Genomic DNA, 221,824 nt, shown 5'->3' with positions numbered 1-221,824 from the left:
CACCAGGCTCGGCGCCTTCAAGCGCAGGGTCTCGGATCATCGCCAGATCGAGCAGCCGTTCGGACGCGACCATCGCGGACGACCCATCGACTCTCAACGCCTGCGTGTCATTCGGCGGCAGCTCTACAGACACCTCACGACACCGCGCGCTGACAGTCAGAAACAAGAGAAAAATGCAACTGAAATCCTGCAAACCGTAGCAGAAGAACACTCCATCAAGCTCAGCGAAATTTTCGACACGAGGACTCGCAAACCAGAGATAAAAATGGCAAGGAGGACCGCTGCCATTAGGCTTAAGCGTGAGCTGGAACTCGATGAAAAAGAGATTGCTAAGATCCTCGGATTCAAAAGTCCAGCTTATGTTGCGGTCTGGCTTAGACAAGATGACAAACAATCAAGAGCCAGCCGAAGGGGAATACATTGCCCGCGCCTAACAGAAACTTCTCAGCCAAGTTTCTAACCGGCGATGAGTTTAGCGCCTGGTTAAAGTCTCGCGGGCTGTCTCTTACGGATGCCGCTGAATTCTTTGGTGTAAGCCCGAATACAGTTCGTCACTACTGTACGAACGGTGTGAGCAAGAGCCAAGCTCTCGCAATCTCCGCGATTGAGAGAGGTCTTCAGCCCTGGCGCCCGACCGAGCGAGACCTTCTTGCATCCGAAGGGAGCACTGATCCTGATGACGACGACACGGGAGATCATTGAGCAGAGAAGCCCGCAGGCCGACCGCGCGATCCGCTTGGCCGCCGACGAGGCTGCGGCCAGCCTGTCGATCCTCGACGGAGCGATCCGCGACCTCGACGATCGCACCGCCCTCGTGAGGCAGCACCTCGCCTTCGAGATCGAGAAGGTCGAGCTGGCGATCGAGCGTGCCGAATGGGAGGCCCGCGCAGACACGTCAGGCCCCCGCGAGAGGCTGAGGGCGATGCATGACGCGCTGGCGGCGATCTCGCCAGAGGCGCTTCGCGCGTCGCGCCAGCCGCTCGCCGAGATCTGGAAGCGACTTCACGACCTCGTGTCCGGCGCTTAACCGTTAACCCTGACTTGCATGCATGCAAATTGGAGAGCGCGACATGCACTTGATCGAGCACGCCCGTGCATTTGCAACTTCTGCGCACAAGGGCCAGGTCCGGAAATACAACGGACGGCCCTACATCGAGCATCCCGAGCGTGTTGCCGGAACGCTTCTGGCGCTGCAGTTCCCCGCCGAGGTTGTTGCTGCCGCGTGGCTGCACGATGTCGTCGAGGACACGCCCATCTCGAATCAAGACATCCGCGAGCGCTTCGGCGATCGTGTCGCGGATCTCGTCCGGCAGGTGACCGACGTCAGCATCGGCCAGCCTGGAAACAGAGCAGCAAGAAAGGCGATGGACCGCGATCACCTCGCTCGGGCCGATGCCGATGGTCAGTCGATCAAGCTCGCAGATCTGATCGACAACACCGCAACCATCCTCGACCATGATCCGTCCTTCGCCAAAGTCTACATGGAGGAGAAGGCGGTGCTGTACGACCTGCTGACACTGGGGCATCCAGCCCTTCGATCGCGCGCTCTCGACATTCTGGTTGAATACCAGAGCGCACGACTGCCACGGTTTTAATCCAGGAGCCCTCGCAATGCCGGGCGCGCAGGATCTCGTGAGAGCCAAAATCGCTCTTGCCGTCGACCAATCTGGGTCGATTGTCCCGATCAAGAACACCAGAGGCGCGCTGACTCGCCAAGCGACGGTCGAGAGCTTCGTTCAGGCCCTCGATCACGAGCATCGTCAAATGCTGGTCGATGCGCTGACGGCGCATGTGCAGGTTCAGCACAGTGCCTCGCTCAATACTCAAGCTCGGCGCAATCTTGAGTAGCCGGCCCACAAAGGGCTTGCCTAGACGTGTCTCGCGCCCTATCCACACCAGGGTTAAGGGCTCGGATATACCGGATAAAGAAATGGCGAGCGGAGAGCGCTACCGGGGCTACAACATCTACGCGCAGGGCGACGAGTTCATCGCAACCTGTGCGTCAGGAGAAGAGATCGAGGAGTTCGTCGGGTCGTCGGTCGAGAGCCTGATGACGGCGATCGACGCTCTCTGGAAGACGTTGTCGGGCGTCGAGTCGCTGAGGACCGGGCCAGACCTGCCGTCCTGGTACAGTGACGCGATCGAGGCCGGTCGCTGGCAGATCCGCGTGCCGCATGCCGCGACGCCAGGGCGCGACCTTGTTCCGGCGTCCGAGATCCAGGCCTTGGCCTACGCCATGACGGCGCTCGCTGATGAGAACGGCGCCGTCGAGACAGAGCTGTTTCGCAAGACCCTTGAGGGGTTCTGGTCCAAGCACGTCACCGACGACGTGCGGTTCCGATACGAGTGGAACGGCCAGTGCTTCACCATCGACGCCGTTCCGATGACCGAGCAGAGCCTTCACTTCGTGGTGAAGGACGTCGTCCTGCCCGATGGCAGGCGCCTGCAGCCGCGCCCGGTGGAGTGAGGGCCGGCGCGAGAACGCCGACCCCCCCCTTACCGCCTCCAGATCCCCTCGACGACGCCGAAATCCTTCACATCGTCGAAGGAGACGGTCTCCGCCTTGCGCTCGGGGCTGAGACGCTCGACGTGAATACCGGCCGAATCGACGTCGGTCACGAGCCGAACCAGGGCCCGGCCGCTCTCGTCGATCACCAGCAGGATGTCGCCCGAGGTCGGGTCGCGACGCTTGGTGGCGAACATCATCGACCCGCCCCGGATGACCGGGGCCAGCGAATCGTCCGGCATCCGGAAAGCGAACGCCGTCTCGTCGCCGAGCATGTACGGCGGGCAGGCCTCCTGCACCTCCTCGCGGACCGTGGGCGCCAGGCTCGACGGCAGGGACGAGACATGGCGCAGCGGGATCGTGCGGACCTCACCAACTGATGCCTGCTTCACCGTTCCTCCCCGCGTCAGTGTCGGGCGCGGCTTCGCGGCCGGCTCGCCCGGCTCGACATTCTTCACATCATGAGCCTCTATGAGCGCCTTGGGAATGGGGTAGCCGGATCCCTCCGACACCTTCCGGATCGTCATGAAGCTGATGTTGAAGGGATGGGTCTTGGAATTCAGGATCCGCAGCAGCGTCGACGGAGCGAGGTTCGAGGCATGCGCCAGGTCCGTCGCCGTCATGTTCTTCTGCGTGATGATGTGGTCGACCCAGTCGATGAACTCGCGCCGGGTGCGCTCCAGCTCCGCGTCGGTTCGCACGAGCTTGCTCGACGAACGGGGCTTGTGATTGTCGGTCATCGCGATGGCGTCCATGGCTCATGGTCCTCGAAAATTGACACCCTGCCCCGGGCGAGGTATCCGTTTTGCATTCGCATTTGCACAGAGGCAATGCGAACGGGGCGGTAGGTGTTCCCATCGAATTTGCGTCAATTCTCATTTCGAGTGGTGCAACCCGTACCGCATCGCATCAGGGATGGCAACACGGAGAGTCAATGCGAAAGCCAGTTCAGAATCGATCCTGGTATGTTCGCGGATGAACCTGTCGCTGATCAAGCGCAATCAATGGGCTTTATAACCGCTCCAAACAGCCCGCAAAGAAAGACTCATAAGATGCCGTTAACGGCGCGAAGCGAAGATGAGAAACAGTCAGCCGAGCTTGTGACGATTGGATTCGTCATCGACGCTGTGATCGATGCCGGTGATGACCCCGAACGGGTGATGGTGATCGGCAATTCTATGATCGCAGCGGCACGGATCTTGTTTGATAATCACAACATCGATCGAAATCAGCAGGCTGCCCTGTACCGAGAATTTTGGAGCCCTCTCGTGAAAAGCGGGGGGATGTCTTGACGAGGCGGGCCCGCAAACCTCCGAACGTGGCGCATGATGGTGAGCTTGACAGCTCTACTGCATGCACGGGGCATAACCATCCGCCGGTGGAGATCGAGATCGATCTACCCCTTCCGACCTCCACGAACCGCATCTGGCGGCGCGGATCCTCGCGAAGAACCGGCCGGACATGGACCTACCTGTCGGCGAGCTACCAGACCTGGAAGGCCAAGGCGGACGAGGCGCTCAAGGAGCTGCGAGCGTCCGGCCCGGTCGCCCGGATCGAGGGTCCGTTCGAGGTCCGGCTGGTCATCGACCGCAAGAAGCGCCACAAGCTCGATCTCGACAACCGGCTCAAGGCGCCCCTCGACTGGGCGCAAGCCGCCGGCCTGATCGTCGACGACAAGCTCCAGGACAGGGTCACGGTCGAGTGGGGCCGCGCGCCGAAGGGCGCCCGCCTGACCCTCACCGAAGTCCGAGAAATGCCTTGACGCTGGCAAGAATGCTAATTAGCATTCGTCATCCCTGCAAATTGCGAGAGAAAGGGCTGCCGCCTTGGCGGGCTCGTACAAGCACGACGTCGCGGCCTGGGCCGCGGCCACCGAACGGCTGAGCAACGGGGCGTACCGGCTCTACCATCTCATCGCCCAGCTCGTGGTGCTGGGCGATGGGCCGATCTCGTACCGAGAGAGAGGTCTGGCCGGACGGTGCAACCAGACGGTTCCGGCCTTCCGGAAGAACCTTCGCGAGCTGATCGACGCCGATCTCGTGATCGTGGAGTCCGGCCAGGTCTCGATCACACCGACCCGGGCCGTCACAGCCTGGGGTCGTGAGCACATTCCGGCCGCGCTCCGCGAAGCCGTGCTCACCCGTGACAAGCACACCTGCGTCTACTGCGGCGACACCGACTGCCCGCTGGAGATGGATCACGTCATCCCGGTCTCCCGGGGTGGCCTCAACACCGAACGCAACCTCGTGGCGTCCTGCGGCCGGTGCAACCGGGAGAAGGGAGCCAGGCTCGTGGAGGAGTGGATCTGAATGTCCGGCCACCTCTACATGCCGCTCTGGACCGACGCCTACCTGGGCGACACCCGGCATCTCACGACCCTGCAGCACGGCATCTACCGGAGAGCAGCGTGACCGACATCACCTTGATCGCGGCCATCGGCCAGCAGGGCCAGCTCGGGCTCCGGGGCGAGCTGCCCTGGAAGAGCAACTGGGGCCACGCTTACCGGGCCGACCTCTGGCGCTTCCGCGAGACCACCACCGGCGGCGTGCTGATCGCCGGCTACCGGACGATTCAGGGTCTCTGGGGCCTCGACGGCACCCACGACCGGGACCTGGTCGAGGATGACCTGCGCTGGAGCCCGGACGAGATCGCGGCCCGGATCGCCAAGCGCTGGCCGGAGCGCCCGGTCTTCGTCATCGGCGGCGCCAAGACCTACCGGCGCTGGCTCGACACCGTCACCGCCTTCGACGTGACCCGCCTGCCCTACGACGGCGAGGCGGACGTCCACGCCGAATTCCTTCTCCCCCACGTCACCCTGGAGGTTGCCGCATGAAGGTCTATCACGAGCTGCTGGAGCGCATCCTCGAACACGGCATCGTCAAGAGCGACCGCACCGGCACCGGCACGGCCTCGGTGTTCGGCCACCAGATGCGCTTCGACCTCACGCAGGGCTTCCCGCTGGTGACAACGAAGCGGATCTTCTGGCGCGGCGTCGTCGAGGAGCTGCTGTGGATCCTGCGCGGCGAGACCAACGTCCGCTCGCTCCAGGACAAGGGTGTCACGATCTGGGACGAGTGGGCCGACGAGAACGGCGAACTCGGGCCGGTCTACGGCAAGCAGTGGCGGAGCTGGCCGAGCTTCGAGATCCTGAAGCCTCTGGAAGGCCCCATGGGGTCGAGCCTGCTCACCAACCTGGAGCGCATCGGAACGCCGGTCTGCGCCTTCAAGCCGATCGACCAGATCGCCAACGTGATCGAGCAGATCCGCAAGAGCCCCGACAGCCGCCGGCTGCTGGTCTCGGCTTGGAACCCGGCCGACGTCGACGACATGGCGCTGCCGCCATGCCACACGATGTTCCAGTTCTACACCCGGCCGATGAACCTCGGGCAGCGCATGGAGCGCTACGAGGATTCGGTCGAGGGCTTCCCTTCGTGGGACGACGTCGTTCCGGGCCTGTCGCACATGGAGGTGCCCGACAGGTTCGACGCGATCATGAAGGCCTGCGACGAGCGTGGGATCCCGAGCCGCTTCCTCGACTGCCAGCTCTACCAGCGCTCGGCGGACGTGTTCCTCGGCGTGCCGTTCAACATCGCGAGCTACGCGCTGCTGACCCACATGATCGCCCACGTCGTCGGCATGGCGGCCGGCGAGTTCGTGTGGACCGGCGGCGACACCCACCTCTACTCGAACCACCTCAATCAGGCGAAGCTCCAGCTCACCCGCGACTTCCGGCCCCTGCCGCGCCTGTCCATCCGCACCGAGACGACGAACATCGACGAGATCGGCGCTCAGGACATCTGGCTCGAAGGCTACGACCCGCACCCGGCGATCAAGGCCGAGGTGGCGGTATGATCCGCGACACCTTCCAGCTCACCGGCCGGCCGGCGAGCGAGGACGTCGTCGAGGTGCTGCTGGAGCCTCACGACGGCAACGGCTGGATCGTCCAGCTCGCCCGCTGGTGCGCCCACCGGGGCGAGTGGATCCACGAATGGACCCGCCGCCCGATCATCGACAGCATCGTCGGCTGGCGGGAGCGGACCCGCTGTGCCCTCGAACTTGCAGGAATGCAAACGGAGGTCAGTTAGCATGCAAACCGTGTTCATCACCCGCTACGCCTTGAGCATGGGGATCAAGGAGGTCGAGGTCGTCAAGCGCGACGAGGAGGATGGCTGGGTCACGGTGAAGTGGGAGAGCGGCTTGAACGGCACCGCCGGCTTCTCGAAGCGCGACTACAGCCTGACCAGGGATGATGCCGTCGTCGTCGCCGAGAAGATGAAGCAGAGAAAGATCGACAGCCACAAGCGGTCGATCAAGAAGCTCGAAGGCAAAAAGTTCTGATGAAGTTGTTGATGTCCTTGTCGCTCGCAGCCGTTCTGGCTGCGGGCCCCGCGTATGCTTCCGATGTCCACAGGATGGTGTCGGCTTCAGCGAAGCGACACGGCGTTCCCCACGCGCTCGCCCACGGGATCGTCCGGGTCGAGAGCGGCTACAACTGCCAGGCGCGCAACAAGCGTTCCAGCGCCAAAGGCCTGATGCAGGTGATCGACGGCACGGCGCGCAGCGTCGGCGTCCGCGGCAACCGTCTCCACTGCGCGGTCGGCCTTGAGGCCGGGATGCGCGTGCTGCGTCAGGCCCTTGCCGCTGCCCACGGCGACTGGTGCCGGGCGGCCACGATCTTCAACCACGGGAGCCCGGCCGGCTGCTCGGCCTACGGGCGGCGCGTCCTCTCCCACTCGCGAGGTCTCTCATGAACCAGCACCGGCTCGACGTCTTGCGCGCCTTCCGCGAGAGCGGATGGCAGATGATTCCCATGGAGCTTCAACGAAAGGACGGCCAGCGGGCGATCTCCTGGCTCGTCGAGAAGGGCTTCCTGGAGCGCCACCCCGAGCACTTCATCACCGAGGTGCGGATCACCAACGCCGGCTACGACGTGCTCGCCCAGGCCGGTGGCGACGTCACTGGGTGGGGCTGACCATGCAACTTGCAGAGCGCAAAATGATCCTGCCGGTCTCGCTTCCTCCGCGAGGCCTGTCACGGATCGAGGCAGCCGCATTCGTAGGTGTGTCTCCCAACTTGTTCGACGAGATGGTAAGGGACGGTCGCATGCCCCAACCCAAGCTCGTGAACGCGCGGGTGATCTGGGATCGCATCAAGGTCGAGGCCCACTTCGAGGCCCTTCCTGAGCGCGACTCACCCGGGTCAGGGGCTCCGGTGGATTCGTTTGCCAACTGGACGCCATGAGCCGCATCAAGCTGAAGTACGTCGACAGCTTCACCGACCGCTACGGGGTCCGGCGCTTCTATTTTCGCCGGACCAAGAAGGACAAGCGCATCATGCTGCCGGGCCTGCCGGGCTCGGACGACTTCATGAGCGCCTACCAGCTCGCGCTCGACGGCCAGCCGCCGATCGCCAGAACCAAGGAGGGCTCCCCTGCGGCCAGGGAGGTCGTGCCGTGCTCGTTCGACGCCCTGGTGCTGCGCTACTTCGCGAGCCCGGAGTTCCTGGCCCTGAAGACGCCGACCCGGAAGGCCTACCGCCTGGCGATCGAGCGCATCGTCAGGGACGACAAGATCGGACCGCTGAAGGTCGCCGACTTCCGTCGCGAGCATCTCAAGGCGATGATGGCGAAGCGGGCTGAGACGCCGTCCTCGGCCAACGACACGCTCAAGAAGCTGCGCATCCTGCTCAAGTTCGCGATCGACATCTCCTGGCGCCGGGACGACCCGACGATCGGGATGAAGAAGTTCGCGGAGGGCGAGCACCACACCTGGACCGAGGAGGAGATCGCGCTCTTCGAGGAACGCTGGCCGTTGGGCACGCTCCAGCGCACGGCGCTCGCTCTCCTGCTCTACACCGGGCAGCGGGTGTCGGACGTCGCCGGCATGTCGTGGAAGGACGTGAACCAGGAAGGGACCGCGATCCACGTCACGCAGGACAAGACCGGCACCAAGCTGTGGATCCCGATCCACGCCGACCTGATGAGCCAGCTCAACGAGTGGCCGCGTCATTCGGCCACGGATGCGATGCTCTACACGGAGTACGGCAAGCCGTTCACCGCGAAGGGCTTCGGCAACAAGATGGCGGACGCGATCGAGGCGGCGAAGCTGCCAGAGGAATGCGTCTCGCACGGGATCCGCAAGGCTGCCTCACGGCGCCTGGCCGAGGCCGGCTGCACCGCCCACGAGATCGCGTCGATCACCGGGCACAAGTCGCTGGCGGAGGTCGAGCGCTACACCAAGGCGGCCTCGCAGCAGATGCTGTCGCAGGCCGGAATCGCCAAACTTCGGGCGAAGGTTGTCCCAAACTCGGTTTCCTGAGTTTGGGGATTTCCTTGGAAAACCCAACGATGTCAAAGAGTTAGGAAGGGGGATGGAGGCCTCGCCCGGAATCGAACCGGGGTGCAAGGATTTGCAGTCCTCTGCGTAACCACTCCGCCACGAGGCCATCCGGGCCGGCGCTCAGCCGGCGATCGGGCGGGCCGGGCTTGGAAGCGCCGGCTGCGCCGTCTCCCCGGCGTCGGGCGGACGACCCGGGGACGAGGGGTCCTTAGCAGAGCCCGGCCCGGCTCCGCAACAGGCATCCGGCGGCAAAACCGCGATGGAGGCCTCGAAATGAGCCGGCTCTCGAAAATCGCCCGGGGGACCGGAAGCCGGGCCAGAAATCCCTTGCGCGCCTTCCCTGCCTTGGGTAGAGGTCCCGCCGCGATCCCCGATAGCTCAGTTGGTAGAGCAGGCGACTGTTAATCGCCTTGTCGCAGGTTCGAGTCCTGCTCGGGGAGCCATCCTCTCCCGCCCATCGCGAGACCATTGCCGTGCAGGCCGATCCTGCGCGAGGGCCGTGTGCCTGCGCGATGGCCTGACACGGCCGGCCCCTCGGCTTTCATCCGAAAAAATCGACGGAACCTGTCGCCCGGTCCGGTGGTTTCTCGTTCAACTTGCTGCAACGCTTCACTGCACGGCGCCGCGAAGCAATCCAGCAGCCATCGATACGGGAGTTACCAATGATCGGCTGGGCTATCACCTTCCTCGTCGTCGCCCTCGTCGCGGCTCTGCTGGGTTTCGGCGGCATCGCCGGCACCGCCATGGAAGCGGCCAAGATCGTGTTCTTCGTGGCGATCGTGCTGTTCGCCGTCTCGGCGATCTTCGGCCTGATGCGCGGCCGCTCGCCCCGGATCTGACGTCAGCCGGCGGGCGGGCCTCGAAGGCCCGCCTCCCCGGATCAGGGCGGCCCCGCGGGGCCGCCTTTTTCGTTGGCTGGTCGCTGACCGGCCGCTCAGCCCTCGGCGGCGCGCCGCATCCCGCCGGCCGGCGCCAGCGACGGCCTCGTCCGCGCCCGGCGCGGCACCAGCCGGTGCACCGTCGCGGAGGGCAGCGGGCGCGACGCCCCGCGCTGAGCGGCGTGCAGATCGGCGCAGAGGATCGCCGCGGCGATGTAGCCGCGCGCGGAGACCTCGATCCTGTCGGGACGGATCGGCCATTCGAAGCGGGCCGTGGCCTTCATTCCCATCCTCCCTGGCGGCTGCATTCTTGGCGGCTGCATTCTTGAAGTCACGCTTGTGACGTCATGCCTTGCTCGTGTCACGCTTGGCTCATGTCACGCTTGGGCTCGCGCGTGTTCCGGCTCGGTCTCCCGCGGCGGACGGGCGGGCCAGGCAGCCCTCGGAGTCTCGCTGCCTGGCCCGTCGACCACGCCCGGCCGTGCAAGGGAGAGTGGACACGGCGGGTGCAGTGCCGGTGAACTCGCAAGCGCCGTGCCAGACGGGGTGCGGGGGCCTCGCAGGAGGCGCGGGGGGCCTCGCAGGAGGCGAAGGACGCGACGGGGCATCGGCCGGGCCTCTCGCAGGGGGTGAGCGCCCTCGTTCTAGGCAGGCCCTGCCGCCCACTCGCTAACATTCGATAGGAAATCGGTCCGGGGCGGGTTAGGAGCCGCCGCGTCACCCGCGCGGCTGCCACCTCATCTGCGTCCGAAACGCCGCTTTCGCGCCCGGACGGGTGGCGGCACCGCCCGGATTTCGGGCACAATGCCCGCGACGGGCCCTCGCGCCCCCTTTTCGGAGACAGACAGGCATGGCGATCGGCCCCTTCGTGACGGCGGACTGGCTCGCAGAGCGGCTCGCGGCGCCCGACATCGTCGTGGTCGACGGCTCCTGGTACCTGCCGGCGATGGGCCGGGATGCCGAGGCCGAGTTCCGCGCCGGCCACATCCCCGGGGCGATCCGCTTCGATATCGACGCGGTGCGCGACGAGGGCAGCGCCCTGCCCCACATGCTGCCTTCGCCGGAGGCCTTCGCCTCGCGGATGCGCCAGATGGGCATCGGCGACGGCATGACGATCGTGGTCTATGACGGGATGGGCCTGTTCTCGGCCCCGCGGGTGCGCTGGACCCTCAAGGCGTTCGGCGCCCGCGACGTCGCGATCCTGGAGGGTGGCTTCCCGGCCTGGGCCGCGGGCGGCCACCCCGTCGAGGAGGGCGAGGCCCGTCCGCGCGACCGGCGCCACTTCACCGCCCGCCTCGACCACTCGGCGGTGGCCAATGTGGGCGACATGCAGCGGGCGCTCGCCGGCCAGGCCCAGGTGGTCGATGCCCGCTCAGCCCCTCGCTTCGCCGGCGAGGAGCCCGAGCCGCGCCCCGGCGTGCGCCCCGGCCACATGCCCGGCGCCCTCAACCTGCACTATGCGACGCTGCAGGAGAACGGCCGGCTCAAGGACGAGGCGTCCTTGCGCGCGGCGGTGGCGCAGGCCGGCATCGACCTCGACCGGCCGGTCGTCACCACCTGCGGCTCCGGCGTCACCGCGGCGATCGTGTCGCTGGCGCTGGAGACCCTCGGCCGGCCGCCGCGGGCGCTCTACGACGGCTCGTGGTCGGAATGGGGTGCCCGGGAAGACCTGCCGGTGGCGACGGGGCGTTAGGCCGCCCTCCCGGATTTCCGGATCGCGTCTCAGGTCGTGCGAAGCGCCTCTCCCCGCCCACGGGGAGAGGCGTGGATCGCGCTCTGCTCGTGAGACGATGCGCTCGTCGGCTGGTGCGCCGCCCCGCCTTCGCCCGGCCTCTCGGCCGGGCTGCACCCTCAATGCAGGATCTGGCTCAGGAACAGCCGGGTCCGCTCGTGCTGCGGCGCGCGGAAGAACGCCTCGGGGGTGTTCGATTCGACGATCTGGCCCTCGTCCATGAAGATCACCCGGTCGGCGACCTGGCGGGCAAAGCCCATCTCGTGGGTGACGCAGAGCATGGTCATGCCCTCGTCGGCCAGCCCCACCATCGTGTCGAGCACCTCCTTGACCATCTCGGGGTCGAGCGCCGAGGTCGGCTCGTCGAACAGCATGATCTTGGGCGCCATGCACAGGGAGCGGGCGATCGCCACGCGCTGCTGCTGGCCGCCCGAGAGCTGCCCCGGATATTTGTGCGCCTGGTTCGGGATCTTCACCCGGGTCAGGTACCGCATGGCGACCGCCTCGGCCTCGGCCTTCGGCATCTTCTTCACCCAGATCGGCGCCAGCGTGCAGTTCTCGAGCACGGTCAGGTGCGGGAACAGGTTGAAGTGCTGGAACACCATGCCGACCTCGCGGCGGATCTCGTCGATCCGCTTGAGGTCGTTGGTGAGCTCGATCCCGTCGACGACGATGCGCCCGGCCTGATGCTCCTCCAGGCGGTTGATGCAGCGGATCAGGGTCGACTTGCCGGAGCCCGAGGGGCCGCAGATCACGATCCGCTCGCCCTTGCGCACGCTGAGGTCGACGTCGCGCAGGACGTGGAAGGCGCCGTACCACTTGTTGACCCGCTCCAGCGACACCGCGACCGGCGCGCTGGCGAGCCGCGCCGCCGAGGTGTTGCGAGGGCTGAGATCCGGATCGGTCTCCGGCAAGGGCACAGGGGCTGTCGGGACGGGGGAGGAAGCCATCGGGGATCTCACCGTGTCTGGCCGGCCGCGAGCCGCCGCTCGACGAAGCGGGCGTAGCGCGACATGCCGAAGCAGAAGACGAAGTAGAACAGGGCGGCGAAGGCGTAGCCGGTCATCACCACGGTCGGCGCTGCCCAGGCGGGATCGACCCGGGCCGACTCGATCGTGCGGATGAAGTCGAAGATGCCGACGATCGAGACGAGGCTGGTATCCTTGAACAGCGCGATGAAGCTGTTGACGATGCCGGGGATCACGATCCTGAGGGCCTGGGGCAGGATGATCAGGCGCATCCGGTGCCAGGGGCTCAGGCCCAGCGACATCGCCCCCTCGGTCTGGCCGCGGGGGATCGCCTGCAGGCCGCCGCGCACCGTCTCGGCCATGTAGGCGGCGGAGAACAGCGCGATGCCGACGAGCGGCCGCGCCAGCCGGTCGACCGTGACGTCGCCGGGCAGGAACAGCGGCAACATCACGTTGGCCATGAACAGCACCGTGATCAGCGGCACGCCGCGCCAGAACTCGATGAAGATGACGCAGAACAGCCGCACGATCGGCAGCCGCGAGCGCCGCCCGAGCGCCAGCAGGATGCCGAGCGGCAGGGACGCGACGATGCCGACGAGGGACACGATCAGCGTCACCAGCATGCCGCCCCAGAGCGCGGTCGGCACGGCGGGAAACCCCAAGCTCGGAATCCCGGCGAGCAGCAGGTAGGAGGCGACCGGGAACACGACGAAGAAGTAGAGCGCGCCGAGCGCCCTCTTCGGCGCGTCGAGCCACAGCATCCACCCCACCCCGACCGCCATCAGGGCGAAGAAGACATTGGGCCGCCAGCGCTCCTCGATCGGGTAGGAGCCGTAGATGAAGTAGTTGATCTTGCTCCCGACGAAGGCCCAGCAGGCCCCGACCGGCCGGCCCAGGACCTCCGGCCGGCAGGCGTCGCGGTTCTCGCCGGTCCAGACCGCGTCGATGACGAGGAAGCGCAGGAGCGGCGGCAGAGCGAGCGCGATGAGGGCGAGCGCCGCCAGCGTCATCGCGGTGTTGGCCGGGCTGGAGAAGAGGTTCTGGCGCAGCCAGGCGAGCGGCCCGCTCACCAGGGAGGGCGGGGGCGAGGCGGGCACCGCCTCGCGGCGGACGAAGGTGAGCGGCAGGGGCTGGGAGCCGGCAGTCATTCGTCTGGCCTCACCGCTCGATCAGCGCGACGCGCCGGTTGTAGAGGTTCATCACGAAAGCGGTGACGAGGCTGATCGTCAGGTAGACCGCCATGGTGATCGCCACCACCTCGACCGCCTGGCCGGTCTGGTTCAGCACCGTGCCCATGAAGACCTGGACCAGGTCCGGATAGCCGATGGCGACGGCCAGGGACGAGTTCTTGGTGAGGTTGAGGAACTGGCTGGTCAGCGGCGGCACGATCACCCGCATCGCCTGCGGGATCACCACCAGCCGCATGGTCGGGCCGGGTTGCAGGCCGAGCGCGCGGGCCGCCTCGGTCTGGCCGCGGTTGACCGCCTGGATGCCGGCCCGCACCACCTCGGCGATGAAGGCGGCGGTGTAGACCGTGAGCCCGAGGACGAGGGCGACGAATTCCGGATAGAGCTGCATCCCGCCGCGCAGGTTGAACGTGCCCTTGACCGGAACGTCGAGCGCCACCGGGGCGATGCCGAGGAGCGCCAGCACCCCGTAGGTCAGGAGCGGCAGGCCGACGACGAGGGCGAGACCCACCGCCAGAACCGGCAGTCGCCGGCCGGTCTTCGCCTGCTCGCGCCGCGCATGGGCGCGAAAGACCAGCGTGCCGACGAGGCCGAGGACGAAGGCGATGGGCAGGGCCCAGGCATCCGCCGCGAGGATGGGCTTCGGCAGGTACAGGCCGCGCTGGTTGAGGAAGACGGCCGTGCCGAGCGCGTAGGAATCGCGCGCGGCCGGCAGGCTCGCCAGCACCGCGACGTACCAGAACAGCAATTGCAGCAGCAGCGGGATGTTGCGCAGGACCTCGACGTAGAATGTGGCCAGCGTGCGCACGATCCAGTTCGGCGACAGCCGCGCCACGCCGACCGCGAAGCCGAGGATCGTCGAGAGCACGATGCCGATGGCCGCGACCATCAGGGTGTTGGTGAGCCCGACCAGGAAGGCGGTGCCGTAGGTCGAGGTCGCCGCCGTGAAGGGGATCACCGTCTGGTTGACGTCGAACCCGGCGGTGTTGCCGAGGAAGCCGAAGCCCGAGGCGACGCGGGCGTTGCGCAGGTTCTCGACGGCGTTGCCGATCGCGATCCAGGCGACCACCCCGACCGCCAGCAGCAGCAGGATCTGGTAGGCCGCCGCGCGGATGCGGGGATCGTAGAGGGGCGAGACCCGGGGCGGACCGGAGGGCGCGTCGGCCGGAAGCTGCGTCGGCAAGGGAGCGTGCTCGCGTCTGTGGTGGCCGGGGGCGGCGCCCGGGTCCCGGGCGCCGCTTGCAGTCATGCGGTCAGCGGATCGGCGGGCCGTATTGCAGGCCGCCCTTCGACCACAGGGCGTTGAGGCCGCGCTGGATCTTCAGCGGCGAGCTCTGGCCGACATTCTTCTCGAACACCTCGCCGTAATTGCCGACGAGCTTGATGACCCGGTAGGCCCAGTCGTTGGTCAGCCCGAGATCGGTGCCGTACTTGCCCTCGGTGCCGAGGATGCGCTTGACGTCCGGGTTGTCGGAGGTCTTCAGCATCTGGTCGACGTTGGCTTGCGTGATGCCCGCCTCTTCCGCGTTGAGCATCGCGTAGTGGGTCCAGCGGACGATGTCGGCCCATTGGGCGTCGCCCTGGCGCACTGCCGGGCCGAGGGGCTCCTTCGAGATGATCTCCGGCAGCACGATGTTGTCGTCCGGCGCCGAGGCGCGCAGGCGCTCGGCGTAGAGGCCCGAGGCGTCGGTGGTGAAGGCGTCGCAGCGGCCGGAATCGTAGGCCTTGAAGGTCTCGTCGGCGCTGGCGAAGGCCACGACCTCGTATTTCAGCTTGTTGGCCCGAAAGTAGTCGGCCAGGTTCAGCTCGGTCGTGGTGCCCTGCTGGGTGCAGACCGAGGCCCCGTCGAGCTGCTTGGCCGACGCGACGCCGAGCTTCTTCTTCACCATGAAGCCCTGGCCGTCGTAGAAGTTGACGGCCGGGAAGTCGAGCCCGAGCGTGGTGTCGCGCGACATCGACCAGGTGGTATTGCGCGACAGGATGTCGACCTCGCCCGACTGGAGCGCCGTGAAGCGGTCCTTGGCCGAGAGCGGGATGAAGCGGACCTTGGTGACGTCGTTGAAGATCGCCGCGGCGAGCGCCCGGCAGAAATCGACGTCGAGACCGGTCCAGCGGCCCTGCGCGTCCGGCACGCCGAAGCCGGCCAGCCCCGGATTCGAGCCGCAGGAGATGTAGCCCTTCTGCTTGATGCTGGTCAGCGTCCCTTGTGCCTGGGCGGCGCCCGCCAGCAGGGTGGCGCCGAGCCCGAAGGCCAGGGCCGCAACGATCTTCTTCATGCGGTTTGCGTCTCCCGTTCCGGTTGCGACCCCGCGGCCGCCGCCCGTTTGCCCAAGCACGAACGCTGCCTAAGCAAGAGGCATTCCAAGCGAAGCGGATTGTCCGGTCAAGGGGTTGGCCCGGTAGACGAACAGCGTAGACGGGGCCCGGGCTCGGTCGGCCCGGCTTGACGGGAGCGGGCGGCCCGGCATGTGCTCTCGCGCGACGTTCCTTGCACCAGGGTTCCGATGAGCATCACCCCGCCCCGCGATACGCGCCGCCTCGGCACCCGCACCCGCCTGGTCCATGCCGGCCGCGACCCGTCGCGCCAGCACGGCTTCGTCAACACCCCGATCTACCGCGGCTCGACGGTGCTCTACGAGAGCTACGACGCGCTCAAGCACCGGCGGGCCGAGTATACCTACGGCACCGTCGGCACGCCGACGGTCCGGGCCCTCGAGACCGCCTGGACCGAGCTCGCGGGGGCCGCCGGCACGGTGCTGACGCCCTCGGGCCTCGCCGCCGTGACGGTCGGGCTCCTCGCCTGCCTCAAGGCCGGCGACCACCTGCTGGTGACCGATTCAGCCTACCGCCCGACCCGGATCTTCTGCGACGGGTTCCTGACGCGGTTCGGGGTCGAGACCACCTATTACGACCCGACCTTGGGCGCCGGCATCGCGGCACTGATGCGCGAGAACACCACGGCCGTGCTCACCGAGGCGCCGGGCTCGCAGAGCTTCGAGATGCAGGACATCCCGGCCATCGCGGAGGTTGCCCACGCCCGCGGCGCCTGCGTGCTGATGGACAACACCTGGGCGACGCCGCTGCTCTTCCCGCCGCACGAGCGCGGCGTCGACATCGCCATCGAGGCCGGCACCAAGTACCTGTCGGGCGGTTCGGACCTGCTGCTCGGCCTCACCTCGGCCAATGCGCAGTACTGGCCGGCCCTGCGGCGGACCTTCGACCAGTTCGCGATGTGCGCCGGGGCCGAGGACGTGTTCCTGGCTTTGCGGGGCCTGCGCACCCTGCCCCTGCGCCTGCGCGAGCACGGCGAGCAGGCCTTGAGGCTCGCCCGCTGGTTCCAGGGCCGGCCGGAGGTCGCCCGGGTGCTGCACCCGGCCCTGCCGGAGGATCCCGGCCACGCGATCTGGTCCCGCGACTTCCTGGGCGCCTCGGGCCTGTTCTCGATCATCCTCGAGCCCTGCCCCGAGGCTGCGGTGGCGGCCATGCTCGACGGGCTGGAGCTGTTCGGGATGGGCTTCTCCTGGGGCGGCTTCGAGAGCCTGGTGATCCCGTTCGACTGCGCGCCCTACCGCACCGCCAATCCGTGGGCGCCCGGCGGGCCGGGCCTGCGGTTCCAGGTCGGGCTGGAGGACATGGACGACCTGACGCGGGATCTGGAAGCGGGGTTCGCGCGGTTGCGGGCGGCGAGCTGAGCGCAGACTTCGCTAACATTGCAGGACAGAGCGCGCCTCCCTCGCCCAGACGGGAGAGGGAGGCGGGCTTCACGTCATCTCGAAGTGACGAACGAGACCTTGCTCACGGCGCCAGCCACGCCGCTCCCTGTCCCTCTTCATCCCACGTGAACAGCGCCCGCCGGTGGCCCTGCCGGGCGAGGTAGAGGAATTCGAGCCGGGCGGCGGTGAGAATCACCACGCGGAACGCGGAGAAACCCGCCTCCAGAGCCGCTTCGTCCTCGGGGAGCACGAAGGCGCCCCCTTCGGGCAACGGCGTGCCGGGGGCCGGCGCGGTGCCGTAGCAGAGGCGGCTCATCGGCCGCGACGCCGCCCAGGCGGCGCGGGCGACCTCGTCCCCTCCATGCAGGCGGGCCGTGCCCTCGATCCGGACCTGGATCTTGGCCCCGGCATCGTAGGCGTGGAGCGCCGCCCGGGGCTCGGCGGCGATCTCGGCGGCCTTGGCGGAGCGGGCGTCGCAATGGATCCGCAAGGCGCGGGCCGCACGGTCGACCCCGCGCAAGACCACCGTGCGCAGGCGTGGCGCGCCGCCGCGGCCGAGCGTGGCCAAAGCCGGCGTGTGGAAGCCGCTCTGGTGGGCTGCCCCCTCCTCCAGCCGGCGCCAGGCCTCGGCGAGGCAGCCCGCGAGGTCGTCGTAGAAGGGGGGCAATTCGGTCATGCGGGGCTTCGGCCTCCGGTTCGTTCACCAATCTAGGGCACGATCCGGGGAACCGGGATGACCCGGAGACGCTTGTCCCGGCGAAGCTTGTCCGTAAGACGGCTCGCCCCGAGGTTCCTCACCATGACGCTCCGCACGACGCTGGCCTGGTTGCCCTCGATGGCTTGGCTGCCCCTGGCGGCCGCCCTCACGGCCCTGCCGGCGATGGCCGCCGACATGCCCGCCGGGTATGCGGCGCGCGGCGGGGCCGAGTTCTCCGCCGGCTGGCGGGCGCCGCCCCCGCCGCTTCCCCCGCCTCCGGCCGTCGCGGTCGAGGCGGAGGTGGTCGTCGTCGAACCGCCGCCCCGTCCGCTCCTCGGCTTCGGCTACGCGCCGGTCCTGCCCTATTACGGCGTGTCGACCGGACCCTACGGCTATCCGCCGCGGCGCGAGCCCGGGATCGGCGTCGGGCTGTTCTGACCGGAGGGCGCGTCGCAGGCGGCGAGCCGTTCCGCGACCAGCGCCTGCATCGCGAAGAGGTGACGGTCGCGGATGCCCAGCGCCTCGCAGGCCGACACCGTGTTGAGCAGGTACTCGGCGCTCGGCCCGATGGGGCCGCAGGCCGCGGCGATGCGCGCAGCGATCTCCGCATCGGTGAGCCGCCCGGCATAGCGCTCCCCCGTCCTGTCGGCCACGAAGGCCAGCGCCGGCACCGGCCCCGCCGCGGTCTCGGCGGCGACCCAGCGGGCCGCGTAGCCGCGCCCGCGCATCTCCCGCCGCCAGACCGGCCGCACGGAGTCCCGCAGGTCGTCGCCGGCGATCCGGTAGGCGAGGCCGCGGCACTGCCCGCCCCGGTCGAGGGCGAGCATCACGCCGGGGCGCTCCGGCGTGCCGCGAAAGCCCCGCTGCCACAGGCAGAAGCGGCGGTGCCAGCCCCGCACCCTGGCCTCGCGCCGCTCGCAGAACGGGAATTCCGGCCGCCACATCAGGGCGCCGTAGGCGAACAGCCAGAGGCTGCCCGCGTCGCCCGGCTTTTCGGCCAGGACCGCGTCGAGGCGCGCCTCGGCCTCCGCCTCGCCCATCAGCGCCATGCCGTAGCCCGGACCGCGCCCGTCGGCGATCACCGGGTGGGGATGGGCCCGGGCGATCAGCGCGGCATCAAGCGTGAGGGAGCGTTTCAGCATCGCAACCGTTAGTCCCATGGGGTGCGGCAGCGCGACAGGGGCCGATCGCGGCCGATCGGGTGCGATCGGCTTTCCCGCCAAGCGTGGCCGCCCCATGTTAGTGCCGTGCTAAGCAGCACAGGTCCAGGTTGTCCGGGAATGGAGGACGCGTCATGGCCATCACGGGTCGCTTCAATTTCCGCAAGACCCTCACCGGCAAGCTCGTCCTGCAGGTCGAGACCGAACGCCGCTCCTGGTGGCCCTTCGCCCGCGCCGCCTCGCCGGGCCATGTCTGGCGCGACGCCACGCCGAAGGACCTGACCGCGGTGGAGCTGCAGCAGCTGCTGAACCTGCGCCGCAATCCCGGCTACATGCCGCGCAACCCGGTGATCTTCATGATGGGCCAGGGTCCGAAGGAGGCTCCCTCCGCCGAGGTGGTGACCCTGGCCGCCCACCGTGCCGCCGGCCAGCAGCAGGCGGGGTGACCCGCGCGCGGCACCGCTCGCGCCCGGCCGCGTTGTCCCGGTCCAAGGAGGAGGGTCGAGGGCACGGCCCTCGCGAACGGGAGAGCGCAGCATGGGCATGACCTCCGTGAACCAGGCCGTGATCGAGGCCCTGTCGGAGCAGATCGTCGCCGCCTATTGCGACGCCGCCGGGCCCGCCGAGGAACCGGCCCGCGCCCGGCTGATGGGCGAGATCATGCACGCCATCGAGGGGCCGGTGGGCACCCGCACCCTGGCCGAGCACGGTCCCGAGCGGGTCAACGCGGTGCTGGCCGACTGGGAGGCGCAGGAGGGCCGCAGCTTCGGCCTGCGGCTGATCGAGATCGATCCCGGCCGCACCGTGGTGACGATGGGCTGAAAGCCCGGCCGGTCAGGTTCGACCCTCGCCGAGCTCGACCAGCAGATGCGCGAGCGGCCCGGGGGCGCTCACCATCGCGTCGTGGCCGGTGGCCAGGTCCCGCCAGCCCCAGCCGGGCTGGCGCCGCACCCAGTCCTTGACCCGATCGAGGGTGGCGTAGGACGGCGCGGTGCAATCGACATAGGTGCGCGGCAGGCCGTTGCCGACGGGGCCGCGAATTGCCAGCGGGCTCTCGTAGGTGCTCAGGGGATGCGGGGTCAGGCGCCGCTCGACCCAGGCGGCATCCGCCGGGTCGAGCACCCCGAAGGCGCCGGCCGGCGGCGGCGGCAGGCTCAGGCCGCCGCTCGACTCCGCGGCGGCGCGGCGGCGGGCCGCCACCACCTCGGGCGGCAGCCCGTCGAAGGGCGCGCGGCCCGGTTCCGCGATCAGCGCATCGAGATAGACGAGGTGGCGCAGCCTCTCCGGCATCGCCTCGGCCACGCCGCTGATGGCGAGGCCCCCGAAGGAATGCCCGACCAGCACGACGTCGCTCAGCTCCTCGGCCACGATCACGCCGGCGACGTCGCGCATGAAGGTGTCGAGGGTGATCGCGCCGGACAGGAGATGCGCCCGCTCGCCGAGGCCGGTGCAGGTCGGGGTGAGGACCCGATGGCCTTGCGCCCGCAGGCGATCGGCGACCCGTGTCCAGCACCAGCCGCCGTGCCAGGCGCCGTGCACCAGCACGAAGGTCAGACCATCCGGCATCCCGCCCCTCCCGTCGTCGCCGGGGGAGCCAAGCGCGAATGGAGGCGGCGCGCAAGATCAGGCGCGCGATGCCGCGCAAGATCCGGGGCGCGATCCCGCGCCGGATCCCTAATTCACGTCCTCGTCCCGGTCCTGCCGGTTGGCGTCGAACCCGGCGATCATCCGCTCCAGCGACTGGAAGCTGCGGACCGCCTCCTGGGTGCGGCCGGCGGCGCATTTGCCCTCGGCCGAGCGGTACCACAGCAGCATGCTGTTGAAGGCGTGCTGGTGGGGAGCGCTCGCGACGCGGGCGCGCCGGGCGGTCTCGGCGTCGAACCAGATCCGCACGGCGTGGCCGGCATTGGTGCAGACATCGGCGGAGGGCGGCAGGGCGGCGCGGGAGACGGTCGGATCGCACAGCATGGCGAACCAGATCGCGGCGGCCGCGAGGCCTGAGGCGCCGACCATGCCGGCAGCGCCGCGCAGGCGCCGGCGCCAGTCGGGCCGCGCCGATTCGGAAGCCGGCAGGGCTTCCACGGCCTCGGGCCAGCAATGGGTGTAGTGGACCGAACCGTCGGTGTGGTGGTGGGGCCACGGATGGGTCATCGAGCACCCCCTTCACGATCAGGGTGGGACTCCGGAGCCTCGCGCGGGCCGTCAAGCGTGCCGGGTCGCAAGAAGTCGGGTCGTCTTGGAGGGTCGCGGCGGAACGACGATGCCGCGGCCGATCGCCGGACGATCTTGCTGCGGCGACGGACCTCGCGAAGTGGCCGGATGATAGGCGCGGGCGGTGCTCTCCGGCGTGTTCCAGCACACATTCCACGCACGGGCTGGCGACTTCTTGAGCCGGCCGCTCCCCGGGCTGGCGCTTTTCCGCCCGCCATGCTCTGCCTGACGGCAGGGGCGCAGCGACAGTCGCCCGCGACGGGAGGATGTGATGCGCTGGCACGCTGCTGCGGCTCTGGCCGCGATCGGTCTCGGGCTCCTGTGCGCCGCCCCGGCCCGGGCGCAGGACGGGCGACACTCCGAGGCACGAAATTCCGAGGCACGAACCTGGGCGACGGCCTGGGCCGGCTCGGTCCAGGGCCCCTACCCGGTCGGCAATCCCTCCGCCCAGCCCGACCTGTCCTTCGCCTTCCCGGACCCGGCGGCGGGCGCCCGCGACCAGACCCTGCGGCTGGTGCTGCGGCCGGACGTCTGGGGCCGCGAGGCGCGCCTGCGGATCTCCAACGCCTTCGGCACGCAGCCTCTCACCCTCGACGGCGTCCATGCCGGACTGCAGCTCGGCGGCGCGGCCCTGGTGCCGGGGACGAACCGCCCGGTGCGGTTCTCCGGCCAGGACCGGGTCACGGTCCCGCCCGGGGGCGAGGCCTGGTCCGACCCGGTCGCCCTGCCCTTCGCGGCCGACCCGGAGGCGCCGCTGCTCGCCGGGCGCAAGCTCGCCGTCTCGCTCCACGTCGTGGGAGCGAGCGGGCCGATGACCTGGCACGCCAAGGCGCTTCAGACCTCCTACGCCACCGCGCCGGGGGCCGGCGCCCGGGGGGCCGACGAGGGCGAGGCCGCCTTCCCGTACTCGACCGCCTCGTGGTTCTTCGTCGACGCCGTCGACATGGCCGTGAGCGCGCCGACCCCGGTCGTGGTCGCCTTCGGCGATTCGATCACCGACGGCACCGCCTCGACGATGAACGGCGACGACCGCTGGCCCGACGTGCTGTCGCGCCGCCTGCACGCGCAGCTCGGCAACCGGGTCTCGGTGGTGAATGCCGGCATCGGCGGCAACCAGGTGGTCGGCCCGGCGGAGTACAATGCGCAGAAGCCCTTTCCGGGCGGGCCCTCGGCGTTGTCCCGCCTCGACCGCGACGTGATCGGGCTGTCGGGGGTCGCCAGCGTGATCTGGCTCGAGGGCATCAACGATTTCAGCCGCAACGGCGAGGCCTCGCTTCCTGCGGTCGAGGCCGGGATGCGCGAGGGCGTCGCCCGCCTGCGCGCCCGCCTCCCCGGCGTGCGGGTGATCGGCGCCACCCTGACCTCGGCCAAGGGCAGCTCCAGCGCCGCCCACGGCCATCCCGAGCAGGACGAGAAGCGCCGCGGCCTCAACGCCTTCCTGCGCGGATCGGGGGTGTTCGACGCCGTGGTGGATTTCGACGCCGCGACCCTCGACCCGGCGACCGGGGGATTGCGCCCCGAGATGGTCCCGGAGAGCACCACCGGCGGCAAGGGCGACCGGTTGCACCCGAACCGGGCGGGCTATCTGGCGATGGGGAGCGGGATCGATCTCGGGGCGGTGCTGACGACGGGGCGGTAGGCGGCGGGTTCGATAAGCCCGTGGGACGTCAGCGCTTCGCTGCGCGGCGTCCCCCGTCCGGAACCTGACCTACTTGCGGAGCTGGGCGTTGGTAGCCCGGACGAGCCAGCCCGAGCGGGTCTCGTAGGCCCCCTCGGCGGCGCAGGTCGCTTTCGTTCATCGTCAGGTTGACCCGCACCGTATTCCTCGGAAGATCGACGTCGAGGACGCCCGCCATTCCGTCCGCAGCATCCTCCCGAAACAGCGGATCGTCCTGCAGCACATCGAGCGAGCGGACCGGGGGTACCTCGAGACCGTCCGCGAGCATCCCGCCGACGTGAAAGGACAGCATCTCGGCGGCTTTGTCGTAAAGCGCGTCGAGATCGTCCGCGGCGGTGGTCGCGCCGGGAAAATCCGGGAAGGAGGCTCCGTAATGGCCGGGCTCGCCATGGATCAACATGGCCACCTTCGTCATCACGGCTTCTCCTGCTTGAAAACCCTCTGCTCCCCGCGTGTAGAAAATGGGCGTCTACTGATCAAAACAAAACGTTTGTCCAGGGACCACGCAGCTGAGCCTGGGATCCGGAATCGCTGATGTTTCAGAAGAAGGCGAACAGGGCCCGCTAAATTCTAAACCACTTGCGCTTTTGAATTCCGGGCTCCGCTGCGCGGCCCCGGAATGACATGGAGGGGGCGATCTCTTCGACTAACCATGCCGATCGGGCATGGAGCGGTCACGTCTGCGCGACGCCTCACGCCCGCGCGTACAACCGGTCCGCCCGGCTCTCGAAGGCGTCGGTGAACTTGCGGAACGCCCGGTCGAACATCTTGCCCATGAGCAGCCCGAGCGCCAGGCTCTTGAACTCGTAGGTGATGAAGAACTCGACCGTGCAGCCGCCGTTCGGCGCCTCGCGAAACGTCCAGCGGTTCTCGAGATGGCGGAACGGGCCGTCGATATACTCGGCCAGGATCTTCAGGTTCGGCCGGTCGAGGCGGACCCGGGTGGTGAAGTGCTCCGAGATCGCCTTGTAGCCGACGCCCATATCGGCCACCAGGGTCTCGGTGCCGTCCTCGCCCTCTTGCCGGCGCAGCACCCGGAGCGAGTCGCAGAGCGGCAGGAATTCGGGGTAGCGCTCGACATCGGCGACGAGGTCGAACATCTCCGTCGCGCTGTGGCGGACGGTGCGGGTGGTGCGGAAGCTCGGCATCGGGTCAGACGGTCCCCAGCCGGTCGAGCCGGGCCTGCTTGAGCCGGGCGAAATCCTCGCCGGCATGGTGGGAGGAGCGGGTGAGCGGCGTCGCCGAGACGAGCAGGAAACCCTTGGCGTAGGCCGTGGTCTCGTAGGCCTTGAACGCATCCGGCGTCACGAAGGCCAGCACCGGGTGGTGCTTCTTCGTGGGCTGCAAATATTGGCCGATGGTCAGGAAGTCGACCTCGGCCGAGCGCAAGTCGTCCATCAGCTGGAGCACCTCGTTGCGCTCCTCGCCCAACCCCACCATGATCCCGGACTTGGTGAAGATGGTCGGATCGAGTTCCTTGACCCGCTGCAGCAGGCGGATCGAGTGGAAGTAGCGGGCGCCGGGGCGGACCGTCAGGTATTTCGACGGAACGGTCTCGAGGTTGTGGTTGAACACGTCGGGGCGCGCCGCCACCACGACTTCGAGGGCGCCGTCCTTGCGCAGGAAGTCGGGCGTCAGGATCTCGACGGTGGTGGTGGGGCTGAGGCGCCGGATCGCGCCGATCACCGCGGCGAAATGGGCTGCGCCGCCATCCTTGAGGTCGTCGCGATCGACCGAGGTGATGACGACGTGGTGCAGGCCGAGCTTGGCCACGGCCTCCGCCACGCGCTCGGGCTCGGCGGCGTCGAGGGCCTCCGGCATCCCGGTGCGCACGTTGCAGAACGCGCAGGCCCGGGTGCAGGTATCCCCCATGATCATGAAGGTGGCGTGCTTCTTCTCCCAGCACTCGCCGATATTGGGGCAGCCCGCCTCCTCGCACACCGTCACGAGCTTGTTCTCGCGCACGATGGCGTTGGTCTCGGCCCATTTCGGCGAGCCCGGCGCCTTGACGCGGATCCAGTCCGGCTTGCGCAGGATCGGCTGGTCGGGCCGGTGCGCCTTCTCCGGGTGACGCGGGCGCTGGTCGTTGCGCAGGAGATCGAGGACGACGGCCATGGGATCCGAGGCGGCAAGGGGTTTCGAGACGAAGAGGCGTCCGCGAACCCCTCGCGGCGCAACGGTGACTTAAGATGTCTGGGCCGCCGGGGCAAATGGGGCGTGACGCGCCGCCGCGCGGCGCGTCACGCATGTGTACCGTCGCGGTCCTGAGAAGGCGTCCGGCACAGGTCCATCGACCGGGACTTGCGCCGGCGCCCGTTCGGGCTGGCCGTCGCCAGGTGCTGCGGTTCCCGGCGCGACGGTTCCAGCGGTCAGTAGCGCCGCTCGCCCCGGACCGCCCGGACCACCGCGATGACGATGACCGCCCCGATGGTGGCGGAGAAGAGGTTGCGCCAGAACCCGAAGATCGGAATGTGGAACTGTGCCGCCAGGAAGTTGCCGACCACGCCGCCGATGATGCCGAGCACGATGTTGCCGAGCAGGCCCATGTTGGAGTTCATGAAGCGCTCCGCCAGCCAGCCCGCCAGCGCCCCGATGACGATGGCCATCAGGAAGCCGACGCCCGGCTGACCGAGCGCTCCGTATACGTGACCGTCCATGTGGTTCCCCTGTCTCGCCGCCTCGCGCGGCGGAAGCCCCTAGATGGGGCGGCGTGGCCGTGTTGCACCAGGCCGCCGCGCATCGGTCGCCGTAAAACCTGACGATGCGGAACCCGGCCGGTGCGGGCCCGTTCTGAGCACGGCCCGCGCCGCCCCACGGGCGCGGGTCTCCCCGGAGAGTTGTCCCATGACGCTGAAGACCGCCCTCGCGACGGCCGCCCTCCTGCTCGCTTGCGGGTCCGCCATGGCCCAGACCGCGACGCAGCCGGACGCGACCGGCGCGATGACGACCCGGCCGGTGAAGTCCGCCACGGTGCAGTTCATCACCCTCGAGCCCGCCGCGGCGGTGACCTCGCGCCTCCTCGGCACCAAGGTCACCAACGCCCAGAACGACTCCGTCGGCGACATCGCCGACCTCGTGATCATCGACGGCAAGACCGTGCAGGCGGTGATCCTCGGCGTCGGCGGCTTCCTCGGCATCGGCGAGCGCTACGTCGCGGTCAGCCCCGACAGCGTGACCCTGTTCCGCGACGGCGACGGCTGGAAGGCGAGCGTGAACGCCACCAAGGACGACCTGAACAAGGCCCCGGCCTTCGACTACAAGAAGAAGGGCTGACGCAGCCCGGCGCCCCGGGGACCGGGGCGCCCCTCACGCGCGCGCGTTGCGCCGCTCGCGGAACACCAGGGCGAGGTTGCGCAGGTAGATCACCGTGCCGAGGCTCTGGCCGAGGATGAAGACCGGGTCGCGCCGGTAGAGCGCGTAGCCGAGCAGCACCGCCGAGCCGCCCAGCGACAGGAACCAGAAGGAGAGCGGGATCACGCTGCGCCCCGCCTTCTCGCTGGCGATCCACTGGACCAGGAAGCGGGCGGTGAACAGCCCCTGCCCGACGAGGCCGACCATCAGCACGAGGTCGACGGGTCCGGTGAACAGCGACCAGAAATAGGCGCTGAGCCCGTGCATGATGTCGGCGACCATCGGGCTACTCCGTCTCCGCCGTCGCGGCCGGCTCATTCGTCACGACCTGCGGCACCCGGCGCCGGCGGCGGATCAGCCACCACACCCCGGCGAGGTCGAGGATGCCGACCCAGAGCCGGTCGAACAGGCCGTAATTCGAGCGGCCGGTGAAGCGCGGCCGGTCGACCACGTCGGCATGGACGACGGAGAAGCCCTCGCGGGCGACGAGGGCCGGCATGAAGCGGTGGAGCGCGTCGAAATAGGGCAGGCGCAGGTACACCGCCCGGCGGAAGACCTTGAGGCCGCAGCCGGTATCCCGCGTCGCGTCCCTGAGGATGCGGCCCCGCACCCCGTTGGCGATGCGCGACTGGATCATCTTCAGCCGCCCGTCCTTGCGGCCGACCCGCTGGCCCTGGGCCAGCCCCGCCCCCGGTCCGGCCGCGAGGAGCGCCGCTGCCAGGGCCGGGATGAAGGCCGGGTCGTTCTGGCCGTCGCCGTCGAGGGTCGCCACCAGCGCGCCGCGCGCCGCCAGCACGCCGGTGCGCACCGCCGCGCTCTGGCCGCAGCTCTCGCGGTGGCGCAGCACCCGCAATTCCGGATGGCGTGACTGCAAGTCCGCCAGGGCCGCCGGGGTGGCGTCGGTCGAGCCGTCGTCGACGTAGAGGATCTCGAACGGGCTCAAGGAGGCGCAGGCCGCGACGATCTCGGCGACGAGGGGCGCGATGTTGCCGGCCTCGTTCTTCACCGGCACCACGACGCTGAGGCGGATCGCCTCCCGATCGGGCATGGCGTGCGGGCCTTCCTGCAAGGGCTGGATCACGGGCTGGATCACGGGCTGGATCACGGCGTCACCGCATAGGCCGACAGGCCGACCGGCTTGCCGCCGTTGATGTTGAAGCCCGTCACGCGGCCGACCGGCTGCGGCGGGGTGCCGGCATTCGCCGTGCCGGCCGATTGCGCGGCGCCGGCCGCTCGCGCGGCGCCGGCCGCTCGCGCGGCCGTGAAGGCCTTGGCGAAGCGGTCCTCGATATAGACGAGGCGGCAGCCGCCCTGGTTGAGGAAGGCGGCGGCCTCCTCGGCGGAATCGAGCATCGCGAGGTCGGTGCCGGTGAGGAAGACCAGGCTCGGCTCGCGGTAGCCGAGCGTCGCGACCTTCGGATTCGGGCAGGGCAGCGCGTCGCGCAAGGCGGCGAGCCGCGGCGAGACCTTGAGGGCGGCGAGCGCCGGCTGGGTCAGCCCGAACACCGCCGGGCCCAGCAGCGCCCCGGCGAGCACCGCGACGGCGAGGGCGCGCTCGGGCAAACCGTCCACGAAGGCGCGCCAGGCGAGGAACGCCACCGCGCTCGCCGCCACGAGCAGCGGCAGCCCCGCCCACGGGATCGCCCCGTCGAGGCGCCAGGTGGCGATGCACAGGCCCACCGTCAGTCCGGTGGGGATGAACGGCACCAGCAAAGCCACGAGCCGCGCTCCCGGCCGGTCGCGGTGGACCGCTCCGCGGGCGACCGCCGTGACGGCGAGGATCGCGAGCGCCGTGCAGAGCGGCAGCACGTAATGCGGCAGCTTGGTCGGCACCGCCTCGAAGACCAGCCAGGACGGCAGCACCCAGGCGATCAGGAAGGCGATCCCGTCCTCCCGGCGGTTCGCCCAACAGAAGGGGAGCGCCATCGCCGCGAAGGCCGCCGCGGGCCAGAAGGTGGCGAAGATGACGAGGAGGTAGGTCCCGGGCGGCGCCCAGTGCTGGGTCTGGGCGGTGCCGACCTTGCCGAGCATGTCGTGGCCCACCGCCTCGCCGTAGAAGGCGCCGCCGCTCTTGACCGCGATGGCGACGAACCACGGCGCCACGAGAGCCAGCACCAGGGCGACGCCGAGGCCCGGCCGGAGCGCCTTCAGCCAGGCGCCGGAGCGCGCGAGGACCGAGAGGCAGAGCGCCGCGAGGCCGGCGAACATCGGCACCATCGGCCCCTTGACCAGGATGCCGAGGGCGACTGCGAGCCAGAAGGTCAGGATTGTGGCGTTCGGCAGCCGGGTGGCCGTCGCGCGGGTGAGCCAGGCGCGGGCGAGCGCCCCCATGGCGGCGACCGCGCAGGCGGTGAGCAGCGCGTCGGTCTTGGCGAGCCGCGCCTCGGCCGAGAGCATCGCGGAGGCGCCGACGAGGGCGGCGGCCAGGACGGCATGGCGCCGCGGCAGGAAGGCGAGCGCGGCCCAGTAGCTGAAGAGCACCGTGGCGACCGCGCCGATCAGCGAGGGGATCCGGTAGAGCCAGATGGCCGTGCGGGCGCCCGGCACGCCGAGCGCCTCGCCGGCGGCGACGACCGCGCTCTGGGCCCAGTAGATGCCGACCGGCTTCTTGTGCCGGGCCTCGCCCTGGAAGCGGATATCGACGAGGTCGCCCGATTCGAGCATCTGCTTCGAGGCCTGGGCGAAGCGCGGCTCGTCCCGGTCCATCGGCTGGAGCGAGGCGAAGCCCGGCAGGAAGCAGACCAGCGACAGGACGACGAGCAGCGCGCAGGCCGCCCCGTGGCTGCGCGCCCCGAGATCGAGGAGGCGCTCCGCGAGGAGGCCCACGGAGGCGGCGCGGCCGGGGCGGCGCCCGGCGGCAAGGCTCGTCAATGCACTGCTCCGAACCGGGGAACCCGACGCCCTCGGCGCCAGCCGGGCAGCCCGACCGGCGCCGGTCGCGGCGGGCGCCCGTGTCGGTGATCCGGGTCGGATTGTCAATTTTTAGGGGGCGCCAGCGCTCACTCGGTCCGGGCCGAAACTGCGACGCTCGATGATGCCCTCCTCGCACAACGAGATGATCCAGAACATATCGCGAATTTTTAAATAACATCCATTTCATATGAATCGATAATCTTGTGGTTTTTGGATATTTTGAAAATACAGACGCCAAGACATAACATAAATAAGAATTTTTAGACGATTATCTGTCAGATCTTATGCCGATCCGCCTGTCAAACGGCAATTGATTTATCTTCGTACGAAACTTAGAGTGTGTCGCTCCCTATGATTTCGTGGAATAGACGCTTCGATGGCGACCGGCAGCGGCGTTGATTGGTATGACCTATATAAAACTTCTGCGCCGATCATTGCGGCATTCGTAGGCAGTACGCTCGCCTTTGGATATGTGATGCTTGGTATTAGTATTGAAAAACGAAAACAGCTCAATCAGGAACTCGTCAAGCGAAGAATGAAATTCTATGATGACGTCGCCGTCAACTTGAACAAGGTATTTTGCTTTTATCGAGCGGTTGGTGACTGGCACATTCTCACGCCGACGCACATTATTGCTATAAAACGGGAAATCGATAGAGATTTTAATATGTTCAGATATATATTATCTCAGTCTACTTATTCTTCATATCGGCATTTTATTGCAACATTTTTTAAGGAGTTTAATGGCCCGGGCGTTGTGGCCAAGCTGATCGTTGATAGGGAGCACCTTGAAAGGCATATGGGCAACAAGTACGATTTTCGATGGGAGTCAGAGTTTGCTGACTACGGGGTTGAATACAAGAAGCATGAGGAAGCTTACACAGAGCTGATGACATGTCTCGGTAACGATGTCATGGGGATCAGGGCTGGCGGGTTTTGGTCCAGTCTCCGGCGGCATCTGCGAAGCATCTTCGCTTGGCGGCTGTGTCATGTGAGGCCAATGCCCGCGATGCCCGACGCAGAATCGGGTCTGATATATTACAGGCCGCGGCCTTCAAACCGCACGATATCCGAGGCCGACCGCCCTCTCGTCGAGTCGTAGCATGCGCTGCGGGCAGTCCGGTCGGATCCGATAGGCCGGCGGCTTGAGCCGGGGTCCCTCACGCCCTCTCGAACAGGAACCCATCCACCGCCGGGATCGGCACCGACAGGCTCACCCCGCGCGAGGCCCGCGACAGGCGCCAGGGGCGCTCGCGGCCGGCGCGGACCGCCTCGGAGGGGCGCAGGCGGCGGGTGGCACCGTCCTCGCCGACCTCGTCGATGGTGAGGAAGCCGTAGACCAGCAGGCGCGAGGCCAGGAGCTTGGTCTCCCGGTCGCCCGCCGCCACCGGCAGGGTGCCGGCCTCGTAGACCGTGTCCATCAGGCTGCGCTGGTCGCGCCGCGCGGCGGCGACCCGGGGGCTGGGGGCAAATTCGTGGTCCAGTCCGTGGCCCATCCGGGCGGCCGTCTCCTTGCGCCGGAACGCCACCACGGTGCCGCCCTCGACGGCGCTCCTCTCGCCCGACAGGTTACGCATACGCCCGATACCCTTCGCGACACGAGCCGCCGGCCCGATCGGGGCCGCGGCGATGCGCAGGATTCGACGAATCGGCTTAACGCCCGATTGACCCTGAGGCGGCGCGCCCCGTGCCGGATCGGTGCACACCTCCTGCCCTCGCCTCCCGCCTCGCCCGTCCCCGCCGGCCCGTGTATGAGCGCGACGCCCCGACACGCCCCGCGAGGAGTCCCGTGATGACCGAACCGGCCCCGCCCCGCCCGGCGCCCGCCCTGGCGGTGGAGGACCTGGCCTGCCGCTTCGGCCGGGTGCAGGCGCTCTGCGGTGTCTCGCTCACCGTGCGCCCCGGCGAGGTGATGGCGCTCCTGGGCGATTCGGGCTGCGGCAAGAGCACGCTGCTGCGGGTGGTGGCCGGGCTCGAGGCGCCGGATGCCGGCACGGTCCGGCTCGACGGCCGCCTCGTCGCCGGCGCGGGCGCGAGCGTGCCGCCCGAGGCGCGCGGCGTCGGCCTGATGTTCCAGGACTACGCCCTGTTCCCCCACCTGACCGTGCGGGAGAACATCCGCTTCGGTTTGAGGGGCCAGCCGGCCGCCACCCGCGAGGCCGCCGACGAGCTCCTGGAGCAGGTCGGCCTCGCGGGCCGTGCCGGCGCCTATCCCCAGACCCTGTCGGGGGGCGAGCAGCAGCGCGTGGCCCTGGTGCGGGCGCTCGCGCCCGGGCCGCGGCTGCTGCTCCTCGACGAGCCGTTCTCCAACCTCGACCGGCGCATGCGCGACCGGGTGCGGGAGGACACGGTGGCGCTCCTGCGCCGCACCGGCACCACCGCCCTGATGGTGACGCACGATCCCGAGGAGGCGCTGGCCGTCGCGACCCGCATCGCCCTGATGCGCGGCGGCCGCATCGTCCAGGTCGCCACCGGCGAGGCCCTGTATCGCCGCCCCGAGAGCCTGTTCGCCGCCCGCTTCCTCGCCGACGCGGCGGAGATTCCGGCCCGCATCGTGGCCGGCCGGGCCGAGACGCCGCTGGGGAGCGTCCCGGCCCCTCACCTCCCGGAGGGCGCGGCGGTCCGGGTCTGCCTGCGTCCCGAGGCCCTGCTCGTCTCCGGCCCCGGCGAGGGCAGGCCTGCACAGGTCACGCGCCGCACCTTCCTGGGGGCGGCGAGCGTGCTGCATCTCGGGGTGCCGGGCCTCCCGGTCCCGCTGCGGGCCCGCCTGCTGACCCTGAGCCCCTACGGGCCGGGCGACGCCGTCGGGGTGACGCTGGTGCCGGACGCGGTGCTGGTCCTGCCCGACGAGGAGGCGGCCTAGTCCCGAGACGACCTGTGCTTTACATTGAAACAACTAAAATCTAACACGCTTGCTTTTGTTTCGGGTTTGCTTCTCAAGGAGGCGCCATTCCCGGGAGACGCCTCTTGTCCCTGTCACGCACCGCGCTCGCGCTCTTCGGTCTCGTCGCCCTCGCGGCCCCGGCTCAAGCCCAAGGCGCCCCGGAGGGCGCCCGCGAGGTGAACCTCTACACCACCCGCGAGCCCGGCCTGATCCGCCCGCTCCTCGACGCCTTCACCAAGGCGAGCGGCGTGAAGGTCAACACGGTGTTCGTCGACAAGGGCCTGGCCGAGCGCGTCGCCGCCGAGGGCGCCCGCTCCGCCGCCGACGTGGTGATGACGGTCGATATCGGGAACCTGATCGAGCTCGTCGACCGCGACCTCGCCCAGCCGGTGCGCTCGGCCACGCTCGAGGCGGCGATCCCGGCCAGCTTACGCGACCCGGAGGGCCGCTGGTTCGCCCTCTCGACCCGCGCCCGGGTGGCCTATGCCGATCCCGACCTGCGCGACCTCGCCGGGCTGACCTACGAGGACCTGGCCGATCCGAAATGGAAGGGCAAGGTCTGCCTGCGCTCGGGCCAGCACCCCTACAACACCGCGCTGATCGCCGCCTACCTGGTCAAGCACGGCGAGGCGAAGACCGAGGCCTGGCTGCGCGGGGTGAAGGACAACCTCGCCCGCAAGGCCGGCGGCGGCGACCGCGACGTCGCCCGCGACATCGTCGCCGACCTCTGCGACATCGGCCTGGGCAATTCCTACTATGTCGGCCTGATGCGCAGCGGCCGGGGCGGCCCGGAGCAGAAGAAATGGGGGGAGGGCATCCAGGTGGTGCTGCCGACCTTCCAGGGCGGCGGCACCCACGTCAACGTGTCGGGCGCGGTGGTGGCGAAGAATGCCCCGAACCGCGACAGCGCCGTGACGCTGCTCGAGTACCTCGCCTCGGACGAGGCTCAGGCCCTCTACGCCAAGGCCGATTACGAGTACCCGGTGAAGCCCGGCGTCGCGGTCGACCCGCTGCTCACGGCCCTCGGTCCGCTCAAGGTCGACACCACCTCCCTCGTCGAGATCGCCCGCAACCGCAAGGCGGCGAGCCTGCTCGTCGACAAGGTCGGGTTCGACCGCTAGTCCCGCGCGGGCCGTCCCTTCATCGACCAGGACAAGCGGAGCCGCCGTGGAGGGAAGAGCTTTCGTGCCGTCGGGCCCGCCGCCGGCCGCGCGCCACGCCGCGCGGCCGGCGCGGGCCCGTCCCGCCGCGGCCGCGCGGTCGTCCGGCCCCTGGCTCATGGCGTGGACGCTCGTCGCCGGCCTCACCGCCCTCCTGGTCCTGGCCCCGGTCGCGGCTCTGGGCCTGGAGGCGCTGCAGGGCTCCGGCGGGCTCTGGCCCCACCTCCTCGCCCATGTCCTGCCTCCGGCCCTCGTCGAGACCGGCCTCCTGCTCGCCGGGGTCGGGATCGTCGTCGTGATGGTCGGCACCGGGGCGGCCTGGCTCGTCGCCGCCTACGAGTTCCCGGGCCGGCGCCTGCTCGACTGGGCGCTGCTGCTGCCGCTGGCCGTGCCGACCTATATCGGGGCCTACGCCTATCTCGACCTCCTGCACCCGGTCGGCCCGGTGCAGAGCGCGATCCGTGGCCTCCTCGGCTATGCCCGCCCGCGCGACCTGATCCTGCCGGACCTGCGCTCGCTGCCGGGCTGCATCCTGCTCCTCGGCTTCGTGCTCTACCCCTACGTCTACCTGCCGACCCGGGCGCTGTTCCTGATGCAGTCGGCGACCCTGGTCGAGGCCGGGCGCAGCCTCGGGGCCGGGCCGGCTTCGGTGTTCCTCCGGGTCGCCCTGCCGCTGGCGCGGCCCGCCATCGCGCTCGGCGCCAGCCTGGCGCTGCTGGAGGCGCTCAACGACATCGGGGCGGCGGAATTTCTGGGAGTCCGCACCCTCACGGTCTCGATCTACGACACCTGGGTCAACCGCTCAGACCTGGCCGGCGCCGCCGGCCTGGCCCTGGTGATGCTCGCCGCCTGCCTCGGCCTGATCGCGGTCGAGCGCTGGGCCCGGCGCGGGCGCGGCTATGCCGGGGCGGCGCAGCGCCCGCGGCGGATGGCGCGCAAGAGGCTCGCCGGCCCGGCGGCGCTCGCGGCCCTGGGCTTGAACCTCGTGCCGGTCGCCCTCGGCTTCCTGGCGCCGGCGGGCTACCTCGCGGTCGAGGCGGGGAAGCGCCTGCATTTCGCCGGCCTGTCCGGGGCGATCCTGTCGGAGGGCCTCAACACCCTGCTCTATGCGGGGCTGGCGACGGCGGTGGCGACCAGCCTCGGCCTCGTGGTGGCGGCGGGCCCGCGGCTGCTCGGCGGGCGCTGGCGCGGCCTGCTCCTGCGCTGCGCCACCTTCGGCTACGCGGTGCCCGGCGCGATCCTGGCGATCGGCCTCCTGCCGCCGCTCGCCGCCCTCGACGGCCTGCTCGATGGGCTGAGCCGGGCGCTGACCGGGATTCCGCTCGCCGCGATGGGCCTCGGCACCGGGGCGGCGCTCGTCTACGCCTACGTGGTGCGCTTCCTCGCCGTCACCGCCGGCAGCAGCGAGGCGGGCCTCGCCCGGGTGCCGCGGTCGCTGGGCGACGCCGCCCGGGTGCTCGGCCGCGGCCCGGCCGGCGCCCTGGCGCAGGTCCACCTGCCGCTGACCTGGCCGGCGGTCCTCGGCGGCGCCCTCCTGGTCTTCGTCGACTGCGTCAAGGAACTGCCCGCGACCCTGATCCTGCGCCCGCTCAACGTCGAGACCCTGGCGACCCACCTCTACGGCGAGGCCGCCAGGGGCACCTACGAGGACGGCGCGGTCGCCGCCCTCCTGATCGTCGCGGTCGGGCTCCTGCCGGTCGCGCTGCTGCTGCGGGTCTCGACCCCGAAGGCGTGAGGGTCAGGCCTTCCCGGTGCGGGACTGCGCCAGGAAGAACCGCAGCATCTCGGCGCTGGCATCGGGCCCGCGCGGCTCGGTGTAGGAGCCGTCCGGGCTGCCGCCGGACCAGGCGTGGCCGGCCCCGTGCAGCAGCCACGATTCCACGACGCCCCGCCCCTCCGCATCCGCGTGGACGCGGCGCGTATAGGCGATGCCGCCCGGCGCCTCGCCCCGCGTCACGGTTTCCCGCAGCGGCGCCCCCGGCATCGCCTGGGTCACGACCCGCTCGCCGTTGAGCGGATGCACGGTCCGGTCGCCGTCGCCGTGGAAGACGATGGTCGGCACGGCCGGGCCCTGCCGCGGCGGGGCCGCGCCGCCCTGCCCCATCGCCGCGAAGGCCGAGGGCATGTCCCGGGCCGCGCCGCAGGCCAAGCCCGAATGGATGCCGGCCGCCGCGAACACGTCCGGATAGGTCGCGGCCAGGATCGCCGCCGCCGCGCCGCCGGCGGAGAGCCCGGCGACGGAGACCCGGTCCGGGTCGGCCCCGAACTCCGCCACCACCGCCTGAGCGATCCCGGCGATCAGCGCCGGCTCGCCGGCGCCGCGGCCCTGGTCGCCGGGCTGGAACCAGTTCCAGCATTTCTGCGCGTTGGCCGACCGCTCTTGGCGCGGATAGACGACGATCGCGCCTTGCGCCTCCGCGAGGTCGTTCATCCGCGTGCCCAGGGCGAAGTCGTCGGGATCCTGGGTGCAGCCATGGAGCATCACCACGACCGGCAGGGATTGATCCGCCCGGCCGCTCGGCACGTAGACCTTGTAGGTCCGGCTGCCGGCGGGGCCGGAGAAGCTCCGCTCCTCGAACCGGGCGCCCTCCGGCACCGGCACCGGCCGGCGGGGCTTCAGGCCCCCGCCGAGACCGCCTGCCAAGTTGCTCGCCAAGTTGCTCGCCAAGTTGCTCGCCAGGTTGCCGGCAAGACCACCAGCAAGACCACCAGCAAGACCACCGGCCGCACCGCCGCCCAGACCGTCGAAGGCGCCCTCGCGCAGCAGGCCGGCCAGCCCGGCCGGCGGGCGGACGTTCTTCAGGGCCTCCGGTAGATTCCGCAGGGCGTCGGACATGCCCCGCATGGCATCGGGCATGCTCCGCAGGGCCTCGGACATGTCCGGCAGGGCCTTCTCGGACGGGTCCGGCACGCCGGCCTCCCCCGGCACCGTCCAGGCGCCGCCCGGCTCGGCCGGGGCGACGAGGTCGACGGCCCGCTCGGCTTCCTGCGCGGCGGGCGCGCGGGTGGCCGGCGCGCGGGTGGGCTCGGCCGGCACCGGACGGCCCTGGATCAGCGCGACGGCCTCGGTCAGCCGGCCGGCACGGGTGAGGCGGGTCACCTCGGCCATGTCGACGGTCGCGCCGAGCGATCCGCCCGGGGGGAAATTTCTGAATGCGGTCATGATCGTGGTCCTGTGGAGAGAGCTGTGGGGCCAGAGGGGGTCAGGCGATGCGGTCGGCCAGCGCCGCCTTCACGGCGGCGCTGGCGTGGAATGCACCGAGCACGTGGATCGACGCGATGGCCGCGCGGGCGAGCTCCGGCGTCACGTCGTCGGCGATGCTGGCGAGGCCGAGGACCTGGATGCGGAGCGGCGTCCCGGTATCCCGCGCCGCCTCCAGCTCGGCCTTCGTGATGTGCATGAGCCCGAGGCTGAGCTGCCGGCGCGCCACCGACTGGCGCAGCGCCTCCTCCTGGCGGTCGAGCTGGTTGCGCACCGCCGTGCGGATGAAGTCGGCCCGGTTGGCGTAGAACCCGTCCCGCACCATCAGGTCGATGCGGCCGAGATCGACGAAGCCGAGATTGACCGTGACCTTCTCGCTCTCGGGCATCTTCGGCCGCAGCTCGTGAACGTTCTCTGCCATCGCCATCTCCAGACCATCCAGCCGGATGGTCTGGAGATGGCGTGTGGTATGGCGCGCCGCAAGGGGGGCCGGCTGGCCGCCGTTACGGAACGATGGGCCCTCCGGACCGTTCGGCATCGGGCATCGGCGTCGTCGCGCGCCGGACCATCGGGGGGACCCGGTGGCGGTCCGAGACCATCCTGCCTCGACGCCTCCCCGTCCCGCGCGTAAGGCTTAGGCCCCATGATCGGCCCCGCATGAGCAGACGTCCTCCGAGCACACCGGACCGGAAAGCGGCGCCCCGGCCCGCCGGGGACGAGCCCGGCCTGGCCGCCGGTCTCGCTGCGGGTACGGCCACCCGCGTCCTGGCGATGCGGCTGGTGATGCTCGGGGTGCTGGGAATCTCGGCCCATCTCAGCGACGGCGCGCTCCACGCCGGCAGCCACTGGTTCATCCTCGGCGGCTACGCGGCGTCCTCGCTCTGGCTCGCCGTCACGGCGCGGCGGCGCGACAGCGAGCGCCTGGCCTGGATCACGACGTTGCTCGACGCGGCGCTCGCCGCCTACATCGTGCTCGAATACATGATGGCGGCAGCGGAAGGGGCCGACGAGCCCGGCACGCTGGCGAGCCGGCTGCCGGCCTTCCTGCTGCTGCTCGAATCTGGCCTGACCTTGCGGCCGCGTCACACCGCGGTCTTCGTCGCCCTGGTGGCCGGGGTATGGTCCGGGGCGCTCGGCCTCGGCCTGCTCGATCCCCGTCTCGGCCTGCCGCCGGCGGGGCCGCACGTCTTCGGGCTCCTGTCCTTCCTGGTGGCGGGCGCCTTCGTGATCGAGGGCTCGCTGCGCCTGCGCCGGGGCGTGGCGACGATGCTGCGCCTGGAGCTCGAGCGGGCGACGCTGGCGCGCTTCGTGCCGGCCGGCATCGACCTGGTGCGGCGCGACGGGCCGACGGCCCTCCAGCCCCGCCACGCCTGCCTGCTCGCCCTCGACATAAGGGGGTTCTCCGCCCTCACCCGGCTTTGGGGCGAGGCCCGGGTGCTGGACTGGCTGCTGGCGGTGCGGGCGCTGGCCCACGCGGCGGTCACCGACCGGGGCGGCCTCGTCGACAAGTATGTCGGCGACGGGGTGCTGGCCCAGTTCGTCGACGGCGCGCCGGCCGCGCAGGCGGCGGCGGCGCTCGCCTGCGTGCGGGAGATCGAGGCGCGGATGTGCGCGATGAACGAGACCCGCCGGCGGCAGGGCCTGCCGCCGCTGGCGCTGACCGCCTCGCTCCATGCCGGCGAGGTGCTGGTGGGGGTGCTCGACGACGGGCTGAGGGCCGAGTTCACCGTGCTCGGCCCGGCCATGAACGCGCTGGCCCGGGTCGAGGCCCGGGCCAAGCGCGAGAACCTGTCCCTCGCGGTCTCGAAGCGCGTGATGCGGCTCCTCGGCCCCGCCGCGCCGCCGGGCCGCCGCCTGCCGCGCCGCCCGGGCGAGGAGGATTGCCCGGACCTGTTCGGTCTCGATCCCGTTCCCTTCCGCGAAGCCTCGCCCGTGCCGGCGGCGTCGTGAGCGATTTGTCCATCACCGAGTGTCGCGGGGTCGAGAGTTCCATGGCCGAGTCTTCGATGACCGAGTCTTCGATGGCCGAGTTCCGCCTGCCGCCCCGGCCCCTGCGGGCCGACGGCACGCCCCGCCGCGTCGGCGTCGAGATCGAGTTCATGGGACCCTCGGCCAAGGTCGCCGCCGCGGCGCTCGCCGCCGGCCTCGGCGGGCGCCTCGCCGAGGAGGATCCGCACGCCTTCCGGCTCGAAGGCACGGCGCTCGGCGACGTCCGGGTCGAGCTCGACCTGCGCGCCGCCCACCCGCAGCGCCGGGCGCCGGCGCAAGGTTCTGGGCAAGGTCCGGGGCAAGGTTCTGGACAAGGCGCAGGTCCCGGTCTGCCGGTCCGGGCCGCGGGGCGCACCCTGGCGGCCTTCCTCGGGCCGGTGGTGCCGCGGGAGGTGATCACCGGCCCCCTCGCCTTCGACCGCCTTCCCGAGATCGACCGGCTCGCCGCCCTGCTGCACGGCGCCGGCGGGCGGGGGCGCGGGGCGGTGCTGCTCGGCTCCCTCGGGCTCCACTTCAACGTCGAGCCGCCGGACCTCGACGCCGCCACCCTCACGGGCCTGCTCCGGGCCTATCTGCGGCGCGAGCCGGACCTGCGCCGGGCCACCGCGGCGGGCGGGTTCCTGGCCGCCCGCGGCCTGCCGCCGCCCTTCCCCGCCGCTTACGTCGCGCAGGTGCTCGACGCAGGCTACCGGCCCGATCTCGACGCGCTCGCCCGCGACTACCTCGCCGCCAACCCGACCCGCCACCGCGGCCTCGACCTGCTGCCGCTCCTCGCGCATCGCGACGAGGCGGGGGTGCGGGCGGCCTTGCCGCCGGACGAGAAGGTGAGCCCGCGCCCGGTGCTGCATTACCGGATGCCGCAGGCGCATGTCGGGCTGGCAGGCTGGAGCCTGGCGCCTGCCTGGAACCTGTGGGTGGGGGTGGAGGAGCTGGCGGAGGAAGGGCGTCCGCAGGCGGCAAGCCCGCAGGGGGCAAGCCCCGATCCCGCTTGAGCGGATCGCGATCGCGGCGTAAGGCGTGACGGTGATGACCGAACGCCGCTCCCCGCTCGCGACCCTGTGGTGGCGCTTCCTCTGAGGAAGCGGCCGTCGTTCATCCTTGTCACGACCGATGCCGCCGTCTGGTGGGCTCGGTCGTTCTCGTCTTTTCGGCACCCTTCAGCGCGGCGGCTGTCCTCCGGAGAGCCCGCATGTCCGTCGAAGCGCCGCCCAAACCCGTCATCCTGACCGGCGACCGCACCACCGGTCCTCTGCATCTCGGCCATTACGCCGGCTCGCTGCGCAACCGCGTGGCCTTGCAGCACAGCCATCGCCAGTCCCTCCTGCTCGCCGACGCGCAGGCGCTGACCGACAACGCCCACGATCCGGCCCGCATCGCCCGCAACGTGATCGAGGTCGCGACCGACTATCTCGCGGTCGGCATCGACCCCGCGGTCACGACGATCTGCGTGCAATCGGCCCTGCCGGCTCTGGCCGAGCTGACACAGCTCTACCTCAACTTCGTCACGGTGGCCCGGCTGGAGCGCAACCCGACGATCAAGGACGAGATCCAGGCCCGCGGCCTCGGCCGCGACATCCCGGCGGGCTTCCTGTGCTACCCGGCCGCCCAGGCCGCCGACATCACGGCGTTCCGGGCGACGCTGGTGCCGGTGGGCGAGGACCAGGCGCCCCTGATCGAGCAGACCAACGAGATCGTCCGCCGCCTCAACCGTCAGGTCGGCCACGATCTCCTGCCCGAGGCGCGGGCGCTGATCCCGGAGGTCGGGAGGCTCCCGGGCGTCGACGGCAAGGCGAAGATGAGCAAGTCGGGCGGCAATGCCGTGCCGCTCTCGGCCTCGGACGCCGAGATCGATGCCGCGGTGCAGCGGATGTACACCGATCCCGGCCACCTGCGCGCCAGCGACCCGGGGAAGGTCGAGGGCAACGTGGTCTTCACCTATCTCGACGCCTTCGACCCCGATCCGGAGGCGGTCGCGGCGCTGAAGGCGCATTACCGCCGCGGCGGCCTCGGCGATGCCGCGCTCAAGAGGCGTCTCGCGGGCGTGCTGCGCGACCTCCTCGGGCCGATCCGCGAGCGGCGGGCGGAGATCGCCCGCGATCCGGACCGGGTGATGGACGTGCTGCGGACCGGCACCGCGCGGGCCAGGGCCGTCACCGCCGCCACCCGCGACGCGGTGCAGGAGGCCCTCGGGCTGTTCCGGCTCTGACCCTCCCATGCGCGGCTGCAAGCCCGTCCTTGCATGGCTGCGCATTTCAAACCCGCCCCCGCGCGTCCATCTTGGCCGGCATGACACACGCCCTGCAATTCGGCCTCGACACGTTCGGGGATGTCACCGCCCGGAACGGCGAGCTCCTGTCTCACGGCCAGGTCATCCGCGACGTCGTCGCGGAAGCGGTCCTGGCCGATGCGGTCGGGCTCGACTTCTTCGGCATCGGCGAGCACCACCGCGAGGATTTCTCGGTGTCCTCGCCCGAGATGGTCCTGGCGGCGATCGCCGGGCGCACGGAGCGCATCCGCCTCGGCTCGGCCGTGACGGTGCTCAGCTCCGACGATCCGGTCCGGGTCTACCAGCGCTTCTCGACCCTGCAGGCTTTGTCGAACGGGCGCGCCGAGGTCATCCTCGGCCGCGGCTCGTTCACCGAGTCGTTCCCGCTCTTCGGCTACCCCCTCGACCAGTACGAGACCCTGTTCGAGGAGAAGCTGGAACTGTTCGCCGCGCTGCTGGCCGGCGGGCCGGTGACCTGGCAGGGCACCACCCGGGCGCCGCTCGAGAACCAGTCCGTCTTCCCGACCCCGGAGACGCCGCCCAAGACCTGGATCGGGGTCGGCGGCAGCCCGAACTCGGTGGTGCGGGCGGTGCACCACGACCTGCCCCTGATGCTCGCCATCATCGGCGGCGAGCCGCAGCGCTTCCGCCCTTACGTCGATCTCTACCACCGGGCCTGCGCCCAGCTCGGCCGTCCCGTCCGGCCGATCGGCGTCCATTCCCCGGGCCATGTCGGCGAGACCGATGCGGGCGCCCGGGACGCGTTCTTCGCCGATTACAAGCGCATGCGCGACCGCATCGGCGCCGAGCGCGGCTGGCCGCCGATGACGCGCCAGGAATTCGACCGCGAGGCGGATCACGGCTCGCTCTATATCGGGAGCCCGGAGACGGTGGCGACGAAGATCGCCGCGACGGTGAGGGGGCTCGGCCTCGGCCGGTTCCAGCTCAAGTACAGCGCCGGCCCGCTGCCGCACGACCGGCTGATGCGCTCGATCGAACTCTACGGCACCAGGGTGGCGCCGCTGGTGCGCGAGATGCTGGGCGAGATGCCGCGCTAGATCCTGGCGGAGCGGGCACGGGGTCGGCCGCCGGTGCGTCGCCCTATCTCGCCCCCTGCCCCTCCCCGCCGCACCCCGGTGCCGGTACGGGAGGGGCGGGCCGGAGCGACGACAGGAGACCCGCCATCTTCCACCTCATCTTCGCGGCGCCGTGCGCCTACGTGATCGCCCGCTGGCTCGCGCCCCTCGGGCTGCCGCTCGCCGCCAAGGGCGTCATCGCCCTGCTGCTGCTCGCCGCCTCGCAGTTCCACCTCTGGAACCGGCTCTCCTCCGGCTCGGTCTTCGCGCCCGAATTCCCGCGCGGGGTCGTGCTCGCGCTCAACTGGGCCTTCGGCGCGATCCTGCTGCTGGCGGTGCTGCAGATCCTCGTCGATCTCGGCGCCCTGGCGGCGGCCCTGCTGCGCTGGAATCCGGTCGCCATCCCGGACGGGGTGCGGCTCGGAGCGGCGGGGCTCGCCGCCGGGCTCGCGGCCCTCGGCGTCGCCAATGCCGTGCGGGTGCCGCCGGTCCGGGACGTGACGGTGCCGATCCCCGGCCTGTCGCCGGCCTTCGAGGGCTACCGGCTGCTCCAGCTCACCGACCTGCACCTGAGCCGCCTCTTCCCAGGCCCTTGGGCCCGCGCCGTGGTGGAGCGCGCCACGACGGCCGGCGCCGACGTGATCGTGGTGACCGGCGACTTCATCGACGGCTCGGTGGCGATGCGCCGGGACGACGTCGCCCCCTTGCGCGACCTGCGGGCGCCGGACGGGGTCTTCGCCATACCCGGCAACCACGAATATTTCTTCGATTACCCGGCCTGGATGCGCCACCTCGCCGGCCTCGGCCTGACCATGCTGCCGAACGCCCACGCCGTGCTCGCCCGGGCCGAGGCCCGCCTGGTGCTCGCCGGCGTGACCGATGCCTCGGCCCCGGCCTCCGGCGAGGCCGGCCCCGACCTCGCGGCGGCGCTCAAGGGCGCCCCGCCCGGCGCGCCGGTCGTGCTCCTCGACCACCAGCCGCGAGCCGCGAAGCGGGCGGCGGCACGGGGCGTCGCGCTCCAGCTCTCCGGCCATACCCATGGCGGCATGATCCTCGGCCTCGACCGGCTGGTGGCGCGGGGCAATCGCGGTTTCGTCTCGGGCCGCTACGACGTCGCCGGCATGACGTTGTACGTCGGCAACGGCACCGGGATCTGGCCGGGCTTCGCGCTCCGGCTCGGCCTGCCCGCCGAGATGACCCGGTTCACCCTGCGAGCCGCGCCCCGTGCCGACGAGCCGGGCTGAAAGCCGGCTCCAGGAGCCCGCTCTGCGCGCCGCCTGCCCGAACGGACATGAAGTCCTGGAGCCTGTTGATTGGTTTCGTCAGCCGATTTGGCATACAGGTCGACTTCTCTCCATGTCGTCCCGGGTTCCGCTTTCGCGGCCCCAGGATGACGAGGAGGGTTGCAATTCGGTCCGCCGCCTCAAGCAGGCTCCCAGGATGAGATCGCGCGTGGGAGGGGCGGGCGCCGGCAATGAACGGCCCTGCCGTGTCCCGTGCACCGGCAGGTTCGTCCGGTCCCGCACCGGGGAGCGACGGCGCCCCGCGCCGCTCCGATTCATCGCAAGGTCGTTCGATATCCGTCGATCGGCGGAGGCCGACATCATCCTTTCGCGCCCTCCGGCCGGTCGGGCACTCCCTTCGGCATGCAGGTCGCTACTTCTAAAACAGAGGAAGATGCGGACCGCATCTCCGGCCGTGACGACGCAATTTTGCAACTTGTATCTCAGAAATTTTTTGGAAAAATCCATCTCGACTGACGTGCCGGCGCGACGGCTGAATTGCTGATCAGGGCAATCGCGGGATCATTCATGGGGAGGGGCCGCGATGATCCGCAGCAACACCTGCATCCTGACGCCGATTCGGTGTGGCGGGTGAGAGGACATGGCGGGCGAGAGGACATGGCGGGCGAGAGCCGGCCTTCTCCACGACATCAGCCTGCGACGCGTGCACCCGCGCCGTCGCGCCGATCGGGCACCGGATCACGCGCGACGAGGGCGCGAAGCCCCGGGCGGTCCGGCCCGCTGACGCTGTTCCCTGCCCCGCGTGAGAGCCCGCCCGAGGAGCCCCGATGTCGATCGCCGAACTCGACCGCATCCGCGCCCGTCTCGCCGCGCGACCGCGGCCCGCCGATCTCGCCGCAAGGCGCGAGCGCCTCGACGGCCTCGGCGCGGATGACGTCCTGCCGGCCGACGTGACGGTGGAGCGCGTGGCCGCCCGCGGCGTGCCCGCCGAATGGACCGGCACGGATGCCGCGGATCCGGCGCGGGTGATCCTGTTCCTGCACGGGGGCGGCTACATGGCGGGCTCGCTCGCCAGCCACCGCCACGTGGTGGCCCGGGCCGGGCGGGAGGCCGGCGCGCGGACGCTCGCCCTCGCCTATCGGCTCGCTCCCGAGCATCCCTTCCCGGCGGCTCTCGAGGATGCGCTCGCCGGATACCGCTTCCTCCTCGACCAGGGAGTCGCACCGGAGCGCATCGCGCTCGCCGGGGAGAGCGCGGGCGGCGGCCTTGCCCTCGCGACGGTGCTGTCGCTGCGCCAGGCCGGCCTGCCGCCGCCGCGCTGCCTCTGGCTCGCCTCGCCCTGGGTCGATCTCACGCTCGCAGGTGCCACCCTGGACAGCAAGGCCGCCGTCGATCCGCTCCTCAGCCGCGCCTACCTGGCGGAACTCGCGGCCGCCTACCTCGCCGGCGCCGATCCGCGCTCGTCGCTCGTCTCTCCCGTCGGCGGCGACCTCGCCGGCCTGCCGCCGATGCTGATCCAGGTCGGGTCCGCCGAGATCCTGCTCGACGACGCCGTCCGGCTGGCGGCGTCCGCCGGGGCGGCGGACGTGCCGGTGACGCTGCGGGTCTGGCCGCACATGATCCACGCCTGGCACCTCTTCCACCCGGAGCTGGAGGAGGGCCGTGCGGCCTTGCGCGAGGCGGGATCGTTCATCCGGTCCCACCTCGACGGCGCGGGGGCCCCGTGATCGCAAGCCCCGAAAGCTCGCCGCTTCCATCCGCGCATCCGCATCGACCCGAGGCCCTGCCATGACCGCACCGACGGTGAACAACGTCTTCGACGTGTCGAGCTGGATGTACGGCAACGCCGACAACAACGACCAGCCTCCCATCCCGACCGGTCTCGCGCCCTTCGACTACGCGCCCGGGCAGTTCGACAGCGGCCTGGACGACGAGACCGGGTTCCACGCCGCCGCCTTCGTCACGCAGGGCGACGACCCCACCGTCATCATCGGCTTCGAGGGCACCGACGCGAGCGGCCTGTCGCAGCGCCCGGCCTTCCTGGAAGCCCAGATCGCGGCGGATCTCGCGCTCTTCTTCGGCCACGTGCCGGAGGCGCTCGATCAGGCGGTCGCGTTCGCCGAGACGGTGGTCGCGGCCGCCGGGCAGAAGGCCATCCCCGAGAGCCGCGTCGTCGTCACCGGCCACTCGCTCGGCGCCGCGGAGGCCGCCTACGTATCGGCCCGGCTCGGCCTCGGGGGCACGACCTTCGCCGCACCCGGCCTCAACCAGGACGAGGTCGTCTTCCCGGGCGGCAACCTGACCAACTATGTCACCTACGGCGACCCGGTCGGCAATTACAGCGCGACGCCGATGAACTACGAGGGCGCGTTCCTCTCCGACACGGATATCCGCCGTGTCGGCGCGCCGACCTACATCGATTATTTCGGCGGGCTGCTCGGCCCGGCGGAGCGCCGGCTGCTGATCGCGGCGACCGAGAAGTTCGACCCCTCCTCGCGCAGCTACGATCCGGCCCTCGGCCTCCTGGAGGTGGGCGGCCTCGCCACGATCTTCCATCCGCTGACCTTCTACGGCGACCAGTTCTCGCCCTCCCTCAATGCCGGGGCGCCGGTCCAGGTCGATGCCGGCCGGATCATCGACGGCACCGAGTATCTGCAATTCTACGGCGATCTCCTCGACCGCAGCGGGCTGGTCAGCGACGCCTTCTACAATATCCGCTACGGCGACGTGCGGGCGGCGGGGGTCGACCCCGAGGCGCATTACGCGCGTGACGGCTGGCGGGAGGGCCGGGACCCGAACCCGTTCTTCTCCACCCTCGGCTACCGCGCCGCCAACCCGGGCGTCGCCGCCGCCGGAACCGACCCGCTCGCCCAGTACGATGCTGTGGGATGGCGGGCGGGCCGCGATCCGGGCGCCAATTTCGACACGCGGCTCTACCTCGAGCGAAACCCCGACGTGCGGGCGGCCGGCATCGACCCGCTGGCGCATTACCTCGATCATGGCCGCTACGAGGGCCGGGCGACCTATGCGGCGATCGGCGAGGCGGCGGACCTCGCCGCCGCCCGGGGCTTCGACGCGGAATACTACCTCCTCGCCAATCCCGACGTCGCGGCCGCCGCCCTGACGACCGGCGATCCCCTCGCCTTCGCGAAGACCCATTACGCCACAGACGGATGGCGCGAGGGGCGCGACGGCAACGCGCTCTTCGACACGGACGGGTACCTGACCGCCTATGCCGACGTGAGGGCCGCCGGGATCGATCCCCTGGCGCATTACGCCACATACGGCTGGCGGGAGGGCCGCGACCCGTCGACGGGTTTCGACACCAAGCTCTATCTGGCGCAGAACCCCGACGTGGCGCGGGCGGGCATCGATCCCCTGCTCCACTACCTGTCCTACGGGATCTACGAGGGCCGTGCGGCGCCGGCGGACGCGGCGTTCGGCTGAGGCATTCGTCGCCGGAGCCGTTCCGGTGGGGAGAGGCGCGCCTCCCGGGAGAGTCCTGGGACGTGCGTTCGCCCGGGTCGGTCGCCGGGACATGGCTTTCGCAGCAACAGACGCGTGTCATGGCAGGCGTCAGGGCATGACGCGGCGAGGCATTGCGAGCGGACAGGCCGCCGCCCGGGCAAACGAACCTGAGCCCGCACCTTCCCGCGCCCGCCGAAACCCGCTACGCCTCGCACACCATGCCGACCCAATCTCCCTCGCCCACCGTCGTCGCGGCCGGCTCCGTCCGCTTCGGCAACCACCTGCCGCTGAGCCTGATCGCCGGGCCCTGCGCCCTGGAGAGCCGCGACCACGCCCTCGAGGTCGCCGCCGCCCTCAAGGAGATGACGGCCTCGCTCGGAATCGGCCTCGTCTTCAAGTCCTCGTTCGACAAGGCCAACCGCACCTCGGCCGGATCGAGCCGGGGCATCGGCCTGTCCCAGGCGCTGCCGATCTTCGCCGAGATCCGCGAGAGCTTGGGCCTGCCGGTCGTCACCGACGTGCACGAGGCCGGGCATTGCGCGGCGGCGGCGGAGGCCGTCGACGTGCTGCAGATCCCGGCCTTCCTGTGCCGGCAGACCGACCTGCTGCTGGCGGCGGCGGCGACCGGCCGGGTGGTCAACGTCAAGAAGGGGCAGTTCCTCGCCCCCTGGGACATGGCTCACGTGGCGGCCAAGATCACCGGGGCCGGCAACCCCAACGTGCTGCTCACCGAGCGCGGCGCCTCCTTCGGCTACAACACCCTGGTCTCGGACATGCGCGCCCTGCCGATCATGGCGCAGGTGAGCGGCGGCCTGCCGGTGGTGTTCGACGCCACCCACTCGGTGCAGCAGCCCGGCGGCCAGGGCGCCACCTCCGGCGGCCAGCGCGAGTTCGTGCCGGTGCTGGCCCGCGCCGCGGTGGCGGTGGGGGTCGCGGGCGTGTTCATCGAGACCCATCCGGATCCCGACCGGGCGCCCTCCGACGGGCCCAACATGGTCCCCCTGCGCCAGATGCCGGCCCTGCTCGCCGAGCTCCAGGCCTTCGACCGTCTCGCCAAGGATGCTCTCGCCAAGGATGCCCTTGCCAAGGATGCTCTCGCCAAGGATGCCCTTGCCAAGGATGCCCTTGCCAAGGATGCCCTCGCCAAGGCCCGACACGCGGACGGGGCCGGCGGCTGACGGGGCCGCGGCGATGCAGGCCGCGCAGACCTCGCCGCATCAGTCGCCCTCCCGCCTGATCGCGGTCCTGGCCGCCGGGGGCTTCGCCAGCACCTTCGCAGGGAGGGTCGTCGAGCCGCTGGTCGGCGTGCTCGCCCGCGACCTCGCGAGCCCGCCCGCCACCGTGGCGCTGCTCTCCACCGCCTTCGCGCTGCCCTACGCGCTGATCCAGCCGGTGCTCGGGCCGGTCGGCGATGCGCTCGGCAAGGAGCGGGTGGTGGTGGCCTGCCTGGGCGTGCTGACCCTGGCGCTGGCGGCCTGCACGGTCACCGGCGACATCGGCACCCTGTTCGGCCTGCGCATGGTGGCGGGCGCGGCGGCCGGCGGGGTGATCCCGCTCTCGCTCGCCATGATGGGCGACCGCATCCCGATGGAGCGGCGCCAGGTCGCGATCGGCCGCTTCCTCGTCGCGGTGATCCTCGGCCAGCTCTCGGGTTCCACCGTGGCCGGGCTGATCGAGGGCGCGATCGGCTGGCGCGGGGTGTTCTGGCTCGCCGCCGGGGTCGGGGCGGCGGGTCTTCTCGGCGTCGCCTTCGGCTTCGCCCGGCGCCTGCGCGCGCCCGGCGGGCGCTTCGCCCTCGCCCCGGCGCTCGCGCGCTACCGCACCATCCTGCGCAACCCCCGGGCCCGGGTGCTGTTCTGCGCCGTCTTCGTCGAGGCGATCGCGGTGTTCGGCATCTTCCCGCACCTCGCCCACCTGATCGAGGCGCGCGGCGAGGGTGGTCCCAAGGAGGCCGGGCTGGTGCTGGCAGGCTTCGCCGCCGGGGGCCTCGTCTACTCCCTCACGGTCGGCCTGCTGCTGCGTTTCCTCGGCCAGACCCGGATGCTGATGGCGGGCGGCGCGGTCTCGGGCGCCGCGCTGACGGTCGTCGGCGTCGCCGGCGCCTGGCAGACCGACGCGGCGGCGCTCGTGGCTCTCGGCCTCGGCTTCTACATGCTGCACAACACCTTCCAGGTGCAGGTGACCGAGGTAGCGCCGGAGGCCCGGGCCTCGGCAGTGGCGCTCCACGCCTTCTCGTTCTTCTGCGGCCAGGCCCTCGGCGTCGCGGTCCTCGGCCTCGGTCTCGAGACCCTCGGCCAGCTGCCGGCGCTGGGCGTGTGCGCCGCCGTCATCCTGGTCCTCGGCCTCGTCACCGCCCGCCGGCTCGCCCGTCCGGGCTGACGATCCGGCAAGGCGACAAGTTCATCCGGAATTCAGGTGCCCGGCGCCAGGATCAGCATCAGTCACGTCCCCTACTGCGACGGCCGGAGATCCGGTCCGGCACGACGAAGGCGGGCGGTCCCGGGCCGAATGATTGCGGGAACCCTTTCCTGCCGAGCTCGTTATCCGGGTCATATGGCTTGAACGAAAGCAGGAGATCAACGATGCGCAAGCTGGCGATCATCCCGGCCCTCGCCGTCGCCCTCGGCACGCTGTCCACCGTCGCCCCCTCGCCGGCCCAGGCCCAGGGCTGGCGCGGGCACCACGGCTACGGCCACGGGGGGTATGGCCACGGCTACGGCCGCGGCTATGTCGGCCGGCCCTACGCCTATGGCGGCCGTCGCCGCGGCATCTCCCCCGGCGCGGCCGTCGGCCTCGGCATCGCCGGTGCGGCGGTCGGCGCGATCGGCGCCGCGGCCGCGGCCGATGCGGCCCGCCGCAACGGCTACGGCTATTACGGCGCCCCGGCTCCGGCCTACGGGTATGGCTACGGCTACTGAGATCTGAGCCGCACGTGAGTGCGAGGCGGGCGGCCGGGGAGACCCGGCCGCCCTTTTCGTGTCGTCAGCCGCGGGCCCGGTAGGGCGGCACGCCCTGGTCGGGCAGCCAGACCGAGGCCGGCGGGGTGCCGGTCTGCCAGAACACGTCGATCGGGATGCCGCCGCGCGGGTACCAGTAGCCGCCGATGCGGAGATACCGGGGCTCCAGGAGAGCGGTCAGCCGCCGGCCGATGCCGACAGTGCAATCCTCGTGGAAGGCACCGTGATCGCGAAAACTGTGCAGGTAGAGCTTCAGCGACTTCGACTCGACCAGCCACCGGTCCGGCACGTAGTCGATCACCAGGATGGCGAAGTCGGGCTGGCCGGTCACCGGGCAGAGCGAGGTGAATTCCGGCGCGGTGAAGCGCGCGCAGTAATCGGTGTCCGGATGGGGATTCGGCACCCGGTCGAGCTGGGCCTCGTCCGGCGAGCGCGGCTGGGCGGTGGGCTGCCCGAGCTGCCGGGCGTGTCCGGCGATGTCGTGGTCGGCGATGTCTTGGTTGGTGATGTCTTGGGTCATGCCCGCCCTATAGACCCGCGCGGACCCGCGCGAAACTGCCCGCCCGAGCGCGGGACGATCCCTCGCGCCCTCCCCGACCTCGACGCTCTTCCCCGGTAACCTACCCTTGGACGGCTTGCCGCAGGCGGCATCTTGGCCGATAAGCCGCGCGAACGCTCGAAGCCTGCCCGAGAGATCCTCTCATGACCGCGATCACCAACATCGCCGCCCGCCAGATCCTCGACAGCCGGGGCAATCCCACCGTGGAGGTCGACGTCCTCCTGGAGGACGGCTCCTTCGGCCGCGCCGCCGTCCCCTCGGGCGCCTCGACCGGCGCACACGAGGCGGTGGAGCTGCGCGACGGCGACAAGTCCCGCTACGGCGGCAAGGGCGTGCTGAAGGCCGTCGAGGCGGTCAACGGCGAGATCCTGGACGCCATCGGCGGCATGGACGCGGAGGAGCAGGCCGCCATCGACGAGGCGATGATCGAGCTCGACGGCACGCCGAACAAGGCGCGGCTCGGCGCCAACGCGATCCTGGGCGTCTCGCTCGCCGTCGCCAAGGCCGCCGCCGAGGCGTCCGGCCTGCCGCTCTACCGCTATGTCGGCGGCACCCAGGCCCGGATCCTGCCCGTCCCGATGATGAACATCATCAACGGCGGCGCCCATGCCGACAACCCGATCGACTTCCAGGAATTCATGATCATGCCGGTGGGCGCCGACTCGCTCGCCGAGGCGGTGCGCTGGGGCGCCGAGGTGTTCCACACCCTCAAGGGCGCCCTGAAGAAGGCCGGCCACAACACCAACGTGGGCGACGAGGGGGGCTTCGCCCCCAACCTCCCCTCGGCCGAGGCCGCTCTGGACTTCGTGATGGACTCGATCCGCGCCGCCGGCTTCGAGCCGGGTCGCGACATCGTGCTGGCGCTGGACTGCGCCGCCACCGAGTTCTTCAAGAACGGCGCCTACGTCTACGAGGGCGAGGGCCAGACCCGCGACCCGGAGGCCCAGGCCGCCTACCTCGCCAAGCTGGTCGACGCCTACCCGATCCTGTCGATCGAGGACGGCATGTCCGAGGATGACTGGGCCGGCTGGAAGGCGCTGACCGACAAGGTCGGCAACCGCTGCCAGCTCGTCGGCGACGACCTGTTCGTCACCAACGTCGCGCGCCTGTCGGAGGGCATCGCCAAGGGTACGGCGAACTCGATCCTGGTGAAGGTCAACCAGATCGGCTCGCTCACCGAGACCCTGGCCGCCGTCGACATGGCCCACCGTGCCGGCTACACCGCCGTGATGTCCCACCGCTCCGGCGAGACCGAGGACGCCACCATCGCCGATCTCGCCGTCGCCACCAATTGCGGGCAGATCAAGACCGGCTCGCTCGCCCGCTCGGACAGACTGGCCAAGTACAACCAGCTCATCCGCATCGAGGAGGGCCTGGGCTCGCAGGCCCGCTACCTCGGCCGCGGGGCGCTGAAGGTCGGCTGACCGTCTCGGCGGGAGGGGCTTCCAAGCCCCTCCCTGCCCTGGAAAGACTCACGCGTCGCAGGCCGCCTCCGGGCGGCCTTTTCGTTGCCCGGACAGCCGGTGGAGCGGCGCGAACACCACGACGTTGCCGGCGAGCACCAGGGCGAAGCCGAGGGCGGCGAGCGGCGTCACCCGGTAGCCCTCGGCGAAGACCGAGATCGTCAGCGCCACGACCGGGAACAGCACCGTCATGTAGGCCGCCTTCTCGGGGCCGATCCGCTGCACCACCGTCAGGTAGGCGGTGAAGCCGATCACCGAGCCGGGGATCGCCAGGTACACGAGCGCCCCGATATAGGCCGGCGACGGATCGAAGCCGAACGGCACGCCCCGCAAGGCTGCCACCCCCGCCACCAGGGCGGCCCCGTAGAGCATGCCATAGGCGTTCACCGTGGCGACGGGCAGCCCGTGGCGCTGGTTGCGGGCAGAGACGAGGTTCCCGGCCGAGAAGAACCAGGTGCCGAGGAGCGCCAGGCCGAGGCCGAGCGCCGTGTCCCGGTCGAGGGCGGTGCCGAGGAGGGTGTCCCGGAACAGGCAGGCGATGCCGAGAAGCCCGATCACCGCCCCGGCCAGCACCCGCGGCGCGGGCCGTCGCCGGTGAAACAGGTAGGCATTGGCGACGTTGAAGACCGTGGCGGCCGAGAACACCACCGAGACGACCCCGCTCGGAACCGAGCGCGTGGCGAGATAGAAGCAGGCGAAGTTGCAGGAGAACAGGCAGAGCGCCTGCAACAGCACGAAGGGCTGGTGCCGCGACGGGATGGCTTTCAACCGCCCGGCGAGGGCGAGGGCGCCGAACAGGACGGCGCCCGCGAGCGCGAAGCGGTAGGCGATCGACGCTTCGAAGGCGACGGGGCCGAGCTGGTGCTTGATGGCGATCCAGGTCGTGCCCCAGATGAGCACGGTCAGGGCGTAGAGGAAGGCGGTCACGGCGTGTCGGGCTCCCGGGCGGGCTCGTGTCGAGCGTCCCGGATAGGCGGCTCCGTCCCCGGCCGGCTTCCCGGTTCCGGTGGCGGCCTTGTCCATTCTTGGGGCTTTCGCGGGGCTCTTCGCGCCGTCACGCCCTCGACCCGTTGCCGGCGCCCGCGGGCGGCCCTTACGGTCGTGCCGCAACCTCCTCCACCTGCCGCCGATTGCCGACGCAGACCGTGACCGAGCCGAATCCCGACGTCCGCGATGCCCTCTCCCGCACCGGTGCGGCGCTCCTGCGCAGCGCCGAGATCGGTCGCGGGCTGTCGCTGGCCGAGTGGCAGAACCGCGACAACCGCGCCCGCTACGACCGTCCGGACCATCACACCCTGAGCCTCTACCTCGAAGGCGGCGAGGGCGTGGTGCGCGAGGACGGCGCCCTGTCGGGCGGCGGGCCGGACAAGCTCTGCCTGCTGCCGGCCGGCCACGAGAGCCGGTGGCTGATCGGCGGTCGCTTACGGATGCTCCACCTCTACGTCGCGCCCGAGACCCTGGCCTACCAGGCGGTGAGCGCCCTCGACGTCGATCCCCGCACCGTCTCGTTGCGCGAGCTGACCTTCGCGGAGGACCCGGCCACCGCGATGCTGGTGCGCGGCGCCGTGCTGCCCCTCGACTGGGAGGCGGGCGCCGACCGGATGGCGCTCGGCGCCGCCTGCCACCTCCTGCTTCACACCCTGCTGCGGCGCCATGCCGGCCCGGGCGCAGAACGGCCGGTGAAGGGCGGCCTCGCGCCGGCGGTCCGGCGGCGCGTCGCGGAGCTGATCGAGGCGCGCCTCGCCGAGGCCCTGACCCTGGAGGTGCTGGCCGACGCGGCGGGCCTGAGCACCTTCCACTTCGCCAAGATGTTCAAGGCCAGCTTCGGCCTGGCGCCGCACCGCTACGTGACCGAGCGGCGGATCGCCCGGGCCAAGGGCCTGCTCGAAGAGGGACGAACGAGCCTTGCCGGGATCGCGCTCGCCTGCGGCTTCGCCTCGCAGAGCCACTTCACCCGCCGCTTCGCCCAGGCGACCGGCCTCACGCCCGCGGCGTGGCGGTGGGCCGCGTGAGGCATTGAGCCTTCCTTAACCCTCCCGCGCCATCGTCCCCGCATGGTAGTCCGTCGTCGCGCCCGTGCCGTCCTGTTGCCGCTCGGCCTCTACGCCGTGTCGATCCTCGTGGTCGGCTACTTTCTGCACGAGGCCGAGAGCGGAAGCCGCGGCCTCGAAGCCAAGCGGGCGCTGAAGATCCAGGCCTACAATCTTCAGCAGGAGCTCGACGCCACCAAGGCCGACCGGGCCGAGTGGGAGCGCCGCGTGGCGCTTCTGCGCAGCGACCAGATCGACCGCGACCTTCTGGAGGAGCGGGCCCGGGTGGTGCTCGGCCGCGTCCACCCCAACGACGTCGTCATCATGACCCCCTGATCGTCATCCCGGCAGCGGCTTTCGGTCCCGAACCGCTCGATTTGCGCCCGCGCCTGCCCTAAGAACTCTCCCACAAAGGTAGCAGCCGGGAGGGTGCCGATGGATGCCGCGAAAGAGGCGCGCCGCGGGAGCGACAAGACCCGCGAGAAGGCGGCTGCGCCGCCCGCGGCCTCGAATGTGCCGGCTTTCAGCCGCGACGAGGACCTGCACGCCTATCGCGAGATGCTGCTGATCCGCCGCTTCGAGGAGAAGGCCGGCCAGCTCTACGGGATGGGCCTGATCGGCGGCTTCTGCCACCTCTATATCGGCCAGGAGGCCGTGGTGATCGGGGTCCAGATGGCCTCGAAGGACGGCGACCAGGTCATCACCGGCTACCGCGACCACGGCCACATGCTGGCCTGCGGCATGGAGCCGAAGGGCGTGATGGCCGAGCTGACCGGCCGCAAGGGAGGCTATTCCCGCGGCAAGGGCGGCTCGATGCACATGTTCTCCCGCGAGAAGAATTTTTATGGCGGCCACGGCATCGTCGGCGCGCAAGTCTCGCTCGGCACCGGCATCGGCTTCGCCAACAAGTACCGCGGCGACGGCGCGGTCAGCCTGACCTACATGGGCGACGGCGCGGCCAACCAGGGCCAGGTCTACGAGAGCTTCAACATGGCGCAGCTGTGGAAGCTGCCCGTGGTCTACGTGATCGAGAACAACCGCTACGCCATGGGCACCTCGGTCTCGCGGGCCTCGGCCCAGACCGACTTCTCGAAGCGCGGCGTCTCCTTCGGCATCCCGGGCGAGCAGGTCGACGGCATGGACGTGCGCGCCGTGCGCGAGGCGGCCACGCGCGCCATCGCCCATGCCCGCGACGGCGAGGGGCCCTACATCCTCGAGATGCAGACCTACCGCTATCGCGGCCACTCGATGTCCGACCCGGCCAAGTACCGGACCAAGGACGAGGTCGCCCGCATGCGCGAGGAATCCGACCCGATCGAGCAGGTCCGCAAGCGCCTGCTCGGGGGCCACAAGGTCCCGGAGGACGAGATTAAGGCGGTCGACGCCAAGGTGCGGGAGATCGTGAACGAATCGGCGGAGTTCGCCACCAGCGACCCCGAGCCGGATCCGTCCGAGCTCTGGACCGACATCCTGCTCTAGCGCCCGGGCCGTCCGCGGCGGCGCGGACGGCTGCTCTCGCCCTTGGCCGGCGCCCGACCCGGCGCGCCCCTCTCCCGGATCGACAGAGTACCCCATGGCGACCGACATCCTGATGCCCGCCCTCTCGCCGACGATGGAGCAGGGCAAGCTCGCGAAGTGGCTCAAGAAGGAAGGCGACCCGGTCAAGGCCGGCGACATCCTGGCCGAGATCGAGACCGACAAGGCGACCATGGAGGTCGAGGCGGTCGACGAGGGCGTGCTCGCCAAGATCCTGGTCGCCGACGGCACCGACAACGTCGCGGTCAACACCCCGATCGCGGTCCTCGCCGAGGAGGGCGAGGATCCGAAGGGCGTCCAGGCCGGCGGGGCGAAGCCGAACGGCAAGGGCAAGGAGGAAGGCCAGAAGGCCCCGGCCCCCGACATGCAGGCCGAGGGCCAGGCCGAGCGCCCCGCCCCCGCTGCCAAGACCGAGGGCGACAAGCCGGTCGAGACGCCCGCCGCTCCGGCGGTGATCACCAACCGCGGCCAGGACCCGGCGATGGCCGAGATCCCCGAGGGCACCGAGATGGTGACCCAGACCGTCCGCGAGGCCCTGCGCGACGCCATGGCCGAGGAGATGCGCCGCGACGACACCGTCTTCGTGATGGGCGAGGAGGTCGCCGAGTACCAGGGCGCCTACAAGATCACCCAAGGCCTGTTGCAGGAATTCGGCGCGAAGCGCGTCGTCGACACCCCGATCACCGAGCACGGCTTCGCCGGCGTCGGCGTCGGCGCGGCGTTCACGGGCCTCAAGCCCATCGTCGAGTTCATGACCTTCAACTTCGCCATGCAGGCGATCGACCAGATCATCAACTCGGCGGCCAAGACCCTCTACATGTCCGGCGGCCAGCTCGGCTGCCCGATCGTGTTCCGCGGCCCCAACGGCGCGGCGGCGCGCGTCGCCGCCCAGCACAGCCACGACTACGCCGCCTGGTACTCCAACGTGCCGGGCCTCAAGGTCGTGATGCCCTACACCGCCTCCGACGCGAAGGGCCTCCTGAAGAGCGCCATCCGCGACGCGAACCCGGTGGTCTTCCTCGAGAACGAGATCCTGTACGGCCAGTCCTTCCCGGTGCCGAAGCTCGACGACTTCACGGTGCCGATCGGCAAGGCCAAGGTCCATCGCGAGGGGCGCGACGTGACGATCGTCTCGTTCGGCATCGGCATGACCTACGCCCTCAAGGCCGCCCACGAGCTCGCCGAGGCCGGGATCGAGGCCGAGGTGATCGACCTGCGCACCATCCGGCCGATGGATTCGCAGACGGTGGTCGAATCGGTGAAGAAGACCGGCCGGTGCGTCACCGTCGAGGAGGGCTTTCCGCAATCGGGCGTCGGCGCCGAGATCGCCGCGCGCCTGATGGTCGACGCCTTCGACTACCTCGACGCCCCGGTCCTGCGCATCACCGGCAAGGACGTGCCGATGCCGTATGCCGCGAACCTGGAGAAGCTTGCGCTCCCGAACGTCGCCGAGGTGATCGAGGCGGCCAAGGCCGTCTGCTACCGGTGAGCGGCGGGGGAACGATTCCATGACAGAGGACGAACCCCGCTTCGAGGCCCTCGATGTCCCGCCCGATGCCCAGGAGCAGGGCGGCATCGAGGTGCTGCGCGCCGCCGTGGTCGACGGGGCGGTGAGCTTCGCGCTCCGCCGCTCCTTCGAGGACCCGGCGACCTGGGGACGGCTCCTCGTCGACCTCGCCCGCCAGGCGGCGCGGGTCTACGCCCGCGAGACCGAGATGTCCGAGGAGGAGGCCTTCGCGCGCATCCGCGCCGGGATGGAGGCCGAGAGCCTCGATCCCGAGAGCTTCAACTGAGGCTCCCCATGGCCGAGGCCGCGCCGCGTTGGGCCACCTATGCCGACCTCGAGGCGGTGCCGGACCACCTCGTGGCCGAGATCATCAACGGGGTGCTGGAAACGCATCCGCGGCCGCGCATGCGGCACGGTACGGCCGCCGGCGAGCTGTATGCCGAGCTGACCCTGCCCTTCCGGCGCGGTCGCGGCGGCCCTGGCGGCTGGATCTTCGTGATCGAGCCGGAGGTGCATCTCGGCCGTCACGTGGTCGTGCCCGACATCGCCGGCTGGCGCCGCGAGCGGCTGCCAGTCGAGCCGGAAACGGCCTTCACCGACATCCCGCCGGACTGGGTCTGCGAGATCCTGTCCCCCTCCACCGCCCGCCTCGATCGCGGGCCGAAGCGGCGGATCTACGCCGAGGCCGGTGTCGGCCATCTCTGGCTGCTCGATCCCACGGACGGCGTACTCGAAGGCTTCGCCCTGACCGGCGGCCGCTGGCTGCTGCTGGGCACCGTCGAGCGCGGCGAAACGGTCGCGCTTCCGCCCTTCGACGCCGTCTCCTTCCCGCTCGATGACCTGTTCCCCTTCGATTCCCCGCCTTTCGACGATCCGGCCGCCCCTCCTCCCGCCGAGACCTGAATCCATGCCGATCAACGTCCTGATGCCCGCCCTCTCGCCGACCATGGAGAAGGGCAACCTCGCCAAGTGGCTCAAGAAGGAGGGCGACACCGTCAAGTCGGGCGACGTGCTCGCCGAGATCGAGACCGACAAGGCGACCATGGAGGTCGAGGCGGTCGACGAGGGCGTGCTCGCCAAGATCGTGGTGCCGGAGGGCACCGCCGACGTGCCGGTCAATGACCTCATCGCCCTCATCGCCGAGGAGGGCGAGGATTTAGGCAGCGTGCAGGCCGGCGGCACCGGGCCGGCGAAGACGGCCCAGGCCCCCGCCAGGGCTGAGGCCCCCGCCAGGGCTGAGGCCCCCGCCAGGGCTGAGACGCCCGAAGCTGGAAAGTCCCGGGCGCCGGCCGGCAACGAGACGCCCGGCGGCGGCACGATGTCGTACGAGCGGGTCGACACCGCGCCGGAGGGCGCGCGCCCGTCGAGCGGCAAGTCGAACGGCGCGGCCGCCCCGGCACCCGGCGGGCGCCTGTTCGCCTCGCCGCTGGCCCGCCGCATCGCCAAGCAGGAAGGCGTCGACCTCGCCGCGATGCAGGGCTCGGGCCCGCACGGCCGGATCATCGAGCGCGACGTGCGCGCCGCCCTCGACGGCGGGACGGCCAAGCCCGCGCCCCAGCCCGCCAAGGAGGCCCCCGCCCCCGCCCCCGCCGCGAAGCCCGAGCAGGCCCAGCCCCAGAAGCCCGCTGCGGCGGCCCCGCCCTCCGGTCTCACCGCCAGGCAGGTGATGGGGATGTTCGAGCCGGGCTCCTACGAGGAGCTGCCCCTCGACGGCATGCGCAAGACCATCGCCAAGCGCCTGGTCGAGTCGAAGCAGACCGTCCCGCACTTCTACCTCTCCCTCGACGTCGAGCTCGACGCGCTCCTGTCCCTGCGCGAGCAGGTGAATGCGGGAGCGACGAAGGACAAGGACGGCAAGCCGGCCTTCAAGCTCTCGGTCAACGACTTCGTCATCAAGGCGCTGGCGCTCGCCCTGCAGCGGGTGCCGGCGGCGAATGCCGTGTGGGCCGAGGACCGCATCCTGCGCTTCCGCCACTCGGATGTCGGCGTCGCGGTGGCGATCGAGGGCGGGCTGTTCACGCCGGTGATCCGCCGCGCGGAGCAGAAGACCCTCTCGACCATCTCGGCCGAGATGAAGGACCTCGCCGCCCGCGCCCGCACCAAGAAGCTCAAGCCCGAGGAGTACCAGGGCGGCACCACCGCGGTGTCGAATCTCGGCATGTTCGGCATCAAGTCGTTCGGCGCGGTCATCAACCCGCCGCACGGCACCATCCTGGCGGTTGGCGCCGGCGAGGCGCGGGTGGTGGCGAAGAACGGCGCTCCGGCTGTGGTCCAGGCGATGACCGTCACCCTCTCCTGCGACCACCGGGTGGTCGACGGGGCGCTCGGCGCCGAATTGCTCGCCGCCTTCAAGGGCCTGATCGAGAGCCCGATGGGCATGCTGGTTTGACAGCCGCCGCCCTGCCCCACCCGGATCGACTGCCGGAGACCTGAATGTCCGACACCTACGACGTCCTCATCATCGGCGCCGGTCCCGGCGGCTACGTGGCGGCGATCCGGGCCGCGCAGCTCGGCTTCAAGACCGCGGTGGTGGACCGCGAGCATTTGGGCGGCATCTGCCTCAACTGGGGCTGCATCCCCACCAAGGCGCTGCTGCGCTCGGCCGAGATCTACCACTATATGCAGCACGCCAAGGATTACGGCCTCTCGGCGGAGAATGTCGGGTTCGACGTGGGCGCCATCGTCAAGCGCTCGCGCGGCGTCTCGGGCCGGCTCAACGGCGGCGTCGGCATGCTCCTGAAGAAGAACAAGGTCGACGTGATCTGGGGCGAGGCCACGCTCGAGGCGGCGCCTAAAGGCAACGAGGCCGGCCGGGTCAAGGTTCAGGAGACGAAGCGCGCGGAGGCCCCGAAGGGCGCCAAGGGCGCGGGCACCTACGGGGCCAAGCACATCATCGTGGCGACCGGCGCCCGCCCGCGGGCGATCCCGGGCATCGAGCCCGACCGACGCCAGATCTGGACCTACTACGAGGCCATGGTCCCGGACACGATGCCCAAGAGCCTGCTGGTGATGGGCTCGGGCGCGATCGGCATCGAGTTCGCCTCGTTCTACCGCACGATGGGGGCCGAGGTGACGGTGGTGGAGCTGCTGCCGCAGATCCTGCCGGTGGAGGATTCCGAGATCGCCGCGCACGCCCGCAAGCGCTTCGAGAAGCAGGGCATCAAGATCCTCACCGGCGCCAAGGTGACCAAGGTCGAGAAGGGCGGCGACGCAGTCACCGCCACGATCGAGAGCGAGGGCGGCAAGACCCAGACGATCACGGCCGAGAAGCTGATCTCGGCGGTCGGCGTCGTCGGCAACATCGAGACTCTCGGGCTGGAGACGCTCGGCGTCACGATCGAGCGCGGCATCGTCGCCACCGACGGGCTCGGGCGCACCAACGTGCCGGGGATCTACGCCATCGGCGACGTCGCCGGCCCGCCGATGCTGGCCCACAAGGCCGAGCATGAGGGCGTGATCTGCGTCGAGACGATCAAGGGCCTGCACACCCACCCGATGGACAAGGGCAAGATCCCGGGCTGCACCTACTGCCAGCCGCAGATCGCCTCGGTCGGCCTCACCGAGGCCAAGGCCAAGGAGCAGGGCTTCGACGTGCGGGTCGGCCGCTTCCCCTTCGCCGGCAACGGCAAGGCGATCGCGCTCGGCGAGCCCGACGGCCTGGTGAAGACGATCTTCGACCGCAAGACCGGCCAGCTGCTGGGTGCCCACATGGTCGGGGCCGAGGTGACGGAGCTGATCCAGGGCTACGTCGTGGCGATGAACCTCGAGACCACCGAGGAAGAGCTGATGCACACGGTCTTCCCGCATCCGACGCTGTCGGAGATGATGCACGAGAGCGTGCTCGACGCCTATGGGCGGGTGATCCACGCGTAGCCGGATCCGGGCCCGAAAGCCCCGGCGGAACAAGCCGTCGGGAGCTTGCTGCCGGTCGGGAGCGAGCCACGTGATACCCGCCGCGCCTTTGAACGGACGCGTTCGGAAGCGCGAGGATATGACACGCTGCATCGACCTGAGAGATGTCACAAGCGAGGCTCGATGTGCCTGGATCGTGCCCGGAACGAGCGCCTTTCCGTGCGCGCGTCTCTGGCCCGGGTAAGGGTAGGCTCTCGCGTACCGGTCTGTTCAGATCTCTGGACCCGTCCAGTCGTTGTCGCTCTGCCCGGAGCGGCCTCGTCACGAGGCCGACCAAGGCCGCATTCTCTCTGAACTGTGGCGGAGCCCGCGATGGTTCAGGTATTCGGTGTCGGGCTCAACGACGTGAACCCGGCCGACGAACCGGACCGGGATCGCCCGGCGGTGATCGCGTCGGGTCGCTTTCAGCCCTCGGCTGCCCGCAGCGAGCGGGCGCAGGCCGAGAGGATCGCCCGGGCCCCTTCGGGATAATCGTCCTGCAGCACGGCCTCAAGGGTGCCGACGGTCTCGGCCAGCAGCACCTCGCCGTCGGCGACGCCCTGCTTGTGCAGCGCGACCGCGAGTGCGGTCGCCAGGGTGGCGAAGGCCACGCCTACATCCTGGTCGGTCATGAGGGAAATCCTCGTCGGCGAGGAGCCGGTCGCAGGTCACGAATGCGAAAGGGATGATGGTGGGCGCGACAGGGATCGAACCTGTGACCCCTACGATGTCAACGTAGTGCTCTCCCGCTGAGCTACGCGCCCATCTGGCTCATTAGGCGCACCGCTCGCGCAGCGCCTGCCCAGAAGCCCCGATCGGCCACCCTCGCGAACGAGGGGCCATCTCTCTCTTTCATCCAATCCGGACCACTCGGTCCGGTACCGCTCCGGGGAGGCAATCTCCCGACATCCGGAGTGGCAATGGTGGGCGCGACAGGGATCGAACCTGTGACCCCTACGATGTCAACGTAGTGCTCTCCCGCTGAGCTACGCGCCCTCGGAGCCGTGTGTCGCGGCCCCGGTGTGAGAGGGCGTATAGAGGCAGTTGCGGCGGGTGACAAGCCGGTTCCTGCGCCGGTTCCTGCGCCGACGCCGTTTTCCGGGCTCGCGTCTGGACGGCAGGGGTCCGGGGGGCGGGCCAAGAAATCGACTCGGGGACGAACCGCCCATGCGGGGACGGATCCCTCGATGTCCTTGCCGGCCGGGGGGGCGCGCTCCCCGCCTGCGCGGGGATGGCCTTGCCAGTCACGCCGCCGCCCTGCTACACGGTCGACCGCATCGATCGGTCTAACCAGTTGATTTCATTGAAGATGACGGCGCGCCGCGAGGCCGCCCGCAGACGGCGCGAGGACCGGTGACAGCCCAGACCCCTTCCCCCGCCGCTCCCCTTCACGCCCCTCTGCGCGCCTCGCTCCGCCTCGGGCGCGGGCGGGTCGTCGCGCGGGATTTCGCGCGCCTGCGGCTCGACTTCGGGACGCAGGGCCTGAGCCTCGACGTGGCGGATCTCGGGCTCGGCGCGCGGTGGGTCAGCATCGCCTTCAAGGACGAGAATCACGGCGCCTTCAGCCGGGTCGAGCTGACCGCGATCGTGGATGGGCCGGACGGGCCGCAGGGCACCAGCCTGTCCGAGCGCGCCTTCGGCCACGGGCGCTTCACCTGGCTCGGGCGGCTGCCCGCCGGCACCACGGCCCTGCGGCTGACGCCGATGCTCGGCGAGCCGGGCCTGAGCATCGCCGAGTTCACCGTCACGGTGCAAAGCCGCCTCGCCCTCGTCGGGCGGGCGGCCCTGCGCCGGCCGGTCCTCACCGCCCAGGCCCTGTTCTGGCGCTCCGTCGGCAAGCGGGTGCGCTCGCAGCACCGCCTCGCCCGCGCCCTCGTGCCGCCGGGGCTCACGGCTTACGACACCTGGGTCCGCCACCTCGACACGTTGAGCGACGCCGACCGCGCCCGCATCGCGGCCGAGGTGGCGCAGTGGCGCGACCCGGCCCTGATCTCGGTGGTGATGCCGGTCTACAATCCGGGCGTGCGGGTGCTGGAGGAGGCCCTGCGCTCGGTCCGCGACCAGCTCTACCCGCATTGGGAGCTCTGCATCGCCGACGACGCCTCGACCGATCCGGCGGTGCCGCGCCTGCTCGCCCGGGCCAGTGCCGAGGATCCGCGCATCCGGGTCGTGCGCCGGCCCGAGAACGGCCATATCGCGGCCGCCACCAACACCGCGCTCGGGATCGCGCGCGGCGCCTACGTCGCCTTCATGGATCACGACGACGTGCTGCCGGCCCACGCGCTCTACGAGGTGGCCAAGGCCATCCGGCGCGAGCCGGACCTCGACCTGATCTACAGCGACGAGGACAAGATCGACGCCGAGGGCCGGCGCTTCGAGCCGCACTTCAAGGGCGACTGGAACCCCGAGCTGCTCTACGGCCAGAACTACCTCAACCACCTCACCGTGGTGCGCCGCAGCCTGGTCGAGGCGGTGGGGGGCCTGCGGCCGGGCTTCGAGGGCAGCCAGGACCACGACCTGCTCCTGCGCCTGAGCGACCGGCTCGATCCGGCCCGCGTGCGCCACCTGCCGGTGATCCTCTATCACTGGCGCACCGCGATCGGCTCCGGCACCTTCTCGGACGCGTTCCTCGCCCGGGCCGAGGCGGCGCGCCTGCGGGCGCTCGAGGAGCTGGTGGCGCGGCGCGGCTGGCCGCACCGGGTCGAGCGGGGGCCGCTCGGCTTCAATCGGCTGGTGCGCGCCCTGCCCGATCCGGCGCCCCGGGTCTCGGTGGTGATCCCGACCAAGGACCGGGCCGAGCTCCTGCGCGTCGTCCTCGACGGGCTCCTCAACCGGACCGACTATCCCGACATCGAGGTCGTGGTGGTCGATAACGGCAGCGCCGAACCCGCCGCGAAAGCGCTGCTGGAGAAGGCGAGTGCCGACGGGCGGGTGCGGGTGCTGGCGCGCCCCGGCCCGTTCAACTTCTCGGGGCTCTCGAACGACGGCGCCGCGGCCGCGAGCGGGCCCCTGCTCCTGTTCCTCAACAACGACATCGAGATCGCCGAGCCGGGCTGGCTCACCGAGATGGCCTCGATCGCGGTCGAGCCGGCGGTGGGCGCCGTCGGCGCCAAGCTGTCCTATCCGGACGGCACCCTGCAGCATGGCGGCGTCGTGCTCGGCGTCGGGGGCGTCGCCGGCCACAGCCACCCGGATATCGGGCCCGACGACCCGGGCTATTTCGGCCGCATGGTGATCGCCCAGGAGGTCTCGGCGGTGACCGGCGCCTGCCTGATGATCCGGCGGGAGGTATTCGACGCGGTCGGCCGCTTCGATGCCGAGCGCCTGGCGGTCGCCTTCAACGACATCGACCTGTGCCTGCGGGTGCGCAAGGCCGGCTACAGCGTGATCTGGACCCCCCACGCCGCCCTGACCCACCACGAATCGAAGAGCCGCGGCAAGGAGGACACGCCCGAGAAGCGCGCCCGCTTCGAGGCCGAGGTGGCCACCATGACCGAGCGCTGGGGCCCGGAGCTGCGCAACGACCCCTACTACAATCCGAACCTCGCTCGGGCGAAGGCGCTGTTCCGCCTCTGGTGAGGGCGCCACCGTTGCCCGTTCCGCACTGCAACGCTACAGCGATCCGCGCGGGCGCCGGGCTGCGCCGCTGCCGGGAGGACGTGAGATGCGCGTTGCGATGGTGGGAGCGGGCTATGTCGGCCTGGTCTCCGGAGCGTGCTTCGCCGATTTCGGCCACACCGTCGTGTGCGTCGACACCGCGCCGGAGAAGATCGCCGCCCTCCAGGACGGCCGCATCCCGATCTACGAGCCCGGCCTCGACGCGCTCGTCGCCGAGAATGTCCGCCAGGAGCGCCTGACCTTCACCACCGACCTCGCCGAGGCCGTGGCCGGCGCCGACGCGGTCTTCATCGCGGTCGGCACGCCGTCGCGCCGCGGCGACGGCTTCGCCGACCTCTCCTACGTCTACCAGGCCGCCCGCGACATCGCCGGCGCCGTCACCGGGCCGACGATCGTCGTCACCAAGTCCACCGTGCCGGTCGGCACCGGCGACGAGGTCGAGCGCATCGTCCGCGAGATGCGCCCCGACATCGCCATCGCGGTCGCCTCGAATCCCGAGTTCCTGCGCGAGGGCGCGGCGATCTCCGACTTCAAGCGCCCCGACCGCATCGTCATCGGCGCCGACGATCCGAAGGCCGCGTCCGTGGTGAGCGAGCTCTACCGGCCGCTCTACCTCAACCACGCCCCGATCCTGGTGACGAGCCGGCGCACCGCCGAGCTGACCAAGTACGCGGCGAATGCCTTCCTGGCGACCAAGATCACCTTCATCAACGAGATCGCCGACCTCTGCGAGCAGGTCGGCGCCGACGTGCAGGAGGTCGCCCGCGGCATCGGGCTCGACAACCGCATCGGCCGCAAGTTCCTGCATGCCGGCCCGGGCTATGGCGGCTCGTGCTTCCCGAAGGACACGCTGGCCCTGGTCAAGACCGCGCAGGATGCGGGCTCGCCGGTGCGGCTCGTCGAGACGGTGGTGGCGGTCAACGACAGCCGCAAGCGCGCCATGGCCCGCAAGGTGGTGGCGGCCTGCGGCGGGAGCGTGCGGGGCAAGCGGATCGCGGTGCTGGGGCTGACGTTCAAGCCGAACACCGACGACATGCGCGAGGCGCCCTCGCTGGCGATCATCGCTGGCTTGCAGGATGCGGGCGCCACGGTGGTGGCCTACGATCCGGAAGGGATGGAGCCGGCGCGCGCGCTGCTGAACGGCGTGGACTACGCCGCCGACCCCTATGCCTGCGCCGAAGGGGCGCAGGCTCTCGTGATCGTGACCGAATGGGACGCGTTCCGGGCGCTGGACCTCCGGCGCCTGCATGGCGCGATGGCCGAGCCGGTGCTGGTCGACTTGCGCAACGTCTACCGGCCCGAGGATGCCCGCCGGCACGGATTCACTTATGCCAGTATCGGGCGGTCCTGACCGGTCATCGAGGCCGGGGCGCGGATCGCCGCCGTCGCAGGCGTGAGACTCTGCGCCGGGCGCCTAAGAATTTTTCCAATATCAGACACCGCCGATCGCCGGGAGCCAGCCCATGCAGACCTTCTTCGTCGAGATCAAGTGCCGCCTGGGCAAGACCTACACCGTGGCGAGCGCCCTGGCCGACCGCGAGATCGCGTCCGAGATCTACTCCACCGCTGGCCATTACGACGTGCTCGCCAAGTTCCACGTGGATGACGGCGTGGATATCGGGCATTTCGTGGCCGAGCACGTGCAGACCATCGCGGATATCCAGGATACCCGCACCATCATCACCTTCAAGGCGTTCTGACCGCAACCGCTCGCGCGGGCGATTCCCGCGCCGGTCTGCCCCATTGCGACCCGATTCATCGGGTCTAACGTGTCGAGCGCGCCCCGGCCCTGCCTGGATCGCGTCAAGCTCAACCGGATGGTCTGTGAAGTCCGACATTTCTTTCAGATGACAGTGTTGTATCGCGTATGCAGGCGTTGTGCCTGATTGTGCGACAGGACTTCGACTGATGAAGGGATGTCACACTTGAGCCAAGTCTTGCTTCTTCGGGGCGGGTGGCGCCGTTCCGGGGTTGGCGCGGCGCGGGCCTCATACTATGGGTTGGGTTGAATGCCCGGGTGCGGCGCCGTCGCGTCCGGTCCTCCGTAAAAGAGCGTGTGCGAATCGAACGTGACACAGCGTCCTGACATCGCGATCATCGGTCGGGCCTGCCGGCTTCCGGGCGCCTCTGGCGTCGACAGCCTGTGGCAGATGCTCATCGAGGGACGGTGCGCCGTCTCGCGCATCCCGGAGGACCGCTGGTCCCTCGAGCGCATGGGGCATCCCCGGGCGCAGGAGCGCGGCAAGAGCTACACCTGGGCCGCCGGCGTCATCGACGATCCCTGGTCCTTCGATCCCTCCGTGTTCGGCATCTCGCCCCGCGAGGCCGAGCAGATGGACCCGCAGCAGCGCCTGCTGCTGGAGCTGACCTGGGAGGCGCTGGAGAGCGCGGGCCTGCGCCCGTCCGCCGTCGCCGGCAGCCCGATCGGCGTGTTCGTGGGCGCCTCCTCGCTCGATTACGGCAACCTGCGGGTGCTCGACGCCGCGTCCGGCGACGCCTATGCGGCGACCGGCAACACGCTGTCGATCCTGTCGAACCGCATTTCCTACATCTTCGACCTGAAGGGGCCGAGCTTCACCCTCGACACCGCCTGCTCGTCGTCCCTCGTCGCCCTCGACGCCGCGGTGGCGGCGATCGCCTCGGGGCGGATCGACACGGCCGTGGTGGCAGGCGTCAACCTGCTGGTGAGCCCGTTCAACTTCGTGTCGTTCTCCAACGCCTCGATGCTGTCGCGGACGGGCCTGTGCCAGGCCTTCTCGGCCAGCGCCGACGGCTACGTGCGCGCCGAGGGCGGCGTCGTCCTGGTGCTGCAATCCGCGCAGGCCGCCGCCCGCAACGGCGCGACGGTGCGCGGCGTGATCGCCGCCTCGAAGGTCAATTCCGACGGGCGCACCACCGGCATCTCCCTGCCGTCGGGCTACGCTCAAGGAGCGCTGCTCGACGAGATCTACCGCGAGGCCGGGGTCGCCCTGGATGCGATCGCCTTCGTGGAGGCGCACGGCACCGGCACCCCGGTGGGCGACCCGATCGAGGCCGGCGCCATCGGCGGCAAGCTCGGCCGTGGCCGCTCGGCGCCCCTGCCGATCGGCTCGATCAAGACCAATATCGGCCATACCGAGCCGGTCTCCGGCCTGGCCGGCCTGCTCAAGGCCAGCCTGGCGCTGGAGCACGACCTGCTGCCGCCCTCGCTGCACAGCGCCGAGCTCAACCCGGCGATCCCGTTCGACGAGCTGAACCTCGCGGTCAATCGCGAGTTGCGCCCCCTGCCCCGCACCGGCCAGGAGCGCTTCGCCGGCGTGAACTCGTTCGGCTTCGGCGGCACCAATGCCCACGTCATCCTGACCGACCCGGCGCCGGTCTCGGCCGCGCCCTCCGCGCCGGCAGCGGCACCGGAAGTCCTGCTGGTCTCGGCCCAGACCAAGGCCGCGCTCGCCGACCTCGCCCAGGATTACGCCGCCCGCCTCGACGGGGCGGATGCGGCCGAGATCGCCCGCGTCGCCGCGGCCGCCGCGCATCGCCGCGAGCGCCTGCCGGTCCGTGCCGCGATCCCGCTGCGCGACCTCGGCGCCGAGGGCGTGGCCGAGGTGCTGCGCAGCGTCGCCGAGGGCGAGGAGACCCCGGCGGCGGTCGTCGCCACCGCGGTCGAGCGCGCCGGCGGCGTCGCCTTCGTGTATTCGGGCAATGGCAGCCAATGGGCCGGGATGGGCCGGGACGCCTATTCCCTCAACCCGGTCTTCCGCGCCCGCTTCGACGAGACCGACGCCCTGTTCCGGCCGCTCGCCGGCTGGTCGCTGAAGGACGCGCTCTTCGCCGACGACCTGGAGGAGCGCCTCGCCCTCACCAGCGTGTCGCAGCCGCTGATCTTCGCCATCGAGGCCGCTTCCACCGCGGCCCTGCGGGCGATCGGCCTCGCGCCGACCGCGATCGTCGGCCACTCGGTCGGCGAGATCGGCGCCGCCGAGGCCGCCGGCATCCTGACCCTCGACCAGGCGGTGAAGGTCATCTTCTACCGCTCGAAGCACCAGGAGGCGACCCGCGGGCTCGGCACCATGGCGGTACTGCTCGCTCCCGTGGAGGAGGTGCAGACCTTCCTCGCCGATTATCCCGAGCTCGACATCGCCGCCTACAACAGCCCGAAGGCCGTGACGGTGGCGGGTCCCGTGGCGGTCATCGATGCCGCCATGAAGGCGCTCGCCCGCAAGCGCCGCCGCGGCCGCAAGCTCGACCTCGACTACGCCTTCCACGGCCGGCTGATGGACCCGATCGAGGCGCCGCTGCGGCGCGACCTCGCCGGTCTCGCGCCCGCCTCCGGGACCGTGCCCCTCGCCTCGACGGTGACCGGCGACGTGCTCGACGGACGCGCCTTCGACGCCGGCTACTGGTGGCGCAACATCCGCGAGCCGGTGCGGTTCAGCGCAGCGGTCCAGGCCGCGGCGCAAGCCGGCGCCCGGATCTTCGTCGAGGTCGGCCCGCGCCCGACCCTGCTGCCCCATATCGGCGATTGCCTGGAGCCGCTCGGCCTCGATGCCGCCACCGTCGGCGTGCTGCCGAAGAAGACCCTGGAGGCCGACCCGTTCCGCCGCGCCCTCGCGGCGGCGCTCGCCGCGGGTGCCGCGGTCGACGAGGAGGTGGCCTTCGGCGCCGATCCGGCCGGGACCGTCGCGCTGCCGCACTATCCCTGGCAGCGCAAGGTCTTCCGCCTGCCCGAGACCGCCGAGGCGATGAACCCGGCGAGCGCCCGGCCCTATCATCCGCTGATCGGGGCCCGCCAGGGCCCGGACGGGCTGGAATGGGTGGCGCATCTCGACGTCGCGACGGTGCCCGACCTCGACGACCACCGCATCGACGGCCAGGCGATCATGCCCGGCGCCGCCTTCGCCGAGATGGCGCTGGCGGTCGGCCGCGAGATCGTGCGCTCCGAGAGCGTGACGCTGGCGGATCTCGAGATCCAGCAGCCGATGGTCTTCGCCGAGGACGCGGTGCGCGAGGTGCTGTCCCGGTTCGCGCCGGGCGCCAACCTGGTGCAGATCCTGTCCCGGCCGCGCCTGAGCCAGGCGCCCTGGCAGCTCCACGCCGTCGCCAAGCTGGTCGAGGGCGAGACGCCGCCGCCGCCGCGCCTCACCGGCCGCGACATGGCGCCCCTGCCCTCCGAGACCTCGGTCGAGGGCGAGGCGCTCTACGCCCGCGCCAAGGCCTCCGGCCTCGGCTTCGGTCCGACCTTCCGGCAGGTCGCCCGTTCGGCCCGGCTCGACGACGCCACCATCGTCTCCGATCTGATGCCGGCCGAGGCGAATGCCCGCTATGGGCTGGCGCCGGCGAGCCTCGATTCCTGTTTCCACGGATTGATCCTGCTCTTCGCCGACCTCCTCGGCGAGGCGGCGAGCCGGGCCTACGTGCCGATCCGCTTCGGCGAGATCCGCCTCGTGCGCCCCGGCGCGGTGATCGCCCGGGCGGTGATCCGCACGCGGCGCTGCAACGAGCGCAGCATCCTGGCCGACTTCACCCTGGTCGATGCGGCCGGCGAGGTGGTCGCCACCTTGCGCGAGGGCCGGTTCCAGGCCCTGCGCATGAAGGCGGGCAACGACCTCGACGCCTTCGCGATCCGCCAGTTCACCGAGCTCGCCACCGAGCCGACGGCGATCGCCCTCGAGCCGCAGCCCGCCATCGCGGCCCTGGTGCGCCGGCAGGCCGGCGCGGTCACGGCGACCGGTGAGGCGGGTTTGGGCGCCGGCCACATGCTGCTCGAAGGCTGGGCGACCTCGCTCGCCGACCGGCTGGCCCGCGGTCTGGCGGTCGGCGGCGTCGTCGACGTCGCGGCCTCGCGCCGGCTCCCGGCGGGCTTGCGGCCCTGGCTCGTCAACCAGCTCATGGCGCTCGAGGTCAGCGGCCTGGCGGACGGTGCGGGCGACGGACGCTGGCGCCTGCGCGCCGACGTCACTCTCCCTGCGCCCGACGAGATCATGCGCTGGATCGCGGCGGACCATCCGGAGCTGTCGGCGGAGCTTCTGCTCTGCGCCGATCTCGGCGCCGTGGTGTCGCGCATCCTCGCCGGCACCCTCTCGGACGCCCCGTCCCTGCCGCAGGCGGCCCTCGACGCGTTCTCGCTCCGCGGCGCCACCGTGCGGGCCTCCGCCGACGCGGTGATGCGGCTCCTCTCCGACAGCGCCGCCTCGCTGCCGCGCGACCGGGCCCTGCGCCTGCTCCAGGTCGGGTTCGGGCCCCTCTCGGCCCAGGTCGCGACCTTCGCCGGATTGCACGAGGCACACCTGACGGTCTTCGAGGCCGACCGGCGCCTCGCCGAGCGCGCCCGCCTCGCGCTGCCGGCCGGCGTCACGGTCGTGGAGGACCCGGCCACCCTCGGGCTCGCCGCCTTCGACGCTGTGCTGGCGAGCGACGGGCTCCACCGCGCCTCCCGCGACCTCCTGACCCCGCTGGCCGCGTCGCTGGCGGCCGGCGGACTGTTCGCGGCGGTCGAGCCCGGCGCCTCGCTGTTCCGTGACATGGTGTTCGGCCTCACCCCGGGCTGGTTCGAGACCACAGGCGAGGTGCCGGTCGGGCGCCTCGACGACGTGGCGGGCTGGCAGCGCTCGTTGAGCGCCGTCGGCCTCGTCAAGGTCGCGGCGGACCGCGCCGTCACCCGCAACGGCAACGACCTCCTGCTGCTGGCGGAAGCCCCGCCCCGGCCGAAGGCGGCCTCCGGCCAGAGCTTCGCCTTCGTGATCGGCTCCGAGGACGAGTTCGCGGCCGAGACCGCCTCGTCGCTGGCGACCCTCCTGGTCGCGAGCGGGGTCCACGTCTCGATCATCCTCGATTCCGAGGCCTCCTTGCGCGAGCTGGAGCGCGAGACGCCCGATACGGTGGTCTACCTCGCCGGGGCCTTCAACCGCGGCGGCGAGCCGGCCGAGCGCTTGCGCGAGCGCTGCCTCGGGCTCAAGCGCTGCGTCGAGCATCTCGGCAGCCGCCCGACCCGGCTCTGGGTGGTCTGCCCCGGCGCCACCCGCGACCGCGGCGGGCTCGCCTGCGGCGTCGAGGCCGGCGTCTGGGCCTTTACCCGGACGCTCGCCAACGAGGTGGCGAGCCTCGACGTGCGCCGCATCGACCTGTCGACGGCGATCCCGTCGAAGCGCGCCGCCGAGCGCCTGCGCGACCTGATCCTGTCCGGCACGCCGGAGACCGAGATCGTGGTCGACGACGACCGCACCCGGGTGGTGCGCTTCTCGCAGGGCGCGCGTCCGGCTCGCCGCTCCGGTCCCGCGGCGCCCGCCGCGCGGCTCGAGCGCAGCACCACGGGCGGCCTCAACGAGATGCATTGGGGCCCGGCCGAGCGCGCCGCCCCCGGTGCGGGCGAGATCGAGATCGCGGTCGAGGCCACCGGCCTCAACTTCCGCGACGTGCTCTGGGCCCTGTCGATGCTGCCCGAGGAGATCCTCGAGGACGGCTTCGCCGGCCCGCGGCTCGGCCTCGAATGCGCCGGCCGCGTCGCGGCGGTGGGGGCGGGCGTGACCGCCTTCAAGCCCGGCGACCGGGTGGTGGCCTTCGCCCAGTCCGGCTTCTCGACCCATATCGTGGTGCCCGAGATGGTCGTGGCGGCGGCTCCCGAGGGGTTGTCGCCGGAGGCCGCCGCCACCACGCCGGTGGCCTTCCTCACCGCCTTTTACGGCCTGGTGACGCTCGCCCGCCTCAAGGCCGGCGAGTGGGTGCTGGTCCATGGCGGCGCCGGCGGCGTCGGCCTCGCGGCGCTCCAGATCGCCCGGATGCGCGGCGCCCGGGTCATCGCCACCGCCGGCTCGAACGAGAAGCGGGCGCTGGTCAAGGCGCTCGGCGCCGAGCACGTGCTCGATTCGCGCTCGCTCGCCTTCGTCGACGACATCCGCCGCATCACCGGCGACGGCGTCGACGTGGTGCTCAACAGCCTGTTCGGCGAGGCGATGGAGCGCAGCCTCAACGCGCTCAAGCCCTTCGGGCGCTTCGTCGAGCTGGGCAAGCGCGACTACGTCGCCAACACCCATATCGGCCTGCGGCCGTTCCGCCGGAACCTGTCCTATTTCGGCGTCGACCTGGACCAGCTGCTCCAGTTCCAGCCGGAGGAAGGCAAGCGGCTGTTCCGCGAGGTGATGGCGCTCTTCACCGACGGCAGCCTGAAGGCGCTACCCTTCCAGCCCTTCGCGGCGGAAGAAGTGTCGGACGCGTTCCGGCTCATGCAACAATCGGGTCACGTCGGTAAGATCGTGATCGCGCCGCCGAAGGCCGGCACGATCCCGGCCGAGACGACGAAGCCCTTCGTGGTGGCGCCCGACCGCGTCCACCTCGTCACCGGGGGCCTCGGGGGCTTCGGCATCGAGGCGGCGCGCTGGCTCGCCGACCGGGGCGCGCGCCACATCGCTCTCGTCGGCCGCAAGGCGCCCACGGGCGAGGCGGCGCTCTCGGCGATCGCCGATCTCACGGCCCGCGGCGTCGCGGTCCAGGTGGAATCCTGCGACATCACCGACCGCGCCGCGGTGCAGCGCCTGATCACGCGCGTCGAGGCCAAGGGTCCCAAGCTCGCCGGCATCATCCACGGCGCGATGGTGCTGCAGGACGGCCTGATCGCCAACCTCGAGGCCACCGCCCTCGAGGCGGTGATCGCCCCCAAGGTGATCGGCGCCGGCCATCTCGACGCCCTCACCCGCGACCGGGCGCTCGACTACTTCGTGCTGTTCTCCTCGGCCACGACCTTCATCGGCAATCCGGGCCAGGGCTCCTACGTCGCCGCCAACGGCTTCATGGAGGGCCTGGCCCGCCAGCGCCGCCGCCTCGGCCTGCCGGCCCTGGCGGTGGCCTGGGGCGCCATCGGCGACGTGGGCGTGCTCGCCCGCAACAAGGCGGTGATGGAGACCCTCGCCGGCCGCGTCGGCGTGACCCCGGTCGATGCCCGCAAGTCCCTCGACCTGATGGCCGAGGCACTGGGGATGCAGGGCACGGCGCCCGACGACGCGGTGATCGCCATCGCGGCGATGCATTGGGGCAAGGCCCGCGAGCGCCTCGCCACCCTGCGCTCCCCGAGCTATGCCAGCCTCGGCTCGGAGCAGCAGGCGGAGTCCGGCGGGCAGGCCGCGATCAGCATCGCGGGCCTGCTCCGCGCCCACGACCTCGACGACGTCCGCAAGACCGTCGCCGACGCCATCGTGGAGGACATCGCCCGCATCCTGCGCCTGCCGAAGGACGACATCAGCCGGGTGCGCCAGCTCTCGGAGATCGGCCTCGACTCGCTGATGGGCGTCGAGCTCGGCGCCAGCCTGCAGGAGCGCTTCGGCCTCGACGCGCCGCCCTCCGGCGTGTCGAGCGGCCAGACCGTCACCGAGCTCGCCGACACCCTGATCCAGTCGGTGGCGGCTCCGGTCGACGAGAGCGCGGCGGCGGTGCTCAGCCTGTCGCAGCGCCATGGCGGCGTGGAGGCGGCCGACGCGGAGGCCCTTCAATCGCTCCAGGCGCTGGTCGAGAAGAACAGCCAGGACATCAAGGTCATCACCCAATGAGCCACGGATCCTCCAACGGCGCGGGCGGGCGCGAGGCCCTGGCGGGCTTCGTCGCCGCCCGTCTCGGCAAGGCTCCGGTCCGTCCGGCGCCGGCCCGTCCGGCGCCCAAGCCCGCCCTCGCCCAGGCCCAGAGCTTCGACAGCCTGCCGGCCTACAAGGAGCTGAAGCTCCAGCGCTCCGCGGCCGACCTGATCGGCCTCGGCAACCCGTTCTTCCGCGTCCACGACGCCAAGGCCGGCGCCACGACGCGGATCGACGGGCGCGCCTTCACCAACTTCTCGTCCTACGACTATCTCGGGCTCAACGGCCATCCGGAGGTGAACGCGGCGGCGCAAGCGGCGCTCGCCACCTACGGCACCTCGTCCTCGGCCAGCCGGATCGTCGCCGGCGAGCGCCCGGGCCACCTCACCCTCGAGAAGGCGCTCGCCGCCCATTACGGCACCGAGGCCTGCGTGGTGATGGTGAGCGGGCACGCCACCAACGTGGCGACCATCGCGGCCCTGCTCGAGCCCGGCGACGTGATCTATCACGACGCCCTGATCCACAACTCCGTGGTCACCGGCGCGCAGCTGTCGGGCGCCCAGCGCCGCAGCTTCGCCCATAACGACCTCCAGGCCCTCGAATCGCTGCTGCACGCGACCCGCCACGAGCATCGCCGGGCGCTGATCGTGATCGAGGGCCTCTACAGCATGGACGGGGACGCCCCCGACCTTGCCGGTGTCGTCGCCCTCAAGGAGCGCTACGGCGCCTGGCTGATGGTGGACGACGCCCACGGCCTCGGCGTGCTGGGCCAGGACGGCCACGGCCTGCACGAGCATTGCGACGTGCCCCCCGGCAGCGTCGACATCTGGATGGGCACGCTGTCGAAGACGCTGTCCTCCTGCGGCGGCTACATCGCGGGTGCCGCGGCGCTGGTCGAACTGCTGAAATGCACCGCGGGCGGCTTCGTCTACTCGGTCGGCCTGTCGCCGCCGCTGGCCGCCGCCGCCACCGCCTCGCTGGCGCTGATGCAGCGCGAGCCGGAGCGGGTGGCGCGCCTGCGCCGCAACGGCGCCCTGTTCCTCGCGACCGCCCGCGAGCGCGGCCTCGATACCGGCACCAGCCTCGGCCTCGCCGTGGTCCCGGTGATCCTCGGCGATTCGCTCAAGGCCGTGACCCTGTCCGACCGGCTGTTCAAGCGCGGCATCAACGTGCAGCCGATCATCCACCCGGCGGTGCCGGAACGCTCGTCGCGCCTGCGCTTCTTCATTACCTCCGAGCATAGCCCTGAGCAGATCCGCGAGACCGTGACGGTGCTCGCCGACGAGCTCGACGAGCTGAACCAGGGCGGCTCGCTGGTCGAGCGGCTGATGTCGCGGCGGGCGTGAGGGCTTCGCGCGGGGGCCGGCCGGGGCCCCCGCCTACGGCTTGAGCGACAGGCTCAAGGCCTCCCGCAGATCCCCGGCATCGACGAGCCTCCGGCCCCGCCGCTTCAGGTCGCGCAGCTGCGCCGGTGTCGGGAAGCCGCAATAGGGCAGGACCGGGACGCGCCGCCCCTCCGGCAATGCGCCCGCCCGCTCCGCTTCCGCCAGCACACCTTCCAGCAGCGGCCGCCCGGCCTCGTGCAGCAGCACGGCTGCCCGCGAGGCGGTGACGCCCTCGGGCAGCGCCACCGGCGCTTGCGCCAGGATCCCCCCGGCATCGATCGCCGGCGCTAGCCGGTGCACGGTGACGCCGAAATCCGGCCTGTCCTCCAGCAGCGCGTGCAGGGTCGGCACCGGGCCGCGATGGCGCGGCAGCAGTGAAGGATGGACGTTGAGGCCCCCCTTCGGGGCCGCCGCGAGGGTCGCGGCGTCGAAGATCTGGTCGAAGTGGAAAGACAGGATCAGGTCGGCCCGGTGCTGGCGCAAGAATCCGGTTACCTGCGGCCCGTTCACGTCGGTGATGGTGGCGTGCGGCAGGCCGAGGCGCCGGCACAGGGTGCGCAGGGGCGTCGCCTCCGGCACGTCGCGGCTGCCGGAGAGCGCCTGCGTCGCGGGAGCGAGGCCCCGGGCAAGGTCGGGCAGGCCGAAATTCACCGCGAGGTAGGGCAGGAAGCCGGGCCCGGAGCGCGCGAGGTGGCGCCGCACCTGGCCGGTCAGCCCGCCGGTGCTCGGCCGCTCGGGGTCGGACAGGCCCACGAAGGCGATCCGCGCGGCATGGTCGGCGACGAAGCGGCGCACAGCCCGGGCATTGGGCAGGGCCTCGAGGGTGAACAGGGCGATCCGCACCGGGGCTATCGTCTTTCGTGACAGGAATCGGCTCAGCGCTGCTGGCGCTCGCTCATCCGGAAGCTGAAGCCGCGCATGCCGAGGCGCCGCCAGGATTCCGGGATCAGCGCGGCGCCCCGCGCCGCCGCGGCGAGCGCCGCCGGGAAGGCGATCACCGCCTCGTCGCGGACCAGGCCCTTGGCGATGCGCTTCGCCGCCGCCTCGGCGCTCATCTCGAGCGGGCGCCAGCCCTCGTAATCGGCCCCCATCGCGGTCTTCACGTAGCCGGGGCAGACCACGTTCATCCGCACGCCCTTCGGCGCCAGCTTCTCGCGCAGAGCGAGGCCGTGGGCGAGGAGCGCCGCCTTGGTGCCGCTATAGGCCGGCGCGTCCGGCAGCGGCGCGTAGGCCGCGAGGGAGGAGATCAGCGCGATCTGGCCACTGCCCCGCGCCGCCATCCGGGCGACGGCGGGAAGCGCCACGTTGAGGGCGCCCATCAGGTTCACGTCGAGGACCAGGAAGGCGGTCTCCTCGGTCTCGAGCCCCCCGTCCGGGTGACCGCCATTGACCCCCGCATTGGCGATGACGAGGTCGAGGCCGTGGCGCCCGGCCACGTCGTCGATCCAGGCCCGCACGCCCTCCCGGTCGCGCACGTCGAGGGCCCGGGTCTCGACCGTGGCGCCCTTGCGCCGGCAGGCCTCGGCCACCGCCTCCAGGCGCTCGGCCCCGCGGGCATTCAGGATCAGGGTCGTGCCGGGGGCGGCGTAATGCTGCGCCAGGGCCGCGCCGATGCCGCTCGAAGCGCCGGTGATCAGGATGACGGGCAAGGGCGGTTCTCCCGAGGATCGGAACGCGGCGGCACGGCCCGCGCCTGTAGCACGGCGGTCCCCGCCGGGTCGCGGAAAAATCCGATCGCCCGGATTTGCAAAAATCAGATCGCTTGTAAGGAAAGCCGGTGCAGGACAGAGCCCGGCCCGACGAGGCCCCGTCCGTCGCGTGCGGCTCGCATGCTTGACGGGGCCGGGGTGATGTGGAACGGCCCCTGCTCCGGGTTGCATGGCCGGGGCGGCACAGTCCGCAGTGAGTGAGAGGCGGATGGATCGCGGCAAGCTGAAGCGGTTGTGGCCCCGGATGCCGTCGGAGTCGGAGGGCCCCGGTCCCCGACGCTCGCGGCGCCTGGGCAGCGAGCCGACCTCGCGGCGGGTGCGCCTGAGCGACCGCTGGGACGAAGGCTTCCTGCGGCTCGGCGACGCCCGTCCCGAGCGCGCGATGAGCTACATCATCGACGGGCTCGGCATCCATTACGATGCCACGGCGCCGAGCGAGCTCGAGGTCATGCTCGAGGAGGGCGGCTGGGAATCGGACGAGCTCATCGCCCGCGCCCGGGCCGGCATCGCGCGCCTGCGCGAGGGGCGGCTCAGCCTCGACAACGACCCGCGCCGCCGCGACCTGCCGGCGCGGGCGGACGCCACCCGCCGGCGGGTGGTGATCGTCGATCAGGCCGTCGGCGACCCGACGGTCGGGTTTGGGCTCGCCGGCGCCAGCGCCTTCGTGGCGATGCTGGCGGCCGCGGCCGCGGATGCGCCCGAGGCCGAGCGCCTGGTGGTGATGGATCCGGCCGCGAGAATCGGCCGGCGCGGCCATATCGACGCGGCGGCGGCGGAAGCGGCCGGCGCCCGCCTGGTGAGCGATCCCGTCACCGCCTGGTCGGTGGCCGAGGGGTGCGACCGCGTCTACGTCGTCTCGGCCCATGCCGGCTTCGAGGCAGCGCTCGCGGGCACGCCCGTGACCTGCTTCGGCCTGCCCTTCTATGCCGGCTGGGGCTTCACCGACGACCGGCTGCACCTGCCCCGGCGCACCCGCCGGCGCAAGCCGGCAGACGTCTTCGCCGCCGCCTACCTGGTCTGCTCGCGCTACTTCGATCCCTATACGGGGGCACCCGCCCGGTTCGAGGACGCGGTGGCGACCCTCGATCTCGTCGCGTCGCGCTGGCGCGAGAACGCGGTGCCGACCCTCTGCGTCGGCTTCTCGGCCTGGAAGCGGGACTGGATCACCAAGACCCTGTCGGCGCCGGGCTTCCGCCCGGTCGTCCGCCGCGGCGATGCGCCGGTGACGGCGGGCGAGCTCGCGGAGGTCCGGCGCGTCGTGACCTGGGCCAGCCGGATGCCGCCGGACACCGAATCCGCCTGCCGCGAGGCGGGCGTGCCGCTCCTGCGCATGGAGGACGGCTTCCTGCGCTCGATCGGACTCGGGGTCGCCCTGCGGCCGGGCGCCTCGCACGTCCTCGACGCCACCGGCGTCTACTACGATGCCACGGGTCCGAGCGACCTCGAGCGCCTGCTCGAGACCGGGACCTTCCCGGCCGATCTCCTCGCCCGGGCGGCGCGTCTCCGCGAGGCGGTGGTCGCGGCGCGGGTGAGCAAGTACAATGTCGGCAGCGCCGCGATCCCGGCGATGCCGCGGCCCGGACCGGTGGTGCTGGTCGCCGGCCAGGTCGAGAACGACGCCTCGATCCGCCTCGGCGGTGCGACCGTCTCGGGCAATGCCGCGCTCCTGCGCCTCGCCCGGGAGCGCAATCCCGGTGCCGTGATCGCCTTCAAGCCGCATCCGGACGTCGAGGCGGGCTTGCGTCCCGGCTGGGTGCCGCCGGACGCGCTCGCCGCCCATGCCGACGTCGTATTGCGCGACGTTTCGGCGATCGACGCGATCGAGGCGGCGGACCGGGTCGAGGTCGTGACCTCGCTGATCGGCTTCGAGGCGCTGCTGCGTGGCAAGGCCGTGACCACCCACGGCCTGCCCTTCTATGCCGGCTGGGGCCTGACCGAGGATCCGGGCTGCCCCCGCCGCACCCGCCGCCTGACGCTCGACGAGCTGGTGGCCGGCGCCCTCATCCTCTACCCGCGCTACGTCGACCCGCGGACCGGCCTGCCCTGCCCGCCCGAGGTCATGGTGCAGCGCCTCGCCGAGGGCGACCCGGAGCTGGCGCGCCGCGCCCTCACCCCCGAGGCCCTGCTCAAGCAGGTCTGGTCTCTGGTCTGGCGCCGCGTGCTGCGGCGGGGGTGAGGATTCTTCGATGCGTCCTGGCATCGATCGATGCCAGGACGTCCGGCGCAGGGGCGCCGCCGCCCGTTCGGGCATAGCCAGCGCCTTCGGACGAGTTCGAAGGCGCTGCGGTGGGGCTCACGCCCGTCACGTCCGGGCCGGCGCGTCGATGGCGACGGCGCCGACCGGGCGCCAGGGCGCGCCGCGGCCCGTCAGGCGGCGCTGGACGTCCTGCAGGCCGAGATAGAGCGCCAGCTCCCGTCCGCGCAGGCCCGGCAGCGCCTTGGGGTCGAGGCCGGTCCAGGGCAGGAACGGGTTGCGGCGGATAGTGGTGTGCACCGTCACCCGGGTGCTCGCCCGCAGGCTCGGGGCGCGGGCGTGGAACCCGAACGTGTCGGCGATGACCAGGGTGTTGCCCGGCACCGCGACCCGTAACGGCGGCCCGTAGCCGAGCCCGGCCAGCTCCGCTTCGGCGATCCGGAACGAGCCGGCGGCGTGGTGGCCGTTGGCGGCTTCGCGGGCCGCGATGCTCTGCGCCCGCTCCCAGGCGAGGCGCTCCGGCCTCAGCCGGTGGGAGCCTGACACGTAGGTGAAGGGCCCGTCCTCCTCGGCGACGTCGTGCAGGAAGAACCAGCCCTTGGTGGTGGCGTGGAAGGTGTCGGCATGAAGCGCGGTCTGCGGGTCGTTCGGCCCGTCGGGCTCGGCCAGCACCGTCTGGAGATAGGTGACCGGCTCCCCGGCCCGCGACGCGGCGTAGTGGGTCAGGGCCCGCAGGTCCGGGTGCCCGATCAGCGCCCGGAGGTGCGGCAACTCTGCGAGCGCCCGTCCGCCGAGGGGCACCATCCGCTGCACCGCCTGGCCCTGGCGCAGCTCCCGCGCCTCGAAGGGGCGCCCGTAGATCTCGGCCTTCAGCGCCGCGAAGGCATCCGGGTCGAGGAAGTCGCGCTTGATCACGATCCCGTCGCGGTCGAAGGCGGCACGGTCGGCCGGGTCGAGGCGATGCGCCATCCGGGCGCGCCGCTGCTCGGCCATATGGGCGGCGAGCCGCACCCGCCCGGCATGGAGGCCGAGCCGGTTCAGGGCCGGGCTGCCGAGGATCGGGTTCTTGGCGAAGGACTTGTCCGCCCCGGCGACGCCCGCGAGCCAGAGCGGCGCCCGGACGGCCCCACCCAGGACCCGCGCCGCGAAGCGGGCGAGCGACGGGGCCGAGAGAGCGGATGAGGTGGAGAGGGACGACATCGGAGCGGATCCTCCCCCGGGTCCTGCACGCGGCCGCGCTCACCGCCCGCGAGGCGCGTCGTCGCGCGATGAGAGCGGTCTTGCCGCCGGTGCAGTCCGGTTGGTCGAGACTTCTGTCCGGCCGGCATTCTGCAACATTGCAGCAACACGGACCCTGACGGCGAGAGATGCACCGTTCTTCGCGACGGTTCGCGCCATCAGATCAGCACAGGCGTAGCCGATCTGGCTTTAACCTATGAAAAAACCAATATTCGGCGACGCAGCGGCAGTGTGATCAAACGAAAACGGGGCCGTTTCCGGCCCCGTCGATCGTCCACCTGGTGGTTCTCGCGTGATCAGGCGTTCTGCAGCGCCTCGATGCCCGGCAGGTCGTCGCCGGTCTCGGAGACCGTGCGGGCCCGGGAGCGGACTTCCAGCCATGCGCCCTGCGTGAGGTCGAGGCGAGAAGCCGTTGCCTCCACGGCGGCGGTCAGGCCCTCGCCCTTGTAGTAGACGCCGCGGATCTGGATGTTGGCGACGATCGCCTTGATGAAGGCGTCCCAGAGGTCGCGCCGGGGCGGCTCGGCCTGCGTCCAGAACGTCTCCAGGGCGCCCTGATAGGTCAGGCCCTGGATGTCGTAGATCGCCGCGCCGAGCGTCATGGTCGGCTTGTTCGCGCGCATCGACCACAGGCCGACGGTGCTGTTGACCGTGACGACGCCGCGGCAGCCCTCCAGCATCGCGCCGAGGTCGCCGCCATCGACGAAATCGACCCGGTCGGCCACGCCCCACTTCGCCGCCGAGCGGCGCACGATGCGCGACCAGTTGCGGATGCCGGGATCGAGGGGGTGGATCTTGACGAGCAGGCGCGACTCCGCCGGGGCGTGCTCGGAGAAGGAGCGGATCACCGCGTGGATCGGCGTCTTCAGGTCGAAGAACGGCGAGTAGGCGCGCAGCTGGAAGTCGTTCTCCATCTGCAGCGGGAGCACGTAATAGGGGGTGCCGGCCTCGCGCAGGCGGCGCACCAGGGCGTCGCCCCGGGGGCCGGTGCGCTTGGCGCGCAGGATGTGCAGGCCGGTTCCGAGATAGACCAGGGCCGGGTGGTGCACCTGGTGCGACTTGTAGCCGGGATAGAGCCACCAGAGCCAGTTGCTCATCAGGTGGTAGGCCATGTCCCAGGAGGCCTGGGTGAGGAAGCTGTCGCGGTAGCGCGGTACCAGGTCGGGCTCCGGCGCCTGGGCGGCGAGCGCCATCACGGCCTCGGGATCCTTCGGGAAGCAGCTGTCGCCCGACATGCCGTCGCGCTCCAGCGTGATCCAGTCCGGCCGCAGGTAGCCGAAATCCGTCACCGTGACGTTGAGGCCGCGGGCCTTGGCGGCGGCGATCGCGACCTTGTGGTAGTAGCGCTGCTCGCCGAGCAGCATCAGGTCGGTCACGCCCTCGCGGTCGATCAGGTCGGCGATGAAGGCCGGCCAGGTCTCGCGGGTGCCGCGGAAGTTCACGCCGCCGGCCCGGCGCCAGAACAGCCAGTCGCCGAAGCAGAGGTTCACCCGCAGGCAGCGGTGGCCCCGCGCCTCCAGGGCATCGGCGACCCGGGCGAAATACGGCGTGACCGGACCCTGCAGGAACAGGAAGACCTGGCGGGCGCCCGGACGGGCGGCCGGGCGGACCGGTTCGACGTTTCGCGCGGGATCAGCTCTCACGGGCACACCTCGAGTCTGGGCAGGAGTCGGCCGCCGGTCGCGGTCGTCCGGCGGGATCCTGCGGCGGTCAAGGCCCGAACAGGCGCAGCCAGCCTGCCCGGACGGACATTCGGGACGCGCGAGAGCCGCGCGCGAGCCGCTGACGACGCGGACAGTACCGGCCAGCCCGGGACGAACAATGGCAAACCTGCAACGGTTGGGGGAAAATCGCAGGACCATCGTTGCGCGGGAACGGCCGGAGCCGACGCGATCGTCCGACGGACGACCGCTGTCATTAGGCCGGCGATCTGGGCAGGATCGTGGACGGACCGAGGTTTATTCCCGCGATTCACACGCCGTCCGGGCGGCGTCGCGCCCGGGCCACACTGAGCGCCCCTACCGCCACGCTCGCGACGCATTTGCGGCCGAGGTGCCGGAGGTTCGCGCCCCGCGGCGTGGACCCGGTGCAACACCGCCGCCGCTTATGCGCGCGGAGCGCCCCGTTCATCGCTCCCGAGGACCCGAGATGGTAGGAGGAGTGGCGAAGCGTGGCCGCGTGCGGCCGCGCCGGCGCGCCTCCGTGACGGGTGCGCGCTTCGAACGGGTAAGCGGGACGGATGCCGGCGCGCCGGCATCGACGGAGTGGACGGCCAGGTAGGTCGCGCGAGCGGCCCCGTGTGGTTTTGAGAAGGGGTGGTGCATGGTGCGCGTCGGTATGCCAGCGGTCCTGGCGGCGGCTTGCCTCATCGGGGGATGCAGCAGCTTCCTGCCCGCTTCCGGCCCGACGGCGAGCGCGGTCGCGGAAGGCGCCGACGTCGCCACCGATCAGGGCCTGCTCGCCCGCTACGAACTCGTCGATGTCGATGCCGCGGTGGTCGAGGCCCTGCGCGGCCGCCCCCTCGACAGCCTGCTCGCCTCCTTCGGCGACCGCCGCCCCTCGGTGCAGCCGGTGATCGGCGTCGGCGACGCCGTCACGGTGACGATCTGGGAGGCCGGCAGCGGCGGCCTGTTCTCCGCTCCCGCCATCGCCGACCGCTTCTCCACCGGCTCGAAATCCTCCAGCATCCCCGAGCAGATCGTGGCCCGGGACGGGACGATCTCGGTGCCGTATGCCGGCCGCATCAAGGTGGCGGGCCGGCGCACCCCGGACGTGCAGGCCCAGATCGAGCAGGAGCTGGCCGGCAAGGCGATCCAGCCGCAGGTGCTCGTCACCGTCAACTCGCCGCTCAGCACCAGCGTCACGGTGCTGGGCGAGGCCGCCGCCGCCGGCGGCGGTCGCCTGGCCGCGGCCCGCAGCGGCCCGGTCTCGAATCTCGGCGGCGGCCGCGTGCCGCTCACCGAGAAGGGCGACCGACTGCTCGACGTCATCGCCACCGCGGGCGGCGTCTCGGCGCCGGTGAGCGAGACCTTCGTGCGGCTGTCGCGCGGCTCGACCACCGCGACGGTGCCGCTCACCGCGGTGGTCTCCAACCCGCGCGAGAACATCTTCCTGCGTCCGGGCGACACCCTCACCCTGGTGCGCGATCCCCAGACCTTCCTGGCCGTCGGCGCCACGGGGGCGAATTACGAGATCCCGTTCTCGGCCGAGGGCATCACGCTGGCGCAGGCGCTGGCCAAGTCCGGGGGCCTGCGCGACTTCCAGGCCGATCCGGCCGGCGTGTTCATCTTCCGGTTCGAGCCGGCCTCGGTGGTGCGCCGCCTGCGGCCCGGCAGCCCGCTGCTGTCCTCGAACTTCGTGCCGGTGGTGTACCGGATCAACATGCGCGATCCCAACAGCCTGTTCGTCTCCCAGGCGTTCCGGATGCGCAACCGCGACCTCGTCTACGTCTCGAACGCGCCCTTCACCGAGGTCCAGAAGGTCCTCAGCGTGTTCTCCACCGTCACCTCACCGATCGCGTCCGGCGCGTCGCTGTACTCGGCGACGCGATAGGGAGAGCAGGCCGGAAGGGGCTTGGCTCGGGCCGCCTCAGGCGGCCCCCCGGCTGCCGGGAGCGCGCGGTTCGGTGAGCGCGAGCGCGAGGGAACAGCCGCCGAACGCCGCTCCAGCGACGCAGATGCCAGGCCAGCCCGTGCTGGTCCAGGCGACCGCCGCCGTGCTTCACGGGGCGGGGATCGGGCTGGCGCCCCTCTGGCAGGTCAGGCAGGATCTCGACGAAGGGCGCCTCGAACTCCTCCTGCCGGCACACGAGCCGCCGCCGATCCGGGTGAGCGCGGTGTGGCTGGGCAGTTCCGGAACGCCGGCCCGGACGCGCCTGTTCGTCGACATGCTCAGCCACCGGCTCGCGGGCGAGCGCATTTAGGTCCGAAGGCCGAGGACAGCGCCGTGAAGGCGGCGGGTCTCCCGCCGCCTCGTTCGCCGCTCAGCGGCTGAACTTCTTGTACTTGATCCGGTGCGGGATGGTGGAATCGACGCCCAGGCGCCGCTTCTTGTCCGCCTCGTAATCGGCGAAGTTGCCCTCGAACCACTCGACGTGGCTGTCGCCCTCGAAGGCGAGGATGTGGGTCGCGATCCGGTCGAGGAACCAGCGATCGTGGCTGATGATCACCGCGCAGCCGGCGTAATCTTCCAGCGCCTCTTCGAGCGCGCGGAGGGTGTCGACGTCGAGGTCGTTGGTCGGCTCGTCGAGGAGCAGCACGTTGGCGCCGCTCTTCAGGATCTTGGCCAGGTGGACGCGGTTGCGCTCGCCACCGGAGAGCACGCCGACCTTCTTCTGCTGGTCGGAGCCCTTGAAGTTGAAGGCGCCGCAATAGGCCCGCGAGTTGATCTCGCGCTTGCCGAGATAGAGGATGTCGTTGCCGCCGGAGATCTCCTGCCAGACGGTGGCGTCGGGGTTGAGCGCGTCGCGGGACTGGTCGACATAGCCGAGCTTGACGCTCTCGCCGATGCGGATCTCGCCCTTGTCCGGAGTCTCGAGGCCGTTGATCATCCGGAACAGGGTGGTCTTGCCGGCGCCGTTGGGGCCGATCACCCCGACGATGCCGCCCGGCGGCAGCTTGAACGACAGGTCATCGATCAGCAGCCGGTCGCCGAAGGCCTTCTCCAGATGGTCGAACTCGATGACGTTGTTGCCGAGCCGCTCGGCGATCGGGATTACGATCTGCGCGGTCGAGGGCCCCTTCTCCTGCGACTTGGCGACGAGGTCCTCGTAGCGGGCGATACGGGCCTTGGACTTGGCCTGCCGGGCCTTCGGCGAGGCCGAGACCCATTCCTGCTCGCGCTCGATGGTGCGCTGGCGCGACTCCTCCTCGCGGCCCTCCTGGGCGAGGCGCTTCTGCTTCTGGACCAGCCAGGACGAGTAGTTGCCCTCGTAGGGGATGCCGCGGCCGCGGTCGAGCTCGAGGATCCAGCTCGTGACGTTGTCGAGGAAGTAGCGGTCGTGGGTGACGATCAGGATCGCGCCCGGATAGGAGCGCAGGTGGCCTTCGAGCCAGCCCACGGTCTCGGCGTCGAGGTGGTTGGTCGGCTCGTCGAGGAGCAGGAGCTCCGGTTGCCACAAGAGCAGGCGGCAGAGCGCGACGCGGCGGCGCTCGCCGCCCGACAGCGTTGCAACCGCCACGTCGTCGCCCGGGCAGCGCAGGGCGTCCATCGCCTGATCGACCTTGGAATCGAGATCCCACAGGCCCTTGGCCTCGATCTCGTCCTGGAGACGGGTCATCTCGTCCGCCGTCTCCTCGGAATAGTTCATCGCGAGCTCGTTGTAGCGATCGAGGATCGCCTGGGACTCGGCGACGCCCTCCATCACGTTCTCGCGCACGGTCTTGTCGGGATCGAGCTGCGGCTCCTGCGGCAGGTAGCCGACCCGCGCGCCCTCGGCCACGAACCCGTCGCCGGAGAATTCCGTGTCGATGCCCGCCATGATGCGCAACAGCGTCGACTTGCCGGCGCCGTTGACGCCGAGCACGCCGATCTTGGCGTCCGGGTAGAAGGACAGGTGCACGTTGTCGAGCACCTTCTTGCCGCTGGAATAGGTCTTGGTCAGACCCCGCATGTGGTAGATGAATTCACGGGCCATGGGCTGGTCCTTCCGGGTGTCTGTCGCGTGGTCCCGACCGGATTCGGGGCGGGGCGGGCGGATGATCGTGACGATGATCCGGCCCGACGGGCGCCGGCGCGGGCGGTCGCGCGTGGAATTGGGAGTGCTCCCGCGCTTACCAGGGCCGCCGGGGGGGTGCAAGGCGGCCGCGGGACGCTGCTCTGGGTCTTCGATTGCGCCGCATCGTCTTCGGCGAACCGGTTTCCCCTCCGTCGGAAACAAGCTCTAGCCGAACGGGTTCTTCACCTCGGTCGTCGCCGCCCGGACCTCCTGCGCCCGCTCGGGCAGGTCGCCCTCGGCCTCCAGCGCCGCCACGATCGCCGCCAGGGTCTTCTGCAGCGCCTGCGCCCGCTCCAGGCTCTCCCGGTCGCGGGCGAAGTCGAGCGAGCCGTGAAGCGCGATCCGCGCGGTGCCGTTCTCGAGCGTCAGGCCGCCGAGGGTCTGGACCGCGGCATCGTCGGCGAAGGGGGTGAAGGCGGGCTTCGCGTGCGCGGGCATGGGCGTCTCGTCCGGGATGCGAGCGGGATCGTCAGAACAGCGAGCGGAGGACGTCGCGCCAGGCGCGGCGGGCGGCGCGGCGCAGCTCGGCGGCGAGCCAGTCGAGGAAGCCGGGCTCGCGGCGGCTGCGCGGGCCGCCGGCATATTCGTCGCGCCGCGGCTCGGGCAGCGCCATGATGCGGCGGCGGACCGAGTCCGGCAGGTCCGGAAAGGCGACGATGCCGCCGATCGCGGCGAGCTGCTCGAGGGAGATCGCCTCCCAGGCCTCGCCCGGCGCGGCGTTGCGGGCGAGGTAGACCCCGGCCTCGCCCCGGTTGGCGTCGTAGACCGCCTTGAAAAGCCTGGTCGGGATCAGCACCCGGCCGCGCAGCGACTGCACGCTCGTGCCCTCGAAGAGCGGCCCGGTGACGACGAAGAGGTCGCCGCGCGCGAGCGTGAGCGCCCGCACGCTGCTCTCGATCCCGGCCCAGAGCCGGCGGTTGAGGTCCGGATTCTGCGGCACGATGTTGGCGAGGGTGAAGGAGTCCGCCTGCGCGCTCGGGCTCGGCATGTCGCCGGAGGGGGCCATGTGGCCCCGGTCCCATCCGCTGCCGGCGTAATCCGCGAGGTCGGAGCGCGCCGCCTCGGGCAGCCGCTCCTCCTCGTGGAAGGCGTCGATCCGGTCGACCCGGCGCGCGGCCTCGATCCGCGCCGCGGTGAGGTGCTCTGCGGCGTAGAGCGGCGTGCGCGACAGGCCCGAATACAGGACCGCGAAGGCCTGATAGCACAGCAGCGTGGTGTCGGCCGAGAGCCGCGGATTGGTCAGCGCCGGGCGCGTGCCGCCGGCGAAATGCTCGGGACAGTCGCGCCCCAGCGCCGGTGCCGGCAGGGTCAGGAGCAACAGGCACAGGATTCCGGGCGGCGACGGCGGGCCGTCCCGCTTGCGGGCGACGCGCGTCACGCGCAGATCCGGACCCGTCGCGGGCCTTCCGGCGTCGGCCGCACCCGCCAGGTACAGGCGGGGATGCGGCGCCGCGCGACGAGATCGCAGGTCCGGTCGGTGGGCGGGCAGACGGGCAGGTGCGGCAGCCAGGCGGGGTCGAGGGCGGGATACAGCGGCACCGCCTGCGCCTCACGGCTCGGCGCGACCAGCAGGAGGCCCGGCGCCGCCAGCAGCACGCTCAGGACGAGCCCGCGCGCCGGTATCGACCGTCCCATCTGACCTCCGTGCTGGAACGCGTATTGGCGAGACCGCCGGGCGGTCACGTCGTGCTCAAGCATCCTAGCGCATTCCGGCGCAGCTGTCGCCGCGCCATAAAGGATTCACGCCGGGTTCAGGATGTTCTTCGGGGTTGTTACGCCGCGCACAGCCGCAACCGTGAGGTTCGCGCGCCGAGCGATGGCGCGATCGGCCGCTTGCGGTATAACGGCCGCCATCTGCGGGGATTCCCGGCCGCGAGGCTTAGGCGGGATCCGCCCTCGAATGAGCGAGTGTCACGACTTGTCCGATCTGGTTCTTCCCCTCCTCGACCGCGTCCGCGAGCCGGCGGATCTCCGCCAGCTGCCCGAGAGCGACCTCGCCCAGCTCGCCGCCGAGCTGCGCGCCGAGACCATCGACGCCGTCTCGGTCACCGGCGGCCATCTCGGCGCGGGCCTCGGCGTCGTCGAGCTCACCGTCGCCCTGCACTACGTCTTCAACACCCCGGACGACCGCCTGATCTGGGATGTCGGCCACCAGGCCTATCCCCACAAGATCCTCACGGGCCGCCGCGACCGCATCCGCACCCTGCGCCAGGGCGGCGGCCTCTCGGGCTTCACCAAGCGCGCCGAGAGCCCCTACGATCCCTTCGGCGCGGCCCATTCCTCCACCTCCATCTCCGCCGGCCTCGGCATGGCCATCGGCCGCGACCTGAGCGACGCCGCCGCGAAGGCGCGCGGCGAGACGCCCCCGCGCCGCAACGTCGTGGCGGTGATCGGCGACGGCTCGATCTCGGCCGGCATGGCCTACGAGGCGATGAACAATGCCGGCGCGCTGAAGTCGCGCCTCATCGTCATCCTCAACGACAACGACATGTCGATCGCGCCCCCCGTCGGCGCCATGTCGTCCTATCTCGCCCGGCTGGTCTCGGGCGACACCTACCGGTCGCTGCGCGACACCGCCAAGCAGTTCGGCCGCCTGTTGCCGAAGGCGATCTACGACACCGCGGCGCGTGCGGAAGAGTATGCCCGCGGCATCCTGGCCGGCGGCGGCACGATGTTCGAGGAGCTCGGCTTCCACTATGTCGGGCCGATCGACGGCCACAACCTCGACCACCTGCTCCCCGTCCTCAAGAACGTGCGCGACGCGCCGGACGGCCCGGTGCTGGTCCACGTCGTCACGCAGAAGGGCAAGGGCTACGCCCCCGCAGAGGCCGCCGCCGATCGCGGCCACGCGGTGGTGAAGTTCGACGTCATCTCGGGCAAGCAGACCAAGGCCAAGCCGAACGCCCCGGCCTATACCCGCGTGTTCGGCGAGAGCCTGATCAAGGCGGCCAATGTCGACGACAAGGTGGTGGCGATCACCGCCGCGATGCCGTCGGGCACGGGCGTGGACCTGTTCGCCAAGGTGCATCCGGAGCGGACCTTCGACGTCGGCATCGCCGAGCAGCACGCGGTGACCTTCGCGGGCGGGCTGGCGACGGAAGGGTTCCGGCCGTTCTGCGCGATCTACTCGACGTTCCTGCAGCGCGGCTACGACCAGCTGGTGCACGACGTGGCGTTGCAGAACCTTCCCGTGCGCTTCGCCCTCGACCGGGCCGGTCTGGTGGGGGCCGACGGGGCGACGCATGCGGGCGCCTTCGACCTCGCCTATCTGTGCTGCCTGCCGAACATGACGGTGATGGCGGCCTCCGACGAGGCCGAGCTGGTGCACATGGTGGCGACGGCGCATGCGCATGATTCGGGTCCGATCGCGTTCCGCTACCCGCGGGGCGAGGGCGTGGGCGTCGAGCTGCCGGAGACGGGCGAGGTGCTGCCGATCGGCAAGGGTCGGGTGATCCGGCGTCCGGAGGGGGCGCGGGTGGCTTTGCTCAGCCTCGGCACGCGGCTTTCGGAGGCGCTGAAGGCGGCGGAGCGGCTCGAGGCGTCGGGCATCGGGGTGACGGTGGCGGATGCGCGGTTCGCCAAGCCTCTGGACGAGGCGCTGATCCTGGACCTGGCGGCGAGCCACGAGGTGCTGGTGACGCTGGAAGAGGGGTCGGTGGGCGGCTTCGGGGCGATGGTGCTGCACCTGCTGTCGTCGCGCGGCGCGCTCGACGAGGGCAAGGTGCGGGTGCGGACGCTGACGCTGCCGGACGCCTACCAGGAGCATGACACGCCGGAGCGGATGTACGCGGAAGCGGGGCTCGACGCGCCGTCGATCGTCAAGGTCGTCGAGGCGACCCTGCCGGTCCGCGGAGCGGAGCGGGGCGGGCGACTGCGCCTCGCCTGAGACGTCTCGCCGGGAAGGGTGATCCCGGCGGCAGGATCTGATGCGCGGGCGGCACGTCCGCCCGCGATCGACCTCCCATGCCTTGCGGGCATGGCGCCGGGCTGGCAGAAGCGGCCCGGCTTCCCGACTTGTAACTGCCGGAGACCGGGCCCACCGCCCGCACGGTCGAGAAAGAGTGCATGACCGAGGCCCAGAACCGCATCGCGCCTGACCGCATCCCGTCCGGCCCCGGGCTCGAGGCCGGACCGGTGCTGATCACCGGCGCCAGCGGCTTCCTCGGCCCGGCGCTGGTCGACGTGTTCCGGGCCGCCGGCTTCCCGGTGCGGGTGCTGGTGCGCGCGACGAGCCCGCGCACCAACCTGACCTGGCCCGACGTCGAGATCGTCGAGGGCGACATGCGCGACCCCGAGGCGGCGGCGGCCGGCATGCGCGGCATGCGCTACCTCGTCCATGCCGCGGCGGATTACCGGCTCTGGGCGCCGGACCCGGAAGAGATCGTGCGCACCAACCGCGAGGGCACCCGGGCGCTGATGCGGGCGGCCTTGGAGGCGGGCGTCGAGCGGATCGTCTACACGTCGAGCGTCGCCACCATCAAGCCGCACGACGACGGCACGCCCGCCGACGAGACCCGGCCGCTGACCCCCGAAACCGCCATCGGCGCCTATAAGCGCAGCAAGGTGGTGGCCGAGCGGGTGGTCGAGGAGATGGTGGCCCGCGAGGGCCTGCCGGCGGTGATCGTCAACCCCTCGACCCCGATCGGCCCGCGCGACGTCAAGCCGACCCCGACCGGGCGGATCATCGTCGAGGCGGCCAACGGCAAGATGCCGGCCTTCGTCGATACCGGCTTGAACCTCGTCCATGTCGACGACGTGGCGAAGGGCCATCTCCTCGCCCTGCACAACGGCCGCATCGGCGAGCGCTACATCCTCGGGGGCGAGGACGTGCTCCTGTCGCGCATGCTCGCCGACATCGCCGGCCTCGTCGGGCGAAAAGCCCCGACCGTCCGGCTGCCCCGGGCGGCGGTCTATCCGGTGGCCTTCGTGTCCGAACTCGCCGCGCGGATCACCGGCAAGGCGCCGCTCGCCACGATCGACGGCATCCGGATGTCGCGCTACCGCATGTTCTTCTCCGACGCCAAGGCGCGGGCCGAGCTCGGCTACGCGGCCCGGCCCTACCGCGACGGCCTGTCCGATGCCGTCGCCTGGTTCCGTCAGGCTGGATACATCCGATGACCACCGCCACCGAGGCGCGCTCCGGCAAGGGGCACCGCGACGAGAACTTTCCGGTCGCCTCGCACCTGATCCATCCGCGCCACCGCGGCCCGATCCTGGACTTCTACCACTTCGTCCGGGCCGGCGACGACGTCGCCGACAATGCCGGCCTGTCGCCGGAGAAGAAGGTCGCGCTCCTCGACGGCCTCGCCGACGCGCTCACCGGCAAGGGCCCCGACGATCCGGAGGCCGCTCCCTTGCGCCGCTCGCTCGCCGAGCGCGGGTTGCCCCCGCGCCACGCGCTCGAATTGCTCGACGCCTTCCGGATGGACGCGCACAAGTCGCGCTACGAGAGCTGGGACGAGCTCGCGCATTACTGCCGCTACTCGGCGGTGCCGGTCGGCCGTTTCGTCCTCGACGTCCACGGCGAGGATCCGGGCCGCACCTGGGCTACGTCCGACGCGATCTGCACCGCGCTCCAGGTGATCAACCACCTCCAGGATTGCGGCAAGGATTATCAGAACGTCGACCGGGTCTACCTGCCGCGGGAGACCTTGGAGAAGCACGGCGCCCGCATCGAGGATTTAGGTGCCGAGCGCGCCACCCCGGCTTTGCGCGCCGTGATCGGGGAGCTGGCGCAGCGCTGCCTCGACCTCCTCGAGGAGGGCCGGCCCCTGCCCGACCTGATCGACGACACCCGCCTCGCCATGGAGATCGCGGCGATCCACCGCCTCGCGGTGCTGCTCGCCCGCGGCCTCACGGTGCGCGATCCGCTGAGCGAGAAGGTCCATCACGGCAAGGCCGCCTTCGCGTTCACTGCGCTCGCCGCCGCCGCCACTGCCCTCGCCCGGCGGCCGTTCCGCCGCCGCCTCCACCCGGCCCTGCGGGGAGCCCGCCCGTGACCGCCCTCGCCTCCCAGCCCGCCTCGCAAGCCGAGGCCTCGACCGAGGCCCCGGCCCTGCCGGCCGCCGGTTCGTCGTTCTACACCGCCATGCGGCTGCTGCCGGCCGAGCAGCGCGACGCGATGTACGCGGTCTACGCCTTCTGCCGCGCCGTCGACGACGTCGCCGACGACGGCGGTGCCCGCGAGGTGCGGGCCGCCGAGCTCGACCGCTGGCGCGCCGACATCGATGCCCTCTATGCCGGCCGCCCCGTTCCGCGGACCCAAGCCCTCGTCGGCCCGGTGCGCCAGTTCGGCCTGCGGCGCGAGGACTTCCAGGCGGTGATCGACGGCATGGCGATGGACGCCGAGGCCGACATCGTCGCCCCCGATTCTGCCACCCTCGACCTCTATTGCGACCGGGTGGCGAGCGCCGTCGGCCGGCTCTCGGTGCGGATCTTCGGGCTGCCCGAGGAACCCGGCATCACGCTCGCCCACCATCTCGGCCGGGCGCTCCAGCTCACCAACATCCTGCGCGACATCGACGAGGATGCGGAGCGCGGCCGGCTCTACCTGCCGGCCGAGCCCCTGGCGGCGATCGGGGTCTCGCACCCGACCCCGGCCTCAGCCCTCGCCCATCCGCGTCTGGCCGAGGTCTGCGCCCGCCTCGCCGACGAGGCGCAAGCGCATTACGACGCCGCCTGGGCGATCATGAACCGCGAATCCCGCCGCGCCACCAAGGCGCCCCGGATCATGGGGGCGGCCTACCACCTGATCCTCGTCGGCCTGCGCAAGCGCGGCTGGGCGGCGCCCCGTGCGCGGGTGAAGCCCGGCAAGCTCGCGCTGGTCGGCGTCCTCCTTCGTCACGCGATCGTCTGATGGGTACCGTCCACGTCCCGAAGGTCCACGTCCTTGGTGCCGGCCTCGCCGGTCTCTCCGCGGCCCTGCGCCTGGCGAAGGCGGGCCGCCGCGTCGTGGTGCACGAGGCGGCCAAGCAGGCCGGCGGGCGCTGCCGCTCCTACTTCGATCCGGCTCTCGGGCTGACGATCGACAACGGCAACCACCTGCTCCTGTCGGGCAACCGCGACGCCCTCGACTTCCTGAAACTGGCCGGCGCGCCCGACGGCGTGCTCGCCGGGCCGGACGAGGCCGCCTTCGCCTTCGCCGACCTCGCCACGGGCGAGCGCTGGACCCTGCGGCCGAATGCCGGCCGCCTGCCCTGGTGGGTGCTCGACGCCCGCCGCCGGGTGCCGGGCAGCCGCGCCCGCGACTACCTCGCCCCCTTGGGCATCTTCCGTGGCGCCACGAAGGCCGCGACGATCGGCGAGAGCATGGCCTGCGAGGGGCTCCTGTGGGACCGGCTCTGGCGCCCGGTGCTGCTCGCCGCCCTCAACACCGAGCCGCAGGAGAGCGATGCGGGGCTTGCCGCCACCATCCTGCGCGAGACGCTCGGCGCCGGCGGCCGGGCCTGCCGGCCGCTCGTCGCCGTCGAGGGCCTGTCGGCGGCCTTCGTCGATCCGGCCCTGGCGGCTCTGGCGAAGGCGGGCGCCGAGATGCGCTTCGGCCGGCGGCTGCGCGGGCTCGGCATCGAGGACGGGCGGCTGACCCGGCTCGACTTCACGGACGGTGCGGAGGATCTCGGGCCCGACGATGCGGCGGTGCTGGCCCTGCCGCCGTGGGTCGCCGCCGACCTGATGCCGGGCCTGGACGTGCCGCAGAGCCACCGCTCGATCGTCAACGCCCATTTCGCGCTGCCCCCGAAGCCGGGAGCGCCGCTGCTGCTGGGCGTCGTCGGCGGCGTGACCGAGTGGCTCTTCTCCTACCCCGACCGGCTCTCGGTGACGATCAGCGGTGCCGACCGCCTGCTCGACGTGCCGCGCGACGAGCTCGCCCGCACGATCTGGGACGAGGTCTCGCGGCTCTCGGGGTTTTCCGGCGAGCCCCTGCCGCGGTGGCAGATCGTCAAGGAGAAGCGTGCCACCTTCGCGGCCACGCCCGCCGAAGCCGCCCGCCGGCCCGGTGCGCGCACGCACATCGCCAATCTGGCCTTGGCGGGAGACTGGACTGCGACCGGGCTGCCCTCGACCATCGAGGGGGCGATCCGGTCCGGGGCGACGGCCGCGCAGATCCTGTCTGGCACCGACGCTCGCGCCGGCACCGGTGCGCGCACCGGCGGCAACGCTGCGTTGCGCGGAGCCGCTTGACGCCAGGGCCCGCTTTCGGGAACAGCGTGGGCGTGCGCGGCGTTTTGTGCGCTGCGAAAACGAATCGGGATGGCATCATGGGCGGCGAGGCGGAGCCGCCTACGCTTGAGGAAGGCAGAGACACCGTGGGCAAGGTCGAGACGCTGCAACGCAAGAGCACGCAGGACATCACCCTCGACGAGGTCGAGCGGCGGGTGTCGGCGGCGTCCCGGGCGCTGACGCAACTGGCGCATGCCGACGGGCACTGGTGCTTCGAGCTGGAGGCGGACGCCACCATCCCCTCCGAGTACATCCTCTACCACCACTTCCGCGGCTCGGTGCCCGGGCGGGAGCTGGAGGAGAAGATCGCCGTCTACCTGCGCCGGACGCAGAGCGCATTGCACCACGGCTGGGCCCTGGTGCACGAGGGGCCCCTCGACATCAGCGCCACCGTCAAGGCGTACTTCGCGCTCAAGATGATCGGCGATCCGATCGACGCGCCGCATATGCGCCGGGCCCGGGACGCGATCCTGCAGCGCGGCGGCGCCGCCCACGCCAACGTCTTCACCCGCACCCTGCTCGCCCTCTACGGCGAGGTGCCGTGGAGCGCCGTGCCGGTGATGCCGGTCGAGGTGATGCTGCTGCCGCGGTGGTTCCCGTTCCACCTCGACAAGGTGTCCTACTGGGCCCGCACCGTGATGGTGCCGCTCTTCGTGCTGCAGGTGCAGAAGCCCCGGGCCAGGAACCCGCGCGGCGTCAGTGTGCGCGAGCTGTTCACCCAGGATCCCGAGCGGGTCCGGCGCTGGCCCTCCGGCGCCCAGGAAGCGTCGCCCTGGCGTCCGGTCTTCGCGGTCATCGACGACATCCTGCGGGTGGTCGAGCCGTTCTTCCCGGCCAAGCCCCGGGCGCGCGCCATCGACAAGGCGGTGGCCTTCGTCAGCGAGCGGCTGAACGGCGAGGACGGCCTCGGCGCCATCTTCCCGGCCATCGCCAACTCGGTGCTGATGTACGAGGCGCTGGGCTATCCGGAGGACCACCCCCTGGTGGTCACGGCGCGCTCGGCGGTGGAGAAGCTCGTCACCGTCAAGGAGCACGAGGCCTACGTCCAGCCCTGCCTGTCGCCGGTCTGGGACACGGCCCTGGCCGCCCATGCCCTCATGGAGGCCGGCGGGCCGGAGAACGAGCGCCAGGCCCGCGCCGCCCTCGAATGGCTGAAGCCCCTCCAGGTCCTCGACATCAAGGGCGACTGGGCGGCCCGCAAGCCGGACGTGCGCCCGGGCGGCTGGGCGTTCCAGTACAACAACCCGCACTATCCCGACCTCGACGACACCGCCGTGGTGGCGATGGCGATGGACCGGGCCCAGACCCGTCTCGGCCCCGGCGAGGGCGGCTCCGACTACACCCACGCGATCGCCCGCGCCCGCGAGTGGATCGAGGGCCTGCAGAGCCGCGACGGGGGCTTCGCCGCCTTCGATGCCGACAACACCTATCACTACCTGAACTACATCCCGTTCTCCGACCACGGCGCCCTGCTCGATCCCCCGACCGCCGACGTCACCGCCCGCTGCATCTCGATGCTGGCGCAGCTCGGCGAGACCAAGGAGACCAGCTCCGCCCTCGCCCGGGCCATCGACTATCTCCTGGCCGATCAGGAGGAGGACGGCAGCTGGTACGGCCGCTGGGGCATGAACTACATCTACGGCACCTGGTCGGCGCTCTGCGCGCTCAACGCCGCCGGCCAGGACCCGGCCTCGGCGCCGATGCGCAAGGCGGTGGAGTGGCTGGTCGCGATCCAGAACCCGGATGGCGGCTGGGGCGAGGACGCGGCGAGCTACAAGCTCGAATATCGCGGCTACGAGCGGGCGGCGAGCACCGCCTCGCAGACCGCCTGGGCCCTGATCGCCCTGATGGCGGCGGGCGAGGCCGACCACCCTGCGGTGGCCCGCGGCGTCAATTATCTGGCCCGCACGCAGGGTGCCGACGGGCTGTGGGGCGAGGACTTCTATACCGGCACCGGCTTCCCGCGGGTGTTCTACCTGCGCTATCACGGCTACGCGAAGTTCTTCCCGCTCTGGGCGCTGGCGCGCTACCGCAACCTCCAGCGGGGCAACAGCCGAAAGGTCGCGGTAGGGATGTAGCGAGGAGCGGTCGGGTCCGCGGCGCAACCGCGCCGACCCGGAACGACCGCCCGGGCTCGGGCATTCCCCGGGCCGGGAGCCGCGCGATGACCCTGTACAGCTACCACATCTCCCACGAGCAGTGCCCGCCCCGGGCGCTGCTCGCGCTCGCCCAGCGGGCCGAGCAGGCCGGCTTCGACGGGGCCTTCTCCTCCGACCATCTGCAGCCCTGGTCGCCGAGCCAGGGCGAATCCGGCTTCGCCTGGGCCTGGCTCGGCGCCGCCCTGCAGGCGACGGAACGCCTGACCTTCGGGATCATCTCGGTGCCGGGCGGCTGGCGCTACCATCCGGTGGTGCTGGCCCAGGCCGTGGCGACCCTCGGGCAGATGTTCCCCGGCCGGGTGCCGTGGGTGGCGCTGGGCAGCGGCCAGGCGATGAACGAGCGCGCCACCGGCAGGCCATGGCCCGACAAGGCCGAGCGCAATGCCCGCCTGCGCGAGGGCGCCGAGATCATGCGGGCGCTTCTCGCCGGCGAGACCGTGACGCAGCGCGGCCGCCTGACGGCGGTGGACGCCAAGGTGTGGTCGCTTCCCGAGACCCCGACCCGCCTCGTGGGCGCCGCCACCAGCGTCGAGACCGCCGCCTGGCTCGGTACCTGGGCCGACGGGCTCCTCACCGTCGGGACGAGCCCCGAGACCCTGGGGCCGATCGTCGACGCGTTCCGGGAGAACGGAGGCGCCGACAAGCCGGTCTTCCTCAAGATGGACCTGAGCTACGCCCCCGATCCGGCCGAGGCCCTGCGCCAGGCCCATGACGAGTGGCGCTTCAACGCCCTGCCGGCCTCGGTTGCCTGGGAACTGCCCCGGCCGGCCGATTTCGAGGCCGCTGCCCGCTACCTGCGGCCCGAGGACATGCACGAGGCGGTGCTGATCTCTCACGACCTGCCGGCCCTGACCGAGCGCATCGCCGCCTGCGCGGCGCTCGGCTTCGACAGCATCGACCTGCACCAGGTCGGCGGCAACCAGGCGGCCTTCATCGACGCCTTCGGCGAGCGGGTGCTGCCGGCCTTGCACGGCCGCAAGGCTCCGGTGATCGAGTTCGACCCGTTCGGGCGCAAGCCGGCGGCGCGGGCCGGGTGACCGCCGGACCTTGAACGCGAAGAGGCGCCCGACCGGCCGGTCGGGCGCCTCGCTCAGTCGATGAGATCCGGATCAGTACCCGTAATAGAAGCGGCGCGGGCCGTAATACGGGCGCCGCCAGTACGGCCGAGGGCCGTAGTAATAGGGGCGCGGGCCGTAGAACGGCCGCGGCCCGTAGAACGGGCGGCAATAGCCGAAGCGGTTCGGGACGAAGCCCGGGCCGCAGCCGCCGGCCACCTTCGTCACGCCCGTTTCCGGCGCGAGCGTGCCCGCCGCGCCGAGGCCGATCGGGGCGGCCTGCGCGGTGGACGCAAGACCCAAGCTGCCGATGAAGCTGCCCGCGACGAGGGCGGCCATCCCGAGCACCTTGACGTGCATCATCGTGGGATCTCTCCTTGGACGTGAGGGGCGGCGCAAGGGCCGCCCTGCCCGTCCAAGTAAGAACTAACGACCTGAATGCACGATGAGCGCGCCGGTCTGTTCCCGCTCACGCGGGTGCTTCGCGGCGGCGCGGCGGCCGTGCTCGTCAGCGGCGCCTTCCCGTGGGCTTTTCTAGGGGCTTGGGCTTTTCCGGCACCGGCCCGGAGACCACCGGGTCCGCGGCGGCCCGCATGGCCGCGCCGCGGCCGCGCCGGCTCTGGCCGAGGCCTGAGCTCTTGGCGAGCTCGGAGCGCTGGGCGGCATAGTTGGCGGCGACCATCGGGTAGTCCGGCGGCAGGCCCCATTTCTGGCGGTACTGCTCGGGAGTGAGCCCGCGCCCGGCCAGGTGGCGCTTCAGCGTCTTGTAGGGCTTGCCGTCCTCGAGGCTGATGATGTGGTCGGGGGTGACCGTCTTGCGGATCGGCACCGGCGGCGTCGCCCTCTCGGGCTCCGGCGCCGGCGCAGCACCGAGCTGGTTCAGCGACGCGTGGACCGCCGCGATCAGCCCCGGCACGTCCGCCGCCGGAACGGAGTTGTTTGCCACATAAGCCGACACGACATCGGCAGCGAGCTCGATCAGGTCGAGCGACCGGGTGGGGTCATCGTTGGTCATGGCGCACCAGATCGAAGTGACCGGACCAAGAGGGCACGTGTTGTCGGGGTCGTCAACCGCAAGTGATATGCGTAACAACAGAATTCGTCAGTTGCGATACGAAATAGAAAAAGTATCGCACGCGATTGATCTGCCGGTCCCGCGCGGCGCCGGAGGCGGTCCGGCCCGGGCGGCGCCGGTGCCACACCCGTCGGGATATCGTGCTAGCCCGTTGGTCCTGACGGTTTTTTCACGGATGGTGGTTTCCCCTCGGTGGGGAAATGCCCTAGCTGTTGCTGCATTGCGCCATCCGGCGCCCCGTTCCTGTCAGCACGATCCTCAAGACCTCCCATGACCGACAAGAACCGCCGTTTCCTGGTCACCGGCACGGCCGCGGGCCTCGCCTCGACGCTGCTGGCGGGCGTCATGTCGCGCCCTGCCCTCGCCTGGACGGACCAGGATTTCGCCCCCGTCCGGCGCCGGCGCTCCCGCGATCCCGTGCCGGCGGATGACGGCACGTTCTACGATACGCGGGGTCAAGACCCGCGAGGGCAGGCCACGGACCCGTATTACCGGGGCGGGCCCGCTCCCGCCGAGGCACCCGAGGAGGATTCGTTCTGGGGCGGCCGGCGCGCCGTGGCGCCGCCGCAGCCGGGCAATGTCGATCCGAACGCCGCGATCGTGGTCGATGACGGGCCGATCGACTACGCCCGCGCCTATGCGGCCGTCGAGACCGAGCCGTTCCCGGTCCCGGCCTTCCGCTGGCGCCGGGCCAACCCGTCCTTCCTGCGCCAGGAGGTCGCCTATGGCGGCCGCTACGCGCCCGGCACGATCGTGGTCGATCCGCGGGCGCACCACCTCTACCTGATCCAGGAGGGCGGCCGGGCCCGCCGCTACGGCGTCGGCGTCGGCCGCCAGGGCTTCGCCTGGAACGGGGCGGCCACCATCAACTCCAAGCAGGCCTGGCCGGACTGGTACCCGCCCAAGGAGATGATCGCCCGCCAGCCGGCGCTCGCCCGCAGCGTGTCCAAGCTGCAGAGCGGGCTGGGTGTGCCGGGCGGCTCGCATAACCCGCTCGGTGCCCGCGCGCTCTACCTGTGGCAGAACAACAAGGACACGCTCTACCGCATCCACGGCACCACCGAGCCGGAGAGCATCGGCCGCAGCGTCTCCTCGGGCTGCATCCGGATGATCAACCAGGACGCGATCGACCTCTACGCCCGGGTGCCGGTGGGGGCGCAGGTGGTGGTGCTGGGCTGACAGGGCGAGCGGGGGATCAGGGCCGCCGCAGGGGCCGCCCGACACGCCGATCACCCGAGGTGCCGTCTTCCTGATCGAGCGCCGAGACGAAGGGCAATACACGGCACGCTGCCTCTCCCCGACCCTGATCTATCCCTGTGCCGGTGCCCGCGACCTAGAGGCCGAGCGGGCCCTGGCGCGTGCGCTGGCGGCCGGCGGCCAGGAGGCCGTCCGGATCTCTTCCGCACGGATGCGGTCCCGGAGGACCGTTGCTGGCTGCGCGGACCGGGCTGGTGTCTCGCCTACGGGTGACGGGCAGGTTCTCCCGCGCACCGGTTTCGGCCAGCGAAGCCGGCGACGACATCCTGACGACGGCCCGGGGATGCCGCGATCATGCCGCCCCGGGCCGTGCCATGCGCGACTCCGCCGGCTGGACCTTGGCGCTCGGGATCGCGTTTGCGGTCGCCGGGTCGGCCAGGATCGTCCTCACGGCCGGCACCGCGGCCGCGGCGGCGACGAGGCCGGCATTGCGCCGCGCGTAGAGGCCCCAGCCGGTGACGAGGAGCGTCACCAGCGCGCCGCTCAGCGCGGTGGCGGTGTCGGCATCGATCCAGCCGCGCCCGACGGCGATCCCGCCGCCGAACTGCAGCAGGGTGCGCAGCAGCGTGGTGAGCTGTTCCTGGTTCATGGCGATCTCCTGAAGGTGGCTGGCGTCAACGATGGGTGGGTCAGGCCGCGACACGCTTGCCGCAGGCGGGGCACACAGCCGGCGCGGCGGCTCCGTTCGGGGCGGCCTGGAAGCCGAGGGCCGCGGCGCGCACCTGCTCGACCCGCCGGCTCCAGCCGCGGCCGAAGCGCGGCCAGGTCGAGAGCGCCCGCAGGAACGACAGCCGCTCGTCGCTCAGGGCATCGATCAGCCCCGGCCCGTCCCGGCCCTGAAGCACCGCCAGCGTCACCGGGCCGAGCCGCCCGTCGTCGGCGAGCCCGAGCACCCGTTGCAGCCCGATCACGGCCCGCTTCGGCCCGCTGTTCACCGCGAAGTCGAACAGCGCATAGTCCAGCCCCGCCGGCAGCGCATCGCCCTGGATCGCGTCCCAGAACCGGCGACGGTAGAGCGGCGCCACGCTCGCCGGCGTCAGCGCCCGCACCTCCGCCCGCGTCGCCGGCCGGCCGAGCCACAGGCTCAACGTGCTGATCGTCACCCCGAGGTTGGTGGCCCCGCCCGGGTCGGCCGGGTCGTCCGACCATCCGCCTTCATGAATCAGGACGAGCGAAAGCGCCCGCTCGAACGTGGTCGCGGCCATGGGTCTCTCCGGATTGTGCAGGGTGGTGCGGCGGCGCCGGCCGGATGGCCCGGGCGCGGGTCAGGCCGAAGTCGGCCTTTGTCTGCAGAGGGCGGCCGTCACAGGGCGGCCGCTTGGCGCCACAGCGCGTCGAGCGCTGCCGCGTCGTAGCCGAGCGCGGCGCCGAGCCGCGCCACCATCGGGTGCCCGCGCTCGAACGTCGTCGCGCCGGACACCAGCATCCGGGCGGCGAAGCGCTCCGCCTCCGGCAGGCCCGCCACCGCCGCCTCGATCCGCGCCGGAAGCCGGCCGGTCATCACCGCCGCCAGCGCCTCGTCGGGCGTGATCGCCCCGGCCTGCGCCAGGGCCTGGAAGAACTGCCGGTCCGACACGGCAGGTAGGCCCGCAGCCGGCGCGGCTTGCAGCGCCGCGAGTTGCGCCGCCAGGGCATCGCGCTCCTGCCGCGCCGCCGCCGCCTCGGCCAAAGCCGCATCGCGCCCTGCGAGCGCCGCCGCGTCGATCCCCGCCAGCACCGCCGAGAGCGGGAACCCCGCCGCTTCGGCCTGCGCCGGCGTGAGCGCCCCGCTCGACACGAACTGCGCCTCAACCGCACCCGGCGGCGTCACGTGCTGACCCAGCACCACGTGCCAGGCCGGCGCCTCGGTCGATCCCGCCGGCCGGCCGCGATACAGGAACTCGTACAGGTAGGGATCACTCATCACGCCCTCACGCCGCGATCGCGCTGTCATCCGACAGCCGCCGCCAGTTGCCGTTGGAGTAGTAGGCGACCACGCCGGTGCCGGCGCCCGCGCCCTCGCCGACCTTGCGACCGTTGGAAACGTACAGCACCGTGCCTGAGGTGCCGGTCGGCAGGGTGGCCACCGTGTAGAAGCCGAGGGACAGCGGCCCGCTCACGGCCACAGGGCCGGAGACCGCCAATGACAACAGCGACGTTTTACCGGTCGCCCGGCTGACGACGAACGGGCTGTCGAGGTAAGCGCTGCTATCCGCGTACCGGGCTAAGAACAGATCCGATCCGGCGTTGCTGCCCGTCTCGGCGTTGTCCGTCGCGAGAAGCGCCCAGCGCAGGCTCGTCCCCGACGACCAGACGAGACGGCGCTGTGTGCCGGCAGAACCTGCGATCGCCACGCCGGAGAAGGTCGCGGACCCTCCGTTCAGTACGCCGCCGAACGTCGCCGCTCCCGTGCCGTCCAACCGCAGCGCCTCGACCGTGTTTCCGGCGCCGTTGAGAACGGACAGCCTCATGCCGCCGCCGATGCCTTGCGTCAGGTAGCCGGCGATCTCGCCGCCGTAGTTCGGGCCCTTCTCGATGCGGAGTGTCGTGTACGAGGTGCCCGATGCCGCCGCCGGGCTCAGCAGCCGGGCTATCTGGACCGTGTCGGCGCTGGAGGACGAGGACAGGATCACGCCGGCCAGGGTCGGGCTGTTGCCCGTCCCGAGCCCCAAGGCGGTCGCGCCCTGCGCCGCCGTACCGGTGAGGACGCTGCGGCCGGTCGCGCTGGCGTCGGTGATGTCGGCGGCGGCCGGGCCGGTCACCGGCTTGCCGGAGACGCGGACGTAGTCCCGCACCGTCCAGGTGCCGGCGGCGTCGGAGGTCGCGAGCGCGGTGTCTCCGGCGGCGGTGACGAGGGTCGCGCCCCCCGGCAGGACCAAGCTGGCGGGGTTGTGGGTGAGCGTCGCGGCGCCGGTGAAGCGCAGGAGCCGCACCCGGTTCGGGCTGGTGCCGAAGCTGGTGACGGTGCCGGCGCCGGTGAGCGCCACCTTGAGGGCGGGCAGCGCGCCGAGATCGACCGTGGCGGCGACCGGGGCCGAAACCTCCGCCGCCGTGAGGTCGAGGCCGCCGGTGGCGCGGTCGATCCGCAGGGCCTCGCGCCAGGTGCTGCCGTCGGGCGAGACCTTCACCCGCAGGTCGTCGTCGCCGGTCAGGCCCAGCTCCGCCCGGCCGGAATAGCCGGACTGGAGCAGCAGCGACAGGGTGTTGCCGGAGGCCTCCTTGTTGAGGGTGTACCGGAGGTCCCCGGTCCCGCCTTCGCCCGCCGTCAGGGCGGTCCACAGCGCCGTGTTGAGCTTGGCGGCGAACGGGTTCTGCGCGTCGGCGGTGGTGCCGATCCCGAGCCGCGCGAGGTTCTGGAGCGCCGTCAGGCTGGAGCGGAACGAGGCCCAGGCCCCACCGGTGTAGGTGTACAGGTCCGCCTCGTCGGCCACGAAGGCCATCCAGCCGGGGCGCGGCACGAAGGAGCGCCACGCCCCGTCCTGGTAGCGCACCACCCGGCCGGCCCAGCCCGCCCACACCCCGGTGGGCGAGGCCCCGGCGATCAGGTAGCGGTCGCCCTCCGCCGGGCTGGCGGGCGGGGCCGTCAGGTCCTTGTCGAGGACCGCGAGCTGGACCAGCGTGTCGAGGCCGACCAGGGCCTCGTTGTGGGTCACGTGCTTCTGCGCCTGCGCCGCCGCCATCAGCGGCAGGGCGAGGTGGGCGGTGGCTGCGTCAGGCATACAGGGTCGCCCTCAGGGCCGCGCCGCGGCCGTAGGTTGCCGAGAGTTGGTGGATGGCGACGGACAGGCGCGCGACCGGCCCGCCGAAGTCGGCCGCCTGATGGGCGGCGGTGTAGGTGGCGGCCGGCGCCGTGACCTCGACCGTGCGCAGGACCGTGGCGCCCGCAGAGGAGCCGGAGAGCACGTCGAGGGCGTAGGCCTCGCCCTCTTCGCCTAAGGGCACCTCGACCTGTTCCCACGGGTCGCCGTCGATCCGGGTGCGCCGGATCCAGGTGAGGTGCAGGTCGCCGGACTCCGTCCGCACCATCCGTCCTTGAGCCGGCGCGTAGGGCCGCAGGCCCACGCCCCGGACCGCCAGGGTGGCGCCGGTGTAGCTCGGATCGTCCTGCGGCCGGCCGAGCGGCCCCCAGCGCCAGGCGAGCGGCAGGGTGCGGGCGGACAGGGGCATCCCCGACTGCACCAGCGCGTCGGTGAGGACCACGAACGGGGCGCCCGCCGGGGTCGGGGCGCCCAAGGCGAACTCCGTCCCGAGCTGGCCGCGCAGCAGCGTGCCGAGGCGGTAGCGGCCCGGCGCGAGCAAGGTGGCTTGCGCCCATTGCAGCACCTCCCACTCGCCCGAGGGGGTGAGCAGGGCGGCGACGTTGGCCCCGTTGAGCACGTCGATCTCGGAGCTCGATGCCAGCTCCACCCCGCGCGGCACCTCGACATAGACCGCGTTCACCCGGTCCCACCGCCCGCACGGGCCAGGATAGAGCTCGGCCGTCAGCCGGCCGATGATCGAGCGCGCCCCCACCGTCGCGTCCTCCGCGAACGCCCCGCCGGCGGTCGCGCGCAGGACCGCCACCGGCGACCACGGCGCGGTGTAGGCGGCGAGGTAGGGCGCATGGGGCACCGCGTCCGGCCGCAGGAGCGGCAGGTCGAGGAAGTGGAACAGGGCCACGCCCACCGTCGCCGGCGGCTCGGCCGGGCGCGGCGTCGCGGTGCCGTCGCGGTAGGCGAAGACGGACGGATCCATGCGGATGCCGCTCGCCGGCCGGCCCCCTTCCAGGCCGAGGCGGGTCAGCCGGTAATCGGTGGCGGCTCCGGCCAGCGACAGGGTGACGACGTCGCCGGCATCCAAGGCGAGGCAGGACGGCGGCAGGGTGGCCCCGACCTGCTCCCGCTCGACCACGCCCTGATAGAGGAGCGCCTGCGCGATGCCCCGCGCCGCTCCCTCGTCGAGGCAGAGCGGCACCGCGACCCGCTGCACCGCATTGGCCCGGCCGTTCGCGCGCCGCGCCTCGACCGAGGCCGGCTGGTAGCCGCGCTGCGGATCGATGTAGGTCAGCGCCACCACCCCCGGCAGCGCCGTCTCCTCGGACCGCGTGCGCCGGTAGTCGCCGGTGCTGCCCGACCCCGCCACCAGCTCGTCGGCCGTGAGCCGCAAAGCCGGCGCCCGCGCCAGCGGCGCGAAGACCAGCCGCCCGGCCGACTCCGCCGCATCGAAGAAGAAGCACGTCCGCAGCGGGTCGAGCGAGGCCCGCGGCGTCTGCACCTCCGTGATCGCGTAGCCCTCCACCAGGCCGGAGAGCTGCCCGACCTCGACCGGCACGCCCAAGCCCCCGCACAGCTCGGCCACCACGTCGGCGATCGGCGTCAGGCCGAGCCGCCCGTTGATCCAGTGGCCGAGGCGGTAGTTCGGCCCGTCGCTCCACACGCCGGCCTGGCGCGGGAAGTCCGGGTAGGGCCGGGCGTCCCAGGTCCAGACGAACAGCCGCTCGGGATCGACCATCCGGCCGCCATAGACCGACGAGACCGGGTTGCCGGCACTTCCCTGCCAGTAGGCGAGCGTCGCCTCGAGGTAGGCGCGCTGCGCCGCCAGGTCGCGCCGGCCATTCGAGAAGTAGGGCAGGACCGACTCGGACGACTTCGGGTCCACGAAGACGTTGGGCTGGTTCATGCCCTTGTCGACCGCCGGGCAGCCCACTTCGATGAAGCGGATCGGCTTGCCCCGCGGCACCCAGGCCGTCGCCGTGGCCTGGCGCACTCCGCCCGGCCGGTCGCGATGCGGGTTCGCCCACCAGGCGCGCAGATCCTTGAGGCGGAAGACCCAGGGCTCGCCGTAAGCCGTGTCGGCGATCGGCACCCGGTTCTGCGCGTCGCGATCGGCCGGCGTCGGATAGTACCAGTCGAACAGCTCGCCGGCCGCGACGTTGCCGGTCAGGTACCCGGGATCGTAGGGCGAGGGCGCGCCGGACGTGAACGTGCCTCCCTTCGCGTCGAGGTGGTCGAACCCGTCGCGCCAGTCGGCGAGCGGCATGTAATTGTCGATCCCGACGAAGTCGATGTTCGGGCTCGACCACAAGGGATCCAGGTGGAAGTACACGTCGCCCGAGCCGTCGGCCGGGCGATGACTGGCGTATTCCGTCCAGTCGGCCGAATAGGCGATCTTGGTGGCGCTGCCGAGGATCGCCCGTGCATCGGCCGCGAGCGCCACCAGCTGCGCCACCGCCGGGAAGGTCGAGGGACCCGACCGCACCGTGGTCAGCCCGATCAGCTCCGAGCCGATCAGGAACGTGTCCACCCCGCCCGCCGCCTCGGCGAGCCGCGCGCAATGCAGGATGAAGCGCCGGAACGAGAACTCCGCCTTGGCGCTGGTGACCGTCTTACCGTTCCACGCCAGATCCGCCGGCGCCACGCTGCCGAAGAACGCGGCGACCTGGTCAGCCGCCGCGGCGGTCTTGTCGGGGGTCCCGGGGCGGCCGGGGGCCGGGTGGCAGGTCACGCGCCCGCGCCAGGGGAACGCCGCCTGCTCCGCTCCGCCATAGGGATCGGGCAGCCCGTTGCCGGCCGGGATGTCCATCATCACGAACGGGTAGAGCGTGACGGCGTAGCCCCGCGCCTTCAGCGCCCCGATCAGCTGCACCACCGATAGATCGGAGGGAGCGCCGCCGACGAGCGGCGCACCGGAGGCGCCGCCGCTGACGATGCTGGCGCTCGCCCGGTCGACCCCGCCCGCGAGCCATTCCGGCTTGGTGGTCTTCGCTGCCGTCTCGGCCTTCGGGACGATGCGGCAGGCCGACAGCCGCAGGTCCGTACCGTGCCAGGCGACCACGAGCGAGACGTGCCGGCAGCGCGGCGCCTCGACCGCGAGTTGATCCAGCGCCTTCACCACGTCGACCCCGCCCGACACCGTGTTCTGCCCGGCGATCCCGCCGAAGGTCGAGGCGGTGACCGGCGCGGTGGCATAGGCGAACTCGCCCATGCTCGGGATCATCGTGACGGCGGTCACCAGCTCCTCGAGGGCCGGGCGGCCGGAGGCAGCGGGCGCACGCCGGATCACTTCCGCCGTGACGACCGGGACCCGGTTGCCGAACGCCGCCAGGGGCAGGTCCTCGAACACGATGTAGGCCAGGCCGCGATAGGCCGGGGCGCTGTCGGCGCCCTCGATGGCGGCGATCTTCGGGTCCGGCCCCTGCGCCTCGTCGCCGGGATAGACCCGGGCGCCGTAGGAGGCGAGCGCGATCGGCTTGCCGTCGGCCCAGACCTGGCCCACGGCGACGATCGGGCCTTCGCACAGGGCGACCGCGACGCTGACGCTGTAGGCATAGGTCACGTTGTACTGTTTCTGCGTTGCTCCGCCCTTGCCGCCGGAAGCCTTCACCTTCTCGACCTTCTGCGTCTCCTTGATCCTGGTGGCCCAGATGATCTGGCCGCCGATGCGGACCCGGCCGAAGACCCGAGCGATGGCGGCGCCCTCGGTCGAGGCGGTGACGTGGAGGTCCGACAGGCGCGGGCCTAGGTCGATCCGCGGCTTGGGGCGGGAGCCGAACAGGGCTCGGTCGAGGGCGCTGCCGCCGGCGGCGCCGAGGACCTGGCCGATGGCCCCGCCGATCGGGCCGCCAAGGGCGCTGCCGACCGCCTGGCCGGCCACGGACAGGACGAGCGTGCTCATCGCGCGGGCCCCTGCGGGATCTTCGGGGCGATCCCGGGCGGGATCTTCGGGGCGATCCCGGGCGGGATCTTCGGGACGATCCCGGGCGGGATCTTCGGGACGATCCCGGGCGGGATCTCGGGGAGGGGTTCGGGAAACCGGAAGGCGTAGGCGATCCGCCGGGACCAGGCTGGCGGGATCCAGGTCTCGACCACCGCGTGACCGTCATAGGCGTGGATCATGTGGGACGGGCCCGCCACGATCGCGCAGTGCTTGGCCGGCAGACCATCGCGCCAGCGAAACAGCAGCACGTCGCCGGGCTCGGCCGCGGCGGGCGCCAGCGGCACCAGGTGGCGGGCGGCGGCATCCCGCAACGTCTCCTGGCCGCGATCCTCCGCCCAGCTCGGCGTGTAGGGCGGCGGCGCCTCCGGCTCGGCGCCGTACAAGGCGGCGTAGACGCCCCGCAGCAGGCCGAGGCAGTCGCAGCCCGCCCCGCGCAGGCTGGCCTGGTGGTGGTAGGGCGTCCCGAGCCAGGTGCGCGCCAGCGCGACGACGCGCGCGCGGGTCTCAGCCGAGGCGGCCTCCATCGTTGTCGGCTCCCTGGACGGCGTAGGCCACGGCGTAGTCGTTGCCCGGCAGGTCCGGGAAGCCGCGGAAGTTGACGACGTTGGCGAACTTGTCCCGGCAGCTCGCCAGGGACTTGTCGCAGCCGGCGACGACCTGGAACGCGTCGCCGGGGAGGATCGGGGCCGGCATCGGCTCCCACAGGTCGAGGGTGGCGAGGCTGCCGGACTGGCCGTGCGCCCGCACCTCGACCGCGGCGCCGGCATTGGCGCCGGAGATCCAGACCAGCCGGCCGGCCTCGAACCACCGGGCGGCATAGCCGGCGAGGCCGAAGGCCGACAGGGTGCGGGCGCTTCTCACCGTCGCGACCGTACCGCTGCCGCGCAGCGCCGGCGCTGTCGCGTCGACCTTGCAACGGCCGTCCCCGAACAGCGCGTCGCAGGAGCGCTGGTAGACCCGGCCGCGCGGCTGGTTGAGCCGATCGGCGAGGCCGCGCACCTCCGCCGTGAAGGCGGTGGGCCCGCGCGAGACCTCGCCCAGGGTGCCGGAGAGGACGAGGACCCGGTCGGCCGGGCTCGCCCAGTCGACCCGCCAGACCGCGACCGCGGCGCCGTCGAACAGGCCGCGCGCCAGCTCGGCTTCCGCCAGGCGCCCGCTGGTGAGCGCCCCGACGATCTCCAGGCTGTCGGCGGTGAGCCCGGTGCCCTGTTCGAGCGCGGTGCCGGTGGCGCCGCTCTCGGCCGAGCACGGGACGCCGTCGACGGTCACGTCTTCGTCGTGGTCGGTGAAGCCGAGGCGCTGGCCGTCGCTGCGGGTGACGATCCAGCACGTGCACAGGGTGGTGACCCCGCTCGCGAGGCTGGCGGCGAGGTTGGGCGGCAGGGTCTTCATCGGCGGATCTCGAGGATCGGGATGTCGGCGACCACGCCGGCACGCAGGGCCTGGTGGTCGATCTCGATGCGGTCGGTGGCGAAGCGCACCGGCACGTCGAAGAGGAAGCCCGCCGTCACCACGGCACCCGGAGCCGGCGCCGCCTTGAGGGTGACGAGGCCCGTCGTGGCATCGAGCGTGACGGCCGAGGCGGCGAGCGCGACGCCGCCGACCGCGACCAGACCCGAGCCGGCGACCGGCTTGGTGATCGGGCGGGCATAGGGCGCGAAGGCGGACCCGTAGGTCTTGGCGAGCGGGAACACCCGGGTGGTGCCGTCGCCGGTGCCGAGGCGCTGGTCGGTGGGCGCGGGAGCCTGCCCGGGCGGCGCGGAGGAATGGTCGAAGGTGTCGCGCCAGCGAAAGCCGTGGAGGGGGCCGCGGCGCTCCTCGAAGAAGGCGATCAGCAGCGCCACGTCCTCGGCCGAGCGCAGGGCCGGTCCCGCGTTGTAGCGCCGCCGCGAGTGGCGCCAGAGGCTGTTGCGCTCCTCGTCGCCGGAGCCGAGGGTGACGATCTCGGTGCGCCGTTCCGGCCCGCCGCGGGAGCCGTAGGACAGGGCGAGGGGGAAGCGCACCTCGTGGAAGGGGCTCGGCATGGTGTTTCGGGCTCCTGAGCACCATTCCGCCGGCCGCAGGCGGCCGGTGCCGAAGCGGTCGCCGGTTCGGCGGTGAAAATGATGCAAAAACAAGACTCTAAGCAGAGTTGCGCAAAGCAGCTCTACGGAGTGCTCACAGGCCCCTCAGGCCGCGCTGCACCGCCCGGGCCAGGGCGGCGCTGACCTGCGCCTCCGAGCGGTGGAAGCTTGGGGCGTCCGCGGTGGCGATCGAGACCGAGACCTGGACGGTCGGGGCGGGGGCCGGGGCCGCGACGCCGTGGGTCGCCGGCAGGATGCGGCCGGGCTGGAGCGGCACGAAGGTCTCGCGGCCGCTCTCGCCCACCGTATAGGCGACGCCCGGGGTGACGGGCCCGCCGGCGGCGCGGCCGGTCGGGTTCTGGGTCAGGCCGAGCGATCCGAGCGCGTCGCCGATCAGGTCGGAGCCGGGGCTGAAGCGGCCGAACAGGCCGTCGAAGGCCCGGTCGATGCCCCGGCTCGCGAGCGTGGTGGCGAGCCGGGAGATCACCGTCGTCAGCCGCTCGCCGTGCAAAATCGCGCCCTTGAAGCTGTCGGCCAGCGCCGAGCCGAGCTCCCGCGAGGCCGATTGGGCGGCGCGCTGCGCGGCCTCGGCCCGCTCCACCTGGGCGGTCGCGGCGCCGTAGGCCTGCGCCACCCGGTCGACCTCCTCGCGCAGGGCCGGCGTCACCGCGAGGTCGGCCTTTTTGGCCGCCTCCAGCAGCCGGAATGCCGCCTCGGCCTTGGCCGCGGCGCCACCCTCCCGGCCGACCGCCTCGGCCTCGATGGTCAGGAGGCCGGTGCGCCGGGTCAGGCGGGCGACCTCGTCGCGGAACGCGTCGTCCGCCGGCTCGGCAGCCTTGACGGGCTTCGCCGGCGACCGCGCGGGCGCTCGCGCGGTCTCGGGGGCGGCGGTGCCCGGGACGGTCGTCGCGGTCCCGGCGAGGCTGCCGCGGGACGCGGCGTCGCTGATCGCGAAGGCGTCGGCGATGCGGGCGCGGATCGCCGCGCCCTCCTCCGCCGCCGCCCGCACTCTCCGGCCGAGATCCGCGACGAGGTCGGCGGCGGCCGGGATTTTGTCCGCCATCCCGCCGACTGCGCCCGCCACCGCCTCGAACCCCGCCACCGCCTCCCGGGAGGCGGACCCGGCCTCCGCGAGGCGGGTGCAGAGGCTCCCGACCGCGTCGTCGACCCGCCGCAGGGAGGCGCCGTCCCCCACGGGCAGGGCGCTCGCCGGCTCGCCGGCGCGCTGGAGCTTCCCCAGGGCCTCCGGCGCGGCCATGCGGGCGATCTCGTCGCGCACCTCGGCGCCAGCCCGCGCCATCGTGGCGGCGATGCGCGTCGCCCCGGCCTCGACCGCGCGCTCGGCTTGCCCCATCGCCCGCTCGGCGAGCGGCCCGGCCCGGGCGAGCTCGCGCTCATAGGCCTCGACATTGGCCTCCAGGGAGACCACCAGGCGCTCGATCTCGGTCGTCATGCGGGCGATCCGTCATCCGGGAGGGCGTCGTCCGGGAGGCCTCGGAGCCAGGCCCAGAGCGCGTCCTCTTCCGCGGGCGTCGGGGCGTCGGCCGCGTCCGGGTCGCGGGCGCGGTTGAAGCCGTCGATGTAGGCGGCGAGCTGCCACAGGCTCATTGCCCGCAGGTCGGCGGCGGGCAGGCCCATGGCGGCGGCGGCGCCGTAGAACGCCGCGAAGGCGATCCGCCCCTCGGGGCCGGCAGCCCCCGCGGGGCGGCCGACTCGCTCGTCCTCGGTGCCCTCCAGGGCCGCCGCCAGCACCAGGGCGGCCTTGGCGATCAGCGGGATGCAGGGCAGCCCGTCGAGGCGGCGGGCCAGCGCATGGGCCTGCGGCACCGGGGTGCCGCCGCCGATCAGGCCGAGGCGCAGCACGTCGCGCACGTCCTGGAACCGGTACAGCCTCCCGGCATGGAAGCGGTGCAGCAGGGCGGCGGGGCCCGCGCCCGTGGCCTCCTGGAGCGCCTCCAGGTCGCCGATGGCGAGGCGGAAGCGGTGGGTGGTCTCCTCGAGGGCGAGATCGATATGGCCGTCGCGGCTCATGAGTGCCTCACGCCGCGGCCGTGAAGGCGACCGCCCCGGTCGATTGCAGCGCCACCGAAACGGTGCAGCGCTCGCCCCGCACCGCGCCGACCTCGAAGCTGGTGAGGTGGAAGAGGCCTTCCCAGGCGCCGCCGCCGTCGGCGCCGGTGCCGCTCACCTCGACCCGGGCCCGCACAGGCCCGTCCGCCTCGTAGGCGGCGCGCCAGCGGGCGAGGCTCTGGCGCGCCATCACGCCCTTGCCGGAGACCGCGACCGACTTCGAGACCGCGAACCGGTCGACGAAGGGGACGGCGTCCTCGTTGGCGCAGTCGGGCACGACCGCGCTGTTGGTTTCCTTGGTGAACTGCGCCGCCCGCTCGGTGAGGCCGCAGGGCGCCTCGAAGGTGCCGGCCTTGGTCAGGCTCTCGAGCTTCACGGCGATCGCCGAGAACGGCAGGGTGGTGGGCTGGGCCATTGGGTCTCTCCTGAGACCGCCCGGAGGGCGGTGCAGCGTGGCGGGCGCGAGGAGCGCCCCGTGAAGCGGGACCGGGAGCCCGAAGCGGCTCCCGGGCGCAGGGCGGAACGAAAGCCAAGGGAGCGGATGCGACCGCCGGCGCCCGAGGCCGACTTAGACAGCTTCGGCGGCCACCGCGCCGAAGCGGGCGACGCCGTGCCAGGAGCCGGGCCCGAGGGGTTCCGGCAGGACCAGGCTGCGCTCGTGGGCGATCCAGAGGAGCTCGCCGCGGGCGAGCGCCAGGTCGGCCTCGTCGAGGGCGACCGAGACGGCGGCGAGCAGCTCCTGCACCGGCCCGAGGTCCCGGGCGCCGCGCAGGAAGGCGTGGACGGTCAGGCGACAGGCGCAGCCGCGCCAGCCTTGCGCCGCGTAGGGGCTGACCTCCGGCGGATCGACGCGCAGGAACGGCCATTCCTCCCGGACGCTCGCCACTTCGCGCACCCGGTCGCCGACGAGCGGGCGCAAGGCCGGATCGGCGAGGAGGCGGGTCCGCACCGCCCGCAGGAGCTGGGGCGAGAGGTCGAGGCCGGCCATCACCCCCTCCCCGTCAGACGCGCGATGGCCGGGCCGACCACCGGCCGGGCCGCCCGCCTCGCGGTGCCGAATTCCCGGGCGATCAGGCCCGGCGCCTCGACCGTGACGGCGCCGCCGCCCGGCGTCTCCGTCGCCTCGGCGCGCCCGCCGGGCGGGTCTCGCGCCAGTTCCTGCTGGATGTCGGCCGCGAGCGCGTTCGCGGCCTCCCGCGCGCGGGCCCGCGCGGCGTCGCTGCCGGCGCGGGCGAGGCGCGCGAGCCGCGCCTGGAGCGGGCCGGTCTCGGCTTTCTGCGTCACAACGGTCGTCCCTGAATGATGGCGTGGCTGCCGGCGGGGTCGGTCTCCACCGCGACGATGCGGTGGCGCGTCCCCGCCAGGGTGATCTCGTCGTCGGGGTTCGGGGGGGAGCCCGGAATCAGCACGATCGCCCGCACGAGACGGCCCGGCAGGCCGGGCTCCTCGGAGGCCTCCCGGGCGCCGTCGATCCGCGCCCGCACGGGCTCGTCCGCGCCGCCGCCGAGGCTCACCCGGTGCAGGATCCCGTCGTCGAAGAGGGGGGCGAAGATCCCCCCGAGATGGCGGCCGAGCCCGTCGAGGAGTCCCATCACACCACCGCCACACCGATGCTGTTGCGGCGCATCACCTCGTGGAAGCGCCGCCCGAAGGAGGTGAGCCCGAGCGTCCCCGGCAGGTCTTCGGGGGCTGCGTCGCGGCGCTCCAGGTGGAGGGTGCCGCTGCGCAGGGCCTTGAGGTCGAGGGCGCCCGCCCGGGCGAGCTCGGCCTCGGGCCCGCCCCGCCCGTCGAGGGTGAGGGTGTGGGCGGCGTGGAGCATCCGCCCGAGGGCGGCCTCCGCCGCCGGCCAGCCCGCCCCGACCCGCGGGGCCGCCTCCGCCAGCGCCCCCGCGATCGCGGCGTCGGGGACGCCCGCGAAGGCGGGGAAGCGGGCCCGGAACGCCTCCGGGGTGATCGTCTCCGCCATCTCACGCCTCCCCGCCGGAGGGCGGCCGCGGGCGGCCGCGGCGGCGCTCGGGGCGCGGGTCCCGGAGTGCCGGGTCCGGCGGTCCCGGTTCGGGCTCCGCCTCGACCCGCACCTCGCCCGCCGCCTCCCAGGCGGCGAGGCAGGGGTCCGGCCGCTCGGGCAGCACCAGCACCGCGCACTCGCCGGGCAGGAGGAGCCGGGGCGCCCGGGCGCCCTTGGGCCAGACCAGTCGGGGGCCGGCCGCGTGGTTCGTCACCCGCATCATGTTCGCCGCCTCCATCAGATGCCGTCGAGGTAGCGGCAGGCGGCGGGGCGGCGGATGTCGAGCCCGCCGAGCCGGAAGGCGCCCGGCACCTCGAAGCGCCACGGGCCGGTCTGCCAGGCCGGGAAGAACCGGAACGGCATCGGCAGCCACAGCTTCAGCACGGAAGGGTCGCGGCGATACGCGACCATGCGGGCGGTGCCGCCGGTGCCGGCGGTCTCGAGGGTGCGCACGCCGTAGACCGTCAGGTCCTGGCCGGTCTCCAGGGTGTAGACGTTGTGGCGCCGGATCCAGTCGAGGAGCGTGATCGGGCTCGTCGGGTCGAGGCGGCGCAGGCCGAGGCTCAGCATCTGGTCGTAGGGCAGCAGCACGGTGTCGGCCATCTCGACCGTGTTCGAGCCGGTGAAGATGCCGATGAGCTGGCCGTTGATGTCGGTCAGCACCTGCTCGGCGGTCTTCTGGGCCCAGAGGGTGCTGCCGCCGGTGCCGGTGGCGGCGGCGCTGCCCACCGTCACGCCCGGATGGTTGAGGAGGCCGGCGAATCCCTTCGTGGCGTCGCCCCGGAGGGCGACCTGGTCGATGAACTCCTCGGAGGCCTGCCGGGCGGCGTCGGCCTTGTCGGCGTCGAGGGTCATGCCGAGGAGCTGCGCCTTGCCGAGCTCCTCGAGGTCGTAGCCGTATCCGATCCCCGCCATGGCGATGGTGGTCTCGTACTGGCGCCGCAGCAGCTCGGCCTTCGGCACGTCGCTGGCCGCGCCGTGGACCCAGGTCGCCTGGCCGACCCGGTCGACCGAGAAGTAGGTCACGGTCGGCACCCATTCGGGTGCCGCGGTGTCGACCGGCACGAGGCGCGGATAGCGGATCGCCGGGTACTGGTTGCGGTAGACGTTGGGCTCGATGAAGGCCTGCTGGCTGACCAGGAAGGCGAGCGCCCGGGGGGCGTCGGTGAGGAGGGTGCGGGTCATCGGTTAAGCCTCTCGTCAGTTCAGGCGCAGGCGGACGAGGCCGCCGGCGGGCGCGGAGGTGTCGAACAGGGCGCTCGCGATCGGGGTATTGCCGGAGGCGGTGGCCGTGACGGCGCCGGCGGCGGTGACGTAAGCCGCGGCCCCGACGCTCGCGGCGGAGGCGGTGACGACCCAGACGGTGCCGCGCACCATCACCGGCGCGGTCTCGCCCTTGGCGAAGAGGTCGGCGCCACTCGGATTCGGCCGGGCGTTGCGGTCGGCCAGCACGATGCCGCGGAAGACCGCCCCCGAGGCCGCGATGCCGTCGTCGCGGGTGCCCTGGAAGGCGGCTCGGCCGAAGGCGATGCCGTCGGCCGTCTCGACGGTGCGGCTGATCACCGTGGCGGGATCCTGGTCGGCGGCCATGCCCTCGTAGGCGGCGGCGGGCCGGGCGGGGTAGCTGGTCTGGACGGCGGGCATCAGCGGGCTCCTGCGGGTTTCCAGGCGTTGCGGAGGGTCTCGACCATGGCGGCATGGGCCGCCTCGGGCGTGCGGGCGTCGTCGGTCCGGCGGCGAAGGGCGTCGCGCAGCGGGTCCGGGGCGTGGTGGGGGGCGGTGCGGCGCGGGTCGGCGGCGACGATCCGGAAGGCGCCCTCGATCGCGGCGGCGCTCATGGCGGCGGCCTCCGCCTCGCCGAGGGTGCGGGCGACCGCTGCGCGCCGGATCGCCCCGGGATCGAGGCCGGCGGGATCGAAGGCGTCGCCGAGGATGCGGCGGGCCTGCGCCACCAGGGCGCCGCGCTCGGCCGCCAGCGCGTCGAGGGCGGCCGCATCCGGCACCCGGGCGCGGAGCGCCGCGACCTCGCCCTCGCGCTCGGCCAAGGCGGCTTCGGCGGCCTGTGCCCGCGCCTCGGCCTCGGCGAGGCGCCGGGTCAGGTCCGCGTCGCCGATGCGGCATTCCGGCCCGGCGCGCCCCTGCGCCACGATGGCGACGTGGTCGACGACGATGCGGGTCTGGCGGGCGTCGTAGGGCTGGCCGTCCGGGGCGGTGCCGGGGGTCCAGTCGAGGTCGCAAGTGTACCCGACCGAGACCTCGCGCCGCCCGGCCTGCACCGCCGCGATGGCCGAGGAATCGGCGAGCAGCATCGGGATGCGCACGAAGTCGCCGTCGCGCACCACCTCGTCGCCGACATGGCCCCGGGCGACCCCGCGCCAGGTCCGCGGCGTCACCGCCTCGGGCGGATGGTCGAGGGTGACGGGCTTGTGGCCGAAGCTGCGCAGGGACTCCTCGCGAAAGATCTCGTCCGGATCGCGGTAGATCCGGACCTCGGCGAGGTCCGGCCGGGCGACCTCGTCGCCGCGATAGACCTGGACGTTGCCGGCGCGGGCGGCGCGCGCCTGCACCACCAGGGCGCCGTTGCCGAGCGGGCGCGCGCCCGCGATCTCGGCCGCGGGGCCGAGGCTGAACCGGTCGAAGAGATGCATGGGTGAGGTCTCGCGTGGGGAGAGGGTTGATCTCGCTCCCGCTCGGGCTCGTCGGCTCACAGGCCGGGCCGTGCGCGTCTCTCCTCTCCCCGCGGGCGGGGAGAGGGGGGAAGCCCGCGCCTTGATCGGCGACGTGTGTCGATGTTTGCCCGCTCGGGAGGGAGGTTGAGAGCCCGGCTCTCAGCCCGCCGGCCGGCCGAAGGCCGCGGCGATGCCGGGGAAGAGGTCGGCGGAGGAGAGCCAGCCCTCCACGCCGCGGGCGAGGATGCCGGCCGGCACCACGCCCTCGCGGGCGAGCGTCGCGGCGGTCTCGGCCTTGAGGCGGCCGATCTCCGCCTTCTCGCGCTCGCTCGCCTGCGCCAGGGGCCGCCAGGCGTAGCGGAGGCCGGGCTCGTCGCGGCCGAGCGCGTCGCGGATCAGCAGCCGGTCGAGGCGGGCGATGGCGGGGGTGAGCTCGACGGTCTGACGCGCCGCGACATGGTCGTGGTAGTTGCGGATGTCGGATTCGCCGGTGGCGTTGAGGCCGGCGGGCGACTGGCCCAGCAGCCGCGTCACCGGGATGTCGGCGGCGCCTGCCGCGACCTGGAGGAAGAGGCGCGCCACCTCCGGCAGGCCGGAGAAGTCGAGCTGCTTCTGCTGGTAGCGCTCGCCCTCCGGCGAGCGGCCGTCGCCCTCGAGCAGCAGCATCCCGAACAGGCCCTTCATCCGGGCCGCATAGGCGAAGCGCTCGGTGAGAAGGCGGGTGCCGTCCTCGGTCGAGAGGTGCTGCGACAGGCCCGGCACCGAGATCACGTCCTGCTTGGCCTCGGGCAGCATCGCGGCGATGTGGGCTGAGGCCGCCGTCGCCTGGTCGATCGCCTCCAGGAGCGCCTGGAGCACGCTGTCGCCGAAAGCGTCACCGATGTCGTCCTCGGGCAGGGCCGCGCCGAGGAGCCGGATCATCCGGGACGGATGGACCGCCTGGCCGTCCGCCACCGTGTAGCCTTTCGGCTCGCCGAACCACGCCGAGAGCGGGTCTCGGTCGATGGGGCCGGCCTGGATCGCGGCCCGGGGGAGCACATGGAGGTAGTGCAATCCTCCCTGCCCCACCGTCTCCGGGTCGAGCGGCCGGCCCGGATCCGGCGCGCCGTCGCCGATCAGGATCGCGGCGCCGCCATGCAGGCGCGCGAGGCGCAGGCCCCGCAGCAGGCGGTCGCGAAGCCCCAGGCGCTCCTCGCTCGCCGCGAGCGCCGCCGCCACGTCCGGCGGCGCCTGCCAGGCGCGCCACTCGCGCAGCATGTCGAAGGGCACGATGTCGACGACCTTCCGGGCGAGCCAGTTGTCCCGGTAGGCGGCGTCGAGCTCCGCCCGGGCGCGGGGCACGTGGACATGCAGGTTGCCGGTGCTCTTGTCCCGCGGGCCGCCGAGGCCGGAGACGAGGTTGGCGAGGCGGTCGGCGAGCCACATCACAGGACTCCGAGCAGGCCGTATCCCGGCCGGGCCAGCGCCGCGAAGGCGCGCGAGAGGGCGTCGACCTGGTCCAGGAAGGCGCCGTTGGGGAAGGCGCAGAGCTCGTCGAGGAAGGCCTCGTTCCAGGGCCCGGCGACGAGGTGCAGGTTGCCGGCCTCGGCCTGGGCCGAGACCGGGGCGGCGCGGGTCGCCTTGTCGCCGCTCTCCGGCGTCGCCCGCACGTCGTAGCCGGCGAGGCGCCCGACGAGGTACTGCGCCTGCGCCTTGCCGGCCTGGCCGGGATCCTGCGGCAGCGAGATCCGGCAGGACGTTCCGTCCTCGGCGGCGGTGGCGAGGATCAGCCGCTCGACCCCGCCGGCCGAGAGCCGGTCGCGGCGCACGTCGACGACGTAGAGATGCCCGTCCGGGGCGCGGGCGAGCTTGACGCCGGCGGTGTAGTCCGGCCCGCGCCCGCCCATCCCGCGCCCGCCCTTGGGCAGGCTCGCCGCGAGGTCCCAGGCCCGGACAGTGGCGCAGCCGGCAGGCCAGGCCCGCACCGGGGTGAACCAGCCCCGCTTGAACAGCCCGCCATCCCGGGGTGCGGGCCGCTGCTGGTACTGGCCGGCCGCCGCGTACTCGCCCATCGCGGCCTTGTCGCGCTCCACCGCCTCGCGGGGAAAGCGGGCCGGAAACAGCAGCTCGCCCGGGGCCCGGCGCGGATCGGCAAAGCCGATCCGGGTGGCGCAGGCGCGCTCCGGCTCGAACTCCATCGGCAGCATCAGGTGGTCGTAGCCGAGGTTCTTCGCCAGGATCACGCCCGACAGGTCGCGCTCGTGCAGCCGCTGCATGATCACCACGATCGCCGAGCGGACGGGGTCGTTGAGGCGGGTCGGCACGGCCTCCAGGAACCATTGGGCGATCCCTTCGCGCACCCGCTCCGAATTGGCGCCGTCGACCGAGATCGGGTCGTCGAGGATCACCCGGTCGCCAAATCAGCCTATCACGGACCTTAGATCGACCATTGTGGAAATCGCAATTTCATCAGTGGGTTGCATGAGAAAACTAGCGTGAAGGGGCTGCTCGATCAAGCGTGTCGCGACTGTTGCGGAGGCGTCCATGAGCTTCCGGAACGGGGAAACTGTGACCTTGCTGTGACCATAGCCGGCGTCAGCTGCTCGTAATTGCTGATATAACGTATCATAACTAGAGATTATCTACGTGCCTATGCTGGTTATAATGCGTACTACCTCTGGACTTGCAAATATCGCTTGCCCCCACTTTTCTATTTGCCTATATATTTTCTCCGCTTGATCGTCTCCAGACTCTTTACTCTCAATCAAATCAAGTAAACTTCGCTGAGCTATGACTATCGTATGCGTATTGCGATTGTCTTTGTCTCCAATAAACCTTATTATACCACCGATATGTCCGCTGTCTATCACTGCAGCACGGACAAATGATGCGATTTCTAGGCCGCTATCTCTATGTTTGGGATTGGCTTCTATACGAAAAATGAGATCAAGACCTCTCTGTCTATTATTGGAAAATGGGACTTTATGATCCCAGTTGTCCGTTAAAAAACCTACTGTTATGGCTCCATCCCACTTTGGAGTTCCGATTTCGAGAGCTATTCTTCCATAAGAGCTCGTTATCTTGCAGTCTTTGACATTTTTATGGGTGCTCGGTATGAATTTCCAATCATAATTATCTCGAATTCTCTCTAATAAAGATATCATGCGATTGGCAAGCCCATGTCCTTCAATGAAACCTCTCACCATATCGGCTTCGATGGGATCTGCTGGACTGAGATTATGGGTTTTCATGAATCCAAGAAACTCCGGTGCCAAACCCTGCGTGTCTGCAGCATTTCGTAATACATTATAAATTTGCTTCCAAGTGAAAACCATGAAACCAATATCAGGAAAATTTAGATTGAATTCATTAATTATATCTTGATTTAATGAATTCGGTGCAATGAATATCAGATGGCTATAATATAGCTGGCGAGCCAGATGACCATATTTGAATATCTGAGATTTGCTTGCGGGCGAGTCCCATTTATTCTCAACTAACAGCCCAAACTTACGTCCATCTGCGTGATAACCGGATATTTCCATGTCGGGATATATCGTATTTTTCTCACCTTTAAGTCGATGCGAAGCACGAGTATTAATAATAACGGAGTCGAAGTCGATGTCTTGGGAGAATATGGCTTGCATCCAAAGAGAGCAGCAATGCGCATTGCTGCGAATTACATGAGCAAATGCTTCCGTCAAAAAATTTTCCTTGGATGTTCGGCCGTCATTCGGGTGCCAGTTAAAGAGCGAGTTGAAAATATTATTATCCACTGAGATAGGCAGCATCTGACTTCCCGTTATCTCATGCAAGAATACGCTGCACTCGTTTTATCATAAAACGTATGTGTGGAACGTGCAACGCGCTAACTTTTAGGGCGACACCATCGTCCGCCGGGCTATAGCAGCATTGGCAAGCCGATAATGCTTTTAAGGCGCGTTGTAGCGGACCATTATCATTATGAGCAGACTGCGCCGACACGTCGTCCGGAAAGTTGCCAATAGGGTCGTATACGCATCGATACCATTATTGAATTTTCTACAATTAATACCAATCATCCTAGTGTGCATATGGAACGCAGATTATTAGCGCGCGACATATCGACAAAGCAACGGTTTAAAACGTAAAACGTCTCAAGTAGTTTCATGTTGAGGGAGAGTGAAGAGCATCTACGGTCAGTTACCCTTTTGGCTCTAGCACTCACTTTCAGTGAATAAAATACCTAACATAGCATGCTATGAAATGTGTATCAAGTCTGTATCCAATCATATTTACCAGTTGACAGCAGAACAGCAGCTTTGTATAAACGTCTTGTGGCTTGGGAACAAGTTTCTTTTACGGCTACATCGACACAGCAGCTGTTCAGTATCAATAATCTGATTTTGTTACATCAGCACGGGCCAGAGTTGTGGGCTATGCACACACCGAAGCCGTTTTACTCAATTACCATTATTGCTGGCTGCTGATACAGGCCCGACGGCAGCTATTAATATTTTTGAAAAGGAAAGAATCTTAACCTATGAACAAGATTAATATTATCGATCTACGAATTGATGCCCATGAAGCACTCAATGAGCAAGTCGATTGGCTATTCAAAAAGATGTTGATGAAAAGCGACGATGACGAATATAGAGAAAATAATCTCCTTGATGATCTATGTGATTTCTGGACTTTGATTGCTGCTCTCGGAGTTTTGTCTCAGTATAAAAGAGATAGAAATCCTAAATTTGAACAAAGTACCGAAATGATCCAGCGTGGTTTATCGGTCGCTTTGAAGCACTTAGAGCAAGACGAAGATGAAGAACGAGATCGATACTTAAAGCTGGTAAGAGGTTTAGCTGCCTACGGCGGAGGGTATCAAGTCTAGTAGCATCTAGTATTTAGGATAGCGACTTGGATAACTTTAATGTTGTCCAAGATCACACTTCATTGTCAACATTATCTGAATTTTATAGAGGTTTGAATTAATAAAATGCATAGAATTAAATATGTCTCGGCCCCATGCGGATCGGGCAAGACCCACGCTGTTATTAATAATATCGTGGAAGGCCGGTATGAGGAAAATCTCCTGCTTGTTCAACCCACAACGGAGCTTATCGATAATACTAATAACGAAATCACTCGACGCAGACCTTCCATTCATATCGAGATTTTTCATTCTGTTATCACGAAAGGCACGTCCGTAGCAAGTCAGCTGATTGAACGATTTCGCAACCCCTACGATGGCAATCACGTATTTATAACAACTCATGCGACATTCTTCAGCCTGCCCTACGTAGCTAATAAGGCAAAATATGATGTCGTTATCGATGAAGCTCCGGTTCTCTTGGAGCATTTCAATGAATCTCTGCCAGTCAATCACAGCATTATTACAAAACATTTGATTGTAGAACCCAAAGGATCTTCCTATGGGATATTAAAACCTAACGATGTGTTAGAGCTTAGATCGATAGCCGAAAATCGTAATAAGGATAGTATCAATCAGGTATTCTCGAAACTAGCAAAACTTGTGCTGTCGGCAGATTATATTTCATATGTCAGGCTTGATCAATATCAAAAACTTATTTCTGGGAAGGATAATAGGCGACTCGAGGTTTATAGCGTCCTGCAGCCAACTATTTTTTCTGGATACAGGTCGGTGACTATACTAGGGGCGCGATTTGAAGAGACAGCACTGTTTAAATACTGGTCTGGAAAAGGCGTTCACTTTGAAAATGATACTGATCTGGAATCACAGCTCCGATACACGGATCATAATAATGGTAATTTAGTTCGTCTGCATTACGGAACTGAAGATAACTGGTCGAAACACGCACGCGAAAAGAAATACCCAGAACTTCGTAAGAAGATGATAGATGCCTCAAAACTGATATTTGGGGAAAGAGCTTCTGTATGGAGTGACAACAATGACATGAAGAAGAAAGGTGATCTGGCAGATAATAATAATATTGAGCTTCCAGGAAAATCACACGGGCTTAATAGTTACCAGGACATTGACAATGCATTGATAATTCCGGCACTTAACAACAAGCCTGACGTTCAAAGGTTTCTCCGTGAAGTTCTCGATATATCGGATACTGACCAGAAAATCGAAATGACAGGCCATACGATCTACCAAGCACTGTCTAGGACATCAATACGAGACCCTAGTAATATTAATATGAAAGATTGGATCGTCGCGGACAGGGTTACGGCTGAATATATCGCCAGCATCTATCCGGGATCTACCATTAATAGTCTGGGATTGTTGATGCCTTCGGCATGCGTGCGTCGTGGACGCCCGTCGGTTCACAAAGATTCAAACCAAAGAAAGCAGGTAAGTAGAGAAAAGAAAATGAGAATGATAGCTAATCTCGACGAAGAAGAAATATTCGTCCGTGAAGATGATATTCAAGCCGTTTATTGGAGAAGAGAAAAATGCGACGTTTCTCCTATAAGGACTAATAGTTATTTCGTCGCAAATTTCAAAGGATCTATATTCAATACAATGTATGATAGGAAATACGGAGCACTAGCTGTCTTCACGGACGAAAAGTTCATTAGGGAGCTGAGGGAGTGCAGTAGGATCAGGTATGAGACCAAGGATCAAAATCTTCTCATCAGCCCTGCGTATTTCGATCCATACAAAGTCGTTGAAGCGTATAAATCGAAGGAAAACATCGTGTTTATTAAAGGTATCTGGATGGACGTTGATGGAGGTGACATGAAGCCTAAGGATTTCGCGGGTATGTTCCCCCATCTTCGTATAGTATGTTATAATACATTTAGCAGCACATCTTCCAATCTGCGTTATAGAATTTACATTCCAACCGATAAAGCAATGACAAATGAGGTATACACATTGATCATCAGGGAAATCATCTATGTAGTTGAATCATCAGGTTTCGCTTCGAAGAGCAAGACGGCGCCGAAGGCGAACCGAAGGTTCCATGGTATCGACCATAAGCGGAATGGATGCGACTTGTTCTATCTACCTTGTCAACCGCAGGATCCAACTGGTGCGTTTTTCATGGATTTCAAGAAGGATCGCAAGCCTTTAAAGGTCAAGGATTGGATCTTTCATGGTGTCAGTGAGGATGATGCTGCCTACCAGCCTGCACCCCCTCCCCTGTCGGTCTCTGACGAACTCACACCGGAGCAAGAGTTGAAGGTCGCCGATGCACTGAGGGAGTGGGACGCTGTGGGATCGAAACGAGGTAATGGTAACGAAGGTATTTTCAAACTCGGCCTCCGATTGCGACATGTTGGGCTGAGTGCATGGGGCCTAGAGACAGCCCTGATGCAAGCCGCGGCGAACGCCAACTCTCCGTCCGATAGGAAAGCAGATGTCAGACGCTTCATTCAGCGAGTGCGTCGAGGGTCGTTCGGCTGAAACCTGGGCTATATATTTGGGAAACGCTGACGTAAACGTCACAGTTAACTGTTGACTTGTTATGTAGATCATGCTACTATATAACAAGTCACCTAGGTGATGATATCTTTTCTCATCTAATTAGAAATCGCATCTTTATCAAGCGGCCTGACTAATTCTTTGGACAAAGATATAAACTCGCATCCTCTTACTTCCACGTATGAGGACTAATATAACAACTTAAATAGGTATGATATAATGATTGACGAAACTAACGATTGCAGCATCGATCTGCGCAACGAAACAATAGAAGTGTTTGAACTTGCGGTTCAGTATTACCTTTATAGGCACACATTTAATGATCTTACTGATGGAGTTGAGTTTGGATATAATATGCTCGCAGCTGAATATCGAGCCGGAACAAAGTGTATTGACGATCATATTAAAGATAATAAATTCATTAACATTGAATCAAGAAATCTTATATTGAGCTCGGTGAATGGTTTTTATCAAGGTGTAGTAGAAAGTTATCCCTTGCTTGCGTATGTTGTTAAAAAGTATCTTATTGCAAACAAGTATAAGCAATAAAATTACGAATTAAACTTACGTAGATGTAATAAAATAACTATTTGTAGGGGCGAGTGTATATACATGCACTGCCCCCGCTGCCATTGATAAGTTTTATATCATAAAACACAAACATCATTCTGAAGCAATCACTTCACTTTTATGGTTATTATACAACTCAATCATGTTCACAATGAACCTCAGCTCGCTTACATTCATCTTCGACATCAATATATCTGCTTTAGTTTTCAAGTCCAAAACGTCTCGATCTTCCGGCGATTGTTCGAACATGAAGCTAATATTGATTCCTGTCACATCACAAATTCGTTGGAGCGTATCTATGGTTGGCAAATTAATACCCCTCTCGATGTTACTGATCGCTTCTTTGCTCCGGTCAATGGATCCTGCCAGTGCCTCTTGGGTCAGACCGGCAGCTTCACGGGCTCGACGGACTCTCGTCCCTATAGCGTAGTTCAACGTCGCCTTCATGAAACGCAGTGTGACTACGTCTCTTCGGGTTGCCCACGTAGCAAACTCCGCTATGCTCCTCTTGAAGCGGATTTCTCTCCGTTTAAGGGGTATGGCGATGTCGACCATCATCCGGCGGCTAGCATTAGTAATAATTGCAATCGGGGCCGTCGCAGGTTCAGCGAGGGCACAGGAACGACAGGGCGACACCGACAGGCGTTTGGTGATGCCCTATGTGCGCGCAGCTACTAACTGTGTGACCTCGGCTGTCAGGGGCCGTCTGCCCGCCTCGCCGTCCCAGCCCCAGCTTCGGGCAGCGATCAATACCGTTATCGAAACACGCATATGCAGCGAGGCGATCTCAGACCTCGTGGCTCGATATGACAGCGTGTATGGCGGAGGACGTGGTTCGGAATTTGTGAGAGGGCCCTACCTGAGCGACCTCCCGAGAGCTGTGAAGGTGCGCCTGGCGGTCAATGAAGCGCCTGCAACGACGCAACCGACACCAGTCACCGCCCTCTCCTCGCCCATCTCTGAAATTAATAATAAAGATAGCAGGATCCAGCCTCAGTCATCAATAGTGAGTCCAATCACAGACGTGGAGACGCGGTCATACATTAATGGTAATTTCAAAACGACAGAAATCAATAACGACGATTTGAAATATTATCTGTCAATTGCATTGTCTGTGATGGTTGGAAGCACATTTATTTTGTTTGTAGTGGGATGTGGCTCGAGATACGTTGTCTTCAATTCGATAGGCGATGTAGGTATGACGGCTTCTGTATTCCTGACGCCTGTAGTAGTGCTTATAGCTGCCTCTTTGTCTTTCATTGCGTTCTCTCGCCGTGAAACTATGCCACCATTCGAAATAATCGCGATATCAAAATCAAATCCTATGTTGGCTTTAGTTATAATAGCGGGATGTCTAGTATGGATATGGAGTTTCTTCGGAACGATCGCCAGTTCCATATATTTCAACGGACCAATTGCGGGATCATTGATCGCTTGTATGAAGCTGTCTGCAACATTAATGTTAGTGATCGTATGGATTGGTTCGTTTTATGTTGAAGAGAATCACGGACCACGTCGATTAACCATTACTAAGATATTGCTAATCGGTTTCGCGATCTGGCTTGCATCGAAGTTTGTCAATGGTCCAAGAGTGATGGAAGCCCGAGTGAATAGTGGGGCTAGCGGTGACGGGGATCTTGTTCACGTGTGACCGTCCAGTGAGCAGAGACAGCTTTCTGAACTGACACGTCCTGTTGGACGTGAGTTGAGGTGCCCGAACGTGCCCCCTCCTTGACACGTGTCAGTCAGCCCCCTTTCGGTTGGATATCACGCCCCTCCTGGCATCTCAGAGTCAAAGTTACACGTTCTCCTCGCGACCGCCCGTGATACCATCCCGACGGGCAGCGATGGCAGGCATTCACCCTGGCGATTAGGTAGGAGAGAGTACTAGAATAGTAGCTGGCATGCTGGTGTTAGTCATCTTATTGATCACAGGCTTCCTCGTTTATAGGCTTACAGGAGTCTATATCGAAATCCGAACCCTTAGCCGCTGCTCTTTTCTCGGCATTACCAATCGCGTTTTCCATTGCTGCGGCGATGTCTTCACCTTGACCTTCGGCAATGATTGATCCACATCTCACCTCAAGTTGGCATGAGAAAGTTCTGCCTGTTCTTCTCCCAAAGGGCCCGACATAAATCACGTTCGGCTGGGAACGGGAGCCTAGGAGAGGAGCTGGACTGATAGTGTCGATTTGCACGGCAGGCGCTCCAATCATACCCATAACGACATACAAACCAAGAAACGCATTCATCTACACCTCCTAATAGGCTATAAATTCGTATGCATCGGCTTCGTAGGATGTCGAGACCCTGAAGAGTTTTTTTCCAGGTGTTCGGGGACTTGGGCCATCCTCAAAAATGAAATCAAGTCTCACTTTACCACTTACAGTCATCGATCTGTAGTCTGACGACTCTATTTCATCATTTTCGTTTAGTATTGATAGTAATATGTTTCCTTTGTGTATTTTTCCGTCATCATTAATAATCTTGCACGAGCCTGAAAGAGGCTCCCCAACACGCCAGCGACGCTTGCTGAGTCTGAGCTGTTCTACAGAACAATAGAGCGGCGTTGGACTGATTCCCTGCGCGCTTGTCAGCCCAGTTCCGAACGTTGCTCCAGCTAGAACGATTGCGCGCCTACTCAACCTGAGGCGATCTTTATTTCGGTATGTCATTGCAGGCTCCCCTCTGAACTTCTTTACCCACCGACTCGAAAATTAGTAGTAGCGACATTCAATGCCGAAATAACATTGAAATTTTTGTTTCCCTCAGACCTGGGGGCTGGCCCGTCGTCGAAGCTAATTGTTATCGTCGTACTTCTAGGAACAACGATTGTGATAGAACGAGAAGACTCAGTCCTTCCGCCCGCGCTGATCGTCAATGAAGTGCTACCATCCTGACCTTCAGACTTATTTTTGTTTTGCGAAATAAATCTTCCAACTAGATACTCACCGACTTCCCATGCTATTTTGGCAAGTTTTGGATTTTTAACGATGACGTTAACGAGCCCCCCAACGGCACCCCCTTGCCCATGACTTAGCCCCGGAGCCGCTGTAACGAGCCCTGTTGACAATATTCCCGTTACGAACGTTCTTCTACTAGCGAGTTTTTCTAATCTACTCTTATATTCTAATGACGTAAGAAACTCTGCAACTTCGATATCTGGCATGCCGACTGGTATGTCGTCTTCTATCACCCGGGCAGGGATGGAGATAAGCCGCATGTCAACCTCCAATCTCTCTACTTGGCTAAATTTTGTTGTAAAACATATTTTGTCAAGTGGTGAGAGTCGCCTTTTGAACGAAGGTCCGAATGTCCGGAGTTTCTGAAGTGATGAAAAGATACAAAAGTATCGATGGCTAAAATTTGGAACGTCAATTCGAATATATCGAAACCACAATTGGCGATCGCATCTTCTTCGATCGATATAATTGTTAAGTGTTGAAATAGGATTTATCATGCATATTATTTCTGAATCGATTTGGGTCGATCGATACCTATGTGGACGGCATGCAAAGCCTTAAACTCGGCAACGCGCCAAGATCCATCTGACGCACACTTGCGGCTACTCAGCCGGCGCTGCATCCTTGGCTGTTCGCAGGTCAGGGTGGGTGCATTGGTTCAAGGCCGGAGCGTGCGTCTCTATCTCGTCGATGGATCACCCACGGGCATCCTCACAGCAGAGATTATGAACTGGACGGGACACGCGCTGGTCGCTCCACGATCCCGTTTGGGTGAGGCCCTGAGCCGTGACGAGGCTAGCCGCACGGGCGTCTACTTCCTGGTGGGCGACGATCCTGACCAACCTACGAGGGCGCGGGTCTACGTCGGTGAGGGCGACAGCGTCATCGATCGTATCAAGTCCCATGCTAAAGACACATCGAAGGACTTCTGGAGCCGGGTCTGCATCGTCACGTCCAAGGATGCCAACCTAACCAAGTCCCACGTCCGCTACCTTGAACACCGTTTCGTAGAGCTGACGAAGGGCGCCGACCGAGCCAACCTCGCCAACGGCAACGAGCCCGGACGCAAGGCCCTCCCCGAGAGTGACATTTCGGATATGGAGTTCTTCATCTCTCAGGTGGAGGTGATTCTGCCAGTGGTCGGCTTCGATTTCCTCCGGCCCAAGGGACGCATCACCGCCCCTCCAGGTTCGAGCAAGGAGGCTAAGCAGGCCATTGCTCCGCAGCTTGAGCTGGTCTTCGCGAGTGACAAGCTTGGCTACAAGGCCATGGCAGTCGAGGTGGATGGAGAGGTGACCGTCCTCGAAGGTTCAACGGCGACCGCGAAGAGCGACTTCGCCAGCAAGGGGTACTCATCGCTACGTGACCAGCTCATTGCTGAGGGCCGCCTTGTGCCCGTGCCGGGATCGCAGCTACTGCAGTTCAAGGAGCCGGTGACCTTCACGAGCGCAAGCGCAGCAGCCGCGGTCATCGCAAACCGCAATACGAATGGCAGGACGGCGTGGCGCCTCGTGAGCACCGGTCAGACCCTCAAGGAGTGGCAGGATGCCCAACTTTGCAGTTAAGGCTGAGATGCCGGCCGCTCCACAGCTGTGACGTGCAATCCTAATTGCTATGGTTGGCGCTTGAGGTTGGTCGCGGAGTGGGTGAAGGCGCGCGAGGGGCACGGGCTTGACCGCGATCTGCCCCTTAGGAAAGCATCTCGTAAACCAGATCTCGAACCTCAGCGGCCGCAGGAGTTAGATCTAGCGCATTCCTAATATCTCTTCGTGCCGCTGAAAAATGTATATCCTTTCGAATTTCATAGGAAGCAGCAATGAGTGTGAGTTCACCGCCGAGGAACGCAAGCCTTGCATGCTTAGAGTTACTCGCGTCGTATTCTTGGATCGGAAGTTGCCATATATGTTTATGTACATGACGTTCATCTTTTCCATAAGACATAAGTGGTCTAAGCATCTCCGTTGTTGTCGGACAATTCAGAATACAACAAAGATAGTTTGCTTCTTCGACGGTTTGTACGTTGCACCAATAAAGATTGCTGTCAACGAATGTTTTTGGATCGTCCACTTTCGCTGCACTCAAGTGCATACCAGCTGTATTATATATAACCCGTATATGTGCCATCGGAAACTGTGAACTAAATTTACCCATATAATCAAGCTGTTTCATTAGAGACAGGTTTTCATTTGAGCGGTATGTATTCCATATGCGCTCTGCCTCGTTCCACCACGACGATAAACCTGGATAAACTTCTATTTCATCTTCGCCTTGCATCAAACGCTGTATGTCAACCGGGATAACTGCGTGCTGGCGACCGTAAATACGAAAAGGCAAAAGGTTTTCTCCGGAATAAAATGGCCTAATAAATCTCTCTTCCACAAATCCGGTTATGCTTGGGACTTCCTTCCAAGGTTTTTTCTCATTGACACTGCGCGAGGAAATCACCGAGTGAGTTCCCGCGACGTTACCAAGCAGTGGTGCTGGCCTTTTGTTAACTACAAAACAGACGCGTGGAGCAATGATAGCTCCTTGTCTGAATCTTGACATATATGGTGAGTTAATATTTCGCTGAAATTGAACAGCGACGCCTTGATTGCGTTGAATGTTTAGCTTTGCTTCACTCCATGAGACATTGCCTTGCAGCACCCGCCCAGACCATACTTCCATTGCGGTAGGCATTGCAGAGGCTAGATCACTTCTTGTGCCGAATATTACACTTGCCCCACGGGGGAAAAAATGAGGACGAATACGGCGAAGATCCCACGAAGTCTCGAATACGACTTGTGTCATATCATGGGCGCCTTCATAGATTCCAGTTCGGAATCCTCTATAGCTCTCGCGGTCAACAACTGCATTCGGCATCACCATGCCGAACCGACCGCCTATCCGTAAGTAGAGCTGTACAGCACGTGCGACAAACAATGCTGAAAGATCTTGATGCGTAGCGACTTCTGCTCCATGCCAGAGACCGCGTGCCTCACACATACGCTTAAATGTAGACTGCATGTTGGAGGTCATGTGCCGATAAGCCAGCCAGGGTGGGTTGCCGACTAGGGCCTGTCGTCACTTGATCCAGAGGAGCGTAGCGGCGAGGCAGAGGACGCCCATGAAGCTGACGGCAGTCTTCTCGTAGCGTGTGGCAACGGCCCGCCATTCCTTGAGGCGCGCCCACAGTCGCTCGACGATGTTGCGATTGGTGTAGATCCAGTCAGGACAGGCGAGCGGGGCCTCGTTGCTCTTGGTCGGGATCGCGGGCCGGGCCCCGGCGGTCCAGATCGCCTCGCGAAAGCCGTGGCTGGAGAAGCCACGGTCGGCCACCACCCACTTCGGCACCCCGGGCAGTTGATCGAGCAGCGGAAGGGCGTGGGGCAGTTCATGCGCCTGACCGGGCGCGAGGCGGAAACCGACGGGGCGGCCCCGTCCATCGGCGATCACGCAGGCCTTGGTGCCATAGCCGCCACGCGAGCGGCCAAGAGCTTCACGATGGTCTCGCTCGGCTCCAGATCCCCCCTTTTGGCCGCGCCCGCCGCCTTCTGGTGGGCTCGAATGTTCGTGCCGTCGAGAAACACCATGCCCAGCGCGACGCCGCGGCTCTGCACGAGGTCGAGCAGCCGCTCCCAGACGCCGGCGCGCGCCCAGCGGATGAAGATCTGGGCGGCCTGCCACCAGGGACCCAACTCGGCTGGAATGGCCCTCCAAGAGGCGCCGTTGTGATGCCGCCAGAGGATGGCTGAGATCGTGCGGCGCAGCTCTTGGGGCGGCGTCTTGCCTTTGGGCCGGCAGGCTTCCACCAGCGGTTCCAGTTCGGCCCACTGAGCGTCCGTCAGCATCGTGTCTCCTCGCTCAAAGCGGGGAAACGCTCATCCTCGCAGAGAGTTCAAGCGACAACAGGCCCTAGGACGTCGACCCTATTTGCTAAACGTGTCAGCCACATGGGTCGCGCGAGATTGCGCACATAGTATCCCCATATATGATCCCGCCCTTGATCATGAAGGCTACACATGATTCGGAATGTATGCTCAACGGTCTGGTGCGAAGCTTGCTGTATTCCAAGCCGTCGGAAAACCGGAGACATAGAAGGAACTTTGCTACCGGGTTGTCTGTTCGATGCCATATCAGCCATGCTCTGCACAAGCTGATCGAATACGTATGCGTTACTAAGAAGTATCTCAGGAAATCGAAGTTCTGCTGTAAAAAGCTCACGATTGTCTTCTACTTGTACAACGAGATTATCAGCTGACCATAAATCGGTCGCTTGCTCCTCCCATTGTACTGAGTCGCCTAAATACACAGGGATATGAATGGTTCCACGTTCAGGATGAGTTAGAAAATCTCTACCTATTGCAAGAATATATGTGACTCTGGCAAAAGTAACTGCTACTGGATGAAGGTCCATTCCGAATATAGATTTAGTGATACCTTGTATAATCTGAGGTACCGGAACATCATGTCTGACTGCGGTCGATATATATTTCTTAATTGCGTGGAATAAAAAAGTACCGGACCCGCATGCTGGGTCGAGCACTCGCTCTTGTAAGGGCTGCTGAACCGCTTCTTCCACTACTGCTTCTGCTAACCAATCTGGAGTATAATACTCTCCGAGCCGCTTCCTAGTCTCTGTGCCTATGATGGACTCATAAAGTACTTTCAGAACGTCTTGATTTACCGATCCCCAGTCAAATCGAGCTAAACGTCTAGCTAAAGATCTAGCAAATTCTTGACCTCTATTTAATTCAATAACCCAATCAAAGAAATCTTGTTCTACTACACCATATATTCCGCTATCTATAAACGTTTCACCTGCAAGCAGTCGCGCGGGATCTATTTGCTTGACATCAATGCCAATCACCGCATGGGCTATAATCTCAGCCGAATTGACTAATAACGTATGTTCAACAAAAAGTTCGTCCGTATCGTCGAACTGTGTACCCAATGTAGACGTGAGTAGGCGCGTCCATAACCCGCGTTTCATCTTTATAGACGGCAGGTTTTTATTTTCATTATACAATATAAGAAGTGTTGCTCTATCAAGAGCATGCGAACTACTGCCAGCGCCTAGACGAGCTGCTATCTCATTAGCTGTTGGACTAATGTTCTGAGCTGTAGCGAGAACCCCCTCTACCCATGCAAGAAGGCGAGGGAGATCATCTTCTGCGTTGCGGATCGTAATATCTGAAACCTGATGTAGCTTGCCAGCAGATAGATTGAAGCACAACCATTCGGCGCCGTCAGAAAGTATGCCCACATATCTACGGCCTGTTTGATTCGTTCTAGTCTCGACGTAACCGGCTAACTGGTTTATTGCTTCGTCCTTAGTTTTTCCACTTCGTAGATCGCGTTTCACCTCTATAACGGCCGATCCAAGTTCAATATCTATCCGGCGCCTGTCACCCAACGGTGACTCAAGAACTATATTCTCAATGTCGCCCTCACTTAGCGAGAGAGGGGCCGTAAGTAGAAACTGCCGTATGTCTGCTTGAACATCGGCTTCTGTTCTTACTTTCTGCCGGTCCATCAGCCGTTTAATAAGATCCTGCAACGAATGTCCTCCAGCAGAAGGCAGTGTGGCCGCAGCCCTATTTTCACCTTCATGGATAGTACGATTCCTTGGTTGACAATAGGTGTTTGATGGCCCGCAAAGGCCCACCCTTGACGCTTCCGGAGCGAGGGCAAGCGAAGATCGAGGCGCCTGGGGATATGCAAGCTCGCCTGGCTATGAGGCTGAACTATCATATCTCTTATGAAATGGCAGGCTCCCTGGGCTTGCTGTCTTGAGAAGGCGGACCGTAGAGTACGTCGGTCTGATCCGATGTCCCTGCCCCGCAGCCTCAGCACCTCCCCTCGCCTCATAGCTGTCTCCAGTCCAAGCTCGATCATCCGACAGATGGTGTGAGTTGCGGAATCGACTGAACGCCTCGCGCAGCTCAGCACATTCCCCTTGGTCCAGTCCCATTGAGCGTCCGTTAGTCGCCTGGGCTTGGTCGCGAGGGCGGATAGATTCTCGGGTGTCTGAGTGTCCCATGCATTCCGTGCGACATCGGAAGCGTGGCTCTGGGTTGCTAGTTCGCGGTGATGGTCGCCCGCTTGCGGTTGTGTCAGCCTTCGGCTCCCGTAGCTCGCCACCTTCCTGGTGAGGGCATTAGAGGAGATCATCGGCCGATGCTTCAGGACCAGCCGCGCTGCTACCTCCTTTCAAGCCCTGTGTATCCCGCGTCGCTAGTTTGGCAGCTACGTGTTCAGGCTTTGGGTGTGTATACCGGAACAGCATGGCCGGAGATCGATGACCGCTTACCATAGCCACCTCGGGCACGTTCAATCCAGCTTCAAACAGCCGTGATATTCCTTCGTGTCTGAGATCGTGAAAGCGAAGGTCGGGTATGCCCGCTCGCTTCCTCATGCGCTCCCATGCGAAACGGACTGCATTGTCTGAGATCGGAAAGACCCGCTCTGCATCTCGTTTCATAGCTGAGAGTGTCTGGATCGCAGTAGGTGATAGTGGGACCGTGCGTGGATGCCCGTTCTTGGTTCGAAGTATTTTGACCGTCCGAGCGTCGAAGTCGACATCTACCCAGCGGATCGATAGGAGTTCGCCTTTCCGCATCCCGGTCTCTATCGCCATGGTAATGAGAGGTCTTAGGTATGCGGCTGATGGTGTATTCAACGCGTCCTCAATCAGCGTTCCCTCGTTGTGTCTGAGTCTGCGTTCTCTCGATACGTTGCCCGTTGGAAGTTTGATCGAGCTAATTGGATTTCGAGGTAGTGCAATTCCCCACTCTCTGATTGCAACTTCAAAGCAATTATGAAGTACCGCGAATCGACGTTTCAGCGATGATGGTTTGAGGTGTTTTGATCTTTCATCGCGGTATGCACAGAGTTTGTCTGTTGTTAGACAATTAAGCTTTGTCTGAGCAATTGGATGTCTGAGAAGCGAGTTAAGATAGAATACCTCGCTCCGATGTCCTCTCTTGCGACTTGCTATCTCATCACGATATCGAGTGATCAAGTCTGAGAATGTGAGCTGGGTGATGTCGGTTGTCTGTGTCGCCAGCTCACCTCTGTCGGCTTGGATCTCCATCTGTCGTGCCCAAGCTTGAGCCTCTGACTTCTGAATGAATGAGCGACTAACGGACCCTTGCCCAGCCCTGCGTACCTGAACCTGCCATTTCCCGTTCCGTCTCCTGATCGTCGCCATAGCGTGTTCGGTCCCTGACTGTGACTGAGGCGTGACCGACTGACGAACTGCTGCTTCCTAGCGTGGCCGATATGGTAGGTAAGTGATTGAGAAGGCTGTAGATTACCGTGAACGCCGTCGACCGAGATCGGGTCGTCGAGGATCACCCGGTCGCCGCGCGAGCCGGTGATCGAGCCGGCCGAGACCGCCTCGCGCAAGCCGGTCGCCGTGGTCTCGAAGCGGCCCTTGCGGTTCTGGTCGCGGGTGAGCCGCACCCGTCCGCCCCACAGGTCCCGGTACCAGGGCGAGGTGATGAGGCGCCGGGTGCGCAGGTTGTCGCGCAAAGCCAGCCGCTCGGTGTGCGAGACCGCGACGGTGCGTAAAGAAGGGCGGTTCTTCGGCCCCCATTCCCAGGCCGGCCAGAACACGCCGGCGAGCAGGCTCTTCATCGTGCCGGGGGGCACGTTGATCAGGAGCCGGGTGATCTCCCCGGCGGTCACCGCTTCGAGATGGGCGCAGACCGCGTCGATGTGCCAGCCATGGATGTAGGGCGCGCCGGGCTCGATCACCGGCCAGGCCCGGCGCACGAAGCCCGCCAGGCTCTCCTCGCTATCGAGCCGGTCGAGGGCCCGGATCAGGGCCGGTGGGTTGTCGAGCCAGGCTCCCGGCATCGGAGACGCGTCCGGCTTGGGACAGGCGTTCGACGATGGCCCGGAGCTGGGCCCGCTGCCCCTCGTCGAGGAGGCGGAAGGCAGCTTCGGGGTCGGGGATCGCGGTCTCGTCACGGTGCCTCGCGTCCCCCTTGCCGTCCGCCTTGCCGTCCAGGTCCCAGGCCTGCCGCTCCAGGGCGATCCACAGCCGCGCCGCGGCGGCGAGGTCGCGCAGGGCGGCGACGCGCTTGTGGAGGATAGCCGCGCGGGCGAGCCCGCCCTCCTCCGCGCCGTCATCCGGCGCGGCCTCGGCCGTGGCGGCCTGGAGTTCGTCGAGGAGATGCAGGGTGAGGGCGGCGCCCTGCGCCACCACGATGCGGTGGCCGCCGAGCACGTCGCCCGGAAGCATCTCGCCTGAAGGCGCCTTGCTCATGGGCCCGTCACCCGAGGGGGCCATCTCAGAGGGGGCGACCCCCGGCAGGAAGGCCGGGGTCTCGCGCTTCCATCCTTCCGCCCGCGCCCGGCGCCGCAGCGTCGTCGGGCTGATGCCGAAGCGCCGCGCGATCGCGGGCCCGGCCTCCGGCTCCGCCCGATAGGCCGCCGCGATGCCCGCCCAGTCGATGACCCGCCGTGCCGAGAGCCTCTTGGTCGAGAATCTGTTGGCCATGTCGCCTCTTTGGGAAGTGGGAAGCGCGGCACGGCCCGGGGCTGACGGCTACCCCGAGGCCAGCGGACACGAGCCGCCCTTCGCCTCGGTGATGCCGTGGGCCGGGTCCGGGGACACATCCCCGCGTCGCGGGGCAGTCGAGCAGCCACGTCCCCGAGGGGCAGGCCGCAGACCCGGATAACCTGAAACCCTTGTACCCGCCCCGCCGATGTTCGTCAAATGTTCTCTTCGGCGGGGCGCAACTTTTCCGGCGGCTCAGTCCCGCGCGACCCGATCCTCGTCGAGCAGCACCGGGGTCTCGCGCCCGAACAGCGACAGGGCGACCCGGTAGCGCCGGCGGGCCGGATCGATCCCCTCGACCGTGCCGCGCAACGCCGCCAGCGGTCCGGCCGTCACCCGCACGTCGTCGCCGAGGGCGAAGAGCAGCGCCGTCACCGCCTCCGCGTCGCCGCCCTCCCCGCCACTGCCGTGGCCGGTGATCGCGTCGGCGAAGCCCTGGAGCACGGCGGGCGCGACGACCACGGCGCGACCGTCGCGGAACAGCACCCGGGCAATCCCCGGATGCCCTTCGACCCGCACGAGGTCGTCGTCGTCGCGCAATCCGACGAACAGCGTGCGGTGCAGGAGCGGCACCCGGACGGTGCGGTGGCGGCCTTGGGCCGAGGTCAGCTCGATCTCCTCCCGCGGCTCGAAGGTGGGGATGCCGGCATCGTCGAGGTCGCGGGCCGTCCGGGCGGCCCAGCGCGGCTTCGTCTCGGCGACGAGCCAGACCCGGTCGGCCGCCAGCACGATCCGGGCGGGCCGGATCCGCCGGCGGCGCCGGCGGCGGATCTCGGCTGTCCTCGCCGCCGGCGGGCGGTCATGCGCCAGGGCCTCGCGGCGACGGCGGGCGATGCGGCGTTTCTTCCCGCTCACGCCGCCCTCCCCGGCTGCCGCAGGGCGGTTCCGGTCAGGCCTCGCCGGGGCGATCCGGCGGCGCGTCGGGCGGGGCGATCCGCTCGCGGGCGGCCTCCCGCGTCAGCGCCTCGGTCGCGCGCACGATCCGGGCGCGCACCATCAGGAACAGGCCGACCCCCGCGGCGAGGGTCCAGAGCACGATCAGGGCAACCTTCATGCGTCCCTCCTGCACCGGCGCGGCGCGCGGCGCGACGGCTCTCCCTGGCGTCGCGCACCCGTTGCGGCGATTCGCCGCCGGAGCGATCAGGGCAGTCCCGGTTCGGATCGTCCGCCGCCGGCCCTGCCTTGCGCCAAGGAGCGGCCCCCTCGTCAGCGGCTCCCTCGTCAGCGGACCCGTCGTCGGGCAGCCCGCGTCTAGCGGCGAGGAAACGGTGGACCATCGGAGGACTCCCGCAACGAGGGGTACGGCGCCAGGCTGCCGCTGGGTTAGGGTGCAGGACGGGACCGGGATGAACAACGATGCTTGCCCGGTCCTGGCCGCGGTCCTTGCGGCAGCGGTAGCTACATGATGTAATGATTTTGCTCAATACCTCAAGTGTCGGGGAATTTCGCTGAGGTGATACAGTCGGGAGAGAACCGGGTCCGGGCCGCGCAAGGGGAGCGGCTGCGGCAGGCGCGCATCGTCGCCGGCTACCGCTCGGCGCGGGACGCCGCTTTGCAGAATGCCTGGCCGGAGAGCACCTACCGGGCGCACGAGGCCGGCACCCGGACCATCGGCCAGGACGATGCCGAGCGCTACGCCGCGCGCTTCCGCCGCGACGGCGTCGAGGTCACCGCCAAAGGTCTCCTGTTCGGCGACGACGATGCGCCGGAACAGCCCGCCGAGGGCGGCCAGGTCGTGGGAGTGAAGGGATTGATCAGTGCCGGCGGCTTGATCGACACCGGGGACGAGCAGCCCGGGCCGGGGGGCGACCTCTTCCGCATCACGGTGCCGTTCCCGGTGCCCTACGGCACCATCGCGTTCCGGGTCGCCGGCCTGTCGATGTATCCGAAATACGAGCCGGACGACGTGGTGCTCTGCGCCGAGGCGGGAGAGAGCCCGGAGCGCCTGCTCGACCTCTACGCCGCCGTGACGACGGCGGAGGGGCACCGCTTCCTGAAGAAGATCCTGCGCGGCTCGCAGCGGGGCACCTACCACCTGGAGAGCCACAACGCGCCGCTGATGCCCGATTGCCGCCTGTTCTGGGCCTCGGGCATCATCAGCACCGTGCATGCACAAGCCTGGAGCCGGTTCTGCACCCGCTCGAAAGCCGGCGGGTAGAAGGATCGCTGCGTCGTGCAGCGATCGTCGTCAGTCCGCCTGCGCGACCCGGGCCGTGCGGCGCTGCGCGGTCCAGCGGCCGGAGCACAGGGAAGAGACGTTCCAGGTGCCGGAGCCGGAATTGGCCTGGAGCCGGCCCGAGGCGGCGCCGCTCGTCGCGCCGTGGCGGACGGTGAGGCCGACATGGCCGTCCGGCCCGATGCGCCCGCTCACGGTCGCACCGCCCTCACCCGTCGAGGCGACCCGGACGTCGCCGTCGGCGATCGCGAGCGAGACGGAGTAGCGGCTGTCGCACATGCCCGATTCGGTGACGAGCTGCACCGACCAGGTGCCGTTATATCCCCGCCCCTCCGCCGCCGCCGGCTGCAGGCTGGCCGGCAGGGCGGCGCACAGGACGAGAGCGGCGACGGACGACTTGAGCATGGAACCCCCGATGATTGGTCGAGCCCGGCCGAAGGATCGAAGCCGGCTCGCTTCTTGACGCGTGGCAGGATGGTGCGCGTGGACCGCGACCGCCCGCGGCGCGAACATGGACGGTCGCGCGCTGGACGAGAAGCGATGTGGATGGGGGATCATTAACACAGGCAGAACGGCAGCAATATGGCGGGGCGGAGCGCTCTTGTGGGCGGATCGACTGGGCTATGGCCGCGCTTGCTGCCGTAAAGCTGTCTGGCGACTTGGCCGGTGTTTGCGTTCAGCTTGGGTTCAGCCCGGCAGGGTCGCGGCCATGCGCTTCCGTAATGCCTCGTCCGGCAGCGGGCCGGTGCCGGCGCGCAGGTTCGCCGCCATGTGGCCGGGATCGGCGGTGCCGGGGATGGCGCAGGTCACGGCCGGGTGGGAGATCACGAATTTCAGCAGGATCTCCGCCCAGGAGGCGCAGCCGAGTTCCGCCGCGTAGTCCGGCAGCGGCGTCTGCGCCAGGCGGCGCAAGAGCCCGCCGCCGCCGAAGGGACGGTTGACCAGCACCGCCACGCCGCGTTCCGCGGCGAGCGGCAGCAGGCGCGTCTCCGCCGCCCGGTCGTCGAGGGCGTAGTTGATCTGGAGGACATCCAGCCGCTCGGCCCGCAGCACCGCCTCGACGGCGTCGTAGGCGCTCTCGGTGTAGTGCGAGATGCCGAGGTAGCGGATCCGCCCCTCCGCCTTCCAGTCCCTCAGGGTCGGCAGGTGCGTGCGCCAGTCGAGCAGGTTGTGGATCTGCATCAGGTCGAGGCGATCGGTGCGCAGGAGCTGGAGCGAGCGCGTCATCTGCGCGAGTCCCGCCTCGCGGCCGCTGGTCCAGACCTTGGTGGCGAGGAAGGTCCGCTCGCGGGCCCCGGCCTCCGCCACGAGGTCGCCGGTGACGCCTTCCGCCCGCCCGTACATCGGCGAGGAATCGATCACCCGGCCGCCTTGGCGGAGCAAAGTCGCCACCACCTCGCGCAGGGGCGCACGCTCGGCGGGCTTCGCCCCCACGTCGAAGCCGCGCCAAGTGCCGAGCCCGATCACCGGCAGGGGCTCGCCGCTCGCCGGGATCGGCCGCCGGTGCAGCTCCGTTCCTTGCGCGGCGGCCCCGCCGCCGACCGCCGCCGTCAGCGCGGCGCCGAGGAAGCCTTGTCGGGTGAGCCCTGGCCGGGTCAGTCCGTTCTCTCGCGTCATCGCGTCTCTCCCCTGTCCGCGCCGCGCCTGTCGCGAAACGCCCGCGGGCATTCGCCGGTGCCCTTGGCGAAGAAGCGCGAGAAATAGGCCGGGTCGGTGAAGCCGAGGCTGTAGGCGATCTCGGCGATGCCGAGATCGGAATAGAGCAGGCTGCGCTTGGCCTCGAGCAGGCGGCGCTCGCGGATGATCCGGCCGGGGCTCAAGCCCGTCACCGCCCGGCAGGCGGCGCGCAGCCGCGCCTCGGTCACCCCGAGATCCTCCGCATAGGCGGAGAGCGGCCGCTCGCGGCGGTGATGCGCCTCGACGGCCTCGCGGAAGCGGGCGGTGAGCAGCGCCTGCGGGCCCGGCGGGGCCGGCGGCTCGCGCGTGGCGGCGAGACGGCGCAGGCCGGCGACCAGGAGCAGCATCAGGTGAGCCTCGACGGCGCCGCGCCGTCCCGGCGCCGCCCAGGCGAGCTCCCGGGCAAGCTCGGCCAGGGCCTCCTCGACCGGGCCCGGCTCCGGCAGGGTGAGCGAAGCGGGGCCGGCGAAGAGCGCCGCCAGCTCCGGCTCGCGCCCGCACAGGTCGCGCAGGTAGCGCGCCGAGAGGGTCAGCACCGCCCCCACCGTGCCGTCGGCGAAGCGGAAGCCGTGGGCGGTGCCGGCCGGGACCGCCAGCAGGCACGGCGCCGTGAACGCGGACCGCTCGGCCTCGGCCCGCATCTCGCCGCCGCCCTCGGCGATGAGCAGCAACTGATGCAGGCTCGAATGGACGTGGGGGCGGATGGTCCAGCGGTTCGGCCGGCTGCGATCGTCCAAGGCCTCGATGTGCAGGAAGCGGTCGTCGGCATCCCGGGGTGCCTCCCCGTAGAGGAAGAAATGCGGCACCGCAGGGGGTTGGGCAGGATCGAGGCGCATCGCGGGCGGGCCCTGGCGGGACGGGCGGGGACTTCGAAAAATCCAACTTTTCCCTCGCCCCGTCCATCGTCAACCGGGCTGGCGCGGTTCACCTTTCCGCCATCGAGCGTCCACCGCCGAGACGGTGGCGCCAAGATTCAAGGAAACGCTCAAGGACACGCGGATGCGCACGAAGGTCGCCATCATCGGCGCCGGCCCGGCCGGCCTCTTTCTCGCCCACCTGCTGGCCCGCGCCGGGATCGACGCGGTGGTGCTGGAGCGGCGCACCCGCGACTACGTCGAGGGCCGGGTGCGGGCCGGCGTGCTGGAGCAGGGCACCGTCGCGTTGATGGAGCGGCTCGGCCTCGATGCGCGGCTCAAGGCCGAGGGCCTGGTCCATACCGGCACCAACCTCGCCTATGACGGCGAGATCTTCCGCGTCGACATGGCGGCCCTGACCGGCGGCGCGGCGGTGACGGTCTACGGCCAGCAGGAGGTGATGCGCGACCTGTTCGACGCCGCCGGGCCCCGCGGCGTCAGAATCGTGTTCGAGGCCGAGGACCTGCGGCTCGACGGCCTGAACGGCGACAGCCCGAGCGTCACCTACGTCAAGGACGGGGCTGCACACACCCTCGCCTGCGACTTCGTCGCGGCCTGCGACGGTTTCCACGGCGTCGGGCGGGCGGCGATCCCGGCCGACGTGCTGAAGGTCTACGAGCGGGTCTATCCCTTCGGCTGGCTCGGCATCCTGGCCGAGGTGCCGCCGGTCAACCACGAGCTGATCTACGCCAACCACGCCCGGGGCTTCGCGCTCGCCAGCATGCGCTCCCCGACCCGTAGCCGCTACTACGTCCAGGTCGGTCTCGACGAGCGGATCGAGGACTGGCCGGACGAGCGCTTCTGGGACGAGGTCGAGACGCGCCTCGGGCCGGAGGCCTCGGCCGGGCTGGTGCGCGGCCCCTCCTTCGAGAAGAGCATCGCGCCCCTGCGCAGCTTCGTCGCCGAGCCGATGCGCTACGGCCGCCTGTTCCTGGCGGGCGACGCCGCCCACATCGTCCCGCCGACGGGGGCCAAGGGCATGAACCTCGCGGTCTCCGACGTCGCGATGCTCGCCGAGGCCCTGAACCTGCACTATGCCGAGCGCGACGCGTCCGGCCTCGACGGCTATTCCGCCCGGGCGCTCGCCCGGGTCTGGAAGGCCGAGCGCTTCAGCTGGTGGTTCACCGGCCTCACCCACCGCTTCCCCGACATGGACGACTTCGCCCGGCGGATGCAGGTGGCGGAGCTGGCCTATATCCGCGGGTCGCAGGCGGCGCAGACGGTGATCGCGGAGAATTATGTCGGGCTGCCGCTGCGCTGAGCCGAACCGTCCTCGGCACGGTGGACCGAGAGCGGGATCTGCATCGTTTGGTGCCTCAGGCGGCGCGCACCCGCGCGAGGAAGCGCTCGACCTCGGTACCGAGATGCTCGGATTCGCGCGAGAGGTCGGAGGCCGAATCCAGCACCTGCCGGGCGGCCAGGCCGGTCCGCTCCGACGCCCGGGCGACGCCCGCCACGTTGCCGGTGACCTCCTGGGTGCCGGCCGAGGCCTGCGCCACGTTGCGGACGATCTCCTGCGTCGTCGCTCCCTGCTCCTCGACCGCCGCCGAGATCGTCGCCGTGACCGTACTGATCTCGCCGATGCGGGTCGTGATCGCGGTGATCGCCCCGACCGCCTGCTCGGTGACGACCTGGATCTGGCCGATCTGCTGGCTGATCTCGTCGGTGGCCTTGGCGGTCTGGGTGGCGAGCTCCTTGACCTCGGCGGCGACCACCGCGAAGCCACGCCCCGCCTCCCCGGCCCTCGCCGCCTCGATCGTCGCGTTGAGGGCCAAGAGGTTGGTCTGCGAGGCGATGGTCGCGATCATCCCGACCATGTCGCCGATCCTGCTAGAGTTGCGCGTCATCTCCTGGACCAGCCGCATGGTCTCGTCCGCCTCGGCCACGGCCCGTCCGGCGAGATCGGACGAGGCCACGATCTGCCGGCCGATCTCCTGGACCGAGGAGCCCAGCTCCTCGACGGCCGCCGCCACGGTGTCGACGTTGGTGGCCGCCTGCTCCGCCGCGGAAGCCGCGGAGGTCGACTGGCCGGCGGTCTCGGTCGCGGTGGCGGTCATGCTCCGTGCGGTGCCCTCGAGAGCGGTCGCCGAGGCCGAGACCTTGGCGACGACGGCGCCCACCGCCTCCTCGAAGGCATTGGCGACCGCGCGCATCCCGGCGCGCCGCTGCTCCTCGGCCGCGAGACGGGCCTGCTCGGTCTCGCGCTCCAGGGCGCGGCCGCGCTGCATGGTGTCGCGGAAGACCTCGAGCGCGGCGGCCATGCCGCCGATCTCGTCCCGGTGATGCGCGCCCGGCACCGCGACGGCGAGATCGCCGTCCGCGATGCGCCGGGTCGCCGCCGCGAGGGTATGGATCCGGCCCGCGATCCAGACCTGCGCGATCGCCGCCCCGATCAGCGTCAGGAGAATTCCGGCGATCGCGAGCGTGCAATGCACCGCGAAGGCCTGCCGGGCCCGTGCCGTCTCCGCATCGGCGGCGGTCGCCGCGGCGTCCATCAGGGCGAGCGCCGTCGCGGCGATGGCCGACTGCCCCTTGGCGGCGCCTTCGAGCCACGCATCCATCGGGGCGATGCTCGGCTTCCGCCCGGCCTCGACGGTGGCCAGGATCTCTGCCCGCTGTGACCCCAGGACCCCCTCGAAATACTCGGCGGTGGCGGTCCGGTAGGCGGATTGGACCAGGCCCGAACGGTTGGTCGAGAGCAGGGTTCCGACGAGATCCCAGGTCGTCCGTCCCTGGATCTCCCGGGCGCGCAGGGCCGGGCCGTCCGTCGGCAGGGGCAGCCGGTCGCCGGAGAGCAGCATGTTGACCGCCAGGAGCTGCTGCCCGGTCAGGTTCCGGAGCGACCCGATGATCGCCTTCGTGGCGATGGTCGATTCCTGCACCGGGTCGAGCTGCCTCAGGGTGGTGTCGGCCTGGGCCGACATCGTGTCGATCAGGGTGAGCAGGCGCCCGCCGACCTCGTTCAGCTGGGCGAACAGGGCCTTGTCCCGGCCGGCCATCGGCCGGTCGAGATCGGCGTCGATCCGGCCGCGCAGAGACCTCCAGGATTCGGCGGCCGCCGCCAGCTCCTCCGTCGCGGCGGCGAGGGCCGGATCGTCGATGGAGCGCGAAGCCGCCGCCGCCTCGCCCAGCGCCCGATCCACCGGCCCGCGGGATTCCAGCGCCACGCGCCGCGACACCCGGTTCGCTTCCGGTGCGAAGCCGAGGCCGGTCATGCTCCAGCCGCGCTCGCTGCGGAAGGAGGCCAGGCCTTCCAGCATGGACCGGCTGAGCTTGATGTAGCGCCCGGTCAGGTCCGCTTTCTCCTTCGCGCCGAACGCGGCGCTCAGGTTATAGACCGAGGAAACGACGATGATCGCTCCAAAAATAAATATTATTGCTCCGAGTACGTTCCGGACAGTCAGATAACGCATGGTGAAGCTTTCCCCGATCTAGGGGGAGTAATAATATGTCCTTGTTAAAGAATTAGTTGACGCAACGGAGCCTGAGATGTCGTCGCAATGCGGGCCGCGGCCGGCTCAGGCGGGTCCGCCCTCCTCCCGGCGGATCAGCTCGCCCGCCACGTCGCCGAGCCGCGGCGCCGGCTCCCGCGTGAAGGGCAGCGGCCGGCACACGGCCAAGGCGGCCAGCCCGAAGCGCGCCGTCATCAGGCCGTTGAGCACGCCCTCCCCGAGCTTCGCCGAGATCCGCGCCGCGACCCCTAGGCCCAGCACCTGCTGCACCAGGCTGTCGCCGACCGCGACGCTGCCGGTGACGGCGAGATGGGCGAGCGCCGCCCGGGCGAGGCGCAGGAAGCCGAACAGGCCGGGCCGCCCGCCATAGATGGTGGCGATGCGGCGAAGCAACCGGACCGCCGCGAAGATCACGAAGCCGACATCGACGATCGCCCGCGGGCTCAAGGCCGTCACCGCCGAGACCTGCTTGGCGGCCTCCGCCACCGCCGCCTTGGCGGAGCGGTCGAGGGACGCCAGCAGTTCGGCCTCGGCGATGCTGATCCGGTCCTCGACGTCGAGGATCTGGTCGTCGAGGGCGGCCAGCCGCGCGCGCGCCGCCGCGGCCGCCGGTCGCCCGGCGTAGAGGCCGGAGATCTGTCGCACGACGGCCTTGGCGGCGCTGTGGTCGCGGGAGCGGAGCGCGTCGAGGGCCTCCTCGCGCAGGGTCTCGATGCGGCGCTCGCGCAGAACGCCCGCCACCTCGCGCCAGACGATGGCCGCGAGCGCCACCACCGCCACCGCCAGCAGCACCAGAGCCAGGATGCCGAGCCAGGGCGCGGCGGCGAACAGGTCGGCGATCAGGCGCTCGACCGCGAGGCCGATGCCGAGGGAGGCGAGGCCGCCGAGCGCTGAGAGCAGCAGCGTCGCCCAGGGCGCACGCGAGCGCGGCGCCACCGGCACGGCGACGCCGTCGGCGGCCTCGACGATCTCGAACGGCTCCTCCACCACCCGCACGCCGTCGGCGAGCGCCGTCTCGGTGCCGGGCGGCGGCGGGGCGGTTGTGGTCTCCGTGCCGGCGGGGGGCAGGCGGAAGGCGCGGGGCTTCGGTGTGGGGGTATTCGTCATCGAAAGCCTCAGGCCAGGCGGTCGCCGATCAGGAAGTGCAGCGCGCGGTCGAGGCGGATCTGCGGCAGGCGGCCCGGACGGCCGAGGGCGTCGCGGGCGACTTGCGGCGGGCGGAAGCGCGGGAAGCGCAGCGAGCCCGGGGGGACGGCGCCCTCCAGCACGGCTTCCGGCCGCTCGGGCAGCTCGCCCGGGAAGATCGCGGCTTCCGTCTCACCGTCGAAGGTCTCGCCGTCGATGCTCTCGCCCGCCTCCGGCGTGCCGGCCACCGCCCGGAAGGCGTTCGGCCCGTCATGCACCACCGTCTCGCGGGTCGAGCGCACCGAGGCCAGCGCCTGGGTGCTGACATGGGCGCCCGCGGCTTCCGTGCGGCGCAGGGACCGGGCGACGAGGAGGCGCAGGAGCGCATCGAGCCGGTCGTGACTGGAATGGTGCAGGTGGTCGGCCTTGGTGGCGGCGAACAGGATGCGGTCGGCCCGGGGCGCGAAGAAGCGCGACAGGAGGCTGTTGCGCCCGACCCGCAGGCTCATCAGCACCCGGTCCAGGGCCTCCTCCAGCTCGGCCAAGGCCGCCGCCCCGGCATCGACCGCCGCCAGCACGTCGACGAGCACGATCTGGCGGTCGATGCGCTGGAAATGGTCGCGGAAGAACGGCGTCACGACCCGGTGCTTGTAGGCCTCGAAGCGGCGCTGCATCAGCCCCCCGAGGCTGTCGGGGTTCACCGGACGATCGAGGATCAGGGGCGCGAAGGTCAGCGCCGGCGAGCCCGCGAGGTCGCCCGGCATCAGGAAGCGGCCCGGCGGCGTGGTCGCCACCGCCTCGGGACCGGAGCGCACGGCGGCGAGATAGACCTTGAACGCCTCGCTCGCCCGCTCGGCCACGATCTCGTCGAGGGGCTGGTTGGGATCGAGCGCCCGCAGCGAGGCGAGCCAGGGCGCCGCCATCGCGGCCCGGCCGGGCCGCTCGGCAGCGGCGATCGTCTCGCGCGACCAGCCCTCGTAGGTCTGCTCGATGAGGGCCAGGTCGAGCAGCCACTCGCCCGGGTAGTCGACGATGTCGACCATCAGGCTCGCCGGACCGGTGCGCCAGCCGCTCTTGCGCTCGTAATCGATCTCCAGCCGCAACTGGCTGATCCGGTCGGTCGAGCGCGGCCAGCGGCGTGCCTCGGTCAGCGCCGCGAGGTGGTCCTCGTAGGGGAAGCGCGGGATCGCGTCGTCGGGCTGCGGCACCAGGCGGGCCCGGCGCAGGCGGCCCTCCTGCGAGGCGCGGAGCGCCGGCAGCGGGTGGAGGCCGGTGAGCTGGTGCACGAGCGCGGTGGTGAACACCGTTTTCCCCGAGCGCGCGAGGCCGGTGACGCCGAGCCGCACCGTCGGCTGGACCAGGAGGTCGTTCGAGGCTTCCGCCAGGGAGCGCGTGGCCTCCGTGACGGACTTGGCGAGGGAGCCGGCACGCGCGGCGAGGTCGATCAGGGGCGGCACGCGGTACGCTCTCGCTTCATGTCGGTCCCGAGGTGGCGCGGAGGACGGGCTTCCGCAAGGGCCTAAGGCGCCGCCTCGGCCTGCCGGCTCGCCGCTCCGCGCTCGGCCTCGGCCCGGGCGATCGCCGCGGCGACGAGGGCCGGGCTCGCCCGCAGGGCCCCGAGCTCGACCGAGGACATCGCCAGCAGCACCGGGGCGAGGCGCGCGGTGGCGTGGCCGTCGGGGGTGAACAGGCCGAGATCGTCGCCGGGCTTCACGCCGACGCTGCCGGCGATGCGGGCGGCGTAGTTCTGGATCCGGATCTCGTCGGAGCCGCACAGGGGGGCGGGCGGGCGTAGAGCGGGCGGCAGGGACGAGGCCGGGGCGATCGCGAGCGTCGGCAGGGCGGCGGCCTCCGCGGCGAGGCGGGTGCCGTCGAGGATCCGGCCCGGCTCGATCGCAGCAGTGGGGCGTGCCGTCTCGCCGATGCCGGTGGCGATGGTGGGCAAAGGCGGCGCCTTGACGGCGCGCACGGGTTGGCGCGGCCGGCCCTGCATCCGTGCCAGCGCCGACCAGGGCTGGACCCGCAGGGCGTTGCCGGCGGCCGGCCGGGCCGGAGCGCGCACGATCCTGCGCGGGACGCCGCCGCGGCCGTGGGTGGCGAGGAACCGCGCCCGCAGGGTGCGGCCGAGGCCCTGCGGGGCGAGAGCCGCCAGCGCCGGCGACGCGGTCCGCGCGGGCGCAGGTCCGCGCCCCGGGGCGACCGTCCGGGCGGCGACCGGGGCGGCGCATTCGGCGGGCGCCCAGCGGCGGACGATCGCCAGGGCCGAGCGGCGCCCGTACTCACCGTAATAGCGCCTGAGCAGCGACACCGCGGCATCGGCCCCCTGCCCGGCCGTGGCGAAGCCGGTATGGCCCTCCTGGTCGCCGCCGATCTCGCCGTCCCAGCCCGCCCGCTTGATGCACCAGTAATTGTTGAGCTTGACGCAGCGCGCCACGAAGGCCGGATCGGTCGGCGCCGCCCAGGCGGTCCAGGCGAGGGAGAGCGGCAGGAGCCCGTCCTTCGTCTCGCCGCGCCAGTTCGACACCGCCCGCGCCTCGGGCCGGTAGGCCGGCCTCTCGCGCTCGGGCGCCGCGAGGGCCGTGGTGGCGGCGAACCCGTCGCTGAGGCGCGCGGCACCGTCCCGCACCAGGGCGGCGGTTGCGTCGGCGGCGGGGCCGGCCGCGAGGCTCAAGGCGAGGAAGGCGGCGAGGATCACGGGGCCCGCGGGTCTCCGTTCAAGGCTTGGCTCTCTCAAACGGCTCCGCGGCGATCCGGTTCGCCAAACCCTGCCCTCACTCGCGTCCTGCCCTCACTCGTCCTCGCCGTGTCCGAGGCTCTTCGGGGTCACGAACCGCTCGATCGTCCCCTCCCCGGCCTCGACCTTGGCCCAGGACTCCACGGCTAAGTCGATCACCGCGACCGCCGCCGTCGGGTACTTCTTGGTCAGCGTGCGCCGCGCCTCGCTCGGCTGGCCGAGCAGCCGGGCGAGGTCCTGGAGGCCCGGATTGTGGCCGATCATCAGGGCGGTCGCGACCTCGTCCGGGATGGAGCGCACCACGTCGAGCAGGCGCGAGACCGGCGCCTCGTAGATCTGCGGCACGGTCTCGTCCGCCACCGCCCCGAGGGCCGGCTTGACGAGGTCCCAGGTCTCCTGCGTACGCCGGGCCGGCGAGACCAGCACCCGGTCGGGGATCAGGCCTTGCGCGGCCAGGTAGGCGGCCATCTTGGGCGCGGCCTCCTGCCCGCGGGGGCTCAGCGGCCGGTCGGGATCGGCGACGCCCTCCGGCCAGTCGGACTTGGCGTGGCGGAGCAGGATCAGGCGGCTCATGGCGTCAGCGTCCCTCGCGGCGGCTCAGGAAAGCGAGCTTTTCGAACAGCCCGACATCCTGCTCGTTCTTCAACAGCGCCCCGTGCAGCGGCGGGATCAGCTTGCGGGGGTCGCGCTCGCGCAACTGCTCGGGGCCGATATCCTCGGCCATCAGGAGCTTCAGCCAGTCGAGCAATTCGGAGGTCGACGGCTTCTTCTTCAGGCCCGGCGCCTCGCGCACCTCGAAGAAGACCCGCAACGCTTCCTCGACCAGGCGCTGCTTGATGCCCGGGTAATGCACCTCGACGATGGCCTTCAGCGTGTCGGCATCCGGGAACTTGATGTAGTGGAAGAAGCAGCGGCGCAGGAAGGCATCCGGCAGCTCCTTCTCGTTGTTCGAGGTGATGATGACGATCGGCCGGCGCGCCGCCCGCACGGTCTCGCCGGTCTCGTAGACGTGGAACTCCATCCGGTCGAGTTCGAGAAGCAAGTCGTTCGGGAACTCGATGTCAGCCTTGTCGATCTCGTCGATCAGCAGCACCGGCCGCTCGGGGGCCGTGAAGGCGTCCCACAGCTTGCCGCGGCGGATGTAGTTGGCGATGTCGGAGACCCGCGGGTCGCCGAGCTGCGAGTCGCGCAGGCGCGAGACCGCGTCGTACTCGTAGAGGCCCTGCTGCGCCTTGGTGGTCGACTTGATGTGCCAGGTCAGCAGCGGGGCGTTCAGCCCACGGGCGATCTCCTCGGCCAGCACGGTCTTGCCGGTGCCCGGCTCACCCTTGACGAGGAGCGGACGCTCCAGGGTGATGGCGGCGTTGACCGCGACGGTGAGGTCGCCGGTGGCGACGTAGCTCTCGGTTCCGGTAAAGCGCATCGGGCTCGCGTCACGTCCTTCAGGGGGATGGTCCCGAACCTATGCGGCGAAGGCGGCGCTGGCGAGCCCTGCCCGTCTCACAGCTTCGACGGATCGAACCACACGCAGCTGCGGGCGATCACCGCGAAATTCACCTCCGAGCGGGCCGGCTGGGGCAGCAATTCGCCGTCGATCGCCACGGTGGTCTGGTTCGAGGTGGCGCCGTCGCCGAAGGTCTGGGGCCGGGTGACGTAGCAGTACTGCTTCTCGGGCTTCTGCTCGTCGCCCTTGAAGTTCCAGCCGGTGACGATCGAGCCGTCGAGATAGGGCACGGTCTTGAACACCGTGAAGCTCGTGCGCACGGCGGCCGCGGCGCTCGCGGGCGCCTCGGTCTTGCCCTGGTTGCCGGTGAGCGCGGACACGTCCGGACGGCCTTTCCCCGCCGCCGGCACCCCGCCCTCGATCTTGAGGGTGTTGTCGGTGAGCCGGACCTCGCCGCTCGTCTTGAGCGTCGTGGTCTCGAGGGCCTGGGTCAGGGCTTTGGCGAGCTTGTCGGAGGCGTTCCCGACCTCGTTCATCGTCGCGTAGCCGTAGAAGGCGGCGCCGAGGCCAGCGCCGGCGAGCCCGACGAACGCCCCGAGGCCGATCGCCCGGAACAGGAAGGCGCGGGCGTTGGAGATCCGGGCCTCGGCCCGCAGGCGCCCGTTGACGTGCTGGGCGAGCGCGACGTTCTCCGGCGTGCCCGGTGCGAGGTAGCTCACGGTCTCGGCCTCTCGATGCGGTCGTCGTCGCGCGCCGGCGGCGGCGGGGGCGTGCCGGCTTGCGGCACAGTCGGCGAGCGGCGCTGGTCGAGGGGGATCGCCGCGCCCGAGGCCACCGCGGCCTCGCGCATCGCCCGCTGCGCGTCCTGGATCTGGGTCGCGCTCTCGGCCATCTGGTTGAGGAGGAGCGGCACGCCCTCCGCGTGCATCATCGCGTCGAGGTCGTCCTCGTCGCGGTAGGTCTTGCGCACCTGCACGGCGCAGAGCGCGAGCAGCGTCGAGGCGAAGGCGGCGCAGAGCGCGGGCGCGAAGACGAAGATGCGCAGGAAGGCGTGGACCTGCTGGTCGGTCACGTCGACCGGATCCGCCCCGTAGACCATCGCGGTGAAGGAGTGGAGCTGCGAGCGCCGCACCGCGTCGCGATACGCTCCTTCCGCCTCCGTCACCCGGCGGTCGGCGGCGGCGCGGTCGAGCTGGGCCCGGGCGGCGCGGGCTTCCGTCAGGTTCCTGGCCACCACCGCCCGCTCGTCGCCGGCGGATTTCATGCTGCCCGCGATGGTGGCGGTGCGCGGATCGGTGACGCAGCGCAGGTAATTGTAGCGCTTGCCGCGGCTGTTGGTGCCCGACAGACGCTCACAGCGCTGGCCCGGCAGGCCGGCGAGCTGGGACGAGGCCTCGGTGGTGCGCTTCTCGAGCGCCGCGGCCTCCGCCGCGTATTGCGCCACCCGGGCGTCGGCCTGGGCGATGCGGTTGTCGATCGTGCCGCGGTCGGCCTCGGCTTCCTTCAGGGTGGTGCGGGCCTTCGAGGCTTCGGCGAGGCGGGGATGGAACATCATCTCGCCGAGCTGCGACACCGACTTCGTCGTGACGCCGGCCGCCATCACGATGCCGACGATCGCCAGGCTCTTGATCAGCCAGTCGCGCTGCACCCGGATCAGGATGCCGAGCGGCACCCGGCACAGCTCGATCGCCGCGTAGACGATCGGCGCCAGCAGCATGAACCAGAAGCTCTGGTCGTTGCGGTCGGCATACGTCTCGGCGAAGAACCAGGCCCCGGCGAGCGAGGTGCAGATCACCAGCGCCTCGACCAGGTAGGCGATGGCGACGTAGCCCCAGCGGATGCGGTAACCCTTGCGGATCGCCCGCTCCTGCTTCCAGGCATCGGTCTCGTCGGTCCAGGCGCGCTTCTCGCGCACCACCACCCGATCGGGAGGCTGTCGGCCCATCTCGGCTCCTCGTCCGGCCACCCGGCAGCGGCCGTGTACACGGAATCTCAATCCTTCACGCTATGCGGGTTTTGCGCCGAAAATGCGCCCTCTGCGAGCCGGGCTTGCCGCGGCGCAGCGTCCGGGTCGTGCTTTACGCACCGCAAAACGCTGTGGGCCGCGTTAGAACTGGCGTGTGGCGCGGTCGTCGCGCCGAAAACCGACGCCGCCAAGCGGCGTCGCCAGACCGGAGCGAGGCCCCGCATGTCGGACGACCGCTACCACAAGGACAGGTTGGGCAACCGCCGCCTGGCGCCTGAGACCCTGATGGTCGGCTACGGCTATGACCCCGCCCTCTCGGAGGGGGCCGTGAAGCCGCCGGTCTTCCTCACCTCGACCTTCGTGTTCACCTCCGCCGAGCACGGCAAGGCGTTCTTCGACTACGTCTCGGGCCGGCGCGAGCCGCCGGCCGGCGAGGCGGCGGGGCTGGTCTATTCCCGCTTCAACCACCCCAACAGCGAGATCGTCGAGGACCGCCTGGCGGTGTTCGAGGAGGCGGAGGCCGCTTTGCTGTTCTCCTCCGGCATGTCGGCAATCGCCACCGTGATCCTCGCCCATGCGCGTCCCGGCGACGTGGTGCTGCACTCCCAGCCGCTCTACGGCGGCACCGAGACGCTGATCGCCAAGACCTTGGCGGGGTTCGACATCGGCGCGGTCGGCTTCCAGGACGGCACCGACGAGGCAAGCGTGACGGCGGCGGCCGAGGCCGCGCAGAGGCTCGCGGAGACGAATGGCGGGCGCGTCAGCGTCGTGATGGTCGAGACGCCGTCGAACCCCCTGAACACCCTCGTCGACCTCGCTCTGGTGCGGGCGAGTGCCGACCGGATCGGCGCCCGCCAGGGCGGGCAGGCGCCGGTCGTGGTCTGCGACAACACCCTGCTCGGTCCCCTCTTCCAGCACCCCCTGCGGCACGGCGCCGACATCTCGGTCTACTCGCTGACGAAGTATGTCGGCGGCCATTCCGACCTCATCGCCGGGGCGGCGTTGGGTGCGGCGGCCCGGATGAAACCGGTGCGGCTCCTGCGCTCGGCCATCGGCACCCAGCTCGATCCGCATTCGTGCTGGATGCTCGGGCGCTCGCTCGAGACCCTGACGCTCCGGATGGAGAAGGCCAACCGCAACGGCGAGCTCATCGCCGAGCGGCTGCGCGCCCACCCGAAGGTGACGCGGCTGCATCATCTCGGCCATCTCGAGCCCGGCTCGGGCGCCGCCCGGGTCTATGCCGCGCAATGCGCCGCCCCCGGCTCGACCTTCTCGTTCGACGTCGCGGGCGGTGAGCCGGAGGCATTCCGCGTGCTCAACGCGCTCCAGCTGTTCAAGCTCGCGGTGAGCTTAGGGGGCACCGAATCGCTCGCGAGCCACCCGGCCTCGACCACCCATTCGGGGGTGCCGAAGGCGGTGCGCGACCGGCTCGGCATCACCGACGCGACGATTCGGGTCTCGATCGGCATCGAGCATCCGGAGGACCTGGCGGCGGACCTGGAGGCGGCGCTCGCGACCCTGGGGTGAAAAGCGCCGGCTTTCCGCCCGTTTTGGCTTGCCCCGACGGGGCCCCTCCGCATGATGGCCGCCCGAGTCCCGGCCGCCTTGCGTCGGGGCAGCCCCACTCGCGATCCGAAAGGCCCCGCTGCTCCCGATGACCGAGCACGCCGCGTCCGGCTCCTACAAGGAGGTCATCCTGTTCCTGGTCACCGCCGGGATCGTGGTGCCGTTGTTCCATCGCCTGCGCGTCAGCCCGGTCCTCGGCTTCATCGGCGCCGGCGCGCTCCTCGGGCCGTCGGGCCTCGGGCGGCTCACGGAATCCGTGCCGTGGCTCGGCGCGGTGACGATCTCGAGCCGCACCGAGATCGCGCATCTCGCCGAGCTCGGCGTCGTGTTCCTGATGTTCATGATCGGGGTCGAGTTGTCCTGGGAGCGGCTGCGCATCCTGCGCCGCCTCGTCTTCGGCCTCGGCTCGCTGCAGGTGGTGGTGTCGAGCCTCCTCGTCGGGGCGGTGCTGATGGCGCTCGACGTGCCGCCCCTCGCCGCCATCCTGGTCGGGCTGGCGCTCGCCCTCTCCTCCACCGCCATCGTGCTGCCGGTGCTGGCCGAGCAGAAGCGGCTCAACACGCCGGCCGGCCGGGCGAGCTTCGCGGTGCTGCTCTTTCAGGATCTCGCCGTCGCCCCGGTCCTGTTCGCCATCGCGGTGCTCGGCCGCAAGGACAGCGACGCGGTGACCGGCCTCGCCCTGGCGCTCGGCCAGGCCGCGGTGGCGCTCGCGCTCCTCGTCGGCGCCGGGCGGCTGGGCCTGAGGCCGCTGTTCCAGCTCGTCGCCCGCACCCGCAGCCCCGAACTCTTCATGGCCGCCTGCCTCCTCGTCATCGCGGCGACGGCGTTGGTCGCGGCGGGGAGCGGCCTGTCGATGACGCTCGGCGCCTTCGTGGCCGGGCTGCTCCTCGCCGAGACCGAGTATCGCCGGGCGATCGAGGCGACGATCGACCCGTTCAAGGGCCTGCTTCTCGGCGTGTTCTTCGTCTCGGTCGGCATGGGGATCGACCCGGCAGTGCTGATGAAGACGCCGCTCACCATCCTCGGCCTCGCCCTCGGGCTCCTCCTCCTCAAGGGCGGGGTCATCTTAGGCCTCGGCACGGTCCTGCGCCTGCCCCGGGCGGTGGCGCTCGAATCCGCCCTGCTGCTCGGGCCCGGGGGCGAGTTCGCCTTCGTGCTCGTCGGCAGCGCGCTCGCCGCGGGCCTGGTGCCCGAGGATCTCGGCCAGGCGGCGCTCGTCGTCACCACCGCCACGATGGTGATGATTCCCGGCCTCGCGGCGCTCGCCCGCCGCCTCGGCCGGCGAATCGACCGGACCGATCTCGGCCGCGCCCGGGCCGAGCCGCCGCCGCCGGAGCGCCAGCCCGGCCGGGTGATCGTCGCGGGCTACGGCCGGGTCGGCCGGCTCATCGCCGAGATGCTGGCCCGCCACAAGGTGCCCTACATCGCCCTCGACATGGATGCCGCCCGCGTCTCCGACCAGCGCCGCCTCGGCAATCCGGTCTATTTCGGCGACTCGGCGAACCCCGAACTCCTGCGCCGCTGCGGCATCGACACCGCCCGCGCCCTCGTGGTGACCCTCGACCAGCCCCGCGCCGTCGAGGCGGTGGTGGCCGCTGCCCGTGCCGAGCGGCCGGACCTCACCATCGTGGCCCGGGCCAGGGATGCCCGCCACGCCACCGCCCTCTACGAGATGGGCGTCGACGACGCGGTGCCGGAGACGATCGAGGCCTCGCTCCAGCTCTCGGAGGCCGTGCTGGTCGATGTCGGGGTGCCGATGGGGCTGGTGATCGCCTCGATCCACGAGCGCCGCGACGAGTTTCGGGCGCTCCTGCGCCGCAAGGAGGCGCCGCCGGCCGCTCCCTTCCAGGCCCGCCGCACCGTGGGGAAGACGCCGTGAGCGGCCTCGGTCCGCAGCAGGAGGCGGCGCTCAAGGCGGTGTCGGACTGGCTGAAGCGCGGCAGCCCGCAGGTCTTTCGCCTGTTCGGCTTCGCCGGCACCGGCAAGACCACCCTCGCCCGGCGCCTCGCCGAGGATGTCGAGGGCGGGGTGCTGTTCTGCGCCTATACGGGCAAGGCGGCCTCGGTGATGCGCGCCCGCGGCTGCCCCGACGCCTCGACCATCCACAGCCTGATCTACCGCACCCGCGAGGATTCCGAGGGCGGCCCGGCCTTCACCCTCAACCGCACCGGGCCGGTGAGCAAGGCGGCCCTCGTCGTCATCGACGAATGCTCGATGGTCGACGGTGACCTCGGCAACGACCTCCTCTCCTTCGGCACGCCGGTCCTGGTGCTGGGCGATCCGGCGCAGCTGCCGCCGGTGAAGGGCGGCGGCTTCTTCACCGAGGCCGAGCCCGACGTGATGCTCACGGACGTCCACCGCCAGGCCGCCGACAACCCGATCGTGCGCCTCGCCATGATTGTGCGCGAGGGCGGGCGGCTGGACTTCGGCGCCTACGGCGAGAGCCGGGTGATCCCCCGCCGCGAGATCGACCCCGAAACGGTCCTCGCCGCCGACCAGGTGCTGGTCGGCCTCAACCGCACGCGGCGGCTCTATAACGGCCGCATCCGCGAGCTGATCGGCCATGCCGACCCGATGCCGGCGGTGGGCGAGAAGCTGGTCTGCCTGCGCAACGACCGCACCAAGGGCCTGCTCAACGGCTCGACCTGGACCGTCCAGGCCCTGCGCGCCGCCCCCCGCCCCGACCTCGTGCGTCTCGACGTGGTGCCGGAGGACGATCCGGCGCTGCGGCGCAAGCCCCAGGATATCCGGGTCTTGCGCTCGGTGATCGCCGGCAGCGACGAGGAGGTGCCGGCGATCCTGCGGCGCGAGACCGAGGAATTCACCTACGGCTACGCGCTCACCGTGCACAAGGCGCAGGGGTCGCAATGGGACAAGGTCGTGCTGTTCGACGAGTCCTACGCGTTCCGCGAGCACCGGGCGCGCTGGCTCTACACCGCGCTGACCCGGGCGGCGGAGGCGATCACGGTGGTGGTGTAGGGCGCGGCGCGGGCCCACCTTCGACATCCGCGCCCATTCGGTGGACTTGCCGGCATGTCCATCGCGGTATCCTACACCCTGCGGAAGGCCGAGCCCGGCGCCCTGCTTCGGGAACTCGATGACGTGCGCGTGCTGATCGACGTGCTGACCGATGATGGGGACACGGTCGCTACGGGCACCGATGGCACGGTCGTCGCCGTGTGGAATGGGGGTGAAGCCTACGACGTGGAGTTTCCAGAGCCGATGGGTGCGCTCGCGACGGTGAAGGCTGCCAATCTCGCGCGTGTCGGGCGCTCGGTGCCTCGAGCAAGGACGATTGGCCGCCGGCTCTTGAGGTACCCGGTAGCAAGATCGTTCATTCCCTGCTGAACGTCGACCATCCCAAAGGCGGTTCAAAGGCGCGTTTCTTCCTGGCCTTCGGCGTCGATCTTTCCCGTCCCGAGGTGATGGCAGAAGCCCTCATCTTCCATGCGACCGATACCCGGTCCGTGTCGCGCCTCGCCGGGGTGAACCCTACCGCAGGATGATCGTCGAAGGGCCGATGGCGATGGCAGACGGCCGCCGACCGCAGGTCGGAACCGTCTCTGGCAGTTGCAGGACGGATCGACGTGGCGGCTTATCACCGCCGTGCCTCTGACATGAGGTATGGTGCGCCAGCCGATTGATGCGGTGAGCCCGTGCGAGAGAGGGATCCTTGGTGAAAGGCGATGCGCGCATGGCTATTCGATCGAAGAGCCGCGCAAGCTGGTCCGCCAGGGCTTGGAAAGCGGACCGAGCCGGCGAGACATCATCGCCATCGTGGGAGGCCGAGGCGTAGCCGCCGCCTGGAAGCGTTCGTCGCGAAGGCCGGGCTGGGATCGGGCTCCTGCGTGCAGCCATCATACCGGCAGATCTGACGGCATGGCCGCCAGCGCGGCGGCAATCGCCTCCGACGGCGACGAGGTCGCGCTGTCGATGACGAGGCGCGGCCGGTCCCACGGCTCGTAGCCGCTGCGCAGGATCTCCTCCCACGCGGGCAGGACGAGGCTGGGAATGTCCGACACCCGCCCCTCGACGCGGCGGCGATGCTCTTGCGGATCCGTGCACACCACCTCGACCTCGATCAGCCGCACCGCGGCGCGGGCGGCCACCGCCCGCCATCCCGCGCGGCTGGCCGTGACCGGGTTGACGCAATCGGCCACGACGACCCGCCCGTCGCTCAAGTTCGCGCCCGCGAGGGCCTGCGCCACCGCGTAGCCGGACGCGCCCACGGCGTCCGCCGGCACGCCCGAATCCCGGATCGCCTGCTCGATGAGGTCGACCCGCAGATGGGTCGCCGCGAGGGTGCGGGCGACGCCTCGGGAGATCGTCGTCTTGCCCGTCCCGGGCAGACCACCGAACACGATCAGCATGAATGGGATCTCCTTGCGGCCCTCATTCACCGGCGGTCCGCTGATTCTCGACCTCCTGCATCTGACTGTCATCGAGGCCCGTCCTCCCATCGACGAAGCGAAGCGCAGCCTGACCGGAGAGCGGGACGCGGCGGCCCGGCGTGTCGCCGCACCAAAGCACGTCACCCGGCGTCAGGCAGGCGGCCGGTGTCCGGATCGCCATCGCCGCCCACGCCCCGCTGGACGAATGCCCCACCAACCCCCACCTACGCCGCAGCACGACAAAGACAGCCTGCCCGGAGAGATATCCTTGGCCAACGACGACGCGGGGGGCGCCCCCCGCATGCATGCGACGACGATCCTGATGGTGCGCAAGGGCGGCCGGGTGGTGATCGGGGGCGACGGGCAGGTCAGCCTCGGCCAGACCATCGTCAAGGGCAATGCCCGCAAGGTCCGGCGGCTGGCCAAGGGTTCGGTGATCGGGGGCTTCGCCGGCGCCACCGCCGACGCCTTCACGCTGTTCGAGCGGCTGGAGGCCAAGCTCGAACAGTATCCGGGCCAGCTGACCCGGGCCTGCGTCGAGCTGACCAAGGACTGGCGCACCGACCGCTACCTGCGCCGCCTCGAGGCGATGATGCTGGTGGCCGACAAGGATGTGAGCCTGCTCCTCTCGGGCGCCGGCGACGTGCTGGAGCCCGAGGGCGGCGTGATGGCGATCGGCTCGGGCGGCAACTACGCGCTCGCCGCCGCGCGGGCGCTGGAGGAGCAGGACCTCGACGCCGAGGCGATCGTGCGCCGCGCCATGCGGATCGCCGCCGAGATCTGCGTCTACACCAACGGCAACCTGGTGATCGAGAGCCTGGACGCCGCCTGACGGCGGCCCCCACCCTTCCCTCACCCCGACATTCGGCCGAGAGCCCCGGCAAAGCATCCCATGACCACCTTTTCCCCCCGCGAAATCGTCTCCGAGCTCGACCGCTACATCGTCGGCCAGGGCGACGCGAAGCGCGCGGTCGCGATCGCGCTGCGCAACCGCTGGCGCCGCCAGCAGCTCCAGGGTCCGCTCCGCGAGGAGGTGGCCCCCAAGAACATCCTGATGATCGGCCCGACCGGCTGCGGCAAGACCGAGATCTCGCGCCGCCTGGCGCGGCTCGCCGGCGCGCCGTTCCTGAAGGTCGAGGCGACGAAATTCACCGAAGTGGGCTATGTCGGCCGCGACGTCGAGCAGATCGTGCGTGACCTCGTCGAGGTCGGCATCGGCCTCAAGCGCGACGAGAAGCGCCGGGGCGTCCAGGCCAAGGCGGAGGCCGCGGCCGAGGCCCGCGTCCTCGACGCCCTCGTCGGCCCGACTGCGAGCCAGCCCACCCGCGACGCGTTCCGCAAGCGCCTGCGGGCCGGGGAGCTCGACGACAAGGAGATCGAGCTGGAACTGGCGGCCGGCGCGCCGCAAGGCATGCCGATGTTCGAGATCCCGGGCATGCCCGGCGCCGCCATGGGGGCGATCAACCTCGGCGACATGCTCGGCAAGGCGCTCGGCAACCAGAAGGGCAAGCCGCGGCGGATGACCGTCCGCGACGCCTACGCGCCGCTCATCAGCGAGGAATCCGACAAGCTCCTCGACCAGGACAGCGTGGTGCAGGAGGCCCTGCGCGACGTGCAGGACAACGGCATCGTCTTCCTCGACGAGATCGACAAGATCTGCGCCCGGGAAGGCCGCTCCGGTGCTGACGTCTCGCGCGAGGGCGTGCAGCGCGACTTGCTGCCCTTGATCGAGGGCACTACCGTGGCCACCAAGCACGGGCCGGTGAAGACCGACCATATCCTGTTCATCGCCAGCGGCGCCTTCCACGTCTCGAAACCCTCCGACCTTCTGCCGGAGCTTCAGGGACGCCTGCCAATCCGGGTCGAGCTGAGCCCGCTGACCGTCGACGATTTCCGCCGCATCCTGACCGAGACCGAGGCGAGCCTGACCAAGCAGGCGGTCGCCCTGATGGCGACGGAGGGCGTGACGATCGACTTCACCGACGATGCGATCGACGCGCTCGCCCGCGTCGCCGTCGACGTGAATTCCTCGGTCGAGAATATCGGCGCGCGCCGGCTCCAGACGGTGCTGGAGCGGGTGCTCGACGACGTGTCCTTCACGGCGCCCGACCGCTCGGGCGAGACGGTGACGATCGATGCGGCTTACGTCCGCGACCGGGTCGAGAGCCTGGCGCAGAACGCGGATCTGAGCCGGTTCATCCTCTGAGTCCGGTCGGGGCGGATCCTATCCGCCCCAGACCTGCCCTGGCCTGAGTGCCAGGAACCGTTCCGCCGGCACCTCGGCCTCCGCCAGGGCCGCGCCCAAGGCCTCGGCCGGCTCGTCCGCCCCCTCGTTGGTGAGCCGGAACGTGCCCCAGTGATGGCCGAGCGCCTGTTCCGCCCCGACCTCCCGATAGGCCCGCACCGCCTCCTCCGGGTTCATGTGCTGGGCCTGCATGAACCAGCGCGGCTCGTAGGCGCCGATCGGCAGGGTGGCTAGGCGGGGCGGGCCGAAGCGCTCGCGCACCGCCCGGAAGATCGCGCCGTCGCCGTAGCCGGTATCGCCGACATGATAGAGCACGCCCGAGGGGGTGGTGAGCACGAAGGCGCACCAGAGCGCCATGCGCCGGTCGTTCACGCCCCGTGCCGACCAGTGATAGGCGGGCACCAGATGCACGGCGAGGCCGCCGCCGAGATCGACCGAGCCGCCCCAGTCCCGGGTCTCGACCGGGACCGTGGCGTCGTAGGCGCGGATGATCGCGTCGTTGCCGAGCGGCGCCACGAAGGTCGGCGCGTGCTCGGCCCAGAGCCGGGCCAGGATCGGCCCGTCGAGATGGTCGTAGTGGTTGTGGGTGATGAGCACCGCGTCGATCGGCGGCAGCGCCCCGAAGGCGACGCCCGGCGGGTTGGCGCGCTTCGGCCCGGCGAAGCCCACCGGGCTCGCGCGGCGGCCATAGACCGGGTCGACCAGGATGTTGCGGCCGGCGACCTGGATCAGCAGGCTGGCATGCCCGATATGGACGACCCGCAGGCCCTCGACCCGCTCGGGCGGCGTGTCCTGCGGGAACGGGCTCGGGACGCGCGCCGGCCAGGCCTCCCGGCCGCCGCCGAGCTGCCAGCGCGCCAATTCGGCCGCGGCCTTGTCCTGGGGCTGGCCCGGCGAGAAGAACCGCACGCCGTCGAAATGGTCGCTGGCCGGGCCCCGGTAATAGGGATTGCGGCTGCGCCGGTGGGCGGCGTAGCCGACGCCGCCGAGCGTCATCACCGTCATGGCGCTGGCGAGCTTGAGGAAGCCACGGTTCTTCATGCGGGGGAGATGATCGGCGGAAGGCCGAGGTCAAGATGCGAAGCCGCGGACCCTTCGCCGCGCCTCCAATGGATTGCGTAAGGCCGATGAACCCTTACATTCGGACCATCGACAACAACAGGAAAGGAGGTGATCCAGTGTCTCATTGTCATCAGCCGCGGTCGTCTGCGCGCCGGACCTGGATCGTCGCCTCCGGCTTCACGGCCTGAGCGTACGACGAACAGTCCAGGATCGGTGAGATCCTGACAGATCGACCCGTCGGACCGCGGTTCGGCAATGGAAGGGCCGCCCTGGCGACGGGGTGGCCCTTCGTCCTTTCTGGAGGCCACGCTCCACGCAGAGCCGGGTCCCAAACAGACTTACGTTGGCAGACTGGCGCTTTTCAGGTTTTCGGTTCGTTGCAGACAATATGCCAAAATCAAGGATCGAGAGCATCATCCGATCGCAACCCGATCGAATGAAGCTTCAGAGGCCGCGACCGAGGACCACCGCCTCCGCCTCCTTCAGCTGGTGGCGCAGGGAGGCGTTCTCGGCCTCCAGTTCGCGGATGCGGGCGAGCAGCACCGCCGGCGTCGCGTCCGGCGCGCTCGGCGGCCGCACCGCCTCCTCCGCGAAGGTCACCCCGACGCTGTCGGCCTTGCGCCAGCGCAAAGTCGCCTTGTGGGTGCGGTCCTTGGCCGGGATGACGAGGTCGAAGCCGTCTGGCAGCGTCGCGGTCTGGCTGAGCATCAGCCGCGCGCCGGAGGCGGAGATGTCCCGGACCAGGCAATCCATGCTGGAATTGCCGTTGTTGAAGACGATGCGCCCCTTCAGGAACGTCCGCAGGCGGGTCTCCCTGCGCAACTCGGACATGTCGGACATGGCGGCCAGCCCCGTTCGGCCTCGCGGGTTTCGGATGCCGCGATCATGCCCCGCCGACCTTAAGGAATGCTCGCCGGGATCTCGGAGTCGGACGGGTCCTCGTGCAGGACACGGGACGTTCCGGCCCGCACAGCCTGTCAGCCCTGGGCCATGCTCTGGAAGAGGTAGAAGCCGTTGAAGCGCACCGCGGTCGCGGCGGCGGCGCCGTCGAAGCCGGTGGGCTCGGGCATGCTGCCGTCGAGCTTGCCGCCGAAGGCCCAGCGCGCCTCGGTGACGAAGGCCGGCACGGCGTAATCTTCCGGCACCGCGCAGACCAGGCCGTCGAACCCCTTCAGGCAGAACAAGTTGTAGCTTCGCATCGGATCGCCTCCGCTCGCAGGGGCTGCCATGGCGTCCATTCGCTAACGGCTGATTTGGCCGAGACTATGTCAGCCTCCGATGCCGGGCGCCACCGCAATCTCGGCCATGACCCTAGGTCGAGACCCACAGAACGTTCCATCATCACGAAAACGTGCGAGCCGGGAACCGCGGAACGACATGCGATAAGGTGCCGATACCGACGAGAAACGCGCTGGTGCGCTGCATCATCGTGCCGGCGTCTGCGAGTAATTCCAATTGTGCAGGATCTGATCGGTCATCGCCACTTTGAGTTGCTGGCCGAAGCGTTGCCGATAGAGCGTCATCATGCCGTCGTGGGTCTCATCCGAGGAGGAGCGGACCGCGTCGGTGGCGAGCACGACGCGATCGACCGCGCCGAGCACGGTCGCGAGCACGCAGACATCGGTCTCGCCCCCGGTGATCACCAGGTCCCGGCTTGGCGCGCCTGCAGGGCGCCCTCCAGGTCCGTCTCCATCCAGGGCGAGTTGACGGTCTTGTCGACGACCTCAGCCGGAGGCGTCAGCGCCGCGAGATCCGGCACCAGCTCGGCCATCTCCGGCCCGAGCCGCTCCACCGTCATCTCGGCCCAGCGCTCCCAGTCGCGCTTCCAGCAGCCCCGCCCCTCGCCGGGGGCTTGCGCCGGGACGAAGTGGGTGAACAGCGTGCGCTCCGGCACCGCGTCTGCGAGGTGCAGCACCCGCGGCAGCACCCGGCCCATCCAGGGCGTGTGCCAGGCGGTCTTGCGGGCGGACAGGTTCTGCATGTCGACGCAGACATGCACCGCGCGGTCGTCGAGCGGCCCGTTCGGCAGGGCATCGGTGTCGGAGGGCGTCGCGGCGATGGGGCGGGCTCCCGTGTGGGGGCTCGTCCCGGCCCCGAGGCCCAACCAGCGCACATACTCCCGTGGAGTTTTTGGCGATCATCCGTGCGGGACGTTGCGCTCCAGCTCGTCGAGCCAGGCGCGGGCGTTGCCGTCCGACGGCGCGCGCCAGTCCCCCCGGGGCGAGAGCGCGCCGCCCGCCGCCACCTTGGGGCCGTTCGGCAGGGCCGAGCGCTTGAACTGGCTGAAGCCGAAGAAGCGGCGCAGGAACACCGCGAGCCAGGCCCGAATCTCCGGCAGGGCGTAAGTCCCCCGTTTCGCCTCCGGGAAGCCGGGCGGCCAGGGGCCGCGTGCGGCATCCTCCCAGGCCATCAGCGACAGGAAGGCGATCTTCGAGGGCCGGTAGCCGTAGCGCAGCGTGTAGAACAGGTTGAAGTCCTGCAGCGCGTAGGGACCGATCTTCGATTCGGTGCTCTGGATCGTCTCGCCCTCCCGCGCCGGCACCAGTTCGGGCGAGATCTCGGTCTCCAGGATCGCCTCCAGGGTGCGGCCGACCTCCGGGCTGAACTGGCCCGACGCGATCACCCAGCGGATCAGGTGCTGGATCAGGGTCTTGGGCACCCCGGCATTGACCGCGTAATGGGACATCTGGTCCCCGACGCCGTAGGTGCACCAGCCGAGCGCCAGCTCCGACAAATCGCCGGTGCCGATCACGATCGCGTCGTGCTGGTTGGCGAGCCGAAAGAGGTAGTCGGTGCGCAGGCCCGCCTGGACGTTCTCGAAGGTGACGTCGTAGACCTCCTCGCCCCGCCCGAACGGGTGGCCCATGTCAGTCAGCATCTGCCGGGCGGCCGGACGGATGTCGAGCTCGGCCGCGCGGGTGCCGAGCGAGGCCATCAGCCGGTGGGCGTTGCCCTTGGTCTCGTCCGAGGTGGCGAAGCCCGGCATGGTGTAGGTGAGGATGTCCGAGCGCGGCAGCCCGAGCTGGTCGAAGGCGCGGGCCGCCACGATCAGCGCGTGGGTCGAATCGAGCCCGCCCGAGATGCCGATCACGACGCGGCGGGTGCCGATCGCCTGCAGGCGCTGGACGAGGCCGGCGACCTGAATGTTGTAGCCCTCGTAGCAATCCTGGGCGAGGCGCCTGGCATCGGCCGGCACGAAGGGGAAGCGCTCCACATTGCGGTGGAAGCCCAGATCCGCCTCGGGCGGCGCCACCCGGAACGACACCCGGCGGTAGGCCGGCGCCCCGGGCATCAGGGCCACCCGGTTGTCCTCGAAGCTGCCCATCTGGGCGCGCTCCTGGCGCAGGCGGTCGAGGTCGATGTCGGCGAGCGTCACCTGCGGCTCGGCGGGGAAGCGCGCTCCTTCGGCGATCACCTCGCCATCCTCGTAGATCGCGGTCTGGCCGTCCCAGGCGAGGTCGGTGGTCGATTCGCCGGGGCCCGCCGCCGCATAAATATAGGCCGAGAGGCAGCGGGACGAGGCCGAGCGGCACAGGAGCGTCCGGCTCTCCGCCCGCCCGATGGTGATCGGGCTGCCCGAGAGGTTGGCGAGAACCGTGGCGCCCGCGAGCGCGGCGAGCGCCGAGGGCGGGACCGGGATCCACATGTCCTCGCAGACCTCGACCCCGAGGACGAGGCCGGGCAGATCCTCCGCCGGGAACAGGAGGTCGGTTCCGAACGGCGCCTCGATCCCGCCGGTCCGGATCGTCTCGCCCGTCACCCCGGCGCCGGAGGCGAAGTGGCGCTTCTCGTAGAACTCGCGGTAGTTCGGCAGGTAGCTCTTCGGCACCACGCCGAGCAGCCGGCCGCGATGGATCACGGCGGCGGTGTTGTAGATCCGGTTGCGGTGGCGCAGGGGCGCGCCCACGACCAGGACCGGCATCAGCCCGCGGCTGGCCTCGACGAGGGCGCCGAGCGCCGCCTCGACCTGGTCCAGCAGCGTCTCCTGCAGCAGCAGGTCCTCGAGGGCGTAGCCCGACAGGCAGAGTTCCGGAAACACCGCCACCGCGACGCCGTCCCGGTCGCACCGTTCGGCCAGGAGCCGGATCTCGGCCGCGTTGGCGTCCGGATCGGCGATGTGGCTGCGGCCGACGCAGGCCGCGACGCGGGCGAAGCCGTGCCGGTAGAGGGATCGAAACATCGCGCAGACAGCCTCGTCTCGCCGGAAATACCCCTGGTCCTTAACGCGCCCGCGCGCCGGCCGGTACCGGCTCCCGTGCCTAATCGGGCGTTAACGATGCCGTGCCTAACTGGTGCCACGTACGCGGCCGCGGGCCGCCCACACACCATTCGGCACCATGAGACAATCGGGACGGCCACCCTTCTCCGACTCCTCGCCGCGCGCGCCCCAGCGGGTGCGCGACCATCTCCGCACGCCCGAGCGCCGGGAGCGCCCCCTCGGCGTCCTCGCGCAGACGGTGATGAGCCTGCGGGCACTCCTGGCCCGCCGCTTCGCGCCGCCTGCGCCCCCGTCCGCCCAGCGGGACTACACCCTGAGCCGGCGCGCCACTCCGAGCTGGATGGCCGACGCCCTGGTGCGCCCCGGCGCGCCGGAGCCCGGCGTCGCGCCGGCGGCGCCGCCCGAGCCGTGGACCCAGAGCCCCTTCGCCCCGGCTCCGAGCCCCGCCCCGCGCCCGGAGCGGGCCGCGGCCCCGTCGTCTCAGGCCGCCCCGGCGCAAGGCTGGGCGCCGGATCCGGCGCCCGTGCCGGAGCCGGCCCCACCCTCCTGGCCCGTGCCGCCCGCCGCCCGCCCGGCCCCGGCGTCGGTGCCGCCCGTGGCCCATGGCGGCGCGCAGGCCCGCCGCGCGGGAGAGCCTGTCGGCGCAGCGCAGGCCTGGCCACAGGATCCCCGGTCGCAGATGTCTCCATCCCGGGAGGTCCCGGCCCCTGACTTCCTGCCCCAGGATGTCCCCCCGCCCCTGCCGGCCGAGCCGTCCCGGGTCTACGCGCGAGACCCCGTTCTTCCGCCTGATCTCCCGGTGGAGCCCGATCTCCTGGCGCCCCCGACCGTCGTGGTCGCCCCGGAGGCGACGGCCCCGCGCCGCGCCGCATCCTCCACCTGGGCGCCGGACCCGGCCCTGATGCCTGAAGGCGGCTGGACCATGCCGATTCCCGCCGCCGGCCCGGCCCGCGCGGTGCTGACCCGCGCGCGCCGCCGCGACGCGGAGCCCTCCGCCGTGGCACCGGAGGCAGGTCCCCGGCCCTCGTCGCAGGAGCGGTCGCCCGAGCGTCCCGCCGAGAGCGGGGTGCGCTTCACCCGCACGCCCGACCACGTGCTGCAGGCGCGCCATCGCCGGCGCGAGCAGGCCTTGCGGGAGAAGGAGGAGGCTCGGCGCGCCGCCGAGGCCGAGGCGGCCGCCCGCGCCGCCGCCGAGCTCGCCGCTGCCGAGGCGGCCCGGGCGGAGGCCGAAGCGGCCCGCATCGAAGCCGAGGCCGCCGCGGCCGCCGCCGCGGTGCCCCTGTGGCGTCAGCCCTTCGTCCTGCCGCCGGGCGTGCGCTTCACCCGCACGCCGGACCATCTCTTGCGCCATCCGCAGGAGGAGACCGCGCGGACCGAGGCCGTGCCCGAGGCCGAGGCTCCGTCGCCGGAGATCGGGTCCCCGGAGGTCGCGGCCGGCGAGGCGGCGCCCGCGCCCGAGGCCTCCGTCGCGGTGGAGGCCTCCGATGCCGGGCCCGTCACGATGATCGACCCCGCCGTCGCCGCCACGGCGGAGACGGCCGCGGACGTCGCCCCGGAGACCATTCAGGAGGTTGCCGAGACCATCCAGGCCGTCGCTCACGAGATCCCCGAATCCGCGGCGATCCCGGCCGGAGAGGGGCCGGCCGCCGCTGCCGCGCCCGAGGTGGTCGCTCCCGACGCCCTCGCGCCCGCGGAGACCCCGTCCCCCGCACCCGATGGCTCGGCCCCGGCGCCGACCGGCGCCGCCGAGGCGCCGGTCGCACCGGCTCAGGTCTTCGACGTGCCGAACAGCGCCATCCTGGTGCCGGTCGACGTCTCGCACCTGCGCTCCCTGCCGCCGCGCCCGGTCTACACCCTCGACCGCCTGCTCCAGCACGACTGGACCCGCCCGCTGCCGACCGCCGCGGAGCAGGACAACCGGCCGGTCCCGGAGCCCGACGCGGAGGAGCCGGTCGCCGAGGCCGTCGCCGTGACGGACGAGCCGGTCGTGGCCGCCGCGCCCACGCCGCCGACCGAGAGGCCGCTGGACGTCGCGTCCGCGGCGGACCTGCCGCCGGACGTCCCTCTCGTGGGCTTGCCCCCGGAGGACCTCTATCCCGCGGACTTGTATCCCGCGGACTTGCCTCCCCAGGCCTTGCCGCCTGCGCCCGAGCCCGTCGCCCAGACGGGCGCCGAGGCGGCGATGGAGGTCGTCCCGGCGGTGAGCATACCCGCGGACGAGGCGGTCGCCGCGGAGCGGGACGTCGCGGCCGATCGGCCGCCGGCCGCGATCCTGCTGCCGGCGCCCGCCCCGATGCTGGCTCTCACCTACGCCCCCCTCGCGGAGACGGCGTCCCTGCCCGTGCCGGTGGAGCCCTCGGCCGCGCCGCTGCCGCTCGCCGCCCTCGAACACGTGGTCCAAGTCGAGGCCGCGGTCGAGGACATGGTCGTGCCTGCCGCCGCGCCCGTCCTTCCCGCCGCTTCCCTGGCCTTCGCGCCGGTGCCGTGGTCGTTCATCGCCGCGGACGTGCTGCCGGTGACTCAGCCCGAGGCCCTGCCGGCCGTGACGACCGTCGCGTCCGCCGAGGATCGGCCTGCGGCGGAGCCGGCTGCGGAATCCACGTCCTCTGGCGCGCCGCGAGGGACGCACCCCTTCGTCTATGTGCCGACCGGCCGCCTCAACGCGCAGCCGCCCGCCCCGACCCTGCCCTCCCCGCCGCGCCCGCCGCGCATCATCCTGCCGATTGCGACGCAATCGGTGCCGGTTGCTTCCCACCCGGCGCCGGTCGCGTCGGTCCCGGTGCCGCCCGCGGCGCAATCCGTGCCGGTTGCTGAGCAGACGGTGCCGCCCGCCGCTCCGGCCCCCGAGCCGGACTCCGTCGCGACGGCGCCGTCCTGGTCGCCCGCGGCGGCGGAGATGCCGGTCGCGGAGCCGCACTGCCTGGTCATCGGCACGGCGGGCCTCGATTGCGACCTCGGCCTCGATGCCGACGAGGACGGGGACGACGAGGACGACATCCTGGCGCCCATCGCCACGATCCCGCTGCGCCAGGCCGCCCGCGGCGTCGAGGCGCCCTACGAGCTGCCCTCGGTCGACCTCCTGGCCGAGCCGCGGGAATCGGACGGCAGCAACCTCGATCCCGAGATGCTGGAGGACAACGCCCTCCAGCTGCAGCAGGTGATCCAGGATTTCGGCGTGCGCGGCGAGATCCTGGCCGTGCGCCCGGGGCCGGTGGTGACGCTCTACGAGATGGAGCCGGCCCCCGGCACCAAGTCGAGCCGCGTCATCTCGCTCGCCGACGACATCGCCCGCTCGATGTCCGCCATCTCCGCCCGCGTCGCCGTCGTCCAGGGCCGCAACGCCATCGGCATCGAGCTGCCGAACCTCAAGCGCGAGACGGTGTACCTGCGCGAGCTCCTGACCTCGCCGGTCTTCACCGAGACCAAGCAGAAGCTCGCGCTCTGCCTCGGCAAGAACATCGGCGGCGAGGCGATCATCGCGGATCTGGCCCGCATGCCCCACCTGCTGGTCGCCGGCACGACCGGCTCGGGCAAGTCGGTCGCCATCAACACCATGATCCTGTCGCTCCTCTACCGCATGAAGCCGGAGGAGTGCCGCCTGATCATGGTCGACCCGAAGATGCTGGAACTGTCGGTCTATGACGGCATCCCGCACCTGCTCTCGCCCGTCGTCACCGACCCGAAGAAGGCGGTCATCGCCCTCAAATGGGCGGTGCGCGAGATGGAGGAGCGCTACAAGAAGATGGCGCGCCTCGGCGTGCGCAACATCGACGGGTTCAACGCCCGGGTGGCGGAGGCGCGGGCGCGGGGCGAGGTGATCACCCGCACGGTGCAGACCGGCTTCGACCGCGAGACCGGCGAGGCGGTCTACGAGGACGAGGTCATGGACCTCTCCGCCCTGCCCTACATCGTGATCGTGGTCGACGAGATGGCCGACCTGATGATGGTGGCGGGCAAGGACATCGAGGGGGCGATCCAGCGCCTGGCCCAGATGGCGCGGGCGGCGGGCCTGCACCTGATCATGGCGACGCAGCGCCCGTCGGTGGACGTGATCACCGGCACGATCAAGGCGAACTTCCCGACCCGGATCTCGTTCCAGGTGACGTCGAAGATCGACTCGCGGACGATCCTGGGCGAGATGGGCGCCGAGCAGCTCCTGGGCCAGGGCGACATGCTGTTCATGGCGGGCGGCGGCCGGACGACCCGGGTGCACGGGCCGTTCTGCTCGGACGACGAGGTCGAGCAGGTGGTCGCCCACCTCAAGCGCCAGGGCCGCCCCTCCTATCTCGAGGCGGTCACGGCGGACGAGGAGGCCGAGGAGGCCGCGGCCACGGCGCAGGACACCCCGGTCATGGACCAGGGCAGCTTCGGCGACCCGACGGCCGACCTGTACGACCAGGCGGTGGCGGTGGTGCTGCGGGACAAGAAGGCGTCCACCAGCTACATCCAGCGGCGTCTTCAGATCGGCTACAACCGGGCGGCCTCGCTGATGGAGCGGATGGAGCGCGAGGGCATCGTCGGCCCCGCCAACCATGCCGGCAAGCGCGAGATCCTGATCGAGCCCGCGCCCCAGCCCGGGGCCGAGGAGGCGTGAGCCCCCCACGCCGTCGCATATTCGCCACAGGGGACGGCTCTATGGCCGGACCGGCCCCCTGCGGCACACCAGCTTCCCGGGACGGTGCGGCGTCGGCGTGCCGGCGCGGCCCCATCCCTCCCCGTTCGCCCACACGGAGAACCCTGCCGATGAACGGCCGTCCCCGCTCCGGCCCGCTCCGCGCGGTGTCCCTCGGCGCCGCGCTCTCGGTCGCCGCCCTGCTGAGCGCGACGCCCGCGAAGGCGCAGGTGTCGTCGTTCCTCGACGGTCTGTTCGGCCGCAAGGACCCGGCCGCCGAGGTCCCGCAGCCGGAGGCGGGCGCTCCCGGCCAAGCCCCAGCGGTTGGCCAGGCCCCGGCGACCGGCCCCTCCGCCAAGGCGCCCCTGCCGCCGCGCCGGCCGGCCTCCCTCGGCGGCGGCAAGGCGCTCCCGCCCGAACCCGTCGAGACCGCCGCCGTTCCGGCCACGACGGAAGGGGGACGGCCGGCCCCGCAGGTCGCCGCCGTCACCACCGCCGCGGCGGTCGATCCCGCCAACCCGGCCGCGGTGATCGAGCGCGCCAACGCCTATTTCAACGGCGTCACGACGCTGACCGGCAACTTCGTCCAGATCGGCGCCGACGGGCGCAAGATCGGCGGCAAGCTCACCCTCGCCAAGCCCGGCCGCCTGCGCTTCGACTACGACCAGCCCTCGACGCTGGAGGTGATCGCCGACGGCACCTCGGTGGCGGTGCGCGATCGCAAGCTGGCGACCCAGGATCTCTACTTCATCTCGCAGACGCCGCTGAAATTCCTGCTGCGGGACAAGATCGACCTCGCCCGCGACCTCACCGTCACCGACATCGCGGCCGAGCCCGGCGGCATCCGCATCGTCCTCGACGACCGTTCGACGCTGGGCGGCACCTCGCGCATCGCGCTCTACTTCGACGACGCGATGAAGACGTTGAGCCAGTGGCGGATCACCGACCCGCAGGGCTACCAGACCACCGTGCTGCTCTCCAACCTCCAGCGCGGCCGCGCCGTCGACGGCATGCTGTTCGTCATCAATTACGGCCGGGCGGTGGACAAGGAGCTGGAAGCCAAGATGCAGCAGGCCCGCCCGAACTGATTCGTGCCGGTGTGCTTTGCCGGTGTGCCTTGCCATCGACATGTCGACGGCAACGCGTTCGGCGCAACAGCGCCGGCGCCCAGTCGGGCTTAGCCAGCGCCCTCGAACGAGTCCGTTCGAGGGCGCTGCGGTATCAACTCCTACCTTCGAGATCCCGACCGTTGCGCCTCACCGTCAGCACCTGGAACATCAACTCGGTCCGCCTGCGCATCGACCTCGTGCGCCGCTTCCTCGACGAGGCGAAGCCCGACGTGCTCTGCCTCCAGGAGACCAAGTGCCCGGACGACCGCTTTCCGCTCAAGGAGCTGCAGGGCTTCGGCTATCCGCACGTCGTCTTCGCCGGCCAGAAGGGCTATAACGGCGTCGCGATCCTCTCGCGCCTGCCGCTCGTCACCCGCGAGGTGATGAGCTTCTGCGAGCGCCAGGACGCGCGCCACATCTCGGCGGTGCTCGGTCCCGAGGCCGGGGCCGCCGCCGGCATCGCCCTCCACGACTTCTACGTCCCGGCCGGCGGCGACGTGCCGGATGCTACGCTCAACGACAAGTTCGCCCACAAGCTCTCCTTCATGGACGAGCTGCGCGCCTGGGGCGGCCGCCGCCCCTCCGGCCCGGCGATCCTCGTCGGCGACCTCAACGTGGCGCCGCTGGAGCACGACGTCTGGTCGCACAAGCAACTCCTCGACGTGGTCAGCCACACCCCGATCGAGACCGAGCGCCTGGAGACCCTGAGGGGCGAGGCCGGCTGGGTCGACACCATGCGCCACCTGCGCCCGCCGCCGGAGAAGATCTTCACCTGGTGGAGCTACCGCTCGCCCGACTGGGCGGCGGCCGACAAGGGCCGGCGCCTCGACCACATCTGGGTCACCCCGGATCTGGCCGATACCGTGAAGGCGGTGACGGTGGCGCGGCATACGCGGGCCTGGGAGAAGCCGTCGGACCATGTGCCGGTGACGGTGGAGCTTGAGTTGTAGAAGCGCAGCGGGAGGATCGCTCCGAGTTGGATCGCGACGTCGAACGACGTGAGGCCGCGAGGCGCGAACGCGCGCCCGGCGGCCTCTTGCGAACTGCTTACCGGTCCGCCTTCTCGCCCCTGACCTCCCGCGCGACATACTCCTTCGTCACCGGCACGATCTGCTTGAACACGGCCTCGGCCATCCGCTCCTCTTCCCGGAGCGACAGGCGCAGGGTCTCGACGTCCCGTTGGTGCCCGGCCTCCTCGGCGAGCGCGATCAGCGAGGTATAGGCGGCGATCTCGTAGGTCTCGACCGAGTAGTCGGTGTAGAGGTTCTTCAGGACCTCGTCGCTCGTCACGCTGTGCACCAGCGCCGCGACGTTGCCCACCGTCTGGGTCACCACGTCCTTCAGCAGCGAGCGGTCTTCGCCATGACCGTGCAGCAGGTCGGAGAGGCGGGTGACCTGCTGGTCGGTCTCGCTCTTGTGCATCCGCAGGGCCTGCGACAGCTCGGGATAGTTCTCGTAGCGCTCGATCTGGCGCTGGATCATCTGCGCCGCCTGCTTCTCCAGGGCGTGAGTGTTGCGCAGGGCGGTGACGTAGATCGACTGTACGGTCTCGTTGGTGGCCGTGCCGGTCCGGTCCGCGGTCGCGGTCGCGGTCATGGAGATAACCTCGTTGGATGGGGAATGGCGGGCAAACTGCTCGGGGGTACCCCGGGTTCGACCTCGGCCGTTCGCCACCGGTCGCCTTGGGCGTGACGAAACCGCGCGCAGGGGGATCGGCCGAGGGGGAGTGGCGGGGTCGGACGGTTTCGTGTAGAGGTTCGCCACCCTCGCCCTCGCACGGCGAGGTTTTTCGCCTTGGCAGACCGCGCTGGACGACATCCCGGCCCGGCCAAGCCCCGCGCGGAAAGGCGGTCCTCGAGGCCGCGCTTCATGAACCCGTACCACCTGAAAGGACACGCGATGTCGATCACGGCGGAGCGCAAGACCGCGCTCATCAAGGAACATGCCCGCGGCGGAGCCGACACCGGCTCGCCGGAGGTGCAGGTCGCGATCCTCACCGAGCGGATCCAGAACCTCACCGGGCACTTCAAGACCCACACCAAGGACAACCACTCGCGCCGCGGCCTGCTCAAGCTGGTGTCGCAGCGCCGGTCGCTCCTCGACTACCTGAAGCGCAAGGACGAGGCCCGCTACCGCGCCCTCATCGAGCGCCTCGGCATCCGCCGCTAAGGCGGGTTCACGCGGTTCGGGCACCGGTCCGGGCCGCGTTTTCGCGAGGGGCCTCACATCCCCTCGTTCCGGGTGGGCCGGAATGGGTCCGGCCGCCCACTTTCCGGGACCCGCGAGACATGCGGGCCGCGACCGCCAGGGCAGGATCGCCGGTGGCTCTCGACAGAAGAGCCCCTCGCCGTCTTGCGCTGGCGCCGCTCTCCCGGACCGCAGGAAGGCATGACGAACATGTTCGACGTTCAACGCGAAGAGCTGCTGTGGGGCGGGCGCAAGCTCGTGCTCGAGACCGGCAAGGTCGCCCGCCAGGCCGACGGCGCCGTGGTCGCCACCTACGGCGAGACCTCGGTGCTCGCCACCGTGGTGTCGATGAAGGAGCCGAAGCCCGGCATCGACTTCCTGCCGCTCACGGTGAACTACCAGGAGCGCACCTACGCCGCCGGCCGCATCCCGGGCGGCTACTTCAAGCGTGAGGGCCGTCCCTCCGAGAAGGAGACCCTGGTCTCCCGCCTGATCGACCGGCCGATCCGCCCCCTCTTCGTCGAGGGCTGGCGCAACGACACCCAGGTCGTCGTCACGGTGCTCTCGCACGACCTCGAGACCGATCCCGACGTGCTCGCCATGGTGGCGGCCTCGGCGGCCCTGACTCTCTCGGGCGTGCCGTTCATGGGTCCGATCGGCGCCGCCCGCGTCGGCTATGTCGGCGGCCAGTACAAGCTCAACCCGCCCATCCAGGAGATGGAGGGCTCGACCCTCGACCTCGTCGTCGCCGGCACCCAGGATGCCGTGCTGATGGTCGAGTCCGAGGCCAAGGAGCTGCCCGAGGACGTGATGCTCGGGGCCGTGATGTTCGGCCACAAGCACTTCCAGCCGGTCATCGAGGCGATCATCCGGCTGGCCGAGAAGGCCGCCAAGGAGCCGCGCAACTTCCAGCCGGCGGACAATTCCGAGGTCGAGAAGGCCGTGCTCGAGGTCGGCGAGGCCGATCTCCGCGAGGCCTACAAGAAGACCGTCAAGCAGGAGCGCTACGCCGCCGTCGACGCCGTGAAGGCGAAGGTGATGGCTGCGCTGGCCCCGGCCGAGGGCGAGGCCCGCTTCGAGGCCGAGACGATCAAGGCCGCCTTCAAGGAGGCCCAGTCGAAGGTGGTCCGCTGGAACATCCTCGACACCGGCGCGCGCATCGACGGCCGCGACGTGAAGACCGTGCGCCCGATCCTCTCCGAGGTCGGCGTGCTGCCGCGCACCCACGGCTCGGCCCTGTTCACCCGCGGCGAGACCCAGGCGCTGGTGGTGGCCACCCTCGGCACCGGTGACGACGAGCAGTTCATCGACGCGCTCGAAGGCACCTACAAGGAGACGTTCCTCCTTCACTACAACTTCCCGCCCTATTCGGTGGGCGAGACCGGCCGCATGGGCTCCCCGGGACGCCGCGAGATCGGCCACGGCAAGCTCGCCTGGCGCGCCGTGCACCCGATGCTGCCGCCGGCCCACGAGTTCCCCTACACGATCCGCGTCGTGTCGGAGATCACCGAGTCGAACGGCTCGTCCTCGATGGCCTCGGTCTGCGGCGCCTCGCTGGCGCTGATGGATGCGGGCGTGCCCCTGCGCCGTCCGGTGGCCGGCATCGCCATGGGCCTCATCCTCGAGGGTGAGCGCTACGCGGTGCTGTCCGACATCCTCGGCGACGAGGATCACCTCGGCGACATGGATTTCAAGGTGGCCGGCACGGAGGAGGGCATCACCTCGCTCCAGATGGACATCAAGATCGCCGGCATCACCGAGGAGATCATGCGGGTCGCCCTCGACCAGGCGAAGGACGGCCGCGCCCACATCCTCGCCGAGATGTCCAAGGCCCTGACCGCCGCCCGTCCCGAGCTCGGCGAGCACGCGCCGCGCATCGAGACCATGCAGATCCCGACCGACAAGATCCGGGAAGTGATCGGCACCGGCGGCAAGGTGATCCGCGAGATCGTCGAGAAGACCGGCGCCAAGATCGACATCCAGGATACCGGCATCATCAAGATCGCCTCGGCCGACGGCAAGGCGATCAAGGCGGCCTATAACTGGATCCGCTCGATCGTGGCGGAGGCCGAGGTCGGCATGATCTACGAGGGCACCGTCGTGAAGACGATGGAGTTCGGCGCCTTCGTCAACTTCTTCGGTGCCAAGGACGGCCTCGTCCACATCTCCGAGCTCGCCGCCCAGCGCGTCGCCAAGGTCACCGACGTGGTGAAGGAAGGCGACAAGGTGAAGGTGAAGTTCCTGGGCCAGGACGAGCGCGGCAAGATCCGCCTCTCGATGAAGGTCGTCGACCAGGCGACCGGCGAGGACCTCACCGAGAAGCTGAAGGCCCAGCGCGACGCCGACCGCACCCGCGAGAAGCAGTCCCGCGCCGGCGAGTGATCGGCTGATCTCAGGGCGGAGGCCGGATGGGTCTCCGCCTGCTTCTGTTGAGGCGCGGCCCCGATCGGGGCCGCGCCTTTTTTTGCTCGGGTGTCCGCTCGCGTTGTGGATCGATGCTTCGCATGATGATGTCAGATCACGTGGGTTGCGATCATCATCCCTGTCGCCGAGGCGCGCCGTCGTGCCCACCGTCACCATTCGCAATCTCTCCGACGAGGCGCATCGCCCCTGAAGGTCCGTGCAGCCCAGCAGGGTCGCAGCATGGAGGCCGAGATGCGCGACAACCTCGAAGCGGCCGTGCGCCCGACGCATCGCGTCAAGCTCGGCACGTTGCTGGCCTCGGTCGGCCGCGAGGCGGGTCTGACGGAGGCGGATCTGGAGCCGTTCGATCGGCTGCGGGACCAAGCCTCGGCCGAGCCGATCGGCTTCGAGTGATCCTGCTCGACGCCAACGTCGTATCCGAGCCGTTGAGGGCGGCTGCCGATCCGCACGTGCTCGCTTGGATCGATGCCCAGGCGATCGAGACCCTTTGACTGTCGGCGATCACCGTGGCCGACCTCAGGTTTGGCATCGCCGCCATGCCGCCCGGCAAGCGGCGTGCGACGGCAGCGTCGCGCGGCTTCATGGTCGCCACCCGCGACACGAGCCCTTTCGCCGCCGCTGGCCTGCGCACGATCAATCCGTGGGCGCCACCGGCCATGACGGCGGCTCGCCGCCTTCCCGCTCAGCCCCGCCTCTGGTTCAAGATCTCACGCGGGCGCCGCTGATTCGCCCGCCGGGGAGGCAGCGCATGAGCGACGATCTCGTCTTCTACACCCATCCGATGTCCCGCGGCCGCATCGTCCGCTGGATGCTGGAGGAGGTCGGGGCGACCTACCGCACGGAGATCCTCGGCTACGGCACGGCGATGAAGGAGCCGGCCTACCGGACCGTCAATCCGCTGGCCAAGGTGCCGGCGCTGCGCCACCGCGGCGTCACCGTGACCGAGACGGCGGCGATCTGCGCCTACCTGGCCGATGCCTTCCCGGAAGCGGGCCTCGCCCCGGCTCCGGGCGATCCTGAGCGCGGCGCCTATTACCGCTGGCTGTTCTTCGCCGCCGGTCCGGTCGAGGCGGCGGTGACCAACAAGGCCTTGGGCGTCGAGGTGTCGGAGGAGAGACGCCGCATGGTCGGGTACGGCAGCATGGCGGAGGTCCTCGACGCGCTCGAGGGCGCGGTGTCGGGCAGGGAGTACCTCGCCGGCGGGCGCTTCTCGGCCGCCGACCTCTATCTCGGCTCGCACCTGATGTGGGGGATGCAGTTCGGTGGGATCGAGCGGCGTCCGGCCTACGAGGCCTATGTCGCCCGTCTCGCCGCCCGCCCGGCGGCCCTGCGCGCCCGCGAGATCGACGACCGGCTGATCGCCGAAGCGCCGCAGGGTTGAGGAACCTGCCGCGGAGGCGAGGACCCTGTCTCCGCCAGGGAACGTCCGGCCTCCGGCCGCGTTCGCACCGCGACGCAGCGGAATTCCTCCGCGACCGACCCTGACGGAGAACCCATGGCCAGCGACCTGATCCACGACGTGTTCAGCGGCGAGCGCAACCTGACCACCAAGGAGCGCGCCATCTCGGTCGTGCTCGGCCTCGGCCTCGCCGCGGCCGCGGCGCAGCCCCGGCCGAACAAGTTCCTCAGCCTCGCAGCCCTGGTCGCCGGCTCGCTCCTGGCGATCCGCGGCGCCACCGGCCATTGCGCCGCCAAGTCGCTGATGAACAGCGACTCCCACGCGCCCGCGCGGATCTGACCGAGCGGCGGGGCGCCCCGGGCGCCCCGTCATCCGGACAGGATGCCCGACATGAGAAAGGCCACGCCGATCATCTCGGCGTGGCCTTTCTCATGTCGGGGAGGAGCCGGCGAGGTCCGCCGGCTCCCAGGGCTCAGAGGACCGTGGTGCGGCGGCGGCCCTGGATGAAGCCGAAGATCGCCAGCACAATCACGGCGCCGATGACCGCGGCGATCAGGCCCGCGCCCTCGTTCGGCGGGTACCAGCCGGTGACCTGACCCAGGAAGGTCGCCACGAAGGCGCCGACGATGCCCAGAAGAGTGGTCATGATGAAGCCGCTCGGCTCGTTGGCCGAGCCGGGCATGATGAACTTGGCGATGACACCGGCGACGAAGCCGATGATGATGGTCCACAGGATCGCAAGCATGAGGGCTGCCCTTCGGCTCCGCTTAACTGAAGGACAAACGCGCGGGCCGCGCCGTGGTTGCGCCGGGACGTGCGCCCGATGCTGCCCCGATCGCTGCCGGTGGATCTCTTCCTCGCCGATGGATCCTGCCAAGGTTCGTCCGGGGGCCCTTTACGGCGGCACGGGTTCGGCGGCACAAGGCGCCGGAGCGCCATTCCAGAGCCTCCCTCTCAAGAAGCCCCCGAGGAGTTCCCGATGACCATCACGCGTTTCGAGACCGGCACCCGGATGAGCCAGGCGGTGGTGCATAACGGCACCGTCTATCTGGCCGGCCAGGTCGCGGACCAGGTCTCGAACAACGAGGGCGTCGAGGCGCAGACCAAGGACATCCTGAGCCAGATCGACGAACTGCTCGCGACCGTCGGCAGCGACAAGACCCGGCTGCTCTCGGCCACGATCTACCTCGCCGACATGTCGACCTTCGCCGAGATGAACCGGGCCTGGGACGGCTGGGTGGCGGCCGGCCACGCTCCGGCCCGGGCGACCGTCGAGGCCAAGCTCGCGGGCCCGCAATACCGGGTGGAGATCTCGGTCGTCGCCGCGACCGGAGCCTGACGGATGAACCCGCTCCGGCGCCGTTTCCTGGGGGCCGCCGCCGGCCTCCTCGCCCTCGTGGCGGGGCCTGCCGGCCCCGCAACCGCCGCGCCGGAGCGGGTCGTCAACATCTACAACTGGTCGGACTATATCGACCCCAAGATGCTCGACGCCTTCACGCGCGAGACCGGCATCAAGGTCGTCTACGACACCTACGACACCAACGAGATCGTCGAGACCAAGCTGCTCGCCGGCCGCTCGGGCTACGACATCGTGGTGCCGACGGGGCCCTTCCTGCAGCGCCTGATCAAGGCCGGGGCATTCCAGCCCCTCGACAAGGCCAGGCTGCCGAACCTCAAGCACGCCTGGCCCGAGGTGACGGCGCGGCTCGCGGCCTACGACCCGGGCAATGTCTACGCCGTCGACTACATGTGGGGCACCACCGGCATCGGGGTGAACACCGCCCTGGTGCGCGAGCGCTTGGGGTCCAACCAGCCGCTCAACACCTGGGACATCGTCCTGCGCCCGGAGCTGATCGCCAAGCTCAAGGATTGCGGCGTGACGATGCTGGACTCGCCGGACGACATCCTGCCGAGCGTGCTCCAGGCGCTCGGCCTGAAGCCCGATTCGCGCCGGATCGACGACCTCGACAGGGCGGGCGACGCGCTGTTCCGCATCCGCGGCGCGGTGCAGAAGTTCCACTCCTCCGAGTACATCAACCAGCTCGCCAACGGCGACGTCTGCCTGTCGGTGGGGTACTCGGGCGACGTGCTGCAGGCACGCCGGCGCGCCCGCGAGGCCAAGAACGACGTCGACATCGCCTACTTCATCCCGCAGCAGGGCGCCCTGATGTGGTTCGACGCCTTCGCGATCCCCAAGGATGCGCCGCATGCGGCGGAGGCCCACGCCTTCATCGACTTCATGATGCGGCCCGAGGTGGCGGCGGCCAACACCAACTTCGTGTCCTATGCCAGCGGCAACCTGGCGGCGAAGGCCCTGGTCAAGCCCGAGATCCTGTCCGATCCCGGCATCTACCCGGACGAGGCGACCTTCCGCCGGCTGTTCACCAACACCGCCTATGACGACCGCACCCAGCGGGTGGTGACCCGGCTCTGGACCCGCGTGCGCACCGGACGCTGACGCCACGTTCGACCCAAACGGCGGCGACTGCCCGGGCGGCCCGCTTGCTACCCAGGATGGATGGGTGATCCATGCGAACCCGTCCTGATGATGCTCCGCACTGCCGGCGAGGCGGTGCCGGCTGTCGTCGGGCAGTTCGCGGCCGAGGGCGGCGTCGATGCCGCGGGAGCGGCGCCGGGGTGCCGCTGGCCATCGATGAGCGACGGGCGATCGATCTGGCCCTGGTGAGCGCGAGCCTGTCCGCCTCGCCGGCCCTGCCGGGCATCACGGCGCGGCGGCGTGTGACCCGACCCCACCCTGCCGGCTGGTTCGCCTGCCCGAGGCGGCGCCCGTCCCTGCCCTGCCCATCCTGGCCCCGGACATGAGCCCGTCCGAGACCCGCGCAAGCCTGGACGAACGCGTGCTGGCGGCGCCCGTCCGGACGGGGCGGGCCGGAGAGGCGCTGACCGGACGGATCCTTGCCCATACGGATCCTTGCCCGTGAAGAACGGCCCGCCCCCTTCGGGGGCGGGCCGGTATCGGGCGCTGCCCGATCGCGTGGCGATCGGACAATGCTCTCGGTCTTCGATTGGGCCGCATCGTCTGCGACGAACCGGCATCCACGTCGTCGGGAATGCCCTGGATCGGTCTTACTTAGTCCTTGAGGTCGTCCGGCACCTTGCCGCCATTCTCCTCGAGCTTCTTGATGACCTGCTTGTGCAGCCACACGTTCATCGTGGCGGAATCGTTCGTGTCGCCGGTGTAGTGCAGCTCCTGGGCGAGTTCCTTGCGCGCCGACAGGCTGCTGTCGAGGTGCAGCAGCTTCATCAGGTCGACGATCGAGGTGCGCCAGTTGAGCGGCTGGCCGGCCTTGGCGGCGAGGTCGTTGAGCACCGCTTCGACGTCGACCTTACCGTCGACCTTCGGCACGTCGCCGCCGGGCGTAGCGCCCGTGGTGCCGCCGCCGGCCGGCGCGCTGGTGGAGGTGGTCTCAGGCGTCTGCGCCTGGGCCTCGCCGCCGCCGAAGGGGTGCAGGATCTTGCTGACGATCGTCCCGAGCAGGCTCATCGTGTCATCCTCCGTCAGGGGGCATTCGGTGTGGGGCCGCCCGCGAACGCGGCCGGGACGCATGTAGGGCACGTGTGCCCTGCGGCATCCCGGCACGGTAACGAACGGCCCTGCTCGCCGTTCCGCCTGCTTCCGGCGCGCGGGGGAGATGCGCGCGTTCCGGCGCTTCACGGGCCCGCAGGATGGGTTAAGGACATCCGCCGGCACGAGGATGCCGCGCGACGGGCATGGGACGCGGGGACCGCGGAAGGCAGCATGACAGGGGATCCGATCCGCCGGGCGCTCGACGACGTCTGGTACTGCGTCGGCGAGAGCCGCAGCCTGCGGCCCGGGGGAATGCGGTCGGTGAGCCTCGGCGAGGAGGCCGTGGTGGTCGGGCGCGAGGAATCGGGCGCGCTGTTCGCGCTGCGCGACCGCTGCCCCCATCGCGGCATGGCGCTGTCGGCCGGCCGCATCGTCGACGGCAACCTCGTCTGCCCGTTCCATGGCTGGCAGTTCCGGCCCGACGGCGTCTGCGCGGCGATCCCCGCTTTGGCCCGCCGGGACGACGCCAATTTCGCCTCGGTCCGTCTCGCCCGCTTCGCGGTGGCGGAGAAATCCGGCCTGATCTGGGTCCATGCGAGCGCGAATCCGGCAACTGGGAACGCGGCAAGTGGGGGCCCCGCAAGTGCGAACGCGGATGCGGCACCGCCGATCCCCGAGGTCGATTTCGCCTATTGCGGCCAGCTGGTCGAGATCCTGGAGGTCGAGGCCTCGTTCGACCTCGTGGCCCTGAGCTTCGTCGATCCGGCCCACGTCGCCTATGTGCACGATTCCTGGTGGTGGCGCCCGTCGAAGACGATGAAGGAGAAGGTGAAGCACTTCGCGCCCTCGCCCTTCGGCTTCACCATGACGAGCCACACGGCGAAGACCGCCTCCCTCGCCTACCGCCTGCTCGGCTCGATCCCGGAGGTCGAGATCGAGTTCCGGCTGCCGGGGGTGCGGCTGGAGCGGATCACCGCCGGCGAGAAGCGCCTGGCGAACTACACCTTCGCGTCGCCGCTGGCGAATGGCCGCACCGCGCTCATCAACGCGATGTACTGGAACATCTCAGGCCTCAACCTGCTGAAACCCATCGCCCGGCCGCTGATGCGCCAGTTCCTCGGCCAGGACCGGGACGTGCTCCAGATCGCCCAGCGCGGCCTCGACCGGAAGCCCGCGATGGTGCTGATGGGCGAGAGCGACGTGCAGTCGCAATGGTATTTCAGCCTCAAGCGCGAGTTCCTCCGCGCCCGCGAGGCCGGCGCCGCCTTCGTCAACCCCCTGGAGCCGCGGGAGCTGCGCTGGCGCAGCTGATCCCGGTCCCGGGACTTCCATCCTGAGTAGCGATCCTGGCCTGCAATTCTCCCGGCGGTCCATCGAGACGCTATCGCGACCCGCCCCCTTTGGCCTATCCAGGTCGGATCGCTGCCCGGAGATTCGGATGTCCGAGGACATCTTCCGCATCATCTACAAGAGCACGGCCGCGCATCCGGCGGAGGTGATGCTGGGGCAGGGCCACGTCGCGTCCCTTCTCGCAGCCGCCCGGCGGCGCAACCAGGCGGCCGCGGTCTCCGGCGTGCTGGTCTATACCGGCCTCGGCTTCTTCCAGGTGCTGGAGGGGCCGCGGGACGGCGTCCAGCCGATCTTCGAATCGATCCTGGTCGACCGGCGCCATCACACCCTGGCGGTGATCGAGATGGATGTCGCGGCCGAGCGCCGCTTCTCCGGCTGGAGCATGGGCTTCCTCGGCACCACCCGGGAGCTCGACGACCGGCTCAACGGCACCGGCCTCGGCGCGGCCGGTTGCCCCGAGGCCCTGGACCAGCTCCTGCGCCGGACCCTGCTGCTGCTCGTCGACACCCCGATCAGCATGCCGTGGCTCGGCGCGCGCGGGGCGATCGAGGACGGGCTCGGCGCGACCCTCGCGCGGCGCTTCTGACCGGACGATCAGCCCTCCGCCGCCAGCAACCCCACCGCCACCGCCGGGCCGCAGGTCGACGCGAAGGCGGTGGCCTCCGGGGCGAGGCGCGGGGCGATCAGGTCGGCCAGGTCCACCACCGGCCGCCCGAGGCGCGCGGCGAGCCTGGCGGCGACGAAGCGGCCGGCGCCGCAGATCACGACCGGCGCCGCGTGGTCCAAGCCGTCCTCGCCCAACTCGCCCTCCCCCAACTCCCCGCGGGACAGGATCAGGCCGGCGGCGTCGTGCAGCAGGCGCAGCTGCGCCTCGGCGAAGAAGCCGGCCAGCCGCGCCCAGTCGGCGCTCGTCCCCTCGTGCCGGTCGCGGCCGATCATCCGGGCGAGGCGGATCTCGGTCTCATGGGTCGACTTGCCCTTGAGGTCGGCGGTGTCCTGCTGGTCTTCCGCCGCCAGTAGCAGGCCGAGCAGGCGGTAGGCATCGGCGGTGGTGGCGAAGCACTCGGCCATCAGCGCGGTGCGCCGGCCGCGGAACGGCGCGGTCTGCGACAGCGCCAGGAGCGGCGTGCGCACCACGCCGGTATAGACCAGCTCCCCCGTCTCCAGCCGCTCGGCGTCGCTGTAGCCGATCGCCCGGGGCTGCCCGCCACGGATCGGGATCAGGTCGGCGGTGGTCGAGCCGATATCGACCAGGAGCGCGTCCGGCTGCATCGTGCCGACCAGGGCGGCGGTGGCGTGCCAGTTGGCGCTGGCGATGTCGGGGGCGCGGGACGCGGCGGCCTCGGGCGCGACGAAGCCGGAGCGCCCGGCATAGATCGCGACCTCGCCTTTCAGATTCCTGGCCGTCCAGGCGGCGAGCTGCGCCACGCCGTCGGCGCGGTCGGAGAAGCAATCGGTCAATTCGCCCGTCATCGTCACGGCGTGGCGGGCGGGCGCGCGGGCCCAGTCCGGCAGGGACGCGACGGTGGCGTCGAGGGCCGGCAGGCCGTTCCAGAGCGGGCACGGCGCCTGCACCACCGCCTGCACGCGGCCGCCTTCGACCAGCGCCGCCTTGACATGGACCCCGCCGAGGTCCCAGCCGATGACGCGACGGAGCGAGGCGGGGGGATGGAGATGAGTCACGGGCGGGTCTCGCGCAAGGCCGGTCGAGGAGCCGGTCGGGGTGGGGTGGCATGAGCGGGCCAAGCTTCGCAACCCGGACCGAGGTGGTGCCGGTCCTCGACCTGCGCGGCGGCGTCGTGGTGCGGGCCCGGGCCGGCGACCGTGAGCGCTACGCGCCGATCGTGACGCCGCTCAGCCCCGGCCCCGCCCCCGCCGACGTGGCGCGCGGCCTCCTCGCGGCCTGGCCGGCGCGCCGGCTCTACGTCGCCGATCTCGACGCGATCATGGACGGCACGCCGCCCGACCTCGGCGCCTTGCGGGCGATCGCGACGGCCTGCCCGGGGGTGGAACTGTGGGTCGATGCCGGCTTCGCGACCGAGGAGGGCGTCGCGGCGTTCCTGGCGGCGGGCCTCGGCCGGCCGGTGCTCGGCAGCGAGAGCCAGGCCGATGCGGCCCTGGTGCGCCGGCTGGCCGCCGCCGCGGTGCTCTCCCTCGACAGCCGCGACGGCGCCCCCCTGGGGCCTGCGGCTTTGCACGAGGAGGCCTCGGCCTGGCCGCCGGAGGTGATCGTGATGACGCTGTCGCGGGTCGGCAGCGGGGCGGGGCCGGACCTCGCGGGACTCGCCGCCCTCAAGGCGCGCGCGCCGCGGACGGCCTTCTACGCCGCCGGAGGCCTGCGCGGGCCGGAGGACCTCCCGGCCCTGGAGGCGGCGGGCGCCGCCGGGGTGCTGGTCGCGAGCGCGATCCATGACGGGCGGCTGCGGGCCTGAGGGCGCCGAGCGGGAGATCCGCAAAAGGAAGGAGGGCCCGGTGGGGCCCTCCCGATGATGGAGTCAACGTCCGAGGAAGATGGAGGCCAGTCGCTGGAACAGCCCCTGCGGCGGAGGCGGCGGGGGCGGCGGGGGAGGCGCCGCTGACTGTTCCGGACGGTTTCCTGTCTAGGCGACGTTCGCCGCGAAGGGGTGCTGGGCGGTCTTGTACTGCTGCGTGACCTCGGCGGCGGTCGGCGTGCCCTTGATGGCGCGCTGGATCGACAGCTTCGTGGCCTCGTAGTTGTACTTCTCGATCTTGGCGTCGTCCGCGGCTTCCCAGTGGATGAACACGCCGACCAGGATGTAGAGGTCGTCGGCCTCGTTGGCCGGAATGATGCCCTCGGCGACGCAATCCTGCACCGCCTTGGCGACGGCGTGCTGGGCCGGGCCGAACATCTGGACGGCCTGGCGGGCGTCGTTGATGGTGACCTTGTTGAACAGCAGGGTGTTGGGCTTGCACGGCAGGTTCGGCGCCACCACCGCGAGCAGGCTGGTGAAGCCGTGCTTGTTGTTGGTCAGGCTGTTGCAGAACGCCGTCTCGGCGGCGCTGCCGCGCGGGCCGATGATGAGGTCGATATGCGCTACCTCGTTGCCGTCACCGACGAGGGCTTCGCCCACCATCACCTTGTTGATCGTCGCCATGTGGGGATTCTCCCAGGTGTCGATAAGGTTAGCCGACCGCCGTAACAATGCGGCTCGGCCCCGCCATCCTTGCTGTCGGCGTTCAGCGTGAAGCCGAACCGGTTGTCTGGATAGCGGCGGGACCCTACAGCGCCGCTGAACCGTGAACAAGTCGGCCGGCCCGGTACAATGGTCCATTCCGGCCCCGGCACCCGCAGACGAGCCGCGCCGCGACTACGACTTATTGGCAGCTTGCCTTGACGAAGGGGCCCCGGCCGCCTTCAGGTGCCCGAGCGCGTCGAGAAACAGGGTCGCCACGGTGAGGTCGGCGCTGGTGCCGGGGTTGAGGCCCGCGGCTTTGAGGGCGGCATCGTGGGCGAGCAGGGCCGCCCGCGCGCCCTCCCCGAGCACCAGCCTGCGCAAGGAGGCCTCGGCCTCCGCCCGCACCCGCTCGGCGGTGTCGGGCCCGAACTTGCGGGCGACGTGGCTGTCGGGAAATCCGGTCAGGAAGGCGAGGTGGACCGCCGTGGTGGTCCAGGGCTCCGTGAGGCCGGCCCTGCGGGCCGCCGCCAGCGCCGGGAGCCCGGTCGCGAACAGGTCCTCGAACCCGGTGACGTAGGCCCGGGCGATGCGGTCGCGCGACGCCGCCTCGCCCATCGCGGTCAGGACCGACGGGGCTGCGTCCGTCGTCACGTCGTGGCGCTCGGCCCGGCCGAGCCCGCCGGGATTGGCGAGCCGGATCGCCGCGTAGAGGCCGGCCGCGTCCGTCCCGTCGAGATCCGCGAGCACGGCCGCGAGGGCCGGGCGCAGCGGGCCCGGCCGCTCGGCCGCGGCGGCGAGCGGCGCGCAGAGCAGCACGATGCCCAGATTGGTGTTCTGGCCGACCCCCGCCCGGGTGGCGGCGACCGCGCCCTCGATCCGCGCCCCGACCCGGGCGCCCGCCGCCGCGAGGGGCGGGGCGGAGAGCGCCGCGCTCGCCTCGAAATCCGCGACGCTCATCCGGTGCCCGGCGGCGTGGACGTGGACGTTGCCGGGCTTGATCGCCGCGAGCTCCGCCCGGCAGGCGGCGCGATAGGCCTCGGCGATCGCCTCCGGGGCAAGCGCGGGTTCGCTCTCCATCACGCCGGCCCGGCGACCGCGAGGCGCGGCGCGCACCCGGTCCGGACCGCCGCCAGGAAGCCGGCCGCGACCTCCCGGGCGATGTCGATTGTGGTCACCTGCTGCAACCCCGACCAGGCCGGCATGCTGTTGACCTCGAGCACCTGGAAGCCGCCCTCCCCGTCCTCGACGAGATCGATCCCCGTGTAGCCGCAGCCGACCGCCGCCGCGGCCTGCTCCGCCAGGTCCGCGGCCCGGGCCGGCGGGCGCCAGGGCAGCGGCCGGCCGCCCCGGTGGACGTTGGTGATCCAGCCGTCGCCCTGGCGGATCATCCCGGCGACCGCCCGGCCGGCGCAGACGAAGACCCGGTAATCCTGCCAGGCCCCGTCGCGCCGGGGGACGTAGCGCTGGAGGTAGTAGACCCGGCCGACCAGCTCCTCGGGCGGCAGCTCGTCGGGCCGGGCGATCAGCTGAAGACCCTCGCCCTGCGAGCCGAACAGGGGCTTCAGCACCAGCGGCCTCCCGGGTCCCGCCTCCCTGGCGACGACCTCGGCGGCGGCCTCGCGGCGCGAGAGCACGAACGTCTCCGGCGTCGGGATGCGGTGGCGGGCGAGCAGCAGGCTCGTCATCGCCTTGTCGACCGAGCGCTCGATGGCGGTCGGCCCGTTCCACACCACGGTGCCGGCGGCTTCGAGCGCGTGCAGGGCGCCGAGCCGCATCGTCGTCGCCTCGAAGGTGCCGCCCGCGATGGTGCGCAGCAGCACCCCGTCCGGCAGGCCGCCGCCGAAGCCCGGCACGCGCAGGGGCTCCGGATGCCCGGTCTCGACCGTCACGTCGGCCAGCGAGAAGAGCTGAGGCGCGGCGCCGAGCTCCGTGAGGGCGGTGAGGAGCCTTGCCTTGTGCCAGGCGCCGTTATCGGCCGCGAGCCCGATCCGCATGGAGTGGCCTCTAAGCGAAGGAGCGCGCCACCAGCTCCGGCACCAGCCGGCCGGCCCGGTGGCTGTGGCCGGAGCGCAGCGAGGTCACCACCACCTCGGCCGGGCTGAACAGGTGCTTGTCGATGGCGTAGAAATCGCCGTTGAAGCGGGAAAAGATCTCCGCGAAGGGCGCGCCGTGGTCGCGCGAGGTGGTGCTCGGCAGCGCCTCGGCCAGCCCCTTGGCGTCGGCATCGTCGGCCTCGACGAAGAGCTGCACCCGCCCGCCATAGATGATCGCGTCGTTGGTGCGGCCCATCGCCTGGATGAAGTCCGGATGCGGCGGGCTCACCGGCGCGGCGCCGATCCCGTCGACGATCGCGTCGAGGTCGAACCCGACCGAATGCGCCTTGTGCAGGGCGACCTCCAGCACCCGGGCGACCACCTGGGTCGCGCCGGCGAGGCTCTGGGTCGGGGCGTACACGAAGGTGACGTCGGCGGGCCGGATGCCGGCCGCCGCCGCCACCTTGGCGGTGACCGAGGCCGGTGGCGGGCTGCCCGATTCGAGCACCAGGGCGATGCGCGAGGCCTCGTCGCGATAGGCCAGCTCCTCGAACAGGGACTCGACCGCCGCCGCCGCCCTCCCTGGGCCGGAGCCGAGAGCGAAGAAGCCCGAATCCCCCTCCTCGTCGGCGAGGTTCCAGCCGGCATACTGGCTGCCCAGGCAGGCGAGCACCGGATCGGTGCTGTGGACCGTCAGGGTGAAGGGCCAGGCCTCGAGGGGGCCGGCGGGACTGAGCGTCACGGTGCCGAGGCCGCCGAGGCAGATCTCGGCGATCCGCCGCCCGGCCTCGATCGAGCCCCGTGCCCCCGCCCCGGCATCGATCAGCCGCGCCCCGTCCGGCGCCCGCGTCACGGCGAGCCGCAACCGCGCCGCATCGGCGGCCAGGGCCTCGACCAGGGGGGCGGCGAGCGCGTTCACGCTCGGGCGGGACGGGGTGGCGGATGAACTCATCGATGACTCCCTCGGGCCGGAGCGGGGCGCGCCCCGCGATGGCCGGTCAGATCGGTCGGGGTCTTCGGGGGCCCCGTTGGGTGACGATTGGAGGGCGGGATCCCCTCTCCCACACGGGAGAGGGGATCCCGCGATACTCCGTCCAGCATGGAACGGCGCCCGGCGAAAGCCAATGCGGCGTCGGCCGGCCTTTCCTCCAGCCGCGCTCGCAATTCCGCCGCCCGTGCCGCGACGGCGCGCCGGGCCGCCGCCGCATCCGCCCCCTCGGCCAGCACCGTGCAGATCGGCGCCCCCGCCTCGACGCGGCTACCGGCCGGCGGGCGGTCCATCGCCCAGTCGGGCCAGTCGAGGGCCGGCACCGCGGGGATCGCCGCATCGGCATACAGGATCTCGGTCGCGGCGGCCCCTGGGAGGCGCGGCCGGTGCTCCGGCAACAGGCCGCGTGCCGCCGCCAGGTGGGCGGCGAAGAGCGGCACCGGCCCGCGGTCGAGCACGTCCAGGGTGGCGCCGGGCCGGGGATTGACCTCGAGCAGCCACCAGGCCTCGCCGTCGACCATGAGGTCGGCGCTGACGAGGCCGCAGAGCCCCGTGGCGGCGACGAGAGCGGTGAGCGCCTGCTCGGCGGCCTCCCGGACCATGGCCGGCAGCACGGCCGGCCCGGCGGCGCCGGCGTAGCGGAACGGCCGGCCGGGCCCGGGCGAGACCCATTGCTCCGTCACCGCCAGCACGGCGATGGCGCGTCCGTCCGCCAGCGCGTTGAGCGAGCGGGGCAGGCCCGGCACTCGGCGCTGGAGATAGGCCCCGGCCGGGAGCCGGCCCGGCGCGGCCGGGCGGATATGATGGCCGCCCGAGGCGCCGCGCCGCTTGATCAGCCAGGCCCCGGGGTCCGTCACCGGCGCGCGCGCGATCTCCGGATGCGGGATGCCGAGGCGCCGGCACAGGGCGGCGAAGCCGGCCGGGTCCTTGAGCGCCGCGACCGCGTCCGGCGTGGCGCCGAGAAGCGGGAAGCGCCCGGCGAGCCGCCGCATCAGCCCCGGCGCGCCCTCGAAGCCCGAGCCGAGGACGAGGCCCATCGGTTCCCCCGCCTCCGCCACGAGGCTGCTCAAGGCCGCCTCGACGCCCCTTGCCCCCGGTCCGGCGCCGAACCGGCCGGGCACGCGGCGGTAGCCGGCGGCGAGCGCGCGGGTATCCTCGTCGCCGAACAGGTCGGCGACGAAGGGGCGGTTGCCGGCGCGCCGCGCCGCGGCGGCGAGCGCCCGGCCCGATTGCGCCGCGATCAGGATGGCCGCGCCGGTCACGCGGCCGCGGCCCGGTCGGTGATCTCGACGGCGAGCCGGTAGGCCTCGCGGAAGTCGAGGACGAGGGGCTGGTCGGCCTGGAGCAGGCGGCGGAACAGCCCGGCCTGGGTCCCGTACTTCACGTTGCCGATGGCGAGCGCGCCGATGCCGACCCCCCGCCCGCCCGGCAGGGGCGCGGCGTCGGCGTGGACGTCGATGCCGGCGATGCCGGCCGGCGGCACGGCGTTGACGTCCGCGGCGACGAGGAGGCGGCCGGCCTGCGCGAGATCCTCTTTGCTCAGGACCTGCACGCCCGCGGCGGCGGCCGACAGGATCACCTCGGCGTCCCGGGCCGCGGCGATGCGGCCCTCCCGGCTCGCGCCGTCCGCCGCCTCGACGGCGACGCCGAAGCGCGCCCGCATGCCCTCGGCGATCGCCGCCACCCGCTCGCGGCCGTTGTAGCCGACGATGACCGGGTGCGCCCCCTCCTGCGCGGCGATCACCGCGGCGCAATAGGCGACGACGCCGGTGCCGCCGAAGATCGCGACGCGCTTCCCCGTCAGGTCCTCGCCGAACTTGTCCCGCAGCGCCCGGCGGGTGCAGGCCACCATGGCGGCGCCGGTGGTGAAGGAGCCGGCCGGGTCGGCGAAGACATGGTTGGCGAAGGGCGGCACAAAGGCGCCGGTCGCGGCGTCCACCATGTCGAGGGCGGTCTCGGCGTTCTTGCCGCCGATGAAGATCGCCGTGCGGGTGCCGTCCTGCGGCGCGCGGGAGAAGATCGAATCCTGGACCAGCGGCACGACCTCGGCCAGCTCCACGCCCGTATAGGTCGAGACGGTCTCGAAGCCCGCATCCACCGCCATGTTCACGTCGAACGGGCTCATGTGCTTGAGCGGCGTCAGCATGTGCAAGATCGAGCGGGCCGAGTTCGAGCGGGCCGAGTTCGAGTGAGCCATGCGGGCCTCCTCCGGAGCGACGACAGCGCGGCCGTCCTCCGGTTCGGAGCGGAGGACGGCCGCCTGCTTGTAGGCCGGAGCGGCCGGGCCGGCGGCCTGCCCATTGGTGCAGTCCGCCGACCTCGTCCTACCGCATCGACGAGCCGGCGTAGAACGGGTCGCGCGGCGCCTCGGGCAGGTAATCGGCGTAGAACGCCTTCACGTGCGGGAACACGGCGCGGCCGAGCTCGCGCCTGGCCACCTCCTCGGGCGAGCGCGGCCGGCCGAGCACGTCGGCGATCTCGGCCAGCACCGCGTCCCGGTCGATCTTGGTGAACCGGCCCTCGGCGTAGACCAGCTCGCCGTCGATATAGACGGCGTCGACGCACTCGGTCTTGGCGCGCTGGACCAGGGCGTCGAGCACGGGGATGTCCGGGTCCTGGAACGGGTAGGTGGCGCGCCGCCAGTCGATCAGCGAAGCATCGAAGAACCGGCCGGGATCGAGCCGGCCGATCTCGGCCCCGAAGGCCGTGGTCATCGCGCCCGATTCGGTCGCCATCTTCACCACCTGGGACGGGGTCGGCACGTCGTCGTCGTCCATGCCCGGCACCCGGTGGACCCGCAGGGCCAGCCGCAATTCCTGGAGCATGTCGCGGTCGTCGTTGATGCCCGCCTCGTCGAGCCCCATCCCGACCGTGATGCCCTTCTTCTCCCAGGCGTTCAGCGGGGCGAGCCCCGAGCGCAGGCGGAAGTTCGACGAGCAATTGTGGCAGATGCAGGTGCCGGTCTCGGCGACGATGTCGATGTCCTCGGCGGTGAGCCAGACGCCGTGGCCGAGGGTCATGTGCGGCCCGAGCACGCCGAGATCGTGGAGGTGGCGCAAAGCCGTCTTGCCGGTGCGGCGGCGGGCATATTCCTTCTGGTAGGCGGTCTCCAGGAGATGCATGTGCATCGGCACCCCGGCGGCGCGGGATTTGTCGTGGAGCGCGACGAGCCCCTCGTCGGTGCACCAGTGGAGGTTGGCCGGCGCGAGCTGGATCCGGGTCAGGCGGTTCCCCGCATTCTCCTCCCGCAACTGGTCGAACAGGCGCAGGAAGTCGGAGAACGGCATCGCCTGCGCCTTGAGGTGGGCGGCGAGTTGGGTCCCGAGATCGGCCGGCAGGCGGGCGCAGAACGCCTCGTCCGCCTCGTAGACGAGCCGGTTCTGCTCGCGCACGGCGTAGCAATAGGAGGCCCGCATGCCGAGGCTGCGGTAGCCGTTCAGGGTCTTGGTGGCGGCGGCGTGGATCGCGTCGTAGCCGCCGGCCATCCAGCCCTGGATGTGCTGGACCGTGGTGATGCCGGAGGCTACCATCTCGAAGGCGGAGTAGAGCGTGTCGAGGGTGAGGTCGAGGCGCCGGGCCGGCAGCCGGCTCGCGAACCACAATTCCAGGGCGTAGTCGGGCGAGCCGAGCTGGAGCGGGGTGAGCCCGACATGGTGGTGGCTGTTGACGAAGCCCGGCAGCATGACGTGGCCGGGATAGCGGCGCAGCTCCGCCGCGGGCGCCGCCCGCTGCATCTCCTCGACCGGGCCGACCGCCACGATCACGCCGTCGCGCGAGAGCACGGCGCCGTTCTCGACGATGACCGGGGTGTTGCGGTCCTTGATGCCGGTGACGACCCAGCCGGCCTGGACGATGAGCTCTGCCATGGAGGTGATGTCCCGTTACGCTGTGGGGAGGGAGAGCCGGACGGAAGCCGGCAAGGAATCGATGACCAAGGGGCTGATGACGGCAGCCGGCGCATCCGGCTGCCATGCCGCGAGGAGATGTCCGCCCGGCCCGACGACGAGGCTGTCGCCGTCGTGCCGCACCGGCCGGCCGAGGATGTGCTCGGTGCCGTGGCGCGCAGCCGCGACCGCCGCGACGCGGCAGCGCCGGGCATGGCCGGCGAGCTCGGCGGTAAAGAAGCCGGGCGGATCCTGCGGCGCCGGCCCGGCGACCAGGATGGCGACGAGGTCGGCCCCGGCCGCCGCCGCGTCCCAGGCCTCCGGATAGCGCCGGTCGTAGCAGACGAGGGCCGCGACCCGCAGGGAGACGCCGCCCGGAAACCCGACCCGCACCGCCCGCCCTTCCGCGGGGCCGGATTGGAAATGGTCGGCCTCGCCGAAACGCTCGCCGGGCAGCGGTGGCGGCAGCCGGTGCTTTGCCGCGATCCGGACCAGGCTGCCGTCCGGTTGGGCGAGGAGCGCCGCATTGAGCGGCAATGCTTCGCCGGGCTCGGACAGGCTCGCGCCGAACACCAGGGCGAGGCGGTGGCGGCGCGCGAGCGCCGCCATCCGGCGGGCGGTCGGCCCGTCCGCCGGCTCGGCGAGGTGGCGCCAGCGCGCCGGATCCTCGCCGGCGACGAAGGGCAGGATCGTCAGCTCCGGCAGGACGGCGAGGCCGGCGCCCGCGGCGGCGGCCTCGGAGATTCCCGCCTCGACCTCCCGCCAGAGAGCATCCGGATCGGGCCCGGCCGGGCCCACCGGAATGGCAGCGACGCGACAGGGAGGGGTCATCGCGCTGCGGCGGCCTCCTGCTCGGCGAAGGCCCGGTCGACCTCGGCGCCGAGCAGCTCCGTGAACAGGTCGCGATAGGCGTGGTAGCGCGGGTCCCGCGACGGCCGCGGCCGCGGCAGGTCGATGGGTACGATCGTCTTCACCCGCCCCGGCCGGGCCGTGAACACCACCACCCGGTCGGCGAGCGAGATCGCCTCGTCGATGGAATGGGTGACGAGGAGGACCGAGGCGCCGCTGTCGCGCCAGATCTGCAGCAGGAAATCCTGCATGCGCGATCGGGTCTGGACGTCGAGGGCCGCGAAGGGCTCGTCCATCATCAGCACCTTCGGCCGCATGGCGAGCGCCCGGGCGCAGGCCGCGCGCTGGCGCATGCCGCCGGACAATTCGTCCGGCTTCTTGTCGAGCATGTCGCCGAGCCCGACCCGGCGCAGCATCTCCACCGCCAGCTCGCGCCTTTTGACCGGCGGCACGTGCTGGACCGCGAGGCCGAAGGCGACGTTGTCGGCGATGGTGAGCCAGGGAAACAGCGAGGCGTCCTGGAAGATCAGCCCGCGCTCGGCGGAGGGGCCGGTGACGGGCTCGCCGTCGGCCAGGATCTGGCCGGAGGTGACCTCCTCCAGCCCGGCGATCATGTAGAGCAGGGTGGACTTGCCGCAGCCGGAAGGCCCGAGCAGCACCACGAACTCGCCGGGAGCCACCTCGAAGTCGAGGTCGGCCAGCGCCTGGACCGGCGCGCGCCCCTCCGGCATCCAGCGCTTCGAGACGTCGCGGATCGTGACGGCGGGGCGGGTCATCGGGCGCCTCCCGGGCCGACCCACCACAGCATCTTCCGCTGCACCTGGCGCAGGGCGAAGTCGGACAGGAAGCCGAGCACGCCGATGATCGCCATGGTGAAGAAGACGAGCTTGGCGTTGAAGGTCGAGCGCGCCATCGAGGTGATCTGCCCGAGGCCGGTCCCGACCCCGACCGTCTCGGCGATCAGCACCACCATCCAGGCCCCGAACAGGTTGAGCCGCAGCGTCATGAACAGGCTCGGCAGGATCGCCGGCAGGACCACCCGCCAGAAGGTCTGACGGCCGGTGGCGCCCATGATGCGGGCAACGTGGATGTAATTTTTGGGCACGCTCTCGATCTGCGCCCCCGTCGAGAGCACGATGGTGAAGAACAGCGTGATGAAGACGAGGAAGATCGCCGGCTTGTCGCCGATGCCGAAGACGAAGATGGCGACCGGCAGCCACGCCACCGGGGAGATCGGAGCGAGCAGCAGCACCGTCGGCAGCAGCAGGTTGCGCAGGATCCGGACGTAATGGACCAACGCCCCGACCAGGACGCCGCAGACGAAGCCGAGGGCGAGGCCGACGAAGACCCGCATCGTCGTCCAGCCCATGGTGATCAGCAGCGCCGCGACCCCGCCGCCGCTCGCCACGCTGCCGATCCGGTTCGAGCGGTCGAAGTAGCGGAGCGTCCCGGGGATGTCGGCCAGGAACAGGTGGGGCGGCGGCAGCAGCAGTGGGTTGACGAGGTCGAGGGCCCACAAGCCCTCCCACAGGCCGGCGAACAGGCTCAGGGAGACGAAGCCCCAGAAGAGGCCGGCGAGGCGCCGGCGCCAGGCGGGCGAGAGCCCCGGCAGCGCGGCGCGCACCGGCGCCGGGATCGGGCCGATCCGTGCGTGTGTGGTCACGAGGCGAGTGTCCGTGCGGGAGGAAGGGCGGCCGGGCGCGGCGCCCGGCCGTTGGACGGCGCTCAGGCGGCCTTCAGCTTCAGGCCCGCATAGAGGCTCTTGTTCTCGGCGATCACCGCCTCGAGCAGGCTCCAGTCGAAGGCGCCCTCGTCCGGAGCCTTCTTGACGTAGCCGAGCTCCTGCATCGAGGCGCCGCGCGCGATGATGAACTTCGTCTGGTCGCGCTGGTCGACCACGATCGGCTGCTTGGCGGAGGCGTCGACCGCCGCCTCCATGCTGGTCTTGTAGTACTTGCCGACCGTGTCCTTGAGAGCCGCGCTCTTGTCCGCCTCGGCCTGGGACTGGGCGACGAACAAGGCCTTGATCACCGCCTTCACGGCGGCCGGGTTGCTCTTGAGGAGCGGCGCCCGCACGGCGAGCACGCAATCCGAGTAGCCCTTGCCGTAGACATCGGTGCCGTTCGAGAGGACCTTGGCGCCCTTGCGGGCCATGACGCATTGCGAGGCGTAGGGCTCGATGTGGCAGATCGCGTCGAGGGCCCCGGCCATGAACGCCTGGGCGAGTTCCGGCGAAGTGTCGAGATACTTCACCTCGACATCGCGAAAGCTCATCCCGGCCTTCTTCAGGTAGTCGTAGGGCAGCACCTCGAGGGTGTCGGCCTGGAAGGTGCCGAAGGTCTTGCCCTTGAGGTCGGCCGCCGACTCGATGCCGTCGCGGGCCACGATGATGCAGCCCTCGACGCCGCCGCCCGCGACGATCCGCACCGGCGCGCCGGCATCGTACAGGGTCATGAAGTTCGAGTACGGGATCATCGACATGTCGACGAGCCCGGCCCCGAACATGGTGGTGATCTCGGTGTTCGAGGGCGTCACCACGAAGTCGAGATCGACGCCGTCCGCCTTGGTCAGCCCCCGTTCCTTGGCGAGGAACAGGCCCATGTTGCAGAAGCCGGAGCCGTGGGTGGCCTTCAGCGTGGTGCCCGCCGCCGCCGGACTCGGCGCCAGCAGGGCGGCGAGATGCGCCGGCAGGGCGATCGCCGCCGCGGCGCCGGCGCCCCGGCCGAGGAAGCCTCGGCGGGAGAGGTTACGGTAGAACGACCCGTCACGATCGCACATGGCTTACGTCCCGTCTCGAAGACGTGGACATCCGGTGAACGGCACTCTCACCGCGGCAATCGGCGAGACCCCCTGGCCATGCGGCGCATGGCCGGGCGGACCCTCAGCGGACACCCGACGATGGGCACGCCAACCCGACAAGAGCCCTGGCGGCTCTGCGCTGCGCGATGTTCAGAGCAAGTGCCGTGCCAGCAGCCGCTACGGCTCGCCGATCTCCGCCCCGCGATTGCGTCCGCGGGCGATGCGGGTGGTCAGGCCCGGGTGGCGGGCGCGCAAGGACGCGACCAGGGCCTCCGCCTCCGCCGCGTCGCGGGTGAGCGCGAAGCCGGTCGGCCCCCAGGAGCTCTGGCCGAAGCCGGCGATGCCGGCCGCCTCGACATCGGCGAGCGCCGCCGCCACCGCCGCGCTGGCGTAGCGCCCGCCCTGGTGGGGGGCGAAATAGTCGCCGATCCGGCGCTGGATCCCGGTGATCCCGGCACCGAACCGGCCTATGTCCTCCGTGACCACGGCCGGCAGCACCTGCATCAGCACCGTGCGGCAGATCTCGGCCGCCTCCGGCGCGGGGAAGCGCGGCAGCTCCCGGAAGGCGCGGCTTTCCTCGGCCCCGTGCACGCCTGTGCGGCCGGCATCGAGGATCAGCACCACCCGCCACGCCTCCGGGAAGGGCAGCCGCGCGATCACCGGCGGCGGCGCCTCGCTGTCGTCGCGGCCGCCATCGACGATCAGGCCGCCGGTGACGAAGGCGGCGAGCCCGACGCCGGAGCGGTTGCCGCGGTCGAGGACGTCCGCGAAGGCGGCGGGCGCGAAGGGCGCGCCGTGGAGCGCGGCGAGCGCCGCCGCGACCGAGAGGGCGAGCTGCGTGCCCGAGCCGAAGCCCGCATGGGCCGGGATCGCGTCCGCGAGGTGGAACTCCCCCGTCTCCGGCACGCCGAGATGGCGGGCCGCGAGGGACGCGTAGACGCGCACCCGCTCGCATTCGGCGGCGAGGCCGGGGGCGTCGGCTCCGGTGACCGTCAAGGCGTCGGCGCGGGCGGCGGTGAGGTCGATGCCGGGCGCGTCGAGACCGAGGCCGATGCTGCCGAAGCGCCGGCCGAGCCCGCCATGCAGGTCGAGGAAGCCGAAATGCAGCCGGGCCGGGGCGCGCACCCGCACCCTCGCCCGCGGCATTCCCATCTCGTGCGCCAAACCGGCCTCGCTTCCTGCCCCGATGCCCCGGCTCCCGCGGGGGCGGCGCCGTCCTCGAAGCCGGACTGTCCCACACCGCCCGTCGGCTGGGCAACTCGGGATCGGCGGATATGTGCCCGCCGGCCGGGCGCGAAGCCGGACTTTCGGGGGACTTGCCTGCCCGGGGGCCCGGATGCGACCGTCCCCGGAACACCGGCGAGCGGCCAGCAAGCGCGGCAAGGGTGAGCGAGGGCGGATGACGGCCTGGATCGATGGGCAGGCAGTGGCGCGGGACGAGGCGGTCGCGGCGGCTGCCGCGCTGCTGACGGGGGCGCGAAGCCCGGTCTTCGCCGGCCTCTGCGCCGAGGCGGCGTCCGTGCAGGCGGCGTTCGATCTCGCCCGCGCGATCGGCGCCTCGCTCGATCCCGCCGCGGGGTCCGCGCTCTACGCCGATCTCGGGGCCCTGGCCTCCGGCGGCGCCATGACCACCACCCCGGCCGAGGCGCGCGGGCGGGCCGATCTGGTTCTGGTGGTCGGCGCCGCACCCTGGACGTCCGAGATGGTGAGCGAGCTGGCGGCGGGCGGACCCGTGCGCGGCCGCGCCGCCGGGCGGTCCCGCACGCTCCTGGCCCTCGGGGGAGCCGGCGCCGGTGCCGTGCAGCCCGTCGCCTATCCGGCCGGCGAGGCCGGGGTCGCGGCGGCGATCGGCCTGCTGCGCGGCTTGGCCGGAGGCCGCATCGCCGGCCCCCATCCCCTCGCCGACCTCGTGGTGCGCCTGCGCGAGGCGCTCTACGGCGTCGTTCTGTACGATCCCGGCGAGATCGGCGCCCTCGGGGCCGAGATGCTGAACGGCCTCGTCAAGGATCTCAACGAGACCACCCGCTGCTTCGCCCTGCCGCTGGGCGATGCCTGCCAGGGCCGGGCCGTCGCCCAGGTCGCGGCCTGGAGCACCGGCCAGGGACCCCGGGTCGGCTTCGGCCGCGGCCGTCCCGAGCACGATCCCTGGCGCTTCGACGCCGAGCGCCAGGCCGCCGCCGGCGAGATCGATGCCGCGCTCTGGCTCGCCTCCCTGCCGGCCCCCCTGCCCGCCTGGACCCGCACGGTGCCGACCGTGGCGCTCCTCGGGGCGCCCAAGGGGGACGAGGCCCGGGTGGTGATCGGCGTCGGCGTGCCGGGCGAGGCCTTCGGTGCCGCCCTCTGGCACCCGCGCCGCGCCGCGATCGCGTGGCATGAGTCTCGGCATGAGTCTCGGCAAGATTCCGGGCAAGATTCCGGGCAAGGTCCCCGGCAGGATACTCGGCCGGATCCCGGTTCGCCGCAGCCGGGGCTGAGCCCTGCCGCCGCGATCCTCGCCGACCTCCAGGCCCGTCTCGCGGCTTCTCCTGCCTCTAACCCGGAGCGCTCCGCCTCATGCTGACCCGCATCGCCGGCGGCCGGGTGGTCGATCCGACCGCCGGGCGCGACGCCATCGGTGACCTCTGGATCGAGGACGGCCGCGTCGTCGCCCCCTCCGACCGCGCGCCCGACCGCATCATCGACGCCGCCGGTTGCGTCGTCATGGCGGGCGGCGTCGAGATCCATTCCCACATCGCCGGCGGCAACGTGGTGCTGGCGCGCCTGCTGCTGCCGGAGCTCGGCGTCTCCGAGCCCGATGCGCCGAACCCGCACGGCTCGGGCCGCGACGTCGGCCTGCTCTACGCCCGGATGGGCTACACCACCGCGGTCGAGCCGGCGATGCCGCCGGTCAACGCGCTCGCGACCCAGCTCGAACTCGCCGAGATCCCGCTCCTCGACCGGGGCGGCCTCTGCGTGATGGGCAACGACGACCAGCTGCTCGGGCTGCTGCGCGACCGCGAGAGCGCGGAGGCCGTGCGCGACCTCGTGGCGCTGAACGTCGCGGCCTCGCGGGCGCTCGGCGTCAAGGTCATCAATGCCGGCGGCGCCGACGCCTTCAAGGACGGGGCGGTCCGCTTCTCCCTCGACGACGAGGTGCCGGCCTATGGGCTCACCTCCCGCACCATCCTGAACGGGCTCCTCGACGCGGTCGAGGCGCTCGAGGTCCCCCACCCGCTCCATGTCCATTGCAGCAATCTCGGCCTGCCGGGGGCCGACGACAGCCTGATCGAGACCCTGGAGGCGGCGGAGGGCCGCCGCATCCACTTCGCCCACGCCCAGTTCTACGCCTACGCGGCGCTCGACAAGGACAACCCCCTCACCGGCGGCTTCGCCTCCGCCGCGCCGCGCATCGCCGAGGCCCTGGCCCGCCACCCCAACGCCACCCTCGATATCGGCCAGGTGGTGTTCGGCCAGACCGCGACGATCTCGCTCGACATCCTGCGCCAGTTCTCCGGCCGCAAGGCGGCGAGCCCGAAGAAGTGGCTCGTCCATGCGGGCGATGCCGAGGGCGGCGGCATCGTGCCGTTCCGCTATCGCGACCGCGGCCCGACCTCCTCGCTGCAATTCGCCATCGGGCTCGAGCTCATGCTGCTCTCGCCGGATCCGGAGCGCACCATCCTGACCACCGACCACCCCAATGGCGGGCCGTTCACCGCCTATCCGCGCATCCTCCACCTGCTGATGGACAAGGAGGAGCGCGACCGGGAGGTCGCCGCCCATCCCAAGGTCGCGGCGGAACGCTCCGGCCTCGCCGCGATCGAGCGCGAATATACCCTCACCGAGGTGGCGCAGCTCACCCGCTCGGGCCCGGCGAAGCTGCTCGGCCTCACCGATCGCGGCCATCTGCGCCCCGGGGCACGGGCCGACATCGCGGTCTATCGCGATCAGCCGGACCGGACCGCGATGTTTTCCCGCGCCCACCGGGTGCTCAAGGACGGCGCGGTGATCGTCGAGGACGGCGAGGTCGTGTCCTGGACCCGCGGCCGCACGCTGCAACTCGGCCTCGAGGCCGATGCCGGCATGGCGCGGCGGACCGACGCCTATCTCCAGGGCCGCTTCGGCGCCGGGCTGTCGAGCTTCTCGGTGCCGGACGCGGCCTTCCCCGGGCGTGAGGTTTTCGAGCAAGTGTCAAAGGCATCGGCATGCCGGACCTGATTCTCCACGGCATCCGGGTCGAGGACACCTTCGCGGAGGCCTTCGACATGGCGGCCACCGCCCTGGTCCTCACCGCCGAGACGCCCGAATGGGCGATGATCGCCGCCACCACCATGACGGGCTTCGCCACCTCGGTGATCGGCTGCGGCGCCGAGGCCGGCATCGACGCGGTGCTCTCCCCGGGCGAGACCCCCGACGGGCGCCCGGGCGTGCGCGTGCTGCTGTTCGGCTTCGATGCCGGCGGCCTCAAGGACCAGCTCCTGCGCCGGGTCGGGCAATGCGTGCTCACCTCGCCGGGCAGCGCGGTCTTCGCCGGCATCCCCTGGGACGACCCGGAGCGCGGCAAGGCGCTCAAGCTCGGCGGCGCGATCCGCTATTTCGGCGACGGCTTCGCGACGGCGAAGCGCGTCGGGGGCCGGCGCTACTGGCGCACGCCGGTGATGGACGGCGAGTTCCTGTGCGAACACTCGGTGCCGACGGTCAACGGCGCGGTCGGCGGCGGCAACCTGCTGTTTCTCGGCCGGCGCTTCGCCGACACCCTGCGGGTGGCCGAGATCGCGGTCGCGGCGGCCCGCATCGTGCCGGACGTGATCCTGCCCTTCCCGGGCGGCGTGGTGCGCTCCGGCTCCAAGGTCGGGGCGCGCACCAAGGGCATGATGGCCTCGACCAACGACGCCTATTGCCCGACCCTGAAGGGCCGGGCCGGCTCGGCCCTGCCGCCGGAGGTCGACGTGGTGCTGGAAATCGTCATCGACGGGCTCTCGGCGGGCGCGGTCTCGGCCGCCATGCACGCGGCTCTCCACGCCTCGACCCGGGTCGGGGCCGATCTCGGCCTCGTCGCGGTCACGGCGGGCAATTACGGCGGCAATCTCGGCCGCCATCACTTCCACCTCCGGGACCTGCTCGGAGAGGCCGCATGAGCACCCTCACCTTGCGTGCGGCGCCGCCGGAGCGCCTGGACCTCGCCGGGATCACCCCCGCCGCCCTCGCCGGCCTGTCGGAGGCGGACGCCGCCCGCTTATCCGTCGGCACCAGCCGCCGCGGCCTCACCCTCGGCGACTGCTTCGCAATCACCCTCGACGGCTCGGACGAGCTGAGGATCCTCGGCGCCACAGACCGTCTCGACCGCGTCGGTGCCGGCCTCGCCGCCGGGCGGATCGTGGTCGAGGGCGATGTCGGCCAGCGACTCGGCGCCGGCATGACGGGGGGCAGCCTCACGGTGTCGGGCTCCGCCGGACCCTTCGCCGGCACGGCGGCCACGGGCGGCACGATCCGCATCGCGGGCGACGCCGCCGGGAGCGCCGGCGGTGCGGTCCACGGTGCGGCGTGCGGGCTCGACGGCGCGACCCTGGTGATCGGGGGAGCCGCGGGAGACCGCCTCGGCGACCGGATGCGCGCCGGGCTGATCGTGGCGAAACGCGCCGGGGCCCATGTGGGTGCCCGGATGATCGCCGGCACGATCGTGGCCGACGAGATCGGCGACCATCCCGGCTACGGCATGCGCCGCGGCACCCTGGTCACCGCCCGCCACGGCGCCCTGCTGCCGACCTTCGTGGAGACCGGGCGGCATGATCTCGTGGTGCTGCGCCTGCTGGCGAAATCGCTCGAGGCCCTGGCGCCGGAGGCGGCGGCGCTCCTGCGGGGCCCCCAGCGCCGGTATTCGGGCGACCTCGCGACCCTGGGCAAGGGGGAGCTGTTCGCGCCGGCGGGGTGAGCGCGCGGGGCGGCTTCCGCACCCTCCGGCGATGCTGCCAGAAGCACGTCATCCCGGGACCGCGAAAGCGGAACCGGGGATGACGTGCAGCTGGCATGAGCGCTGGCGAGATTGAGCCTCTCGGAGAACCGCGCCTACAACCGCTCCTGGATCTTCCTCGCGATCGCCCCCAGCCGCTGCTCCAGCAGGGTCGGCACCTCGCAGACATAGGTCAGCGACTGGCTGCGCTCCTGGAAGATGCGCTTGTCCCAGGCGAAGCGGGTCTCCAGCTCGGCCAGTTCCTTGGTGTCGGGCACGTCCGGCGCGGTCTTCACCTCGCTGATCTTCCCGGCCTCGTCGCGGATGCGCTCGGCCATCACGCGCTGGCCGCGGGCGTAGCGGCCGATGCCGGACACCACCTTGTCGCGCTCGCCGTTCAGCACCTCGAAGACGCCCGCGAAGACCCGGGTCAGGCGGGTGTCCTTCTCGGCCTTGTCGAGCTTGGACACGAAGCCGTCGAGGAGGCCATCGACCTCCTCCAGCGGCAGCCGGCGCGACGCGATTTTTTGGGCGAGCAGGGCCGCCTCGGTGTCGTTGCCCCACTCGGTCAGGGCCTGGCTCGGGTCGGGCCCGGTCCAGACCGCGCCAGGGCCCAGCGTCGAGACCTTGCGCTGGGCGCAGGGCCAGTCGGGATCGGGCCTCGGTTGGGCGAGAGCCGGGGCGCCGCCGAGGATCAGGAGCGTGGCGAGGACGGAGCGGAGCATCACGGACATCTTCTCTTCATGAAGGGCGGTCAGCCCGCCTCCCCGGCCGGGCCGCCGCGCCGGGCGAGCAGCCCGCGGCCGGGATCGTAGGCGGCGACCGCCATGACGAAGAACGCGAGCCCGGTCCCGACCACGACCGCGCAGGAGACCGGGTTGAAGGCGCCGTAGAGGGCGAAGCGCACCAGCTCGACCGCGTGGGTGAAGGGATTGACCTGGCAGATCCAGTACAGCGTCGCGCTCGATTCGTTGACCCGCCAGAGCGGGTAGAGCGCCGAGGAGGCGAAGAACATCGGGAAGATCACGAAGTTCATCACGCTGGCGAAGTTCTCGAGCTGGCGCACGAGCGACGACAGGAACAGCCCGATCGCGCCGAGCATCAGCCCCGAGGCCAGGAAGGCCGGCAGGGCGACGAGGTAGCCGGTCCACGGGATGTCGGTCTCGAAGAAGCTCGCGATGGCGAGGAAGACGTAGGCCTGGATCAGCGACACGATCACGCCGGCGATCAGCTTGGCGAAGAGCAGGCTCCAGCGCGGATAGGGGCTGGTGAGCAGCACCCGCATCGAGCCGACCTCGCGGTCGTAGACCATCGACAGCGAGGATTGCATGCCGTTGAACAACTGGATCATCACCGCCAACCCCGGCACGACATAGACCTCGTAGAGGACGTAGGTCTCGTAGGGCGGCGTGATCGACAGGCCGAGGGTGTTGCGAAACCCGGCGGCGAAGATGAACAGCCAGACCAGCGGCCGCACCAGGGCGGAGAAGAACCGCTCCTTCTGGTTGAAGAAGCGCAACAGCTCCCGCCGCACGATGCCGGTGAGGGCGATGAGGTAGCCGCCGGCATCGAGCCGGCCGCGCACGGGGGTGGTGAGGGCCGTCCCCGCGCTCATGCCACTCTCCTCGGATTCTCGGGTCCCCGCTCGGCGGTCATCTGGCGGAACGCGGTCTCGAGGGAGCCGGTCGGCTCGCTCAAGGTCCCGGCGAGGCCGCGGGCGACGATGCGGCCGCGATGCAGCACCACGACCCGGTCGTCCGGCTCGATCTCGTCGAAGATGTGCGTGGCCCAGAGCACCGACAGCCCCTCCTCCCGCACCAGGGCGCGGACGATGGCGACGATGTCGGCGCGGGAGTCGAGGTCGAGGCCGACGGTGGGCTCGTCGAGGAGCAGGAGGTCGGGCGCGTGGATCAGCGCCCGGGCGATCTCGATCCGCCGCGACTGGCCGCCCGACAGGGTGCGGATCTTGTCGTCGCGGCGCTCGGACAGTCCGATGCGGGTGAGCAGGGCCTCGATCCGCGCCAGCGCCGCCTTGCGGGGGATGCCGTGGAGGGCGGCATGGTAGAGCAGGTTCTGGCGCACCGTCAGGTCGGTGTCGAGGGTGCGGGCCTGGAACACCACGCCGAGGCGGGCGAGCGCCCGCGACGGCTCGCGGTTCAGGTCGTGCCCGAGCAGCGCGACGCGGCCGGCCTGGCTGGCATAGAGCCGCGTCACCACCGAGAACAGGGTGGTCTTGCCCGCCCCGTTCGGTCCGAGCAGAGCCACGAACGCGCTCCGCGGCACCTCGAACGACACGTCGTCCAGCGCCGTGCGGGCGCCGAAGCGGTGGCTCACCCCCTCGACCGCCAGGGCCGCGCTCATCGGCCGAGCGCCTTTCGGGCATCGCGCACCGCGTCGAGGCACTCGTCGTATTCCCGCTCGCCGAGTTCCCGCTCGGCGATTCGCAATTCCTTCCTGAGGGTCTTGGCCACCGGCTCGGACGGAGACTTCGCCAGCTCGGCCTTGATCGTCGCGATGCCGTCCCGGCAGGCGGCCGCGTCGTCGGCGCGGGCGGGCAACGCCGTCAGCAGGAGCAGGGCGGCCAGGGCAAGGCGCATCCGGGGTTTCCTCATCTCGTCGTTGCGGCCGATGTAGGCCGGGTTGCTGCAACCCGCAAATCCCTGTCACTTCACGATGAAGCGCCCGGTCATGCCCCGGCTCTCCAGCCCCTGCACCGACCACGGGAACTCGCCGGCCCGCACGGTCACGAACTCCACCGCGATCGTGCCCTGATCGTCGAATTCGAGGTGGTGCGGCGCTCCGGCCATGTGCACCTCGAGGTGATTGATGACGATCTGGTTCATCCACACGCCACGGAAGAACTCGCTGGCGAAGAACTTGTACTCCTTCTGCCCCTTGGCGGTGATCCTCAGCCGGTAGGACTTGCCGGCCTCCATCTCGATGTCCTTCACCGGCACGGCGTAGTCGTTGTCCTCGGCGCCCAGCACCAGGTCGGGCAGGTCGGTGCGGCCCTTGGTGAGGTCGCCGGCGGTGGCGTGGGTGGTGAGGAGGCTGGCGGTCAGGGCGGCGGCAGTGAGAAGGGCGCGCATGGGCTATCCGGGTGGGAGGTCGAGCTCTCTCCTCTCTCCCGCATGGGAGAGGGGATCCCGCGCCACACTCGTCTTGAGGCGCGGTGCTGAAATCACTGCGGCGAGACCGCGACACCCCAGGGCAACAGCCCGACCGGGATGCTCTTCGTCACCTTCAAGGCCTCGACGTCGATCACCGAGACGTCGTTCGAGGTGCCGTTGGTGGTGAAGAGCATCTTCTGGTCCGGCGTGAAGGCGAGCTGCCACACGCGCTGGCCGACCGGCAGGTATTTCTGGACCTCGTAGGTCCTGGCATCGACCACCGCGACCCGGTTGGCGGGGCCCAGAGCCACGAAGGCCTTCGCCCCGTCCCTGGTCAGGCGGACGCCGACCGGCTGGATCTGCTCGTCGGTGACGCCCGGAATCTTGAAAGTGATCTTCTTCACCACCTTGCGGGTCTCGACGTCGATCACCGAGACGGTGCCGCCGACCTCGGCCGAGACCCACAGCCACTTCCCGTCCTGGCTGAACTCGGCGAAGCGGGGACGGGCATCGACCAGCACGTTGTCGATCACCTGGAAGGTCTTGGTGTCGATGAAGTGAGCCATGTTGGTGGTCTCGGAGGTGTTGACCAGGATCGACCCGTCCGGGCTCAACCCCATCCCCTCCGGCTCGACGCCGACCGGCACCTCGGCCACCACCTTGTTCTTCTCGATGTCGAGCACCGTGACCTGGCTGTCGTCCTCGTTGGCGACGTAGACCGGGTTGCCGGAAGGGTGCGCGATGAACTGCTCCGGGTCCGGCCCGGACCGCAGGGAGCGCACGACCTTGCCGGTCTTGGTGTCGAGCACGTCGATGCGGTCGTCGTCGCTGGCGCAGACGTAGAGCAGGCTCCCGTCCTTCCCCACCGTGATCCCCCGCGGCCGCCGCCCGACCGGCCAGGTCGCCGTGACCTTCAGGCTGTCGACGTCGATGACGCTGACGGAGTTGCCCTTCTCGTTTGTGACGTAGACGGTGGTGGCGTGCGCGGGCGCGACGGCGAGGAGGGCGGCCGCGACGATCGCGTACTGCGTCAGCCTGATCCGGTGACGGCTCATGGGTCCTCCCTTCCGGCCGCGCTCTTTGAACCCGCGGTCCGCCTCTGGATGCTCTTACCTCGCCCGCCGCGACGCCGCGGGCGAGACCGACTTATGGCCGGGTCACGACTTCGCCAGCCGGCACTGCGTCTCCGGCAGATCGATCCCCAGCGTATCGAGCGGCGTGCGCTGGTGCAGGTAGCCCTGCTCCGGCGCCACCGCCACCAGGGCCTGGGGCTGCACCAGGAGCAGCGGCTGGCGCAGCTGGTGATCCCAGGGGCGGAAGCTCAAGGCGACGCCCTTGTAGCCCGGCAGGCTGAAACCCGGATCGGCGATGGCGGCGGCGAGCGCCGCCGGGTCGGTGGTCTTCTTCTGGAACGCGGCCTCGCCCACCGCGCGCACCGAGGCCCAGACCTGGTAATCGAGGGGGCGCATCAGCCGGCCGGCGAGGCGGCGGAAGCGGTTCTGGGCCTGGGCGGCCCCCCAGACCTCGAGCGTCGGGTGCCAGGTGGTGGGGATCAGCCCCTGCGTGCCGACGACGGGCCGCGGATCGACGGTGTGGAACGGCACGTAATCGCCGAAATCGCCGGCCTCGTCCGCCACCACGGCGACGTCGTAGTCGAGGCCGCGGGTGAAGACGAGGGCCTCGGCGCGGGTCGGGGTGTCGCCGCGGGCGCGGGCCAGCGGCCCGAAGGTCCAGGGACGCTCGGCACTGATCTGCAAACCGAATTTCTTCGCCGAGCGCTTCATCGCCTCGGCCCACAATTTGTCGCCGTCCTGCGGGCCGGTGATCAGGAAGAGCTTGCGCCAGCGCATGAAGGCCAGGAACTGCGCGAGCGCGTCGGTCTGCATCGCCCGGCTCGGGGCAACGTGGAAGATGTCGGCCCGGCAATCGGCGCCGCGCAGGCGGTCGTCGGGGGCGGCCGCGTTGAACAGGACGACGCCCGCGCCCTTCAGCGCGTCGGCCACCGCCAGCACCTCGTCGGCGGGGAGCGCCAGCACGATGAAGCGCAGGCCCTTCTCGACGAGGCCGCGGGCGGCGTCGACCGGGCTCTGCGGCGGCGCCTCGCCGGGGGCGGCGGCCTTGAGCGCCACCGCGTCGAGGGCGTAGCTCTGGCGCACGAAGCGGCCGGTGGTGGTGTTGTCCTGGATCGCCAGCTTGGCGCCCGACAGCCCCTCGTCCTCGGGCGCGGCCTGGGCGTCGTAGGAGGACGGCGCCGGGGCCGGCCGGTAGATCAGGCCGATGCGGATCTCGGCCGTCTGCGCCGCCGGGGGCGGCGGGCTCGGCGCCTGCGCGACGGCCGGCGGTCCCGCCAGGGCGGCGAGCAGACCGAGGGTGACGGTGGCCTTACGGAACTGTGCCATGCGGGCGGCACGCTACCAGGGTTTCTCCCGCGGCCTCAACGCCTCTTCGATGAGGATTCCCTAAGACGGCCGGCCCTCCCCCGAAAGTCCGAACACGGTTCCCCGGCGACCGCGTTGCGCGTCCCCGCGCCGCCATGCGAGGGTCGGGCGATGCTGTCGCTTCGCGCCCTCCCCGCCCTCGCGGCCCTGCTCGCCGGCCTGCCGGCCGCCGCCGCGCCGAGTTCGGCAGAGGTGTCGAGCCCGGCGGCGGTGTTCGGGATCGAGCTGGCGGAGCCCGGCACGATCGGGCCGCGGCCGGTGAAGCCGGAGGATGCGCGGCGCCTGGGGCTTGCCAGCGACACCCTGCGCCGCGAGGTGGCGGGCCGCGGGCTCGTGCCCGTGGATCTCGCCTCGCAGGCCGCCGCGATCCGGCGCGACGCGCCGTTCTACAAATGCGAGGGCTGCGCGGAAAAGATCGCCCAGGCGGCGGGGGCGGCCTACGTCGTCTACGGCTACGTCCAGCGCAGTGCCCCGCAGGTCCTCAACCTCACCATCACCATCACGGAGGCCGGCAGCGGCAAGGTGCTGCGCGGCGGCCAGGTGGTGATCCAGGGCGACACCGACGAGACGTGGCTCCACGGCGTGCGCTCGCTGGTGAAGAACCGCCTCTTCGCCGAGCCGCTGCCGAACCGGTCCTGATCCCCGTGCCCGATATCTCCCCGTCCCGTGTCCGCCTCCTCGTCAGCGTGCGCGATGCCGCCGAGGCGGCGCTCGCCCGCGTTCACGGCGCCGGCCTGATCGACGCCAAGGATCCCGACCGCGGCGCCCTCGGGGCGCTGCCCCCTGAGACCGTGCGGGCGATCGTGGCGGCCTCGGGCGACCGGCTGACCAGCGCGGTGGCGGGCGAGCCGCATGACGGCCAGGAGGCCTCCGCCTGCCTGGCGGCGCTCGCCGGGACGGGCGTGCGCTACCTCAAGATCGCCTGGGCGCCGGGCCGCGCGGCGGCGGGCCTGATGCTGCCCGCCGGCATCCCGGTGATCGCGGTGCTGTTCGCCGAGGACGGACCTGAGGGCGCCGACGTGCCGGCGCTCGCCGCCGCCGGCTTCTCAGGGGCTATGATCGATACGAAGGGCAAGGACGGGCGGCGGCTCACCGATCACCTGCCCCTGCCGCGTCTCGCGTCCTTCGCGGCCTCGTGCCGGGCGCACGGCCTGCTCTCGGGCCTCGCCGGCTCGCTCTCCCTCGACGACATCCCGGACCTGGCCGCGCTCGGGCCGGGCTATCTCGGCTTCCGCGGCGGGTTGTGCGCGCAAGCAGACCGGAAAGGCGGCCTCGACCCGGTGCGGATCGCCGAGGCGGCGCGGCGTCTCGCCGCGGTCGTGCCCCGCTCCGAGGCGGCGTAGGTGTGTCCACGCACGGGACACGGACCATGAGCCACGGACTCAGCGTCGTGAAGGTCGGCGGCAGCCTCGTGGCCGATCGGGCTCGGCTGCGCCGGCTGCTCGGCGCCCTCGCGGACGGGCCGGTGGTGATCGTGCCGGGCGGCGGCGCCCTGGCCGATGCGGTGCGGGCGACGCAAGCCGCCCTCGGCTTCCCGGATTCCCTCGCCCATCGGCTCGCCCTCGATGCCATGGCGGGCATGGGGCGGATCTTCGCGGCCCTGGAGCCGCGCCTCGCGGTGACGGAGGATCCCGGCGACGCCCTCGCCGCCGGCCGCGTGCCGGTCTGGGATCCGTCGGCGCTCAAAGGAGGCCATCCGGAGATCCCGGAGAGCTGGGACGTCACCTCGGACAGCCTGGCGCTCTGGCTCGCCACCCGCCTCGGCGCGGCGACCTGCCTGCTGGTGAAATCCGCCGATCCGGCGCCCGGGGCCGGCCCGGCGGAGCTCGCCCGCACCGGCCTGGTCGATGCCGCCTTCCCGGGTTTCGCGGCCCGCTTCCCCGGCCGGATCGTGCTACGGGGGCCCGCCGGCGACCGGCTGGGCCGCGCGGCGGTTCCGGAGTGCGCCGCGTGAGGGAGCACCTCGTCTTCGTCACCGGGCGCCTCGCCAAGGCGCGGCTGGAGAAGATCGCGGCCGCTCTGCCGCCGGAGCGCTTCGCCTGGACCATCGCCGATGCCGGCGTGAAGGTCGCGGCGCTGATGACGGAAGAGATCATCCGCCGCAGGGTCACCGTGCCGGAGGGGGCGACGCGGATCATCCTGCCCGGGCGCTGCCGGGCCGACCCCGCGGCGCTTGCGGCGCATTTCGGCCTGCCGGTGGAGCGCGGGCCGGACGAGATCGTCGACCTGCCGGTCTTCCTCGGGCTGGCCGGACGAAACGTCGACCTGTCGCGCCACGAGGTGCGGATCTTCTCCGAGATCGTCGACGCCTCGCGGCTCACGCCCGACGAGATCCTGATCCGCGCCAAGGACCTCGCCCGGCGCGGAGCCGACGTGATCGACCTCGGCGGGCTGCCGGACACGCCCTTCCCGCATCTCGCCGACACCGTGCGGCTGCTGAAATCGGAAGGGTTGCGGGTCAGCGTCGATTCGTTCTCGCGCGACGAGCTGCGCCAGGGCGCGGCGGCCGGGGCCGATTTCCTGCTCAGCCTCAACGAGGACAGTCTCGACCTCGCCTTCGAGACGGATGCGGTGCCGGTGCTGGTGCCTCTGCGCCCCGACGACCTGCCCTCCCTCGACCGGGCGATCGACCGGATGCAGCGGGCGGGCCGCCCCTTCATCGCCGACCCGATCCTCGAGCCGATCCATTTCGGCTTCGCCGCCTCCCTGGTGCGCTATCACGAGACCCGGCGCCGCCACCCGGACATCGCCATGATGATGGGCACCGGCAACCTGACCGAGCTCACCGAGGCCGACAGCCTCGGGGTGACGGCGCTCCTGATGGGCGTGTGCTCGGAACTGTCGATCGGCAACGTGCTGATCGTGCAGGTCTCGAACCACACCCGCCGCACCGTCGAGGAGCACGACGCCGCCCGCCGGGTGATGTACGCCGCGAAGGCCGACGCCGCCCTGCCCAAGGGCTACGGCCGCGCGCTGCTCAGCGTGCACGACAAGCGCCCCTACACCCAGACGCCCGAGGAGATCGCCAGTCTGGCCGCCGAGGTGCGCGACCCCAATTACCGCGTGGCTTTGGCCGAGGACGGGGTCCACATCTACAACCGCGACATCCACAAGGTGGGGCGCGACGCGATGGCGTTCTTCCCCGATCTCGGCGTCGAGGGCGACGGGGCCCACGCCTTCTATCTCGGCGGCGAATTGACCAAGGCCGAGCTGGCCTGGCGGCTCGGCAAGCGCTACGTGCAGGACGAGGCCTTGGACTGGGGCTGCGCCCTGGACGGGGAGGTGGAGGACACCACCCGCTTCAAGGCCCCGGGCCATACGCGCCAGAGCGGGAAACCTTAGACCCGTGCCGCTGATCCGCGAGACCATCGTGACCACGGCCTCCGCCGACGGGGCGCTGCACCTGGTGCCGTTCGGGCTGATCCAGGAGGGCAAGGACTTTTGGGTCGCGCCGTTCCGGCCCTCGCCGACCATCGCCAACCTGGAAGCCGTGCCGTTCTTCGCCGCCGCGGCGCCCGCCGACATCCGGGTGATCGCCGGCTGCGTCACCGGCCGGCGCGACTGGGCGACCGTGCCGTGCCGCACCATCCCGGTGCCGCGGCTGGCCGAGGCCTACGGCCACATGGAATTGCAGGTGGTGGAGGTGCGCGACGATCCCGTCCGGCCGCGCTTCCGCGGCCGGGTGGTGCATGAGGCGGCGCACCGGCCCTTCCTCGGCCACAACCGGGCGGTCAATGCGGTGCTGGAGGCGGCGATCCTGTCGACGCGCCTCCACATGCTGGACCCCGAGACCGTGCTGGCCGAATTGCGCCACCACCGCATCGCCGTCGAGAAGACGGCCGGGCCCGCCGAGCGCGAGGCCTGGAACTGGATCGCCGCGAAGGTCGCGGCCGCCCTGCCGCAGGCGGCCGCCGCGTCCCTCGCGGTCGACGACGCGTGAGACGTCACGTTGAGAGGAGACACCCGATGAAGCGCATCCTCGCGGCCGCCCTCGTCGCCGCCTTCGCGGCGGCGCCCGTAGAGGCCCACGGCCCGACCCGCAAGAAGGTCGAGGAGAAGGTCACGATCAACGCCGCGCCCGACAAGGTCTGGGCCGTGGTCGGCAACTTCCAGGACATGAGCTGGCTGCCGCCGGTCGAGAAGACCGAGGGCAAGGGCGGCAACGAGGTGAAGGCCACCCGCACCCTTACCCTGACGGGCGGCGCCACCGTCGACGAGGAACTCTACAAGTATTCGGCCGAGCAGAAGAGCCTGTCGTACCGGATCAACAAGGTCGACGTGAAGGTGCTGCCGGTCAACAACTACTCCTCCACGATCAAGGTCGAGCCGGCCGAGGGCGGCAAGGCGTCGGAGGTGGTGTGGGACGGCGCGTTCTACCGCGGCTACATGAACAACGATCCGCCGCCCGAGCTGAGCGACGAGGCGGCGATCAAGGCGGTCAAGGAGCTCTATCGCGGCGGCCTCGACAACCTGAAGGCGAAGATCGAGAAGGGCAACTCGTGAGGGGGGCCCGGCGTCTCGCCGGGCTCTGCCTGCTCGTCGGGGCCGGTGTCCTGCCGGCCCCCTCGCGGGCAGTGGAGGCCTTCCTCACCGCGCAGAATTCCGACACGGTCGACGTGGTCGATCTCGACGGCATGAAGGTGGTGGCGGCGATCCCGGTGCCCGGCGCGCCGGCCGGGATCGCCCTGTCGCCGGACCGGGCTCGGGTCTACGTCACCGCCCCGGAGGGCAAGGCGCTGGTGGTGATCGACGCCGCGTCGCGGCGGATCGACCGCACGGTGCCGCTCGGCGGCGGGCCCCTCGGGGTCGGGGTGAACCCGGTGAGCGGCGCGGTCTACGTCGCCGACTGGTATGCCAAGCGGCTGTGGGAGGTCGATCCGAAGAGCCTCGCGGTCGCGGCCGAGATCCCGGTCGGCACCTCGCCGTCGGGCATCGCGGTGACGCCGGAGGGCAAATTCCTGCTGGCGGCGGACCGGGACGACGACGCCCTCTCCCTCGTCGACACCGCGACGCGGCAGCGGGTCGCGGTGATCCCGGTCGGCACGCGGCCGTTCGGGGTGACGATCGACGCCGAGGGCAAGCGGGCGTACGCCGCAAATGTCGGCTCGAACGACGTCTCGGTCGTCGACATCGCGGCGCGCCGGGAGGTCGGCCGGGTCAAGGTCGGCGAGCGGCCCTACGCGGTGGCGCTTGCCCAGGGCCGCGCCTTCGTCACCGATCAGTATGGCGGCACGGTCAGCACCTTCGACACCGCCACCCTGGCGCCGGGTCCCCGGCTCGAGGTCGGCGAGTACCCCGAGGGCATCCAGGCGAGCCCGGACGGCCGGTCCGTCTACGTGGCGAACTGGGAATCGAACACCCTCACGGTGATCGATGCCGCATCCCTGCGCGTGACCGGGACGGTGAAGACCTCGGACGGGCCGCGGGCCTTCGGGCAGTTCCTGCGCTGAGCCGGGGCGGGGCGACCCGCTCGCGGATCGGCACGGAGGGATAGTTCGACGCGAACGGGTTGGTCACCAGCCCGCTCCCGGCCCACGCCGGCGCGGCGAGCATCAGCAGGAGAGAAGCGAGCCTCAGCCGCATCAGAGCCAAGTCAACGGAACCAACTGGATCGGAGCCAACTGGATCGGAACCAAGTGGATCAGAGCCCTGCGGCCTTGCGCAGGGCGGCGTTGATGCGCTCCTGCCAGCCCGGCCCATTCTCCTGGAAGTGGTCGAGCACGTCGCGGTCGAGGCGCAGGGACACGGTCTCGCGCGCACCGGGGACGACGGGCTTTGCGGCGGGCTTCTCGGGCGCGGGGCCTTCCGGAACTTTACGGGTCACGGCTCGGAACGCGGCCTCGGCGGTCTGCCGGGGATCGCTGCCGCGGCGGGAACGGTCGAATGACATGGGTGTCCTCCTGGGGACGGCCCTACCATGGTTCCGGGCGATCTCGAAACGACCGGCTCCCAGAACGACGAAGGCCCGCCGGCGCACCGACGAGCCTTAAGGGGGCAGGGTCCACGTTTCAGGGTGCAGGTGGTGTGTCACGGCACGATTTACGATGGCCGTCTCGGCCCCGTACCGTATTCAGCCCGCCCTGAAGCCACTATCCCTGTCGATCGGAGTCCGGTGGAGTGTCCTGATCATCGGCATCGGTACGTGTCGCGTGAGGGCTGCAACCTTGAGATCTCATGGCCACCTCCTCGAGTTCGTCTCGACGAAGACTATGCTGCCCCTCCTGCGAGGGATGGTCAAGATGGATTCGTAGCCGACTGCACTCGATCTGCGCTGTGGAATAAAAACTTAACGGCAGATCATGCCATCGCGCTTTCGCATCGACACGTCGATGCGAAAGCGTCCGGCGCATCAGCGCCGGCGCCCACTCGGGCTGAGCCAGCGCCTTCGAACGAGTGCGTTCGAAGGCGCGGCGGTATCAGAATGCTGTCGTGTGCCTCGGCGTCGGGTCCCGGTCGCGCGGCGATGGGTGGGACGGCGTCCGGCAAGTCGGGCGCCGCCGCCGCAGTCGAGTGCGGCAGTCGAGTGCGAAGGTACAGAAGTCCCGCTTCTCCCGAAGCCTGTTCGATCGGCTCCCGCGGATTCCACAGCCTTCCGGTCCTTCCGGGCTCCGCTGCGCGGCCCCGAAAGGACCCGGTGGACGTCAACTCTGCGGGAGACGATCCAACACGCTCTCAGCGGGTCCGGTCGAGGCACGAGCCGAGTGCCGCAGTCCCAAAATCAACGAAGGCCCGCCGGCGCACCGACGAGCCTTAAGGGGCAGGGTCCACGTTTCAGGGTGCGGGTGGTGTGTCACGGCACGATTTGCGATGGCCGTCTCGGCCCCGTACCGTATTCAGCCCGCCCTGAAGCCACTATCCCTGTCGATAATAGTCCGGTGGAGTTTCCTGATCACCGGCATCGGTATGTGTCGCGTGAGGGCTGCAACCTTGAGATCTCATGGTGGCCTCCTCGAGTTCGACTCGACGAGGACTATGCTGCCCCTCCGCGCAGGGGCGGTCAAGAGGGATTTGTAGCCGACTTTTTTGAACTGCTGCGCTGGAACAAAACCTAAGGAGAGGTTAAGCGCGCGCAGCCGAGCCGTCGCATCCTGCCCTCCGCGCCGGGCGTCACGCGACGTGCAGGATGGCGTCCTTCATCACCCGGGCGACGACGTCGCAGTTCAGGGCGCTCGCGGCGCAGTGGGTGACCTGCCGGTCGAAATGGTCGTGGTCGAGGCGCGGGTCGCAGGCGCTGGCCAGGAAGTAGCCGGAATCCGTGATGCTCATCACGTAGACGTCGGAGGCCTGGCCGGTATGCCGGTTGATCAGCATGAACTGGGTGTAGGCCTGCTCGAAATCGGGCCGGCCGCGCAACGAGGGCCCGCGCTCGATCAGCACCCCGTGGGGCTCGAGCTGGCTGGCCGCCGCCTCCAGCACCTCGGCGGCGATGTCGCGCAGGAGCGCCACGCGCTGCGCGTCCTCGGCGGAGAGCGGCGCCTCGCCCGGCGGTTCCGGCCTCGCGGCGGCTTCGCGGCGCCGGCGCTGCTCCTCGAAGAAGCTCCCGAAATCCGACAGCACCACGTCCGGGCACCGGGGAACCGTCCTGGCCTCCGTCATCGCACCGTGCTCCCGTCTCCGAGGTCGACCCGCAACGCATCCCAAGCGTAACTCACGCCGGCGCCCGGTAGATCCTGCGCGATCATGGACGACGCGACGGTCGTCTCGGCGGGTTCCTCTCCGGGACGCCGCTGCGGACCTTCGCGGAGGCCGCCCGCGCCGCGCGGTCAGGGATCGACGGCGAGCGCCGTCGCCACCTGCGCGCAGGCGGGATGGACGGTGCCGCCGCCGAGATCCGGCGCGACGGTCTGCTGCCAGACGAGGAAGCCGCCGCCGCCGAGATTGACGATCGCCGAGCGCCCGGCCCTGGCGCGGCCCTCCTCGACCACGACCGAGAGGCGAAATACCTGCCGCGGCGACGGGACCGGGCCGGCGGAGCCCGGCAGCGAGCGGATCGCGGAGGGGTTCGCCCGCCGCACCAGGGCGGCGAGGTCGAAGCGGCCGGTCTCGTTGTAGATCGTCAGCACCAGCCGCAGCCGCGCCGCGATGGCGGGCGTCATCGAGGGCAGGCGGTCGATCTCGTCGATGCTGGCGAAGGGCGCGTTGCGCGGTCCCCAGGGCAGGCCGTGGGCGCGGTATTGCGGCAGCTCCGCGCCGCCGCCCGGCTCCGGCGTGTCGTCCGGGTCGCGGTAATCGACGATCTCGGCGGAGAGGGTCAGCGCGTCCCGGTCCGGCACGCCGAGGAGCCGGAACGCCTCCTCCATCGCCGGGCGCGGCGTGGTGTTGAGGTCGATCAGGGTGCCCTGGTCCTGGAGCGACAGGAACGCCGTGCGCCCCGGCGCCAGCGGGCAGGCGGTGACGGTGCCGTCCTGCGGCAGGCCGGTGCCGGGCCGGCGATAGGTCCGCCCCAATTCGAGCTCGTAGGCGATCAGGCGGGCGATTCCGTCCGCCGCGCCCTGGAGCCGCACCGCCTCGGCCCGGGCCTGGGCGAGGCCTGTGGCGGAGCGGACCTGCAGGATCGCCGCCGCCAGGACCGCGCCGACGACGATGAAGATCGCCAGCACCGACAGGAGCACGAAGCCGGCCTCGCCCTGGTCGGACGGACCCGTGGCCGGGGCGCTCACGGGCCGGCGTCGAGGGCGATCAGGAGGGGGGGCCATCGGCGGCTGTCCGCGGGAGGAAAGGCGACCTGGATCTCGACGAGGAGCGGCGGCCGGTCGGGCCGCGACCAGTCCGGCAGCCAGCGCGGCTGGGCGCCGTCGGCGGGGGCGCCGTAATAGCGCAGCCCGAGGCCGGCGATCCGCCCGAGGATCGCCTCGCTGCGCGCCGCCATCGGCTGCCCCGGCAGCGTCTCCGCCTCGCTGCGGCTCTCCACGAGGTCGACGGTGCCGCCTCCGCGGAGGGCTTGGCTCGGGACCTGCGCCAGCGTCACGGCGACCTCGGTCGGGCGTTCGAGGGTCTGGTCCGGGGCGAGCGCCGCGACGAGCCCGTCCGGCCCGCCGCGCAGGGTCGGACGGCGGCCGTCGGGGCGGCGCTGGGCCAGGCTGCCGAGGGTGCGCCGCAGGTGGTCGCGGACCGACTGCACCTCCTCCGCCCCCGCCGCCCGGGCCGCGGCGGCGGATGCGCCGCCGGCGATCCGCACGGCATTGAGCAGCAGCACCCCGATCAGCCCCGCCAGCGCGAGGCAGACCAGGGTCTCGACCAGGGTGAACCCCGCCTGCCGCGCGGCGGCCTCCCGGCTCACGGCTGCTTCTCCGGGATCAGCGTCGCGTAGATCGGCACCGCCGAGGATCCGGTGACCCGGATCTGCCAGAGCGGCGGCACGCGGCCGAGACGCAAGGCCGGGCGCAGGTCGGTGATGGCGAGGGTCCAGGGCGTGCCGTCCGAGAACGCCCCCCGGACGAGGCCCGGCTGGAGCGGCCCCGCGGCGAGGCGGCGCAGGACGATGCCCTCCGCCTCGTCGGCGGCGACGCGGCTCGCCTCGATGCGCCGGACCGCGGCGGCGGCCGTGCCGGCGATCTGGAACGCCATGACGGTCGCGGCGGCGGCGATGCCGAACGCCACCAGCACCTCGACGGTGGTGAAGCCCGCCTCGTCATGCGGGCCGGCGCCCCGCAGCCTTCGCCGCAGCCGCGCCCCGATCGCCGCCATCATCGTCGCCGTCATGGTCCGTCCTCCCGGCGTACCCGGCCGGTGACCGCGCTGATCGACAGGGCCCGGCGCGTCCCGCCCCCGGCGAGCAGGATCCGCCCGCCTGTGGAGCTGCCGTCGGGCAGGAGCCGCACCTCGCCCGGCACCGGCCGGCCGATCGGGCCCGGCTCGACCGCGACCGCGAGCGTGCCGACCGGGATCGGCCGCGCCCCCGGGCGGGAGCTGGTGAACCATCGCGCGTGCGGCTCAAAGGCGAGGCGCCCGGCCCGGCCGGAACGGATCGCCTCGGCCCGCAAGCGGCCGATCTCCGCCGCGACGGTCTCGGAAACGAGCAGGGTGCGCCGGTCGAGGGCGCCGGGGCCGAGGGACTGGAACGCGACCCCGGCGGCGAGCCCCAAGATCGCCATCGTCACCAGCATCTCGACGAGGGTGAATCCCGCCTGTCCTCCGTTCCCGCCCATCAGCCGGCGGGCCCGATCAGCAGGGCGGCGTGGAGGCCGAACGCCAGGAACGGCCCGAACGGCAGGGCGGTCTCGCGCCCGATCGCCCGTCCGGCAAGGGCGAGGAGCCCGATGATCGCCAGCGCCGACAGGCTGGCCGCCAGGATCAGCACCGGCAGGCCGGCGAGCCCCGTCCAGGCGGAGGCGGCGGCGATGAACTTCACGTCGCCGAGGCCGAGCCCGATGCGGCCGCTCGCCCGGGCGTGGAGGGCGCGCAAGGTCCAGAACAGCCCGTAGGCGAGGCCGGCCTGCGCGAGGCCGAGCCCGATCCCCGAAGCCCCGTCCCGCCAGCCCGCGACGGCGAGGCCGAGGAGGAGGAGCGCGAGGTTGAGCGCGTCCGGGATGATGCGGCGGCGCAGGTCGATCCAGCTCGCCGGCAGCGTCAGCGGCAGCGGCAGCAGGGCGGGCAACACCGCGCCGGCAAGGAGGGCGGCGGACATCAGGCGCGCCCGGGGGGGCGGGGCCGGGGCGTCACCGGCGTGAGGGCGAGGATCCGGTCCGCGGGGATCCGCGCCGGGGCGGCCGGGCTGCGGCTCGCCGGCTCCGCGGCGACGGGCCCGCCGGGAGATGCCGTGGGCAGGGCAAGGGGCATCGCGCAATCGGCAGGCGCCGCCGCGGGCTCGCGCGGGAGGGCCGCAGGCTCGCTCGTCGGCATCGCGGGCTCGGCCAGGACGTCCACCGGCGCGGTCGTGGGCGCAGGGTCCGGCGCCCAGGCCCGGGCCGGCGCCGAGGCCCGGGCCGGCGCCGAGGCCAGCTCCTCCGGCGGGGAGGTCCGCCCCCGCAGGAACGCTTCTCCCTGCGGGGATCTGGCGACCTGGCGCAACATCCATTCGCGCAGGTGCAGCCAGTAGAAATAGGCCGCCAGCGAAGCCGCCATGACGCCGGCGACCCACAGGGCCAGCAGCAGGCCGGCGGGCACGCGGCCGTTCAGCTCGCGCATCAGCCCGAGGGCGAAGGCGGTGTACCAGGACACGCCCGAGACCGCGCCGGAGACCAGGAAGATGCCGGTGCGCACGCCCGACACGCCGTCGAGCATCGGCCGGCCGATGTCGCGCAGCACGCCCGGCAGCACGACGGCGTGGATCACGAGGCCGTTGATGGTGAGCGCCAGCACCACCACGATCTTGGCCCAGAGCTTCGGGTTGTCGAACTTCTCCGGCGATTCCAGCGCGTAGACGGCAAGGAAGCCGAGCCCCGAGAGCCAGAGCAGGCCGAGGCCGACCGTGACGACCTTGCTGACGAAGAGGAAGATGCGGGCGATTTCGCCGGGCAGGCTGCCCCAGCGCATCCAGCGCAGGATCCAGAAGTCGAGCATCGTGGCGCCGCCGAGGCCGAAGGACAGGCCGAGGAGGTGCAGGGCGACGAGGAGCGTCAGCACGCGGATCGGCGGGAACGGCGCTGGCGCCGGCACCATCAGCGGCTCGGCGGCGAGCGCACCCCCGTCGAGGACGAGGAGGCACGCGAGCGAGAGCCCTGCGACCGCAAGTCCCCCGACCGCAAGCCCCGCGCTCCGTTGGCCGCGCCCGCGGCGTCCACCCGCGCGGGCCGAGTGTCCGGCTGAGCGGTTCATGCGTCTCCCCTGCCCTTTCCCGAGAAAAGCCCCGCCCCAAAGAATCCCTGCCCCAACGCCTCGCGGTCACGAGCGCGGATCCTGACCGGAATTGGATAACAAATCCCGACTCGCGCGGGTCTCCGCCCCTTCGTCAGCCTCGGCAGTGAGGGCTTCTTTACGAAGAGACGGCACCTTGTCGCGCCGATTGTCCATTCATCCCGAGACCGCACGATGCTGATCACGACCGAACCGGATCGCGGGGAGCCGCAGGAGACCCGGCGCGAGACCCGAACCGAGGACCGGCGAGGAGGTCAGGCCGGCTTCTCCCTGGTCGAGCTGCTCGTCGTCCTGGCGATCATCGGCATGATCGCCACCATGGTGACGCCGCAGGTGCTGGGTTATCTCGGCCGCGCCAAAGGTGAGACGGCGCGCATCCAGGTCAAGAACATCGCCCAGGCGGTCGAGCTCTACTACCTCGACCTCGGCGCCTACCCGACGTCGCAGCAGGGCCTGCAGGCCCTGGTGCAGCCGACCGGCCCGGGCTGGCGCGGCCCCTATGTGCGCGACGCCCGCGGCCTCACCGATCCGTGGGGCCACGCCTATCTGTACCGCTCCCCGGGTGCCGCCGGCACCCCGTTCGAGGTCTACAGCCTCGGCGCCGACGGCAAGGCCGGCGGCAGCGGCGACCAGGCCGACGTCGCGAGCAACTGACGGCATCTCCGCGCGACCGCCGGACGATCGTGGGGCCGGCCCGGTCGCCCGACGGTCGCGCAGGCCGTGTGGGACAATAATCCGGCATCTCGAGGCAGTCGATTGGTCATGTCCGACAGTCCGGTGCCGGCCCGGCCCGGTGCCGCCCGGTCTCCGTTGCGATCTGGCGGCCCGGTTCTCGGCGGATCATCCTGGCTGACGTGGTGCCGGGCTGCCGACCGGGCGCAACATCGCTCCGGCATGCTGCACGCGGAGGCGGCCTATCCGTTGGGCGGCCATTGCCGGAAACCGGCCGGCGCGGCCCTCTCAATTCCTCGTTAACCATAACTCCCCTAACGTCCGCCCCATCGACAGGTGGGCCATGGGGACGGCGGGGTGATGATCAGAGGTAGGCCTGTCCTAGCCCTGGCGCTCGCCTGCGGCTGGCCGTTGATCGCCCATGGCGCGGAGCCCGTCGGGCATGGCGGAGCGCGGGACACCGGCGCCCTGGTCCTGCGCGGCGACGACCGCCTGATCGGCGGCGAGGCCCCGGTCCGGGAGCCGATCGCGGGCGGGCCGGTGAGCCTCAACCTCGTCGAGGTGCCGCTGCCGGTGGCCGCCAAGGCGGTCTTCGCCGACACGCTCGGCTGGGGCTACAGCCTGGACGAGCGCGCCTCGGGCACCTTGACCCTGCAGACCGGCGGGCCTGTGAGCCGCGAGGCGCTGCTGCGGATGGTCGAGACCGCGCTGGCGAGCCGCGGGCTGTCCCTGCGCCGCTCCGGCCGCAGCGTCCAGATCGTGCCCGCGGGCGCCCCGTCCGAGGTCCGGCCGGTCCAGGGCGTGGGCGGCGAAGCGGGCGCGGTCGCAGTGCCGTTGCGCTGGATTTCGGCCGCCGAGATGCAGGCGATCCTCGGTTCCGTGGCGCCGCGCGAGGTGGTGCTGCGGGCCGACCGGGCGCGCAACCTGCTGATCCTCTCCGGCGATGCCAACCAGATCCGGGTTCTACGCCAGACCATCGCGGTGTTCGACGTCGACTGGATGCGCGGCATGTCGACCGCGATGGTGCCGGTGCGCAGCTCCAACCCGGTGGCGCTGGCCCGCGACCTGACGCAGATCTTCGGCGGCGAGACCGCCGGCACCGGCGACGTGATCCGCTTCATCCCCAACGAGGCGCTGAACGCGATCCTGGTGGTGAGTTCCCGCGTCGCCTATCTCGATCGCGCCCGGGCGCTGCTGGAGCAGCTCGAGACCCTCGCCGCCGACCGCGAGCGCCAGCTCTTCGTCTACCGGATCCAGAACCGCTCGGCGAAGGAGCTCGCCGCCGTGCTGCAGGGCGTGGTCATGGCGGAGATGGGCGGCGCCTACGGCGCGTCGGGGATGGGGGGCGCCTACGGGGGCGGCCTCGGAGGCAGCCTGGGGGGCGGCTATGGCGGCGGGTCCGGCGGCTATGCCGCCATGAGCGGTGGTCTCGGCGGTGGTCTCGGCGGCGGCCTGAGTGGCGGCTTGGGCGGTGGCGGCCTGGGTGCCGCGGCCGGCGGCGCGATGTCGGCCGGCGGCGCGTCGGGCGGCGCCTCCCCGTCGAGTTCCGGCTGGGCCTCGGGCGGAGCCGCCGGCGATCCCGCCGCCGGCGGGTCGGGCCTCGGCGGCGCGGCGGGCGGGCTCGGGGGGGGCGGGGGGCTCCTCGGCGGCGGGGGGGTCGGCGGCGGCTCCTCTGGCGGCGCAGGCTATGGCGGCGGCTTCGACACCACCTTCGCGGGCGGTGCCGCCGGGATGCGGCGGGACGCCATCGGCATCGTCGCGGACGACGCCAACAACAGCCTGGTGATCTCGGCCACCCGCAACCAGTACGACAAGATCCTGCGCATCCTCGGCCGCCTCGACGCCATGCCGACCCAGGTGCTGCTCGAGACGGTCATCGCCGAGGTGACGCTCAACGACAAGCTGGCCTTCGGCGTGCAGTGGTTCCTCAAGGAGAGGGGCAGCCGCTTCAACCTCGCCAGCACCGAGACCGACAAGGCGGCGACGACGAACGGCACCTCGGGCCTGATCGCCTCGGCGATCCGCGGGGTGCCGGGCTTCAACTACCTGCTCGCCGGGACCGACTTCAACGTGGTGCTGAACGCGCTTCAGGGCGTGACCCGCGTCAACGTCATCTCCTCGCCCAACATCACGGTGCTCGACAACCGCACCGCCAAGCTCCAGGTCGGCGACCAGGTTCCGATCATCAAGCAGACCGGCCAGAGCGCCCTCACCGCCGGCGCCCCGATCCTCAACCAGATCGAGATGAAGGATACCGGCGTGATCCTCTCGGTGACGCCGCGGGTGAACAAGAACGGCCTCGTCGTCCTCGACATCAACCAGGAGGTCAGCGACGTCGTCCCGACCACGACCTCGCAGATCGACTCGCCGACGATCCGCCAGCGCCGGGTCGCGACCAGCGTCGCGGTGAATGACGGGCACAGCCTCGCCATCGGCGGCATGGTGCAGGAGAAGGCGCAGATCACCAACGAGAACCTGCCGGTGCTGAGCGACCTGCCGGTGATCGGCGCGGCCTTCCGCAACCGGGTCGACGAGCGGGTCCGGACCGAGCTCCTGGTGTTCATCCGCCCCCGGGTGATCCGCGGGACCGTCGAGGCCGACCGCATCGCCGAGGATTTCCGCCATCAGTTCCGGGCGATGATGCCGGTGCGCCCGGTCCGGCCGCCCCCGCCCCTGCCGGCGGCGCATGAGGGCTCGCAGGGGATCCTGCGGCGGATGCTGGATTGAGGGGCGGTGTGCCGGGACGTGCGGAGTGGAGACAAGGTTTCCGGTCTCCGATGTTGTCCCTGCTTGCAAGCCTTACAGCAAGTCTTGAATAAATTTCCCGCGATCACCCCTTCCCCCTCTGCGGGGGAGGGTTCGAGCGCGCTGAAAGCAATCTATTCTGTGTCTTTGCGCATTATTTTGTAGTCAATACTCACGTCGAATGATTGGAATTCGTGATGGA

Annotated in this window: 216 protein-coding genes, 4 tRNA genes and 3 pseudogenes (1 of these 223 only partly in view); 105 read left to right on the top strand and 118 right to left on the bottom strand. The window is 70.1% G+C overall.

Annotation, left to right across the window (positions count from 1 at the left end):
- The 5 genes from DA075_RS06610 to DA075_RS06590 all read left to right on the top strand — a co-directional run.
- On the top strand, positions 1 to 460 hold the 3' portion of the coding sequence (locus DA075_RS06610) for a hypothetical protein (RefSeq protein ID WP_108394316.1). 86 nt of this gene lie to the left of the window's left edge; only the last 460 of its 546 coding nucleotides appear in the window; its start codon lies beyond the left edge, outside the window; it ends in the stop codon at positions 458 to 460.
- Positions 461 to 676: 216 nt separating this feature from the next.
- The gene (locus DA075_RS06605; protein WP_123834178.1) at positions 677 to 1,027 is read left to right on the top strand and encodes a hypothetical protein; all 351 of its coding nucleotides are present in this window, start codon (positions 677 to 679) and stop codon (positions 1,025 to 1,027) included.
- Positions 1,028 to 1,070: 43 nt separating this feature from the next.
- Complete coding sequence (locus DA075_RS06600) at positions 1,071 to 1,595, top strand: HD domain-containing protein (RefSeq protein WP_099952533.1); 525 nt, start codon at positions 1,071 to 1,073, stop codon at positions 1,593 to 1,595.
- Positions 1,596 to 1,611: 16 nt separating this feature from the next.
- Positions 1,612 to 1,848: a hypothetical protein gene (locus DA075_RS06595; RefSeq protein WP_099952532.1), complete on the top strand. Its 237-nt coding sequence runs from the start codon at positions 1,612 to 1,614 to the stop codon at positions 1,846 to 1,848.
- Between the two features lie 82 nt (positions 1,849 to 1,930).
- The gene (locus DA075_RS06590) at positions 1,931 to 2,467 is read left to right on the top strand and encodes a hypothetical protein (protein ID WP_099952531.1); all 537 of its coding nucleotides are present in this window, start codon (positions 1,931 to 1,933) and stop codon (positions 2,465 to 2,467) included.
- Positions 2,468 to 2,496: 29 nt separating this feature from the next.
- Here DA075_RS06590 and DA075_RS06585 read toward each other — a convergent pair whose 3' ends face one another.
- Positions 2,497 to 3,261 (bottom strand): S24 family peptidase, encoded by a 765-nt coding sequence (locus DA075_RS06585; RefSeq protein WP_099952530.1) that lies wholly within the window; start codon positions 3,259 to 3,261, stop codon positions 2,497 to 2,499.
- Between the two features lie 210 nt (positions 3,262 to 3,471).
- On the opposite strand from DA075_RS06585, the gene DA075_RS35805 reads away from it, so the two are divergent.
- The 11 genes from DA075_RS35805 (at position 3,472) to DA075_RS06535 (ending at position 8,823) form a co-directional block, all read left to right on the top strand.
- Positions 3,472 to 3,798 (top strand): hypothetical protein, encoded by a 327-nt coding sequence (locus tag DA075_RS35805; protein WP_123834176.1) that lies wholly within the window; start codon positions 3,472 to 3,474, stop codon positions 3,796 to 3,798.
- A gap of 86 nt (positions 3,799 to 3,884) precedes the next feature.
- Positions 3,885 to 4,268 carry a RusA family crossover junction endodeoxyribonuclease gene (locus tag DA075_RS06580; RefSeq protein WP_164712222.1) on the top strand — a complete coding sequence of 128 codons (384 nt, stop codon included), beginning with the start codon at positions 3,885 to 3,887 and terminating at the stop codon, positions 4,266 to 4,268.
- A 64-nt stretch (positions 4,269 to 4,332) separates the two neighbouring features.
- Positions 4,333 to 4,815 (top strand): HNH endonuclease, encoded by a 483-nt coding sequence (locus DA075_RS06575; protein ID WP_210207020.1) that lies wholly within the window; start codon positions 4,333 to 4,335, stop codon positions 4,813 to 4,815.
- Positions 4,816 to 4,913: 98 nt separating this feature from the next.
- Entirely contained in the window at positions 4,914 to 5,339 is a 426-nt protein-coding gene (locus tag DA075_RS06570) for a dihydrofolate reductase (protein ID WP_164712221.1), read from the top strand.
- Positions 5,336 to 6,358, top strand: a complete 1,023-nt coding sequence (thyA, locus tag DA075_RS06565) for a thymidylate synthase (RefSeq protein WP_099952527.1) — start codon at positions 5,336 to 5,338, stop codon at positions 6,356 to 6,358. The genes DA075_RS06570 and thyA overlap by 4 nt, the downstream gene beginning before the upstream one ends.
- Positions 6,355 to 6,591: a hypothetical protein gene (locus DA075_RS06560; protein WP_099952526.1), complete on the top strand. Its 237-nt coding sequence runs from the start codon at positions 6,355 to 6,357 to the stop codon at positions 6,589 to 6,591. Before thyA ends, DA075_RS06560 begins: the two co-directional genes overlap by 4 nt.
- 1 nt (position 6,592) lies before the next feature.
- The gene (locus DA075_RS06555) at positions 6,593 to 6,844 is read left to right on the top strand and encodes a hypothetical protein (RefSeq protein WP_099952525.1); all 252 of its coding nucleotides are present in this window, start codon (positions 6,593 to 6,595) and stop codon (positions 6,842 to 6,844) included.
- A 74-nt stretch (positions 6,845 to 6,918) separates the two neighbouring features.
- Positions 6,919 to 7,257, top strand: coding sequence for a lytic transglycosylase domain-containing protein (locus tag DA075_RS06550; RefSeq protein WP_164712220.1), 339 nt, complete (start codon positions 6,919 to 6,921; stop codon positions 7,255 to 7,257).
- Positions 7,254 to 7,478 carry a hypothetical protein gene (locus DA075_RS06545; RefSeq protein ID WP_099952523.1) on the top strand — a complete coding sequence of 75 codons (225 nt, stop codon included), beginning with the start codon at positions 7,254 to 7,256 and terminating at the stop codon, positions 7,476 to 7,478. Before DA075_RS06550 ends, DA075_RS06545 begins: the two co-directional genes overlap by 4 nt.
- A gap of 131 nt (positions 7,479 to 7,609) precedes the next feature.
- Positions 7,610 to 7,747 (top strand): hypothetical protein, encoded by a 138-nt coding sequence (locus DA075_RS38360; protein ID WP_338068003.1) that lies wholly within the window; start codon positions 7,610 to 7,612, stop codon positions 7,745 to 7,747.
- The gene (locus DA075_RS06535) at positions 7,744 to 8,823 is read left to right on the top strand and encodes a tyrosine-type recombinase/integrase (protein ID WP_099952522.1); all 1,080 of its coding nucleotides are present in this window, start codon (positions 7,744 to 7,746) and stop codon (positions 8,821 to 8,823) included. Before DA075_RS38360 ends, DA075_RS06535 begins: the two co-directional genes overlap by 4 nt.
- 53 nt (positions 8,824 to 8,876) lie before the next feature.
- Here the strand turns inward: DA075_RS06535 and DA075_RS06530 are convergent.
- A tRNA-Cys gene (locus DA075_RS06530) sits at positions 8,877 to 8,950 on the bottom strand.
- A 261-nt stretch (positions 8,951 to 9,211) separates the two neighbouring features.
- Between DA075_RS06530 and DA075_RS06525 the strand changes: the two genes are divergently transcribed.
- Together DA075_RS06525 and DA075_RS06520 are read left to right on the top strand one after the other, a co-directional pair.
- A tRNA-Asn gene (locus tag DA075_RS06525) sits at positions 9,212 to 9,287 on the top strand.
- Between the two features lie 219 nt (positions 9,288 to 9,506).
- Positions 9,507 to 9,683 carry a DUF1328 domain-containing protein gene (locus DA075_RS06520; protein ID WP_048431004.1) on the top strand — a complete coding sequence of 59 codons (177 nt, stop codon included), beginning with the start codon at positions 9,507 to 9,509 and terminating at the stop codon, positions 9,681 to 9,683.
- A gap of 95 nt (positions 9,684 to 9,778) precedes the next feature.
- Here DA075_RS06520 and DA075_RS06515 read toward each other — a convergent pair whose 3' ends face one another.
- Complete coding sequence (locus DA075_RS06515; RefSeq protein WP_099952521.1) at positions 9,779 to 10,006, bottom strand: hypothetical protein; 228 nt, start codon at positions 10,004 to 10,006, stop codon at positions 9,779 to 9,781.
- Positions 10,007 to 10,572: 566 nt separating this feature from the next.
- Here DA075_RS06515 and sseA point away from each other — a divergent pair.
- Positions 10,573 to 11,415 carry a 3-mercaptopyruvate sulfurtransferase gene (sseA, locus tag DA075_RS06510; protein ID WP_099952520.1) on the top strand — a complete coding sequence of 281 codons (843 nt, stop codon included), beginning with the start codon at positions 10,573 to 10,575 and terminating at the stop codon, positions 11,413 to 11,415.
- Between the two features lie 158 nt (positions 11,416 to 11,573).
- Here the strand turns inward: sseA and DA075_RS06505 are convergent, their stop codons facing one another.
- The 4 genes from DA075_RS06505 to DA075_RS06490 all read right to left on the bottom strand — a co-directional run bounded on the left by DA075_RS06505 (position 11,574) and on the right by DA075_RS06490 (position 15,885).
- Positions 11,574 to 12,404, bottom strand: coding sequence for an amino acid ABC transporter ATP-binding protein (locus tag DA075_RS06505; RefSeq protein WP_232386133.1), 831 nt, complete (start codon positions 12,402 to 12,404; stop codon positions 11,574 to 11,576).
- Positions 12,405 to 12,412: 8 nt separating this feature from the next.
- Complete coding sequence (locus tag DA075_RS06500; RefSeq protein WP_099952519.1) at positions 12,413 to 13,570, bottom strand: amino acid ABC transporter permease; 1,158 nt, start codon at positions 13,568 to 13,570, stop codon at positions 12,413 to 12,415.
- 10 nt (positions 13,571 to 13,580) lie between these two features.
- Positions 13,581 to 14,792 carry an amino acid ABC transporter permease gene (locus tag DA075_RS06495; RefSeq protein ID WP_232386135.1) on the bottom strand — a complete coding sequence of 404 codons (1,212 nt, stop codon included), beginning with the start codon at positions 14,790 to 14,792 and terminating at the stop codon, positions 13,581 to 13,583.
- Positions 14,793 to 14,862: 70 nt separating this feature from the next.
- Entirely contained in the window at positions 14,863 to 15,885 is a 1,023-nt protein-coding gene (locus DA075_RS06490) for an amino acid ABC transporter substrate-binding protein (RefSeq protein WP_099952517.1), read from the bottom strand.
- Positions 15,886 to 16,113: 228 nt separating this feature from the next.
- Between DA075_RS06490 and metC the strand changes: the two genes are divergently transcribed.
- Positions 16,114 to 17,301 carry a cystathionine beta-lyase gene (gene metC, locus DA075_RS06485; protein ID WP_099952516.1) on the top strand — a complete coding sequence of 396 codons (1,188 nt, stop codon included), beginning with the start codon at positions 16,114 to 16,116 and terminating at the stop codon, positions 17,299 to 17,301.
- A 103-nt stretch (positions 17,302 to 17,404) separates the two neighbouring features.
- On the opposite strand, the gene DA075_RS06480 is transcribed toward metC, so the two are convergent.
- Positions 17,405 to 17,998 carry a pyridoxamine 5'-phosphate oxidase family protein gene (locus DA075_RS06480; RefSeq protein WP_099952515.1) on the bottom strand — a complete coding sequence of 198 codons (594 nt, stop codon included), beginning with the start codon at positions 17,996 to 17,998 and terminating at the stop codon, positions 17,405 to 17,407.
- A gap of 123 nt (positions 17,999 to 18,121) precedes the next feature.
- Here DA075_RS06480 and DA075_RS06475 point away from each other — a divergent pair, with 123 nt between their 5' ends.
- On the top strand, positions 18,122 to 18,457 hold the full coding sequence (locus DA075_RS06475; RefSeq protein WP_099952514.1) for a hypothetical protein: 336 nt from the start codon (positions 18,122 to 18,124) through the stop codon (positions 18,455 to 18,457).
- Here the strand turns inward: DA075_RS06475 and DA075_RS06470 are convergent.
- Entirely contained in the window at positions 18,412 to 19,161 is a 750-nt protein-coding gene (locus DA075_RS06470; RefSeq protein ID WP_099952513.1) for a gamma-glutamylcyclotransferase, read from the bottom strand. The two genes, DA075_RS06475 and DA075_RS06470, sit on opposite strands and share 46 nt — an antisense overlap.
- Before the next feature lie 152 nt (positions 19,162 to 19,313).
- On the opposite strand from DA075_RS06470, the gene DA075_RS06465 reads away from it, so the two are divergent.
- Positions 19,314 to 19,625, top strand: coding sequence for a hypothetical protein (locus DA075_RS06465; RefSeq protein WP_099952512.1), 312 nt, complete (start codon positions 19,314 to 19,316; stop codon positions 19,623 to 19,625).
- A 91-nt stretch (positions 19,626 to 19,716) separates the two neighbouring features.
- On the top strand, positions 19,717 to 20,001 hold the full coding sequence (locus DA075_RS06460; RefSeq protein ID WP_099952511.1) for a hypothetical protein: 285 nt from the start codon (positions 19,717 to 19,719) through the stop codon (positions 19,999 to 20,001).
- 12 nt (positions 20,002 to 20,013) lie between these two features.
- Here the strand turns inward: DA075_RS06460 and DA075_RS06455 are convergent, their stop codons facing one another.
- Both DA075_RS06455 and DA075_RS06450 read right to left on the bottom strand, forming a co-directional pair.
- Positions 20,014 to 20,745, bottom strand: coding sequence for an alpha/beta fold hydrolase (locus DA075_RS06455; RefSeq protein ID WP_099952510.1), 732 nt, complete (start codon positions 20,743 to 20,745; stop codon positions 20,014 to 20,016).
- A 108-nt stretch (positions 20,746 to 20,853) separates the two neighbouring features.
- Positions 20,854 to 21,330: a hypothetical protein gene (locus DA075_RS06450; protein WP_174800065.1), complete on the bottom strand. Its 477-nt coding sequence runs from the start codon at positions 21,328 to 21,330 to the stop codon at positions 20,854 to 20,856.
- A gap of 331 nt (positions 21,331 to 21,661) precedes the next feature.
- Here DA075_RS06450 and DA075_RS06445 point away from each other — a divergent pair, with 331 nt between their 5' ends.
- Positions 21,662 to 23,029: a GDSL-type esterase/lipase family protein gene (locus DA075_RS06445; protein WP_099952509.1), complete on the top strand. Its 1,368-nt coding sequence runs from the start codon at positions 21,662 to 21,664 to the stop codon at positions 23,027 to 23,029.
- Positions 23,030 to 23,057: 28 nt separating this feature from the next.
- Here the strand turns inward: DA075_RS06445 and DA075_RS06440 are convergent, their stop codons facing one another.
- The 4 genes from DA075_RS06440 to DA075_RS06425 form a co-directional block, all read right to left on the bottom strand.
- Positions 23,058 to 23,483: a type II toxin-antitoxin system HicB family antitoxin gene (locus tag DA075_RS06440; protein WP_244936521.1), complete on the bottom strand. Its 426-nt coding sequence runs from the start codon at positions 23,481 to 23,483 to the stop codon at positions 23,058 to 23,060.
- Between the two features lie 277 nt (positions 23,484 to 23,760).
- Positions 23,761 to 24,216: a type II toxin-antitoxin system RatA family toxin gene (locus DA075_RS06435; protein WP_099952508.1), complete on the bottom strand. Its 456-nt coding sequence runs from the start codon at positions 24,214 to 24,216 to the stop codon at positions 23,761 to 23,763.
- A gap of 4 nt (positions 24,217 to 24,220) precedes the next feature.
- The gene (gene lipA, locus DA075_RS06430) at positions 24,221 to 25,183 is read right to left on the bottom strand and encodes a lipoyl synthase (protein ID WP_099952507.1); all 963 of its coding nucleotides are present in this window, start codon (positions 25,181 to 25,183) and stop codon (positions 24,221 to 24,223) included.
- Positions 25,184 to 25,437: 254 nt separating this feature from the next.
- Positions 25,438 to 25,725, bottom strand: a complete 288-nt coding sequence (locus tag DA075_RS06425) for a GlsB/YeaQ/YmgE family stress response membrane protein (protein WP_099952506.1) — start codon at positions 25,723 to 25,725, stop codon at positions 25,438 to 25,440.
- A 187-nt stretch (positions 25,726 to 25,912) separates the two neighbouring features.
- On the opposite strand from DA075_RS06425, the gene DA075_RS06420 reads away from it, so the two are divergent.
- Positions 25,913 to 26,341 carry a PRC-barrel domain-containing protein gene (locus DA075_RS06420; protein WP_164712219.1) on the top strand — a complete coding sequence of 143 codons (429 nt, stop codon included), beginning with the start codon at positions 25,913 to 25,915 and terminating at the stop codon, positions 26,339 to 26,341.
- 33 nt (positions 26,342 to 26,374) lie between these two features.
- On the opposite strand, the gene DA075_RS06415 is transcribed toward DA075_RS06420, so the two are convergent.
- The 3 genes from DA075_RS06415 to DA075_RS06405 are packed head-to-tail and all read right to left on the bottom strand — an operon-like array spanning position 26,375 to position 29,290.
- The gene (locus DA075_RS06415) at positions 26,375 to 26,701 is read right to left on the bottom strand and encodes a lipid-A-disaccharide synthase N-terminal domain-containing protein (protein WP_099952504.1); all 327 of its coding nucleotides are present in this window, start codon (positions 26,699 to 26,701) and stop codon (positions 26,375 to 26,377) included.
- 4 nt (positions 26,702 to 26,705) lie between these two features.
- Complete coding sequence (locus DA075_RS06410; protein ID WP_099956448.1) at positions 26,706 to 27,467, bottom strand: glycosyltransferase; 762 nt, start codon at positions 27,465 to 27,467, stop codon at positions 26,706 to 26,708.
- 53 nt (positions 27,468 to 27,520) lie between these two features.
- Positions 27,521 to 29,290, bottom strand: coding sequence for an ArnT family glycosyltransferase (locus DA075_RS06405; RefSeq protein WP_099952503.1), 1,770 nt, complete (start codon positions 29,288 to 29,290; stop codon positions 27,521 to 27,523).
- A gap of 418 nt (positions 29,291 to 29,708) precedes the next feature.
- Here DA075_RS06405 and DA075_RS35800 point away from each other — a divergent pair, with 418 nt between their 5' ends.
- A complete protein-coding gene (locus DA075_RS35800; protein ID WP_123834174.1) occupies positions 29,709 to 30,434 on the top strand; it encodes a hypothetical protein in 726 nt (241 codons plus the stop codon).
- Positions 30,435 to 30,492: 58 nt separating this feature from the next.
- Here DA075_RS35800 and DA075_RS06400 read toward each other — a convergent pair whose 3' ends face one another.
- Positions 30,493 to 30,909 (bottom strand): hypothetical protein, encoded by a 417-nt coding sequence (locus DA075_RS06400; RefSeq protein WP_099952502.1) that lies wholly within the window; start codon positions 30,907 to 30,909, stop codon positions 30,493 to 30,495.
- A 215-nt stretch (positions 30,910 to 31,124) separates the two neighbouring features.
- On the opposite strand from DA075_RS06400, the gene DA075_RS06395 reads away from it, so the two are divergent.
- From DA075_RS06395 to DA075_RS06385, 3 genes are all read left to right on the top strand, one after another.
- Positions 31,125 to 32,195, top strand: a complete 1,071-nt coding sequence (locus DA075_RS06395) for an ABC transporter ATP-binding protein (protein WP_099952501.1) — start codon at positions 31,125 to 31,127, stop codon at positions 32,193 to 32,195.
- Between the two features lie 110 nt (positions 32,196 to 32,305).
- Positions 32,306 to 33,337, top strand: a complete 1,032-nt coding sequence (locus DA075_RS06390; protein ID WP_099956447.1) for an extracellular solute-binding protein — start codon at positions 32,306 to 32,308, stop codon at positions 33,335 to 33,337.
- Positions 33,338 to 33,494: 157 nt separating this feature from the next.
- Entirely contained in the window at positions 33,495 to 35,111 is a 1,617-nt protein-coding gene (locus DA075_RS06385) for an ABC transporter permease (protein ID WP_099956446.1), read from the top strand.
- 3 nt (positions 35,112 to 35,114) lie between these two features.
- On the opposite strand, the gene DA075_RS06380 is transcribed toward DA075_RS06385, so the two are convergent.
- Both DA075_RS06380 and DA075_RS06375 read right to left on the bottom strand, forming a co-directional pair.
- Positions 35,115 to 36,539, bottom strand: coding sequence for an extracellular catalytic domain type 1 short-chain-length polyhydroxyalkanoate depolymerase (locus DA075_RS06380; protein ID WP_244936520.1), 1,425 nt, complete (start codon positions 36,537 to 36,539; stop codon positions 35,115 to 35,117).
- 40 nt (positions 36,540 to 36,579) lie between these two features.
- Positions 36,580 to 36,999: a CopG family transcriptional regulator gene (locus DA075_RS06375; protein WP_099956444.1), complete on the bottom strand. Its 420-nt coding sequence runs from the start codon at positions 36,997 to 36,999 to the stop codon at positions 36,580 to 36,582.
- Positions 37,000 to 37,235: 236 nt separating this feature from the next.
- Here DA075_RS06375 and DA075_RS06370 point away from each other — a divergent pair, with 236 nt between their 5' ends.
- The 10 genes from DA075_RS06370 (at position 37,236) to DA075_RS06325 (ending at position 49,539) form a co-directional block, all read left to right on the top strand.
- Positions 37,236 to 38,528: an adenylate/guanylate cyclase domain-containing protein gene (locus DA075_RS06370; protein WP_164712218.1), complete on the top strand. Its 1,293-nt coding sequence runs from the start codon at positions 37,236 to 37,238 to the stop codon at positions 38,526 to 38,528.
- A 56-nt stretch (positions 38,529 to 38,584) separates the two neighbouring features.
- Complete coding sequence (locus DA075_RS06365) at positions 38,585 to 39,559, top strand: amidoligase family protein (RefSeq protein WP_244936519.1); 975 nt, start codon at positions 38,585 to 38,587, stop codon at positions 39,557 to 39,559.
- A 197-nt stretch (positions 39,560 to 39,756) separates the two neighbouring features.
- Positions 39,757 to 40,773 (top strand): tryptophan--tRNA ligase, encoded by a 1,017-nt coding sequence (trpS, locus tag DA075_RS06360; RefSeq protein ID WP_099952499.1) that lies wholly within the window; start codon positions 39,757 to 39,759, stop codon positions 40,771 to 40,773.
- 80 nt (positions 40,774 to 40,853) lie between these two features.
- Positions 40,854 to 41,891, top strand: coding sequence for an LLM class flavin-dependent oxidoreductase (locus tag DA075_RS06355; RefSeq protein ID WP_099952498.1), 1,038 nt, complete (start codon positions 40,854 to 40,856; stop codon positions 41,889 to 41,891).
- 125 nt (positions 41,892 to 42,016) lie between these two features.
- On the top strand, positions 42,017 to 43,153 hold the full coding sequence (locus DA075_RS06350) for a metallophosphoesterase (RefSeq protein ID WP_099956442.1): 1,137 nt from the start codon (positions 42,017 to 42,019) through the stop codon (positions 43,151 to 43,153).
- Between the two features lie 827 nt (positions 43,154 to 43,980).
- On the top strand, positions 43,981 to 44,880 hold the full coding sequence (locus DA075_RS06345; RefSeq protein WP_099952497.1) for an alpha/beta hydrolase: 900 nt from the start codon (positions 43,981 to 43,983) through the stop codon (positions 44,878 to 44,880).
- Between the two features lie 61 nt (positions 44,881 to 44,941).
- Positions 44,942 to 46,600: a lipase family protein gene (locus DA075_RS06340; protein WP_099952496.1), complete on the top strand. Its 1,659-nt coding sequence runs from the start codon at positions 44,942 to 44,944 to the stop codon at positions 46,598 to 46,600.
- Positions 46,601 to 46,839: 239 nt separating this feature from the next.
- Positions 46,840 to 47,799: a 3-deoxy-8-phosphooctulonate synthase gene (gene kdsA / locus DA075_RS06335; RefSeq protein WP_099952495.1), complete on the top strand. Its 960-nt coding sequence runs from the start codon at positions 46,840 to 46,842 to the stop codon at positions 47,797 to 47,799.
- Between the two features lie 13 nt (positions 47,800 to 47,812).
- The gene (locus DA075_RS06330) at positions 47,813 to 49,000 is read left to right on the top strand and encodes an MFS transporter (protein WP_099956441.1); all 1,188 of its coding nucleotides are present in this window, start codon (positions 47,813 to 47,815) and stop codon (positions 48,998 to 49,000) included.
- 203 nt (positions 49,001 to 49,203) lie between these two features.
- The gene (locus tag DA075_RS06325) at positions 49,204 to 49,539 is read left to right on the top strand and encodes a hypothetical protein (RefSeq protein ID WP_099952494.1); all 336 of its coding nucleotides are present in this window, start codon (positions 49,204 to 49,206) and stop codon (positions 49,537 to 49,539) included.
- Between the two features lie 64 nt (positions 49,540 to 49,603).
- On the opposite strand, the gene queF is transcribed toward DA075_RS06325, so the two are convergent.
- A complete protein-coding gene (gene queF / locus DA075_RS06320; RefSeq protein ID WP_099952493.1) occupies positions 49,604 to 50,098 on the bottom strand; it encodes a preQ(1) synthase in 495 nt (164 codons plus the stop codon).
- 182 nt (positions 50,099 to 50,280) lie between these two features.
- Between queF and eno the strand changes: the two genes are divergently transcribed.
- Complete coding sequence (gene eno / locus DA075_RS06315) at positions 50,281 to 51,561, top strand: phosphopyruvate hydratase (RefSeq protein WP_099952492.1); 1,281 nt, start codon at positions 50,281 to 50,283, stop codon at positions 51,559 to 51,561.
- A gap of 48 nt (positions 51,562 to 51,609) precedes the next feature.
- Here eno and DA075_RS06310 read toward each other — a convergent pair whose 3' ends face one another.
- Positions 51,610 to 52,527 carry a DMT family transporter gene (locus tag DA075_RS06310; protein ID WP_099952491.1) on the bottom strand — a complete coding sequence of 306 codons (918 nt, stop codon included), beginning with the start codon at positions 52,525 to 52,527 and terminating at the stop codon, positions 51,610 to 51,612.
- Positions 52,528 to 52,745: 218 nt separating this feature from the next.
- Between DA075_RS06310 and DA075_RS06305 the strand changes: the two genes are divergently transcribed.
- The 8 genes from DA075_RS06305 to lpdA all read left to right on the top strand — a co-directional run bounded on the left by DA075_RS06305 (position 52,746) and on the right by lpdA (position 60,546).
- Positions 52,746 to 53,612, top strand: a complete 867-nt coding sequence (locus tag DA075_RS06305; protein ID WP_232386149.1) for a helix-turn-helix transcriptional regulator — start codon at positions 52,746 to 52,748, stop codon at positions 53,610 to 53,612.
- A 42-nt stretch (positions 53,613 to 53,654) separates the two neighbouring features.
- Positions 53,655 to 53,966 carry an FtsB family cell division protein gene (locus tag DA075_RS06300; protein ID WP_099952490.1) on the top strand — a complete coding sequence of 104 codons (312 nt, stop codon included), beginning with the start codon at positions 53,655 to 53,657 and terminating at the stop codon, positions 53,964 to 53,966.
- A 99-nt stretch (positions 53,967 to 54,065) separates the two neighbouring features.
- A complete protein-coding gene (gene pdhA / locus DA075_RS06295) occupies positions 54,066 to 55,109 on the top strand; it encodes a pyruvate dehydrogenase (acetyl-transferring) E1 component subunit alpha (RefSeq protein WP_099952489.1) in 1,044 nt (347 codons plus the stop codon).
- Positions 55,110 to 55,203: 94 nt separating this feature from the next.
- Positions 55,204 to 56,655 carry a pyruvate dehydrogenase complex E1 component subunit beta gene (locus DA075_RS06290; RefSeq protein ID WP_099952488.1) on the top strand — a complete coding sequence of 484 codons (1,452 nt, stop codon included), beginning with the start codon at positions 55,204 to 55,206 and terminating at the stop codon, positions 56,653 to 56,655.
- Between the two features lie 19 nt (positions 56,656 to 56,674).
- Complete coding sequence (locus DA075_RS06285; RefSeq protein ID WP_099952487.1) at positions 56,675 to 56,959, top strand: DUF5076 domain-containing protein; 285 nt, start codon at positions 56,675 to 56,677, stop codon at positions 56,957 to 56,959.
- 8 nt (positions 56,960 to 56,967) lie between these two features.
- Entirely contained in the window at positions 56,968 to 57,576 is a 609-nt protein-coding gene (locus DA075_RS06280) for a Uma2 family endonuclease (protein ID WP_099952486.1), read from the top strand.
- A gap of 4 nt (positions 57,577 to 57,580) precedes the next feature.
- Positions 57,581 to 59,062, top strand: a complete 1,482-nt coding sequence (locus tag DA075_RS06275; protein WP_099952485.1) for a pyruvate dehydrogenase complex dihydrolipoamide acetyltransferase — start codon at positions 57,581 to 57,583, stop codon at positions 59,060 to 59,062.
- Between the two features lie 44 nt (positions 59,063 to 59,106).
- Positions 59,107 to 60,546 (top strand): dihydrolipoyl dehydrogenase, encoded by a 1,440-nt coding sequence (gene lpdA, locus DA075_RS06270; RefSeq protein WP_099952484.1) that lies wholly within the window; start codon positions 59,107 to 59,109, stop codon positions 60,544 to 60,546.
- A gap of 443 nt (positions 60,547 to 60,989) precedes the next feature.
- Here the strand turns inward: lpdA and DA075_RS06265 are convergent, their stop codons facing one another.
- The 3 genes from DA075_RS06265 to DA075_RS06255 all read right to left on the bottom strand — a co-directional run bounded on the left by DA075_RS06265 (position 60,990) and on the right by DA075_RS06255 (position 61,560).
- The gene (locus DA075_RS06265; RefSeq protein ID WP_099952483.1) at positions 60,990 to 61,196 is read right to left on the bottom strand and encodes a hypothetical protein; all 207 of its coding nucleotides are present in this window, start codon (positions 61,194 to 61,196) and stop codon (positions 60,990 to 60,992) included.
- 57 nt (positions 61,197 to 61,253) lie between these two features.
- Positions 61,254 to 61,328, bottom strand: a tRNA-Val gene (locus DA075_RS06260).
- Positions 61,329 to 61,485: 157 nt separating this feature from the next.
- Positions 61,486 to 61,560: transfer RNA gene (locus DA075_RS06255), tRNA-Val, on the bottom strand.
- A gap of 459 nt (positions 61,561 to 62,019) precedes the next feature.
- On the opposite strand from DA075_RS06255, the gene DA075_RS06250 reads away from it, so the two are divergent.
- The 5 genes from DA075_RS06250 (at position 62,020) to DA075_RS06230 (ending at position 75,064) form a co-directional block, all read left to right on the top strand.
- Positions 62,020 to 64,143, top strand: a complete 2,124-nt coding sequence (locus DA075_RS06250; protein WP_244936600.1) for a glycosyltransferase family 2 protein — start codon at positions 62,020 to 62,022, stop codon at positions 64,141 to 64,143.
- 85 nt (positions 64,144 to 64,228) lie between these two features.
- Positions 64,229 to 65,533 carry a UDP-glucose dehydrogenase family protein gene (locus DA075_RS06245; RefSeq protein WP_099952482.1) on the top strand — a complete coding sequence of 435 codons (1,305 nt, stop codon included), beginning with the start codon at positions 64,229 to 64,231 and terminating at the stop codon, positions 65,531 to 65,533.
- Between the two features lie 112 nt (positions 65,534 to 65,645).
- Positions 65,646 to 65,882 (top strand): Lrp/AsnC ligand binding domain-containing protein, encoded by a 237-nt coding sequence (locus DA075_RS06240; RefSeq protein ID WP_048426071.1) that lies wholly within the window; start codon positions 65,646 to 65,648, stop codon positions 65,880 to 65,882.
- Between the two features lie 369 nt (positions 65,883 to 66,251).
- Positions 66,252 to 73,697 carry a type I polyketide synthase gene (locus DA075_RS06235; RefSeq protein ID WP_099952481.1) on the top strand — a complete coding sequence of 2,482 codons (7,446 nt, stop codon included), beginning with the start codon at positions 66,252 to 66,254 and terminating at the stop codon, positions 73,695 to 73,697.
- Positions 73,694 to 75,064: an aminotransferase class I/II-fold pyridoxal phosphate-dependent enzyme gene (locus DA075_RS06230; RefSeq protein ID WP_099952480.1), complete on the top strand. Its 1,371-nt coding sequence runs from the start codon at positions 73,694 to 73,696 to the stop codon at positions 75,062 to 75,064. The genes DA075_RS06235 and DA075_RS06230 overlap by 4 nt, the downstream gene beginning before the upstream one ends.
- A gap of 33 nt (positions 75,065 to 75,097) precedes the next feature.
- Here DA075_RS06230 and DA075_RS06225 read toward each other — a convergent pair whose 3' ends face one another.
- Both DA075_RS06225 and DA075_RS06220 read right to left on the bottom strand, forming a co-directional pair.
- Positions 75,098 to 75,955: a formyltransferase family protein gene (locus tag DA075_RS06225; protein ID WP_174800152.1), complete on the bottom strand. Its 858-nt coding sequence runs from the start codon at positions 75,953 to 75,955 to the stop codon at positions 75,098 to 75,100.
- 23 nt (positions 75,956 to 75,978) lie between these two features.
- Positions 75,979 to 76,752 carry an SDR family NAD(P)-dependent oxidoreductase gene (locus DA075_RS06220; RefSeq protein WP_099952478.1) on the bottom strand — a complete coding sequence of 258 codons (774 nt, stop codon included), beginning with the start codon at positions 76,750 to 76,752 and terminating at the stop codon, positions 75,979 to 75,981.
- A gap of 268 nt (positions 76,753 to 77,020) precedes the next feature.
- On the opposite strand from DA075_RS06220, the gene DA075_RS06215 reads away from it, so the two are divergent.
- Entirely contained in the window at positions 77,021 to 78,988 is a 1,968-nt protein-coding gene (locus tag DA075_RS06215) for a capsular polysaccharide biosynthesis protein (protein ID WP_099952477.1), read from the top strand.
- A gap of 126 nt (positions 78,989 to 79,114) precedes the next feature.
- Here the strand turns inward: DA075_RS06215 and DA075_RS06210 are convergent, their stop codons facing one another.
- A complete protein-coding gene (locus DA075_RS06210; RefSeq protein ID WP_099952476.1) occupies positions 79,115 to 80,206 on the bottom strand; it encodes a phytanoyl-CoA dioxygenase family protein in 1,092 nt (363 codons plus the stop codon).
- 335 nt (positions 80,207 to 80,541) lie between these two features.
- Complete coding sequence (locus DA075_RS06205) at positions 80,542 to 81,888, bottom strand: capsule biosynthesis protein (RefSeq protein WP_099952475.1); 1,347 nt, start codon at positions 81,886 to 81,888, stop codon at positions 80,542 to 80,544.
- 679 nt (positions 81,889 to 82,567) lie between these two features.
- Here DA075_RS06205 and DA075_RS06200 point away from each other — a divergent pair.
- A complete protein-coding gene (locus tag DA075_RS06200) occupies positions 82,568 to 83,797 on the top strand; it encodes a polysaccharide biosynthesis/export family protein (protein WP_099952474.1) in 1,230 nt (409 codons plus the stop codon).
- 124 nt (positions 83,798 to 83,921) lie between these two features.
- Positions 83,922 to 84,167 carry a LysR substrate-binding domain-containing protein gene (locus DA075_RS06195; protein ID WP_099952473.1) on the top strand — a complete coding sequence of 82 codons (246 nt, stop codon included), beginning with the start codon at positions 83,922 to 83,924 and terminating at the stop codon, positions 84,165 to 84,167.
- Between the two features lie 60 nt (positions 84,168 to 84,227).
- On the opposite strand, the gene ettA is transcribed toward DA075_RS06195, so the two are convergent.
- From ettA to DA075_RS06175, 4 genes are all read right to left on the bottom strand, one after another.
- Entirely contained in the window at positions 84,228 to 85,880 is a 1,653-nt protein-coding gene (ettA, locus tag DA075_RS06190) for an energy-dependent translational throttle protein EttA (protein WP_099952472.1), read from the bottom strand.
- A 246-nt stretch (positions 85,881 to 86,126) separates the two neighbouring features.
- Complete coding sequence (locus DA075_RS06185; RefSeq protein ID WP_099952471.1) at positions 86,127 to 86,399, bottom strand: hypothetical protein; 273 nt, start codon at positions 86,397 to 86,399, stop codon at positions 86,127 to 86,129.
- A gap of 31 nt (positions 86,400 to 86,430) precedes the next feature.
- The gene (locus DA075_RS06180; protein ID WP_232386162.1) at positions 86,431 to 87,339 is read right to left on the bottom strand and encodes a DNA/RNA non-specific endonuclease; all 909 of its coding nucleotides are present in this window, start codon (positions 87,337 to 87,339) and stop codon (positions 86,431 to 86,433) included.
- Positions 87,336 to 87,596, bottom strand: coding sequence for a hypothetical protein (locus DA075_RS06175; protein ID WP_099952470.1), 261 nt, complete (start codon positions 87,594 to 87,596; stop codon positions 87,336 to 87,338). The genes DA075_RS06180 and DA075_RS06175 overlap by 4 nt, the downstream gene beginning before the upstream one ends.
- Before the next feature lie 283 nt (positions 87,597 to 87,879).
- Here DA075_RS06175 and dxs point away from each other — a divergent pair, with 283 nt between their 5' ends.
- From dxs to DA075_RS06140, 7 genes are all read left to right on the top strand, one after another.
- Positions 87,880 to 89,847: a 1-deoxy-D-xylulose-5-phosphate synthase gene (dxs, locus tag DA075_RS06170; protein ID WP_099956437.1), complete on the top strand. Its 1,968-nt coding sequence runs from the start codon at positions 87,880 to 87,882 to the stop codon at positions 89,845 to 89,847.
- A 179-nt stretch (positions 89,848 to 90,026) separates the two neighbouring features.
- Positions 90,027 to 91,079: a hopanoid-associated sugar epimerase gene (hpnA, locus tag DA075_RS06165; RefSeq protein ID WP_099952469.1), complete on the top strand. Its 1,053-nt coding sequence runs from the start codon at positions 90,027 to 90,029 to the stop codon at positions 91,077 to 91,079.
- Complete coding sequence (gene hpnC / locus DA075_RS06160) at positions 91,076 to 91,960, top strand: squalene synthase HpnC (RefSeq protein WP_099952468.1); 885 nt, start codon at positions 91,076 to 91,078, stop codon at positions 91,958 to 91,960. The genes hpnA and hpnC overlap by 4 nt, the downstream gene beginning before the upstream one ends.
- Positions 91,957 to 92,817 carry a presqualene diphosphate synthase HpnD gene (gene hpnD, locus DA075_RS06155; RefSeq protein ID WP_099952467.1) on the top strand — a complete coding sequence of 287 codons (861 nt, stop codon included), beginning with the start codon at positions 91,957 to 91,959 and terminating at the stop codon, positions 92,815 to 92,817. The genes hpnC and hpnD overlap by 4 nt, the downstream gene beginning before the upstream one ends.
- The gene (hpnE, locus tag DA075_RS06150) at positions 92,817 to 94,142 is read left to right on the top strand and encodes a hydroxysqualene dehydroxylase HpnE (protein ID WP_099952466.1); all 1,326 of its coding nucleotides are present in this window, start codon (positions 92,817 to 92,819) and stop codon (positions 94,140 to 94,142) included. The genes hpnD and hpnE overlap by 1 nt, the downstream gene beginning before the upstream one ends.
- A gap of 77 nt (positions 94,143 to 94,219) precedes the next feature.
- Positions 94,220 to 96,259, top strand: coding sequence for a squalene--hopene cyclase (shc, locus tag DA075_RS06145; RefSeq protein WP_164712217.1), 2,040 nt, complete (start codon positions 94,220 to 94,222; stop codon positions 96,257 to 96,259).
- Between the two features lie 86 nt (positions 96,260 to 96,345).
- Complete coding sequence (locus DA075_RS06140) at positions 96,346 to 97,377, top strand: TIGR03885 family FMN-dependent LLM class oxidoreductase (RefSeq protein ID WP_099952464.1); 1,032 nt, start codon at positions 96,346 to 96,348, stop codon at positions 97,375 to 97,377.
- Positions 97,378 to 97,449: 72 nt separating this feature from the next.
- Here DA075_RS06140 and DA075_RS06135 read toward each other — a convergent pair whose 3' ends face one another.
- Both DA075_RS06135 and DA075_RS06130 read right to left on the bottom strand, forming a co-directional pair.
- On the bottom strand, positions 97,450 to 97,758 hold the full coding sequence (locus DA075_RS06135) for a GCG_CRPN prefix-to-repeats domain-containing protein (RefSeq protein WP_099952463.1): 309 nt from the start codon (positions 97,756 to 97,758) through the stop codon (positions 97,450 to 97,452).
- 145 nt (positions 97,759 to 97,903) lie between these two features.
- A complete protein-coding gene (locus tag DA075_RS06130) occupies positions 97,904 to 98,410 on the bottom strand; it encodes a Ros/MucR family transcriptional regulator (protein ID WP_099952462.1) in 507 nt (168 codons plus the stop codon).
- Between the two features lie 330 nt (positions 98,411 to 98,740).
- Here DA075_RS06130 and DA075_RS06125 point away from each other — a divergent pair, with 330 nt between their 5' ends.
- Entirely contained in the window at positions 98,741 to 99,649 is a 909-nt protein-coding gene (locus DA075_RS06125; protein ID WP_099952461.1) for a L,D-transpeptidase, read from the top strand.
- A gap of 370 nt (positions 99,650 to 100,019) precedes the next feature.
- Here the strand turns inward: DA075_RS06125 and DA075_RS06120 are convergent, their stop codons facing one another.
- The 22 genes from DA075_RS06120 to DA075_RS35795 form a co-directional block, all read right to left on the bottom strand.
- Complete coding sequence (locus tag DA075_RS06120) at positions 100,020 to 100,316, bottom strand: Pam3-gp28 family putative phage holin (protein WP_099952460.1); 297 nt, start codon at positions 100,314 to 100,316, stop codon at positions 100,020 to 100,022.
- A 40-nt stretch (positions 100,317 to 100,356) separates the two neighbouring features.
- The gene (locus DA075_RS06115; protein WP_099952459.1) at positions 100,357 to 100,932 is read right to left on the bottom strand and encodes a glycoside hydrolase family 108 protein; all 576 of its coding nucleotides are present in this window, start codon (positions 100,930 to 100,932) and stop codon (positions 100,357 to 100,359) included.
- A gap of 98 nt (positions 100,933 to 101,030) precedes the next feature.
- On the bottom strand, positions 101,031 to 101,630 hold the full coding sequence (locus DA075_RS06110; protein ID WP_099952458.1) for a hypothetical protein: 600 nt from the start codon (positions 101,628 to 101,630) through the stop codon (positions 101,031 to 101,033).
- Between the two features lie 7 nt (positions 101,631 to 101,637).
- The gene (locus DA075_RS37380) at positions 101,638 to 103,425 is read right to left on the bottom strand and encodes a DUF2793 domain-containing protein (RefSeq protein WP_244936518.1); all 1,788 of its coding nucleotides are present in this window, start codon (positions 103,423 to 103,425) and stop codon (positions 101,638 to 101,640) included.
- Positions 103,418 to 107,359 carry a baseplate multidomain protein megatron gene (locus tag DA075_RS06100; RefSeq protein WP_099952457.1) on the bottom strand — a complete coding sequence of 1,314 codons (3,942 nt, stop codon included), beginning with the start codon at positions 107,357 to 107,359 and terminating at the stop codon, positions 103,418 to 103,420. Before DA075_RS06100 ends, DA075_RS37380 begins: the two co-directional genes overlap by 8 nt.
- Positions 107,356 to 107,925, bottom strand: a complete 570-nt coding sequence (locus DA075_RS06095; RefSeq protein ID WP_099952456.1) for a DUF6950 family protein — start codon at positions 107,923 to 107,925, stop codon at positions 107,356 to 107,358. Before DA075_RS06095 ends, DA075_RS06100 begins: the two co-directional genes overlap by 4 nt.
- Positions 107,906 to 108,793 (bottom strand): DUF2163 domain-containing protein, encoded by an 888-nt coding sequence (locus tag DA075_RS06090; RefSeq protein WP_099952455.1) that lies wholly within the window; start codon positions 108,791 to 108,793, stop codon positions 107,906 to 107,908. The genes DA075_RS06095 and DA075_RS06090 overlap by 20 nt, the downstream gene beginning before the upstream one ends.
- The gene (locus tag DA075_RS06085) at positions 108,790 to 109,425 is read right to left on the bottom strand and encodes a DUF2460 domain-containing protein (RefSeq protein WP_099952454.1); all 636 of its coding nucleotides are present in this window, start codon (positions 109,423 to 109,425) and stop codon (positions 108,790 to 108,792) included. Before DA075_RS06085 ends, DA075_RS06090 begins: the two co-directional genes overlap by 4 nt.
- Before the next feature lie 133 nt (positions 109,426 to 109,558).
- Entirely contained in the window at positions 109,559 to 110,917 is a 1,359-nt protein-coding gene (locus DA075_RS06080) for a phage tail tape measure family protein (RefSeq protein WP_244936517.1), read from the bottom strand.
- Positions 110,914 to 111,495, bottom strand: coding sequence for a gene transfer agent family protein (locus DA075_RS06075; RefSeq protein ID WP_099952453.1), 582 nt, complete (start codon positions 111,493 to 111,495; stop codon positions 110,914 to 110,916). Before DA075_RS06075 ends, DA075_RS06080 begins: the two co-directional genes overlap by 4 nt.
- Before the next feature lie 7 nt (positions 111,496 to 111,502).
- A complete protein-coding gene (locus tag DA075_RS06070) occupies positions 111,503 to 111,949 on the bottom strand; it encodes a phage tail tube protein (protein WP_099952452.1) in 447 nt (148 codons plus the stop codon).
- A 153-nt stretch (positions 111,950 to 112,102) separates the two neighbouring features.
- Positions 112,103 to 112,522: a DUF3168 domain-containing protein gene (locus DA075_RS06065; protein ID WP_099952451.1), complete on the bottom strand. Its 420-nt coding sequence runs from the start codon at positions 112,520 to 112,522 to the stop codon at positions 112,103 to 112,105.
- Entirely contained in the window at positions 112,522 to 112,818 is a 297-nt protein-coding gene (locus tag DA075_RS06060; protein ID WP_099952450.1) for a hypothetical protein, read from the bottom strand. The genes DA075_RS06065 and DA075_RS06060 overlap by 1 nt, the downstream gene beginning before the upstream one ends.
- A complete protein-coding gene (locus DA075_RS06055; protein ID WP_099952449.1) occupies positions 112,815 to 113,126 on the bottom strand; it encodes a hypothetical protein in 312 nt (103 codons plus the stop codon). The genes DA075_RS06060 and DA075_RS06055 overlap by 4 nt, the downstream gene beginning before the upstream one ends.
- On the bottom strand, positions 113,126 to 113,500 hold the full coding sequence (locus tag DA075_RS06050) for a DUF4054 domain-containing protein (RefSeq protein ID WP_099952448.1): 375 nt from the start codon (positions 113,498 to 113,500) through the stop codon (positions 113,126 to 113,128). Before DA075_RS06050 ends, DA075_RS06055 begins: the two co-directional genes overlap by 1 nt.
- A 1-nt stretch (position 113,501) precedes the next feature.
- Positions 113,502 to 113,765 carry a hypothetical protein gene (locus DA075_RS06045; RefSeq protein WP_123834172.1) on the bottom strand — a complete coding sequence of 88 codons (264 nt, stop codon included), beginning with the start codon at positions 113,763 to 113,765 and terminating at the stop codon, positions 113,502 to 113,504.
- Between the two features lie 14 nt (positions 113,766 to 113,779).
- Complete coding sequence (locus tag DA075_RS06040) at positions 113,780 to 114,727, bottom strand: DUF2184 domain-containing protein (RefSeq protein WP_099952446.1); 948 nt, start codon at positions 114,725 to 114,727, stop codon at positions 113,780 to 113,782.
- 15 nt (positions 114,728 to 114,742) lie between these two features.
- The gene (locus DA075_RS06035) at positions 114,743 to 115,186 is read right to left on the bottom strand and encodes a structural cement protein Gp24 (protein ID WP_099952445.1); all 444 of its coding nucleotides are present in this window, start codon (positions 115,184 to 115,186) and stop codon (positions 114,743 to 114,745) included.
- Positions 115,186 to 116,190, bottom strand: a complete 1,005-nt coding sequence (locus DA075_RS06030; protein WP_099952444.1) for a DUF2213 domain-containing protein — start codon at positions 116,188 to 116,190, stop codon at positions 115,186 to 115,188. Before DA075_RS06030 ends, DA075_RS06035 begins: the two co-directional genes overlap by 1 nt.
- Positions 116,191 to 116,370: 180 nt before the next feature.
- The gene (locus tag DA075_RS06025; protein ID WP_099952443.1) at positions 116,371 to 117,636 is read right to left on the bottom strand and encodes a DUF1073 domain-containing protein; all 1,266 of its coding nucleotides are present in this window, start codon (positions 117,634 to 117,636) and stop codon (positions 116,371 to 116,373) included.
- Positions 117,636 to 118,598 (bottom strand): phage terminase large subunit, encoded by a 963-nt coding sequence (gene terL / locus DA075_RS06020; protein ID WP_338068001.1) that lies wholly within the window; start codon positions 118,596 to 118,598, stop codon positions 117,636 to 117,638. Before terL ends, DA075_RS06025 begins: the two co-directional genes overlap by 1 nt.
- Positions 118,599 to 118,832: 234 nt before the next feature.
- Positions 118,833 to 119,981, bottom strand: coding sequence for a hypothetical protein (locus DA075_RS35795; RefSeq protein WP_123834170.1), 1,149 nt, complete (start codon positions 119,979 to 119,981; stop codon positions 118,833 to 118,835).
- A gap of 731 nt (positions 119,982 to 120,712) precedes the next feature.
- Here DA075_RS35795 and DA075_RS35790 point away from each other — a divergent pair.
- Together DA075_RS35790 and DA075_RS06015 are read left to right on the top strand one after the other, a co-directional pair.
- Positions 120,713 to 121,060 carry a hypothetical protein gene (locus DA075_RS35790; protein WP_123834168.1) on the top strand — a complete coding sequence of 116 codons (348 nt, stop codon included), beginning with the start codon at positions 120,713 to 120,715 and terminating at the stop codon, positions 121,058 to 121,060.
- Positions 121,061 to 121,165: 105 nt separating this feature from the next.
- Positions 121,166 to 123,565, top strand: coding sequence for a DEAD/DEAH box helicase family protein (locus DA075_RS06015; protein ID WP_099956436.1), 2,400 nt, complete (start codon positions 121,166 to 121,168; stop codon positions 123,563 to 123,565).
- Between the two features lie 681 nt (positions 123,566 to 124,246).
- Here DA075_RS06015 and DA075_RS06010 read toward each other — a convergent pair.
- Positions 124,247 to 124,711: a helix-turn-helix domain-containing protein gene (locus DA075_RS06010; protein ID WP_099952442.1), complete on the bottom strand. Its 465-nt coding sequence runs from the start codon at positions 124,709 to 124,711 to the stop codon at positions 124,247 to 124,249.
- Between DA075_RS06010 and DA075_RS35785 the strand changes: the two genes are divergently transcribed.
- Positions 124,698 to 125,804, top strand: a complete 1,107-nt coding sequence (locus tag DA075_RS35785) for a hypothetical protein (RefSeq protein ID WP_123834166.1) — start codon at positions 124,698 to 124,700, stop codon at positions 125,802 to 125,804. The genes DA075_RS06010 and DA075_RS35785 overlap by 14 nt on opposite strands.
- Positions 125,805 to 126,075: 271 nt before the next feature.
- Here the strand turns inward: DA075_RS35785 and DA075_RS35780 are convergent, their stop codons facing one another.
- Together DA075_RS35780 and DA075_RS35775 are read right to left on the bottom strand one after the other, a co-directional pair.
- A complete protein-coding gene (locus DA075_RS35780) occupies positions 126,076 to 126,405 on the bottom strand; it encodes a hypothetical protein (RefSeq protein WP_123834164.1) in 330 nt (109 codons plus the stop codon).
- A gap of 446 nt (positions 126,406 to 126,851) precedes the next feature.
- Entirely contained in the window at positions 126,852 to 127,376 is a 525-nt protein-coding gene (locus tag DA075_RS35775) for a hypothetical protein (RefSeq protein ID WP_123834162.1), read from the bottom strand.
- A 411-nt stretch (positions 127,377 to 127,787) separates the two neighbouring features.
- Between DA075_RS35775 and DA075_RS06005 the strand changes: the two genes are divergently transcribed.
- Positions 127,788 to 128,681 carry a GIY-YIG nuclease family protein gene (locus DA075_RS06005; RefSeq protein WP_244936515.1) on the top strand — a complete coding sequence of 298 codons (894 nt, stop codon included), beginning with the start codon at positions 127,788 to 127,790 and terminating at the stop codon, positions 128,679 to 128,681.
- A 124-nt stretch (positions 128,682 to 128,805) separates the two neighbouring features.
- Here DA075_RS06005 and DA075_RS35770 read toward each other — a convergent pair whose 3' ends face one another.
- The 8 genes from DA075_RS35770 to DA075_RS36430 form a co-directional block, all read right to left on the bottom strand.
- Entirely contained in the window at positions 128,806 to 130,134 is a 1,329-nt protein-coding gene (locus DA075_RS35770; RefSeq protein WP_123834159.1) for a hypothetical protein, read from the bottom strand.
- 45 nt (positions 130,135 to 130,179) lie between these two features.
- Positions 130,180 to 130,946, bottom strand: a protein-coding gene (locus tag DA075_RS06000) for an IS5 family transposase (protein ID WP_099952440.1) whose coding sequence is annotated in 2 segments (ribosomal slippage) — positions 130,180 to 130,631 and positions 130,631 to 130,946 — 768 coding nt in all. Because the reading frame shifts where the segments join, the coding sequence is not laid out codon by codon here.
- A 47-nt stretch (positions 130,947 to 130,993) separates the two neighbouring features.
- On the bottom strand, positions 130,994 to 132,655 hold the full coding sequence (locus tag DA075_RS05995) for an N-6 DNA methylase (RefSeq protein ID WP_244936514.1): 1,662 nt from the start codon (positions 132,653 to 132,655) through the stop codon (positions 130,994 to 130,996).
- Positions 132,656 to 133,255: 600 nt separating this feature from the next.
- The gene (locus DA075_RS05990) at positions 133,256 to 134,191 is read right to left on the bottom strand and encodes a tyrosine-type recombinase/integrase (RefSeq protein WP_244936513.1); all 936 of its coding nucleotides are present in this window, start codon (positions 134,189 to 134,191) and stop codon (positions 133,256 to 133,258) included.
- Positions 134,116 to 134,958 (bottom strand): hypothetical protein, encoded by an 843-nt coding sequence (locus tag DA075_RS37375; RefSeq protein ID WP_244936512.1) that lies wholly within the window; start codon positions 134,956 to 134,958, stop codon positions 134,116 to 134,118. Before DA075_RS37375 ends, DA075_RS05990 begins: the two co-directional genes overlap by 76 nt.
- Positions 134,897 to 135,604: a hypothetical protein gene (locus DA075_RS05980; RefSeq protein WP_174800064.1), complete on the bottom strand. Its 708-nt coding sequence runs from the start codon at positions 135,602 to 135,604 to the stop codon at positions 134,897 to 134,899. Before DA075_RS05980 ends, DA075_RS37375 begins: the two co-directional genes overlap by 62 nt.
- Before the next feature lie 255 nt (positions 135,605 to 135,859).
- Complete coding sequence (nusG, locus tag DA075_RS05975; RefSeq protein ID WP_099952439.1) at positions 135,860 to 136,519, bottom strand: transcription termination/antitermination protein NusG; 660 nt, start codon at positions 136,517 to 136,519, stop codon at positions 135,860 to 135,862.
- A 34-nt stretch (positions 136,520 to 136,553) separates the two neighbouring features.
- On the bottom strand, positions 136,554 to 136,718 hold the full coding sequence (locus DA075_RS36430) for a hypothetical protein (protein ID WP_164712215.1): 165 nt from the start codon (positions 136,716 to 136,718) through the stop codon (positions 136,554 to 136,556).
- 399 nt (positions 136,719 to 137,117) lie between these two features.
- On the opposite strand from DA075_RS36430, the gene DA075_RS05970 reads away from it, so the two are divergent.
- Positions 137,118 to 137,822 (top strand): S24 family peptidase, encoded by a 705-nt coding sequence (locus tag DA075_RS05970; protein ID WP_244936511.1) that lies wholly within the window; start codon positions 137,118 to 137,120, stop codon positions 137,820 to 137,822.
- A 30-nt stretch (positions 137,823 to 137,852) separates the two neighbouring features.
- Here DA075_RS05970 and DA075_RS05965 read toward each other — a convergent pair whose 3' ends face one another.
- From DA075_RS05965 to DA075_RS05955, 3 genes are all read right to left on the bottom strand, one after another.
- Entirely contained in the window at positions 137,853 to 138,245 is a 393-nt protein-coding gene (locus DA075_RS05965; protein WP_099952438.1) for a hypothetical protein, read from the bottom strand.
- Positions 138,246 to 138,527: 282 nt separating this feature from the next.
- Complete coding sequence (locus DA075_RS05960) at positions 138,528 to 139,457, bottom strand: aldo/keto reductase (RefSeq protein WP_099952437.1); 930 nt, start codon at positions 139,455 to 139,457, stop codon at positions 138,528 to 138,530.
- Entirely contained in the window at positions 139,454 to 140,353 is a 900-nt protein-coding gene (locus DA075_RS05955; protein WP_099952436.1) for a helix-turn-helix domain-containing protein, read from the bottom strand. Before DA075_RS05955 ends, DA075_RS05960 begins: the two co-directional genes overlap by 4 nt.
- 163 nt (positions 140,354 to 140,516) lie before the next feature.
- On the opposite strand from DA075_RS05955, the gene pobA reads away from it, so the two are divergent.
- Entirely contained in the window at positions 140,517 to 141,692 is a 1,176-nt protein-coding gene (pobA, locus tag DA075_RS05950) for a 4-hydroxybenzoate 3-monooxygenase (protein WP_099952435.1), read from the top strand.
- A gap of 55 nt (positions 141,693 to 141,747) precedes the next feature.
- On the opposite strand, the gene DA075_RS05945 is transcribed toward pobA, so the two are convergent.
- The 8 genes from DA075_RS05945 to DA075_RS05910 all read right to left on the bottom strand — a co-directional run bounded on the left by DA075_RS05945 (position 141,748) and on the right by DA075_RS05910 (position 151,131).
- The gene (locus DA075_RS05945) at positions 141,748 to 143,844 is read right to left on the bottom strand and encodes a methyl-accepting chemotaxis protein (protein WP_099952434.1); all 2,097 of its coding nucleotides are present in this window, start codon (positions 143,842 to 143,844) and stop codon (positions 141,748 to 141,750) included.
- A gap of 105 nt (positions 143,845 to 143,949) precedes the next feature.
- Entirely contained in the window at positions 143,950 to 144,990 is a 1,041-nt protein-coding gene (locus DA075_RS05940; protein ID WP_099952433.1) for a TIGR01620 family protein, read from the bottom strand.
- An 8-nt stretch (positions 144,991 to 144,998) separates the two neighbouring features.
- Complete coding sequence (locus DA075_RS05935; protein ID WP_099952432.1) at positions 144,999 to 146,465, bottom strand: YcjX family GTP-binding protein; 1,467 nt, start codon at positions 146,463 to 146,465, stop codon at positions 144,999 to 145,001.
- 62 nt (positions 146,466 to 146,527) lie between these two features.
- On the bottom strand, positions 146,528 to 147,703 hold the full coding sequence (locus DA075_RS05930; RefSeq protein ID WP_099952431.1) for a hypothetical protein: 1,176 nt from the start codon (positions 147,701 to 147,703) through the stop codon (positions 146,528 to 146,530).
- Positions 147,704 to 147,796: 93 nt separating this feature from the next.
- The gene (locus tag DA075_RS05925; protein WP_099952430.1) at positions 147,797 to 148,315 is read right to left on the bottom strand and encodes a SixA phosphatase family protein; all 519 of its coding nucleotides are present in this window, start codon (positions 148,313 to 148,315) and stop codon (positions 147,797 to 147,799) included.
- A 4-nt stretch (positions 148,316 to 148,319) separates the two neighbouring features.
- Positions 148,320 to 149,165, bottom strand: a complete 846-nt coding sequence (locus tag DA075_RS05920; RefSeq protein ID WP_099952429.1) for an AAA family ATPase — start codon at positions 149,163 to 149,165, stop codon at positions 148,320 to 148,322.
- A gap of 77 nt (positions 149,166 to 149,242) precedes the next feature.
- Entirely contained in the window at positions 149,243 to 149,905 is a 663-nt protein-coding gene (locus tag DA075_RS05915) for a hypothetical protein (protein ID WP_099952428.1), read from the bottom strand.
- The gene (locus DA075_RS05910) at positions 149,902 to 151,131 is read right to left on the bottom strand and encodes an ATPase (protein ID WP_099952427.1); all 1,230 of its coding nucleotides are present in this window, start codon (positions 151,129 to 151,131) and stop codon (positions 149,902 to 149,904) included. Before DA075_RS05910 ends, DA075_RS05915 begins: the two co-directional genes overlap by 4 nt.
- Positions 151,132 to 151,374: 243 nt before the next feature.
- On the opposite strand from DA075_RS05910, the gene DA075_RS05905 reads away from it, so the two are divergent.
- From DA075_RS05905 to DA075_RS38355, 5 genes are all read left to right on the top strand, one after another.
- Complete coding sequence (locus tag DA075_RS05905; RefSeq protein ID WP_099952426.1) at positions 151,375 to 152,679, top strand: cystathionine gamma-synthase family protein; 1,305 nt, start codon at positions 151,375 to 151,377, stop codon at positions 152,677 to 152,679.
- A gap of 127 nt (positions 152,680 to 152,806) precedes the next feature.
- The gene (locus tag DA075_RS05900; RefSeq protein ID WP_099952425.1) at positions 152,807 to 154,597 is read left to right on the top strand and encodes a cation:proton antiporter domain-containing protein; all 1,791 of its coding nucleotides are present in this window, start codon (positions 152,807 to 152,809) and stop codon (positions 154,595 to 154,597) included.
- Entirely contained in the window at positions 154,594 to 155,697 is a 1,104-nt protein-coding gene (locus tag DA075_RS05895) for an ATP-dependent DNA helicase (protein ID WP_099952424.1), read from the top strand. The genes DA075_RS05900 and DA075_RS05895 overlap by 4 nt, the downstream gene beginning before the upstream one ends.
- Positions 155,698 to 155,751: 54 nt before the next feature.
- Entirely contained in the window at positions 155,752 to 156,066 is a 315-nt protein-coding gene (locus DA075_RS05890; protein ID WP_232386184.1) for a DUF4926 domain-containing protein, read from the top strand.
- Positions 156,048 to 156,224: a DUF6883 domain-containing protein gene (locus DA075_RS38355; RefSeq protein ID WP_338068019.1), complete on the top strand. Its 177-nt coding sequence runs from the start codon at positions 156,048 to 156,050 to the stop codon at positions 156,222 to 156,224. The genes DA075_RS05890 and DA075_RS38355 overlap by 19 nt, the downstream gene beginning before the upstream one ends.
- Positions 156,225 to 156,575: 351 nt before the next feature.
- Here the strand turns inward: DA075_RS38355 and DA075_RS05880 are convergent, their stop codons facing one another.
- Complete coding sequence (locus tag DA075_RS05880) at positions 156,576 to 157,088, bottom strand: P-loop nucleotide/nucleoside kinase family protein (protein WP_099952423.1); 513 nt, start codon at positions 157,086 to 157,088, stop codon at positions 156,576 to 156,578.
- Between the two features lie 22 nt (positions 157,089 to 157,110).
- Positions 157,111 to 157,290 carry a hypothetical protein gene (locus DA075_RS35765; RefSeq protein WP_123834157.1) on the bottom strand — a complete coding sequence of 60 codons (180 nt, stop codon included), beginning with the start codon at positions 157,288 to 157,290 and terminating at the stop codon, positions 157,111 to 157,113.
- A 120-nt stretch (positions 157,291 to 157,410) separates the two neighbouring features.
- Between DA075_RS35765 and hslV the strand changes: the two genes are divergently transcribed.
- Entirely contained in the window at positions 157,411 to 157,941 is a 531-nt protein-coding gene (hslV, locus tag DA075_RS05870) for an ATP-dependent protease subunit HslV (protein ID WP_048467276.1), read from the top strand.
- Between the two features lie 60 nt (positions 157,942 to 158,001).
- A complete protein-coding gene (hslU, locus tag DA075_RS05865) occupies positions 158,002 to 159,315 on the top strand; it encodes an ATP-dependent protease ATPase subunit HslU (protein ID WP_099952421.1) in 1,314 nt (437 codons plus the stop codon).
- Positions 159,316 to 159,333: 18 nt separating this feature from the next.
- On the opposite strand, the gene DA075_RS05860 is transcribed toward hslU, so the two are convergent.
- The 5 genes and pseudogenes from DA075_RS05860 to DA075_RS05840 all read right to left on the bottom strand — a co-directional run bounded on the left by DA075_RS05860 (position 159,334) and on the right by DA075_RS05840 (position 164,596).
- Positions 159,334 to 160,395, bottom strand: a complete 1,062-nt coding sequence (locus tag DA075_RS05860; RefSeq protein ID WP_099952420.1) for an MBL fold metallo-hydrolase — start codon at positions 160,393 to 160,395, stop codon at positions 159,334 to 159,336.
- 465 nt (positions 160,396 to 160,860) lie between these two features.
- Positions 160,861 to 161,247 carry a PilZ domain-containing protein gene (locus DA075_RS05855; protein WP_099956432.1) on the bottom strand — a complete coding sequence of 129 codons (387 nt, stop codon included), beginning with the start codon at positions 161,245 to 161,247 and terminating at the stop codon, positions 160,861 to 160,863.
- A 146-nt stretch (positions 161,248 to 161,393) separates the two neighbouring features.
- The gene (locus DA075_RS05850; RefSeq protein ID WP_099952419.1) at positions 161,394 to 161,615 is read right to left on the bottom strand and encodes a hypothetical protein; all 222 of its coding nucleotides are present in this window, start codon (positions 161,613 to 161,615) and stop codon (positions 161,394 to 161,396) included.
- A gap of 225 nt (positions 161,616 to 161,840) precedes the next feature.
- Positions 161,841 to 162,475 (bottom strand): annotated as a pseudogene (locus DA075_RS05845) (cysteine hydrolase family protein).
- A gap of 78 nt (positions 162,476 to 162,553) precedes the next feature.
- The gene (locus DA075_RS05840) at positions 162,554 to 164,596 is read right to left on the bottom strand and encodes an NAD(+) synthase (RefSeq protein WP_099952418.1); all 2,043 of its coding nucleotides are present in this window, start codon (positions 164,594 to 164,596) and stop codon (positions 162,554 to 162,556) included.
- A gap of 214 nt (positions 164,597 to 164,810) precedes the next feature.
- Between DA075_RS05840 and DA075_RS05835 the strand changes: the two genes are divergently transcribed.
- The 3 genes from DA075_RS05835 (at position 164,811) to xth (ending at position 171,306) form a co-directional block, all read left to right on the top strand.
- Entirely contained in the window at positions 164,811 to 169,229 is a 4,419-nt protein-coding gene (locus DA075_RS05835) for a DNA translocase FtsK (protein ID WP_420813116.1), read from the top strand.
- Between the two features lie 149 nt (positions 169,230 to 169,378).
- Complete coding sequence (locus DA075_RS05830) at positions 169,379 to 170,335, top strand: outer-membrane lipoprotein carrier protein LolA (protein ID WP_099952417.1); 957 nt, start codon at positions 169,379 to 169,381, stop codon at positions 170,333 to 170,335.
- Between the two features lie 161 nt (positions 170,336 to 170,496).
- Positions 170,497 to 171,306 (top strand): exodeoxyribonuclease III, encoded by an 810-nt coding sequence (gene xth / locus DA075_RS05825; protein WP_099952416.1) that lies wholly within the window; start codon positions 170,497 to 170,499, stop codon positions 171,304 to 171,306.
- 97 nt (positions 171,307 to 171,403) lie between these two features.
- Here xth and DA075_RS05820 read toward each other — a convergent pair whose 3' ends face one another.
- Positions 171,404 to 171,952, bottom strand: coding sequence for a ferritin-like domain-containing protein (locus tag DA075_RS05820; RefSeq protein WP_099952415.1), 549 nt, complete (start codon positions 171,950 to 171,952; stop codon positions 171,404 to 171,406).
- A gap of 303 nt (positions 171,953 to 172,255) precedes the next feature.
- On the opposite strand from DA075_RS05820, the gene rpsO reads away from it, so the two are divergent.
- From rpsO to DA075_RS05790, 6 genes and pseudogenes are all read left to right on the top strand, one after another.
- On the top strand, positions 172,256 to 172,525 hold the full coding sequence (gene rpsO / locus DA075_RS05815) for a 30S ribosomal protein S15 (RefSeq protein ID WP_099900823.1): 270 nt from the start codon (positions 172,256 to 172,258) through the stop codon (positions 172,523 to 172,525).
- 228 nt (positions 172,526 to 172,753) lie between these two features.
- A complete protein-coding gene (gene pnp / locus DA075_RS05810) occupies positions 172,754 to 174,925 on the top strand; it encodes a polyribonucleotide nucleotidyltransferase (protein ID WP_099956430.1) in 2,172 nt (723 codons plus the stop codon).
- A gap of 181 nt (positions 174,926 to 175,106) precedes the next feature.
- Positions 175,107 to 175,360, top strand: a pseudogene (locus tag DA075_RS05805) (FitA-like ribbon-helix-helix domain-containing protein).
- A pseudogene (locus DA075_RS37080) lies at positions 175,357 to 175,692 on the top strand (PIN domain-containing protein). Before DA075_RS05805 ends, DA075_RS37080 begins: the two co-directional pseudogenes overlap by 4 nt.
- Before the next feature lie 23 nt (positions 175,693 to 175,715).
- Positions 175,716 to 176,348, top strand: a complete 633-nt coding sequence (locus tag DA075_RS05795; RefSeq protein ID WP_099952414.1) for a glutathione S-transferase family protein — start codon at positions 175,716 to 175,718, stop codon at positions 176,346 to 176,348.
- Positions 176,349 to 176,462: 114 nt separating this feature from the next.
- A complete protein-coding gene (locus DA075_RS05790; RefSeq protein ID WP_099952413.1) occupies positions 176,463 to 176,705 on the top strand; it encodes a YgaP-like transmembrane domain in 243 nt (80 codons plus the stop codon).
- A 133-nt stretch (positions 176,706 to 176,838) separates the two neighbouring features.
- Here DA075_RS05790 and DA075_RS05785 read toward each other — a convergent pair whose 3' ends face one another.
- Positions 176,839 to 177,111: a GlsB/YeaQ/YmgE family stress response membrane protein gene (locus tag DA075_RS05785; RefSeq protein WP_099952412.1), complete on the bottom strand. Its 273-nt coding sequence runs from the start codon at positions 177,109 to 177,111 to the stop codon at positions 176,839 to 176,841.
- 234 nt (positions 177,112 to 177,345) lie between these two features.
- Here DA075_RS05785 and DA075_RS05780 point away from each other — a divergent pair, with 234 nt between their 5' ends.
- The 3 genes from DA075_RS05780 to DA075_RS36425 all read left to right on the top strand — a co-directional run bounded on the left by DA075_RS05780 (position 177,346) and on the right by DA075_RS36425 (position 179,052).
- A complete protein-coding gene (locus DA075_RS05780; RefSeq protein WP_099952411.1) occupies positions 177,346 to 177,705 on the top strand; it encodes a RidA family protein in 360 nt (119 codons plus the stop codon).
- Between the two features lie 3 nt (positions 177,706 to 177,708).
- On the top strand, positions 177,709 to 178,824 hold the full coding sequence (locus DA075_RS05775) for a polyamine ABC transporter substrate-binding protein (RefSeq protein WP_244936510.1): 1,116 nt from the start codon (positions 177,709 to 177,711) through the stop codon (positions 178,822 to 178,824).
- 87 nt (positions 178,825 to 178,911) lie between these two features.
- A complete protein-coding gene (locus DA075_RS36425) occupies positions 178,912 to 179,052 on the top strand; it encodes a hypothetical protein (protein ID WP_164712214.1) in 141 nt (46 codons plus the stop codon).
- Between the two features lie 405 nt (positions 179,053 to 179,457).
- Here DA075_RS36425 and DA075_RS05770 read toward each other — a convergent pair whose 3' ends face one another.
- Positions 179,458 to 179,871 (bottom strand): DUF3597 domain-containing protein, encoded by a 414-nt coding sequence (locus DA075_RS05770; RefSeq protein WP_099952410.1) that lies wholly within the window; start codon positions 179,869 to 179,871, stop codon positions 179,458 to 179,460.
- 255 nt (positions 179,872 to 180,126) lie between these two features.
- On the opposite strand from DA075_RS05770, the gene DA075_RS05765 reads away from it, so the two are divergent.
- The gene (locus DA075_RS05765) at positions 180,127 to 181,206 is read left to right on the top strand and encodes an aromatic ring-hydroxylating oxygenase subunit alpha (RefSeq protein ID WP_099952409.1); all 1,080 of its coding nucleotides are present in this window, start codon (positions 180,127 to 180,129) and stop codon (positions 181,204 to 181,206) included.
- 127 nt (positions 181,207 to 181,333) lie between these two features.
- Positions 181,334 to 181,831: a BLUF domain-containing protein gene (locus DA075_RS05760; RefSeq protein WP_099952408.1), complete on the top strand. Its 498-nt coding sequence runs from the start codon at positions 181,334 to 181,336 to the stop codon at positions 181,829 to 181,831.
- A gap of 8 nt (positions 181,832 to 181,839) precedes the next feature.
- Here the strand turns inward: DA075_RS05760 and DA075_RS05755 are convergent, their stop codons facing one another.
- A complete protein-coding gene (locus tag DA075_RS05755; RefSeq protein WP_099952407.1) occupies positions 181,840 to 182,928 on the bottom strand; it encodes a hydantoinase/oxoprolinase family protein in 1,089 nt (362 codons plus the stop codon).
- A gap of 50 nt (positions 182,929 to 182,978) precedes the next feature.
- Between DA075_RS05755 and DA075_RS05750 the strand changes: the two genes are divergently transcribed.
- A complete protein-coding gene (locus tag DA075_RS05750; protein ID WP_099952406.1) occupies positions 182,979 to 183,677 on the top strand; it encodes a HisA/HisF-related TIM barrel protein in 699 nt (232 codons plus the stop codon).
- A gap of 168 nt (positions 183,678 to 183,845) precedes the next feature.
- On the opposite strand, the gene fae is transcribed toward DA075_RS05750, so the two are convergent.
- The 12 genes from fae to DA075_RS05690 form a co-directional block, all read right to left on the bottom strand.
- Complete coding sequence (fae, locus tag DA075_RS05745; protein ID WP_048449095.1) at positions 183,846 to 184,361, bottom strand: formaldehyde-activating enzyme; 516 nt, start codon at positions 184,359 to 184,361, stop codon at positions 183,846 to 183,848.
- A 213-nt stretch (positions 184,362 to 184,574) separates the two neighbouring features.
- Positions 184,575 to 185,459: a triphosphoribosyl-dephospho-CoA synthase gene (locus DA075_RS05740; protein WP_099956428.1), complete on the bottom strand. Its 885-nt coding sequence runs from the start codon at positions 185,457 to 185,459 to the stop codon at positions 184,575 to 184,577.
- A complete protein-coding gene (locus DA075_RS05735) occupies positions 185,459 to 186,376 on the bottom strand; it encodes an ATP-grasp domain-containing protein (RefSeq protein ID WP_099952405.1) in 918 nt (305 codons plus the stop codon). The genes DA075_RS05740 and DA075_RS05735 overlap by 1 nt, the downstream gene beginning before the upstream one ends.
- A 10-nt stretch (positions 186,377 to 186,386) precedes the next feature.
- Positions 186,387 to 187,367: a methenyltetrahydromethanopterin cyclohydrolase gene (mch, locus tag DA075_RS05730; protein ID WP_099952404.1), complete on the bottom strand. Its 981-nt coding sequence runs from the start codon at positions 187,365 to 187,367 to the stop codon at positions 186,387 to 186,389.
- Positions 187,364 to 188,665 carry an ATP-grasp domain-containing protein gene (locus DA075_RS05725; RefSeq protein WP_099952403.1) on the bottom strand — a complete coding sequence of 434 codons (1,302 nt, stop codon included), beginning with the start codon at positions 188,663 to 188,665 and terminating at the stop codon, positions 187,364 to 187,366. The genes mch and DA075_RS05725 overlap by 4 nt, the downstream gene beginning before the upstream one ends.
- A complete protein-coding gene (locus tag DA075_RS05720) occupies positions 188,662 to 189,600 on the bottom strand; it encodes an NAD(P)-dependent methylenetetrahydromethanopterin dehydrogenase (protein WP_244936509.1) in 939 nt (312 codons plus the stop codon). Before DA075_RS05720 ends, DA075_RS05725 begins: the two co-directional genes overlap by 4 nt.
- 127 nt (positions 189,601 to 189,727) lie before the next feature.
- On the bottom strand, positions 189,728 to 191,269 hold the full coding sequence (locus DA075_RS05715; protein WP_099952402.1) for an amidohydrolase family protein: 1,542 nt from the start codon (positions 191,267 to 191,269) through the stop codon (positions 189,728 to 189,730).
- A 15-nt stretch (positions 191,270 to 191,284) separates the two neighbouring features.
- Positions 191,285 to 192,118: a nitrilase-related carbon-nitrogen hydrolase gene (locus DA075_RS05710; protein ID WP_099952401.1), complete on the bottom strand. Its 834-nt coding sequence runs from the start codon at positions 192,116 to 192,118 to the stop codon at positions 191,285 to 191,287.
- Positions 192,115 to 192,912 (bottom strand): ABC transporter ATP-binding protein, encoded by a 798-nt coding sequence (locus tag DA075_RS05705; protein WP_099952400.1) that lies wholly within the window; start codon positions 192,910 to 192,912, stop codon positions 192,115 to 192,117. The genes DA075_RS05710 and DA075_RS05705 overlap by 4 nt, the downstream gene beginning before the upstream one ends.
- Complete coding sequence (locus tag DA075_RS05700; RefSeq protein ID WP_099952399.1) at positions 192,909 to 193,799, bottom strand: ABC transporter permease; 891 nt, start codon at positions 193,797 to 193,799, stop codon at positions 192,909 to 192,911. Before DA075_RS05700 ends, DA075_RS05705 begins: the two co-directional genes overlap by 4 nt.
- 62 nt (positions 193,800 to 193,861) lie before the next feature.
- Positions 193,862 to 194,914, bottom strand: coding sequence for an ABC transporter substrate-binding protein (locus tag DA075_RS05695; protein ID WP_099952398.1), 1,053 nt, complete (start codon positions 194,912 to 194,914; stop codon positions 193,862 to 193,864).
- A gap of 198 nt (positions 194,915 to 195,112) precedes the next feature.
- Positions 195,113 to 196,081 carry a beta-ribofuranosylaminobenzene 5'-phosphate synthase family protein gene (locus DA075_RS05690; RefSeq protein ID WP_099952397.1) on the bottom strand — a complete coding sequence of 323 codons (969 nt, stop codon included), beginning with the start codon at positions 196,079 to 196,081 and terminating at the stop codon, positions 195,113 to 195,115.
- A 253-nt stretch (positions 196,082 to 196,334) separates the two neighbouring features.
- Between DA075_RS05690 and DA075_RS05685 the strand changes: the two genes are divergently transcribed.
- The 4 genes from DA075_RS05685 to DA075_RS05670 are packed head-to-tail and all read left to right on the top strand — an operon-like array spanning position 196,335 to position 200,843.
- Positions 196,335 to 197,495 (top strand): molybdopterin-binding domain-containing protein, encoded by a 1,161-nt coding sequence (locus DA075_RS05685; protein ID WP_174800062.1) that lies wholly within the window; start codon positions 196,335 to 196,337, stop codon positions 197,493 to 197,495.
- On the top strand, positions 197,489 to 199,129 hold the full coding sequence (locus DA075_RS05680) for a formylmethanofuran dehydrogenase subunit A (RefSeq protein WP_099952396.1): 1,641 nt from the start codon (positions 197,489 to 197,491) through the stop codon (positions 199,127 to 199,129). Before DA075_RS05685 ends, DA075_RS05680 begins: the two co-directional genes overlap by 7 nt.
- A complete protein-coding gene (fhcD, locus tag DA075_RS05675; protein WP_099952395.1) occupies positions 199,117 to 200,049 on the top strand; it encodes a formylmethanofuran--tetrahydromethanopterin N-formyltransferase in 933 nt (310 codons plus the stop codon). Before DA075_RS05680 ends, fhcD begins: the two co-directional genes overlap by 13 nt.
- Positions 200,046 to 200,843 (top strand): formylmethanofuran dehydrogenase subunit C, encoded by a 798-nt coding sequence (locus DA075_RS05670; RefSeq protein ID WP_099952394.1) that lies wholly within the window; start codon positions 200,046 to 200,048, stop codon positions 200,841 to 200,843. The genes fhcD and DA075_RS05670 overlap by 4 nt, the downstream gene beginning before the upstream one ends.
- 134 nt (positions 200,844 to 200,977) lie before the next feature.
- Here the strand turns inward: DA075_RS05670 and DA075_RS05665 are convergent, their stop codons facing one another.
- From DA075_RS05665 to DA075_RS05635, 7 genes are all read right to left on the bottom strand, one after another.
- A complete protein-coding gene (locus DA075_RS05665; protein WP_099956426.1) occupies positions 200,978 to 201,586 on the bottom strand; it encodes a hypothetical protein in 609 nt (202 codons plus the stop codon).
- Between the two features lie 29 nt (positions 201,587 to 201,615).
- Complete coding sequence (locus tag DA075_RS05660; protein WP_099952393.1) at positions 201,616 to 202,476, bottom strand: ABC transporter permease; 861 nt, start codon at positions 202,474 to 202,476, stop codon at positions 201,616 to 201,618.
- Positions 202,473 to 203,222 carry an ABC transporter ATP-binding protein gene (locus tag DA075_RS05655; protein ID WP_099952392.1) on the bottom strand — a complete coding sequence of 250 codons (750 nt, stop codon included), beginning with the start codon at positions 203,220 to 203,222 and terminating at the stop codon, positions 202,473 to 202,475. The genes DA075_RS05660 and DA075_RS05655 overlap by 4 nt, the downstream gene beginning before the upstream one ends.
- A complete protein-coding gene (locus tag DA075_RS05650; RefSeq protein ID WP_099952391.1) occupies positions 203,219 to 203,458 on the bottom strand; it encodes a hypothetical protein in 240 nt (79 codons plus the stop codon). Before DA075_RS05650 ends, DA075_RS05655 begins: the two co-directional genes overlap by 4 nt.
- A 66-nt stretch (positions 203,459 to 203,524) precedes the next feature.
- Positions 203,525 to 203,950, bottom strand: a complete 426-nt coding sequence (locus DA075_RS05645; RefSeq protein WP_099952390.1) for a cupredoxin domain-containing protein — start codon at positions 203,948 to 203,950, stop codon at positions 203,525 to 203,527.
- Between the two features lie 92 nt (positions 203,951 to 204,042).
- Positions 204,043 to 205,026 carry a YVTN family beta-propeller repeat protein gene (locus DA075_RS05640; RefSeq protein WP_099952389.1) on the bottom strand — a complete coding sequence of 328 codons (984 nt, stop codon included), beginning with the start codon at positions 205,024 to 205,026 and terminating at the stop codon, positions 204,043 to 204,045.
- 102 nt (positions 205,027 to 205,128) lie between these two features.
- Positions 205,129 to 206,370, bottom strand: coding sequence for an ABC transporter substrate-binding protein (locus tag DA075_RS05635; RefSeq protein ID WP_099952388.1), 1,242 nt, complete (start codon positions 206,368 to 206,370; stop codon positions 205,129 to 205,131).
- Between the two features lie 150 nt (positions 206,371 to 206,520).
- On the opposite strand from DA075_RS05635, the gene DA075_RS05630 reads away from it, so the two are divergent.
- From DA075_RS05630 to DA075_RS05600, 7 genes are read left to right on the top strand one after another with little or no spacing between them, the layout of a single operon-like run.
- Complete coding sequence (locus DA075_RS05630) at positions 206,521 to 207,048, top strand: DUF3280 domain-containing protein (protein ID WP_099952387.1); 528 nt, start codon at positions 206,521 to 206,523, stop codon at positions 207,046 to 207,048.
- The gene (locus DA075_RS05625) at positions 207,045 to 207,752 is read left to right on the top strand and encodes a (5-formylfuran-3-yl)methyl phosphate synthase (protein WP_420813151.1); all 708 of its coding nucleotides are present in this window, start codon (positions 207,045 to 207,047) and stop codon (positions 207,750 to 207,752) included. The genes DA075_RS05630 and DA075_RS05625 overlap by 4 nt, the downstream gene beginning before the upstream one ends.
- A gap of 26 nt (positions 207,753 to 207,778) precedes the next feature.
- Positions 207,779 to 208,363, top strand: coding sequence for an amino acid kinase family protein (locus DA075_RS05620; protein ID WP_099952385.1), 585 nt, complete (start codon positions 207,779 to 207,781; stop codon positions 208,361 to 208,363).
- A complete protein-coding gene (locus DA075_RS05615; RefSeq protein ID WP_099952384.1) occupies positions 208,360 to 209,751 on the top strand; it encodes a DUF6513 domain-containing protein in 1,392 nt (463 codons plus the stop codon). Before DA075_RS05620 ends, DA075_RS05615 begins: the two co-directional genes overlap by 4 nt.
- Positions 209,752 to 209,755: 4 nt before the next feature.
- Entirely contained in the window at positions 209,756 to 210,349 is a 594-nt protein-coding gene (locus DA075_RS05610; protein ID WP_099952383.1) for a DUF447 domain-containing protein, read from the top strand.
- Between the two features lie 26 nt (positions 210,350 to 210,375).
- Positions 210,376 to 210,912 carry an SRPBCC family protein gene (locus DA075_RS05605; protein WP_099952382.1) on the top strand — a complete coding sequence of 179 codons (537 nt, stop codon included), beginning with the start codon at positions 210,376 to 210,378 and terminating at the stop codon, positions 210,910 to 210,912.
- Positions 210,909 to 211,859 (top strand): YVTN family beta-propeller repeat protein, encoded by a 951-nt coding sequence (locus DA075_RS05600; RefSeq protein ID WP_099952381.1) that lies wholly within the window; start codon positions 210,909 to 210,911, stop codon positions 211,857 to 211,859. Before DA075_RS05605 ends, DA075_RS05600 begins: the two co-directional genes overlap by 4 nt.
- A gap of 191 nt (positions 211,860 to 212,050) precedes the next feature.
- Here the strand turns inward: DA075_RS05600 and DA075_RS05595 are convergent, their stop codons facing one another.
- From DA075_RS05595 to DA075_RS37370, 8 genes are all read right to left on the bottom strand, one after another.
- Entirely contained in the window at positions 212,051 to 212,299 is a 249-nt protein-coding gene (locus DA075_RS05595) for a BrnA antitoxin family protein (protein ID WP_099952380.1), read from the bottom strand.
- A gap of 1,217 nt (positions 212,300 to 213,516) precedes the next feature.
- Positions 213,517 to 214,005 (bottom strand): hypothetical protein, encoded by a 489-nt coding sequence (locus DA075_RS05580; protein ID WP_099952377.1) that lies wholly within the window; start codon positions 214,003 to 214,005, stop codon positions 213,517 to 213,519.
- Between the two features lie 167 nt (positions 214,006 to 214,172).
- Positions 214,173 to 215,069, bottom strand: a complete 897-nt coding sequence (locus tag DA075_RS05575; RefSeq protein WP_232386215.1) for a type II secretion system minor pseudopilin — start codon at positions 215,067 to 215,069, stop codon at positions 214,173 to 214,175.
- A complete protein-coding gene (locus tag DA075_RS05570; RefSeq protein WP_099952375.1) occupies positions 215,066 to 215,689 on the bottom strand; it encodes a prepilin-type N-terminal cleavage/methylation domain-containing protein in 624 nt (207 codons plus the stop codon). The genes DA075_RS05575 and DA075_RS05570 overlap by 4 nt, the downstream gene beginning before the upstream one ends.
- On the bottom strand, positions 215,686 to 216,111 hold the full coding sequence (locus DA075_RS35760) for a PulJ/GspJ family protein (protein ID WP_099952374.1): 426 nt from the start codon (positions 216,109 to 216,111) through the stop codon (positions 215,686 to 215,688). Before DA075_RS35760 ends, DA075_RS05570 begins: the two co-directional genes overlap by 4 nt.
- The gene (locus tag DA075_RS05565; RefSeq protein WP_099952373.1) at positions 216,108 to 216,557 is read right to left on the bottom strand and encodes a pilus assembly FimT family protein; all 450 of its coding nucleotides are present in this window, start codon (positions 216,555 to 216,557) and stop codon (positions 216,108 to 216,110) included. The genes DA075_RS35760 and DA075_RS05565 overlap by 4 nt, the downstream gene beginning before the upstream one ends.
- Positions 216,557 to 217,036: a prepilin peptidase gene (locus tag DA075_RS05560; protein ID WP_099952372.1), complete on the bottom strand. Its 480-nt coding sequence runs from the start codon at positions 217,034 to 217,036 to the stop codon at positions 216,557 to 216,559. Before DA075_RS05560 ends, DA075_RS05565 begins: the two co-directional genes overlap by 1 nt.
- Positions 217,036 to 218,166 carry a hypothetical protein gene (locus tag DA075_RS37370; protein WP_244936508.1) on the bottom strand — a complete coding sequence of 377 codons (1,131 nt, stop codon included), beginning with the start codon at positions 218,164 to 218,166 and terminating at the stop codon, positions 217,036 to 217,038. The genes DA075_RS05560 and DA075_RS37370 overlap by 1 nt, the downstream gene beginning before the upstream one ends.
- A 213-nt stretch (positions 218,167 to 218,379) precedes the next feature.
- Between DA075_RS37370 and gspG the strand changes: the two genes are divergently transcribed.
- Together gspG and gspD are read left to right on the top strand one after the other, a co-directional pair.
- Positions 218,380 to 218,859 (top strand): type II secretion system major pseudopilin GspG, encoded by a 480-nt coding sequence (gene gspG, locus DA075_RS05550; protein WP_099952371.1) that lies wholly within the window; start codon positions 218,380 to 218,382, stop codon positions 218,857 to 218,859.
- A 378-nt stretch (positions 218,860 to 219,237) separates the two neighbouring features.
- Positions 219,238 to 221,604 (top strand): type II secretion system secretin GspD, encoded by a 2,367-nt coding sequence (gene gspD, locus DA075_RS05545; RefSeq protein ID WP_099952370.1) that lies wholly within the window; start codon positions 219,238 to 219,240, stop codon positions 221,602 to 221,604.
- Positions 221,605 to 221,824: the final 220 nt, after the last annotated feature.

The sequence above is a fragment of the Methylobacterium currus genome, assembly GCF_003058325.1.
GTDB lineage: Bacteria > Pseudomonadota > Alphaproteobacteria > Rhizobiales > Beijerinckiaceae > Methylobacterium > Methylobacterium currus.
This window is presented reverse-complemented; position numbering and strand designations above follow the sequence as displayed.

What these genes read in the sequence shown, in the direction of transcription:
- DA075_RS06605 (WP_123834178.1), top strand. Translation starts at nt 677, where the DNA reads ATGACGACGACACGGGAGATCATTGAGCAGAGAAGCCCGCAGGCCGAC.
- DA075_RS06600 (WP_099952533.1), top strand. Translation starts at nt 1,071, where the DNA reads ATGCACTTGATCGAGCACGCCCGTGCATTTGCAACTTCTGCGCACAAG.
- DA075_RS06595 (WP_099952532.1), top strand. Translation starts at nt 1,612, where the DNA reads ATGCCGGGCGCGCAGGATCTCGTGAGAGCCAAAATCGCTCTTGCCGTC.
- DA075_RS06590 (WP_099952531.1), top strand. Translation starts at nt 1,931, where the DNA reads ATGGCGAGCGGAGAGCGCTACCGGGGCTACAACATCTACGCGCAGGGC.
- DA075_RS06585 (WP_099952530.1), bottom strand. Translation starts at nt 3,261, where the DNA reads ATGGACGCCATCGCGATGACCGACAATCACAAGCCCCGTTCGTCGAGC.
- DA075_RS35805 (WP_123834176.1), top strand. Translation starts at nt 3,472, where the DNA reads ATGTTCGCGGATGAACCTGTCGCTGATCAAGCGCAATCAATGGGCTTT.
- thyA (WP_099952527.1), top strand. Translation starts at nt 5,336, where the DNA reads ATGAAGGTCTATCACGAGCTGCTGGAGCGCATCCTCGAACACGGCATC.
- DA075_RS06560 (WP_099952526.1), top strand. Translation starts at nt 6,355, where the DNA reads ATGATCCGCGACACCTTCCAGCTCACCGGCCGGCCGGCGAGCGAGGAC.
- DA075_RS06555 (WP_099952525.1), top strand. Translation starts at nt 6,593, where the DNA reads ATGCAAACCGTGTTCATCACCCGCTACGCCTTGAGCATGGGGATCAAG.
- DA075_RS06550 (WP_164712220.1), top strand. Translation starts at nt 6,919, where the DNA reads ATGGTGTCGGCTTCAGCGAAGCGACACGGCGTTCCCCACGCGCTCGCC.
- DA075_RS06545 (WP_099952523.1), top strand. Translation starts at nt 7,254, where the DNA reads ATGAACCAGCACCGGCTCGACGTCTTGCGCGCCTTCCGCGAGAGCGGA.
- DA075_RS38360 (WP_338068003.1), top strand. Translation starts at nt 7,610, where the DNA reads ATGCCCCAACCCAAGCTCGTGAACGCGCGGGTGATCTGGGATCGCATC.
- DA075_RS06535 (WP_099952522.1), top strand. Translation starts at nt 7,744, where the DNA reads ATGAGCCGCATCAAGCTGAAGTACGTCGACAGCTTCACCGACCGCTAC.
- DA075_RS06520 (WP_048431004.1), top strand. Translation starts at nt 9,507, where the DNA reads ATGATCGGCTGGGCTATCACCTTCCTCGTCGTCGCCCTCGTCGCGGCT.
- DA075_RS06515 (WP_099952521.1), bottom strand. Translation starts at nt 10,006, where the DNA reads ATGAAGGCCACGGCCCGCTTCGAATGGCCGATCCGTCCCGACAGGATC.
- sseA (WP_099952520.1), top strand. Translation starts at nt 10,573, where the DNA reads ATGGCGATCGGCCCCTTCGTGACGGCGGACTGGCTCGCAGAGCGGCTC.
- DA075_RS06505 (WP_232386133.1), bottom strand. Translation starts at nt 12,404, where the DNA reads ATGGCTTCCTCCCCCGTCCCGACAGCCCCTGTGCCCTTGCCGGAGACC.
- DA075_RS06500 (WP_099952519.1), bottom strand. Translation starts at nt 13,570, where the DNA reads ATGACTGCCGGCTCCCAGCCCCTGCCGCTCACCTTCGTCCGCCGCGAG.
- DA075_RS06490 (WP_099952517.1), bottom strand. Translation starts at nt 15,885, where the DNA reads ATGAAGAAGATCGTTGCGGCCCTGGCCTTCGGGCTCGGCGCCACCCTG.
- metC (WP_099952516.1), top strand. Translation starts at nt 16,114, where the DNA reads ATGAGCATCACCCCGCCCCGCGATACGCGCCGCCTCGGCACCCGCACC.
- DA075_RS06480 (WP_099952515.1), bottom strand. Translation starts at nt 17,998, where the DNA reads ATGACCGAATTGCCCCCCTTCTACGACGACCTCGCGGGCTGCCTCGCC.
- DA075_RS06475 (WP_099952514.1), top strand. Translation starts at nt 18,122, where the DNA reads ATGACGCTCCGCACGACGCTGGCCTGGTTGCCCTCGATGGCTTGGCTG.
- DA075_RS06470 (WP_099952513.1), bottom strand. Translation starts at nt 19,161, where the DNA reads ATGCTGAAACGCTCCCTCACGCTTGATGCCGCGCTGATCGCCCGGGCC.
- DA075_RS06465 (WP_099952512.1), top strand. Translation starts at nt 19,314, where the DNA reads ATGGCCATCACGGGTCGCTTCAATTTCCGCAAGACCCTCACCGGCAAG.
- DA075_RS06460 (WP_099952511.1), top strand. Translation starts at nt 19,717, where the DNA reads ATGGGCATGACCTCCGTGAACCAGGCCGTGATCGAGGCCCTGTCGGAG.
- DA075_RS06455 (WP_099952510.1), bottom strand. Translation starts at nt 20,745, where the DNA reads ATGCCGGATGGTCTGACCTTCGTGCTGGTGCACGGCGCCTGGCACGGC.
- DA075_RS06450 (WP_174800065.1), bottom strand. Translation starts at nt 21,330, where the DNA reads ATGACCCATCCGTGGCCCCACCACCACACCGACGGTTCGGTCCACTAC.
- DA075_RS06445 (WP_099952509.1), top strand. Translation starts at nt 21,662, where the DNA reads ATGCGCTGGCACGCTGCTGCGGCTCTGGCCGCGATCGGTCTCGGGCTC.
- DA075_RS06440 (WP_244936521.1), bottom strand. Translation starts at nt 23,483, where the DNA reads ATGACGAAGGTGGCCATGTTGATCCATGGCGAGCCCGGCCATTACGGA.
- DA075_RS06435 (WP_099952508.1), bottom strand. Translation starts at nt 24,216, where the DNA reads ATGCCGAGCTTCCGCACCACCCGCACCGTCCGCCACAGCGCGACGGAG.
- lipA (WP_099952507.1), bottom strand. Translation starts at nt 25,183, where the DNA reads ATGGCCGTCGTCCTCGATCTCCTGCGCAACGACCAGCGCCCGCGTCAC.
- DA075_RS06425 (WP_099952506.1), bottom strand. Translation starts at nt 25,725, where the DNA reads ATGGACGGTCACGTATACGGAGCGCTCGGTCAGCCGGGCGTCGGCTTC.
- DA075_RS06420 (WP_164712219.1), top strand. Translation starts at nt 25,913, where the DNA reads ATGACGCTGAAGACCGCCCTCGCGACGGCCGCCCTCCTGCTCGCTTGC.
- DA075_RS06415 (WP_099952504.1), bottom strand. Translation starts at nt 26,701, where the DNA reads ATGGTCGCCGACATCATGCACGGGCTCAGCGCCTATTTCTGGTCGCTG.
- DA075_RS06410 (WP_099956448.1), bottom strand. Translation starts at nt 27,467, where the DNA reads ATGCCCGATCGGGAGGCGATCCGCCTCAGCGTCGTGGTGCCGGTGAAG.
- DA075_RS35800 (WP_123834174.1), top strand. Translation starts at nt 29,709, where the DNA reads ATGGCGACCGGCAGCGGCGTTGATTGGTATGACCTATATAAAACTTCT.
- DA075_RS06400 (WP_099952502.1), bottom strand. Translation starts at nt 30,909, where the DNA reads ATGCGTAACCTGTCGGGCGAGAGGAGCGCCGTCGAGGGCGGCACCGTG.
- DA075_RS06395 (WP_099952501.1), top strand. Translation starts at nt 31,125, where the DNA reads ATGACCGAACCGGCCCCGCCCCGCCCGGCGCCCGCCCTGGCGGTGGAG.
- DA075_RS06385 (WP_099956446.1), top strand. Translation starts at nt 33,495, where the DNA reads ATGGCGTGGACGCTCGTCGCCGGCCTCACCGCCCTCCTGGTCCTGGCC.
- DA075_RS06380 (WP_244936520.1), bottom strand. Translation starts at nt 36,539, where the DNA reads ATGACCGCATTCAGAAATTTCCCCCCGGGCGGATCGCTCGGCGCGACC.
- DA075_RS06375 (WP_099956444.1), bottom strand. Translation starts at nt 36,999, where the DNA reads ATGGCAGAGAACGTTCACGAGCTGCGGCCGAAGATGCCCGAGAGCGAG.
- DA075_RS06370 (WP_164712218.1), top strand. Translation starts at nt 37,236, where the DNA reads ATGAGCAGACGTCCTCCGAGCACACCGGACCGGAAAGCGGCGCCCCGG.
- DA075_RS06365 (WP_244936519.1), top strand. Translation starts at nt 38,585, where the DNA reads ATGACCGAGTCTTCGATGGCCGAGTTCCGCCTGCCGCCCCGGCCCCTG.
- trpS (WP_099952499.1), top strand. Translation starts at nt 39,757, where the DNA reads ATGTCCGTCGAAGCGCCGCCCAAACCCGTCATCCTGACCGGCGACCGC.
- DA075_RS06355 (WP_099952498.1), top strand. Translation starts at nt 40,854, where the DNA reads ATGACACACGCCCTGCAATTCGGCCTCGACACGTTCGGGGATGTCACC.
- DA075_RS06345 (WP_099952497.1), top strand. Translation starts at nt 43,981, where the DNA reads ATGTCGATCGCCGAACTCGACCGCATCCGCGCCCGTCTCGCCGCGCGA.
- DA075_RS06340 (WP_099952496.1), top strand. Translation starts at nt 44,942, where the DNA reads ATGACCGCACCGACGGTGAACAACGTCTTCGACGTGTCGAGCTGGATG.
- kdsA (WP_099952495.1), top strand. Translation starts at nt 46,840, where the DNA reads ATGCCGACCCAATCTCCCTCGCCCACCGTCGTCGCGGCCGGCTCCGTC.
- DA075_RS06330 (WP_099956441.1), top strand. Translation starts at nt 47,813, where the DNA reads ATGCAGGCCGCGCAGACCTCGCCGCATCAGTCGCCCTCCCGCCTGATC.
- DA075_RS06325 (WP_099952494.1), top strand. Translation starts at nt 49,204, where the DNA reads ATGCGCAAGCTGGCGATCATCCCGGCCCTCGCCGTCGCCCTCGGCACG.
- queF (WP_099952493.1), bottom strand. Translation starts at nt 50,098, where the DNA reads ATGACCCAAGACATCACCAACCAAGACATCGCCGACCACGACATCGCC.
- eno (WP_099952492.1), top strand. Translation starts at nt 50,281, where the DNA reads ATGACCGCGATCACCAACATCGCCGCCCGCCAGATCCTCGACAGCCGG.
- DA075_RS06300 (WP_099952490.1), top strand. Translation starts at nt 53,655, where the DNA reads ATGGTAGTCCGTCGTCGCGCCCGTGCCGTCCTGTTGCCGCTCGGCCTC.
- pdhA (WP_099952489.1), top strand. Translation starts at nt 54,066, where the DNA reads ATGGATGCCGCGAAAGAGGCGCGCCGCGGGAGCGACAAGACCCGCGAG.
- DA075_RS06290 (WP_099952488.1), top strand. Translation starts at nt 55,204, where the DNA reads ATGGCGACCGACATCCTGATGCCCGCCCTCTCGCCGACGATGGAGCAG.
- DA075_RS06285 (WP_099952487.1), top strand. Translation starts at nt 56,675, where the DNA reads ATGACAGAGGACGAACCCCGCTTCGAGGCCCTCGATGTCCCGCCCGAT.
- DA075_RS06280 (WP_099952486.1), top strand. Translation starts at nt 56,968, where the DNA reads ATGGCCGAGGCCGCGCCGCGTTGGGCCACCTATGCCGACCTCGAGGCG.
- DA075_RS06275 (WP_099952485.1), top strand. Translation starts at nt 57,581, where the DNA reads ATGCCGATCAACGTCCTGATGCCCGCCCTCTCGCCGACCATGGAGAAG.
- lpdA (WP_099952484.1), top strand. Translation starts at nt 59,107, where the DNA reads ATGTCCGACACCTACGACGTCCTCATCATCGGCGCCGGTCCCGGCGGC.
- DA075_RS06265 (WP_099952483.1), bottom strand. Translation starts at nt 61,196, where the DNA reads ATGACCGACCAGGATGTAGGCGTGGCCTTCGCCACCCTGGCGACCGCA.
- DA075_RS06245 (WP_099952482.1), top strand. Translation starts at nt 64,229, where the DNA reads ATGCGCGTTGCGATGGTGGGAGCGGGCTATGTCGGCCTGGTCTCCGGA.
- DA075_RS06240 (WP_048426071.1), top strand. Translation starts at nt 65,646, where the DNA reads ATGCAGACCTTCTTCGTCGAGATCAAGTGCCGCCTGGGCAAGACCTAC.
- DA075_RS06230 (WP_099952480.1), top strand. Translation starts at nt 73,694, where the DNA reads ATGAGCCACGGATCCTCCAACGGCGCGGGCGGGCGCGAGGCCCTGGCG.
- DA075_RS06215 (WP_099952477.1), top strand. Translation starts at nt 77,021, where the DNA reads ATGGATCGCGGCAAGCTGAAGCGGTTGTGGCCCCGGATGCCGTCGGAG.
- DA075_RS06210 (WP_099952476.1), bottom strand. Translation starts at nt 80,206, where the DNA reads ATGTCGTCCCTCTCCACCTCATCCGCTCTCTCGGCCCCGTCGCTCGCC.
- DA075_RS06200 (WP_099952474.1), top strand. Translation starts at nt 82,568, where the DNA reads ATGGTGCGCGTCGGTATGCCAGCGGTCCTGGCGGCGGCTTGCCTCATC.
- DA075_RS06195 (WP_099952473.1), top strand. Translation starts at nt 83,922, where the DNA reads ATGCCAGGCCAGCCCGTGCTGGTCCAGGCGACCGCCGCCGTGCTTCAC.
- ettA (WP_099952472.1), bottom strand. Translation starts at nt 85,880, where the DNA reads ATGGCCCGTGAATTCATCTACCACATGCGGGGTCTGACCAAGACCTAT.
- DA075_RS06185 (WP_099952471.1), bottom strand. Translation starts at nt 86,399, where the DNA reads ATGCCCGCGCACGCGAAGCCCGCCTTCACCCCCTTCGCCGACGATGCC.
- DA075_RS06175 (WP_099952470.1), bottom strand. Translation starts at nt 87,596, where the DNA reads ATGGGACGGTCGATACCGGCGCGCGGGCTCGTCCTGAGCGTGCTGCTG.
- hpnA (WP_099952469.1), top strand. Translation starts at nt 90,027, where the DNA reads ATGACCGAGGCCCAGAACCGCATCGCGCCTGACCGCATCCCGTCCGGC.
- hpnC (WP_099952468.1), top strand. Translation starts at nt 91,076, where the DNA reads ATGACCACCGCCACCGAGGCGCGCTCCGGCAAGGGGCACCGCGACGAG.
- hpnE (WP_099952466.1), top strand. Translation starts at nt 92,817, where the DNA reads ATGGGTACCGTCCACGTCCCGAAGGTCCACGTCCTTGGTGCCGGCCTC.
- shc (WP_164712217.1), top strand. Translation starts at nt 94,220, where the DNA reads ATGGGCGGCGAGGCGGAGCCGCCTACGCTTGAGGAAGGCAGAGACACC.
- DA075_RS06140 (WP_099952464.1), top strand. Translation starts at nt 96,346, where the DNA reads ATGACCCTGTACAGCTACCACATCTCCCACGAGCAGTGCCCGCCCCGG.
- DA075_RS06135 (WP_099952463.1), bottom strand. Translation starts at nt 97,758, where the DNA reads ATGATGCACGTCAAGGTGCTCGGGATGGCCGCCCTCGTCGCGGGCAGC.
- DA075_RS06130 (WP_099952462.1), bottom strand. Translation starts at nt 98,410, where the DNA reads ATGACCAACGATGACCCCACCCGGTCGCTCGACCTGATCGAGCTCGCT.
- DA075_RS06125 (WP_099952461.1), top strand. Translation starts at nt 98,741, where the DNA reads ATGACCGACAAGAACCGCCGTTTCCTGGTCACCGGCACGGCCGCGGGC.
- DA075_RS06120 (WP_099952460.1), bottom strand. Translation starts at nt 100,316, where the DNA reads ATGAACCAGGAACAGCTCACCACGCTGCTGCGCACCCTGCTGCAGTTC.
- DA075_RS06115 (WP_099952459.1), bottom strand. Translation starts at nt 100,932, where the DNA reads ATGGCCGCGACCACGTTCGAGCGGGCGCTTTCGCTCGTCCTGATTCAT.
- DA075_RS06110 (WP_099952458.1), bottom strand. Translation starts at nt 101,630, where the DNA reads ATGAGTGATCCCTACCTGTACGAGTTCCTGTATCGCGGCCGGCCGGCG.
- DA075_RS37380 (WP_244936518.1), bottom strand. Translation starts at nt 103,425, where the DNA reads ATGCCTGACGCAGCCACCGCCCACCTCGCCCTGCCGCTGATGGCGGCG.
- DA075_RS06100 (WP_099952457.1), bottom strand. Translation starts at nt 107,359, where the DNA reads ATGAGCACGCTCGTCCTGTCCGTGGCCGGCCAGGCGGTCGGCAGCGCC.
- DA075_RS06095 (WP_099952456.1), bottom strand. Translation starts at nt 107,925, where the DNA reads ATGGAGGCCGCCTCGGCTGAGACCCGCGCGCGCGTCGTCGCGCTGGCG.
- DA075_RS06090 (WP_099952455.1), bottom strand. Translation starts at nt 108,793, where the DNA reads ATGAAGACCCTGCCGCCCAACCTCGCCGCCAGCCTCGCGAGCGGGGTC.
- DA075_RS06085 (WP_099952454.1), bottom strand. Translation starts at nt 109,425, where the DNA reads ATGCCGAGCCCCTTCCACGAGGTGCGCTTCCCCCTCGCCCTGTCCTAC.
- DA075_RS06080 (WP_244936517.1), bottom strand. Translation starts at nt 110,917, where the DNA reads ATGACGACCGAGATCGAGCGCCTGGTGGTCTCCCTGGAGGCCAATGTC.
- DA075_RS06075 (WP_099952453.1), bottom strand. Translation starts at nt 111,495, where the DNA reads ATGAGCCGCGACGGCCATATCGATCTCGCCCTCGAGGAGACCACCCAC.
- DA075_RS06070 (WP_099952452.1), bottom strand. Translation starts at nt 111,949, where the DNA reads ATGGCCCAGCCCACCACCCTGCCGTTCTCGGCGATCGCCGTGAAGCTC.
- DA075_RS06065 (WP_099952451.1), bottom strand. Translation starts at nt 112,522, where the DNA reads ATGGCCGGCCTCGACCTCTCGCCCCAGCTCCTGCGGGCGGTGCGGACC.
- DA075_RS06055 (WP_099952449.1), bottom strand. Translation starts at nt 113,126, where the DNA reads ATGGGACTCCTCGACGGGCTCGGCCGCCATCTCGGGGGGATCTTCGCC.
- DA075_RS06050 (WP_099952448.1), bottom strand. Translation starts at nt 113,500, where the DNA reads ATGGCGGAGACGATCACCCCGGAGGCGTTCCGGGCCCGCTTCCCCGCC.
- DA075_RS06045 (WP_123834172.1), bottom strand. Translation starts at nt 113,765, where the DNA reads ATGATGCGGGTGACGAACCACGCGGCCGGCCCCCGACTGGTCTGGCCC.
- DA075_RS06040 (WP_099952446.1), bottom strand. Translation starts at nt 114,727, where the DNA reads ATGACCCGCACCCTCCTCACCGACGCCCCCCGGGCGCTCGCCTTCCTG.
- DA075_RS06035 (WP_099952445.1), bottom strand. Translation starts at nt 115,186, where the DNA reads ATGCCCGCCGTCCAGACCAGCTACCCCGCCCGGCCCGCCGCCGCCTAC.
- DA075_RS06030 (WP_099952444.1), bottom strand. Translation starts at nt 116,190, where the DNA reads ATGCATCTCTTCGACCGGTTCAGCCTCGGCCCCGCGGCCGAGATCGCG.
- DA075_RS06025 (WP_099952443.1), bottom strand. Translation starts at nt 117,636, where the DNA reads ATGTGGCTCGCCGACCGCCTCGCCAACCTCGTCTCCGGCCTCGGCGGC.
- DA075_RS35795 (WP_123834170.1), bottom strand. Translation starts at nt 119,981, where the DNA reads ATGCTGCCTATCTCAGTGGATAATAATATTTTCAACTCGCTCTTTAAC.
- DA075_RS35790 (WP_123834168.1), top strand. Translation starts at nt 120,713, where the DNA reads ATGAACAAGATTAATATTATCGATCTACGAATTGATGCCCATGAAGCA.
- DA075_RS06015 (WP_099956436.1), top strand. Translation starts at nt 121,166, where the DNA reads ATGCATAGAATTAAATATGTCTCGGCCCCATGCGGATCGGGCAAGACC.
- DA075_RS35785 (WP_123834166.1), top strand. Translation starts at nt 124,698, where the DNA reads ATGTCGACCATCATCCGGCGGCTAGCATTAGTAATAATTGCAATCGGG.
- DA075_RS06010 (WP_099952442.1), bottom strand. Translation starts at nt 124,711, where the DNA reads ATGATGGTCGACATCGCCATACCCCTTAAACGGAGAGAAATCCGCTTC.
- DA075_RS35780 (WP_123834164.1), bottom strand. Translation starts at nt 126,405, where the DNA reads ATGAATGCGTTTCTTGGTTTGTATGTCGTTATGGGTATGATTGGAGCG.
- DA075_RS35775 (WP_123834162.1), bottom strand. Translation starts at nt 127,376, where the DNA reads ATGCGGCTTATCTCCATCCCTGCCCGGGTGATAGAAGACGACATACCA.
- DA075_RS35770 (WP_123834159.1), bottom strand. Translation starts at nt 130,134, where the DNA reads ATGACCTCCAACATGCAGTCTACATTTAAGCGTATGTGTGAGGCACGC.
- DA075_RS05990 (WP_244936513.1), bottom strand. Translation starts at nt 134,191, where the DNA reads ATGGAGATCCAAGCCGACAGAGGTGAGCTGGCGACACAGACAACCGAC.
- DA075_RS37375 (WP_244936512.1), bottom strand. Translation starts at nt 134,958, where the DNA reads ATGCCGGGAGCCTGGCTCGACAACCCACCGGCCCTGATCCGGGCCCTC.
- DA075_RS05980 (WP_174800064.1), bottom strand. Translation starts at nt 135,604, where the DNA reads ATGGCCAACAGATTCTCGACCAAGAGGCTCTCGGCACGGCGGGTCATC.
- DA075_RS36430 (WP_164712215.1), bottom strand. Translation starts at nt 136,718, where the DNA reads ATGAAGGTTGCCCTGATCGTGCTCTGGACCCTCGCCGCGGGGGTCGGC.
- DA075_RS05965 (WP_099952438.1), bottom strand. Translation starts at nt 138,245, where the DNA reads ATGCTCAAGTCGTCCGTCGCCGCTCTCGTCCTGTGCGCCGCCCTGCCG.
- DA075_RS05960 (WP_099952437.1), bottom strand. Translation starts at nt 139,457, where the DNA reads ATGACGCGAGAGAACGGACTGACCCGGCCAGGGCTCACCCGACAAGGC.
- DA075_RS05955 (WP_099952436.1), bottom strand. Translation starts at nt 140,353, where the DNA reads ATGCGCCTCGATCCTGCCCAACCCCCTGCGGTGCCGCATTTCTTCCTC.
- pobA (WP_099952435.1), top strand. Translation starts at nt 140,517, where the DNA reads ATGCGCACGAAGGTCGCCATCATCGGCGCCGGCCCGGCCGGCCTCTTT.
- DA075_RS05945 (WP_099952434.1), bottom strand. Translation starts at nt 143,844, where the DNA reads ATGCGTTATCTGACTGTCCGGAACGTACTCGGAGCAATAATATTTATT.
- DA075_RS05940 (WP_099952433.1), bottom strand. Translation starts at nt 144,990, where the DNA reads ATGACGAATACCCCCACACCGAAGCCCCGCGCCTTCCGCCTGCCCCCC.
- DA075_RS05925 (WP_099952430.1), bottom strand. Translation starts at nt 148,315, where the DNA reads ATGAGCCGCCTGATCCTGCTCCGCCACGCCAAGTCCGACTGGCCGGAG.
- DA075_RS05920 (WP_099952429.1), bottom strand. Translation starts at nt 149,165, where the DNA reads ATGCGCTTTACCGGAACCGAGAGCTACGTCGCCACCGGCGACCTCACC.
- DA075_RS05910 (WP_099952427.1), bottom strand. Translation starts at nt 151,131, where the DNA reads ATGGGCCGACAGCCTCCCGATCGGGTGGTGGTGCGCGAGAAGCGCGCC.
- DA075_RS05905 (WP_099952426.1), top strand. Translation starts at nt 151,375, where the DNA reads ATGTCGGACGACCGCTACCACAAGGACAGGTTGGGCAACCGCCGCCTG.
- DA075_RS05900 (WP_099952425.1), top strand. Translation starts at nt 152,807, where the DNA reads ATGACCGAGCACGCCGCGTCCGGCTCCTACAAGGAGGTCATCCTGTTC.
- DA075_RS05890 (WP_232386184.1), top strand. Translation starts at nt 155,752, where the DNA reads ATGTCCATCGCGGTATCCTACACCCTGCGGAAGGCCGAGCCCGGCGCC.
- DA075_RS05880 (WP_099952423.1), bottom strand. Translation starts at nt 157,088, where the DNA reads ATGCTGATCGTGTTCGGTGGTCTGCCCGGGACGGGCAAGACGACGATC.
- DA075_RS35765 (WP_123834157.1), bottom strand. Translation starts at nt 157,290, where the DNA reads ATGGCGATCCGGACACCGGCCGCCTGCCTGACGCCGGGTGACGTGCTT.
- hslV (WP_048467276.1), top strand. Translation starts at nt 157,411, where the DNA reads ATGCATGCGACGACGATCCTGATGGTGCGCAAGGGCGGCCGGGTGGTG.
- hslU (WP_099952421.1), top strand. Translation starts at nt 158,002, where the DNA reads ATGACCACCTTTTCCCCCCGCGAAATCGTCTCCGAGCTCGACCGCTAC.
- DA075_RS05860 (WP_099952420.1), bottom strand. Translation starts at nt 160,395, where the DNA reads ATGAAGAACCGTGGCTTCCTCAAGCTCGCCAGCGCCATGACGGTGATG.
- DA075_RS05855 (WP_099956432.1), bottom strand. Translation starts at nt 161,247, where the DNA reads ATGTCCGAGTTGCGCAGGGAGACCCGCCTGCGGACGTTCCTGAAGGGG.
- DA075_RS05850 (WP_099952419.1), bottom strand. Translation starts at nt 161,615, where the DNA reads ATGCGAAGCTACAACTTGTTCTGCCTGAAGGGGTTCGACGGCCTGGTC.
- DA075_RS05840 (WP_099952418.1), bottom strand. Translation starts at nt 164,596, where the DNA reads ATGTTTCGATCCCTCTACCGGCACGGCTTCGCCCGCGTCGCGGCCTGC.
- DA075_RS05830 (WP_099952417.1), top strand. Translation starts at nt 169,379, where the DNA reads ATGAACGGCCGTCCCCGCTCCGGCCCGCTCCGCGCGGTGTCCCTCGGC.
- DA075_RS05820 (WP_099952415.1), bottom strand. Translation starts at nt 171,952, where the DNA reads ATGACCGCGACCGCGACCGCGGACCGGACCGGCACGGCCACCAACGAG.
- rpsO (WP_099900823.1), top strand. Translation starts at nt 172,256, where the DNA reads ATGTCGATCACGGCGGAGCGCAAGACCGCGCTCATCAAGGAACATGCC.
- pnp (WP_099956430.1), top strand. Translation starts at nt 172,754, where the DNA reads ATGTTCGACGTTCAACGCGAAGAGCTGCTGTGGGGCGGGCGCAAGCTC.
- DA075_RS05795 (WP_099952414.1), top strand. Translation starts at nt 175,716, where the DNA reads ATGAGCGACGATCTCGTCTTCTACACCCATCCGATGTCCCGCGGCCGC.
- DA075_RS05790 (WP_099952413.1), top strand. Translation starts at nt 176,463, where the DNA reads ATGGCCAGCGACCTGATCCACGACGTGTTCAGCGGCGAGCGCAACCTG.
- DA075_RS05785 (WP_099952412.1), bottom strand. Translation starts at nt 177,111, where the DNA reads ATGCTTGCGATCCTGTGGACCATCATCATCGGCTTCGTCGCCGGTGTC.
- DA075_RS05780 (WP_099952411.1), top strand. Translation starts at nt 177,346, where the DNA reads ATGACCATCACGCGTTTCGAGACCGGCACCCGGATGAGCCAGGCGGTG.
- DA075_RS05775 (WP_244936510.1), top strand. Translation starts at nt 177,709, where the DNA reads ATGAACCCGCTCCGGCGCCGTTTCCTGGGGGCCGCCGCCGGCCTCCTC.
- DA075_RS36425 (WP_164712214.1), top strand. Translation starts at nt 178,912, where the DNA reads ATGATGCTCCGCACTGCCGGCGAGGCGGTGCCGGCTGTCGTCGGGCAG.
- DA075_RS05770 (WP_099952410.1), bottom strand. Translation starts at nt 179,871, where the DNA reads ATGAGCCTGCTCGGGACGATCGTCAGCAAGATCCTGCACCCCTTCGGC.
- DA075_RS05765 (WP_099952409.1), top strand. Translation starts at nt 180,127, where the DNA reads ATGACAGGGGATCCGATCCGCCGGGCGCTCGACGACGTCTGGTACTGC.
- DA075_RS05760 (WP_099952408.1), top strand. Translation starts at nt 181,334, where the DNA reads ATGTCCGAGGACATCTTCCGCATCATCTACAAGAGCACGGCCGCGCAT.
- DA075_RS05750 (WP_099952406.1), top strand. Translation starts at nt 182,979, where the DNA reads ATGAGCGGGCCAAGCTTCGCAACCCGGACCGAGGTGGTGCCGGTCCTC.
- fae (WP_048449095.1), bottom strand. Translation starts at nt 184,361, where the DNA reads ATGGCGACGATCAACAAGGTGATGGTGGGCGAAGCCCTCGTCGGTGAC.
- DA075_RS05740 (WP_099956428.1), bottom strand. Translation starts at nt 185,459, where the DNA reads ATGGAGAGCGAACCCGCGCTTGCCCCGGAGGCGATCGCCGAGGCCTAT.
- DA075_RS05735 (WP_099952405.1), bottom strand. Translation starts at nt 186,376, where the DNA reads ATGCGGATCGGGCTCGCGGCCGATAACGGCGCCTGGCACAAGGCAAGG.
- mch (WP_099952404.1), bottom strand. Translation starts at nt 187,367, where the DNA reads ATGAGTTCATCCGCCACCCCGTCCCGCCCGAGCGTGAACGCGCTCGCC.
- DA075_RS05720 (WP_244936509.1), bottom strand. Translation starts at nt 189,600, where the DNA reads ATGGCTCACTCGAACTCGGCCCGCTCGAACTCGGCCCGCTCGATCTTG.
- DA075_RS05715 (WP_099952402.1), bottom strand. Translation starts at nt 191,269, where the DNA reads ATGGCAGAGCTCATCGTCCAGGCCGGCTGGGTCGTCACCGGCATCAAG.
- DA075_RS05710 (WP_099952401.1), bottom strand. Translation starts at nt 192,118, where the DNA reads ATGACCCCTCCCTGTCGCGTCGCTGCCATTCCGGTGGGCCCGGCCGGG.
- DA075_RS05705 (WP_099952400.1), bottom strand. Translation starts at nt 192,912, where the DNA reads ATGACCCGCCCCGCCGTCACGATCCGCGACGTCTCGAAGCGCTGGATG.
- DA075_RS05695 (WP_099952398.1), bottom strand. Translation starts at nt 194,914, where the DNA reads ATGTGCGATCGTGACGGGTCGTTCTACCGTAACCTCTCCCGCCGAGGC.
- DA075_RS05690 (WP_099952397.1), bottom strand. Translation starts at nt 196,081, where the DNA reads ATGCCGCGGGCGAGGGTGCGGGTGCGCGCCCCGGCCCGGCTGCATTTC.
- DA075_RS05685 (WP_174800062.1), top strand. Translation starts at nt 196,335, where the DNA reads ATGACGGCCTGGATCGATGGGCAGGCAGTGGCGCGGGACGAGGCGGTC.
- DA075_RS05680 (WP_099952396.1), top strand. Translation starts at nt 197,489, where the DNA reads ATGCTGACCCGCATCGCCGGCGGCCGGGTGGTCGATCCGACCGCCGGG.
- fhcD (WP_099952395.1), top strand. Translation starts at nt 199,117, where the DNA reads ATGCCGGACCTGATTCTCCACGGCATCCGGGTCGAGGACACCTTCGCG.
- DA075_RS05670 (WP_099952394.1), top strand. Translation starts at nt 200,046, where the DNA reads ATGAGCACCCTCACCTTGCGTGCGGCGCCGCCGGAGCGCCTGGACCTC.
- DA075_RS05665 (WP_099956426.1), bottom strand. Translation starts at nt 201,586, where the DNA reads ATGCTCCGCTCCGTCCTCGCCACGCTCCTGATCCTCGGCGGCGCCCCG.
- DA075_RS05660 (WP_099952393.1), bottom strand. Translation starts at nt 202,476, where the DNA reads ATGAGCGCGGGGACGGCCCTCACCACCCCCGTGCGCGGCCGGCTCGAT.
- DA075_RS05655 (WP_099952392.1), bottom strand. Translation starts at nt 203,222, where the DNA reads ATGAGCGCGGCCCTGGCGGTCGAGGGGGTGAGCCACCGCTTCGGCGCC.
- DA075_RS05650 (WP_099952391.1), bottom strand. Translation starts at nt 203,458, where the DNA reads ATGCGCCTTGCCCTGGCCGCCCTGCTCCTGCTGACGGCGTTGCCCGCC.
- DA075_RS05645 (WP_099952390.1), bottom strand. Translation starts at nt 203,950, where the DNA reads ATGCGCGCCCTTCTCACTGCCGCCGCCCTGACCGCCAGCCTCCTCACC.
- DA075_RS05640 (WP_099952389.1), bottom strand. Translation starts at nt 205,026, where the DNA reads ATGAGCCGTCACCGGATCAGGCTGACGCAGTACGCGATCGTCGCGGCC.
- DA075_RS05635 (WP_099952388.1), bottom strand. Translation starts at nt 206,370, where the DNA reads ATGGCACAGTTCCGTAAGGCCACCGTCACCCTCGGTCTGCTCGCCGCC.
- DA075_RS05630 (WP_099952387.1), top strand. Translation starts at nt 206,521, where the DNA reads ATGCTGTCGCTTCGCGCCCTCCCCGCCCTCGCGGCCCTGCTCGCCGGC.
- DA075_RS05620 (WP_099952385.1), top strand. Translation starts at nt 207,779, where the DNA reads ATGAGCCACGGACTCAGCGTCGTGAAGGTCGGCGGCAGCCTCGTGGCC.
- DA075_RS05605 (WP_099952382.1), top strand. Translation starts at nt 210,376, where the DNA reads ATGAAGCGCATCCTCGCGGCCGCCCTCGTCGCCGCCTTCGCGGCGGCG.
- DA075_RS05595 (WP_099952380.1), bottom strand. Translation starts at nt 212,299, where the DNA reads ATGTCATTCGACCGTTCCCGCCGCGGCAGCGATCCCCGGCAGACCGCC.
- DA075_RS05580 (WP_099952377.1), bottom strand. Translation starts at nt 214,005, where the DNA reads ATGACGGAGGCCAGGACGGTTCCCCGGTGCCCGGACGTGGTGCTGTCG.
- DA075_RS35760 (WP_099952374.1), bottom strand. Translation starts at nt 216,111, where the DNA reads ATGACGGCGACGATGATGGCGGCGATCGGGGCGCGGCTGCGGCGAAGG.
- DA075_RS05565 (WP_099952373.1), bottom strand. Translation starts at nt 216,557, where the DNA reads ATGGGCGGGAACGGAGGACAGGCGGGATTCACCCTCGTCGAGATGCTG.
- DA075_RS05560 (WP_099952372.1), bottom strand. Translation starts at nt 217,036, where the DNA reads ATGTCCGCCGCCCTCCTTGCCGGCGCGGTGTTGCCCGCCCTGCTGCCG.
- DA075_RS37370 (WP_244936508.1), bottom strand. Translation starts at nt 218,166, where the DNA reads ATGAACCGCTCAGCCGGACACTCGGCCCGCGCGGGTGGACGCCGCGGG.
- gspG (WP_099952371.1), top strand. Translation starts at nt 218,380, where the DNA reads ATGCTGATCACGACCGAACCGGATCGCGGGGAGCCGCAGGAGACCCGG.
- gspD (WP_099952370.1), top strand. Translation starts at nt 219,238, where the DNA reads ATGATCAGAGGTAGGCCTGTCCTAGCCCTGGCGCTCGCCTGCGGCTGG.